Source organism: Streptomyces echinatus, assembly GCF_014203595.1.
GTDB lineage: Bacteria > Actinomycetota > Actinomycetes > Streptomycetales > Streptomycetaceae > Streptomyces > Streptomyces echinatus.
Map to the genome: position 1 here is coordinate 115,156 of NZ_JACHJK010000006.1, position 230,686 is coordinate 345,841.

Sequence of the window (230,686 nt, forward strand, 5' to 3'; positions counted from 1 at the left end):
GGCATACGCGACCTGGCCACCCGTGCCATGGCTGCCGCAGGGGTCGGCCACGCCAAGGAGCAGCACTCATGAACGACTGGATCGTCCCCATCGCGCCCGACCCGGACGCGCCGGTCTGTGTGATCGGCCTGCCTCACCCCGGCGGTGGCCCCAACTTCTACGCGCCCTGGGCCGACGTCAGCGGCGTCGAGATCCTCGCCGTCCAGCCGCCGGGACGCGAGGCCCGCACCGCCGAGCTGCCCATCACCGATCTGCCCCGCCTGGTCAGGCAGACCGCGAACGCGATCGCGGGGATCTGCGAGCGCCGTCCGACGGCACTGTTCGGGCACTCGGGCGGCGGCCGCTACGCCTATGAGGTCTGCCGGGCCCTCGAACGCGCCAACCGCGGCCCCGCGCTGCTGTGCCCCTCCGGGATCTCGGCACCGGACCACTCGTACTGGACCACCACCGCGGAGCAGCTGCTCACCGATCCCGTCACCGCCTACCTCATGCTCGGCGGTGAGGCTCTCCCCGGTCAGATCGAACAGGACCAGGCCACCGTCGACTCCTTCATCTCCCTGATCCGCGCCGACGCCCATCTGTACACCGGGCTCGGAATCCAGCCGCCCGTCCCGCTGCGCTGCGCCATCGCCGCCTTCGCCGGCGAGGACGACGCCATCGCCGACCCCGAGGACATGGCGGGATGGCAGAAGTGGGCTGCCGGCCCGGAGGCTTTCACGCTGCACCGCTACCCGGGCGACCACTTCTACATCCGGCACCGCTTCCAGGAGGTCCTGGACGACCTGCTCACCGACCTGAAGGGCACCGCGAGCCCGGTCACGAGCACGGTCCATCCCACGGCCCTGTCCCACTGACGGCAGGACACGGTGGCGTAGAAGGCTGACGCCCGCCGGCCCGTACCCGCCGGAAGACGGGCCGCGGGCCCGGACCGCTCCTCGCGGTCCGGGCCCGCGGCCCGTGCGTCTGTGTGTCTGCGTGCCGTTCCGGCGCCGTCAGACCCTGGGGAAGCCGCCGGCGTTCTGAACCTCGGACAGCGCCTTCTTGACGGGGACCTTCGCGAAGTAGCCGACACCGAAGAATATGCACTGGACGACGTACCAGAACTTCTCCGCACTGGTCATCTCGACCAGCCCGTACTCGCTCAGTGCCTTCTTCACCGGGACCTTCTGGAAGTAGGCGGCACCGAAGTAGATGCAACCCAGGACGTACCAGAACTTCTCCCAGGAGGTGTTGGTGCCCTGACCGAGGTACTGCCGTTCTGCCATGACGTTCTCTCTGCCTTCCGATGACCGTGGGGATCCGGGGAGACGCGCCGATCCGGACCCCTTGCGGGCAGCCTCGGGCGGCAGGCGCGCACAGGCGCGGACGCCCGGCGGCATGCCGAAGCACGAGGTGAGATGGCGTGGGGTGAAGCGCACGTGTCACGGTGCTGGTCGCCGTGACGGCCAGTCGCCCCCCGGATGTGCAAGCCGCAGCATAGGGCAAGACACCTTGATCGTCACCTTGCGTGTGCCGAGGCCGGGAGGCCTGCCCGCGCGTCCGGCGGCCGGCGCGGCACACGGAGCGTCAACACGCGCCGGAATACGATGACTTCGCCGGACCGATTGCTCAACAGCGTCCCGCACAGCGTTCCCTGCGGGAATCGGAAGTCGAAAACCCCGGCCTTTTTCGATTCTTCGACGACTCTTCACGGTATCCGCGAACGCGATACCGGCATCACATGAGAACCACACCGCGCCCCGTGAACTTCGCATGCGCCCGCTGCCGTCCCTTCCGGTCGCCGTGAGGGCGAAATAGATTCGGGGAACGTGCGCTCCGACCCGCCGACCGAGTAAGTGGGAGAACCGCGATGCCTCTGGACCGTCTGATCCGGCACCTGATCGCCTGGCAGAGCATCGACGGACCTCCGGTCCCGGACCGCGAACTGACGGTCGAACAGGCCCGCGAGCGGTACCGGGCGAGCGCGGTCCGTCCGCAGCGCGACGAGGACGGTTCGGGCCCGGCCGTGACCTCGGCCGACCGGCTGATCGACGGTCCGGACGGGGCGGCGCTCGGGGTCAGGGTCTACACCCCGGAGCGGGTCGGACAGCGGGTGGTCACCTTCCTGCACGGCGGCGGGTGGGTGCTGGGAGACCTGGACAGCCACGACTGGGTCTGCCGTGGCATCGCGGCGTCGCTGGGCGCGGTCGTGGTCGCGGTCGACTACCGGCGGGCACCGGAGTTCCCCTATCCCACGCCGCTGCGCGACGCCGTCGCCGCGGCCCGGTGGACGGCCCGGTCCTTCCCCGGCCGGACGCACGTGATCGCGGGCGACAGCGCCGGCGCCAGCCTGTCCGTGGGCGTCGTCCTCCAGGCGCCTGACGTCCGCTTCGCCGCGCAGCTGCTGATCTACCCGCCGGTGGACCCGAGCCTGATCATCGCCTCGGCCGGTGAGCACAGCAAGGGGTATCTGCTGAGCGTCGAGGACATGGCCTGGAACTACGAGCAGTACGTGCCCGATCCGCGGCTGCGCGCCGACCCCGCCGTCGACCTGCTGAAGGCGGACCTCACGGGCATGCCGCCGACCGTCCTGGCCACCGCCGAGTACGACCCGCTCCACGACGAGGGCGTGGAGCTCGCGGCGAAGATGAGCGCAGCGGGAGTCCCCGTACGCCATGTACCGGGGGAGGGGCTGGTGCACGGCTACTTCCTGATGCAGAGCACCGTGCCGGCGGCGGCCGAGTGCGCCCGGCGGGTCATCCGGGAACTGGACAGGCTGCTGGGCCCGGCGTGAGCCGGACGAGAGGCGCTCGGCGCGCCGTTCGGCGGGGCCGGCGACACGGCCGGCCGGCCCGGCGGGTCACGCCGGCCCGGCTCTCCTAGGGAGCGGAGTGGCCGGCCGCCTCCTCCCGTGGCGGCAGGGTCGTCTGCAGCCGGCAGAGCCCGTCGACGAAGATGTTCAGCCCGTAGTCGAAGCGTTCCGCCGGGTCCGTGCGGGTCAGCGAGTCGAGCGCCTCCGCGTACTGCGGTGACACCTCGACGTCGAGCCGCTCGGTGTGGGTCCTCCAGTCGTGGCCGGGCGGCAGGGCGACCTGGGCCTGCTCCTCGATGGTGTGACCGAGCACGTAGTAGAAGAGGGCGAAGGTGACCCAGCCCGCCTGGGCCGGGGGGAAGCCGGCCGCGCAGAGCACCTGCACGGCCGTGTCCGAGCCGATGATGGTGTTGGCCCCGGGTGCGAACGTGCCGGCCACCACCCGGGCGCCGTCGCGATGACCGAGCAGCGCCGCGCGGAGCCGCTTGCCCAGGATCTGGACCTGGTCGGGCCAGGGCACGTCCGGCAGGGGGGCGCCGACACCCTCGACGATCTTGTCGGCCACCGCGTCGAGCAGGGCCTCCTTGTTCGGGTAGTGCCGGTACAGAGCGCCACCTTGCACGTTGAGTGCCGCCCCGAGCTTGCGCATCGTGAGCTGGTCGAGGCCCTCGGCGTCCAGGAAACGCAGCGCTTCCCGGACAACGTCGGCTTTGCGCAGTGGCATTAAGGCTCCCTTGATTGACATCCGCCGGACGACATCGTAACGTGAACAACGTTCACGTGAACGCTGTTCACGTCAATGTGGTTCACTCGCGGTCAGTCACTGAGGAGACTCCATGTCCGAGACCCGAGTCGCTTCACCGCCACCTGTTCTCCGGCCGAATCTGCCACTCGGCGTCGTCGTGGCCATGTCCTGTCTCGCCCTGTTCATGGTCGTGCTCGACTCCACCATCGTCACCGTGGCCCTCCCGGACATGAAAACCGGGCTGAGCATGTCGACCGATCAGCAACAATGGGTGGTCAGCGGCTACTTGATCACCTTAGGGGGCTTCCTGCTCCTGGCGGCCAGGGCCGGCGATCTCTTCGGGCACAAACGGGTGTTCCTCTTCGGTGCGGTCGTCTTCACCGTCACCAGCCTGATCGGCGGCCTGGCGTCCGACGGCCCCGTTCTGATCGCGGCCCGGATCGCCCAGGGCGTCGGCGCCTCCGCACTGACCCCCACCAGCCTGAGTCTCATCACCGCCAGCCACACCGACGAACGCGAACGTGAGCGTGCCCTGGCGCTGTGGAGCATGATGGGCGGGATCGCGGGTCTGGCCGGTGTGGTCCTCGGCGGGGTCCTGACCGCCGAACTGAGCTGGCGCTGGGTGCTGTTCGTCAACGTCCCGCCCGGCATCGCGCTGTTCGTCGCCGGCGTGCTGTTCCTGCTTCCCTCCGCCGTCAGGGAACGGGTGCGGCTCGACCTGCCCGGTGCCCTCTGTGTCACCCTCGGGATCGGGGCGCTCACCTACGGGCTCTCGGAGGCGTCCAACGAGGGCTGGAGCTCGGCGAACACCCTGGTGCCGCTGATCGCGGCCGCCGTCCTCATCGCCGCGTTCCTCGTGGCCGAGGCCAGGGGCGCCAGCCCGCTCATCCCGCTGGACCTGCTCCGGCCGCGCTCCCTGCGGATCGCGAACGTGCTCATGTTCTGCCTGGGCGTGACGCTGACCGCCCTGATGTTCTTCCTGTCGCTGTACTGCCAACAGGTGCTGGGCTACAGCGCGTTGCGCACCGGTATGGCCATGCTGCCCGTCACCCTCATCTTCATCGTCGGGGCCCTCGTCTCTCGTCAGCTCGTCCCCAAGTTCGGCCCCCGGCCCCTGCTGGTGGCCGGCGGCCTCATCGCCGCCGGGGGCATCGCCTGGGTCGCCACCATCCCCACCCACAAGGCCTACCTGACCCACATCCTCCTGCCCAACCTGGTCGGCGGGTTCGGCGTCAGCATCATGCTGCTCGCCGTCACCATCAGCGGTACCGCCGGTGTCGATCCCAAGAACGCCGGCGCTGCCTCCGGGCTGCTCAACACGTCCCGTCAGATCGGCGGCGCCGTCGGTCTCGCCGTGCTCGTGAACATCGCCTCCCGCGTGACCTCCCACGCCAGTCACGACAAGGGCCGCCTCGACGCGCTCGTCCAGGGCTATCGCGCCGCGTTCCTCGTGAACGCGGGAATCATGCTCGTGGCCGCGCTGGCCGCCCTCGCGCTGCCGGCGATGGCGGCGGCCAAGGAAAAGACCCACGAATCGCTCGACGGCCAGACGGCGACCACCCCCTCGTAACCGGAACGCCGTTTGCGATTCGCTCCCTGGAATGAGCCGGACACGGAAACGTGTCCGGCTCATTCTGTTCTGCCGGGCCGGAGAATCGCCGGCTCGGAGGTCGCCGGCACTCGGTCTCCCCCCGGTCGTCGAGAGAGTGACTCGCCGGGTCGCCGGGTCGCCGGGTGCGGCGCGGGGGCAGACAGGGGCGCGTATGCCCGCACGGCCGGGTGACGCGCGGACTCATGGAGCAGGCGGCCCCGCTCGCTCTCGCCGCGTCTCCCGCTCGCGTGCCACCGCGCAGTGCCCGTTCGGTGCGGCGACCGTCTCCGGCCGCCGTCGCGGACAGGGGGGTGATCAAGGGAGATGTTTGCCAGTTTTCACTACGCAAATGATCATCGCATTTCAGGTGTAAGGGACACCTTGTGTAGTTCCATGTCTGAATCCAATGTTCCGGAAGTTCTCTCTGTCGCGACTCTGAAAGGACTTGACTGTTCAAGGATCGAAAAGGGCAGATCAGTCCGCGACGACACCCGACCGACGCCTCTCGTACAGGGGTGCGACCCTTCGCCGCGGACGTCGACGTGTTCTAAGCTCCGACTTGGTCGAAGATCCGCTTTGCGTTTGACGGTCGACGACTCGAACGGGGGTAGGGTCGAGAATTGCGCGCGCGAATCGGACGCAAAAATTCCGGCTGCGTGTTTCCCTGCGGCGGTCGAATTCCGGCATTTCAGCGGACGCCGCAGCTGGGGCAAGCTTTGGCCTAAACCTCTTGACCGATAACAGTTCGACTGACTATCTTCGACCGCTGTCGGCCTCAAACGGGGGAGGTTGCACGGTGTACTTGTCGATCGCCAACTCTGGGCGTATGGCAAGATTTAGCCGCTATCACATGGCCAGGTCGTTTCAATCAGAGGTCGGACCGACTTCCTACGGGTTTCCGCCGGCTGTACGAATCGGGCAGAAGTGCCGGCGGTGGCCTCATTACCGCATCTCGCGGTTCATTGAAGACGCTGGGGCCGCACGCGGGTGCCGGCGGCTCGACAGTGCCCTCGCGGGCAGGGGTGCCGGGCCCAGGTCGAAGCCTCTGACCTGCGGAAAGGTGGCCGGGCGTATGCGGTGCGGCGGCGGGCCGGCGAACGGGCCGGCGAACGGGACGGTCTCCGTCCCCAAGGCCGCGACGTCCGCCGCCGGCCGGGAATGCACGCACTGCCGCCGTACCGGCGATTTTCGGCCGCCGTGGCGGAACGCCCGCGTATCCCCCGGGGTGCGGAGGGCTGAGGCGGTGGCCGGAACAGCGCGCTCCGGGAGGCACGGCCGGGGTGGCGCCGAGGGTTTACGACATCGTGCCGGACGAGCCGTTTCCGGACTGAACCACTGACGCGATATTCGACCGGACTCTTCTCCACCACCAGCGAGCCTTTTTCTCATTCAGGGGAATCAATGGGAATCCGAGTGATGGTATCCGACGATTTATTGCTGTCCCGAAGCGCGCTCGCGGCATTAATCGAGAGGCGTGCGGAGATGCGGGTCGTCGGAGCGGTCGGTGGCGACACCGACGCGCTGGAGTTCGCCGAGATCCACCGGCCGGACATCGCGATCATCAGCTTCGACGGTTCGGACAGCAGTGCGATCAGCGTCGCCGAGAAGATCGCGAGTCTCCCGGAGTGCCGGAGTCTGGTCCTGGCGGAGAGCTTCACCCGCTCGATCATCCGCCAGGCCTTCTCGGGCGGCGTCGACGGGATGCTGCAGCGAAGCGTGCCGCCCAGCTGGTTCTTCGAGGCCCTGCACCGGGTGTATCAGGGCGAACGCGTCTTCGACGCGGACCTCACGGTCGCGGCCCTGGCCAACGCGGGCTGCCCGCTGACAGCACGCCAGCTCTCGGTGCTGGAACGTCTCTCCTACGGGGACACGATCGTCGAGATCGCGACACGGCTGCACCTCTCCGAGGGGACCGTGCGCAACTACCTCTCCTCCCTGGTGACGAAACTCGGTGCCCGCAACCGTATCGACGCGCTACGGATCGCCAGAGACGCGCACTGGCTCTGAACGCTCCGCTCGCCGGCTTCATCGACCAATTGGGGGATGGTAATGAACTTGGAAGTGGTGACGGCCGACGTCATCGGCGACATCGCTCTCGTGCTCGGGGCGTCGGGTCTGCTCGGCGCGCTCGCGCGCCGGTTGGGGCAGCCGACGGTGGTCGGCCAGATCGCCGCGGGGATCGTCCTCGGACCCAGCCTGCTCGGCAGGTTCCCGGGGGATCCCACGGATCACCTCTTCCCGGACCAGGCGGTTCCGTTCATCTCCGTCATCGCCCAGATCGCCGTTGTGATCTTCATGTTCGGAGTGGGCTACGAGATCGACCTGAGGTCCGTCCGCGACCACCGCAGGGCGGTCTCGCTGATCGCCGCCGGGGCGATCCTCGTTCCGCTGACCCTCGGCTCGGGCATCGCCCTGACGGTGCAGAACCTCGGCACCTTCGACGGCCGGCACACCGACGGCCGTTCCTTCCTGCTCTTCTTCGGTGTGGCGACGTCGATCACGGCACTCCCGGTGCTCGCGGCGATCGTCAGGGAGCGCGGCATCGCCGGGACCCCGGTGGGAAACATCGCCACCGCGGCCGCCGGGCTCATGGACGTGTCCGCCTGGCTCCTCCTCGCCGCCGCCCTCATCGGCACCGACGCGCCCGGGAGCAGGTCCTGGCCGGAGACGACGGTCCTCCTCACCGGCTTCGTCGCGCTGATGACGCTGGTGGTCCGCCCGGCGCTGAAGTGGTGGGTCCAGCGCCCGGGCACGGTGCTGTCCGACGAGGTCCCGCTCGCGTTCATGCTCGCCGCGGCGGGAGCCTGGGCCACCGCCTCCCTCGGACTGCACCCGATCTTCGGCGCCTTCGTCGCCGGGCTCGTCATGCCCAAACCGGACGGCGCGCCGGACGCCGACGTGCTCCGCTCGATGGAGCAGGCCGGAGGGCTGCTGCTGCCCCTGTTCTTCGTGGTCACCGGGCTGACGATCAACATCGGCGCGCTGAGCGGTTCCGACGTGGCCCTGCTCGCCGTGATCCTCGTGTGCGGGACCGGCGGGAAGGTCGCCGCGGCCTACGCGATGGCGCGGCTCGGCGGCCTCGACACCCGTCAGTCGGCCATGATCGGCGCACTGGTGAACACCCGGGGCCTGACCGAACTCATCGCGCTCAACGTGGGGTTGAGCGCGGGCATCATCGACACACGGCTGTTCACGGTCCTCGTCCTCATGGCCCTGATCACGACCGCCATGACCGGACCGCTCCTCACCGCGATCGAGGGCAGGTACAAGGTGGTGCCGGTGCCGAACGAACCGCTTCCGGCAGCGGTCCCCCGAGCACGGGACTACTCCTGACCTTCCACAACACGGTCGCCTGCATTCGTCGGGTGCTGATCCACCCCTGTCCCTGCGTCGCGAGATGGTGAGAAGTGATGGAGAAGCTGGTCGAACGGGATGTGGAAGAGAAGACGCTGGCCCAGCTCTACAGCGAACGCTCCACGGGCCGATGTCGTACGGTCGCCATCGGCGGCCCGCTCGCAAGTGGTAAGACCGCCCTGCTGGACTCCTTCGCCCGGGACGCCGCCGACGCGGGCGCCACGGTCCTCAAGGCCACCGCGTCGAGGTTCGAGCGCTACCAGGCGCTCGGGATCTTAGATCAACTCCTGCGTGCGCACCGGCTCTTCGCACACAGCGCCGGCCTGGAGGTCCGCGCGCTGGTGGAGGGTGTCCTGGAGGCGGGCGCGCACAGCGAGATCTCCCCGCCGGTCCTCGGGGTGCTGCAGGGCGCCTTCCAGCACCTGGCCGGCAGCCCGCCGCTGGTCGTCTGCATCGACGACGCGCATTTCATGGACGTCGAGTCGCTGCAGTACCTGCTCGCGCTCATGCGCCGGATGGGCAGCGCGCCGATATCGATCGTGCTCACCTACTGCCCGGACATGGGCCGGGACAGCGTCCAGCGCATCCTCCAGGCCGAGTTCCTCCGGATGCCCAACTGCGGCCAGCTGGACCTCGAACCGCTCTCGGAGACGGGAGTCGCGACGGTACTCGAGGAATATTTCAATCTTGAGACGGCGGGCCGGATGGCCTCCGAGTGCAGGCAGCTCTGCGGCGGCCGCCCGTTACTGGTACATGCCCTGGCCGAGGACTGCACCGGCAGGACGTGGGAGCCGGCCGCACAGCTCAGGCCGAGGGCCGGTCACGCCTTCGGCCGCGCCGTCCTGAGCTGCCTGTACCGGGCCGAGCCGGTCGTGCTGGAGATCGCGCAGGCGATGGCCACGCTCGGCGCGTTCCGGTCGGTGGCCGCCGTCGCGCGCCTGTGCGGCATGGACCCGGAATCCGTCGGGCGCATCGTCGCCTCACCCGGCGTCGGCGGACTCCTCGACCACGACCTTCTCGGGCAGCCGAGCGTGCGCGAGGCCGTGCTCGGCAGCATCCCGCAGAAGGAACGCCACGCCATGCGGTCCCGCGCCGCCCGGCTGCTGCACCACGAGGGCGCCCCCGCCCTCGTGACCGCCGAACACCTGATGCGGATCGACGACGCGATCCCCTGGGCGAAACAGGTCCTGTGCGAGGCCGCGGACCAGGCCCTTGCCGGCGGCGACCACGAGACGGCCATCGGCTACCTGGAAAGGGCCCATCGCGAGTGCGCGGACGGGCGGGAGCGGATCGGCATCGCCGCCCGGCTCGCCGACGTCATGTGGCGGTACAACCCGGCGGCGGTGAAGAGCTATCTGCCCGACCTGGTCGCGGCCGCCGAGCGGGGCGAGCTGTCCGTCCGGCAGTCGGTCCCGGTCGTCCGGAGCCTCCTCTGGAACGGCCAGGTGGAGCAGGCGACGCGGGTGACGGCGCGGCTGCGCGAAGGTGCGCGCGCCCAGGCCGGCGACGACGCCGCACGGCACGCCGAGCAGCTGCGCCTGTGGCTCCCGGTCACCTATCCGGGAATCGCCGCAGCCCCGGGACGCGAGGACGGGACTCTGCCGGACGACGGCATCGGCACCCCCGGGCACCGGGCCGCGGCCGCACTCGGCGCCGTTCTGCGGGGCGCGGGCGAAGAGGGAGCCGTCCCCGCCGCGGAGCGCGTGCTCCGGGAGGCCCTGGCCGGAGCCGCGAGCCCCGCGTCGTCGCTCGCCTCGCTCATGGTCCTGATCTACTCCGACAACCTCGACAAGGCGTCGGTGTGGTGCGATGCCCTCCTGGCCTCCATGGGGGAGACCTACGGGCTCGTGTGGAACGCCATGTTCACCTCCGCGCGCGCGGAGATCCACTACCGTCTCGGGGATCTGCGGAACGCCAAACGGCAGGCGCACGCCGCGCTCGCGCTGATGCCGCGCGAGAGCTGGGGAGCGGCCGTCGTCGTCCCGCTCTCGCTCCTCATCCTGACCACCACGGCGATGGGGAACCTGGGGGAGGCCGAGAGCTACCTCGACCTGCCCGTGCCCAGCGCCGCCTTCGGCACCCTCGGCGGAGTGGTCTACCTCGACGCCCGCGGCCATCTCCATCTCGCGCGCGGCCGCCACGACGCCGCGCTGCAGGACTTCCTGGCGGCCGGACACCTGATGAAGCTCTGGGAGGCCGACTGCCCGGCCGCGGTGCCCTGGCGCGTCAACGCCGCCCGCGCGTACCTCCACAAGGGTCTCGTGGCGCAGGCGAAGGAACTCCTGGCGGAACACATGTCGCTGCTCCCCCCGGGCCACCCGCGCACCCGCGGCCTGACCTACCGCGCCCTGGCTGCCACCCTCCGCGCGGAGGAGCGCCCGCCGGTCCTGCGGAAGGCGGCGAACATCCTCGACCGCTGCGGCGACTCACTGAACCTGGCGTACACGCTCGCCGACCTGGGCCACTCCTACGAGTCGCTGGGCGACTCCGTGCAGGCCCGCCGCCATGCCCACCGGGCGAGGACACTGGCGGACCGGTGCGCCGCGGCGCTCCTGCCGGGACCACCGCCGGCGGCGGCCGACGAGGGGGCGGGGGCGGAGCCCCTCAGCGCGGCCGACCTGCCCGTCCCCCAGCTCAGCTCGGCCGAGTGGCGAGTGGCGGAACTGGCCGCCCGGGGCTCCACGAACGAGCAGATCGCCCGCAAGCTCTTCATCACGGTCAGCACCGTCGAACAACACCTCACCCGCGCCTACCGGAAACTGGGCATCCGCCGCCGCACCCAACTCCCTTCCTGCCTCTCCGAACTCGTCCCGTGACCACCACCCACGAGCCCCGCCCCGGCGCCACACGTCCCCGGCGACCACGCCCCCTTCCCCCCCCGCCCGGCCCCGACCGGCACGCCCCGGACGGTACGGACACCGGGGGCGGGGTCGGGGGCGCAGTGGGGGTCGGTGTCGGGGCCGATGTCCGGGGCGGGGCCGGGGCGCCGTCGGCGCCGAGACCGGTCCTGACGCGCACCGCTCACGTCCGTGCACGGCGCGCACGCGGTACCGCTGGTGGGGTTTCGTAACGCGGCGGCTTCGTGGGTCGTCCGTGCGATCCGGCGGATCGTCACCGGCGCCATGCTCACCCCATGACTGACATCCCCCACCACGACCACGTGGAACCGCAGCGCGACCCCGGGCCGTCCGACGTTCCCGCGGGTACCACCCGAAGGTCCGTCATGGCCACCCTGGGCGGAGCCGCCCTCGGCGCGGCCGCGCTGGGTGTCGCCGCCACGCGGGCGACCGCCGCCACCGGGCACCGGGCCGCGGCCCGGCCGGTCGCCGCCTGCGTCCTCACGCCCGAGCAGACCGAAGGGCCGTACTACCTGGACCTGGAGACGGTCCGCAAGGACATCACCGAGGGCAGGGCGGGCGTTCCGCTGACCCTCCGCGTGACCGTGGTCGACGCGGTGACCTGCGCCCCGCTGCCCCGGACGGCGGTCGACATCTGGCACTGCGACGCCCTCGGGGTCTACTCCGGCTATGTCGCCGGAGGTTCCACCCCGGACACCACCTTCCTGCGCGGCGTGCAGCTGACCGACTCCGCCGGTGTCGCCGAGTTCACCACCGTCTACCCCGGCTGGTACGTCGGCCGGGCCCTCCACATCCACGTCAAGACGCACGGGGGAGGCACCGTGTCCGACGGGACATACCACGGCGGCCACGTGTCCCACACGGGCCAGCTCTACTTCCCGGAGGCGTACAACACCAGGGTCGCCGCCCTGTCGCCGTACCGGAACAACAGGGCCTCCCGCACACTCAACGCGCGGGACGGCATATACCGCAACGGCGGGTCCTCGACCCTGCTGACCCTCACCCAGGCCGGCAGCGACCTCGGCAAGGGAGTCACCGGAACCGTCGTACTCGGCATCGACCCCGCCGCCACACCCTGACGCACCCGGACGCCCGTGGTGGCCGGCCCGCCCAGGTGCCGGCCACCGCACGCGTGACGGCGGCCGCCCCGCTCCTGCCCGAGCCGGCCGGCGCGGTCCTCGGGGAGACACATGGCTGACGGTGCTGGTTTCGTTGCGGGGCGGTGCGGCCAGGAAACGGGGATGAGCCGGAGTCGAACATGTGACGTGTGCGGTGCCGCGCTGATCGTGAGGCCGCACGGAGGCCGGCCGGCTCGATACTGCTCCGGCGCCTGCCGGCAGCGGGCGCTGCGCCGAAGGGCGGCCTCGGGTGCCACGCCGCCGGCCCCGACGGCCGGTGGAAGCGTCCTGCCGCCGGCGCTCGACACCTTCGTCGGCCGACGGCAGGAACTGTCGAACCTGCGCACCCTCCTGAGGAGTTCGCGCCTCCTCACGCTGACCGGTGCGGGCGGTGTGGGCAAGACCCGGCTGGCGCTGGAGTTCGCCAAGGCGTCACCGAAACGCTTCGCACGGGTCGACCTCGTGGAACTCGCCTCGCTCCAGGACGGCGCACCGCTGACCCAGTCCCTGGCCGCCGCCCTGGGCGTGCGCGAACGAGCGGGCCGGACAGGCGTCGACGCGCTGGTCCGGGCGCTCGGCGACGCCCCCCGGCTGCTGATTCTGGACAACTGCGAGCATCTGGCCGAGCCGTGTGCCCGGCTCGCGGCGACGCTGCTGGGCCGCTGCCCCCGGCTGCGGATCCTGGCCACCAGCCGGGAGGCTTTGAGGGTGCCCGGAGAGACCGTGTTCCGGGTCGGTGAACTGTCCCTGCCGCCGGCCGACGCCGGAGACGACGTGACGGCCCTCCTGCGGTCCGAGGCGGTACGGCTCTTCGCCGACCGTGCCGCGAGCAGCTCCCCGGGGTTCACGCTCCATCGCGGCAACGGCCCCCTGGTGGCCGAGATCTGCCGGCGCCTGGACGGCCTGGCGCTCGCCGTCGAACTCGCCGCCCGCCACGCCGGCGGGCTCGCGCTGAGCGACATCCTGGCAGGACTGGACGACCGGTTCGCCCAGCTGGACCTGCTGACCGGGGGAAGCAGAACCGGCCCCCCACGCCACAGCGGGCTCGCCGCGGCGGTCGACTGGAGCCATCGGCTGCTGGATCCGGCCGAGCAGGCGGTCTTCCGGCGTCTTTCGGTCCTGGTCGGCGGGTTCGACGTGACCGCCGCGCAGACGGTCTGCGCCGGTGGCGGCATGGGCCCGCGGCAGGTCTTCCGCATCCTGTGCGCCCTGGAGGCGAAGTCGCTCGTCGTACGTCTGCCGGGAGAGACGGCACCCATGCCGGGAGAGACGGCACCCACCCGCTTCAGGCAGTTGAACGCCATCCGTGTCTACGCCCTGGACCGGCTGCGGGCTTCCGGTGAACTGCACGCCACCCTGCGCCGGGCGCTCGCGTGGCTGACCGAGATGGCCGACCGGGGCCGCGGGGACGTGTTCGCCGACCAGGCCGGCAGCCCGCTGGCGGCGGAACGGGACAATCTCGCCTCGGTACTGGCCCACGGCGCCGGACACGACGACACCGTCCTGGAACGGCTGACACTGGAGCTGGCGCGCGTGCACTACCAGCAGGAACAGCCGTCGGCCGCCCATGCGCTGCTCACCGGGCTGCTGCGGGGAGCCGGGGGCCGGGCGCCGGGCGGTCAGGTGCCGGCGCTCGCCGCCCGCGTGGCCTGCCAGCGGGCCGATCCGGACGAGGCACTGCGGCTGGGTGAGCAGGCGGTGCGCAGCGAGCGGATGCGCCGGGACGCCGCCGGACTGGCCAACGCCCTGGACGCCCGGGCGGCGGCGCGACTGTGCCGCGGCGAGTTCGCCGAGGCCGTCGCGGATCTGCGGGAGTGCCTGGAGGTCGTCGGTTCCGCCGGCAGGCCGCAGGACACCGCTTGGTGCACCCATCACCTGGCCTGGGCGCTGCTGCAGGCCGGCCGGGAACGGGAGGCCGACGCACTGATGTCACGGTGCCTGCCCGTGCTGAGACAGCAGGCGCCGTGGCCGCGGACCGCGGCCGCGCTGCACACCGCCGGGGCCGTACGGCTGGCACTGGGGCGTCTGCGCAGCGCGGAGACCCTGTTCGCCGAGGTGCTGAGGATCGCTCCAGGGGCCAGTTTCCACGCCCTGTACCCCGTGGAGGGCCTGGCCCTCGTCGCCGCCGAGAGCGGCGACATGCAGCGGGCGCTGCGGCTGTACGAGGCGAGCGCGCAGGCGCGGCGCCGCCTGGACACCGAGCCCGAGGCCCCCTGGCGGCACAGGATGGAACAGGCGGCGGCGCGTGCCCGCACCCGGCTGTCGGCCGCGGCGCAGGAGGCGGCCGTCGCCGGTGCCCGTGGGCTGCGCGGAGAGCGGCTGGTCGCGTACGCGCTCGGCGCGGGCAGTGGCGAGGAGCGAACCGGGCACGATGTCCGTACCACCGACGACCGGCTCCGGCTCACCGTGCGGGAGTCCACGGTGGCCGGACTCGTCGCGGAAGGGCTGACCAACCGGCAGATCGCCGACCGGCTCGGCCTCTCCGTCCACACGGTCGCCACGCACCTGGACAGGATCCGCGACAAGCTGGGCCTCCGTTCCCGCACGCAGATCGCACTCTGGACGGCCGCACGGACCGGGGGAGGGCGCCCAGCCCGGTGGTGAACCCCCGGCTCGGCTCCCGGCGACGGGAAACGAACGCACGCATGACCACGCGGGACTTGCGGCCTCGGAGGGATAACACGGCTGCTCCGCCCCGGGATCCGGGCCCCTGGGAGGCTGTGTGGAGGAGGTGTGTGTGGCGGTCGGCAGGCGATTCTTCGTATCCAGCGTGCGTGTTAGCCTGCCCGCGATCACGATCTCATGCATACGGGGGAGGCACGGTGGGCTCGGACGGCTACCAGGTGAAGGCAGGTATGACCGGCCCGGCCCAGCAACTCGACGAGGCCGGCACGGACATGGACGGCATCAGCTCGGCCGTCAAGTCCCGCACGAGTTACTCGTACGACGACGCCGGCGGCGAGGACGCCGCGTCGGCGCTCAACGCGTTCGTCAAGGCCTGGGAAGCGGAGGCCAAGACACTTGCTTCGGCGCTGCACGAGCTCGGCGGCAAGGTGCAGTTGGCCAAGAAGACCTACCACGGTGCCGACGGCCTGGTGAAGACGCACGCGGACCGCGTCCCCGCCGGCGGCACCAGCAGCCTCACCAGCACATCGGCACAGGGCGGACGCACCTCGGCCCTGTCGAGTTACTGAGGGGCGGGCCGGTGTCTTTCTTCTCCTCCCCCCTCGACTCCCCTTCCTTCCGCCTCACATGGCTCGCCGGGCTGTCCAAGAAGATCCTCGGTGCCGGAAGCAAGAACGAGCTCCTCGACCTGATCGACGACGCCCTCTCCGTGCCCGAACCGGGCGGCGACCAGGGCGTGCTGGAGGGCCTGGCAAGGCTCTACCGCGGCCAGGTCGACCAGGTCGGCAGCGTCTTCGACCAGGTCGACCGAGTGGGCCGCAAGGGTCTTCCGGAGGTGTGGGTCGGCGACACGAGCGTCCTCGCCTCCGACGTGGTGAACGCCGCCGGGCGGTCCGTGACGCAGATGAGCGAGGCGTTCCAGGGCTGCGCGACGGTGCTGCTGACGCTGGCCGACGCGATCGGCGCCGCGCAGCGCAAGGACGCGCAGGGCCGCGGACAGCTGCTGGAGCAGAAGAAGATGCTCGGCGGCAAGGACGGCTTCTTCGACGACCTGCACGAGAACGACGAGGAGGAGTGGGACCGCAAGAACGCCGCCCACCTCGGCTCCTACGCGGTCGACCTGATGCACGCCGCCGTCTCCGACGCGCAGGAGGCCACCCGCGTCGCGGCCCGCGACCTGAACAAGTGGGCCGCCGAGGCACGGGCCGGGAAGATGGAGACCAGCGAACTCACCGCCGTCGACAAGGTGATGCTCGCCGACACCGGCGTGGCGGGTGCCGACACCGAGCTCAACGAGATCCTCACGGCCGGCGACCTGACGCGCGCGTCAGCACGCATGGACCTGCTGAGCCTCGACGACGAGACGGCCATGGAGCGGATGCTGGCGAAGTCGGACAGCCCGCAGGAGCGGGCCTACCTGATGAAGGCCCTGGCCGCCGGCCACAGCGTCGCCGAGATCGGCACGTTCCAGAACAAGATCCACGGCAAGGACCCCGCCTGGATGCGCCGGCACCTCACTCCGGTGGTCACCCGCGCGGACAGCATGAAGGACGAGGGCCTGGCTCCGGACGGCTCGAACAACAACAAGGACTACGCGACCTTCGACGGCCAGCGGTGGGTCCAGGGCGGCGACGGCTCCGAGGGCACCTGCGTGGCCTCGTCCACCGTCACGTCCCGTGCCATGGTCGACCCCCTGTACGCGCTCGACCTCACCGGCGGCCCCGACGGACAGCAGGACGACGCCGAGGCCTTCAAGCAGCGGCTCGTGGCCGAACAGCACCGGCTGCACACCGAAGGCGACGGCGGCAAGAACTGGGGCGGCATGGGGCCCGAGGGCCAGGAACGGATCAACGACCGCGCCGTCGGCAGTGCCACCGGCAGTGACTACGAGCGCCAGGACCTGAACAGCGCCGCCGACCGCCGGGCCGTCCTCACCGAAGTCGAGAAGTCGGTGGCGCAGGGGCGGCCGGTGCCGGTCGACGTCTCGGGCAAGGAGGGCGCCCACGCGATGACCATCATCGCCCAGGAGGGGGACAAGCTTCAGGTGTACAACCCCTGGGGCTCGACCACCTGGGTCAGCGAGGACGACTTCATCAACGGCCACATGGGCAAGGCTTCCACCAGTGATCTCCCCAACGCGTACAGCGTCTATCTTCCGCGGTAGCAGGGGCGGTGCCGTGATCGCGGCGACCGCGCTCCTCGCTCTGGCCACGGGCTGCGGCTCGGGCACCGGCGAACCGGCCGGCGGCTCCACGAGCACCGCGAGCCACCCCACGAGCGGCGCGAGCCGCCCGACGAGCCACCCGGTGAAGGACACCAGCATCTCCGCCGAGCCGGGCGAGCGCTTCACGCTCACCGTCGACCAGAACGCCTCCACCCGCGAGTACTGGTACCTGGTCGACCCCGCGCCCGACGGCTCGGTGCTGGTCAGCCGCGGCCAGGACTACACGTCGGACTCCGGCGGCGCACCGGCGGCCGGCGCCGGCGGCCGGCTGACCTTCACCTTCGAGGCCACGGGCAAGGGAACCACCCGGTTCACGCTGCTGCACTGCACCTTCACCACCTGCCAGGGCAACACCTCCACCCGGCCCCCCGAGACGACCGGACCCTCCGCCACCCCGACCACGGGGGCGGCCGCCACCACCCAGGCTCCCGAGCGCATCACCTACACCGTCACCGTCGGCTGAGCCGCGGCGGACCAGGCAGATGAGACGAGACACCCGAGGCCCCGCCATGAACGACGACGCCCCGTACCCGCCGGACCGCACGGACGACGAGCTGGCCCGGCTCGACATCACCGTCCTGCTGCGTTACGGCCTCACCGCCGAGCCCGGCGCCCGCCGCACCGCCCTGTTCGGTGACGGCGCCGCGGCCGCGGCCGTCATCCTCGACCGCCTCGGCACGGAGCCGCGTTCGGTCGCCTTCCTCGCCGACACCGTGCGGGCCGGCGGACTCGCCCGCGCCGCGGAGCTGCCCGAGCCCCTGCCCCGGCGGGAGGCGGCCGACCTCGTACGGGAGTGGCTGCGGGCCGGCACCGAACTGGCGGGCGGGATCGCCGCCGACGACGCCGCGGCCACCTGGCTGCGCGCCGTCGCGACCGTCATCGAGCTGAAGCAGCGGACCCGGGCGCGGGGCGGGAGCACGTGACCTGAGAAGGCCGCACACCTCGCCGCGTCCCGGGCGGCCCAGGAGGGCCGGCCGGGACCTCGGGCTCAGGCCAGGTCGAACCGGTCGAGATTCATCACCTTGTCCCACGCCGCGACGAAGTCACGGACGAACTTCTCCCTCGCGTCCTGGGACGCGTAGACCTCCGAGACGGCTCGCAGCTGGGAGTGCGCACCGAAGATCAGGTCGACGGCGGTGGCGGTCCACTTGACCTCGCCGGTGGCGCGATCCCGGCCTTCGAACACGTTCTCGTCCGTGGCCGACGCCTTCCACTCCGTGCCCATGTCGAGCAGGTTGACGAAGAAGTCGTTGGTCAGCATGCCCGGCCGGTGGGTGAAGACACCGTGGCGGGATCCCTTGAAGCCGGTGTTCAGGGCCCGCATGCCGCCGATCAGCACCGTCATCTCGGGAGCGGTCAGCGTCAGCAGGTTGGCGCGGTCCAGCATGAGCGTCTCCGGCGACAGCTTCTCGCCCTCCGGGAGGTAGTTGCGGAAGGCGTCCGCCTTGGGCTCCAGCACGGCGAACGACGCCGCGTCGGTCTGCTCCTGCGAGGCGTCCGTACGTCCGGGTGCGAACGGAACCGTGACGTCGTGCCCGGCGGTCCTCGCGGCCTGCTCGACGGCCGCGCACCCGCCGAGGACGATCAGGTCGGCGAGGGAGACCCGCGTACCGTCGCTCCGGGACGCGTTGAAGTCCTGCTGGATCCGCTCCAGCGTGCTCAGTACCTCGGTCACCTCGGGGAGGTCGTTGAGCGCCCAGTCCTTCTGCGGTGCGAGCCGGATGCGTGCTCCGTTCGCCCCACCGCGCTTGTCGGTGCCGCGGAAGCTCGCCGCCGACGCCCAGGCGGTGGTGACCAGCTGGGAGACGGAAAGACCCGAGGCGAGGATCCGGTCCTTGAGGGCGGCGACGTCCTCGTCCCCGACCAGGTCGTGCTCGACGTCGGGAACGGGGTCCTGCCACAGCTGCGGCTCGGGGATCCAGGGGCCGAGGTAACGCGACCGGGGTCCCATGTCGCGGTGCAGCAGTTTGTACCACGCCTTGGCGAACGCCACCGCGAGTTCGTCCGGGTTCTCGTGGAACCTCTTCGTGATCGGGCCGTAGACCGGGTCCACCTTCAACGCGAGGTCCGTCGTCAGCATCATGGGGGCGTGCCGCTTCGACGGATCATGGGCGTCGCGAACGGTGCTCCTGGCCTCGGGGTCCGTGGGCGTCCACTGGTGGGCGCCGGCGGGGCTGCTCGTGAGTTCCCATTCGTACCCGTAGAGATTGTCCAGGTACCCGTTGTCCCACCGGGTCGGCTCGGTGGTCCACGCGCCCTCCAGACCACTGGTGAGCGCGTGGGGGCCCGTGCCGCTGCCGTAGGTGTTCCGCCAGCCGAGGCCCTGCTGCTCGATGGCGGCGGCCTCCGGTTCCGGGCCGATGTAGCTGGCGTCGACCGCGCCATGACACTTGCCGAAGGTGTGGCCGCCGACGATGAGCGCGACCGTCTCCTCGTCATTCATCGCCATGCGCCCGAACGTCTCCCGGATGTCCCGGGCGGCGGCCAGCGGGTCCGGGTTTCCGTTGGGCCCCTCGGGATTGACGTAGATCAGTCCCATCTGTACGGCGCCGAAAGGACCGGTGAGTTCCCGGTCTCCGCTGTAGCGCTCGTCTCCGAGCCATGTGTCCTCGGGCCCCCAGAAGATCTCCTCGGGTTCCCAGATGTCCTCTCGCCCGAAACCGAACCCGAACGTCTTGAACCCCATGGATTCCATGGCGCAGTTTCCGGCGAAGACCAGCAGATCGGCCCACGAGATTTTCCGGCCGTACTTCTGTTTGACCGGCCAGAGCAGACGGCGCGCCTTGTCCAGGCTCGCGTTGTCCGGCCAGCTGTTGAGGGGGGCGAAGCGCTGTGCGCCGCTGCCGCCGCCGCCGCGGCCGTCCGCGATGCGGTACGTACCCGCGGCATGCCAGCTCATCCGGATGAAGAGCGGCCCGTAGTGACCGTAGTCCGCGGGCCACCAGTCCTGCGATGCCGTCATCACCTCGAAGACGTCACGCTTCAGCGCGTCGACGTCGAGGGTCGCGAACTCCTGCGCGTAATCGAAGTCCTCGTCCATCGGGTCGGCTCCGACCGAGTGCTGGTGGAGAACCTGGAGGTCCAGCTGATTCGGCCACCAGTCCCGGTTCGTCCGGGGCCGCCGAGTCGGCGTGGGCGTCGGTGAAGGGATTGCCGGATTCTCGCTTTCACTGCCGGACATGCCCGTCCTTCTTCCTGTCTCGGTGTTCCTTCTGGAAAAGGTGCTGTGCCGCGTCCGTATGGTCGCGCACCGGAGACCACACCTCTATGAAACACGCAGAGAACCCCGCATGACAGACATGAGGGAAAGGGCCGGCCTTTCTCCTCCCGCGCCGATTTCCGGCACAAGCCGAATCCGAGGGAGCGCGAACGAACCCCTTCTGGGACCGTCGGCCGCAGGTCGTGTGATCGTTCAGTGGGCCGTGCGGAACAGGCCGTGCTCCACCTCGGTGACGAGTCCGGCGTGGATCAGCCGGTCCGGACGCCGTGTCGCCGTCCGCCGTTCCACCGGTTCCACCTGGGGGGCTTCGACGTGGGGGCGGTGGACCCGGCGGTGTCCGACGATGTCCTCGACCGTGCAGGGTTCTCGCAGGAAGGCGAGGAGCACGGCCTCCCGCTTCCGACCAGCTCAAGCCGTCCGGTTCGACGAGGAAACCGCTGTGGCCGGCCGTGTGACCGGGGAGGTGCACGACCGTCACCGTGCGTCCGCCGAGGTCGGCCCTGTGCACGGTGGACGACCAGGGACAGCGACGGATCGACGACCAGCGACTCGGCGGCACCCCGCACGAGCAGCGAGTTGGCGTGGGGGTACGCGCCCCGCCGGTGCCCTGCGAGCACGCTGACCGCGCCGTATTCCTCTCGCATCTCCTGCCTTCCTGACCGTGGGTCCTTCGCGGCGTGGTCAGCCTCGCAGCGCGGACGCGAAGATCGCCGGCAGCGCGCTCCAGCGGGGCGCCGCCGCGAAGCCGGCGAGGAGGCGGCCGGTGGTCGCGGCGATCCGGTCGGTGACGAACCAGGGCGGCTTGGGAGGGCCGGTGATCCACTCCTCGCCGGCCGGCGGACTGTCCTCCGGCAGGCGCTTGTACGCGACGGCATGGGTGTCGACGTCGTACCGCCGGGGCAGCTGCCGGCGTACGCCGGCGTCGAGCCCTCCCGGCGGCCGGGCCGGCCGCCGGGAGGGCTCTCCTTCGCGCAGGGGCGGCGGTCAGAGGTGAGGACCAGGCGGATCGGGTCGCCGACCTTGTTCTCCAGGCGGGCGACCGCCTCCGCCGCCTCGGCCAGCGGCACGTGGGCCGTGATGGACGGGGCCAGGTCGATCCGTCCGGCCGAGGCCAGGCCGACGAGCTGCTCCACGTGCTCGGGCTCGGAGCCGTAATGGCCGCGGACCTGATTGATGTTGAAGCAGAACCCGATGCTGTCGGCGATGGTGACCGGCTCCGGGGTGAGCCCGGCGAGGACGAGCGAACCGAACGGGCCGGGCACGGACGCGGCCTGGGCCCGGGCCGCTCCCACCCCCGCGAAGTCGAACGCGACGTCGAGACCGCGCCCGGCCGTCGCCTCCCGCACCGCCTCCGCGAAGTCCGGCGCGAGTGGGTCGAGGGCGAAGTCCGCGCCGAAGACGAGCGCCCGCTCACGGGCCGACGGCAGCGGGTCGACCGCGATGACCGGAGCCGCCCCGACCATCCGGGCGAGCCGTACCGCGTGGGCGCCCAGGCCACCCGCACCCCAGATGCCGACCGCCTGCGCGGGACGGACCGCGCCGGTGCCCACGATCGCGGCGTACGGGGTGGAGACCGCGTCGGGGATGATCGCGGCCCTGGTCGAAGGGCAGGTCGTCCGGGATCGGGAGGAGGGTGGCCTCGCGGGCGATCGTGTACTGGGCCCAGCCGCCGTCGTAGTCCAGACCGCGGGTGAGCGGCCGGTGGCACATCATCCGGCGCAGGCAGCCCGGCGCAGTCGCCGCAGGCCTCGCCGGCCTGGAGCACCACCCGCTGCCCGGGCGTCCAGTCGCCCTTCACGTCCGGGCCGAGGGTGTGGACGACACCGGCGACCTCGTGGCCGAGGGTGACGGCGCCCGCCTTCGTGACCGCGTCGACCGGGAAGAAGGGGCTCCGAGCACACCGGCTGCCCGCCCGAGAAACAGCCCCTGGCCGAACTCGCCGCCGCCGGCGCCGACACCTTCCGGGAGCGGGTGACCTCCGCCGGACACAGCGTCCTCGACCTGCTGGAGCGGTACCGCGCCTGCGAACTGCCCTTCGAGGGCTTCCTGGAGCTGCTGCCGGTGCTGCGCCCCCGGCACTACTCGGTCTCCTCGTCCGCCGCGGCCTCGCCCGGCGAGGTGGACCTCATGATCTCGCTGCTCGCCGCGCCCCACCGCGGAGGCGAGGGCGTCTTCCGGGGCATCGCCTCGCACTACGTGCAGACCGTCCGGGCCGGTGACATGGTACGGGCCCGGGTGCTCCCGTGCAGCGAGTCCTTCCGCCTCCCCGAGGACACCTCCGTACCGGTGATCCTGATCAGCGCGGGCACCGGCCTCGCGCCCTTCCGCGGTGCCGTGCTCGACCGGCACCACACCGGCTCGACCGGGACCCTGCTCTGCTACTTCGGCTGCGACCACCCCGACGTGGACTACCTGCACCGGGACGAGTTCGAGGCGGCCGAGGCGGCCGGCGCCGTCAGCATGCGCCCCACCTTCATGCACGCGCCCGAGAACGGCGCCCGCTTCGTCCAGGACCGCATCGCCCGCGAGGGCGAGGAGGTGTGGTCGATCCTGGAGGCCGGGGGACGCGTCTACATCTGCGGCGACGGCCGCCGCATGGCCCCCGCCGTACGGGAGGCGTTCATGGCGATCCACCGCCACCGGCCGACCCCGCTCCCGCGTGGCGCAGGATTGTCCGGAAGCGGCAGGCTGACATCCCGCCGAGCGGCCCGCCCGATGTCCATCGCCGTCCTCGGAGAGGTCCCGGCTTCATGGCCCGTCCCTACGACCATCTGCACAGTGAGGCGCTCCGCGCCCAGCTGCACCTTCCGCTGCACGAACGAACCTGCCCGATCTGTGGCCGGACTTCGGATACACGGCCACCCGGCCGCGGCGCTGCCCGGTCTGGCAGCGCAGTGGCTGCTGACGGAGCGCCGGGCCGCGAGCGCTCACGGTGTGTCCTCATAGGATGATCTTTCGTACACGGGTGGGGATGTGAGGAGGGGGACACATGACGGACAGCCGCGCGGACGGACCCTCGGCGGTGGAGTTCCGGCAGGCGCGTGAGGAGTGGATCGAAAGCAGGATTCAGGACCTCGCCAACGTGCTGGAGACCGCTGGCCCGGATCTGTACGAGCTGCTGCCGGCCGATCTGGGCGAGCGGCGCCTGGCGGCGGCGGTCACCATGGCCAGGGTGGCCACGGACGAGGCGCGCGCCCGCTCCGTGGCGGAGACCGTCCGCCTGCTCGAGCGCCTGATCCCGGGCGGGCACCGCCACGACCTGACGGGTGCGGCCCGAGCGCTCCGTTCGCGGCTGGCGTCCTGGGGCGAACCGGCCGTCTGGTCGTGGAACGCCGCCGCATGGGAGGAGATGGCCCTGTGGTGGTGGGGACGGAATCAGCCGCGCACCGGTGATCCGGCACGGGACTTCGCCGAGTGGCGTTCGCGCTGGTCTGAGGAGATTCCCTGGACCGACGACATCGACGAGCCCGAGCAGGCGCCGCGACGGCACGGTCGTACGCTCGTCACACCCGCCGAGTTCTTCGCCTCGGAACCCGAGCCGCTGAGACTGCTGGCCCACGCGGTGCTCAGGTCGCCCCGTACGATCGCCGCCGTCGAGGACGCCGTTCTGCTGCGCGAGGAGTATTTCCAGGGCGCGGGGCACCTGAGGTGGCTGGCCGAACAGCAGGCCTGCGCCGACCAGCTCGAAGCGTGGCGCAGAGCCCAGCAGGAGACCGGGTCCGAGGCCACACGGGCCTTCCTGGCGGAGCTGTCCGAGACCGTCAAGCGCTACGCCACGCTCGTGCTGCAGCCCGTCGTCGACGCGCTCTCCACCTGCGAACGCGCGCTCCTGGACGGCAGCCGGCCCGGCGCACACCGCAATGCCGTTGACTACCTCGACATGTTCCTCGACTGGCAGGTGCCATCGGACGAGGGCGCCTGGCGGGACGAGGCACCGAGCGCGGACGTGGTACGGCAGGCGCGTGAGCGCCGCGACCGGGGACAGACGACCTGGCAGGGCATACGGGGATCCCTGCCCGTTTGGTACCACATCGTCACCTCCCCGCAGGAGAAGGCCGCCGCCCTCGCCTACTCGGGGCTGCCGTCGGCCTCCGTCGTCCGCGTCCGGACCGGCGACGACGACGTGACGGTCCCAGGCCTCTCGCTGTTCGAGGGATTGTTCGACGAGGCCGACGAGTCGGCGGACTGGTATCCCGACCCCGGCATCGACGTCCCGTACGGAGCGGACAGCGCCTTCGACCTGTGTGCGCTTCTCGCGCTGGCACAACTCGGCCATGCCAGGCTGGAGTTCCTGATGGTCCACTCGGACGGGTCGGTACGCATCCTGCGCGCGGTCCGCGCGCAGGTGCGCGAGGACGACGCCAAGGCCTACCGGCGGTGGGCCCTCGCCGCGTTGGCGGAGCTGGCTCCCGATCCGGAGGACCTCGCCGACCTCCTCGCCCGCGATGAGGAGAAGGGCACGGACGAACCGGACGAGACCACCCGGCCCAACGGACCGAAGGGCACCGGTCCCCAGGGGAGCCCCATCCCGGACCAGGGCGGTACCCCCTCCGCCCGCCGCACCGCGCACCGCGCCCTTCCGCCCGAACTGCTCCGCAAGGTCAGGGCCCTGCTCCGCAAGGCGGAGGACCAGGCCGCCACGGAGGAGGAGGCCCGCGCCTTCCTCGCCAAGGCCACGGAACTCATGGCCAAGTACGGCATCGAACAGGCGATGCTCGAAGACCTCGACCGACCCGCCGGACCCGTGGACAAGGTCGTCGAGGTCCACCCGCCCTACGCCAGGGAGATGCGGCGGCTACTCAGCTGGATCGCCGAGGCCATGCGCTGCCGCTCGGTCTACCCCGGAGGCAAGGCGAACCGCCACCGGGTCCACCTCTTCGGTTTCGAGGGCGAGATCCAGGCGAGCGAGGTCCTGTTCGCCAGCCTGCGGCTGCAGATGCTGGACGGAGCGGACCGCGCCGACCGCCTGCACCGGCCGGCGGGGGAGGATGCGCGCGCCTACAAGCGTTCCTGGATGCTCGGATTCATCCGTGAGGTGACCGACCGGGTCAGGGCGGCGCAGGAGGCGGCGCGGGCAGCCGCCGAGCACGCGCAGGAGGCGGCGGAGGGCGCGGAAAGGACGGGGCGCAGTGTGGCCCTGGTCCTCGCCGACCGGTCGACCGTGGTGGCCGCACATCTGAACGATCACTATCCCCAGCTGGGCACGACTCGGCCCACGAAGTTCAAGGGGACGGGCTACTGGCAGGGCCGCGTCGACGGCCGACGAGCCGACATCGGTGGGCCTACCATCGTTCCCGACACACGCACCGAGCAATTGGTCGGCTGAACGCGCGGTAACGGACGGCGAGGGGGAGCCGTCGTCAGGTCACTCCTCGTCCTTCCCCGCCAAGTCGTTGATCAGTCGTACGAGAAGGGGGTGGACGCAGAAGCCGGAGGCTCGCATCTCACCCGGCGGGTACTTCGTCTCCAGCATCGGGACCGCCGTCTCCGCGATCTTGCCCAGCTGACGCAGACGGTCGGTGATGCGCTTGACGGGCCGGGTGAAGCCTCGGAGGGTACGGTCCTCGTCGTACTCACAGATGATGTAGACGCTGTCCGCGTCCGCGAAGCCGTCCCACTCGGCGGCATGCTTGATCACATGGACGCGGTCCTCGTACCCCTCGTACGTCAGCCGGTCGAAGAGTTCCTGGACCGCCGCGGCGGTCCAGCCGCCGTACCGGTCCTCGGCCTCGATCCGCTCGACGCGCGCGATGTCCTCGACCGAACCCTCCTGGAGGCTGAACTTCAGTACGGGTGCGGCGACTTCGAGGAAGCGCTTCGGCGTGAGCATGAGGAGCCGGCCGCCCCCGCGGGCCTTGAGCTCAGCGGTGAGTTCCGGCCGGGGACCGCGGCTGAAACCCTGTTCCTTGCGCCACCAGTCCTCCTTGCCGTCGGCCGTCACGAACAGCACGTCGCACCCGCGGCGGCCGGCCTCGCGGAGTATCTGCTCCCAGACGAGGTAGTCGCCCGCCGCCCCGTCACCGTCCTTCCTCTTGTCCATGTAGCCAGGAGGAACGCGCTTCTCGACCCGGCGCATGCCTTCCTCGACAGCCTTGTGGTGCTCCTCGGCGCTCAAAGGAGCCCCCACGCGCCCGTCGAGGGCGGGCTCCAGCCGCGCGATCACCGGATCGGCGCTTGTGTCATGCGTGATGTTCTGCCATTCGCCATCGCCGACCTTGACGATTGTTCCCCGCACGCCGTCGAACACGTCGGACAGCCGGTCGCGCAGCCGGTCGAACTCGTCGTCGGGCAGGGCGACATGATTTGCCCACGTCCGCAGCGTCTTCACCGCCTGCGTCGCGTGGCCGGCCATGTCCTCGGCGGCCTTCGTTCCGGTCGACCGGGCGTCGCTGATGGTGCCTTCTCTGTTCCGCCAGAACTCCACGAGTACCTGGTGCGGCACCCACAGCCGGTCCTCGAGCGCGCCGAGCGCCCGGAGCAGGTCGGCGCGAGCCTGCTCCGTGTAGCGGTACAGATTCAGCAGGACGTTGGCGTCCGGGGCGACCAGTCCACCGGTCAGGACGGTCGTAAGGTCCTCGGTCGTGGGAGTCCTGAAGGCCCCGAAATCGTCGAAGAGACCCCGGACACCTGTCCCAGCCGTCGTACTGTCCGCCATTGTCATCGCCCCCCGCTCACAGCTCTTCCGCGTGGTCGCGCCTGGCTGCCGCCGTCGATGCGTCCGTAGGTGACCGTAGTGCTTCGTGGGCGGTTCCCGAGGGCGATCGGCGGAGTCGTCCCGGCGGCGTGGTCGCGTTCACCGCCGGGACACCGGCCCGCCGGGTCAGCCGGCCGGTCTGGCGAGGGTCGCGGCCTCGGCGCGGAGGCTCTGGATTCCTCTCAGCGCCGTCTCACGCTCAGCGCTGATCTCCGCACCCCGGTTCGTGAGCCCGCTGAGCGACCGCTCCACCTCCACGATCCACTCGTCCAGGTGCCGCGTACCGGAGTCGTCGAGAGCGTTCCGCGTTCTGAGCGCCTCTTCCTCGAAGTGACGCCTGATCGTGTCCCGGTGCCCGTTGAGCTTCTTCCGCTCGTCCCAGTCGTGCGCAACACCCGTCAAGTCGATCAGTGGCCCCATGACCGCCATCACCCACTGCGCCTTGCCGGCCGTGTCGGCGACCTTCTCGGCTGCCTTGCCCCGACCCCACGGTTTGAACTTGCCCGTTTCGCCACTCACCTTCTTGCCGATGTTGAGCACCTTCTGGCCCACTGCGGTGCCGTTGATCCGGGTCGCGATGTCGGAGGCCAGACTTCCCTGCTCGCTACCGCCGGCCGCGACGTTCCCGATCCATTCGTGAATCCTCCTGGCGCCCGCCTTCATTCCTTTCTCCGCGACTTCCCTGACCGCACCTTCAAAGCGTGATGCGCCGTCCGGGGACACGCCGGCTGCCGTCTCGGGTGAGTCGAGGTCGTTCACCCAGGCTTCAGGCTCGGGCACCTCCGTTCCGTACTCGGCGACCAGCGCCTCGAACGCCGCCCTCATCGACGAAGAGAACTTGGTGTCGAACTCGGTCATGGTGCGGGCCAGTGCTTCCTCGACGTCTCGGGCGATGCCGGTGGGGACGACGCCGTCCTTCTCCGAGACGCCGGCAGCGCTCTTGCTTCCCGCCGCTCTGATCACGGACGCGACGACCTCCCTCTCCCTCTCAAGTGTGAGCAGCACACCCTGCTTCGCCCGGGAGATCGACTCCTCGACCTTCTTCGTGGTCTCCGCGGCCCTGAGTTCCTCGCCGTCCAGTTCCCAGTGCCGCTCGGCGTCGGTCAGCACCCGGAGGAGTTCGAACGCCTGCGCCTTCGGCCGGACACCGCCGACACCGGGCGCGACCATCCTCCGCAACTCGTCCGCGAGAGCGTCGACGCCGCTCTCCGCGAACAGCAGATCACGATGATCGGCCGAGAGGTCCGGATCGTTGATCGCGTCGATGTGGTCGCGCGCGTCGGTCGGCACGATCGGGACACGATCCGCGAAGGGCCCGAGCCGCTTGCGAATCTCATCGAGGATGACGTCGCGATCACTGTTCTCGGCGTTCATCTTGTTGACGACGACCACACTTCGGTCGGCGAACCCGTCGGTGTCGAGCGCTTCCACAATCGCCGCGGTCTCCGCCTCGCCCGGCAGTTCGCTCGTCGTCACGATCATCAGCGCGTCCGCACCACGCACACCGAGACGCGCCGCGCCGGAGTGCTCGTCGTTGCCCGACAGCGTCCCGGGCAGGTCGACGAGCGTCACGTCGTTCCACGGATACGGTGTCGGCTCGTGTGTCTTGGGCGCCGCGTCGACGAGTTCGTCGACAGCCGCCGACGGGAGCCGGAGCAGAGCCGCGATGAGCATCGACTTCCCCGCGCTGTACGGGCCCAGGAGCGCGATCCGCAGCGGGCTCGCGTCCGCCTGGGGAAGGTTCGCCACCAGTCCCCGGGTACGGGCGTGAGCGCTCAGGAGACGCTCGGCCCGTGCACTCAGCGCAAGCACGCGGGTGTTCAGACCTCCGGCGCTCTCCGTCACGCCGGCCGGATTGCCGTCAACCACCTGTTTTCCCTTCGCTCGCTCCACCGGTGCCGGCCACTGCGACCCGGCTCCCGGAGTCCGAGCGGATCTCGATCCGCTCGGTGAGGACATCCACGAGTCGGTCCCGCAGGCACGCCCGCACTTCCACGCTTCGGGACGCGTCGGTCCAGACGCGAAGTTCGACCCCTGGCGTCCGGCGCGCCGAGCGGATCGCCCCCGGGTCCCCGCCGGCAAGGGCCAGGAGTCGGCGCACCAGTACGAGGTCGATCGCATCGAGGGCGGACCGCACGGCCGACCGCAGCCGGCGGAGCTGCTCGAACCGCTCCCGGGTACGGCCGATGTCCGCGGACTGTTCCTGGAACTGGGCGGCGACGTGGGCCGTGGTGTCCTCGACGATGCGCGTCAGCCGTGCTTCTTCTCTGTCGAACCGCTCATCGAGCTCGGCCGCGGCCGCGGCCGCGGTCTCGCCGGTCCACTCGTGCTTCGCCTGCTCCGCGCGATCGAATTCACGGCTCACGGCTTTCGCCGCTCCGACCACGGCATCCAGCGCGTGGCCCACAGCCACCACGGCAGGGTTGGCCTTGGTGGCAGCCGTGGAGAGCTTCTTGGCGATCCCCCGGGCAGCAAGGGAGTCCAAGAGGGTTGTCCCCGCCCCCTCGGCAGCCACCGCGATCCAGCGCCAGACCGTCGCGTCCGGTCGCTGTCGTATGTGCAGGCCCTCGTCGTCCTGCCGCTCCTCGGCGCTTTCCCCCGCGCGCAGAACCCTCTCCCGTTTCCGTATCTCCCGCTCGATCTCCGTCACGAGGACCGCGGTGAATCCCTCCAGCTCCAGACCGGCGACGAAGTCGCTCCATCGCCGCGAGTGATCCACGCCGCCCAGGCTCGGCACCACGCCCGACAGCTCCTCTTCGGCATGATGGCGCCCGGCTGTCAGGCGGTCGCGCGTGTTCCGGCCCGCCATCCGGATCGCATCGAGCAACGCGGCCTGTTGACCTGCTGCCGAGCGTTCGAGTTCGTCCAGCGCGAGACCGATCCGAGGGAGTTCCCCGCTCACCCGGTCGTGGAACGCGGCAAGGGGTGCTCGTACGCCTTCGGCCAGCCGAACGGCACGAAGCGGAACAGCGCGCTCGGCCAGGAGCTGTGCGAGGGACCGTTCGAGCTCGGGCAGCCGGCTCGCCCGGAAGGCCCTGTCTCGCAGCTCGCTGTCCTCGGTGGACAACGCTTCGTGCGCCGCACCGGAGTGGACGGCGAGGACGACGGGCGGTGCGGCTCCGACCGCTCGGGAGACCTGCTCGATCCGGACGGCGTGACCCGACGCGGACGTGAACGCTCTCTCCGGTCGCCGGGCGAAGAGTTGCAGCCGGTCCGGCGTGTCGACTCGGTCCTTCACGTTGACGACGGCGAGCAGAGGCTTCCCGGAGAGGAGGAGCCGCTGGAGTTCGGCGGACTCCTCGTCGCGCAGCGTGTCGGCGTAGTTCCATACGACCGCGTCGGCGCTGTCGCACGCGGCCCGGGCGCGTCGGGCGTCCAGGTCGTCGTCCTTCGCGGCGACGCCGGGCGTGTCGAGGTAGGTCACGGAGCCGAGCTCGAACGCGGAGGTCTCCCGCGTGGTCCGGTGCGCTCCCCGCCCGATCCCCGCTCGGTCCGCGTCGCGCGTCAGGGCCTTGCGGAGCGTGGTCTTCCCGGACTTGGTTCTTCCCGCGACGGCCACGACCAGGCTGCCTCTCACCGCGGGCATGTCCCGCACGGCATCGCGCAGTTCACGTTCGAGCGCCCCGATGCGGCTGATGACCCCGACGAGAGGCTCGCTCTCCACCGCGTGCGCGGAGTACGGGGTTCGACGAAGGCGGGCCTCGACCTCGGCCCAGAGGGTGGACTGGACATCGCGGTAGGCCGACCGGCTGGCGTCCACCGCCCCGAGCGAATGGGAGAGTTCGTCGACCAGGGGCTCAAGGGCCGCGCGGAGATGCGGTTCGGTTCGCAGCGTGTCCATTGCCGATGCCACGCGGTCGAACAGCTCGACGTTCTTCGCGTACCAGGACTTGAGCGCTCGCAGTGCGCCGATGTCGGTCCGCGAGGCGACCGCCGGCAGACCCGCCACGAGCCGTGCGGCTGAACTCAGGGCGGGCGCAGCCGGGGAAGCGGTCGTGCGCACGGGTACCGTCACGAGCCCTTGCTCGATCACCGCCCTCAGGCTGCCCTCCGCGAGCATCTCCAGAGTGCTCCCCGGGACGGCTCCGGTGTCGCGAACGCCGATCGCCCAGATGAGGGCATCACGCCGATCCGATCTGAACCTGAACCGGGCGGCCGGCCCGAGCCAGCGCCACCATTCCGGGTGCACGGACACAACCGCCTCGTACGACTCCTGCGCGGTGACGAAGTCCTGCACCTTCTCGAGCCGAGTCACCAGATCCCGGTTCGGCAGATCCCGAGCGGCGGAGACACTGTGTCTGAGCACGAGCTCACGTGCGCCTGCCGCCTGCCGGCCGCCCCGGCGGTGACGACGCAGGTCGGTCACCGCGCCATCGACGTCGATCTCGAAGATCGTACGCCAGATCTCCTTGGGCCACCCCTGATCCGCACGCCGGCACTGCTCCAGGACTCCAGGCAGTAGCCGTTCCGCGAGCGCCACAGCCGCGAGGTCCGCCCGAAGCGCTTGCGCCGTCACACCGTCGAACGCCTGGAGATGGGGCCGTAGCCCTTCCAGGTGCATCAACTCTCGCAGGGCTCTGGCCTCACCCGGTGTCAGAGTCCGGCCCCGGGCCGTCGCCAGACGGACCAGCTCATGTTCCTCGACGCACGCCGCCACGGCATCGGATATCCGGTCAAGAGTGGTCCCGGACGGTGGCACACCGGCACACCCGCACGCTTGGGCGACCGCCGCCACGCCCTGGGCGAGTTTCTCGAGCGAGGCCGGCCCGGCCATGGCGTCGACGCCCAAGGGTTCGAGCAGGAGGGCCAGCACCTCAGCCCTGAGACTCTCCGGTGGTGTCCGGACACGCGTGTGCATGTAGACGCGGACTCCCTGGACGGGGAAACGGTTGCACGGACTCGTGGGGAAAATGTGTTCCCGGGCGCTGACGTGGTGCAAGCGCTGCCGCTGCGCTACGCGGACACCGGTGGCGGCACGCCTCCGAGGTGGAGTCCTCCAGCGAGGCCCGGTCGCCCTGTCCGGCGTTGTCGACGACGCGGCAGGACGGGCGCCGATCGGCGCTGGAACACGCCGGGCCGGCGACCGCCGTCGGCCCGACGTCAGCCCAGCGGGTTGGTCGTGTCGCGGAGCAGGGTGAGGACAGGGGCGTACATGCGCGTCTTGATGGTTCCGAGGGTGTCGCCGGCCTTGCCCGCGTGGGTCCGGGCGAGTTCGAGGGCGGCGGTGCGCAGGGTGGCCTCGTCCGTGGCCTGGTCGACGATTCCGGCGGCGGCTGCTTCCTGGCCGCCGAAACGACGGGCGGAGACCATGGCATGGTGAGCCGTTCGCGGGGTCAGCCGGGACTGGATGAGGGCGGACATCCCCGGTGTGAACGGGATGTCGATGTCCGCTTCGGGCAGGCACCAGAAGCCTCGGTCGGCGCGCATGAGACGGAAGTCATGGGCCAGGGAGAACATCGCTCCTGCGGCGAACGTGTGTCCCTGCAGCGCGGCGACGGTGATCACCGGGAGGGACAGCAGCCGTGCGAACAGAGCGTGGACGGCAGTGACGTAGTCCTGGCGGTCGTCGCTGTGCGCGGCGAGCCAGTCGAGGTCGAGACCGTTGGAGTAGAACTTGCCGGTCGCGGCGGTCACCAGGGCGCGGGGGCCTTCCGCTTTCTCCACTTCGCCCAGGGCCGCGTTCACCGAGGCGATCCAGTCGGGGTGGAAGCGGTTCTCGCCGTCACCGAGGTCGAGGACGAAGACGGCGTCCTGGCGGTCGAGCGTGGGCATGATGGCTCCTTTGGAGACGTTTCGGTGAGGCGGCCGGGGCACGTTTGGCCGCGGGGGAGTCGGGGTCTGCTGGGCGGGAGACCGGGGCTACGGGGCGTCCGGGATGCGGCTCTCCGCCACCGCAGCGGAAGTCAGCCGGGAAGCGCTCTCCGGGCCCGGTGGTGCAGGGTGGCCGCGGCCAGCAGGACCAGCGCGATGGTCGCACCCGCCAGGAGGATCCCGGTGAGGGCCGGTCCTCCGGGAAGCGCGGACGCGTGTACCCAGCGGATGGCGAAGTTGGTGCTGGCCGCTATGGGAAAGCTGAAGACCCACAGGCCCGGGTGGAACGAGGGCTGGTTCAGCTCGGGGAGGAGGAAGGCGACGAGGAGGACGGTGAAGAGCAGGGTCCCGGCGAAGCCGTAGCCGACGGCGTCGAAAACGCCCTGGTGAGCGGCGGTCCAGGCGATTCCGCCCGTCGCGGGGGGGATGGTCAGGACGGTGAGTGCCGGGCGGGCGGGCCCGGGCAGGGGGCCGTTGGCGACGAGGCTGCCGAGGATGACGGTGCCGAAGGCGAGCCAGTACAGCAGCCCCACCGCGAAGGCCGCGTCGGCGACGCCGGGCAGTCCGAGGGTGGAGGCCATGGCGCTGGCGACGAAGGGTGCGGAGGAGACGGGCAGCAGGTAACCCGGGTGCAGAGTGGCGCTGCTCAGGGCGCCCGTGAGCCAGTGGGCGAGCAGGCGTGCGGCGATCAGGGCGGCCACGGTGAGGGACACCGCGTAGGCCCAGCGTGCCCCGGTGAGCTCGAACCGGGAGAAGTGGCCGGCAATCAGCATGCCGACTATGGGCACGTACCCGAGGGCGAAGCCCTGGCCGGGATGGCGCAGGTCGTGGCGCACATTGCGCCACCGGGAGCCGCCATGGCGCAGGTACTGGGCGAGCAGAACCAGCCAGATGAGACCGCTGACGGCGAACAGCGCGTCGCTGACCCGCAGAGCGGGCGCAAAGGTGGTCGCCGCGGCCTGCCAGGCTCCGCCGAGGCCGGCGGTGCCGAGGGAGACGGACAGCAGCCCGATCCGTGCGGCGCGGGCCGCGTGGCGGCCGTTGTCGTCGGAGGCGATGCCGTTGGCCGGACGCGCGGGCCCGTTGCCGTGCGGGCCCGCGCTGGTGTGCTCTGTCGTGTCGACCATGTCGGTCATGGGGGAACCTCGAGGGGAATGCCGAGGCGCGGGCCGGACCGTCCGTCCGGCGGCGCGGGTCGCGGCGTGGTCAGGCGGTCATGTCCAGGACGACCCGGAAGCGGGCCTTGCCCGAGAGCATCCGCTCGTAGGCGTCCATCGCGTGGGTGAAGGGCATGGTCTCGGTGGAGGGCCGGATGCCGTGGGCGAGGCTGAAGGCGAGGTTGTCCTCGTTCTGGATCGACGATCCGGTCAGGCTGCCGACGACGCGGCGGGTACCGAAGATCAGGTCGGCCGTGGCGACCGTCAGCGGGTCGGGGGCGGCGCCGACCACCACCAGCGTGCCGCCCGGGGCGAGCCCCCGGACCAGGGGGTTCATCGACGTTCCGCTGGATGCGGTGGCGACTATGACCGATGCGCCGCCCAGCCCGGCAAGCGCGGTGCCGGGGTCCGTTCCGGTGCTGTCGATGTACTCGTCGGCGCCCAGCTCCCTGGCGAGAGCCTCCTTCTCCTGGCCGCGGGCGATGGCGGCCACACGGTGTCCGAGGCTGCGTGCGTACTGCAGGGCCAGGTGACCGAGCCCGCCGATTCCCTGCACGGCGACCAGGGAGCCCGCGCGGGTGGGGGCCTGCTGGAGCGCGGTGAGGGTGGTCAGCCCGGCGCACAGCAGCGGGGCCGCCTCGACGGCCGGCATGCCGTCGGGGATGCGTACCAGTCCGCTCGCCCGGGCGTACGTCACCTCTGCGTATCCGCCGTCGATGGTGGTGCCGGTCTGTTCCTGGTTCAGGCAGTTGACGAAGTCGCCGCGGCGGCACGGTTCGCACTCCCAGCAGTGTCCGTTCAGGAAGCCGACGCCGACGCGGTCGCCGGGCCTCCAGGCGGTGACACCCGCGCCCACCGCATCGATCAGGCCGACGATCTCGTGGCCGGGAACCACCGGGCGGGACGGGTCGGGGCGCAGTCCCTCCACGGCCAGCACGTCGGAGTGGCAGACACCGCACGCCTCCACCCTGAGCCGGACGTGTCCGGGCTCCGGCTCCACCAGCTCGCGTTCGACGAGCTGGAGCCGGTGGACGCCGGTGGCCTCGAAGGCTCGGTACGGGGACATCACGCATCTCCTCGGTGCTGCCTCTGCCGGCACGGGGAGGGCCGAGGACGTGGGGCGGGGATTACTTCAATATGACCGGTCACTTTAAAATTCGTCAAGCGCTTCCGGCAGCCGGACCGCGGGCCGTATGCCGTTGTGGACGAGCGCCGCCCAGCCCGCCGGCCCGGGTTTGACCCGAGGCAAGGCGACCGGACATATTGACCATCGAGGTGGTGGTGAGGATGGCACGCGCGTCCAAGCGCGAGGAGATCGCGCAGGCAGCCCTGGAGCAGTTCCGCACGCGGGGCTTCAACGCCACGGGCATCAGCGACATCACCTCGGCGGCGGGGGCTCCGAAGGGCTCGTTCTACAACCACTTCGCCAGCAAGGAGGAGAGCGCCCTGGAGGCGCTGAGCCGCTACGCCGCCGGGTTGCGGTTCGACATGCTCGACACCCCGGGTCGCCCTGCGCTGGAGCGGCTTCGGGCGCACTTCGAGTTTCTGGGCGCGGACACCGTCGACAGCGGCTTCGCCAGAGGATGCCTGGTCGGCAACCTGGGCGCCGAGGTGGGGGACCACTCCGAGGAGATCCGCTCCGCCGTCCAGGGCGGCTTCCAGCGGTGGGCCACGCGCATCCGGCAGGTGCTCACCGAAGCCAGGGACGCAGGAGAGCTGAATGCCGCTCTCGATGTCGAAGAGGCCGCGCTGTTCATCCTCAGCGCCTGGGAGGGCACGCTGATCGCGGCCCGGGCGGACAAGTCCTCCGCTCCCTTGGACGCCTTCTTCCGCATGGTCTTCGACGTCCTTCTGCGCTGATCAGCTGGGCGCAGACGGACAGGCCGCGGCCGCCTTCGCCGACCGTCCGTGCGTGGCGCAGCCGCGGAGAGGGGAAGCCGGAGACAGGGACCTGAAAGCAGCGGCCGTGTGGATGGCGAGGACGTCTCCCTCGGCCGGCGTCAAGGCAGTGCGTGAACGATGAGAGAGCCGCCGAGCAGGAGGTCGACATGAACACGTTGCTCGCGGAGGTCCTCGATGCGCACGGCGGCCTCGACCGCTGGAACGCGCTCACCCTGGTCCGCGCGACCATCGTCAGCGGTGGCGACATGTTCGTCATCAAGGGGATGCCGCAGGACCCCACTCCCCGGGAGATGACCGTCTGGCTGCACGAGCAGCGCGCCTCCGTGACGCCGTTCGGCGCCCCCGACCAGAAGACCGACTTCACGGCCGACCGCATCAGCATCGAAAAACTCGACGGCCGGGTCGTGGCCGAACGCGACCAGCCGCGGAAGTCGTTCACGGGCCACGTGCTCAGCACCCCCTGGGACCCACTGGACCGCGCCTACTTCAACGGGTACGCGCTGTGGACGTATCTCACGACGCCCTTTCTGCTGGCGATGCCCGGCTTCACCCTCACCGAAATCGAACCATGGCGGGAAGCGGACGAACTCTGGCGCGGCCTGCGCGCCACCTTCCCGCCCGGCATCGCCGGCCACAGCACCCGGCAGGACTTCTACTTCGGCCCCGACCACCTCCTGCGTCGGCATGACTATCACGTCGACGTCGCAGGCGGTTTCGCCGCAGCGCAATACGTCTACGACATGGTGGAAGCGGACGGGATCCGTCTGCCCACCAGACGCCGGGCCTATAGACGCGCTGCGGACAACCGCCCGGTCCTGGACCAGACGATGGTCTCCATCGATGTCAGCAATGCTCGGTTCACCTGACGTGGGGCCCGTACGCTGCGTGTGCGGGGCGGCACCGAGGATCTCGGCAAGTCACTCTGGAGCGACGCGACCCGACGGCCCGCACCCGGCATCGACCTGACAGCCGAGGACGTACAGGGGCTGCGGGACTTGCGCCAGGACCTGAACCGGCTCGTGCAGCCGCCGACCAGCGAGTCGTCACCCGAGGGCGGCCCTGTGACCTCGCTCATGACGCTGCCCACCGCTCTACGGCTTGACGAGCACGGCCGCATCCAAGCCGAACCGCGCGGCACGGGATGGCGCCAGGTCGCGTCGCTCGCCCTCATCGAGGCGTACCAGGCCCAGTGCACCGACACTCTGCGCCGCCTGAAGACGTGCCGGAACCCGCGTTGCGCGACGTCGTTCTACGACCGCTCCCGCAACAGCAGTGGCGTCTGGCATGACGTCCGTGCCTGCGGTAACGCGGCCAACCTGCGCAACTATCGTGCCCGCAAGCGTGCGGGCACCGAGCAGGCCTGACGAGCGGCGAAACCAGATCATTCCGTTCTGTGCCGGGCGGAACAGAGGATCACGACGCCAGCAGCAGTGTCACGCGGCGGGTGTGTTCCGCAAGAGATGGTCGAACCCCAGAGGGGGGCGTCCGAGGAGTTCGTCGACGTCGTTCGTGGCGCGGTCGTAGCGGTTCTCGCGGTGGAGCCTTGCCATGGTGGCGATGTGCTCGAAGACGTGGGGCGGCAGGTCCTGTTTCCTCAGGTCCTCCTCCAGCCACTCCTCGTACGGCACGTCGACGTAGGTCACGTCACGGCCGAGGGCGGTGGAGAATTCGGCGGCTACGGCGGTCATGTCGCGGGAGCGCGCCCCGGTCAGTTCGTACACCCGGCGGGGCTGCGGGACCGGGGCGAGCAGCAGGTGCGCGATCACCTCCGCCACGTCGGCCGCGGCGACCGGGGAGGTCCGGGCGGAGCCGAACGGGAGGCGGATGGTGCCGTCCCGCAGGGCCGAGGCGGCGGCGAGCCGGGCGAAGAGCGGATTCTCCATGAACACCGTGGGCCGCACATGTACGACCGGGGCCCCCGACCAGTCGAGGACGTGCTCGGAGAGCCAGTGCAGTCGCTGCTGGCGGGACTCCGCGGTGCTGGTCAGGCTCATCTGCGACACCGTCATCTGCGAGATGCTCACCAGCAGGTCGAAGTCACCACTGTCCCGCACGGCCGCCGCGACCGTCGTGGCGGCCTCCAGGTACGCCGGTGACACACCCATCCCGAAGTAGGCCCGGCGGCAGCCCGCCAGCGCCGCCACCACGTCGGCGCCACGCGTGAGGTCGCCGACCACCACCTCCACCCCGCTCAGGGCCCGCAGCGCCGCTGCCCGCTCGTCGTCGTGGTGCGCCAGAGCCCGCACCGGCACTCCTTGCGCCCGCACATGGTCCAGGACCATGCGTCCGACTCCGCCGACGGTGCCACCCACGCCGGTGACAAGGATGGGCCGTACGTCCATGTCGATCACCTCCTGTCTTCCGGACCGGTGTGCCCGGCCCGCTCGCGACCGTCCGGCCTCGGGCTCTGTCGCTCACCCGCGTGCCCGCCGGAAGGCGCCCGGGCCATATGTGCCCACCAGCCCTCCTGCCGTACCGGAGCTCCGGAACGAACACGGTGGCGGGGCGGCCCCGGGCATCGGTGGAACCATGGCCACGCGATTCGTGAAGTGCTGCCGGTGACCCAGGTGCAGCCCAGCACCGGTCCGGAGACGGGAGAACCCCACCCATGGGGACGGGGGCAGGCGCCCGGATCGGCGAGCCAGCGGAGTGCGCTGAGGCTCGGGAGGAAGAAGTATTCGCCGCCGAGCGTGGTGACGAAGCGCTCGACGCCGTGCAGGCGGCGCCTGACGGGGTGCCGCGGGATCGTGAAGACGCCCGAGCCGTCGTTGTCGGCGGTGAGCAGGTCCTTCTCCACGTCGAGGCCGGTGAAGTTGCGCCGACTGCCAGGTGACCTTCAGTTGTGCCCGGGCGGCTGGTTACCCGGAGGACCGGCCGGAGCCGATCAGGCGGGCGCGGTTCTCCGCGAGGACTTCCTGCACCTTGCGCTCGACCTCTACCGGATCGACGCCCAGGGCGCGGCCCATGTGGATCGACCACACCTCCGAGCGCACGTTGGTCTCGAAGTCGAGGTCGGCGCGGATGTTCTCGCGAGCGGCCTGGCGGTTCTGGCTCACCATGACGAAGGTGGAGAGGAAGATCGCCTCCAGACTGACGATCATCGTGAGCAGCCCGAAGGGAAAGGGATCCCAGACGGCCCCCTGACCCAACACGCCTTCATTGCAGACGATCCAGACCGTGAACCACGCCGCGTGGATGTAGACGAACTGCATGGTGCCGGCGAAGGCGGTGATCGCGTCCGCGATCCGGTCCTCGGTCGTACGCATCCGCGCGAGCACGTCTTGCTCGCGCCGCAGCCGCGCAGCCAGGCTGCCCGGACCCCTCGGACGGCCCTGACCACCGGGGCCGCTCGCCGTACCGTCCATGCCCTCTCCCGATCACCGTCCGTGTGCACCAGCCCACAGCGTAGGAGCCGGCGGGGTTCGAACCGCGCGACGACCGGCTCTGGACACCTCCGAATACTTCGCGTGGTGGAGCGGCGCCCGGCCGGCGGAGGGCGGCGGTGTCCGGGCTGTGACTTCCGGTGACGATGGGCAGGGGAGAGGCGCAGATTCCGGTGGCGGTGGACGGGGAGGCGCTGTGGCCGCCCACACCGGTCGTGTGGTCGATGGGACCCCGCGCGCTACGGGTGCTGCTGCCACACGACCGCCCCGGCGTACCGCCACCAACGCCCCCGGTCGACCCGCGGCGACTGCTCGCCCTCGCGTACGGTCCCGCCGAGCGCACGGCGGCGGGCTAGATCCGTACCCGACCGCAGCACCGTCCCCGCGGTCCTCGGTGACGTCCGCGCCTCGCTGCGACGCCGCGTGAGCCCCTCGGGCCTGTCCATCTGATCGGCACAGGGCGCCGGCCAGGGCGTGGGACCCCCGCCATCCAGATGAGTCCAGCCGCCGTGCTCTCGGCTTCGGGCGCGTGCCGCTCGCTCAGGGAGAGCACGAGGGGAAGAGCCGGGAGCAGCACGAAGCCTGTCCCGAGGAGCATGAGGAAGGCCATGGGCGTGCTCGGGACCAGGGCGAGATGCAGGCAGGCCCCGGCGGTGCAAGCGATCGCGGAGCCCATGACCTGGACCTCGCGGCCACGCCGATCAGCCCAGACGGGCACGACAGCGCAGCCGACCACACCGGCGATCATGGTCAGCGCGAGAATGAGGCCGGCGGTGGATTCAGGGACTCCCGCCGGCGCCAACAGCGGTTGCACGAACGTCGCGAGTGCGATGAACGTGCCCATCGGGATGGCGACGACCCCGCACAGACGTCGGACGCGGCGATTGCCGAGTGCCGCGCGAAGGGCCCGGAGTCCGCTGGTCACGGCTGCGGACTCGGGGCTCGGCTGCGGCGGGAGGCGAAGTGCTCCGACGAGACACAGCCCGGCGTCCATGGCGATCAGGACGGTGATGAGGGTGAGGGCATGGATGCGGCTCTCACCGGGCAGGAACGCGCCGAGCAGGTGGCCCAGGACCATGCCGGCGAACGTGGCGGAGGACGCGGCGGCGATTCCAGTGGCGCGGTGCTTTTCGGCGAGGTACCCCACGGCAAGGCCCGGTATGGCATTCAGGATGAAGGACTGTCCCGCAGCGGCGACGACCTGTCCGATGACTGCCCACGTGAAGTCGTCGGCGACCAGGCGCAGGAACGCCCCTGACGCAGTGAGCACCGCGCCGACCACGAGGGCTGGGCGGAGAAACCGGTCGAGCGCGATGCCGGCAGGGATGGCAAGGAGGACGTAGATCAGCGGGAAGACCTGGGACAGCCAGCCGATCGCGCCGATGGAAACGCCGAAGTGCCGCGCGGCGTCCTGCGTCACGGGCGCGTAGTTCACGAAGAGCGCCTGGGTCGCGGCTGCCAGGAGTCCGTAGGCGAGGAAGACCGACCACCGGCTCTTCGTGTGCTGCTCGACGTGCGGCGCAGCCGTCGTCGCGGCTACGCGTGCGTTCTCGTTCGCGCCGGTGAGTGGCGTGTGACGACCAAGCGACTCGGCGCGCCTCCGCTCGCTGCGTCGAATCAGGACGACTGTGGCGACCGCACCTACACCTACGGCGGCGGCTCCGCGCGCTCGTCGCCGATCAGTCGTCAACTCCGGCATCTCGTTGTCCTTGTCGGTCGACGGTGGTGCTCCACTGTCGCGATCCGGACTGTCTCTGGGTACGACACACTGCACCCGGGTTCGCACTGCCCTGTGCACTCGGCACCACCGGGGTGGGCCCAGGCACACCGGCCGGCCGCGTCCGCGGGCGCGCTGTTCACGCAGGCTGAGAACTGCTCCCACGCATTGCCTCGTCAGTCGCGCCCGGGAAGCGATCTGCGATGGGTTTTGGACAGATTGCTCGCCGGCGAAGCTGAAGCACCGCGAGGCGGGGGAGCGCCGGGAGGTTTCTCTGCCACGCCCCGTGCGGGAGGCGATGGAGCGCCATGAGGAGAAGCACGGCACCACGAAGGACGGTTACCTCCTGCGTGGGCCGAGCGGCTGCTCCACCGAGCCGATGGAACGCCGCCGCGCGTCGGGGAACGGGGCGTCGATCACCGACGTGGCGCATGGATGGGGCACAAGTCCATCGAGGAGCCGTATCGCACCCACCGGCATGCGATGCCCGGAAGCATCACGAGCAAGACCGCCGGATACGGCTCGGGCCGGCCGCACCGGTTGTCGCCGGGCAGTCCCGCGACGACAACCGGGCCGACGGGCCATACCGGCCTCGCGGCTCATTGCCGAACCGTCGGGACCCTACGGGACGTGGTTCGCGCGTCCGGCCCGCCACCAGCCGGGTGCCACATCCTTCGGCATTCCAACCCGCGAACGTCGATTCACCTGCCGCTGATCTCGAGAGCGTTCACCAGCTGAGCGCGTCCTCGTCGGATCGCGCGTCCCAGGCCGGCGTGACCGGGCGCGCTTCGTGGCAGGTGAAGCCGAGTCGGGTCAGGGCCCGACGGATCTCACCCGTGGTGAAGTCCCTGCGGTTCTGCCTGGTGATCACTTCCCCGACCTGCATCACGGGGTAGACACGGCGGTCGATGGTCACGGACACGCCGGTGACGGGCTCGGGCGTGATGCCGCTCATGGACTGTGCGACCTCACTCTTGATCAGGTCGAAGGGGAATCTGGCGATGACACAGCGCATGGCTGCCTCCACAGGAGCGGGGAAGAACACCGGAGAATCGACGGCTCGACGGCGGTCGGACGACGGTCAGGGCGTGAGAGCGAGCACGCCGAGGGCATAGCCGTGTTCGTCGATCACGGGGGACACATCCAGCGTCCGGGTCCGCATGGCGGCCTCCGCCTCACCGAGTATCGATGTGGACGAGGTGAACGGTCCGCGGTCGAGCGGGATGTCCTGCAGGCGCGTCCGGTCGCTGTACCACGAGCCGCCGCGGTGTGCGGCGAGCTGGGCCCGGGTGACCAGTCCCACGCACCGCCCGTCCTCGTCCCGGAGGAGCAGGTGCGGGACACGCGCACCGATGAGCACGGACAGGGCCACGTCGACCGCCATGTGGTCGTCGACCTGCGGCCCGGGAGCATGCATGGCGTCGCGGGCGGTCAGACCGGTGCCGTCGGCGCTGTCGAGCTGCTGTGGTCGGGGCGGAAACGTCGTCAAGGGCTTCTCCTCTTCGTTGGGGCGGGCAGGACGGGCGACGGCTCGTCCCGACCGCAGGGAGCGCTTTCCTGGCCTTGAGCTATGGGTTGTTCCTCGGTGCAGGCCGACGGCCCCGGACGGCGGCACGGCCGCTTCCGCCACGGCCGGCCTCCCGGCCGCTCCTCCCACGGCCGGCGGCCCGGCTCCTGTGAGGCCAGCCGACGGATCCCTTGCCCTCGGGTCGTTCTTCGGCCGGTGCGGCGAGGAGGACGGGAACGCCGGAGGGGGTCCGGGCGCCGGTGAGGCGCTGAAGCTCGGCCTCGCCCGGGCGGATCCGGGCGGTGCGCGGAGCGATGCCGGCGTCGGCCATCAGACGGTCCACCGCGCGCCGCTGGTGCGGCAGCACGAGGGTGACGACGGTGCCGGACTCGCCGGCGCGTGCGGTACGGCCGCCGCGGTGGAGGTAGTCCTTGTGGTCGCCGGGAGGGTCGGTTGCCACCAGAACCGTGACGTGGCCGTCCTTGAACTGGGCGAGCGTCCGGTTGCGCTGTGACTGGGACTTGCCGCCGTGCAGGCCGAGGCTCGTACCCCGACGGACAGCAGGTGCTTGGTGAGCCGGTCCACCGCGTGCTTGGTGTCCAGGAACATGAGCGAGCGTCCGTCGCGGGCGGCGATCTCGGTCGCGGCGGTGTCCTTGTCGGCGTCGCGAACGTGCAGCAGGTGATGCTCCATGGTGGTGACGGCCCCCGCGGACGGGTCGACCGAGTGCACCACCGGGTCGTGGAGGTAGCGGCGTACCAGGAGGTCGATGTTGCGGTCCAGCGTGGCCGAGAAAAGCAACCGCTGGCCGCCCGGGGGAACCTGGTCGAGCAGCGCGGTCACCTGCGGCATGAAGCCCATGTCGGCCATCTGGTCGGCCTCGTCCAGTACGGTGACGGCGACCCGGTCCAGTCGGCAGGCCCGCCGCTCGATGAGGTCCTTGAGGCGGCCGGGCGTCGCCACGACGACCTCGGCGCCGTCGCGCAGCGCACTCGCCTGGCGGCCTATCGACATGCCGCCCACCACGGTGGCGAGCCGCAGCCGTAGGGCGCGTGCGTAGGGGGCGAGCGCGTCGGTGACCTGCTGGGCCAGTTCCCGGGTGGGGACGAGGACGAGGGCGAGCGGCTGCCGGGGCCGGGCCCGCTGTCCGTCCAGCCGGGCGAGCACCGGCAGGCCGAAGGCGAGTGTCTTGCCCGAGCCCGTGCGACCCCGGCCCAGGACGTGCCGGCCGGCCAGTGCGTTCGGCAGTGTGGCCGCCTGGATCGGGAAGGGCACGGTCACGCCCTCGGCGCCGAGCGCGGCCGACAGCCTTGCCGGCATGTCCAGTTCGGTGAACGTCTGGACCGCCGGCAGCGGCTCGGTGAGGGTGACCGGCAGGGCGAACTCCTGTCGGCGCGGGGCGGAGCGTGCCTCCTGGCCGGTCTTTCGTCCGGTACCCGGTCGGGGACCCTGGCGGCCCGTCCCCTGCGTACGGAAGCGGCTGCCGGAAGGGGTGCCGGTGTGACGGGGGCTGCGGTTCATGGAAGAACCTTCCTCGATGCGGCATATCGAGGAATTCCGTCCAGCGGCGATGACCGCACGAGAATTCGCAGGAATGAGCCGAAGAGAAAAGAGCCGGGCCTCGTGGCGCTGAAGCGGGGAGGACCGGCGGTCCGGAAAATCCGGAAACGGGAAAAACAATGAGCTGGGGCCCGTACCCCAAGAGCACGGGCCCCAGCCACATGATGCGCGAACTACTGGCTCGCGACGAGTCGCGTCAGCGTCAGGCGGGAACGATGTTCTCGGCCTGCGGGCCCTTCTGGCCCTGCGTGACGTCGAAGCTGACCTTCTGGCCTTCCTGAAGTTCGCGGAAGCCACCGTTGCTGATGATGTTCGAGTAGTGGGCGAACACGTCAGCGCCGCCGCCATCCTGCTCGATGAAGCCGAAGCCCTTTTCCGCGTTGAACCACTTCACGGTGCCAGATGCCATATTGAATCTCCCTTGAGGGGCAGTGCCGGTCTCCGCACTCTGCGGAGCCGAGTCGCCGCGATGATCACCCCTCCGGAAGGATCCGGAAAGCTCTGCAAAGAAAAATCTCTGGTAACCAAAACTGCAACTGCCCTCACATTAACACAGGCCGGATGGAGGCGGCGACGCGTTTTCCGGAGCGTCCGGAAATTATCCTCCCGCGCCGGGGTGTATTTCTGTAGTGGCGGGACTAGGTATCTGCGCGGTGCTCGTCCAGCTTCCGGCGTATTTCCCGGCCCGGACACAGGGCGTCGCGGAGGGATGGGGGCAAGGCGGGATGGCAGTGCCGGCCGTGGATGCCTCAGGCCGGCGTGCCTCATTCCGCCTCGCCTGCCGTGTCCCCGAGGCGATCCGTCTCGGCGAGGGCCAGCATGCGCGCGGCGGTCAGCGGGTTCTCGGGGTCGGCCGCGGCGGCCAGCAGCCGGGCGGCTGTCCCGGCCGGCTCATCCGGCGGGACGACCAGGAGCACCCAGCGTCCCACGGAGCCGCAGTCCAGGGAGATGACGTGCGTCTCGCCTCCGGGGCCGGCCGACTCCACGGCGATCACCCGGCCGGGCGCCATGACGGTGCGCGGGGTGTCAAGCCATTCGGCGGGGTCCACGGTCACCCGTACCGCTGTGTCCGGGTCTGGCTCCAACGAGCCGACGAGCGAGGGAAGTTCGAGCTCCAGCGCGTCACAGCGCGGCCACCAGGCCCCGTCCAACGGGCCGTGGCTGACGTCCGGGGTGAGGGCCAAGCGAGGCGTGGGCATGCGGTACGTATGCGCGTCAGCCGAGGACGTGCTGTCGGCCGGCGTTCCGCTGGGTTCCATCATGCGGTCCGTTCCGGGAGTCGCTCGGGCGACTGCCCGATTCGTCACTCGCCGGGAACGGCACCGCCGACCGCGCTGCGCGAAAAGCTCTCGGTACGGTCAGGCTACCTCTGACGAGGAGGAGAGGACGAGGGGAAGAGGGCGGGTCAGTCGTCCGGCTGTGCCTCCTCTTCCTCCTCCAGTTACTCCATCAGACGGATGCCCTCGTGCGTCGGCGAGACGGGGGCGGGGGTGTGGTGTGGTGTGATGTCCGGTCCACGCTGATCAGGCCCTCGTCGGGCAGGGCCGGCTCGGCGCGCAGCGCCGATCCATCGACCTCGGGGCGGTTGCGCTCGACGGCCCCGTACAGGGATCGCAGGACCGCCTTCCGGTTGTTCTTGCGTTCGCGGAGTTTCGTCATGGCTGTCGTTCTCCGGTCTGACGGCCGCGCGGGGATGGAGGCGATGGTGGGTCCTCGGGCCGCTCGGATCCGGGTCACACCTCGTCGGCGTGTGTCTGTGTCTGCTCTGTCGAGGTGCTGGTCGTGAGCCAGGACTGTGCGGGTTCCGCCGCTTGAGTGGTGTCGAGGGTGATGTGGAGCCGGGTCCCTTCTGCGCGGCCCGCGGGATAGCTGCGCTGCTCGGTCGAGGCGAAGCAGCGCCGGAGCACTTCGGCGACGCGCCGGGCGACCTCTGGCGTCGCGGCCACGATGCGGACCTCGGCGTGGCCTTCGGAGGGAAAGGGCTCGTGCTCCATACGGACCTCCTGGCAGGGAGGGGGCAACCACGACTGAGGTCGCTGCCCGACTCCCGTCGACGGTGCGGGCTGCGGCACGTCACCACGGCCACCCCCTTTGAAGGGTATGCCGGGCAAGGCAGCGTGCGTGCCACGACCGACCCCTCGCGGAACACCGGTGCTCTCCCGGAGCGGGCTGTCGCGGTGGTCGGCGCCGGCCGCGCCACCGTGGCGGGCCCGGCGGGGAGTACGGTGGAGACACCGAGGGCATGCCGCGCACCGGCTCCGACACCGGTGCCGCTCTTGGCGATCGGCGACGCCGGGTCGGCCCTGGTCCGCGCCCGGGGCAGGGCTCGGCCCATGAGCGCGCACATGCTCCTCCCGACGACCTCGAACCTCCCCGTGCCCCGGTCGGCGCCGGGCAGGTCGCGCACGGGCACGCCGGGCCGGCCGAAGCGGGAGCGGGGATCCTCGCCCCGCGAGGGAGAACGTCTCCGTCCGCTGACGCGCGGCCAGGTCGAGGACCGCCTGCAGGAGCTGGGCGACCTGTACGCGGAGTTCTCCGGCGGCGGCCCATGGGCGTGGAACGAGGCGCGTGCCGCCTTCCTGCGACACCTCGTGGCCGACGCGCGACGGCCGGGGTTCTCGTTGCTGATCGCGGAGACCACGGTCCTGACCGGATACGCCTACGGCTTTCCCGTGGGCGGCGCCGGTCCCTGGTGGGCGGGCTTCGACGGATACGTTCGGGGGAGCCTGCTCCACCGCGTCGCCCCTGGGCGGCTCTTCGTTGTCTCCGGAATCGTCGTCGCGTCCCGCGTGCGCCGGGAGTACCAGGACCGCGCGTGGAACCTCGCTCGGCGCCTGCAGCGGCGACTGCTCGCCGACCACGGCGCCGCGTTCGGAGTCACGTTGGTGGAAGCCCGGGACGACGGGATCGTCGAGACGTTGAGGTCCTGGGGGTGGCGCAGTGCCGCAGACGGCACCCTCACGGCCGTACCGCCCGGTTCATGCCGCGTGCTGGTGCTGACTGCGGGGACGTGAGCAGCGCCGTCCTCGGTCACGGCCCGCTCCCGTCAGCGCGTGGGCAGGCGCAGGGCGACAAGGGCGATGCCGTCGGTGCCGCCGGGTGGCATCCGGACGGACAGCCGGTCGCACAGGGTGTCAAGCGGCGTTTCCTGCGCGAGGGCGAGGGCAAGGCGGCGCTGTAGGCCGAGTCCGCTGTCCAGGTCGCTGCCCGGAGCCTCGATCAGGCCGTCGGTGTACAGGCAGGAGCGTGGACCCCGGCGGCAGGGCGCGAGCGGCACTCGGACGATGTCCGCCGACGCCCAGGCGGGTTCAGATCCTGCAAGGACTACCCGGGGTGCGCTCTTCCTGACCTCCTCCGGTCTGCTGCTTGCGCGGCAGCAGGGCATATCTGGCCCCACCTCGCTCTTAGCGTCTTCACCAGGGTGGACGGTTCCTGCCAGGACTCGGTCGAGCGAGGCTCGCCGGCTTGGTCAAGCTGCATCCGCGAGGAGCCGTCCCCCGGTGGACGCTGCCCGCGCCGGCGCTGGTGACCCGAGGACGTTTCCCAGGACTGGAGAGCGATCGCCCGGCAATGAGCAAGGGGTGACACGCATCGCAATCGTCGTACTGACTCTTGTCGCAGGTGTATCGGCGTCCCTGGCAGCGGCCTGGATCGACCCTTGGTGGTCGATCGTCGCCGTACCGGTGATGCTGCTGGGCTTGACGGGAGCGCGGGATCTGCTGCAACGCCGGCATTCGGTGTTGCGCAACTATCCGGTCCTCGGCCATGCCCGCTTCCTCATGGAGCGCATACGCCCGGAGCTGCAGCAGTACTTCATCGAGCGGAACTACGACGGCCGTCCCTTCGACCGGGACGTACGCAGCATCGTCTACGAGCGTGCCAAGGGCACGGACGCGGAGGAGCCGTACGGCACCGAACGGGACGTGTATCAGCCGGGTCACGAGTTCCTGGTTCCGTCGATGGCGCCGTGCCCGGTGCCGAAGGACCCGCCGCGCGTGCGGATCGGTGGCCCTGACTGCGGACGTCCGTACGACATGGCACTGCTGAACGTCTCGGCCATGAGCTTCGGGTCGCTGTCGGCCAACGCCGTCCTCGCCCTCAACGGGGGCGCGGCGGCCGGAGGGTTCGCCCAGGACACCGGTGAGGGCGGATTGTCGGAGTACCACCTGCGTCCCGGTGGCGACCTCGTGTGGGAGACCGGCACCGGATACTTCGGCTGCCGCACCGGACAAGGAGACTTCGACGCGGCCGAGTTCGCCGACAAGGCCGCACACGATCACGTCAAGTGCGTGTCCCTGAAGCTGTCGCAGGGCGCCAAGCCCGGCATCGGCGGTGTTCTCCCAGGGGCCAAGGTGAACGCCGAGATCGCCCGCGTCCGAGACGTGCCGCAAGGACGGACGGTCGTCTCCCCGCCCTATCACCGCGTGTTCTCCACCCCGCGCGAACTCGTGCGTTTCATCGCGCGCATGCGGGAGTTGTCCGGTGGTAAGCCTGCCGGGTTCAAGCTCTGCGTGGGCTCGCGCCGGCAGTTCCTCGCCGTGTGCAAGGCCATGCTGGAGGAGGGCACGGCGCCTGACTTCATCGTGGTGGACGGCGCCGAGGGCGGGACGGGTGCCGCGCCGCTGGAGTTCGCGGACCATGTGGGCGCTCCGCTCACCGAGGGGCTGCTCACCGTGCACAACGCCCTCGTCGGCACGGGCCTGCGCGACCGGATCAAGGTGGGTGCGAGCGGCAAGATCGCCACCGGGACCGACCTGGTCAAACGCATGGTGCAGGGCGCCGACTACGGCAACGCCGCGCGGGCGATGATGTTCGCCGTCGGCTGCATCCAGGCGCAGCGGTGCCACACGAACACCTGCCCCACCGGCGTCACGACCCAGGACCCCCGCCGAGCCCGCGCCCTCCATGTACCCGACAAAACGGCGCGCGTACAGCGCTTCCAGGAAGCGACCGTGGCCAGCGCCCTGCAGATCATGGCTTCCATGGGCGTCACCGATCCCGCGCAACTGCGTCCGCACATGCTCCGCCGGCGCGTCGACCCCGTCACCGAGTGCTCCTACGAGGAGCTGTACGAATGGCTCGCACCAGGGCAGTTGCTCGCCGAGCCACCGGCCTCCTGGGCGGCCGACTGGAACGCCGCCGACCCCGACCACTTCACCGTCTGAACCGGAGGACTCACGTGGCCCGTACTGTTGCCCGCGTCATCGTGGACGCGCTGAGCGAACTCGGCGTACGCCAGGTGTTCGGCGTCGTGGGAGACGCACTCAATCCCCTGACCGACGCCATCCGCACCACCGAGGGCCTCGAATGGGTGGGCTGCCGTCACGAGGAGGCGGCGGCCTTCGCCGCGAGCGCCCAGTCACAGCTCACCGGCACCCTCGGCGTGTGCATGGGCACCGTCGGGCCCGGCTCCGTCCACCTCCTCAACGGACTGTACGACGCGGCCAAGAGCCACGCCCCGGTCCTGGCCATCGCCGGCCAGGTACCACTCGCCGAACTGGGCAGCGACTACTTTCAGGAGGTCGACAACGACGCCCTCTTCAGCGACGTGGCCGCCTTCCGCGCCACGATCACCTCGCCCGACCAGCTGCCGCAGATGCTGGAGACAGCGGTGCGCCAGGCACTGGGCCGCAAGGGCGTCGCCGTCCTCACCGTGCCGGGCGACCTGGGGGAGCGGGAACTGACCGCCGACCGGCCGCCCCGGTTCTCCCTGACTCCTGCGGTGAGCCGTCCGGAGGAGTCGGCGGTCCGTCGAGCCGCGGAAATCCTCGACCGCTCCGAGCGGGTCACCCTGCTCGTCGGGGAGGGGGCCCGAGCCGCCCGCGAGGACGTCCTCACCCTCGCCGACCGCCTGGCCGCACCGATGGTCCTCACCCTGAAGGCCAAGGCGGGCTACGAGGGCGACAATCCCTTCCAGGTCGGCCAGACGGGACTGATCGGCAACCCCGCCGCCGCATCGGCCCTCCAGGACGCGGACACGATCCTCCTGCTCGGTACCGACTTCCCCTACCGCGACTGGTATCCCGAGGGCCGGACCGTCATCCAGGTCGACACCGAGGCCACCCACATCGGACGCCGGGTACCGGTCGAGGCCGGGTTGGTGGGGGACGCCGGCGCCACCGTGCGCGACCTCCTGGGCCACCTCGCGGCCGGGCCTGGTCCGGGCGGCGGACGCGACCGCTCGCATGTGGAGAAGGCGCGCGAACGCTTCGACCGGTGGCGCGCCGGTCAGGCACGGCTCGCCGACCCGTCGCACGACAAGGGACTCATCGGCCGGGTCCGCTCCGCGCTGGACAACCGCGGCCACGACATCCGCCCGGAGGCGCTGGCCGCGGCCGTCGACCGGGTGGCGGCCGAGGACGCCGTCTTCACCTCCGACACGGGCATGGCCACGGTGTGGCTCTCGCGCTTCGTCGAGATGCGCGGCGAGCGTTGCCTCATCGGCTCCTACAACCTGGGCTCCATGGCCAACGCCATGCCCCAGGCGCTGGGCGCCCAGTGCCTGGACCGCGAGCGGCAGGTCGTGGCCTTCTGCGGTGACGGCGGGCTGAGCATGCTCCTCGGCGACCTCATGACCCTGAAGACGTACCGCCTTCCCGTCAAGCTCGTCGTCTTCGACAACCGTCGCCTGGGCATGGTGAAACTCGAACAGGAGCAGGCCGGCCTCCCCGAGTTCGGCACCGTCCTCGACAACCCCGACTTCGCCGCCGTGGCCGAGGCCATGGGCATCACCGGCATCCGCGTCACCGACCCGGCCGACGTGGAGCCCGCCGTGCGACGCGCCTTCCGCAGCCCGGGCCCGGTCCTGCTCGACGTCCTCACCAACCCCGACGAGATCGCCGTCCCGGCCAAGCCGACGGTCGAGCAGGGCTGGGGGTTCGCGGTGGCCAAGGTGAAGGAAGTCGTGCGGAGTCACGGAGAGCCGAACGGGACCTGACGACACTCGGGGAGTGCCGGCCACGGTCTGCCAGGGACGACGCACGGAGCCGATCGTGCCGCACTGGCGGCCCCCGCCTGGTAGGTCCTGATCCACCCACACCCTGCGCACCCTGCGCATCATCGGACTCGGCCAGATCTTTCCCGTCCACGGCGACCGCGGCGCCACCCCCATTCCTGAGGGCGGGGTGGGCTGACCGGGCGATGACGCGGCAACAGGACCGTGGTTGCTCAGTCAGAAGCGCAACGGGCCGCCCGGCGGCCCGTAAGTCGCCCGGGCGCGCTCTCCTCGTGGCCGCGGTTGTCACGGACCACCTCACCGCTCGTCCGTGCCGAGGATGCCGCCCACAGCGCGCCGATCAATGCCGAAGGGCCTTCCCGGGGCGTGCGCGGGAAGGCCCTTCGACGAAAGGAAATGCAGTCAGTGCTTGAAGGCGTCCTTGGCCTTCTCCTTGGCCTCACGGGCATCCCCCGTGCTCTTTTCGGCCTGTCCTTCGGCGGCCATGCGGTCATTCCCGATGGCGTTTCCAGCCGCCTCTTTGAGCTTGCCCTCGGCCTGTTCGGTCTTCGCCTTGGCCTTCTCGCCGGCAGTCATGGAATGCGCCTCCTCGTCACTGCGGTGCCGTTCTCTGTTGCTGCAGTCCCTCGTGCCCCGGCTCTCCCCGTACAAACAAGCCGCCCTTCCCGGAATGAAGAAACAGTCGCGGGGCATACGGCGGCTCAGGAGGTTGATAATCATGGTTCCCTTGCTGCTCGTTCTGCTTCTCGCACTCGTCCTTTTCGGTGCCGGTTTCGCCGTCAAGATCCTTTGGTGGGTGGCCCTCGCCGTCCTGGTGCTGTGGCTGCTCGGCTTCGTCATGCGCTCCACGAGCGCGGGTGGAGGGCGCGGCCGTTGGTACCGATGGTGACCTGACTAGTACTCACCCCATGAGCGGGGCCTGGCCTGTACCGGCCAGGCCCCGCTCATGTCGTTCCCGTTGATTCGGGCGGTTGGAAGCAGGCGGTGGCGTCTTTGCCGCGGGGCAACGGCGGACCCGCCAGGCGTCGGCGAGGCAGTCGACCAGGAGCACCCCGCGTCCCTGAGCCGGTGCAGGCAGATCAGGACGCCGATGGCCTGGCGGAGCGACTTCCTTCTGCAGATGCGCCGGCTGCTCGTCACGGCGCCGAGGGCCGGAGTCCGGATGAGGGGGCCGGTGCTGGTGTGGTCGATCTCGCCGGTCACGGTCACAAAGGTGACGCCGTCGGTGGCGGTGGACACGACTGCCAGTGGTTCGGGCCGGTGCCCGTTCTCGGTTTCCACCACGGTCTGTCCAGCCTCCTCGATCTCGGCTACGACCTGCATCTTGTCCGAGCGATGGCTTGCGTCGTATGAGGCGACGCCGTTGTGTGGCCCAGCCGGCAGTCCGATCACCCTGGGTTGTCCGGCCCGATCGCGGGTACCTGCGTCTGAAGGCATGAGGTCGTAGAGGCGGTGCGGATGGAACGGGCCTTGGCGGGCGACGACAGAATGACGCCCCACTCAGATGACGCTTACCCGAGCGTCGCGGTGGCTCTGGACGGGGAGGGCCCCTGCATCGCCGAGGCGCGCCACACGGCGGCCGGTTTCCTGACCCGGATGCGCGCCGAGCACGGTGTTGCGGTCTCCCAGCGGGCCGTGGAGGTGACGCAGCTGGTGGTGAGCGAGCTGGTCACCAATGCGCAGAAGTACGCCGTCGGCCCCGTCCTGCTGGATCTGCGGATCGTCGGTGCTCTGGTGGAGGTCCAGGTGTGGGACTCGGATCCGGTGCTGCCGGTGGCCCGGGCCGCCGATGCGGGCCGGGTGGGGCAGCACGGCCTGGAGATCGTCATGGCCGTCTGCCAGGGCTTTGAAGCCGTGCGAGAGCCGGTCGGCAAGCGCATCATCGCCCGTCTGGCCCTGACGGACGATCCGTGCGGCGTCAGCTCCTGGGCCAGCAGGTGAGCGACCGCGGGGTTCGGCTGATGCTCGCCCGCACGCCGAAGCCGGCCGCCTCGCCGTGACCGGCCTGGAGTCCTGGCCGCTGTCGCTCGACCCGGCGGGGACGGCGAGAGCGCTCGCATCGGTCACCTTCACGACGTGCGCTGCCCGTGCCGCGGCGACGAAAGGGCCGCAGGACCGTCGGTCCCACCCTGCCACGCCCGCGCACTCGTAGCCGAAGGCCCCAGTACGTGCCGCCGCCCCGACGGGCAGGCCGCATCGGACGCTTCCCCGACCGGAGGCTCCCCCCGCAGCCGCAGCCGCAGCCGCAGCCGCAGCCGCAGCCGCAGCCCGCTTGCCGGTCCCTGCCGTCGCGGCGCCGGCCCGGTTCCGGTCGCAACCCCTGGACCACCCGCCGCACGAGGGCCGCCGGCCGACTCCGGAACGCCGCCGGGCTTGTCGGCCAGACCGGGCTGATGGCCTCTCCGCGGCGAGGCGTCCCAGCTCACGGCCCTGCCTCTCGAGCGCGTGGTGGCAGGCATGGGTGGAAAAGGGAGGGGTAGCCGAGGCATCGTCGGTCAAATCGCTGCGGGCCGTGGCACGAGCCCGAAGCCGGGAGGGGACGTACATGGCGCTCATGAACATGCTGGACAGGCAGACCACCGAGCTGCCCGAAGTCGCCGACCCTTCCCGGGTGGCGCCCAAGGATGCGCGTGAACTCTCCCGGTTGTTCTTCGAGCAGCTGGCGGTGCTGGAGGAGGGCACGGCCGAGTACAGCTACGCCCGCAACACGCTGATCGAGATGAACATGTCCCTGGTCCGCTTCGCGGCCGGCCGGTTCCGCAGCCGGGGTCCGGAGGAGATGGAGGACATCGTCCAGGTCGGCATGATCGGCCTGATCAAGGCGATCGACCGGTTCGAGCTGTCCCGCGAGGTGGAGTTCACCTCCTTCGCCATTCCCTACGTCGTCGGTGAGATCAAGCGGTTCTTCCGTGACACCACCTGGGCCGTGCACGTACCCCGGCGGCTGCAGGAGGCCCGCGTCCAGCTCGCCCGAGCCACGGAGGAGCTGCGGAGCCGGTTGGGTCGTACGCCGACGGTCAAGGAGCTCTCGGAGCTGATGAGCCTGCCTGAGGACGAGGTGATGGAGGCCCGTCTGGCCGCGAACGGCTACAACTCCGCCTCCCTGGACGCCGCCATAGGCGGCAGCGAGGACGGCGAGACCGCCCTGCAGGACTTCATCGGCGTGGAAGACACCGCGCTGGAGTTGGTGGAGGATTTCCACTCCCTGGCGCCGCTGATCGCTGACCTGGATGAGCGGGACCGGCAGATCATCCACATGCGGTTCGTGGAGGAACTCACCCAGGCCCAGATCGGTGAGCGTCTGGGCGTCTCCCAGATGCACGTCTCCCGGCTGCTGTCCCGCTGCCTCGCCCGCCTGCGTGAGGGCCTGCTGACCACCGGCTGACCAGCCGGCTGTCCGCGCCTTCCAGATGCCCGTCACAGCTGTGGCGGGCATCAGGCGTATCCGGGGCTGAGGCGTGCGACGGAGGCACTGGGTGCTGCCAGTCGTAGCCACCCTCGGCTCGCCGCCCGATTGGGTGGGTGGGGGACCGAGCCGAGCTCCCACTCTTCCTGGTGTGCCTGAGGCAGAAGCATGCGCACACTCCATGGAGAAAAACTGTCATGGCAACAGTAGACATTCCGCCGCCGCAGGGTTAGCGTGGTCTGCGTACCCAGAAGTCCAAGTGGGCACAGCAGGCACGAACTGCTGTGCAGGTGGACCCGAAGGACACGGCCCCAGCGGGGCTGTGAGCAGCACCTGTGGTATCCGAGTGTTCGACAGGTAAGGAGCAGAACGCCATCAGGATCGCCCGGGCGAGGAAGCAGTCCGCCCGGGTACCGCAAGGCCCCGGATTGGAAGGTGGTCCCCGGTCACGCATTCACGATCCCCGCAACCCCGCCCTCCCGGGCGGTACCTGCGGACAAAGAAGGCCGACGCAGTGCGCCGGTAGATGGTGTTGAAAGCTCGGGGCCCGGGTGCCGATTGGCACCCGGGCCCCCCGACGCGTCCCGAAAGAAGAGGTCTATGCCGCCTGCCGGTCCCCGTCCCGTCGGCCCTCTCGATGATGACGACTACCCCGCCTACACCATGGGCCGGGCCGCCGAGATACTCGGCACCACCCCTGCCTTCCTCCGTGCCCTCGGTGAACACCGCCTGATCACCCCGCTCCGCTCCGATGGCGGCCATCGCCGCTACTCCCGGTACCAGCTGCGCATCGCCGCCCGTGCCCGCGAACTCGTCGACCAGGGCACCGCCATAGAGGCCGCCTGCCGCATCGTCATCCTCGAAGACCAGCTCGAAGAGGCGCAGCGCATCAACGAGCAACTGCGCGCCGAGCGCGGCAGGCCTCAGCCGAACACATCAGCCTGAGCACAACGCCCGGACCCGAGGCGGCTGAGAAACCGCACCGCCGTTCCGTTGCTCAGTCGGGCTTGATGCGTCAACCGGACTCCGCCGGAAGAGACACGCGCGAGCGGGCGTGACGGATGTACGGGGTGACGAGGGGCGAACCGGGGGAAGAAGGAGCAGCAACCGACAGGAGGTTGCCATGGGTGGCGGGGATCTGGAACTGGGGCAGCTTCTGTCTGCCGCTGAGGCGGCACCGCCCGGGGAGTCCGTCGAGGTACTCGCGCATGATCTGCGCAAGCGCTTCGGGGCGGAGCGTGTGTCGTTCCTGTTCGCCGACCTCGTGGGCCGGCGGTTGCTGCGCCTGACCACACAGGCCGAGGACGACGTGGAGGGTGCTGCCGAGCGGATCGACCTGGAGGGCAGTGTCTACGACGCGGTCCTGCGCAGCCAGCGCCAGCGCGTGGAACCGGACGGCCAGGGCGGGCGGCGCGTGATCTCGCCGGTGACCAACCGCGGCGACTGTATCGGTCTGTTGGAGGCGACGCTGCAGAACGCCGACGACACCGTGCTTGCGCAGATCGAAGACGCGGCGCACGCACTGGCCTACATCATCGTCACGGACCGCCGTTTCACCGATCTGTACCACGTGGGCCGGCGCACCACCCAGACCAGCCTGGCCGCCGAGATCCAGCACCAACTGCTTCCCTCGGCCTCCTGCTGCGAGGCTCCCCAGTTCACCCTTGCCGCGGGGCTGGTGCCGGCCGATGACATCGGCGGGGACACCTACGACTACACGCTCGATCGTGACACGCTGCACCTGTCCATCACCGACGCCATGGGGCACGACACCAACTCCGCGCTGCTCGCCACGCTCCTGGTCGGCGCCATGCGCGGCGCCCGCCGCGGTGGCTGTGACGCACTCCAGCAGGCGCAACGCGCCCACGACGCCCTGCTGACCCACAGCCGCGGCCTGGCCACCGGCCAATTGCTGTGCATCGGCCTCGCAACGGGCACCTGCGAACTGGTCAACGCGGGGCATCCCCGGCCCCTGCGCCTGCACAGGGGCGCCACCGAGGTCGAAGAGGTCCAGCTCGCGGTCGACCTCCCCTTCGGAGTGGCAGCCCCGAACCCCTACCGGGCCCAGGAACTCCAGCTCCGCCCCGGCGACCGTCTGATTCTGCTCACCGACGGCATGCAGGAACGCGGCGCCGGAGCCGTCGACCTGGCATCCCTCGTGTGGGAGACCCGCACCTCACATCCCAGGGAAGCCGTGCGCTGCCTGACCGCCGCGGTGCTGGATGCCTGCCGGGGAAATCTCAGGGACGACGCCACTGTCCTCATCCTGGACTGGCACGGTCCGCGGCGCGAAGACGGGTAGGCTCCCGTTCGCTGATCAAGCACCACGGCCCGCTCCCCACGGCCGTTTGCGGACCGCTGTGGCGCTGGAGGGGGACGGCACCTGCATCGCCCAGGGCCGCCATCTGGCCGCAGGCGCACGGCCTGGCGTCCTGATGGTCGCCGCGCAGGGCCCGGAAGCCCGGCGCGAGCCGGTCGACCATCACGGCCGTCCGTCCCGGCTGCCACGCCCGCTCCCTGCCGCACCCTGGTGCAGGGCGTACTGCTGTGCGAGTGTGGAGGAAGAACCTGCCTGGCCTGGTGAGAGACCCAGCACTGCCGGACGGTCGGTGAACGGATGGCCGGTGGTGGGGACGGGCGCTCTTGCTCGGCTGTGAGCGGCACCGGCTGCCGCGCGCTTGACGGCCTCCTTCCGGCAGTGGGAGCCGACCGTGATGGGCCTCTGATCCCGAACGGCGGTTCCTTCCATGCAGCCCTTCTTCGAGATCCGCATCGTCGATGCGCCTACGCGGATCGTGATCACTCTGGTCGGGGAGCTGGACTTCCCGGCCCGCGTGCAGGCCACGCCCTCGCTCGCTCTTCTCGCGATCGCCGGCCGGGACCTCACCTTCGACATGACGTTCGTGACGTTCATGGACGCCGCCGGTCTGAGACTGCTGCAAAGCGTGCGGCGGCAGGTCCTCGCGGGCGGCGGCACGGTGGAAGCACGCGGCATACAGCCCCCGGTCCGGCGCGTCCTGGAGCTGACGGGCACCGACGTCCAGTTCCCGCTGAGGACGCTGCACGCTCTGCCCGGGGCTTGACGGACAGGCTCCAGGATCAGGCATGGGGAAATCGGGCCCAGTCCGAGCGTAGGCGAAAGTCGATTGGGTGGATCCCGGTCGGTGCCGTACAGTTCACCGTACCGACGCGGGGTGGAGCAGCTCGGTAGCTCGCTGGGCTCATAACCCAGAGGTCGCAGGTTCAAATCCTGTCCCCGCTACTCAGAAGTGAAGGCCCGGTGTCCACCGGGCCTTCACTGCGTGTGGGCCGGCTGCACCGAAGGTGTACGCCGCCTCGGCAATCTGCCCCCCGCCTCGGACAGTGATCTGATCAGCCGACGTTACACGGCGCAACCTGCCGCTCTGCTGAGTAGCCGGATTCTGCCAGCGCCCTCCAGCCCGCCACCACCGCTCCCGTCGATCTCCCGGCGGATGGCCTTCACAGGAACTGCCGGCCACCCGGCAGACACAGATGGTTCACCAGGCAGACAGGGGTAACCCGGCAAACGGCTGCCACCGGCCGCGGCACAGCCCCGGTCGGCGGCGGCCCAGGGTCACCCGCGCTGGAGGAACCTCGTGAACTCCGAATCGACCATCCCATCCTGCGAGTCGCGCTTCCCCGCGGTCACGGCGAGCATCACGGCCGCCCGGCACTGGGTCCGCGACTGCGTGGAAGGTTTCGGCGGCCCGCTGCGCCGGGACCGGATGATCCAGACCGCCGAACTGCTCGTCTCGGAACTGATCACCAACGCCATCCGCCACGGCTCCGGCCCGCCCCTGATCCGGCTCACCTGGAACGGGCGGTGGCTGCGGATAGCCGTCAGCGATTCCAGCGACCGGTGGCCCCGCAAACGCGCCACTGCGAACACCGAGCCCGGCGGCTTTGGCATGCAACTCCTCGAACGGCTCGCCCGACGCTGGGGCGTCACCCCGTGCCACCCCGGCAAAACGGTCTGGGCCGAACTCAGCCTCGACTCCTGAGTTCGCGTGCCCCCCAGGCGTGCACCGGGGAGCCCTGCCGGCCGTGCTCAGCTCTGTGGTCCGACCTGACCGGTCGAAGGCCAACGCGCGACCGGGAACCCTCAGAGGGTGAGAGACGCGGGCCACCAGATGTGAGAGGACTGCATCGGCCCGAACGGTCTGGGCCGGGGGGTGTGCGTGACGACCGTGGGGTGACCATGCTCTGCTGCCTCACAGCTCCCGACAGTCGTAGGGCAGGCGATATCAACCGTCGGGCCCCCACTGCGGTCGGCTGCCCGCGGCCGGCCTGTGTCGTCCTTCATCCGCCATCGGTCAGCCGAGGAGATACACCAGCGCGATCAGGGCGGCCATCACCACGACAGGTGCCAGAACCAGCGCCAGGAGACGCCCCGTGCCACCGCGGGGATCCGGTTCCGGTGGCACGGGCAGCGGAGCCGGGGCCGGGGCCAGCGTGCTGGCGCCGCCGCGCCAGAGCTCATGGCCGCAGATCTCGCAGCGCACCCGGGTGGTGGGGTTGCCATGGTGGCAAGCAGGGCAACGCGGCCCGGGAACCCTCCTCTTCGGGACCGGCTGCGGTCTTCCGGCACCGGTGCCGGGGCCGCCGGACCGTTCGCTGCCCGGGCCGCCACGTGGGCGGCGCAGCGCTCCGTCGTACGGGTCGCTCATCGCGTACCTCCGCCGTGAATGGTCAGGGTGTAGCGGACGCCGATCGGCAGCTCGTTCTCGATGACGGCCCTGATCTGCCGTTCGGACAGCCGGCCGGCTTGGTCGAGCTTGATGCGCACCGTGGGGTCCGGTGCCGGGACGGGGTCGTCGGGACCGAAGATCCCACCCGAGTCCGACACGTCGGCCCGGCCTCCGGTCAGCGCGGCGAGTAGTGTCTCCAGCCCGATGGCCGTGCCTCGCCTGCCCAGGTTCTGGCCGACCGCGCGGATCAGCCGCCGCTGGGCGATGCGGCCTTCCTCGCTGTCGGCGACGGTCAGGGCCTGGAGTTCGATGCCCAGCCAGCCGGCCAGATAGGCGATCATCTCCGGCGACGCCAACTCGATGTCCAGCTTGGATTCCAGGTCGTCGAGGTGCTGGACGACCGAGTCCACGGTCTCCTCACACCCCAGGACGAACCCGGCGAGCACCTGGTCGCGGATCATCGCCTGCGGGAGCTGGGCCAGCAGCCAGCCGCTCACTGGCTCACCACCACCTCATGCAGGTCGGACATGAACAGAGCGCCCGGGGGGAGCTGCGCCTCCTGTCCGGCGTTCACCGGTGCCCGCTCACCCCATAGATCGGTCTTGAGCATCTCCACGGATCCCACGCTGCCGACCCCCGGCACCGCCCTGAGAACCGCGTAGATGTCGCCGATGGACAACCCCTGGTCGAACGGCCAGCCGCCACCGTCCGGGCCGCCGCTGACCGGGTTGATGAACCGGTACAGCTCCTCCTCCGCCGCCGACCGGAGCCAGTCCGGCTGCACCGTCGCCGCGGCACGTACCACGGCCTTGACCGAGATGCCCTGGTAGAACGGTGCCTTGATGCGCACCTGGGTGGTCAGCAGCCGCCGACCGTCCAGATGGCGCCTGATGTCCTCGCAGACGTCCGGCCCGGGCTCCAGCTGATCGATGTTCAGGGAGCGCGGAGAGTCGAAGACCTTCGGCACCACCAGCAGCCGCACCGGCTCACCTGCCCTGTCCGGAGGCAGACAGCGGGCGCGCGCCACCCCCGGCGCCCCCTCCAGTGTCAGCCGCTCGAAATCTCCAGCGGTAACGGCCCGTTGACCGCCGCGCAGCCCCAGCGGTCCGCGGAGCTTCGCGTTGTCCACGGTCTCGGCGTCGACGCCGCCGGTCGCCGGATCCAGATTGCGTACCGAGCCGACCTGCGGCACCGAGGTCAGCAGGACGGTGAGCTTGTCGGCGCCGACATTGCCCCGGCTGCCTCCGCCGTAGCGATAGCCGGTGACGGTGATCTGCGCGTTCTCCGGGGGAATGGCGCCGTACTGGCGCGTCTCGCCGGTCTTGGCCGTGACCCTCGGGCCGAACCGGATCTCGCCGGTCGCCCCGGACCAGGTGAAGACCCGGTCCTCCTCGCCGGCGCCGGTGAAGTCCCTGACCTCGTACCAGGTCTGCGCCGTCCCGTCGGACCGGCCGCTGATCACCCGCACCTTCTCGTCGGGCGTACGCGGCAGCACCGGCGCCCGGCGGACCACGAAGTTCTGGCCGGGACGGCCGGTGCTGGTGCCGAGCAGCTCCGCGGGCGCGCTCTCGGCGTGGTGGGCCTTGACGACCCCACCCTGACTGCTCACCGTCAGCGCCTGCAGCAGCGGGGAGGTCTGGTAGGCCGGCTGCCCTTCGGTCCCTCTCAGCACACATCGCAGCCAGTACGCCGTCACTCCGCCGACCGCGAGCTGCTCGTGCGCCACATGCAGCAACAGGTTCACCTGGCCCGTGCTGTTGAAGCCGCCGCTGGTGTCGGCCAGCACGCGCGCGTCGCGCCAGGCCTCGCCGTCCCAGCTCTGCCACACCCGGGGCGGACGGTCCGGGTCGATGCCCGCGCCATGGGCGTCGGCCACCGTGACATCGAGCCGTACCAGATTGCCGGCCAGGCCCTGCCGGAAACCGAGATAGAGGGCGTCGCCCTCGGTCACGGCCGGGAATACCGCGATCTCCGCCCCGCTGCCCAGCGCGGCGGTACGGTCCTCGTCGCTGCCGCCGCCCCTGGTCCGGCAGGCGACCAGCTCCGGCGGGACGATCCGCAGATCGGCCTCGGTCATGAAGACGACCTGGTCCCCGGTCTGGTCCCGTTCGGTGCCGACGCGGGTGCCCTTGCGCACCACGATCGTGTCCTTCGCCGGGCCGGCCAGCTCGAAGAGCAGATCGGTGCGGGCGGGAGCGGCCGAGTAGAGGGAGACGCCCACCAACTCCAGGAACTTCACATAGAGCCGGTCGGGAACCTGATTGAGACGGTAGAGGATCATCTCGGTCATCCAGGCGAACAACTCGATCAGCGCCACGCCTGGGTCCGACACATTGTGGGCGGTCCAGTCGGGGCAGCGCAGGGCGATCCGCCGCTTCGCCTCGTCGACGATGTCCTGGAAGCGCCGGTCGTCGAGATGGGGCGCGGGCAGGGTCACGGAGCTTGCTCCTCACCGGGAATCACATAGAAGGGGTACACGAGATTGCGATGGTCGTTGGTGGCCCGTACCCGGTACGCGACCTCGATACGGATCACGGAGTCGCCGTCGCTCACGGCGGACACGTCCTCCAGGACGATGCGCGGCTCCCACCGGGCCAGCGCCTCCCGTACGCACTGCTCGATCAGGCCGAGCGTGCTGGAGTTCATCGGGGCGAAGACCTGCTCCCACATCGCACAGCCGAAGTCGGGCCGCATCACCCGTTCCCCGGGTGCGGTGGCCAGGATCATCCGTACGGCCGCGTCGATCTCCTCGCCACCGCCGACCAGCCGCACCGTGCCGGCCGGGGTCAGCGCCGCCGGGAACGACCAGCCGGAGCCGATGAGGTCGGTCATACGACCACCACGTCCGGCGAGCCGGCGGTGATCAGGGACGGCGGGCCCGGCAGGTCGAAGCAGCTCAGCACCTGATCGCCGACCCGGGCCAGCGGCTTGCCGTTGACGAGCACCGTCGGGGCGCCCATCTGTACCTGACCCTGGTTGGCCGGCGGTACGACCAGGCTGGTTCCGGGCGGGACCGGCAAGTGAGGAGGCTGGTTCTGGGCGACGCTGCCCACGGTGGCCGCCGGCCGGCCGTTGATGAGGACGTCGGTGGACAGATTCGACACCAGCGTTCCGTTGAACTGCAGCGGCTGGGGGACCTGGGCCGGTGCCCCACCGGGCGTCGGCACCCACACCAGGTGCATGTCGGTCCCGGTCACCGGGTCGCCCTGCCGGGCGGCGGACTGTGGCATGCGGCGCGCCTTTCTCGTTCGTGGCGGACTCTGGCCCACCGTGGTGGGGCCGGGACCTAGTTGAGCCGGATCGGTCTACCGCTCGCCTTGAGTTCGGACTGCGCCGTGATCTCGATCTGCGGCGCGCTGAGCACCAGCTTGCGCGAAGCCGTGATCTCGATCTGCTGGGCGCTGACCGTCAGCTTCTGCTCCGCGGCGAGCGACGACTCCGACTTCTCCAACGTCAGTGCACAGTCGGCATCGCCCAGCGACAACTCGACCGAGCTTGCCGGGTCGTCCGTGAGCACCAGACGGTGGTCCTTGCGGCTGGCCAGCAGCCGCTGGGTCACCTGCCCGCCCTGGACGGGAGCAGCCTCGGGCGGGGTCTCCCCGCGGTTCCACAGGCCGCCCAGGACGAACGGGCGGTTACGGTCGCCGAATTCGAAGCCGACCAGCACCTCGTCGTCGGCCTCCGGCAGCCATTGCACTCCGCGTCGCGGGCCGGCCCCGGGAGCGGCGACCCGGGCCCACGCGCTCTCGTCCTCCGTGGACAGCGTAGGGAATTTCACCCGCACGCGCCCCAGTTGTTCGGGGTCTTCATTGCTGGTGACGACCCCCACGATCAGACCGCCGCCGGGCTGCCCGCCGGCTCCCGGACCCTTCCCGCCGAGCAGATCGGCCAGTTCCGCCGCGTCCCTGGCGCCGCACACGAACCGGCTGGTGTACGGGCGGCCGCTGCCGTAGTCGTGCTCGACGCTGGTCACGCGGTACTTTCCGGCCAGCCGTCTGCCCACCCGGTCCAGCGTGATCTCCGCTCCGGCGGCGATCAGCGGGTTGCCGGTCGCCTCGCCCCGCAGCACTACCTCCGAGCCTGAGGCACGGAGCAACAGTGACCGCGCGTACGCGTCGGCCTCCGCCTGGCTCGACGCCGGGACATGACCGGCGCGCCGGGACACCCGCCCGAAGGTCCGGCGCGCCGCCTCGGCCATCTCGGTGGCGACGGGGGCGTCGGTGCCATGGTCGGGATCCGTGGCACGACCGGTGACGGTGCGTTTGTCGACCGGGTCCCAGGCGGTGACGATCACTTCGTCACAGTGCTCGGCCGAGGCGCAACGCACCGTGAAGTCCAGCAGGTTCTCGCCCCAGCGCAGGGTCGGGGCCGAAGTCCTGCTGGACGGCCGCCGCTTGAAGTGCAGCTCCCGGTCGCTCACCCACAGATCAAAACCGATCCGGTCTGCCAGCCCGCGCAGAAACGCGTAGTCCGTCTCCGCGGCCTGCAGCACATACTCCCGGGTGTCGTCCGTGGCATCCACGTCGGCGTCCAGTCCGTACTCACCGGCGATACGGGTGGCGATGTCCGCATCCGACATCCGCAGGAAGCTCCTCGTCTTCGGTCCCCGCGCCAGGCGGTGCGTCAGATCGAGGCCGGTGAGCACCAGTTCATGGCGGCCGGAGACCCCGGGCGCCACCAAAATCGCGGTCACCTCGCCCGCCGTCACCATGACCGCGTCGCCGTCGGCGCGGAAGGCGATCTCGATGCGGGTGCCCAGCCGGAAGCGGTCCTCGTCGAACAGCTCGAAGTGGGCGTCCTCGAAACGGATGGTGAAGGCGTCCGGCAGATGTACCGACTCCTCCACCCGCACCTGGGTGATCCTCGGATACAGCGACGCCGTGAGCGGCGCACCGTCCACCGTGATCACGACACTGTCGAGACTCCGCTGCTCAGCCACGGCGGCGCACCACCGGCTGCTCGGGGATGACCAGGGCAGTGCCCGCGGGCAGGGCCAGCGGGTCGAGGATGTCATTGGCCTCCGCGATCAGCCGCCAGCGCGTGGGGTCGCGGTAGCGCGCGGCGGCGATCCGGTCCAGGGTCTCGCCCGGCCGTACGACATGGACGGAATGCAGCGTCGGCGTGGAGGAGGTGGGGTTCTGCAAGGGCTGGAGGCCGTCGTCCTGCCACTGCTTGAGAGTCATGTCCGCCTTGGCCCGCAAGGGTTTTCCCGTACTGGCGAAGTAGGTGAACCGCACCTGGAGGCGATCCACGACCGCCTTGAAGGAGTGCAGATCCCCCCAGTGGAACTTCACCCATGGCGGCCGTCCGGATCCCCGGCTGCGGTCGGAGGCGGGCAGGTCCTGGTCGACCTTGAGCAGATTGAGCAGCTTGGACGTGTGGAACGTGACGTCTTTCCCGTCCCGGGTGGTGTCGAACATCAGGGTGAGTGACAGTGTCGCGGACTGACCCGCCTGGAACCGCAGCGCGGGCGCGTTGACGCCCTTCGCGTCGCCCGCCTGCCAGGAGTTGGACTTGCTGATGGTCAGCTCCGCCGGGTTGAACAGGCACTCGATCTTCTCACCGTTGCCCTCGACCTCGAGATAGGCCTTGGACGGCTGTTCGTTCATCTCGTTCATGGACACGCCCCCCTCAGAATGTTCCTGCGTACCGGCCGCCACGCCGTTCGAGCTGATGCAGCAGCCGCTCCTCGACCGCCCGCACAATGTCTTCCAGCGACGGCTGTACGGAGCAAGCGGCGGGGACACCCGGTGCGCCCGCTGTCCCGGGGTCGGCGGCGGCGCCCGACTCGGCCTGGGGTGCCATACGGGCATCAGACGCCCCGCCCGTGAACCCGTCGCCGCCCCCGGAGGACGGCAGCCCGGATGCCGCCCCCGTCCCCGCCCGGTTCACGGAGGACAGCGCCCGTTCCACCTCCTCGCGCACCGCGTCCCGCGCCGCCCGGGTCGCCGCGTCCACCAGCGCGGTCGCCCCGGCGGAGGCCCCGCCGACCGGCAGTGTGCCGGCGAGGCCCGGACTGACGTCGGCCAGGGCGCGCCGCACGGCGAATCCGGTGGCCTGCGCGGAGCGTTCGTCCGCGTCGGCGGCGCCGGCGGGGGCCTTCAGCGAGAACCGGGGCCTGACGACAGGGCTTCGCGCATGGCTCAGCTCATGGGCGAGCAGGACGGGATCGGTTCGGCCGGGCTCGGTGGGCAGATGCACGGTGGTCCGTGTGGTCGCTCCGTGGGCCCCGGCCGCCGCGAGGGCCAGACGGGTCGCGGGACCCGTGGTGTACGTGGAGGTGGTTCCGCCGGTGATCGCCTGGACCATGGGGAGCAGCCTGCCGGGAAACGCCCTCGGGGACTCGAGCGGGGAGCGGAACACCGCCGCCCTCCAGCGCGCTTCCGGAGTGCCGGTCACGGGAAGTCCGGCGTCACCGGGGGAGAACGAGGAGGACGCTCCCGGTGCCGGGACGGTCCTCGATCGCGTCGCGTGCGGTGATGCGTACGGCGACGCAGACGGGCCCGTGTACCGGAGCATGGCCGACGAGCGGGTCGCCGTAGGCCCCGTGAAGGCCCGCCGGACCGCACCCGGCACCGGCTCCGAAGCCCGTACGGGCACGGACGGCGCTCCGGGTCCGGGAGGCGTCCCACGACGCGTTCGCCCGGGTGTTCCTGCCGCAGCCGGTGCGGGACGGCCCGCGCCAGAGGCAGGCTCGCGCCCCGTCATCCAGCGCGAAGTCGTCATCGACCCGGGGTACGCCGATGCCCCCCACCCTCCTGCGGAGCCGATCTCCCCCTCCGGTGGAACCGCGCCGGACGGGGCTACGGCCCCCTGCGGCCGCAGCCCCGTCACGCCCTGCTGACGCCCGGTCAAAGCGGGTCTCGCCACTGTCACGGGACCGGCCGAGCCGACGACGGGTGGCCCGCTCTCCACGGAAGGCGGCGCTGGGGAGCGCGGAATCGGGCCGTGTGACGGGGGCGTCGCCACGATCTCCGGGTGGAAGCCACCCCCGGCCGGTGACACCGCGCCCCCGCCCAGTACCCGCAGACACGCCACATCGCTGACCCCGCCGACCACAGGCCCTTGATCGAATCCCGCGGCCCGGATCAGCGCGACCCTGGCCGGGATCCTGCCGGCCGGGCGGGCCGGCCTGAGCCCCCGGCCCACACCTGCCGGAGCCCCGCGCGCGGTGTCCCCGACGAGAGGCAGCGCGCGTGGCGCGAGGGACGGCCGGGTGGCCGTATGAGCGCCGGCGCCCGCAGTGAGGCCGGGACGCCTGCCGAGCAGCAGCGCCCGGCGGACGAGCAACCACCATGGGGAGCGCACCGGCAGGCCGGGCACGTCCTGCCCGGCCGTCGTAGCTCCCACCGGCCCCCGCCCGAGCCACCGCGCGGTCCGCACCGGGCGCCGGGCCAGGGAAGGCCGACGGCCGGGGCCGGGCAGGACAGGGCCGCTAGCGGTGATGCCCCTCCATGCGGAATCCACAGTGGGCCACCTCCAATTCCTCGACGGCGAGGTCCTTGGAGGTCGCGGCCAGCCGTGGGCCGGTCCACTTCACCGGGTAGGCGCCGGTGAACTTCCAGGTCGCCACGTCCCGCCCCTTGGCGTCCTTGAGGGTGATCGCGCCGTTGCGATGGGTCAGCTTGTTGCCCGCCTTGGCGAACCCCTCACCGGAGCTGGCGGCGAACCAGGCGAACAGATTGTCCGCGTTGGTCATGCCACGCTTGAACACCAGGTTGGGCCATTTCATCCGCCCCGGCAGCTTGTGCGTGTACTGGTTCTGCCCGCCCTCGGCGTACTCCTCCACTTCGATCGACACGGTCAGCCCGGCGACCTCCGTGAAGGACCCGATGTCGAGGTCGTCGACCGTGAACACGAACCGGCCGCCCCAGGGCGGGTCCATGGTCCGGTCCTCGCTACCCATTGATGACCGCCTCCCACGATCGTTCGTTCAGCACGGCGACCTGCCGCAGAAACCGGATGCGGTCGCCGTGCTGCAGCCCGAGCAGTTCGTCGAGACTCCAGTGCAGGTGGTACGCGAGATACGTGATCTCCTGCCAGAGCTCGTCCTCCGCGTATCTGCCTAGCCCGCCTCCAGCGATGCCTGCGGGAAAGGGGCGCCCGGCTCCAGTTCCTCCAGCACCGAGGGATCACCGAAGTTGATCACGCGGTAGAAGTCCTGGAGATACGCGAAGTCGCCGGCGAACATGCGCTCCACCACGCTGGTGTTGACCCGGGGGAGCGTGCCCAGCTCGGTGATCACGCGGGCGAGCACGATGACCGTCCCGTAGGACTCGTTCTCCTTGACCCTGGGGTCACGCAACGGCTCGATCTCGTCGCGCGCGCATGCCAGGCGCATCACGCCGGCGCGGTGGAGGGTGCCCTCCTCGTCGACGTACCCCTTGGGCAGCGTGAAGGGGTATTCGGTGTGCAGGCTCATTTGACGCGGACCAGGCCTTCGTGAGTGATGACGACCTTCTCGGTGGCGATGTCGTTGGCGCCCGCGTCGAAGTCGGCGCCGCTCCACTTCGACGGCCATCCGGCGACGAACTCCCAGCGGGCGACGGTCTCGCCCTTGGAGTCCTTGGCCAGGATCGCGCCGTTGCGGCGGCCCTTGTCGACGTCGCCCTGGATGATCTCCTTGCGCCAGTTCCACAGCACCTGGGAGACGTCGATCCGGCGCTCCAGGGTGATGTCGGACCACTTCATGGCACCCGGCTGCTTCCGGATGATCATTTTGCCGTCCTTGTTGACTTCCTTGTACTCGATCGTCTCGGTCTCGGACTCGATGCCGGAGACCTTGCGAAAGCTGCCGACTTCGACGCTGTCGATCTCGAGGACGAACGTGAACGTGGTGAGCAGATCAGACATGCCGCATTCCCTTGTCTACTGGCGCGCTTGTGCCGAGGTGCCGGAGTGGCGGGGACTTCCGTGCCGGTCATTCGCTGCTCGTGGCGCCGCCCTGCCACTGGCTGATCCTGAAGACGACGTACTCGGCGGGCTTGACCGGTGCGATGCCGACGTCGACGATCAACTTCCCCTCGTCGATGGAACTCTGCGGGTTGTTGGTCTCGTCGCACAGCACGAAGAACGCCTGCTCCGGGGTGGCACCGACCAGCGCGCCGCGCATCCAGAGGTTGTGCAGGAACGCGCCGATGGTGCGGTTGACCCTGCCCCACAGGTCGCTGTCGTTGGGCTCGAACACCACCCACTGGGTGCCGCGGCGGATGGTCTCCTCGATGTAGATGAAGAGCCGGCGTACGTTGACGTAGCGCCAACTCTGGTCCTGGGACGCCAGGGTGCGCGCACCCCAGATGCGCAGGCCGTTGGCGCCGAACGAGCGCAGACAGTTGACCTGCTTCGGGTTCAGCGCGTCCTGCTCGCCGGTGGTCACCTCGGTCTCCAGCCGGGCGATGCCCCGGATGACCTCGTTGGCCGGGGCCTTCCAGACCCCCCGGGCCCCGTCGGTGCGCGCCCAGACGCCGGCGACGTGTCCGCTCGGCGGGATGGTCAGGAACCGCTCCCCGTTGGTCGCGCCGGGCCGGGCCTTGGGGTTGGCCACGACGACGTGCGGGTAGTACGCGGCCCCGAACGCGCTGTCCACGGCCAGCCGCTCGCGCCAGGCCAGGGCCTGCTGGGCGTTGAGGCCGGGGGGCGAGTCGACGATCGCCATCATGGACCGCTTCAGCTCGCACCAGTCGACCAGCTTGCGCTGGGCGGCGAGGTACAACTCCTCGTCGACGGTTCCGTCTTCCCGCCGGCATACGGTGATCAGATCCGGGATCGCCACGATGGACACGTCCTCGGCGATCGCCAGACCCTCGTACCCGGTCCGGGTCGTCTCCGAGCCGGCCAGGTCCGCCGGGGTGGCGGTGATGGCGGCGGGGGCGCTGGGTTCGATGGCGTAGCTGCCGGGGGCGGGCATGCGGTCGGCGGGGGAGAGGCCGGGGACGGTGCGGGTCTCGACCCGGATGAGCTCGGACTGGTCGTTGACGACCTTGACGACGTTCTGGGTGCCCTTGCCGAAGGTGAGGTTGGTGAAGTGCTCCTTCGTGGTCCCGTCCCGGTTGACCTTGATGGCGAAGCTCTGCGGCTGCTCGCCCTCGGCGGGGGGCTCGGTCTCCACGACGACGTCCAGCGCGCCGCCGACCTCGCGGGCCGACACCACCAGCGACTCGACTTCCGGCCTGCCGGCGGCGGGGAGTGCACGCTGGGCGGTGCCGGTGTCGCCGGCCGGAATACGAACGATGTAGCAACTGCTGCCACCGTTCTCGAAGAACCCCTTGACGGCATGCGGCAGCACGATGTCAGGCGCGAACCCGCCGTACACCCGCTCGTACTGCGGCCAACTGGTCACCAACTGCGGCTTGACACCCTCCGGGTCGGTGGCATCGCCGTTCTCCTGGTCGTACTTCTCGGTGAATCCGACGAACGCGGCGACGGCGGTGCCGATCCCTTGCAGCGGCATCGACCCGCTGACCTGCTCCTCGACGTAGACGCCGGGGGCTCCCCCCACTGCCATGTGCCTACTCCTGTTCTAGGTGTACTCAGACTTCCAGCTTGCGTTTGAAGTCGGGTCCGATCTCGCGCTGATATTCCTTCTTGGCTCCGCCTGCCACCCGCGCCTTGTCCTTGGCGTTGTTGCAGTCATCGCACAGGCCACCCCAGTTGTCCTTTGATTCGGAGAACTTGTCTCGCTCGCCCTGAGTGGTGTTGTGGCCCGGGGTGGAGAAGGAAGAGCGGCGATCGCCGAGGTTCCAGTGTGTTACCAGCTCAGTGATGTGATCGACTTCGATCGGCTGCTGCTCGTAGACCCGCTTCGAGTTGTCCTTGAAGCCCTCCCGACTGGCGAGATGCGCTCCGGGCTGGTCATAGTCGTTGGGCCGCGTGTAGGCCTTCCCCGGGCAGAGGTACGTCCAGCCATCCCTGAAGAACTCTTCCTCGCCCTTGACGAGGTACTTGGACTCGCGAGCCAGCTTTGCCTTGACGTGCTCCGCGAAAAAGGTGTTCGCCCTCGATTCCCGGTCAGGGACTTCCTTGTAGTAGTACGCGCGGATGTCGATGTCTTTGTGGACTTTGTTGTCGACGATCTCTGCGTCGTTACGGAGGTAGAAGAGATCGAAGTCGACGCCGATGGACACGAGATCGTTCTTGAGTTGCTCCAGGTCCTGCCGCAGGAACGGCTCCATGGCGCGCATCAGTTCGGCGGCGTTCTGGGACTGCACCAGATGGTCGACCTCGCACAGCTTGTCGAGATCCTTCTGGGCCTGCTCCAGCCGTTGCTTGGCGGCCGGATTGTTCTTGATCTTCTCTTCGCTCAGCGCCGCCCAGATCTTCCGTTGCAGGTCCCAGCGTTCCGGGGAGGACATCTGCACCACAAGTCTGCCTTCCGTATAGCGGCCGAACAGGGTGTGCTCGTGACCTTCCATGGTGAACGGCACCTCGATCTCCGGCGTGGTCGCCTTCGGAGAGTCGGGATCCCCGGGCTGTTGGCCGGGCTGCGCGCCCCCGCCGCCGGTGAGGGCGTTCAACGCCGCCTGGCCCAGTTGCATCGCCTTGTCGAACAGCCAGTCCAAGGCGTCGTCCACCAGTTTCCGCAGGCCCTTGATGATCTCTACGACCTGCTCGGGCACGTTGCCCAGCCCCACCTGGTTGGCGAGGAAGCCGATGGCCACCGGGACCGCGTCCGCGAAGCCCTTGGTGATCTTTTCGGCGCCCGGCTGGATGTTGCCCTTCGCCACTTCGGCGATCGTCCGGGTGTACTGGTCGACGATCTGGAGGATCTCGCGGATGTACTCGATCGCGGACTGGACCGCGCTGAAGAAGGCCTGGCAGCTGCGGATGACGGCCATGACGCCGGTCGGGTCCAGCATGGAGGCGAGCCTGGTCACGGCCTTCTCGATCACCTGCTTGGTGATCCACTCCACGGCCATGTCGAGCACGGTGTTCCACAGGTCACCGAGCTTGTCGGCGACGTAGTCGTAGATCGCCGGGACGCCCCGCTCCTGAACGTCCTTGATGAAGGTCCAGGCTCCGCTCAACGCGTCGACGCCGGCACGCAGTCGCCCGACCGTCTCCTCTCCGATGCGCGCGCCCAGCTTCTGCCACAGGGTCTCCGTGCTCACCCCGAGGACCTGGAGCGCCACGTCGAGCATGGTGGAGGCATTCAGCTCGGCGGGGATGGTGATGCCCATCTGACCGAGGCCGCGCGTCAGCCATTTGCCCAGACCCTGGAGCAGATACGTGCCGATGCCGTCGATGAACCCCAGGAAGCCCGTCCTGAGTGCCTGCAGCATGCCGAGCAGGAACTGGACCGGGTCCTTCTTGATGTCCTCGATGGCCTGTACGACGTTGCCGATGATGTCCCCGACCAACTCGGTCGGGAAGTTCATCATCTTGATGATCAGCGTGACGACGACCTCGAGGACGACGCCGACGAACTCGACGATTCGCGCCAGCGGTTCACCGAACTGGTTCAGGATGCGCTGGAACGCCCCGAGGGGGTCGAGCAGATCGTCCAGGGACAGGGTGTCCCAGATGCCCCGGAAGGTGTTGACGATCAGGTCGGCGGAGATGCCGAGCCGCGCCATCTCGCTCTCGATGCGGGCGGCGGCCTGGCCGATCACCCCCGACTCGGCGAGCTGGCTGTAGGTGGCGTCGCCGCCGGGGAGCAGGGTGATGAAGCCCCTGATCAGGTTCTCTGCGTTGCGCGGTACGGGTTCGCCGGTGAACGGTTCCTGACCGATGATCACGGTGAGCAGCGGGAAACCGGTGACACGACGGGCGCGGTCACCGAGCGGGCCGATCAGGGCTTGCTTCACCAGTTCCAGTGCCTTGGCCATGATCGTGGCGGTGAAGGCCGCGATCCGCCGTACCAGAGCCACGGCCCGCGCGGCGAGGTCCGGCAGCGTGTCCAGCAGCCGAGGCAGATTCTGCGGCTGGATCGCCCTCCACGCGTCGGTGAACAACTGCACCAGGTCGTTCTTGATGCCGACGAACGTCGCGAACTGCGTGTCCAGCCAGTCGGCGGCCTGCTGGAGGGTACCTCGCTCACGCAGTTGCTCGAGCGTCTGCTCCTTGCCGATGAGCTTCAGGAAGTCGCCGAGGATCTCCACCGTCGGCGCCTCGACCGCGGTGCCGCGCAACGGGTCGTGGTGCAGCACCTTCTTGGCCAGCTCCCACACCGGCCGTACCTCGGGCCGCTGCAGCAGCGGCTCGGCCACCTCGGCGATGACGGCCCGCACCGCCTCGATGACCTGGTCGACGAGTTCGGAGACCGCCGCGCGCGCGTCGGCGAGGACGGCGTCGAGATGGCGGCGTACGACGGCGACGTTGCCGTCGATGCCCGCGGTGACCGAGAGCTCGTCCCAGGCCTTCCCGACCTCGTCGACGATCCTGTCCAGGGTCAGATTGTGCGCGGCGAGCCGGGCCTGGACCGCGTCGAGCACCTCGTCGACGACGCCGATGGTGCGCAACAGCCGGCCGGTCGCCTCGCCGAACGGCCCGAAGGTCAGTACGGACTCGACCAGTTGCTCGGGTCCGGCGTGCACCGGCCGGTGCGTGATCGGGTCGCTTCCGATGACCTGCGTGAGCATGGTGTAGCCGGGGATCGCGGACACCGCGGCTTTCACGCCGTCCACGATGAAGTCGGGGACGAGGTCGTCGAGCAGCGAACTCTCGCCGCTGCCCTCCCGCGCGACCTCCACGGGGCCGTCGGCCGCCCGCTGAACCACCGCAGCCGCGGATGGAGGAGCCGAAGTCCCCGTATTCCCGGGCACGACGGCCGGGTTGACCACCCGCCCCTCGGCCGCCCCGACGACGGCCGCCGCCCCACTCGCACCCGCACCCGTACCCGCCCCGGCCGCCGAACCCGCGTCCCCCGACTCCCGTACGTCCCGCAGCACGCGTGCCGTGGCGTACGCGACCTGCTCGTCGCGGTCCTGCGGCTCGCTGACCAGCAGCCCGGGGGCCACCGCCCGCCCCTGCGAGGGACCCGCGGACTGCTGGAGGGTGTGGGTCAGTTCATGGGCCAGCAACTCGTAGCCGTCCGGCGTGGACGGGTTGTACTCGCCGGAGTTGAAGAAGATGTCGTTGCCGCTGGTGAACGCACGGGCCCCCAGCAGACTCGCCAGTTCGGCGGCCTCGGCGTCGTCGTGCAGGTGTACGTCCCCGAGAGGGGTCCCGAAGCCGCTCTCGGCCTCGGCGCGTAATTCCGCGGGAAGCGGCTTGCCACCGCCTCGGAGGGCGGTGATGCGCGCCGCGAGGTCGAGGCCGGGCGCGGACGATGACTCACCGGACTCCAGCAGCCGGGCGACCATGGCATTGCCGCCCGATGCCGTCGGCAGCACGGCGTGGGCCGCACGGGAGGGGCGGCCGGCCCCTGACAGCACCTTGCCCACCGCCCGCATCGACACCACGGGGGTACTGCTCGCACGTGAGCGCACACCAGTCGGGCGCGCATCAGCGACACCTTCAGGCGACAGCGACAAACGGCGTCCAACCGGCACGGGCTCAGTATGACCATGTTCACGTACTCTTCGCAGCAATTCCGCAAGGTGGCATTTCCTCACCCCAACAGAGCATGTGAGCAAGGATTTTCGACTACGTGATCAGATGTCGGAATCGTCGTCGCCTCCGCTCCACGTGACGGGCCCCCGCTCGGGGACCACCCCTTCGCCCGGCCCGCCCGACACCTCGTCACCGGTCCGGCCGGGCACGAGGAACGTTCCCTTGTCGCTCACCCGCGCGGTGCCGCGCGGCGTGACGACCGGCGAGCCCTCGGGCTGGTCGATACGACCGGCCACCAACTCCCGTTCGCCCACGGGGACACCGTCCTGCGCGGTGCGGATGACGTAACGGTGTACATCGGGTGCGGCTTCGGCCACCAGGGCGGCGTCGACGGTCGTGGTGACCAGCACATCGAGCCCGGGTTTGAGCTGGCCGCCGAGCGCGGACCAGAAGTCCGAGTTGTCCTGGCCGTCACCCGCCGCGATCTCCACCGAGGGCAACGGCCGCAGCTCCCTGAGGGACCCCGGCAGATGCTCGGTACCGATCTCATGGTGCAGCAGCAGCGTGGCCATCACCCGGCCGAGCAGAGCGTGTTCGTCCCGTACGTCACTGGTGAACGCCGTGATGAGATACCGGCAGTCGACCCTGGGCAGTGGCCTGCGGCGGTGCTTGCGTCCATCTGCGTCGACGATCACCTCCATTCCGCCCTCGCGCTGTTCCACGTTGCGGCGGACGTCCCAGAGGTACAGGTTGACCGTCGGCCGGCCCGACGTCCGGGCCACCCAGTCGCGGTCAGGGGCCTCGAACGCGATCGCGACGTCCTTGCCCAGCGGCACCTTGGCCCGCAGGAACGATTCCAGGGCCCGGTCGAGCAGATCGAGCAACGAAAGACTCCCTTCCCCTCAGTCTTGCTCGGTGTCCAGCAGGTCCATGTACGGGCCGAACTCCGCCTCCGTGCACAGCCGTCCGATCTTCTGAAACTCCCTGTGCAGTGCGAGGACCACATGTTCCATGGTGATCGTGCCGCTGTCCCGGGCGGCCCGGAACGCGGCCCCGAGCGCGGCGTTGCGGATGATGCCGCCCGTAACACGGAACTGCCGGGCCAGGAAGTCCAGATCCAGTTCCGACACCGGTGCGGGCGCCGGGAACGCCCGCTGCCAGATGCGGCGTCGGCCGCACTCGTCGGGGGCTTCGAACTCCACCCCGACAGAGACGCGGCGCAAAAACGCGTCGTCGATGTTGCGCTGCAGGTTGGTCGCCAGGACGACGATGCCGTCGTACGACTCAAGGCGTTGCAGCAGGTACGCCACCTGGATATTGGCATAGCGGTCGTGCGAGTCGCTGACCTCGGAGCGCTTGCCGAACAGCGCGTCGGCCTCGTCGAAGAACAGCACCAGGTCGCCCGCGGCGGCGGCCCCGAAGATCCGCTCCAGGTTCTTCTCGGTCTCCCCGATGTACTTGCTGACCACCGAGGACAAGCTGACCTTGTACAGGTCGAGTTGGAGCTCGCCCGCGATGATCTCGGCGGCAAGTGTCTTGCCGGTCCCCGACGGTCCGGAGAACAGGGCGACGACACCGGCCGAGGGCAGTGGGGAGAAACCCCACTGCTGGTAGACCAGGGACCGTCGCTGATGGCGGGTCACGATCTCCCGCAGCCCGCGCGTCTGGTCGGCGGGCAGCACCAGGTCGTCCCAGTCGCGCTGCGGGCTCACCCGGACCGCGAGCCGGTCGAGATGACCGCCCGCGAGGCGCCGGATTCCCGCGGACAGGCCTGCGACCTGGCCTCCGGCGGCGGCGGCGACCAGGCCGAGCTGGTCACGGGTCAGTCGTATGCCTGCCTCCGGGCCGGTGCCGAACGCGGCTGCCCAGTCGGCGGCGTCGGCGGCCGCGGGGCCGACCGTCAGCTCGGTGAAGGCCCGGCGCGGCAGCACCTCCAGCGGCAGCTCCGCGCCCGAGCCGAGCACCCAGGTCAGATGGTCCGCACGGTCGATCCGGTCGCAGGTCTCCCGGTCCGGCGGCCCGGTCAGCTCCAGCACCACCGCCAGTTCACCGATGGTGGCCTCACGTACGAGTGCCTCCCAGGCCGCGGCGCCACCCGGTACGGCGCTCGTCAACAGGCCCTGACCCGACCGGTGTTCGGTCACCGCGCGCAGTCGACTGGCTGTGTCCGTGCCCGACACGAGGAGCAGTTCCGGGACGGCGGTGCCGGGGGCGGTGCCCTCCGTGCGACGGGTGCCGGGCGGGAGGCCGGGGTCGGGAGTGTCGTCGCCGGTCAGGGCCCAGAGCACTCGGTCCGCCGGGGCGAGCATCCGGGTGGCCCACGGCCCTTCGGTGCCGACCGCGACGAGCGCTGCAGTGAGCAGCCGGGAGCCGTGCGCCGCGGCGTGCGCCGAGCCGAACATACGCGTCACCGTCGACAGGGTCAGCCTCGGCAGATGCACGTCGTCCTGGATGTAGCACACCAGCTTCATCCGGGCCGGGGACAGGTCCACCGCGCAGACCACGGCGAGGAGTTCGGCCTGGGAGAGTGTCAGCCGGGAGCGGCGTACCAGCATGGTGAAGGGGTCGCCGCCAGTCGAGGCATCCTTCCCGGCACCGTCGAGCGAGGCGGCGAACATCTCTCTGGCCGCGGCCAGTCCGGGCTCCAGGTGGTCGCGTACGCCGCGCACCGCCGAGCGGTCCGGGCCGTCGAGGCCGGGGAGCGTACGCAGCACTCGGTCGAGATCCTCGCTCGCGACGTAGAGTCCGGCGAAGTCGTGGGGCGGTACGCCCTCGCCCAGACGGCAGATCAGTGCCTCGCGCTGCAGCAGTGTGTCCGCCAGCATCTGCCAGGGCGCCACGGCCTCGGACGCGTGCGCCGTGTGTCCCACTCCCTCAGATCCGCTCGCCGGAACCACCCCTGAGTCCGTTTCCAGCCCGACCCGCGCGGCCGTCATCGTAGCGCCGGTCCGTCGTCCGATATCACGAGAGAACATCAAATCGCGGACTCCACGGTGGAGTGTCCGGCACAGCCGTACTCTTGCGACATGCCTCGCTTCTCCGCCGAGCAGATCTACGCCTTCGCCCGCCAGGCAGGCTTCTCCCCGGACCAGGCGACCACCATGACCGCTGTCGCCCTCGCGGAGTCGGGCGGTGACAGCCGGGCGTACAACCCGGTCGGGGAGGACAGCAGGGGGCTGTGGCAGATCAACGCGCGCGCCCACCCGGATCTGGCCGAGCGGTTCGACCTGAACGACCCGGTCGACAACGCCAGGGCGGCCTTCCAGATCTCCCGGCACGGCAGCGACTTCTCGCCGTGGACGACGACGCACCATGGCTCGTCCGCCCGTTATCTGCGGTTCCAGGAGGAGGCCCAGGCAGCCGCGGTCGCCCACGGCGACGGAGCCGGGCTCGGTGTGTGGAGCGGTACTTCCGGCTACGGTGATCCCCGCAGCGCCGGGTCCGACGACGGGCAGCAGGCGATGCCTCCGGCTCCCGCGACCACGCAGCCCTCGGTGACCCCGGCCGTGGACCACGGCACGACGACCGGCGCCGGGGCCGACACCGCGCCGGGGCAACCCCGGTCCTCCGAGCGCCTCGGAGCCGAGTACGGCATCCCCCTGGAGGGCGGCACACCGCGGGCCGGCGGGGAGTACGGACTGCCCGCGGCGACACCGGGTGACCCCGCCTCCGGGCCAGCAGCGCCCGCACAGCCGCAAGCGCCCCCGGCGGAACCGCCCGCAGCCGCGCCCGACAGCGGCACGGTGCCGGCGGCGGCGCACGCGGACGGCAGCCAGGTGGACCGCTTCGTCCAGGCGGCGCTGGCCCAGAACGGGGACCAGTACGTCTACGGCGCCGAGACACGGCCGAGCGATCCGAACCCGAGCGCCTTCGACTGCTCCGAGCTCGTGGAGTGGGCGGCACAGCAGGCCGGACTGCACATCACGGACGGCGCGCTGGCGCAGTACCGGCAACTCCACCAGGCGGGCACCGAGATGTCGGTCGAGGACGCCATCCACACCCGCGGAGCGCTGCTCTTCAACTTCTCCAGCGACCCGGTGACCGGAGCGCCGTCCGGTCAGCATGTGGCGATCAGCCTCGGCGACGGACGGACCATCGAAGCCGCCAACTCCCGTGACGGAGTGGGTATTTTCGAGGCCAGTACCAGACGCTTCAACTACGCCGCCATGATCCCGGGCACCCAGGGCGGCGCCGCGCCCGCTGCACACCCGCCCGAGCACGCGACCGCCGTGGCGACACAGGAGGAGCACCCGGCGGCGGAGCCCGCCCCGCCCGCGCAGACAGCCGAGCCCGCTCACTCGGCGGCCCCCGCCGAGCCGACCGGGTCCGCCCCCGCGGCCTCGTCCGACGCGCAGCCGGACGGCCAGGCCTTCAGCGCCGGGCCCGCCGCCACCGAGCACGCCGCCACGGAGCCCCCTGCCACCGAGCCCGACGACTTCGACCGCCGTCTCGCCGCCGATCCCTTCGACCTGGACCAGGACACCCTCCCGGCCAGCCTGGAGTTCACCGGCCCGACGACGCCCCCGGACCTCCCGGCGCACACGGCGGTGGACCCGTACCCGACGGCCCCGCCGGACGCGTCGTTCACCGGCCACCCGGAGGCCGACGGATCCGACGGGGCCCACGGGACCGACGACATGGGCGGCTTCGACGCACCCCACGCGACCGTCGCCCATGTCGACCTCGGCGTCGACCACCACGGTGCCGACCCGGACCTCGGCCACGACATCGCGTACGGAGGGCACTGATCGCAGGTGGTGACAACCGATCAGCTGGCGCGCCGGCTGCTGGCCGAGGCCATCGGCGAGGCACGACGCAACGGCAGACCCGACCTGGCGGCCCGGCTCACCGCCGAGGCGCGGGACCTGACGTCAGGGCCTTTCCAGGTGCTGGTCGCGGGAGAGTTCAAGAAGGGCAAGAGCAGCCTTGTCAACGGGCTGATCGGGGTCCCGGTCTGCGGCACCGACCCGACCGGGTTCACCAGGGTGCCGGTCCTCGTCGGCCATGCGGCCACCGCCCACGCCGAGGTGGTCACGTCGGGCGACACCCCCGAGACCGTGTCGGTCGACCCCCGCGAGGTGGCGGGCTGCTCCACCTCGGGCGTCGACGGCGGCGGGCGCAAGCTGGCGGCCATCGAGGTCGGGCTGCCGCGGACCCTGCTGTCGACCGGGCTGACCCTCGTGGACAGCCCCGGCATCGGCGGGGGTTTCGCCTCGGCGCAGGCATCCGCCGCGATCCGGGCCGTGTCGCTGGCCGACGCCGTGCTCATGGTCAGCGACGCGAGCCAGGAGTTCACCGCGGCCGAGATCGACTTCCTCAGGCATGTGATCGAGACCTGCCCCAACACCCTCTGTGTACTGACGAAGACCGATCTGTACCTGGACTGGCGGCGCATCCTGGAGATCAACCGCAGACACCTCGCGACCGCCGGGCTGAGCGTGGAGATCGTGCCCGTCTCGGCCAGGCTGCGGGAGCTCGCACTCGACTCCGGGGACGCCGAGCTCAACGCGGAATCCGGTTTCCCCGTGCTGGTGGAGAGACTGCGCTCCCGGCTGGCGGGCAACAGGGCTACGGCGACCGGGCGGGCTGTCGCTGCCGTGGCCGACAGCATCGGGCAGATCGAGCACACACTGTCGGCGGGGCAGCGCGAGCAGGACCGCGGACAGGCCGAGCGGACCCGGCAGCGCGCCGAGCGGCTGGCCGCCCCTTCGGCCCGCTGGATGAACCTGGTCAACGACCGGTTCGCCGACGTCAACGCCCGTACCCGCAACGAGCTGCAGGACCGGATGCTCCGCTTGGAACAGGACGCGGTCGCCCGGGTCAACGCGCTCGACCCGCTGCGGGAGTGGGACGAGTTCGTGCCCTGGCTGTACCAGCGGACGAACGAGGAACTGACCGACTGCCACAACCGCGCCCTCGCAGCCATCGAGGACGTGGCCGCGGAAGTCGCCAAGGCCTTCGCGGACGAATCCGGTGAGATCCTGCCCGCCTCGCGCCAGGGACTGGCGGGCGCCAGCGCCAGCGTCCAGCTCGGCAGCCTCACGACCAAGGCGGCCGGCCGTGTCGAAGTGGGCATGCAGGCCGCCCGGGGCTGGTCGCTCAGCAGCTCCGTGATCACCACCTTGCTGATCACGACCCTGCATCCGGCGTTGTGGGTGCTGCTGCCCATCACCGCCACCTTCGGAACGGTGTTCGCGGTGAAGTCCGTACGCGACCAGAAAACGGCGCGGATGGAACAGTCCCGGCGCGAGGGTGCTTCCGCAGTGATCAACTACCTCCGGCAGCAACACAGTTTCGCCGTGAACGCGGCCGCCGACCGGATTCGCACCTGCCAGAGCCGCCTGCGCGACTACTACCTGGACCGCGCCACCGAACTGCGCGAGACCGCCGAACGCAGCTACCGGGCGGCCACCTCCGCCACTGTGGCCACGCCTGCCGACCTGGGCCGCGTACGGGCACTGCTCGACTCCGCGAACGCGGCGGCGACCCAGGCCGGATTCCCGAGAAAGCGGCACCCATGAACCTCAGCACCGCGGTCCGCGAACTGCTCGGCGAAGCACGGCAGGTGTACCGGGGCAGACCCGGCGGGGCGGCGGTCGAGGCGGTGACCGCGCATCTGGCGGAACCCCTGAAGGTGGCGATCGCCGGACGGGTCAAGGCCGGCAAGTCGACCTTGCTCAACGCCCTGGTGGGGGAGCGGGTCGCGGCGACCGACGCGGGAGAGTGCACCCGGATCGTCACCTGGTACAGCTACGGTGACCGACCCGCGGCCTGGGCCGATCCGAGCACGGGCGCGTCGATCCCGCTCAGGCCGACGGAGCCCGTCACGCTGCCGCCGGGTATCCGGATCGAGGAACTGGACCGGCTGCGCATGCAGTTGCCCGCACCCTGGCTGAGGTCCATGACCCTGATCGACACCCCCGGGACCGGATCGCTGACACTGACGGCGGGCGCCCGCACCGAGCGGTTCTTCGCCCGGCCCGACGACGGCGGTACGGTGGACGCCGTCCTCTATCTCATGCGTCAACTGCACTCGTCCGATGTCGACTTCCTTCGTATGACGGCCGAGGCCGGGGCCAACGGCGGCAGTCTCGTCACGGCGATGGGCATCCTGTCCAGGGCGGACGAGATGGGCGGCGGTGCCGACGACGCGCTCGCCCACGCCGACCGCGTCGCGGCCGACTACCGTGACAACGGCCGCGTACGCTCCCTGGTACACACCGTCGTCCCGCTGGCGGGACTGCTCGCCGAAGCATCGGGGACGATGGAGCCGCGCGAGTTCACCGGGCTGACCACGCTGGCAGCCGCGGGGGCCCCGGCCACCGCACCGCTGCTGGTCTCGACCTCACGCTTCCTCGACCCCGCCCGACGGGCCGTGCTCTCCGGCGCCGACCGGGAGGCACTGCTGCGCAGACTCGGCCTGTACGGCATCCGCCTCAGCCTGCGGCTGCTGGCGGACAACCCCCGCCTCACCCGGCAGGACCTGTGCCTGGCACTCGCCGAGCACAGCGGGCTGACCCGGCTGCGCACCCTGCTGTCGTCCCAGTTCGCCGAACGCCGCGATGTACTCAAGGCGGAGTCCGCGCTGCGCGCCGTTGACGCGGTGACCGCGGCCGATCCCGTACCGGAGGCGGCCGCACTGCGCCGGAGCATGGAACGGATCCGGGTGAACGCCCATGAGTTCACCGAGATCCGGATGCTGACGGATCTGCGCACCGCCCGGGTCCCCGCCAAGGCCGACCAACTCGCCAGAATGGAAAGGTTGTTGGGCGGAGAGGGCGGCGCCGCCAGCACGCGCCTGAACCTCCCGGCCGCCGCTACCGGGGACGCGGTCCGTGCGGCGATCGGCGCCGAGCACGCCTACTGGGCGCGGCTGGCCCGCCATCCCCTCACCAGGCCGGACCTCGCCCGCGCGGCCACGGTCGCGGTCCGCAGCTGCGAGGTGCTGGCCGCCAGGAACGAGGCGGAGTCGGGCCGCTGACCCGGGCCACTCACGGGCGGGACCCGGGCTGCGCACGGGTGGCTGAGCCGGGCCACCCACGGGTGGCCTATGCCGCCCGGCCTCGGAAGGCGAACAGTGCGATCAGTACCAGCACAGTCAGCACCAGCAGCACCACGGCGAGAACCCCCAGACCGCCGCGCCCGGTGCCGCCGCCCTCCCCGGTCCGTACCGTGACGGACTCCCGGGGGTCGGGCGGGGTGTGGCGCGTGATGCTGGAGACGGGGACATTCACCCGGGTGTCCGTGGCCGTCGTCAGGCCGGTGCGCTCCAGATCGGTGATGACGGTGAGCTCCGGACCCTGCTCGGGTGTTCCCTGGGGTCGGGGTGCGCGGACCACGGGGATGACGGCCTTCGGCTCGCTGACCGTCTGCCGGGGCGCCGCGGCGATCGCCGCACCGAGGCTCACCACGTGCTTGGAGTGCGCGTCGGTCCTGACGGACACGCCCAGTTCGCTCTCCAGCAGCCGGGACACCAGCGGGATACGGCTCGACCCGCCGACCAGCAGCACCGCGTCGAGCTGGTCCGGCCGAACTCCCGCCCGGTCGAGCACATCGGTGAACATCCCTATGGTGTCCATGATCATCGGCCTGATGAGCGCCTCGAAGCCGCTGCGGGTGATCTCCACGTCCCGGGACACTCCCGGCAGCCGGACGTGTACCACCGCTTCCTGGAGGGTGGACAGCACCTCCTTGGCCGCGATCACATCGGCCTGCAGGCGCAGCAGGTCGGCCTCGGCCTCGGGTTCGTCCGGGTCGAAGCGGCCGGCGGCTCCCGCGATCTCCTGGACGTGCTCCATCAGCAGATCGTCGAAGTGGATGCCGCCCACGCGGTCGTCACCGGCGGGTTCCCCCTCGATCTCCACGCCGGTCCGGCTCTTGCGGACCAGGGTGGCGTCGAAGGTTCCGCCGCCGAGGTCGTAGATGCCGATCAGGGCGCCGGGACGCACCGGCACGATGCGCTGCTGGGACACGTAGAAGGTACCGGCGGCGATGGGCTCGGGCAGCAGGCCGACGTCGCTGAGCCCCGCGACGGAGGCCGCGTCGATCAGTGCCTGGCGCCGGTGCTCTTCCCACTCGGCGGGGTGGGTGAGCACCACATGGCCGGGCCGGGCGCCCTCCAGCTCGGAGACGGTGTCCAGCACCCAGCGCAGCAGATGGCCGGTCAGTTCGTGCGGGGGATAGCCGGTCTCGCCCATGAGCATCGGATAGTCCTCGCCCATATACGGCTTGAAGCGCTGGGCCATGCGCTGGGGATCGGTGGCGCCCTTGAACCGCGCGGTGTTCCCGACCAGAAGGGTGCCGTCGCCGGCCCGGTACAGCACCGAGGGCACGAGGTCGGAGCCGTGCGAATGCTGGCCGAGCGGCACGGTCTCGGCACGGCCGCCGCGCCACAGTGCGGCGCCGGTGAAGGTGGTGCCGAGATCAACTCCCAGAGGAAACATTCCGACCCTTCACTGAGCTTTGTGAAAATGGCCAATATGAACCGCCAAGCGGCCTGAAGTGGCATCATATGGGCCCTGAGTACGGGGGATGGCCGGACTCCGGAGGTCCGCGTCGGCGGCCCGGGGCTCTGACCACGTCCGACTCCCCGCCGCAGGGGGCAACCGCGACGGGACAGCCGGGCTCGGGGCATTGGGGGACGTCTCTCATGGCACAAGTGCGAGGGAAGAAGCGCCCGTTCGCCTTCAGGGCCGTGGGCCGAGGAGAGCGGCCGCGCAGGCCTCCGCTCCCCCCGCTCGTACGGCGGATGACGCGACTCGTGGCCTGGACGCTCGCCGCGGTCCTGGCCGTGACCGGCCTCGCGCTCGCCGGCAGCGGCAACTCGGCCGAGAAACCGCGTCTGCTCTCCGGAGCGGCCTGGCTGCCCTCCGCGCGTGCGGGCCAACTCGCGCTGCTGGACGGCTCGACGGCCGAGGTCGCGGCGCAGGTGAAGGTGTCCTCCGGCGGCCGCGGTCTGGAAGTCGTCCAACAGGGCGCGCACGCCTACGCGGTCGACACCGAAGAGGGCGCGTTACGCCGCGTCGACGGTGCCACCTTCGCGGTCACCCCCGCCCTCGCGTCCGGCACACCGGGAGCCAGACCGATCCCCGACGCCCGCGAAGGGTTACGGGCGTTCGCGAGCCCCGACCACCTCTACGCCGTCGACGTCGAACACGGCGTGTTCACCGAGGCCGACGCCCACACCCTCGCCCGGCGAGGCGCCCTCCAGCCGCTCGCCGCGGACGCGGACGCCCAGTCGACCGTGCTGGACGACACGGGCACCCTCTGGGCCCTCGACGCCCGGACCGGCGATCTGGACATCATCGGGGCAGGACGGCACACCACCCGCCGCCACGCGAGCACCCCGGGCCCCGGCCGGCTGGTCCTCGCCGGCGGCTCACCCGTACTGGTCGACCTCACCCGCAGAACCGCCTCGCTCCTTCGGCCGGGCAGCGGCGAAGCCGCCTCCGCCGTCCCCCTGGAGCTCCGCGAAGGGGACGAGGTCACCGTCAGCGGCTCGCCCGGCAGCCCACGGGTCTACGTGATCAGCCGCGGCGTACTCACCATCTGCGAGTTTCGTTCAACGAGCTGCGGCTCGTCGGTCCAACTCGGCGACTCCGGGCAGGGGTTCGGTCAGGCCGTGGAGACCGGCGGACGGCTCTTCGTCCCCAACTACCGCACTGGCAAGGTCTGGATCGTGGACCTGGCCGGCACCCGTGTCGTCGCACAGCCGAGGGTCATCACCCCGACGACCCGGTTCCAGCTTCTCACCCGTGACGGCGTCGTCTTCTTCAACGACCCCGTCAGCGAACGAGCCGGGGTCGTCCGTCTCGACGGCGAGGTCGTCAAGGTCGCCAAGTACGACCCCGCCCGCCCGGACAAGGGTGTCGTACGTCCCGACGTCCCCCAGGACGACAAGCAGAACCGGAACAACAAGGACGACAGGGACGGCGAGGCCAAGCCCGAACCCTCCGCCACCCCGCTGCCGCCGGACCCCCTCCCCGGCCCGAGCCAGGACGTCGTACCGCCGCCGCCCACGGGCAACCCGCCGCCCCCACCCACCACGACCGCTCCCACCCGACTCCCGCCCCCCAACGGGGGCGACGGGGCGAGTGATCCCCCAACGCCCTCGGACAGCCCCAGCCCTTCATCGACACCGCGTGCGATCACGATCGCGGCGACCACGACGGCCCCGACGGCCGGTGAGGGCGTGGGGCTGGAGGTCCGGGCCACGGACGGGGGCACCGCGCCCCGGGCCGCCGCCTGGGACTTCGGTGACACCTTGACCGGCAGCGGGCTGTCCGTCACCCATGCGTGGAACGAGAGCCGCACCGCCCAGGTCTCGGTCACCGCCACCTTCGACGACGACCGGACGGCCACCACCTCGATCCCGATCGCCGTGTCGGCGCGGACCGTCACGCTGACGGTCAGCAACACGGGGGCGGGCACGGTGACCGGCCAGGGCATCGACTGCGGTGTCGATTGCCAGGAGACCCTTCCGGCCGGGACCACGGTGACCCTCACCGCGGCCGGAGGCACTGCGGCCGACTTCCGTGGCTGGCTGGGATGCGCACAACCGAACGGTGACGTTTGCACCGTGACGGTCGATCAGAACATCACGATCAGCAGCTCCTTCGCCGATGTCGTCTCATCGGGGCAGACGGTGGTGGAGGGGAGCTACACGGTCGACCTCGACAACGGGCGCGTGGGCGCCGGCTCCTGGGACATCTGGTGGTACCAGGCGTCCTTCACCCAGGGGCTGGAGGAGTCCGCGCAGATGACCCCCGGCAGGGGCTCCAGCACGGGGTCCACGATCGTCAATCTGGGTGTCACCGACTTCCAGAGCATCGGCCCCGAGCAGTTGCCGGGCCTCGCCTACTCGACAGAGGCGATTCCCGGCGGCCCGGACGTCCCCAACCAGCTGGTCGACGGAGACGTCTTCGCGGTGAGGACGAAGACAGGGAACTACTCCAAGGTCCTCGTCGTCGGCCGCGGGCGATGGGACATCACAATCAGGTGGATAACCTACAAGAGCGGCTGAAAACCCGGCAGTCCACTGAATAATGAGATAGCCGACGGGCAGCCGCGAACGGCTCCTCGGCACGACCGGTCATCACTTCTTGCGCAGTCCGTGAAGGACAAGGGGGGACCTATGTCAATGCCCGCTGATCCAGGGGCCATCGACGCGTCCTGGGTACAACGCCGGGTCGACGACCTGATCCGGAACATCGAGCAGGTCGTCCACGGCAACGCGCAGGTCGTGCGCAATGCCGTCGTCTGTCTGCTGGCCGAGGGCCATCTGCTCATCGAAGGTGTGCCCGGCGTCGCGAAGACGACGCTGGCCAAGGCGATCGCGCACTCCATCAGCGGCCAGTTGCGCCGGATCCAGTTCACTCCGGACCTGCTGCCCTCGGACGTGGTCGGCGTGAACATCTTCGACAGCGGCAAGCAGAAGTTCGACTTCCACGCCGGACCGGTGTTCGCCAACATCGTGCTCGGGGACGAGATCAACCGCGCCTCGCCCAAGACCCAGTCGGCACTGCTGGAGGCCATGGGCGAACGGCAGGTCACCGTGGACGGCGAGACCTACGAGCTCAACTCGCCGCACTTCGTGATCGCCACCCAGAACCCGTACGACCACCAGGGCACCTACACCCTGCCCGAGGCCCAACTGGACCGCTTCATGATGCAGTTGCACCTCGGCTACCCCAGTCCCGAGCAAGAGGCCAGGGTCATCGGCGATGCCATCGCACGGCGGCTGCCCGAGCAGCTCACCGCGGTCACCAATGTCAGCGAGCTCACGAAGATGATCCAGGTGGCCCGCGCCACACACGTCGCCGACGCGGTCCGCTCGTACATCGTCACGGTCGTCGGAGGCACCCGCGCCCTCAAGGAGAAGGTGCGGCTCGGCGCAAGTCCCCGGGCCAGCAACGCCCTTGCCGTGGCCAGTCAGGCCAGGGCCGCGGTGGACGGCCGCTCGTACGTCACCGCCGATGACGTCAAGGCGATGGCGCACCCGGTGCTGTGCCACCGGATCATCCTCACCCCGGAGGCCTCGATCAAGGGTGTGACGACGTCCTCGGTCGTGGACGAGATCCTCGCCTCGGTTCCCGTGCCGCACGCTTCCGCGGGTCTGTGAGGCGAGGATGCTGACGCGATCGGGGCTCGTGGTCGCGCTCGCGGCCGCCATCCTGCTGTCGACGGGCGCGCTGCTGGACTACCCGGAACTGACGCTGCTCGGGTTCGCATGCCTGATCGCGATCCTCGCGGCCGCACTGTGGATGCTCGCGAAGCCGGATCTGCTGGTGCACCGGCAGATCCGGCCGGGCCGGGTGACCGAGGGCGAGGAGGCGGTGGGGGTCATCACCGTCACCAACGAGATGTCGCGGCGCTGTCCGCCGATCACGGCCGCCGAATGGGTGGCCGGACGCAGCGTGGGTGTGCCGCTCCCGAGCCTCGCCCCGCGGGCCGGCCACTCCATGACGTACGCCCTGCCCACATCCCGGCGCGGGGTCTACAAGGTGGGCCCGCTGACCATCGGGCACACCGATCCGCTGAGGCTCATGGCGGTCACCAAGCAGTACGCCACCGAGTCGACGCTGTACGTGCATCCGCAGACCGACCTCGTCCACCCCGTGCCCACCGGCCAGAGCCGTGACCAGGACGGCCCCACCTCCAGCCTCGCCCCGCAGGGCGGTATCGCCTTCCACAGCCTGCGGGACTATGTCTCCGGCGACGACTGGCGGCTGATCCACTGGAAGTCCAGTGCCCGGACGGGACAGTTGATGGTCCGTCACAACGTCGTCCCCAACGAACCCCGGCTGATGATCCTGCTGGACACCAGCGAAAGCCCGTACACGGAGAAGTCCTTCGAGGACGCCGTGAGCGCCGCCGCCTCGCTCTGCGTGGCGGCGGTCCGGGCCGGGTTCCCGCTCGAACTGCGCACCACAGGTGGCGGGATGACCGCCGCCGACCAGACCGGCGAGGGCCTCACCCCCACCCTCGATCTGCTGGCCGGTGTCGAGCGCGACCGCCAGGACCCGGGTCTGGCCGCGCTGCCCTCGATGGTGCCCGAGCAGGGCGCCGTATCGCTCGGTGTCGTCACAGGACAGCCCGAGCCCGCGATGCTCACCGCGCTGCCACAGGTGCGCTCCCGGTTCATGATGATCAGTCTGGTGCAGTTCGCCGACACCTACGCGGCGCCCCCGAGCGCGCTGCACGGCGTGGTGTCGATGAACGTCCGCAGCCGCGAGGAGTTCGCCGCCACGTGGAACGATCTGGTACGACGATGAAGTCCCCCTCCAGGACCGGCGAGCCGGTCGGCGTCCTGCACTACGCGGAACTCGCCCTGGCGACCCTCTCGGTTGCGACCACGGCGCTGGTCTACGGCGAACTGTTCGCCACCAAGGGCCACTTGGTTCCGCTCCTGGCCGCCACCGCGGGCGCCGCGGTGCTGGCCACCGTCACCGCCCTGCTGCGCCGGCGTACGCCCACGACCGTGGCCGTCGCGGTGGTCGGCTTCGTCGTCGTGGCGGTGTACGCGGTACTGACCCCCACGCTCCGGCACGGGATTCCCACCCTCGACACCCTCGACACCCTGCGTACCGGCGTACTGCGCGGCTGGGCCCGGATACTGAGCGTGGGCCTGCCCGCCGATGTCAGTGGAGAGCTGCTGATCACACCGGCTCTGATCCTGTTCACCGCGGCGTTCGTGGCGGTGAGCGTGTCCCTGCGCACCCGCAGCCTGCTCGGCCCGCTGGCCGCTCCGGTCCTCTCGCTCGTCGCCGCGCTGCTGCTGACCGCCTCACGCGCCGGCGACGAACTGATGCTGACCGGCGTCCTGTTGCCGGTCCTGCTGCTGCTCGTGCTCATCCGGGCGGTACGCCTGGACCAGACCGACATCGTGACCGGGACCGACGGCGACAGCGCGGCGCGCGGTACAGCGGGACGCACCCTGTTCGGACTGCCCGTGGTGGTGATTGTCACCGTGGTGGGTGTCGTGCTGTCCCAGGCCGTGCCCCTGGCCACCGGGTCGAACCGGTTCGACCCGCGGGACGTGGTGTCCGTACCCGTCGAAGTGGAGGACACGCTCACGCCGTTGGCCACTCTGAAGAGCCAGCTCCAGGAGAAGAAGCCTCGCGAGCTGTTCACCGTCCGGGTGGACGGCAACCCCCTGGGCGGACGGCTCGACCGGGTGCGCACCGCCGCACTGGACACGTACGACGGCGCCCTGTGGACCTCCAGCGACCAGTTCCTCGTCGCCGGGCACACCCTGGCGCCCGACCCCGGGCTGACCCCCACCGCACGGGTCGCATTGCACGTGGAGATCAAACAGCTCGACCACCCCTATCTGCCCGCGGTCGGCCGGCCGGAACGGGTCACCGCCCATGGCATCGGCTTCAGCGACGACTCCGGCGTGCTCGCCGCGGACGCGCGAACGCGGCCCGGCCTCTCCTACGACGTCGTCGGCGCGGTACGACCACGCGACAGCGCGGCCAGGCTGGCGCTGCCCCGGCTGACGCCCGACACCAAGCGGTACACCACCGTGCCCCCCGAGCTGCCCGCCGAACTGAGCCGGGCCGCGGTCGAGATCACCGGTGGCGCCGACGAGCCGTACGCCAAACTCGTCGCACTGGAGAAGAGACTGCGCTCGTCCCCGTACAGCCTGTCCGCCCGGCCGGGGCACTCCCTGGACGCACTGCGCCGACTGTTCGACGACAAGCAGCACAAGACGGCGGTCGGTTACGCGGAGCAGTACGCTGCCGCGTTCGTGGTCCTCGCCCGGTCCCAGGGCTTCCCCGCCCGCGTGGCCACCGGCTACGTACTGCGCCCCGGCGAGCGCAAGGGCAGCACGTACACCGTGCGTTCCACCGACGCCTACGCCTGGGCCGAGGTCGCCATGACCGGCTACGGCTGGATGGCCTTCGACCCGACCGACCCGACCCGCAAGCCGACCGACAAGTCCGATCCGAAGAAGCCCGACCGCGCCGGCGGCCAGAACCCCGCCGCCTCGGATAACAGGGCGACCGACCAGGGGACCATCCCGAACATCCCCGTCGCAGGCGGCGGCCGGTCGGCGATGGACTGGGCGCTCATCGTCCTCGGCATCCTTCTCGCCCTCGTGATCGTGGTTCCCACACTGATCGCCCTGGAGAAATGGCGCAGACGACGCGGCAGGCGTACGGGCCCGCCGTCGCGGCAGATCGTCGGCGCGTGGCGCACCAGCACGGACCGGCTCATGGAGACCGGTATGCCGGTACCGCGGTCACTGACCGCCCTGGAAGTGGCGGGCCGCGCGGAACACAGGCTCGGCGAGACCGCCGCACCCGTCGCCGTCCTCGCACCACTGGTCACCGAGGCGGTGTTCAGCCCGGCCGAGCCCGCACTCGAGGCGGTCGCCCAGGCCTGGCAGGCGGACGCCGCGCTGCGTTCCGCGCTGCGCCGCGACCGGGGTGCGGCGGCCACCGTCGTGGCGTGGTTCGACCCGCGCCCGCTCATCGCCGGAAGCCGTCAGGACCGGCGGTCCCGCAAAGCTCTGAAGAAGCTCCAAGGGGGATAGGCCATGGCCAGGGCACGGCTCACAAGGGCACAGCTGGGGGAGGCGGCCCGGTGGCTGCTGCGCGGCCGGCGTGCATCCCTGATCGCCTGGACACTGGCCGGGGCCCTCGCCCTGGGCGTCGTGGTCATCGCGGGCGCCGAGGAGGGCTACACCGCCAAGCGGCCACGGCTGCTCTCCGGCGCGGCATGGCTGCCGTCCACGAAGGCGGGCCAGCTCGCCCTGCTGGACGGCGCGACGGCCGAGGTCGCCGCGCAGGTGAAGGTCTCCTCGGGCGGCGGCGACCTGGATGTCGTCCAGCAGGACTCACACGCCTACGTGGTCAACACCTCGCGGGGCTTCGTACGGCGCGTCAACGGCGCCACGCTGGCGGTCACCCCCGCCCTCGCCGGCGGCGACCCGGGCGCCAGGCCCCTCCCCGACGCGGGCAAGGGACTGCGCGTGTTCGCCGGCCCCGGTGTGCTGTACGCCGTGGACACCGAGCACGGCGTCCTGGTCCAGACCGACCCGGTGACCCTGGCCCGCCGTGGCGATCTGCAGCCTCTGGCGGCCGACGCGGCCCCGGAGTCCACGGTGCTCGACGACCATGGCGCGCTGTGGGCCCTGGACGACCGGACAGGGGACCTGAACATCCTCAGGGCCGGGCACCGGGTGACCCGGCGAGGCGTGAAGGCTCCCGGTCCGGGCCGGCTGGTGGTGGCGGGCGGTGCGCCGGTGCTGGTCGACACGGCGGCGCGTACCGCGTCGCTGCTGGACCGGGACTCCGGTGAGCCGGCCTCGGCCGTACCGCTGGAACTGCGCGACGGGGACGAGGTGGCGATCAGCGGCTCGCCGCATTCCGCACGCCTGTATGTGGTGTCCCGGGGCGTGCTGACGATCTGCGAACTGAAGTCCACGAACTGCGGCCGCGCGATCAGCCTCGGCCGCTCCGGTGACGGTTTCGGTGCGGCGGTGGAGAACGGCGGGCGGCTGTTCGTGCCCAATTACGTCACCGGCCGGGTGTGGATCGTCGACCTCGCCACCTCGAAGGTGGTGGCCCAGCCGGAGGTACTCGACCCGCCGACCCGGTTTCAGCTGCTCACCCGTGACGGTGTGGTGTTCTTCAACGATCCCGCCAGCGAGCGGGCCGGCATCATCCGGTTGGACGGCGACGTCCTCAAAGTGCCCAAGTACGACCCCGGCAACCCCGACAAGGGCCTCACCGAGCGACCCGACGACGAAGGCGGCCTGTCGCCCGAACACCCCACCGAGCGGCCGGACGACCCAGAGTCGAGCCCGGCCCCGACACCGTCCTCGGACGTGAGCGTGCCCCCCGACAGCTCACCGCCGCCGGACTCCGGCGGGACACCCCCGTCGCAACCGTCCACCGGGGGCCCCAAGCCCTTGCCGTCGACCGGTCCGTCGGGCCCGTCGACCCCACCGCCGCCGACGACCTCACCGCCGCCGTCAACCTCACCGCCGCCGGGCCCGCCGACCGTGTCCATCTCCCTGTCCCAAACGACCGCGACAACAGACGAACCGGTGACGCTGCGGGCCACCGCGCCGACCGGCAAACCGTCCCCGACCGGGGCCACGTGGACATTCGGTGACGGCAAAACCGGCTCCGGAGTGCTCACCAGCCATGCGTGGACGACCCCGGACACCTTCCAGATCAATGTCACCGCGACGTTCCCCGGTGGCCGGACGGCGGTGGCCGCCGCCTCGGTCCAGATCACGGAACGTCCGGTGCTGACCGTACAGACACCCCTCGGCGGCAAGGTCACCGGCGGAGGCATCGACTGCGCACCGACGTGCACCAAGGCCGCCGATCCGGGGGAGACGATCACGCTCACCGCTCAGCCGTCCACCGGATTCCGGGTGCGCGGCTGGGGCGGCGCCTGCTCAGGTACGGCGGCCACCTGCGTGGTGACCATGGACGCCGGCAAGACCGTGTCGGTCCAGTTCGCGAGGGACTCGCTGGCGCTGATCCCGCTCGCGCCCGCGGCTGCCTGGCGAACGGGCGTGGGCCCCATCCCCTGGAGCGGCACCTCCGCCGTCAACGGCGGCCCGGACGCCAACCCCGACGGCTTCGCGCTGCTGCGTCCGGCCGGCAGCCTGCTGCTCGAGGACAGGACCGACCCCGAGTACCTGGAAACCCATCCGCAGTGGGTCAACAACGGCTGGATCGAGGGCGACTTCACCCTGCCCGCGCCGGTGGTCCCGGGCGATCGGTTCCGCACCACGCTCGGCTTCATGGCGGTCGCCAACCCGCCGTCGGCGGGCGAGGCCGACTTCGTCGTGCTGGCGGTGTTCCCCAACGGCTCCGTGCTGGAGCTCAGCCGCACACACGACCGCGGTGACGACGGCGTCATGCACCCACTGGACGTCGATCTGAGCCAAGCCGTCGGCGCGACCAAGATCCGCTTGCGGGCCGAGGCGGGCGCGAAGGCGGACCAGGACTGGTGTTCCTGGGTGAACCCGAGGATCGAGGGCTAGGAGTGTCCGGGTGGGATCGGGCCGGATCCCTGAGCCCGGCGTGATCCCACCGGACGACGCCCACTGAGGCGAGCCGGCCTCATGGCCGACACACAGGAGGAGACACCATCCCGATGACCAGCACGCTGACGGTGGCCGTGGCGCCGGCGGAGATCACGGTGCGGCCGGGGGAGTCCGTCGACGTCTCCGTGACCGTCGTGAACACCGGCACCCTGGTCAGCCATTACGAGACGACCGTCGTGGGACTGCCCGACGCCGAGCACGTCCAGGCCGAGCCGCCGCAGGTGGAGCTCAACCCCAAGCAGACCGGCACCGTCTCCGTGCGGATCTCGGTGCCGGCCCAGGGGGAGCCGTTCGCGGGGCGGCATGTGCTGGGGATTCTGGTGCGCGCGATCGGTGACCAGCCCGCTTCCCGATGCGAGGAACTGGCACTGACCGTGCCGCCCGTCCCCGCGCTGAGCGCCGCAGTGCGCCCCGAGGTCGCCGAGGGCGGGCCGTCCGCCCGCTTCACGGTGGACGTCCGCAACACGGGGAACACGGCCCTGCCGGTGACGCTGAGCGCGAGCAACCCGGAGAACAAGGTCACCTTCACCTGCACCCCGCGGACCGTCACTGTGGCCCCCGGAGCCGCTGTCTCCGTGGACATGGCCGTGGAGGCCGCGGCGCCCTGGTCCGGTGCCCAGGTGCGCCGCACGCTCAAGATCACCGCCGCCGCAGGCCAGGCCAGGGCAGAACAGCAGGCCACCTTCGTACAGAGCCCCAGAATCAGAGGCGGACTGCTCAAGGCCGCCGGACTGGCCACCGGCGTGCTGATCATGGCCGCCTCCGTGCTCGGCGCCGCGCTCCTGGTCCGGGGCGGCAGACCGGCGGCCCAGCCCATCCGCACGCCCTCGCCCCCGGCGTCCGGACCGTCGACTCCGTCGACGCCCCCGAACAAGGCCACGATCATCGACTTCGGTAAGGAACGCGGCGACCAGCTCGTCCCCGCCGACCGCTACACCAAGCAGGGCATCACCCTCTCCACGGTCCTCGAGCGGGCCCCCGAACAGTGTGCCGACGCCTCCGCGTTGGCTCTGCGGACGGTCACCGGTCTCGGCACCTTCCTCACCAGCGCGCGCCCCACCGGCGTCGACCTCTGCAACACCATCCCCGTCCAGGTCGACCTCGCCGCGCCCGCCGACACGGTGCGTCTCACCTTCGCGGGCAAGGGCGCCCAGTACACCCTGGGCGCCCAGCTCTCGGACGGAAGCAAGGCCGCCGCCGACGGCACGTCCCAGGCCGGTACCGCCACCCAGCTCACCTACCAGGCGCCGCCGGGTCTGTCCGTCGTGTCGTTCACCTTCGGCCACGCGGATCCCAGCCCCACGTCCAAGGACCCCACGGTCATCAAGCAGATCGCCTTCACTCCCGCGAAGTTCTGAGCCGCTCGGTGTTGTGCTGCTTCCGGTTGTTCGTGGTCCACGGGGTGATGCGGGCGCCGTCGTCGGTCGCCATGTTGTAGGCATCCAGCGGTAACTGGCCAGCACCCAAACGCCACACATGCCGAGACGGCTGCCCAAACAAAGGCCTGGTGGGCGGCGTCACAGCGGCCTGGTCCTCGCGGAAGTAGCAGGCGGGGCGCCTTCTCACCGCCCTTGACCTGCACAAAGCAGGCAGGGAGCCGTCTTCCAGGAGTCCAGAGTGCTGCGTACTCTGTTCAAGTCCAAGATCTAACGTTTGGGTGTTTTTGCAGGTCAGCGGCTTGTTAGCCCCGCTCGGGTCAGCAAACGGTCAGCACCGGACGCGGGAGCGTCCCAGCTTGCCGACCAGGTGGCCGCCATGACGGGGGAGCTGAGAAAGGCCGATGGCCCGTGCATGGGTCCGGATCTCGGCCGGCTGGGCCGCGAACGCGAAACGCTTCAACCGTCCGTCCGCCCTCGCTTGCCGGTCCCGGGCTTCCCGCCGGCCCGGAGCATCTGGCTCGCGGCCAGCTCGCGATAGAGGGCGCTACTGACCAGCAATTCCTCGTGGCGTCCGCCGGTGGCCGTGCGGCCGTCCTGGAGCACCACGATGTGGTCGGCGTGCTGCACGGTGGACAGGCGATGCGCGATGACCAGCAGGGCGCACTCTTGGGCGACGTCCTTCATGACGGAGGTGAGCGCCGATTCGTTGATCGCGTCGAGGTGGGAGGTGGGTTCGTCCAGCAGAAGCAGCGAAGGGCGGGCCAGCAGCGCGCGGGCGAGGGCGACGCGTTGCCGTTCACCGCCAGAGAGTTTGCTGCCGCGTTCACCGATGACAGCGGCCAGGCCCCCGGACAGCCGGTCGACGACCTCGTCGAGCCTGGCCAGTTCGACGACGCGCCGGATCTCCGCCTCCGTGGCGTCGGGCACCGCGTAGGTGATGTTGTCGCGCAAGGTGCCGTGCACGACATGGGTGTTCTGGTCGACCACGGCGATATCCCGGCGGCAGGCGCCACGGGTGAGTTCGGTTGCGGGCCGCCCATCGAAGAGCAAGGTGCCCGCATCCGGCTCGTAGAACCGCGCCACCAGGGCGAACACCGTGCTCTTTCCGGCGCCGGACCGGCCCACCAGGGCCACGTGCCGGCGCTTCGGGACAGTGAACGAAACACCGCGCAGGACCGGCCGCTGCGGGTCGTAGCCGAAGTGGACGTCGCGCAGGGCGAGGACGGGCTGCTCGCGGGAGCCGGACGGCCGGGTCGGCCGCAGTGTGGGTGCGCGGTCTTTCGGGATCTGGGGTGCGGTGGGCTCCACAGGAAGGCGGAGTACCTCGTCGATGCGCTGGTAGGCGCCCATCCCGCGTTGGACGAGGCCCACAGCGCGGAAGACGGAGGACAGCGGCAGCACGAGGTACGAGGCGTACAGCAGGAACGCGACGAGGTCACCCAGGGAGCCGGCATGACCGCCTACGCGCAGGCCGCCGACGACCAGGACGATGAGGAAGGAGCCTTGAACGGCGAGTTCGACGGCGGAGCTCATCACGGAGGCGAGCTTCGCCGTGCGCACCCCCGCGCCGTAGGCCGCCTCCACGCCGGCGCCGATGCCGGCCGCCTCACGCTCCTCAGCACCGTGCACGCGGACCATCGGCAGGGCGCCCAGGGCGCGTTCCATATCGGCGGCGACGGCACCGACCGAACCCTGCATGTGTTCGGACGCGTTCCTGATGCCCGTGAGCAGTGAGGCGACCACCACGGTCGCCGCTGCCACGGTCACGGCGACCAGAAACAGCAGCAGAAGGTCCAGCCACGCCATGAGGGCGATCGCCCCGGCGGCGACCAGGCTTCCCGTCACGAGATCGACCAGAGCCTGCGAGACGACCTCCCGCAGCAAGGTGGTGTCGGCCGTCACCCGGGAGATGAGGTCGCCGCCCCGGTGGCGGTCGTACTCCCTCATCTCCAGCCGCAGCAGCCGATCCACCAGCCCGAGCCGGAGTTGTCGTACGACGCCTTCGCCCATCCGTTCCAGAAGGAAGCGTCCTGCAGCCCCCGTCGCCGCCTCGGCGACGAAGAGGGTACCCAGGAGTGCCAGCAGCGGCCAGATGACCTGTCCGCGGCCGCTCGCGTCGACGACCTGCTTGGCGACGAGTGGCTGGACCAGTCCCAGGGTGGAGCCCACCAGGGTCAGTACGCTGGCGACGGCGATGGAGCTCCGATGCCCGGCGGTGAGCCGGTACATCGTGGCCACCGCAGCCCAGGTGGACTTGTCGGCTTCAGCGACCGCGGCCCGTCCGCCGTGCGGGACCGTCGCGCCGGTCATCGTTCAGTAGGCCGTGGCAGCGGGTCGACGGCCATCAGCCGGGCGAAGTAGCCCTGCGGGACTCCCTCGCCGACGGGACGGCCTTCAGCCTCGATCCAGGCGTGTGCGGTGAAGGGCGGGGTGACCCGTACGCCGGTGCACCAGGTCGGCCATGTTCCGCCGAGCCGGCACAGCAGTACCGCTCCCAGGGAGCGCGGCAGGCACCCCTTGGGGCCGGCGCAGCGCAGGCTGACGGCGCACATGGCGTCGCGCGCGTTCTGGGCCTGCTCGGTGGTCGAGGGAGCGGCGCCGCGCCGCAGAAAGCCGAGCACAGCGCGGATGCGGCGGGGCGGCAGCAGGGCGAAGGCAACGGCGGGGAGCAGGACGAGGCGGGCGGTGAGACGTCGGGCCAGGGGGACCCCGGTGGGGCGCTCGAGCGCGCTGGGCGTCGTCATGAGGCGAGCCCCGAGTCGCGCAGCTCCCGTACGAGCGTCTCGACGTCCTGCAGGGCCTGCGCCTGGTCGATGTCGAACTCCTGGACCAGGGCGGCGGCCGCGTCCGCCTCCTCACCGCCGTCCAGCAGCGTCCGTACCACGACGGTGGCCGTCGGGTTCAACTCCCAATAGGCACCGGCCTGTTCGTCCAGCAGCACCGTGCCGTAGTCGGTCTCGGCCGTGGAGACGTTGTCGCCGAACCGCAGGGGCATGTGAGGGCCTTTCTGACGTGCCTGACAGGGATGCGGTCAGGGTTGTGGGACGTGGGTGCGGCCGCGGGCGAGTCCGCGCAGCCACACCTCCGCGGCGATCGTGGAGTAGAGGATGGCGTCGGAGAGCCCCGGGGAGGCGGGCCGCCGGGCGAGGCGGCGCAGCTCCGCGCCGTCCACCAGGCCCAGCTCCGCCAGCCGTGAGTCCTCCCACAGGGCCAGCAGGTCGGCGCGGTGTTCACGCAGCCCGTTGGAGGCGTCCATGGAGGCCGTGGCCTTGTTGCTGCGCCGCAGGCACTCCTCGGGCACGATCCCGCGCATCGCGGCGCTCAGGACGGGCTTGTACCGCCAGGGCGTGACGCGCTCGCTCGGCCGTACGGCGAGACACGCCTCGATGACGCGGTCGTCGAGGAAGGGAGAGGCCATCGGCAGGCCGGCGCGGGCCGCCATCCGGTCCCACTGCCGGATGACGCGGGTGCACGAGCGGATCTGTTCCAGGTCGGTGTGGAGCCCACGGTCCGGATGGAGCGGAGAGGTCGTCGCCGCAGCATCGAGCAGCGCCCGGCGGGCCATCCGTTCGGCCTCGGGAGTCACCCAGTCGAACAGGCGTGGGGCCATCCCCCAGCCGAGCCCCGTCGCGACGGACGGGGACATCGGGCCGCGTAGGTCACCGGCGGCGTCGGCGAGCCAATTCCCGTACGGTCGGGAGTCGGCGAGAGCGCGGAGCGTGCCGCCGAGGGGCCATTGCCACAGCGCCCGGAATCCGCGCAACTGGCGCAGGGCGAACAGCGGGCGGGTACGCAGCAGTCGGTGGTAGTACGCCTCGGAGCACCATGCCACGTGGTCGCCGCCGATGCCGGTCAGGTGCAACCGGCTGCCGCGTGCGGCGAGGCCAGGCAGGTGGTGCAGGACCCGGGAGCGGTCCATGACGCCGATGGTGGGCTCGTCGAGCAGGTCGTCGATGTCGAGCAGGTCCTCGTAGACCAGCGGCGAGGCGTCGGCGTCCCAGACCAGGTGCTCGACGTCCGGGAGGTGCCCCATCGCCCGCTGGGCCCAGTGCAGATCGGTGTCCGCCGGATCACGTCCCGGCCACGTACTGGCCAGCACGCGGGCTGGGGAGCGGTCAGCCAGGAAGCAGACGGAGGTCGAGTCCAGGCCGCCCGACAGGTCGCAGCTCACCACGCCGCCTTGACGGGTACGCGCGTCGACGGCCTCCTGCAGTGCCCTCCGGATCAGGGGCGCCGCTTCGGTGAGCGGCTGGACCGGCTCCGGCGGCGTCCACCACTGAGTGTGCCGTGCGGTGCGCCCGTCCGCTGCGACGACCACGGCGGCTTGCGGAGGAACGGCGGTGACCGCACGCCACATTGATGTCTCGAACAGCGGATACGGGGCGGGCCACAGCAACCGTACGGCCAGTTCCTCCACGTCGGGGTCCAGGCCCAGGACGGTGGCCAGCGTGTCGGCGCGGGTCGCCGCCACTCGCACGCCGTCGATCTCCGCGTGGAAAACGAGTCGCAGCCCGGAGGCAGTGCCCTGGACCCTGATCTGTCCGTCGAGGGCGCCGATGAGGTGGAAACTGCCAGGGAGGGATCGGACCAGTGCGTCGAGCTGAGCGAGGTCACGCAACCGTGCGGCCCGGCGCCGCAGCTCGTCGGCGTCGATCGGGCAGCATCCGACGACGGCGAGGGAGGCGCCGCCGGCGCCGGCCGTGACGACCTCGTCGTCGTGCCAGTGGCCGACCAGCCACGGCCGGCCCGACGCATGCGCGAGGGTCCGGCTTCCGGGGCGGGTGAAGGAGCGGGCCGCGGCGGCCGCGTCCGCACGGTCCGTGAAGACCGCGAAGTGCGCGTCGCCGGGGCCCGTCCCCGCACTTTCGTGCAGTTCAGTCATGACGTCGGGTCAAGGACCGTCGGTCGTCAGTTCTTGCTCAGGATCAGCCGGTCGTTGCCGGAGCGCTGAAGGAGCCCCGTCTCCTTCCGGAACGAACCGAGCCGGACGAGCGTCGGTGCCTCATATGCCTTCTTCACGACTACTCCTCACTGCAGGCTTCGCGAACACATCCCTGACCGACGGCCCGGGGACTGGCCGATGTGCTGTCGGTCGGCCCAGGGCTCATCGGGAACCCGGGCCAGGAAGTGGCGCAGCAATAGCTAGCTGCAGAGCGTGAGATCACGGCAAGAGCCCTTGCGAAGCTCGGATAATATGCAAAATTCGAATCCCCCTGGTTGCGCACCCGCTCCCGTTCCGGTTGTCGTCGGTGCGGCATTGTTGTGTGACCCGGGTGTACACATGCTCGATTGAACGTTTTGACATGCGTTCCGGCGGTCGCTCGTCGCTCCTGCCAGGACGCGTCCGACGGCCGTCACGGGGGGGCGCCGCCGGGGCGCGCTCCGTGCCCTCGATGTGCTCCCCTTCGGTCCGCTCCTAATCGGTCGCCAGGGAAATCACACGTCGTCAGCCCTCAACGACACCACGCCACAAAGGTTGGTAACCGTCACGCGTGTGCGCATACGACTGGCGCGCCGTCAGGAAAGTCAGCAACGGGTCAGTGTGAGTCCTGGAACACCTGGCGACAGCTGGGTGTTTTTGCAGGTCAAGCCCCTGATCGCTGCCTCCGGGTCAGCAAACGGTCAGCATCGATTCGGACGGTGTCCGGCTTGCTGACCTGCACGTATGACATGGGTCTGCCGGGCCGTCCACGCCCTGCTCGCAAGGCTTGATACGTGGCTCGACAGCTCGCCCGTGGGATGGGGTCGTTCTTCAAGGAGTGTGGTTGTTCCAGGTCGACCCGTCACTCGCACCCGTACACGATTCGGTTCCGTGACGGTCTCGGCAAGCAGCGTGAAGAGGTCGGCTACGACGTCCTCGCCGTCGACGAGCTGTGTGCCGCGGACGCCGAGAGATCGCCCAGCACAAGGAAGACGTCGAAGCTCTCATCGGCGCCCTGCACCAGGCCACGGTCGAAAACCAGATCCAGCGCCAGCAGCCGGCTAGGGCAGCGCGCTGCCATCGTCCACGCGCTGCCCCCCCCCGCAGCCTCGGCCGCCGACGGCCCACGCGGAACGTGACCTTCACGGCAGGTGAAGCCGACCTCGGCGAGCGACCTAAAGGATCATGCAGGTGGTGGTGGCGTGGGCGATCAGTTTGCCCTGGTCGTCCAGCACCTTGCCTTCGGCGGTCGCCGTACGGCGGCCGGCGTGGATGACGGTGCCCTCGGCGGTGAGGGTCTGGCCGTCGGTGCGGGCGGCGCGGATGTAGTTGACCTTGAGTTCGAGGGTGGTGTAGCCGGTGCCGGCGGGGAGGGTGGTGTGGACGGCGCAGCCCATGGCGGAGTCGAGGAGGGTGGCGGCGATGCCGCCGTGGACGGTGCCGAGAGGGTTGGCGAAGTCGGGGCGGGTGTCGAGGGAGATGACGATGCGGCCGTGGGCGACCTCGTCGAAGCGCATGCCGAGCAGGCGGCCGATGGAGGGGACGTCAGTGGGGCGTTCGGTCTGCACCCAGCGCATCAGTTCCAGGCCGGTCATGGCGGTGAGGTCGGTGGTGGTCACGGGTCGTTCTCCTTGCGAGGTGCTGGTGGTGCCGCCCCGAGGGGCGGGGTGTTCATCAGGCGGGGAGGGGCTGGACACGGACGGGAACGTGCTTGTGCCAGGGGGTTCCGGCGATGGGGTCGCGCCAGGTGAGGTCAGTGAGGGTGTTCAGGGCGACGCCGGTGCGTTCGTTGCCGCCGTCGTGGGTGGGCAGGTCGAGGCCGAAGCCGTTCGGCAGGGCCGCGTCCCGGGCTGCAGGCGGGCGTCGCTCTCGACCACCGCCTCAGCGGTGCCGCGCGACGCGGTGATCTGGGCGAGGGCGCCGTCGGACAGGCTCAGCCGTTCGGCGTCGTGTGGGCCGGCGCGCAGGGCGTCCTGCTGGTCGCGCTCGCGCCAGGTGTTGTCGCGGAAGATGGTGTTTGCGGTGAACGCCCTGATGCGGTGGGCAGTTGGGGCAGCCCGTGCCCCCGGGAGACGGCGCCCGGGGCACGGCTTGGTGCGGTCGGTGGGGTGCTGGTCAGCCGAGCGGGTTGGTGGTGTCGCGCAGGGTGGCCAGGGCCGGTGCGTACATGCGGGCCTTGATGGTGCCGAGGGTGTCGCCGGCCTTGTTCACCTGTGCCTGGGCGATCTCGATCGCGGTGGAGCGCACGGCTTCCTCGGTGACGGCCTGGTCGACGATGCCGGCGGCCGCGGCGTCGGCGCCGCCGTAGCGGCGGGCGGTGATCATGGCCTCGTGCGCGGTCTGCGGCGCCAGCCGGGATTGGATGAGGGCGGCCATGCCGCGGGTGAAGGGGATGTTGATGTCCGCTTCGGGCAGGCACCAGAAGCCGCGGTCGGCGCGCATGACGCGGAAGTCGTGCGCGAGGGAGAACATCGCGCCGGCGGCGAAGGTGTGCCCCTGCAGCGCGGCCACCGTGATGACCGGCAGCGACAGCATCCGCGCGAACAGCTCATGGACGGTGACCACGTAGTCCTGATAGTGGTCGGTGTGGGCGGACAGCCAGTCCAGGTCGAGCCCGTTGGAGTAGAACTTGCCGGTGGCGGCGGTGACCAGGGCGCGAGGGCCTTCCACCTTCTCCACCTCGTCGAGCGCGGCGCTGACGGCGGTGAGCCAGTCGGGGTGGAAGCGGTTCTCTCCGTCTCCCAGGTCGAGGACGAAGACGTTGTCCTGACGGTCGAGTGAGGGCATGGCGACTCCTTCGGGCTGAGCTGACTCGGACAAGCGACTGCGGGCTACGGCCGGGGACCGGATCCGGCACCGGGGCGGTCGCGCAGGGCGTGGAGGAGCAGGTCGTGGATCTCGGCGGCGGCTGCCTCGATCGGGGCGGTGCTCCGTTCGGCCCGGCACATGATCACCGCGCCTTCGACGGCGGCGATCATGAAGGCACCGAGCCGGCGGCTGCGTTCCTCGGTCAGGCCGTGCCGGACGAGAAAAGCCGCGAGGGCCTCCTGCCAGCGGGCGAAGACTGCGGCGGCCGAGCGGGCAAGCTGGGGTGCATCATCGTTGGTCTCCACGGCCACCGCCACGATCGGGCAGCCGGCCCGGAAGCCGCTCTCCACGAGCCGGTCACGCCACAGCCGGAAGAACGCGTCGACGGCCGCCACCGGGTCATCCACCTGCATCGCGGTGTCGATCAGCCCCGTGAGGAAGTCCGCCGCCAGTGCCAGCGCCTCCTCGATGAGCTGCGCCCGCCCGCCGGGGAAGTGGTGATACACCGAGCCCCGGGGAGCTCCGCTGTGGGCGAGCACCCGGTCGATGCTGGTCGCGCTCGCACCGTATTCACGCAGCAGAGCTGCAGCACTGAGGACCATCCGGTCACGGCTTTCACTCTTGCGCGGGCTCATCTGCTCACCGGCTTCCCCATGGCCATACGGCCCACCAAACGGTCTACCTATCAGTAACTTAAGGTGTATGCCATAGAACATGCAAGAGCAGGTGCCGGCGATCATCGAATCCGTTCCGATGGCGCCGCTCGGCCACATGCACATACAGATGCGGCAGACCACGGCCTCCTTCCGCGCTTCCAGCGCCCCGTCCAGGCTGTCTCGGTGAGGCTTTGATGCAGGTCCGAGCAGATGCGGCCGAGCTGCATCGCACCAGGTTCTCCGCCTCGCTCCGCAGATGACACTCAGCACGGCCACAACGTCAGGGCGTGGGCAGGTGCCGGCGCACCCAGCCGGCCAGCAGCTCGCTCTGTCCGACGTCCTCGGTGAGTGGTAGCGGAAGCGGGGATTCGGGGCGAGGGGTGTGCCGTCGTACTCCAGCAGCGGACGTATGCCGAGCAGATCGCTGATCTCCCCGCGGAGGGCTCCGACGTCCCGGTCCGGGCCCACACGCAGCCGCGCGTCCAGAGCCGGCAGCCGCCCGTCGAGCCACTGCCCCTGCGGTTCTTCGCCGCCGCCAATGTCGGGGTTCAGCCACGAGGGGTGAAGGGGGTCCAGAAGCCGGAGTGCGCCCGCGGGAAGGCGGTCATCCCGTCCCTCGACCATGTGAAAACGGCGCCGGCCGCCGCGGATCACATCCTTGCGTTCCGAGAGGTTCCTCTGCCGCGCTCGCTGCGGGAAGCGATGGAACGCCACGAGGAGAAGCACGGCACCACGAAAGACGGCTACCTGCTGCGCGGTCCGAGCGGCTCTTTCCCGGGACCCGGGCTCCGTCGTTCTCGCGCTCGGCCCGACGTGGCTGGTATCGGCCGTGGTGCCGGTGCCCGCGGGAGTGGTGTGTCACCACTCGATGGCGCGTCCGTCGACGGTCGTTCCGGGGTAGAGGTGTTCGGCGGTCAGGGCCAGCATGGTGGGATTGATGCGGTCCAGGTGGCGCAGCAGCATCAAGTCGGCGAACTCCTTGGCGTGGCGGGCGACGGCGGCCACTTCCTCGGTGTCCTGCAGGTACGTGCGAGTCTCGTCCAGGTGGCGGGGGCCGTCGTCGTTGGCGGGGTTCTTGTGTCCGGCGACGACGGCGCGAGGGTGGACCGCAGCTATCTTGTCGATGGCGGCGATCCAGTCCGCGCGCCGCTCGGGCAGCGGCCGGGCCTTCTCGCCGCCGGCGAGGTAGGGGTGGACGCCGTTGTAGACGATGTCGCCCGCGACGACGAGGCCGACGGACGGCACGTGCACGAACGTGGTGTCCGGTGCGTCGCTGTCGCCGGCCTCGACGAACCTGACCTCTTCGCCCTCCAGGAGGAAGGTGTGGTCGTCGATCGCCTCGGGCAGCACGATGTCCTTGACGATCTGGCCGGGAAACTGGCTGTTCCAGAACGCCATTCGCTTTCCGGCGGTGAACTCCGCCAGGGCCACGGTGCCCTCAGTGGCGATCATCCGCGCGTCGGGAAAGTGCTTGGCGACCTCGGAGAATCCGAACCAGTGGTCGCCGTGGCCATGAGTGGCGTACATGGCGACCAGGTTCTTGCCCGAGGCCAGCACCCATTCGGCCACCTGCCGGGACTGCTCCTCCAGGTGCGGGGCGTCGATCAGGATGGCATCCCGCTCCCCGTAGATGAGGGTCGCCGATATCGGCGACCAGGCCGGGAGAGGCCGGACCGAGGAACCATCGGGCAGGACCGCCCGGGGAGGAAGGGTGACGAGCACGTCGTATTCGAGAGCCATGATTTTCTGCTTTCTGTACTTTCAATGCTCTGTTCCTATTTTTGCCAGACCATCCGAAATGGTTCCTGTCGGGTTGGTGAACTCGTTGGTGGCGGTGACGGCAACGCATGATCAGGTGTGTGCTCTCGGCCGCGCCGAAATCCCCAAGCGCTCGGTCGCGTGAAAGAGCGAGTTGGACCTGCAACGCCGGTTCGCTGCGGATACGACACGGCCCATTCCGAGGCGCGCATGCCGCCCATGGATCCGCCGACGACCAGGGCCCAGCGATCGATGCCGAGGGCGTCGGCCAGGCAAGCTTCCGCAGCGACCTGATCGCTCTGTGGCCAAAGAGGGGAGGTGGCACCCCAGTGTCGTTCGTCGGGACGCATGGAGGACGGTCCAGTACTGCCCTGGCAGCCGCCCAGCACATCGGCACCTCGTACGCCCCGGCATCGGTTGAAGCGGCGGCCGTCGGCGAAACGGCTCCCGGGTGTGGATCTCCGGCCGCACGGCGGCTCCCGCGGATCGGGGCTCATCGGACCGCCTCGTGCAGCAGCGCGGAGTCGGGCCGCCAGCCCAGCTCGGGCGCGATCGAGTGCCGTACGTCGTGCAGGATCTGCTCGTAGTCGGCCCGTTCGAACTCGTAGGGCAGCTCCAGGCGCAGCTCCGAGACGGCCGCGACCACGGGATCAGCGGTCAGCTGCTCCAGGATCTGGTCCGCGGTTCCCACCACGTCCGGGGCGAACAGGGTCCGCTTCGGGCCCTGCGGCGCCAGGGTGCGTGCGTGCCGACTGGCCGCGTACGCACGGTAGCGGGCCCGGGTCGTCGCGTCCGCGCTGTCGAACGGCACGATCACTCGTCCCAACGCCACCCGTGGCGAGCGGTCGCTGGTGATCAACCGCCGGTGTTCGCAGAGCAGGGCGAGCTGGGCCGTGGTGAAGTCGTCGGTGCCCTCGCCCGTCACGATGTTGCCGCTGAGCAGGTTCAGGCCGTGCTCGGCGGCCCAGCGGATCGAGCGCAGACTTCCCCCGCCGTACCAGACCCGGTCCACCAGGCCGGGGGCGTGTGGCTGCAGGCGCGGCCGCTGGGTGTTGCCGGGCGACCGGATGACCGTGTCGGGGCCGCCGAGATAGTCGCCGCGCAGGTGGTCGATGACACGGGCGATCCTGCCGTACGACAGGTCGAAGTCGTGCCAGTCCCCGTCGTGGACCAGGTCGCCGAGGAGTTCGGCGTGCGGCATGCCGGTGCTGAAGCCGGCCTGCAGGCGGCCGCGGGACAGTACGTCGGCGAGCGCCAGGTCCTCGGCGAGGCGGAACGGGTTCTCGTACCCGATCGGGATGACCGCGGTCCCCAGTTCCACCCGCTCGGTGCGCTGGCCGGCGGCGGCGAGGAACACCGCGGCCGAGCCGACACCGTGTTCGAGATGGCGTTGCCGGATCCAGGCACCGTCGAAGCCGAGTCGTTCGCCGTACTCGAACAGCTGCAGGGTTTCCTCCAGGCCGGTGTACGGGTCGTCATCGGCGAAGTTTCCCGGAGTGAGAAAGGCCAGCGAGCTGATCGTGGGTGTGCTCATGCGGTCTCCGCCCTCTTCGTCGTGGTCCCCTCGGTGGCGCAAGGTGTTCAGGAGCCGCCCCGCTCACGTGGGATCTTCTCCCCGGCCTCGATCGCCACCGACAGCCGGTTCTCGGCGGGCGGCAGCGGGCAGGTGGCCAGATCGGTGTAGGCGCACGGCAGGTTCGCCGCCCGGTTGAAGTCCAGGACGACCGTGCCGTCGGCGGCGGGCGGGGGGAGGACGAGGGCCCGGTTGGCGGCGTAGGTGGTGACCCCGGACGTCGCGTCGGTGAACAGCACCAGCAGACTGCCCGGACTGCGTCCGGGGAACGCGGTGAGGGCCTGGGGCCGCCCGTCCAGTTCGAACTCGACCCGGCCCGGCGCGTCGTACACGTGCTCGAGACCCTCGACCGCCGCGCCCACCGTCGTCGGTCGTGGCTCGTCGAAGGCCGTGTAGCGGCCGGTCACCGTCCAGCGGGGATGCGGGGCATAGGCGGGCGTGCCGGTGAAGGCGGTGCGCAAGGGGTTGTCCGGGTGCCGGGGACGGACGATGTCGTGTCCGCCGCGCTTGGCCACCTCGATCACGGCGTCGCCCCAGACCGCGTTGACTCCGCCGCGCTCCGGGAGCACCCCAAAGCGGTGCTCGCCGCGGACGGGGGCGCCGTCCACGACCAGTTCCTCACCGTCGTCGAGGATGACGACGACCCCGTCGGCCCCGGTCGACCAGGCGCCCGGAGCGTCCGGGAGACGCTGCGGCTCCTCGCCCAGCCAGTGCAGCCCGGTGATCGCGAGGAACCCGTGCGGGGCGGCGAGTTCTGCCTCCTGCCTGGTGTGCCATTCCTGCCAGTCGTGGATGAAGGCGGACAGGTCTGCGGTGGTGTCATGAACGGTCATGCGGACTCCCTTGCTCGCATCGGCTTGATGCGGCCGTGGCACGGCGGCCGCGGGGATCACCGCGAGCAGCTCGCGGATGTCGGTGTGGCGGGGGTGGGTGAACACGAAAGCCTCGTGGGGACGAGGCGGGAACGACAGAAGAGCGCCGTGGACGTCGAACAGCGCTGAACGTCCTCAGGCAGCCGGCGGGACGCGGTCAGCCATGACACAGACAGCTGGTGATGCGCTGCAGATCGATGTGGCGTCGGCGGGAGAATCGAGAGAAAGTCGCCGCACACACGAGGGAGGGACCGGGGACGCTGCTGTACAACACGCTCACCCCTCCGTGTCCCAGGCCCCTGCCACGGCGCCACGCGCTTGCCGGATCGGCGACCCGGCCGGGCTTTCACCTGGAGCACCCCACCGCGTCGGAGGGTTGCCGGTCAGCAAGCCAGGGCTTGACGCTGACACTCAATGCCGGTTGAAAAGCTACCTATCGCCGCCGTAGCCCGTCAATGTCGAGAGACGAGCCGTCGCTTCGTCTCGAAAGGTACTCGGGTAACGGGCGTATGGCGGGGACGCGAAGCCGTCATTGCAATGTCAGGCGGGCAACCTCCTTTTGTTGACCAAGGGTTGGGGCCTGGATAGCGTCCCCGGCATGCCGATCTCCCTGCGGTTCACTCGGCGGCGCGCCGTTGATCTGCTGCGTGTCGCCGCCGCGCTGTGTAGCTGACCCTCACCTGCGCCCCGGTCAACAGCAGTCACCGCATATCCGCGAGGGAGTACCCGTGCATCCGCTCACCACCCGCCGCTCCGCCCTGAGGGCGCTGGGCTCGGCCGCCCTGCTGGCCGCCTCCGGCACCGTCCCGTCCGCCACGGCTGCCGTGGCGGACGAACGGACGTCGCGCCCGTCCGTGGCGCTCGACTGGTACGACCTGACGGCCGCTACCATCGCGGCCGCCGGCGCCGCCACCCAGATCACCAACAACCGTACCTGGGCCATCAGTTGGCTCGCGGCGGCCCGAGCCACCCGCGAGGTGCCGCCCGGCGTCGACCGGAGGGACTTCCAGGACGCGGCCCTGGCGTCCGCCGTACACGATGCCCTGCTGGCCCTGGTCCCGTCCCGCACCCAGGAACTGGATGCCGCGTTGCGAACCACTCTGGACCGCGTCCCGGACGGGTTGGCCAGGTCGAAGGGTGTGGCGGCCGGTGCGCGCCAGGCACGGCTGGTCCTCGCTTCCCGCGAGGGCGACGGTCTCGACCCGGCCTCGGTCAACGCGCCCTTCACCGTGCCGCCCGCGGCTCCCGGCGTGTGGCAGCCGACGCCGCCCGCCTACGCCCCCGCCGCACAGTACGGCAACCGGCTCGCGAGACCCTTCCTGCTGGACGGCCCCGATCAGTACCGGCTGCCCGCACCGCCCGCCCTGGACTCCGCGCGCTATCGTGCCGACCTGGCCGAGGTACGGGCGTACGGGGCCGTGGACAGCACCGTGCGCACAGCGCTGCAGACCGAGACCGCCACCTTCTGGCTGGGCTCCTCACTGACGCTGTACACCGAGCCGCTGAGGGTCGCCCTCGCCCGGTCGCCACGCTTCGTCCCCGCACGGGCCGCGCTGGTGGCGCTGTTCCACATCGCCCTGGTGGACACGCAGATCGCCACCTCCGACACCAAGTACGCGTACCTGCGCTGGCGCCCCGTCACGGCCATCCGCGCCGGCACGATCGACCCCGACCCCGACTGGACGCCGCTGCACGTCACGCCGGCCCACCCCGACTACCCCAGCGGCCACAACACCTACTCGGGCGCGGCGGAGACGATCCTGACGGGGCTCACCGGGCCGCGGACCGCACCGTTCGAGCTGACCAGCCCCACCGCCCCCGGAGTGACGCGCACATACACGGCCTGGAGTCAGCTGTCCCAGGACAACGAGGACGCCCGCGTCTACTCCGGCATCCACACCCGCTCGGCCGACGTGGCCGGCCTCGCCCTCGGCAAGCGGGTGGCGGGGCACGCGCTGCGCAACGCGGAACGTCTGTTCGGCGTGTCGTGAACGATTCGGGATGCGGCCACCCGGCGGCCCCGTCCCGAACCTCGTTACCCGACACGGCGGCCGCCTCCCGCAGTGCCTGAGCCGCCGCCTGGGGTGAGTCCGGGCCAGGGGCGTCCGGGTGGCAGGTGACCGAGCGGAGGGCGCCGGTGTAGCGGAAGACGCCGTGGCGCTCGTACAGCGGCCGGGAGACCGGCGACTTGCGGTCGAGGTCCACGCTGACGCCCTGGAACGGGGCCATGCCGATGAGCTGGTGGACCGGTCACGGTGCGGCGCGTTCGGCGCCGTCCACGGCGAGCGCGAAGCGCCGGCGCAGCCCCGTTCGGCGGTGGGCGTGAGGAGGACGGTGGGGGTCCCGGGATGGAGAGCGCTCGCGTCCGTCTCGCGCAGGGCTCCGTACTCGTTGTACGCGAAGTGCAGGCGGCCGTCCTCGACGTAGAGGCTGTACGCCGCCCTGGTCGCCGTGCGAGACCAGGACGCCCGCGGTGCCCTCCTCCTACGACTCCAGCTCGACCGTGACCGTGAAGGAACGGAAGGCGATCAGGCGGGGGGCGATAGCGCTCGAGTTCGGGCGTGCCGGGGAGCAGGGTGACGCGGCGGCCGAGTTTCTCCTCCGCCGGGCCGTGCAGGGCGAGGGCACCGGGGGCGTCCTGGAGCGGGAAGACGCCGTTGCGCCAGGCCGCCGCCTCCCAGGCTGCCGCCAACTCCTCGACCAGAGGGTGACTCCCGCCAGGTTCAGCAGCGTCGGCGCGAGATCCGTGACGTACCGGTACTGGTGGCGGACGCCGTCGTCGTCGGGGGAGCGGCGCAGGCCGCGCGGCCGGGAGATGAGGAGGACTGTAGGCCGAGTCCTCTGCGTCGACGCTGACGTGACACAGATCTCGATGTGCCTCCGGTAGACGGTCTATAGTCTGGGCCCGTTTGTTGGCCGAAGGTGAGATGTAAGGCTCGTGAAGAGCCTTCCGCATGTGGCTGGCGAAGCGTCAGCCAAGTCAGCAAGCGGCCAGCAAAAAGCCCGCAATGGGCGTCGGAAGCGCGTGGGTGGCGGGCCGCTGTAGGGTGAGAGAACAGCCCTTGACCTGCACAAAGCAGGCAGGGAGCGAATTCCGGGAGTGCTGAATGCTTCGTACCGTATTCAAGTCCAAGATCCACCGTGCCACCGTCACCCAGGCCGACCTGCACTACGTGGGATCGGTGACCATCGACGCCGACCTCCTCGACGCCGCCGACCTGCTGCCCGGGGAACTGGTGCACATCGTCGACATCACCAACGGCGCCCGGCTGGAGACGTACGTCATCGAGGGTGAGCGCGGGTCCGGGGTCATCGGGATCAACGGGGCGGCGGCCCACCTCGTCCACCCCGGCGATCTGGTGATCATCATCAGTTACGCTCAGGTCACCGACGCGGAGGCACGCGAGCTGCGGCCCCGGGTCGTGCACGTCGACGCCGGCAACCGGATCGTGTCCCTCGGCGCCGACCCGTCCGAGCCGGTCCCCGGTTCGGAGCAGCAGCGCAGCCCGCAGGCCGTACGGGCCTGACCGGCGGAGCAGGACCAGGAGCGTGCGTGCCATGAGCGAGATCGAGATCCGCGACGACCGGGCGGCGGGCCGCCTGGAGGCCGTCGGCGACGGTGAAGTCGTCGGCCACATCGAGTACTTCGTCCTGGAGTCGCCCGCGCGCGCCCTGGTCCCCGTCCACACGATCGTCGAGCCCGCCCATGAGGGGAAGGGCATCGCCGGATCGCTCGCCCGCGAGCTGTACGCCCTCGCCGAGCGTGAGGGCGTGCCGGTGGCCCCGCTGTGCCCGTACGTCGTCAAGTGGGCCGAACACCACCCGGAGACGGCCCCGCCGGCCGACCCGGAGCTGCTCTCGGCCGCCAAGGACTGGCTGCGCGCCCACCCCGGACGCTTCTGACCGCGCGGCCGGGCCCGGAAATGCCGCTGGGGCCCGCAGCGTCGCCGCCGGGGGCCTGCAGCGCCGCCGCCCTGGGCCCACAGCGCCGCCGTCGGGGCCCGCAGCGTCGTCGCCGGGCGGTCGTGCCCCGGGTGCCGCCTGTTCGCCGTCGGGGCCGGTGAGCCAGCAGCGGTCCTGCGCGGAGTGCCGCCAGTCGGCCCTGAAGCCCCGGGTACCGGCAGTGGTCCGTAGGTCCCCGGTACCGTCTGCGGGCCGCAGGACCCGGACATCCCTGTCGGCCGTCGCGTCCAGGGTGCCGTCCGCGAGCCGTCGGGCCCGGGTACCGCCGGTTGCCGTGCGGCAGGCGACCTCACCGGGACCCGGCCGTGCGGGTGCAACGAACCGGGCCACCCGGATCGCCGGGACCCGGCCGTGCGGGTGCGCGAGCCGGGCCGCCCGCACGGACCCGTTCGGTGCCGCCGTCGGGTGAGTGGCCGCGCGGGCGTCGGGTAGGCGGGGGAGTAGTCCAGAGGCGACGTGCCGTGACAGCCCGGAGGACCTCATGACCAACCCGCACCCCGCACCGGTCCCGCCCGGCCCGCCGCCGGGTCCCGGGCCGACCCCGCCGGATCCCTACCCCAGCCCGGTGCCGACCCCGGAACCGGCCCCGCAGCCCACTCCGCCCGTACCGGGTCCCGATCCGACCCCGCCCCCGGCACCCCCGGCCCCGGGCCCACCGGAACCGTCACCGTCCCCGATCCCCCCGGGCCCGGAACCCGTACCGAACCCGGAGCCGGGTCCACCCCTCAGCTGAGCCAGTGCCCACGGCGCCCCGCAAGGGGCGCGGGGCACGGCGCACGGCCACGACGCTCTCGCACCGCGGCCCTGCCGCGGCTGCTCTCGCGCCCGGGGGCCTGTCTCGTACCCGGGGCCCGCCGCGAACGCTCCCGCACTCGGGGCCCGCCGCGAACGCTCCCGCACTCGGAGCCTGCCGCGAACGCTCCCGCACCTGGGGCCCCGTGGACGCTCCCGCTCCCGCCCCCCGGAGCCCGCCGCGGACGCTCCCGTAAGCCCCGTAAGCCCCGTAAGCCCCGTAAGCCCCGCAGGGGGCGCGGGGAACGGCGCGAACGGCCACGACGCTCCCGCACCGCGGCCCGCCGCCGTTCCCCCCCCGGGCCCGCCGCAGGCGCTTCCGCCCCCGCGACTCGCCGCCGGTTCCCGGCCCCCCGGGAAGCGCGCGGAACCCGGGCGGAATCCCTACGCCGAGACCTCGCTGCGGTCCCCGCCCCACAGTGTGTGGAACGCACCGTCCCGGTCCACCCGCCGGTAGGTGTGCGCACCGAAGAAGTCCCGCTGTCCCTGCGTGAGCGCGGCCGGCAGGCGCTCCGCCCGCAGCGCGTCGTAGTACGCGAGCGCCGCCGCGAAGCCCGGCGTCGGCACGCCCTGCCGGGTCGCCGCCACCAGGACCTCCCGCCAGTCGTCCTGCGCCGCGGCGATCTCCTGCGCGAACGTCTCGTCCGACAGCAGGCTCGGCAGGTCCGGGCGGCCGTCGTACGCGGCGCGGATGCGGTCCAGGAACGCCGCCCGGATGATGCAGCCCCCGCGCCAGATCGCGGAGACGGCGCCCAGGTCGATGTCCCAGCCGTACTCCTCGCTGCCCGCGGCGATCTCGTGGAAGCCCTGCGTGTACGACACGATCTTGGACGCGTACAGCGCCTGCTCCACCCGGTCCGCGAACGCCCCCGCCTCCGACTCGCTCAGCGGCGACGGCTTCGGCCCGGCGAGCCCGCGCGAGGCCTCGCGCAGCGCCGCGTGCCCGGACAGGGAGCGGGCGAAGACCGCCTCGGCGATGCCGGACACCGGAACGCCCAGGTCCAGCGCGATCTGCACCGTCCAGCGGCCGGTGCCCTTCTGCTCGGCCTGGTCCACCACCACGTCCACGAACGGCTTGCCGGTGGCCGCGTCCACGTGGGACAGCACCTCGGCGGTGATCTCGATCAGGTAGGAGTCCAGCCGGCCGGTGTTCCAGGTGCGGAAGATGTCCGCGATCTGCGCCGGCGTGTACCCGGCGACGTCGCGCAGCAGCTGGTACGCCTCGCCGATCAGCTGCATGTCGGCGTACTCGATGCCGTTGTGGACCATCTTCACGAAGTGCCCGGCGCCGTCGGGACCGCAGTGCGTGACACAGGGGGCGCCGTCGGCCGCCTTCGCGGAGATCTTCTCCAGCATCGGGCCCAGCGACCCGTACGACTCCTTCGAACCGCCCGGCATGATGCTCGGGCCGTGCAGCGCGCCCTCCTCGCCGCCGGAGATGCCGGTGCCCACGAAGTGGATGCCCCGCTCACGCAGCTCCCGCTCCCGGCGCCGGGTGTCCGCGAAGTGCGCGTTGCCCCCGTCGATGATCATGTCGCCGGGCTCCAGCAGCGGGGCGAACTCCTGGATCACCGCGTCCGTCGGCTCGCCCGCCTTGACCATGATGACCAGGCGGCGCGGACGCTCCAGCGCCGCCACGAAGTCCTCGGCGGTCTCGGCCGCGACGAAGTCACCCTCCTGCCCGAACTCCTCCACCAGCGCCTTCGTCCGCGAGACCGTACGGTTGTGCACGGCGACCGTGTAGCCGTTGCGGGCGAAGTTCCGGGCGAGATTGCGGCCCATGACCGCGAGGCCCGTGACACCGATCTGCGCTGAAGTGCTCATACCGCCTGCTCCCTGGTTGCCTCGTGACTACGGCTCCGTCAGTACGGGCCCTCGCCCATCCTGACGTGCCGCTACGGCGAGCGCACATCCGACCCGCCACGCATGTGTACGCGCCGCGGCCGCGTTCCGCCTCAGCCACCGGCCGCTCGGTTCAAGCAGGGGCCGTTTACGGCCACTTGTCCCCGGCGAGAGGCCGATTTCCCGTCTTGTCATGGCCTGTTCGTGGCGCTTACTTTTGCCGCTCCTGACGCATGCCGAGGGGATTTCGGACATGGCCGTACGCGGCCGGCACCGCCGGTACCAGCCGAACAGGATCAACCGCGCCTCACTCACCGTCACGGCGAGCGGCGCCGGCCTCGCGATTCCGCTGGTCGCCGCCGGCACCGCGAACGCCGCCGACACGGCCACCTGGAACAAGGTCGCCGCCTGCGAGTCCAGCGGCGACTGGAGCATCAACACCGGCAACGGCTTCTACGGCGGGCTCCAGTTCACCCAGTCCACCTGGGCGGCGTACGGCGGCACCCGCTACGCGCCGCGCGCCGATCTGGCCACCCGGGCCGAGCAGATGGCCGTCGCCGAGAAGGTCCTGGACGGGCAGGGGCCGGGCGCGTGGCCCGTGTGCTCGGTGCGGGCCGGACTGACCCGGGGCGGGGGCGGCCCCGACGTGCACCCCGACTCGGCGACCACGCATCAGGCGCACACCACCGGCACCACGAGACCGGGCAGCCGTGAGTCCGCTTCCGTCAAGGACGTGCAGCCGCAGACCACCCCGCAGTCCCGTGCGGGCCGGGCCGAGATGTACACGGTGGTGCACGGAGACACCCTCTCGGGCATCGCCGGCGACCATCACGTGCCGGGCGGCTGGCGGGCGCTGTACACGGGCAACCGCGCCACGATAGGCGCCGATCCCGACCTCATCGTGCCGGGGCAGCGGCTCAGCCTGAACGGCCACCGCACCGCCCCCGCGCCCCCCAAGTCCCCGAAGCGGAAGACGCCTTCGGAGCACCCCACCACGCACCACACCCCGCCCCCCGCCCGGCACGCGCTCGTCGCCCCGGTGACCGCGTCCATCGGCACCGGCTACCACGTGGCGGGCTCCCACTGGTCGAAGGGATACCACACCGGCGTCGACTTCCTCGTGCCCACCGGCACCCCGGTGAAGGCGGCGGCCGCCGGGCAGGTGGTGGCCGCGGGCTGGGGCGGCTCGTACGGCTACCAGGTGGTGATCCGGCACGGAGACGGCCGCTACACCCAGTACGCCCATCTGTCCGCCATCTCCGCGCGGGTCGGCCAGAGCGTCACCGCCGGTCAGCGCGTCGGCCGCTCCGGTTCCACCGGAAACGTCACGGGCCCGCATCTGCACTTCGAGGTGCGGACCGGGCCCGGCTTCGGCACGGACGTCGACCCGCTCGCCTACCTGCGGGCCGGCGGCGTCAGGATCTGACCCGGGGACGGTGCCCGGTCCAGGTCCGGCAGCGGTGCGTGGAAGGCCGCGGTCAGCAGGACGTACGACGCGGGCAGCGCGAGGCCGGCCGACGGCGCGCCGCCCTCGGTGTCCGCCCCGCGGTCAGCCCGTTCCGGCACCAGGTGCTTGCGCCGGGCCGGCTCGGTGGTCCCGGCGCCGGGCCCGGCGTGCCCGGCGCGGTCACCTCCCGCGCGCCGGACCCCGCGCTGCCGCGGCACACCGAGGCGCGCCCGGGCGCCGGCCCGCACCGCCTCGGCACCGGCCGGCACCTCGTGCGCGCAGGAGCCCCCGGCCGCCGACAGCACGGCCGGAGCGGGAACGGCGGGCAGCGCCCCGTCCGCCACCGGAACGGCCGCGGGAGTCGTGTCCGCCATCGGTACGGCCGGCACCGGAACAGCCCGAGACGCCCCGCCCGCCGACGGAACGGCCGGAGTGCCCGACGCGGCAGTGGCCGCGGCGGCCGGGGCCGGCGTGGCAGGTGTCGCGGTGGCCGGGGCCGGCGTGGCCGGGGCCGTCGCGGGCGACAGCCGCTCCGTCGTCAGCATGATCAGGCCGCCCGCCGCCACCACCCCGCAGCCCAGGGCGAGCACGGTGCCCGTGGTGCCGTGCCGGAACGTCTCGCCGAACATCAGGATGCCGACCGCGGCGGCCAGCATCGGATTGACCACCGTCGCCGTGGCCAGCGGGGCCGCGAGGCCGCCGCCCCGGTAGGAGGCCTGGGACAGCAGCACGCCGGCGACCGTGAACAGCGCGATCACCGCGAGGGAGGGCAGCTCGCCCAGGCCGACGCCGTGGGACCAGTCCACGGCCACGGTCTTGGTGAACACCGACGACATGCCGAACGCGATGCCGGAGGCGGTGGCGAGCAGCACGCTGCGCACCGCCGGATGCCGGTGCACGGCCAGCCCCGCGAGCATCAGCGCCACCACCGCCCCGCCGGTGACCAGCGCGACCGCCACCCGCTGCGCGGGGGCGAGGGAGTGCGCGGAGGAGGAGCCGACCAGGGCCAGCAGACCGGCAAGGCCCACCGTGGCCATCAGGGCCCCGCGCCAGGCGGTCGCGCCGGCCCGGCGGCCGACGCACAGCGCCGCCAGGGGCAGCGCGAAGACGATGGTCAGCGCGCCGAGCGGCTGGACCAGGCTGAGCGGCCCGCAGGCCAGCGCCACGACGTGCAGCACACCGCCGAGACCGTTGAGCGCCAGCGCGCCCCACCAGCCCGGCCGGCGCAGCGGCAGATACGCGCCGTCCGGAGAGGACACCGCGACCTGCTCCTGCGCGATCGCTCCGCCCGCGTAGGCGACGGCGGAGACGACCGACAGGAGCACGGACAACGCCAGGGCGCTCATCGCTGTCTCCTCTGAGGGCGGTGGGCGTCCTGCGCCCGGCGCGGCGTACGGTCGGCTTCCATGAACCAACACTCTGCCCGCCCGGGCCCTTTGAGTCGTCGTACCTGAGCACGCCATGCGTCCTACTGCCGATGGAGTACACGGGCCGAGTGATCATCCCCTGGAGGGGTGACCGCGGGTGGACACCCGCCGGTGCGCCCCGGCTACGTGCCTGGTAGTAGTGCCTGTCGTGGATCTCGACCCCGGACTCGCCGCACTGCGCCCCCTCGGCGGCTTCTTCGTCCTGCGTACCGCGCCCGGCACGGCCGCCGCCGGTGCCGCGCCATGGCGGCTGCCGGCCCTCGCGGACGGGTACGCGGGGGCGGCCCCGGACGTTCACCGGGATCCGGTGGCCTCCCGGGTCGCCGCCGTCGGACAGCGGCTGCGGACCCGCGAGGTCCGGGTCGCCGCCTCCATCGCCCAGCAGGGGCTCGCCGCCCGGCTGTGGTCGGCGGCCCTGGGCTGTGCCGTCCTCTACGGCCGGCTGCCCGACCTGGACCCGCGCCTGCTGCGCTGGGACGTCCTCGCCATCGCGCCCGACGACCTGTGGCTCACCGAGCTGCGCCCGCTGCCCGGGGACGCGGCCGCGCTCACCGGCACGGTGCTGCACGGCCATCTGGAGCCCCTGGCGGCGACCCTGCGGGCCCGCTACGGCGTCGCCGCCGGCCTGCTGTGGGGCAACGCGGGCTCCGCGCTCGCCGCGACCGCCCGGGAACTGGGCCGCTGGGCCCGCGTCCACGGCCGTACCGACGTGGCGGCCCGCACCCGCGTCCTCACCGGTGAGCTGTTCGACCACCCGCTGCTGAGCGCCACCGGCGTGCGCACCGGCACGGCCTTCCGGCGCCGCAGCTGCTGCCTGTACTACCGGGTGCCGGGCGGCGGGCTCTGCGGCGACTGCTGCCTCACCCGGCCGCCGCGCTCTTCCCCGGGCGCCGCGTCTGGGTGACCATGAGGGGAACCTGCCGCCGAGACCAGGGGGTTGACGGGTGCGAGTGGGACTGCTGACCCGGGAGTACCCCCCGGACGTGTACGGCGGCGCGGGCGTCCATGTGGAGTTCCTCGCCCGTGAACTGACCCCCCTGGTCGACCTGGAGGTGCACTGCTGGGGCGAGGGACGCGGGGTCGGCGTCGTACGCCACCGTCCCTGGTCCGCCCTGGACGGCTCCAACGACGTCCTGCGCACCTTCTCGGTGGACCTCGCCGTCGCCGCCGCCCTCGAAGGCCGCGAACTCGTCCACTCCCACACCTGGTACGCCAACCTCGCCGGCCACGTCGCCAAGCTGCTGTACGGCGTCCCGCACGTGGTGACCGCCCACTCGCTGGAGCCGCTGCGCCCCTGGAAGGCCGAGCAACTCGGCGGCGGGTACGTTCTGTCGAGCTGGGCCGAGCGCACCGCGATCGAGGCCGCCGACGCGGTGATCGCCGTCTCGGGCGCCATGCGGGAGGACATCCTCGCCTGCTATCCGGCGCTGGACCCGGCCCGCGTCCACGTGGTCCACAACGGCATCGACACCCGGCTCTACCGCCCGGCTCCCGGCACCGACGCCCTCACCCGGCACGGCATCGACCCGGCCCGCCCGTACGTCCTGTTCGTCGGCCGGATCACCCGGCAGAAGGGCGTGCCCCAACTGCTCCGTGCGGTACGGGACATCGATCCCGGGGCACAGGTCGTGCTCTGCGCGGGCGCCGCCGACACCCCGGAGACCGACCGGGAGTTCCAGGAGCTGTTCGAGGAGCTGCGCCGGGTGCGGGCGGGCGTGTTCTGGATCCCGCAGATGCTCCCGCGCCCCGAGGTGATCCAGCTCCTCACCCGGGCGGCCGTGTTCGTCTGCCCCTCGGTGTACGAGCCGCTCGGCATCGTCAACCTGGAGGCGATGGCCTGCGGCACGCCCGTGGTGGCGTCCCGGGTGGGTGGGATCCCCGAGGTCGTGGAGGACGGCCGTACGGGCCTCCTGGTCGACGCGGACGACGATTTCGTGCCCGGTCTCGCCAGGTCCCTGGACACCGTCCTCGCCGACCCGGAGGCGGCCCGGCGGATGGGAGAGGCCGGACGGGCGCGCGCGGTCGGGGAGTTCGGCTGGGACGCGGTGGCCCGCCGCACGGCGAAGCTGTACGAAGAGGTTCTCGAACGGGCTCGGTCCGGCCCGTTCGGGGCATCCGTGGTGGAACCAGGGTGAGGGGAGCGGACATGCGTCGTGGAGGGCCTTCCGTGCTCGGGATCGTGCTGGCGGGCGGGGAGGGCAAGCGCCTGATGCCGCTCACCGCGGACCGCGCCAAACCCGCGGTCACCTTCGGCGGCACCTACCGGCTCGTCGACTTCGTCCTGTCCAACCTCGTCAACGCGGACGTACTGCGCATCTGTGTGCTCACCCAGTACAAGTCGCACTCGCTGGACCGGCACATCACCACCACCTGGCGGATGTCCAGCCTGCTCGGCAACTACGTCACCCCGGTTCCCGCGCAGCAGCGCCTCGGGCCGCGCTGGTACCTGGGCAGCGCCGACGCGATCCTGCAGTCCCTGAACCTCGTGCACGACGAACAGCCCGAGTACGTCGCCGTGTTCGGCGCCGACCACGTCTACCGCATGGACCCCCGGCAGATGCTCGCGCAGCACATCGAGGGCGGCGCAGGGGTGACGGTGGCGGGGATCAGGGTGCCGCGATCGGAGTCCTCGTCCTTCGGGGTGATCACGCCGGGACGGGACGGCCGCACCGTCGACCGCTTCCTGGAGAAGCCCGCCGACCCTCCCGGCCTGCCGGACGACCCCGGGTGCGTCTTCGCCTCCATGGGCAACTACATCTTCACCACGAAGACCCTGATCGAGGCGCTGCACCGGGATGCCGAGGACGGGCGGTCCGTGCACGACATGGGCGGCTCGATCCTGCCCCAGCTGACCGCGCGCGGCGAGGCCCGGCTGTACGACTTCAGCGACAACCACGTCCCGGGCGAGACCAGCCGGGACCAGGGCTACTGGCGGGACGTCGGCACCCTGGACGCCTACTACGAGGCGCACATGGACCTGATCGCCGAGCGCCCGGCGTTCAACCTGTACAACCGTCAGTGGCCGGTCTACACCCACTCGGGCCAGCTCTCCCCGGCCCGCTTCAACGCGGGCGGCATCGCGAGCGAGTCCATCGTCAGCGCGGGCTGCCTGATCCGCGGTCAGGTCACCCGGTCGGTGCTCTCCCCGGGCGTGCGTGTCGACCCCGGCGCCGTGGTGCAGGGCTCGGTGCTGCACGACAACGTCCGCGTCGGCCGCGGAGCGGTGGTCCGCGGCGCGGTCCTGGACAAGAACGTGGAGGTCCCGCCGGGCGCCACGATCGGCGTCAACCCGGAGCGGGACGCCGAGCTGTACACCGTCTCCAAGGGCGGCGTCATCGCGCTGGGGAAGGGGCGCCGGGTGACCTGACGGACACGCCGTCGGCGGCGCTCGCGGCGCGACGCGTCACAAACCGATCCCTCGGAATGCCCGGGTTCGTGGCGTCCGGCCTTCAGGATGCAGGCAACGATGTCCAACCTGCGGAGGTCATCCGACATGAGAGGGACCCGGCGCACGCGGCTGTGCCTGGCCGGGGTGATGGCAGCGTCCGCGCTGATCACCCCCGCCGCACGGGCCGCGGAGCGGGCCGACGGCCACCTCACCGACCTGGTCAACCCGTTCATCGGGACCCAGAACGAGGGCAACACCTTCCCCGGCGCGGCCGTGCCCTTCGGCATGGTGCAGCTCTCCCCGGACACCGGGCACAGCACCGGCTACGACTACACGCAGAACCGTATCCGCGGCTTCTCCCTGGTCCACCTCTCGGGCGTCGGCTGCCGCATCGGCGGCGACCTGCCCGTGCTGCCCACCACCGGCGAGGTCACTCAGACGGACCACGCCCGGTACGCGGCCGCGTTCTCGCACGACGACGAGGAGGCGAGCCCCGGCTACTACCGCGTCGGCCTCGCCTCCGGGATCCGCGCCGAGCTGACCGCGACCGCCCGCACCGGGGTGCAGCGCTACACCTTCCCGGCCACCACCGAGGCCAACGTCCTGCTGAACGCGGCCCAGTCGCTGCACAAGCCGGCCGGCAGCGTGGTGGAGGTGCTCGACGACCGCACCGTGCGCACCGAGATCACCGGCCACGGCTTCTGCCGGGACACCGGCCCCTACACGGTCTACACGATCACCCGCTTCAGCCGGCCGTTCACCGCCTACGGCACCTGGGACGGCCGGACCGTCACTCCCGGCTCCCGGAGCGGGCCCGGCGGCGCCTACGTCCGCTTCGACACCACCCGGGACCGCACGGTCGAGGCGACCACCGCCCTGTCGTACGTCGACGCGCGCGGCGCCGCGACCAATCTCCGTGCCGAGGGCGGCCGGTCCTTCGACAGCGTGCGCCGCCGGGCCCGCGAGGAGTGGGAGCGCCGGCTCGACGGCGTCCGGGTGCGAGGCGGCACGTCCACGCTCCGCCGGACCTTCTACTCCTCGCTCTACCGGTCGTACCTCGCACCCAACGTCGGCAGCGACGCCGACGGACGCTACTTCGGCTGGGACCGCCGTACCCACCGGGCCCGGGGGTTCACCTACTACCAGAACTGGTCGCTGTGGGACACCTACCGCACCCAGGCCCAGCTGCTGGCGCTGCTCGCGCCGCGCGAGGCGCGGGACATGGCGCGGTCGGTGGTCGCGGTCGACGAGGACGGCGGCTGGCTGCCCAAGTGGGGCTACGGCCCGGTCGAGACGAACATCATGAGCGGCGACCCGGTCACCCCGTTCCTGACCACCGCCTACCACATGGGGCTCCTGAAGGGCTTCGAGGAGCGGGCCTACCGGGCGCTCAGGAAGAACGCCGACGGCGTGCCGCCGGCCGCCTACCCGGGCATCGGCCGGGAGGCCAACGCCGAGTACGTCGCGCGCGGGTTCGCGCCCTACGTCAAGGGCCGGCCGTACGCCAAGATGGGCGACTCCGACTACCACCACGGCGCCTCCGTCACCCTGGAGTACGCGCTCGCGGACGCGATGCTCGCCCAGATGGCCCGCGGTCTCGGACATCACGAGGACGCGGCCCGCTACGCCGCCCGCTCGAGGAACTACCGCAACGTCTTCGACCCGGCCACCGGTTTCTTCCGTGCCCGTGACGCCTCCGGCGCCTTCACCGGCTCGCCCGACCCGGCCCGCGGCGTCGGCTTCCACGAGGGCACCGCCTGGCAGTACCAGTGGCTCGTCCCGCAGGACGTACCGGGCATGGTCGGCCTGATCGGCGGCGAGCACGCGGCCAACGAGCGCCTGGACGCCTTCTTCGCCTACGGCCGGCTGCTCTCGGACCCGGAGGGGACCGCCCGCGAGGTGTGGGTGCACGGCGACCCGTACGCCTACTACAACGCGGCCGTGTACAACCCGATGAACGAACCGGACCTCATCGCGCCCTACACCTACCTCTCCACCGGCCAGCCCTGGAAGACCACCGACGTGGTGCACGCGGCGCTGACCCTGTTCACCGACGGGCCCACCGGCATGACCGGCAACGACGACCTCGGCACCATGTCCGCCTGGAACGTGCTGTCGTCGATCGGGCTGTTCCCGGTCCAGCCCGGCCACGACACCTGGGGACTGACCACCCCGGTCTTCGACCGCGTCGACCTGACGCTGGACCGTCACTACTGGCCGAGCGGCCGGCTGACGGTGACCGCGCCCGGCACCTCGGCCACCGACCGCTACGTCCAGGCCGTGCGCGCGGACGGGACACCGCACGGCCGGACCTATCTGACGACGGGCGCGCTGCGCTCGCTGCGCTCCCTCGCCTTCACGGTCGGCCCGCGCCCGTCGGAGTGGGGTACGTCACCCGAAGCGGCGCCACCCGTCCTGAGATGACCTCAGCCGCCTCCTTGAGTCCCGCCGCTCGCAGCGGCGGCGGGACTTAACCTGACGTTAACTGTGCGTAGACTGATCGTACTTGACCGTAATCGCCTGGCGGAGATTGACTGCTGATCCACCCGTCGCCGACGCGTGAGGCAAGCCCTTGACTTCCGACCCGCTCGCTCCCCTCGATCTGGCCTTCTGGAACATGGAGTCCGACCGTCACCCGATGCACCTCGGCGCGCTCGGCGTCTTCGCCGCGCACTCACCCACCGCCGGGGCCCACGCCGCTGACCTGCTCGCCGCCCGCGCCGCCGCCGTACCCGGCCTGCGCATGCGCATCCGCGACGTCTGGCAGCCGCTCGCCTTCGGTGGCGCCGCCCGGGAGCCCGACCCGGACTTCGACCCCCTCGACCACGTCCGGCTGCACGCCCCGGCCGACGACTTCCACGCGGTCGCCGGCCGGCTGATGCAGCGCCCGCTGGAACGCGGCCGGCCGCCCTGGGAGGCGCATGTGCTGCCCGGCGAGGACGGAGTGTCCTTCGCCGTGCTCTTCAAGTTCCACCACGCCCTCGCCGACGGGCTGCGCGCGCTGAAGCTCGCCGCCGGCGTCCTGGACCCGGTCGACCTGCCCGGGCGGGCACCCCGCGCCATCGAGCCGCCCCGCGGCCGGCTGTCCGATGTGCGCCGGCTGCCCGCCCGGGTCCCGGAGCTGGTCAGGGCCGCCCTGTCCGACGCGGGCCGGGCCCTGGACATCGGCGCCTCGCTCGCCCGCTCCACCTTCGGCGCGCGCCCGTGCGCCGCGCTCACCTCCACGCCCAGCGGCACCCGCCGCACCGCCGGCGTCGTCCTCGACATCGACGACGTGCACCGGGTGCGCAAGAGCGCCGGCGGCACCGTGAACGACGTCCTCATCGCCGTCGTCGCCGGCGCGCTGCGCCGCTGGCTGGACGAGCGCGGCGACGGCAGCGAGGGCGTGACGCCCCGCGCCCTGATCCCCGTCTCCCGGCGCCGCCCGGGCACCGCCCAGTCACAGGGCAACCGGCTCTCCGGCTATCTGATACGGCTCCCGGTGCACGAGAGCGACCCGCTCGGCCGTCTGGGCGCCGTGCGCACCGCGATGGTCCGCAACAAGGACGCGGGCCCCAACCGGGGCGCCGGCGCGGTGGCCCTGCTCGCCGACCACGTGCCGGCCCTCGGCCACCGGCTCGGCGGCCCGCTGGTCGGCCAGGCCGCCCGGCTCTGGTTCGACATCCTGGTCACCAGCGTGCCGCTGCCCGGCATCGGGCTCCGGCTCGGCGGCCACGAGCTGGCCGAGGTGTACCCGCTGGCCCCGCTCGCGCCCGGCCAGGCGCTGGCGGTCGCGATCTCGACGTATCGCGGGCGCGTGCACTACGGCCTCGTCGCGGACGCGCGGGCCGTGCCGGACCTGGACCGGTTCGCGCACGCGGTCTCGGCAGAGGTGCGGGCGTTGCTGGCGGCCTGCGAGTACTGAGCGGGGCCCCCGGCCGGACCCGGGGCCCCGCACCCGGCCCGCACCCGCACCGCCCGGCGGCCCCCGTCGCCGGGTGCGGGTGGTGCCGCGGAGCCCACCGGACCGGTGGTGCCTACGGGGCACGGCGGACCGGTGGTGTCCGCGGGGCCGACGGGCCTGGTGTGCCTGCCGGGACCGCCGGACGGGAGCGGTTTGGTCCCCGGGGCCGGCGCTCCGTAAAATCCGCTGTTCGAAAGCGGGCGCGAGTCGGAGCGCCGCGCGGGCGACCAGGGAAGCGGCAGCGCGATGACGGTGACACAGGACGGCTCGGCGTCCATGGACGAGGTGGTCTACGGGCCGGGAATCGACCCCGAGCGGCTGGCCGTCTGCCTGAGCGTGCTGGAGGAGCTGGACCGGCTCGAGGTCGACCACCCCGACGCCATCCAGGTGCGCCGGGCCACCTCCGGCCTCTACCGCACGGTCAAGCAGCGCCGCCGTCAGGAACGCCGGGCCGCCAAGACCGCGCACGACCGCAGCGTGACGGAGGCCACCGCGACCGGCTCCGCCGAGCGCATCGACGACGAGACCGAGGGCATCCTGCCCTCCTCCAAGGTCGAGGAGGGCCGCGTCGCGGGCATACTCCAGCGCCCGCGCTCCTGCTACGTCTGCAAGCAGCGCTACATCGAGGTCGACTACTTCTACCACCAGCTCTGCCAGAAGTGCGCGGCCGAGAACCGCACCAAGCGGGACGCGAGCGCCGACCTCACCGGTAAGCGCGCCCTGCTCACCGGCGGCCGGGCCAAGATCGGCATGTACATCGCGCTGCGGCTGCTGCGCGACGGCGCGCACACGACGATCACGACGCGGTTCCCCAAGGACGCCATCCGCCGCTTCAAGGCGATGGACGACTCGGCGGACTGGATGCACCGTCTGGAGGTCGTCGGCATAGACCTGCGCGACCCGGCCCAGGCCGTCGCGCTGGCCGAGCAGGTCGCCGAGGCGGGACCGCTGGACATCCTGATCAACAACGCCACGCAGACCGTCCGCCGTCTGCCCTCCGCCTACGCCGCCCTGGTCGAGGGCGAGAGCGCCCCGCTGCCCGCCGGGGAGCTCCCCGCCCACCACGTCATCGGCGCCTTCAACTCCGGCGCGGTCGACGGTCTGGCCGCACTGCCCGTGGGCGGCAGCGGTCTCGACGCGCAGAAGGTCGCCGACCTCGCGCTGGTCGCGGGCAACGCCAGCGTCGCCCGGCACCTCGACGGCACCGCCATCGACGCGGGCGGCCTGCTGCCCGACGTCGTCGACAGCAACACCTGGGTGCAGAGCATCGAACAGATCTCCCCGGTGGAGCTCCTGGAAACCCAGCTGTGCAACTACACGGCGCCGTTCATCCTGATCAGCAAGCTCCGCCGGGCCATGGCCGACGCCGCGGGGAAGGCGGTGAGCGGACGGGCGTACGTCGTCAACGTCTCCGCCATGGAAGGCGTCTTCAGCCGCGGCTACAAGGGCGCGGGCCATCCGAACACCAACGCCGCCAAGGCCGCGATGAACATGGTGACGCGGACCAGTGCCGAGGAGATGTTCCGGACCGACGGCATCCTCATGACCTCGGTCGACACCGGCTGGATCACCGACGAGCGGCCGCACTACGACAAGCTGCGCCTGGCCGAGGCCGGCTTCCACGCGCCCCTCGACCTCGTCGACGGCGCCGCCCGGGTCTACGACCCGATCGTGCGCGGCGAGGCGGGCGAGGACCTGTACGGCGTCTTCCTGAAGGACTACGCGCCCGGCAAGTGGTGAGGCGCCTGGCGGGTGACGCGCCGAAGAGCCGAAGAGCGGGGCGTCGGAGAGGCCGAGGGGCGGAGGGCCGGCCGCGGGCGGTCCTCAGTCGACCGCGCCGAGCCGCGCGTGGCGGGCCGCCACCAGCTCCAGCACCGTGCGCCAGTCCTCCAGCACGCCCGCGTCGAAGCCGGCCGTGCGGCCCTCCTCCTCGGCCTGGCGCAGCCGCAGCAGATCGTCGTCGGCGGGGCCCGCGTCCCCGCTTACCAGCCGGAACACCCGCTCCCCGAGCAGGGAGCGCACCGCCTCGGCCGCGCTGCGCGTCCCGGCCGCCCCGTCGCCCGGGCGGAGCGCCGGTCCGATGCCCCGCACCAGCCCCGCCACCTGGAGCTCCTTGTCGGCGGGGCGCCCCCGGCGCAGCAGCGCCGCGGTCCGCAGCGCGTGCTGGTGCCGGCCGGTGTACAGCAGATCCATCAGCTCCTCGACGCTGCGCAGCTCCATGCGTCAGTCCTTCCGCGAGACAGCCGTTGCCGCGTCAGCAGACCATGGCGAGCTTGCCGCCCGGCCAACGGCACTTGAACTGCGCCGGGTCCGGCCGACGGCCGCCGACAGATTCGAAGATGTGTTCGTTCGTATAGGCCGAGTGGGTGATTCCGTGTGTCGCCCGAGTAGACGTCTTGTTTCAAAAGGCCCCACATTGGGGGGTATTGAGGCGCTGGAGGAAACGCAGGGCTTACCCCTTATTTGCATTCCCTATCGAGCGGATGCCCGCTCATTTGGTTAATCTGGATCGGACGGACAGCAGTACGGGATCCCACCCACACCCACCGTCCGTCCTGGGACGAGCCGGTTGACAACGGCCCGCTCCGGCAGAGGTACCGGCGCCACCGCGTCCGAACTGGCCTTCCATCCAGACCCGAGCGGGCGTCCAGCGCCGTAGCGCAGACCGTCCGGTATGCCCCGAGGGTGACCCGACACATAAGGAGTGCGCGGTGACACCGGAGAAGACGAATCGCGATCAGCGCCCCAAGGAACGCACGGAGCGCGTGGGCCGCCGGCCCGGAGAACTCGGCAGCCTCGACGTGTGGGCCCGGTCCGCCCCGATCCGCCTCGCGGGGTACGAGGACGACCTGGCCGAGCCGCACATCCTGCCGAGCGTGGACTGAGCCCGGCGCGTTCCCGTCGCGATCGCCGCACGCATGGGCGTGACAGACTCGCGCCCATGCTGATCAGACGAGCCGCGGCCGACGACTGGCCGCGCATCTGGCCCTTCTGGCACCGGATCGTCGCCGCCGCCGAGACCTACGCCTGGGACCCGGAGACCACCGAGGAGGCGGCCCGCGAGCTGTGGATGAACCCGGCCAAACGGGTCTACATCGCCGAGGACGAGAACGGCGGCGTGGTCGGCTCGGCCTACCTCACCCCCAACTACGGCGGACCCGCCGCCCACGTGGCCAACGCCGGCTTCATGGTCGACCCCGACCGCACCGGCCGCGGCATCGGCCGCGCCCTCGCCGAACACGTCGTGGCCGAGGCCCGCGCGCACGGCTACCGGGCGATGGTCTTCAACGCCGTGGTCGAGACGAACCCCGCCGTCGGCCTCTGGACATCCCTCGGCTTCACGATCCTCGGCACGGTCCCCGAGGCGTTCGAGCACCCGCGCCACGGCCGGGTCGGGTTGCACATCATGTACCGGGCGCTGGACTGACGCCGTCCCTCACCACCGGGCGGACTCCGGTGCCGTCCGCTGCCAGGGGTTCAGCTCCTCCAGCTGCTCCGCCAGGTCCAGCAGGACGGACTCCGTGCCCGGCCGGCCCACGAGCTGTACGGCGCAGGGTGCGCCCGAGGGCAGGGTGCCGGCCGGTACGGACATCGCCGGCCAGCCGGTCAGGTTCCACGGCGGAGTGAAGGGTGAGTAGGCGGAGTTGGCGACGAGGTTGCGCAGCCAGCCGCGTTCGTGCCACGGGCCGGCCCCCGGGGAGCGGCGGGCCAGAGCCGGGGTGAGCAGCACGTCGTACTCGGTGAAGAACGGGGTCAGCCGGGCGCGCAGCCGGTCCCGGGCGGCGCCGGTGCGCACCGTGCGGTCGAAGCGGCGGCCCAGGGCCGCGTGCACCCGGGTACGCCTGGCCAGCCGCGCCCGGTCCAGGCCCGCGGCGTCCCGCGCCGTCCCGGCCGTCCAGTGCTGGAGCGCGGTCACGCCGAGGGAGAGCGGGTACGGCGGCTCGGCGCGCCGCACCCGGTGCCCGGCCCGGGCCAGCGCCCCCGCAGCCTGCCGCGCCGCGGCCGTGTACGGCCGGCTCACGCTCACCCCGGCGACCGGACTGCGCAGCGCGACGGCGATCTTCCGGGGACCGCGATCGTCCGCGCGGGCGAACTCCGCGCCGGCGAGGACCCGCAGCATCAGCCGGGCGTCCTCGACGGTCGTGGCCAGCGGGCCGTTCTCCGCCATGCCGAACCAGTCGCCGTTGCCTATCCCCGCCGGCACCACCGCGTGTCCGGGCTTCAGTGTGACCAGCCCGCAGTTCGCGGCGGGGATGCGCAGCGAGCCCATCCCGTCGTTGCCGAGCGCCAGCGGCACCAGCCCCGCGGCCACCGCCGCCGCGCTGCCGCCGGAGGAGCCGCCCGCCGTCCGGGCGGGGTCCCAGGGGTTGCGGGCGATGCCGTACGGGCCCTCCGTCGTGCCGAAGACACACAGCTCGGGCACGTTCGTCAGACCGACGACCACCGCACCGGCCGCGCGCAGCCGGGCCACCGTCACATGGTCGTCGGCGGCCGGGACGTCCGGGGTGGCGGCGGAGCCGTTGCGGCACGACTCACCGCGCACCGCCAGGTTGTCCTTGACGGCCACCGGTACGCCCGCGAGCGGCAGTTCGGTCAGATCGTCCCGGGAGGCCACCTCGTCGGCCTCGGCGAGTGCCGCCTCCGCCCGGACCTTGCGGAACGCCCCGATCCGGCCGTCGAGCCGCTCGATCCGCGCGAGATGTCCGGCCACCACCTCCCGGGGCGTGACCCGCTTCTCGCGGACGGCGGCGGCGATCTCGGCGGCACTCCGGCCGGCCCAGCTGCTCACGGGCGCTCCTCGGGTAGTCGTCGGCTCCGCGCCCGTCGGCTCGCCGGCCACTCGCCGGTATGAATCAAGCGCGTAGGGAGAACTGTGCCCGGCCGGACCGGGTACGTCGAGAGGCCGTTCGCCCTCGCCCGCCGGTCGTCCGTTCGGCGCGTCGGGTACCGCCCGCCGGTCGCCCGGCCGCCGCGTCAGGCACCGCCCGCCGTATCCCGATCCCGGTCTCCCGTTCCCATGCCCGTGCCCGTCCCCGGTGCCGGGTTCCGGGCGGACGGTTCGGCGCGGCCGGCGGCCGCCGCCGTGCTGCCCCGCACCGTCAGGCGCGGCATCGGCACCCGCACCGCTCGCGCCGGGCCTCCGTCCAGCAGGGCCGTCAACTCCCGTGCCGCCGTCCGCCCGAACTCCGCGCTGTCCCGGGACAACGCGGACAGCCAGGGCTTGACCATGCGGCACAGGGCCGAGTCCTCCCAGGAGACGACGGAGACGTCCGCCGGCACGGAGCGGCCGAGTTCGGCCGCCGCCGCGACCCCGGCCACCGCCATCACATCGTTGTCGTAGATCAACGCGGTCGGGGGAGCGGCGCGGCTCAGGACGCGGCGGGTGACGGCGGCGCCCTCGGCGTCCGAGTAGTCGGTGGTCACCGAACGGACCTCGGTCAGGCCCCGCCGCTCGGCCTCGGCCTCCAGGGTCCGCACCCGGCGCTGGGTGTGCGCGAGGTCGGGCAGGCCGGCGATGTGCACGATCCGCCGGTGGCCGAGAGCGGTCAGCTCGTCCACGACCGACGCCATCGCGCCCGCGTCGTCCGCCCAGACCGTGGACAGCCCGGGGTGACGCTCGTCCGGTGCGCCGCCGATCACCACGGCGGGCAGCCCGAGTTCGTCCAGGAGCTGCGGGCGCGGGTCGGCGGCGCGCGGATCGACGACCAGCACACCGTCCACCCGGTGCTCGGCCCACCAGCGCCGGTACACCGCGCACTCGTCGGCCACATCCTCCACCACCTGGAACAGCAGCCCCAGATGGCGCTCGGCGAGCACCTCCTGGATGCCGGAGACGAGCTGGAGGAAGAAGGAGTCGACGCCCAGCGTGTCCGCCGGGCGGGCCAGCACGAAGCCGACCGTTGCCGCGCCCTCCCCGGACAGAGCGCGGGCCGCCGTGCTGGGCCGCCAGCCCAGCTGCTCGGCGACCCGGCGCACCCGGGCCCGGGTGACCTCGGACACGCCGGGACGGTCGTTGAGCGCGAAGGACACCGCGCTCTCGGACACTCCGGCGCGCCGGGCGATGTCCTTCATCGTGGGCCGTCGGGCGGGGGACCGTCTGGTCGGCACGTTTCTCCCCCTTCCGGGAAGATGCTCGCTAATGCGCTTGAGTGTCAAGACCCTAAAGCGCATTAGCAGTTGACGGCAAGTTCTCGGCCAAAGTCGCCTGACCTGCACTAATTAAGGCCGGATTTCTTTAGCTCGAACGAATGCATTGACTTTCTCCGAACGCGCTGGGCAAGGTCTTCGGCGCCACCGACAGCCCGACCCAGCAAGGGAGCCGTGTCCGTGCCCATGTCCCGCAGAGCCCTCGCCGCCGCCGTCGTCGCCCTCGTCCTGCCGCTGAGCGCCTGCGGCTCGGGCGGTGACGACGGCGGCACGACCGACGCCTCCGGCAAGGTGGAGGGCGACATCACCTTCCAGACCTGGAACCTGCGCGCCAACTTCAAGTCCTACTTCGAGGACCTGATCGCCGGCTTCGAGCACAAGTACCCCGGCACGCACGTGAAGTGGGTGGACCAGCCCGCCGAGGGCTACGCCGACAAGCTCGGCGCGGACGCCGCCGGCGGCACCCTGCCCGACGTCGTCAACGTCTCCCCGGACCTGGTCGCCCCGCTCGCCAGGGCCGGCCTCGTCCTCGACCTCGACAAGGCCGCCGCCAAGTACCGCCCCGAATACCTGGACGCCGCCTGGTCCAGTCACCGGGTGCCGGGCATGAACGGCACGTACGCCTTCCCCTGGTACCTGAACACCGGCCCGCTCTTCTACAACAAGGCCCTGTTCACCAAGGCCGGCCTCGACCCCGACCAGCCGCCGAGGACGTACGACGAACTCTTCACCGACGCCCTGCGGATGGCGGAGAAGAGCGACGGCAAGGTCGCCACCCTCGCCAACGTGCCCACCATCGAGGACTTCGGCCGCTACGGCGTCCCGCTCATGAACGAGCAGGGCACCGGCTTCGCCTTCAACGACCCCAAGGGAGTCGAACTCCTCACCAAGTACAAGGCGCTGTACGACGCCAAGGCGCTCGATCCGCAGGCGCTGACCGCCACCGGGGAGTCCTCCGGCAAGAAGTTCCTCACCGGCGCCGTCGCCATGAACCCCGGCAGCGCCCTGGACCTCGGCAACTTCAAGAAGAACGCGCCCGGCCTCTACCGGAACATCGGCATCACCGACCAGATCACCAGCACCGGGCACGTCAACATGTACGTGATGGGCGTGATGGTCAACTCCCGCACCAGGCACACCCCGGCCGCGGTCGCCTTCGCGCACTTCGTCACCGACGCGCGGAACCAGATGTCCTTCGCCAAGAAGGTCGCCATCTTCCCGAGCACCGCCGGCTCCCTGGACGACCCGTACTTCACCAAGGAGGACGGCACCGACGAGACCCGGGTGCGGATCGCCGCCGCGAAGTCGCTGAAGAACGCCGTCAACTACACGCCCGTGCTGTTCAGCGAGCAGATGAAGACCGCACTGCGCAACGAGGTCGCCAAGGCGCTCCAGGGCAAGGAGAGCCCCCAGGAAGCCCTCGACAACGCTGTCAAGGCCGCCGACCGGCTGCTCCAGCAGGGCTGACCGCCATGGCCGCACCCCTGCGCATCAAGCGCCAGCTCCCCTTCGGGCCGTGGCTGTTCGCCGCACCCGGACTCCTCGTCACCGGCGCCTTCGTGCTCTACCCCTTCGGCTCCACCCTGGCGAACTCCTTCACCGACCGCCGCACCCTGGTCCCCGGCCACTTCGTGGGCCTCGCCAACTTCCGCGAGCTGCTCCACGACGAGATGTTCTGGACCGGACTGCGCAACAGCGTCCTGTACATCCTGGGCGTCGTCCCGGCGCTGGTCGTACTGCCGCTGCTGCTCGCCCTGCTGGTGCGGAAGAACATCCCCGGGATCACCTTCTTCCGCTCCGTCTTCTACACCCCGGTCGTCGCCTCCATCGTCGTGGTCGGCCTGATCTGGGTGTGGCTGCTGGACGAGCGCGGCCTGGTCAACTCGCTGCTGGAGAGCGTGGGGATCGGCCGGATCGGGTTCCTCAGCGACCAGTGGCTGCTGCTGCTCAGCGCCATGGCGGTCACGGTGTGGAAGGGCCTCGGCTACTACATGATCATCTATATGGCGGCGCTCGCGAACGTGCCGCGCGAACTGCACGAGGCCGCGGCCGTGGACGGCGCCGGACCGGTGCGCCGCTTCCTGTCGGTCACCGTGCCCGCCGTACGGTCCACGATGGTGCTGGTCGCCGCGCTCTCCTCGGTCGCCGCCTTCAAGGTGTTCTCCGAGGTGTACCTGATGGCGGGCCCGAGCGGCGGCCCGGCCGGCGAGGACACCACCCTCGTCATGCTCGTGCAGCGCACCGGCACCGGCCTGACCGGCCGGGTCGGCTACGCCTGTGCCCTCTCCGTCGTCGTCTTCGCCGTCACCGTGGTCCTGATGCTGCTGGTGCTGCGCGCCGACCGCAGGGAGGAGTCGTGAGCGTCCTGGAGAAGGTGCGGCCCGGGCGGCCGGCCACCGCCGTCGCCCGGGAGCCGCGCGTCACCGACGAGCACGGCCGCCGCGTCCGGGCCGGCGAACTGGTCTGGCGGTATCTGCTGCTGCTCGCCGTCCTCGCCCTGACCGTCGGCCCGTTCCTCTGGCAGCTGTCCACCTCCCTCAAGGGACCCACCGAGGACATCTACGGCTCACCGCCCAGGTTCCTGCCCGGCCACCCCACCCTGCACAACTACGCCCGGGTCGCCGACACCATCCCGGTCTGGGACTACGCCCTGAACTCCCTGAAGGTCGCCGCCGCCAACGTCGTCACCAACTGCGCCGGTTCGGCCCTCGCCGGGTACGCCCTGGCCCGGCTGCGCTACCGCGGCCGGCGTGTCACCACGCTCGTCTTCGTGCTGGCCATGCTCGTCCCCGTCGAGGGCATCGTCATCGCCCAGTTCACCACCATGCGCGAACTGGGCCTGAACAACACCCTGATCGGAGTGGTCCTGCCCGGCGCGATCGGCGCCATGAACGTGCTGCTGATGCGCAACGCCTTCCGCAACCTGCCCTACGAGATCGAGGAGGCGGCCTACGTCGACGGCGCCAACGTCTGGCAGCGGTTCCTGCGCGTCGCCCTGCCCTCGGTCAAGGGCACCCTGGCCGTCGTCGCGATCTTCGCCTTCATGGGCGCCTGGGACGACTTCCTGTGGCCGCTGATCGTGCTCAGCGATCCGTCGAAGTTCACCCTGACCATCGGCCTCAACTATCTGCACGGCACCTTCGCCAACGACGAACGCCTCGTCGCCGCGGGCACCGTGATCGCCGTGGCCCCGCTCATCGCCCTGTTCGCCTGCCTCCAGCGGTACTTCTTCCGCGGGGTCGGCGAGGGAGCCGTCAAGGGCTGACCGACGTCAACCGCTTCCCGAGGACAGCAAGGACATCCATGCCTCCTGCCGTGCGCTTCGGCGTCAACTACACGCCCAGCGAGAGGTGGTTCCACCACTGGCTCGACTTCGACCTCGACTCCGTGCGTGCCGACCTCGACTCGATCGCCGCGCTCGGCCTCGACCACATCCGGGTCTTCCCGCTGTGGCCGTACTTCCAGCCCAACCGCACCCTGATCCGGCCCCGTGCCGTCGACCAGCTCGTGGCCCTCGCCGACGCGGCCGCCGAACGCGGCCTGGACGTCAACGTGGACGGCCTGCAGGGCCACCTGAGCAGCTTCGACTTCCTTCCCGCCTGGACCCGCACCTGGCACCGCCGCAACCTCTTCACCGACCCGGACGTGACCGACGGACAGGCCGCCTACCTGCGCACTCTCGCCGCCGCCCTGGCCGACCGGCCGGGTTTCATCGGCATGACCGTCGGCAACGAGGTCAACCAGTTCGCCGCCGGACCCCACCCCGACCCCGACCGCGTCACGGCCGCGGAGGCGGGGCGCTGGCTCACCCGGATGCTCACCGCCTGCGCCGAGGGCGCCCCCGGCCGGCTCCACCTGCACGCCTCCTACGACGCCGCCTGGTACCAGGACGACCAGCCCTTCACCCCCGCCCACTCCGCCCGGCTCGGCGCCGTCACCGCCGTGCACTCCTGGGTGTTCAACGGCACCGCCCAGCGCCACGGCCGCACCTCCGTGCCCACCGAACACCACGCCGCCTACCTGGTCGAGCTGAGCAAGGCCTGGGCCGACGACCCGCACCGGCCGGTGTGGCTCCAGGAGGTCGGCGCCCCCGCGCCCCTGGTACCCGCCGAGCACGCCGCCGCCTTCGCCGAGGCCACGATCACGAACGTCCTGGACTGCCCGGACCTGTGGGGCGTCACCTGGTGGTGCTCCCACGACGTCTCGCGCACCCTCGGCGACTTCCCCGCACTCGAGTACTCCCTCGGCCTGCTGACCGACGAGCGCCGGCCCAAGAGAATCGCCCGCGTGCTGGCCGAGGCGGCCCGTCGCACCCACCCCGCCCCGGCGGTACGCGGCACGGCCCTCGCCGTGCCCGCCGACCCGGCCCACCGCTCCCGCTGCGCGCCCGGCGGCGACGTCTTCGAGGCGTTCTTCCGGCTCGTCGCCGACGGGGCCCGCCCGACCACCGTGCTCGACACGCGCGCCGACGACAAGGACCACCTCGCCGCGCGCGGCATCACCGACGTCGTCACTCCCGGCCAGGTACTCCCCACCCCCCAAGGAGGCACCCGCTCGTGAACCCCACCAGACGCACCGTCCTGATCGCCGCCACCGCCACGGCCGGGGCCGCCCTGGCCCCCTCGCCGCTCGCGACGGCCGCCCCGCGGGCCGCCGCCGCGACCCCGCCCCACGCCTCGTACTGGTACCCGGACACGCTGCCCGCCGGCGCCCCCGGCCCGGGCATCACCTGGCGCAGCCTGAAGAGCTGGCGCGCGGCCGACGACCCCGACCTCGACTGCAACGCCGCCTCCGTGCCGCTCGCCGCCCGGTTCACCCCGACCCCGGCGAACGCCACCGCCCGCTCCGGACAGGCCCGAATCCAGGCGCTGGTCTCGTTCGGGCCGACGTCGGGCAACCCCTCCCAGGGCTCGGCCACCGCCGACCACTACGCCCTCACCCACTGGGCCTACCTCGACGAGCTGGTGTTCTGGGGAGGCTCGGCCGGCGAGGGCCTGATCCTCGCGCCGAACGCGCCCGTCGTGGACGCGGCCCACCGGCACGGCGTCCCCGTCCTCGGGAACGTCTTCCTGCCCCCGGCGGCCTACGGAGGGCAGCTCCAGTGGACCCGGGACCTGGTGCAGAGGGACGCCGCCGGGCACTACCCGCTGGCCGCGCAACTCGTCGCCGTGGCGGCCGCGTACGGCTTCGACGGCTGGTTCCTGAACGCAGAGACGGGCGGCGGGAACACCGCGCTCGGCACGGCCGTGCTGGGCTTCGTCCAGGAGCTGAGGGCGCTCGCGGCGGCCCGGGGGCAGCGGGTGACCTGGTACGACGCGATGACCGTGAACGGCACGGTGAGCTGGCAGGGCGCCCTGAACAGCCAGAACCAGGCCTTCTTCCGGGCGGCCGACGACATGTTCGTGGACTTCCGGTGGAGTGCGGGCACGCTCGCCTCGTCCGGCACGAAGGCGGACGGGCTGGGGCGCAGCCGGTACCAGCTGTGGGCCGGCGTCGACGTCGAGTCGAACGGTTCCGGCACGTATGTGGACTGGGACGCCATCGTGCCGGCCGGCAAGCCGCACATCACCTCCGTCGGCCTCTACCGGCCCGAGTGGACCCGCAACCACCTGCCCGCCGACCAGCGGGCTCCCGAGTACTTCCACGCGGCCGACGACCGGTTCTGGACCGGGCGGTCACTCGATCCGGCGCGGCCCGACGCGAGCGATCCCTGGCGGGCGCCGGCGGTGTCCGTGGCGGACCGGTCGACGGTGACCTCGGTGCCGTTCGCGAGCGTCTTCAACACGGGACACGGACTGCGGTGGTACGAGGAGGGGGCCGTCACCTCGGACGCGCCCTGGAACCACCTCGGGCTCCAGGACCGGCTGCCGTCGCGGCGGTGGGTGGTCCGGACGGCGGGGAAGCGGCCGACGGTCACCTTCGACTTCGCGGACGCCTGGCGGGGCGGGAGCAGTGTGCTGGTGGCGGGTGAACCGGATCAGCCCGTGGTGGTGGATCTGTACCAGACCCGCCTGCCGATCGGTGTGAACACGGTTGTCGAGCTGACGTACCGGAGCGAGTCTGGGGAGGTGAACGTCGAGTCGGCGGTGGCGACGGCCGAACCGAGTACGGCGGGGGAGACGCCGCCGTACAGGTATCTGGCTGTGAACTCGGTCAACGCTGTGAAGACCGTCAACGGCTGGCAGACCGTGACGGTCCCGCTCACCGGCCTGTCCGGCACCGTGCACGCCCTCGGCGTCCGGCTCACCGCCACCGAGGGCCCGGTGCGCTGGCGGCTGGGCGGCCTCGCGGTCCGCGCCGACGGCACCCCGCCCGCGCCCGCCGCCCCCTCCGGCGCCCGCGTCACCGCGGCGAACGGCGGCGACCTCCGCCTCGCCTGGAACCCCGCCCCCGGCACCGTCCGCCACCACACCCTCCACCGCCTCCTCCCCGACGGCACCCGCCGCTTCCTCGGCGCCACCGCCCAGCGCGCCTACTTCCTCTCCGGGCTGCGGCCCGAACAGGGCGAGAAGGCCGCACGGTTCGAAGTACGCGCCGTGGGGGAGCTCTACAACGCCTCGACCCCCGTGACCGTCACCCACCCCTGGTAATCACCCGGAATCCACAGGGAGCACCCCGCATGCATGACGACCGCACGCTGGTGGAAGCCCGCCTCAGGCGCGTCCTCGACGAACGTGTCCGCCCCGCCGTGTACCCCGAGTCGGTGCCGCTCCGGGTCGCGGTGTGGCACGCGCCCGGCGAACCCGTACCGGTCGCGGAGGGACTCGCCGCCGTGACCGAGCCGATCGAGGTGGGCGCCCGGTGGGGTGCTCCCTGGGGCACCAGCTGGTTCCGGGTGACCGGAACCGTGCCCGAGGCATGGGCCGGGAAGACCGTCGAGGCCCTCCTGGACCTCGGCTTCGACGAGAACATGCCGGGCTTCCAGTGCGAGGGCCTGGTCTACCGGCCCGACGGCACGCCGGTGAAGGGCCTCAACCCGCGCAACCAGTGGGTGCGCGTCGGCGCGCCCGTCACGGGCGGCGAGGAGGTGCGCCTGCACATCGAGGCCGCCTCCAACCCGGTCATCCTCGACTACCACCCCTTCCGCCCCACCTCGCTCGGCGACAGGGACACCGCCGGGCAGGAGCCGCAGTACACGCTCACCCGCATGGACCTCGCCGTCTTCGACGAGACCGTGTGGCAGCTGGTGCTGGACCTGGAGGTGCTCGGCGAGCTGATGGCCGAGCTGCCCGTGGACTCCGCCCGACGGCACGACATCCTGCGCGCCGTCGAGCGGGCCCTGGACGCCGTCGACCTCCAGGACGTGAACGGCACCGCGGGCCGGGCCCGGGAGCGGCTCACCGGCGTGCTGTCGGCCCCCGCCGTGCCGTCCGCGCACCGGATCAGCGCCGTCGGGCACGCGCACATCGACTCGGCGTGGCTGTGGCCGCTGCGCGAGACCGTGCGCAAGGTGGCCCGTACGACGTCCAACATGACCGCGCTGATCGAGGACGAGCCGGAGTTCGTGTTCGCCATGTCCCAGGCGCAGCAGTGGGCCTGGGTGAAGGAGCACCGGCCCGAGGTGTGGGCGCGGGTGAAGAAGGCCGTGGCGGACGGGCGGTTCGTGCCGGCCGGCGGAATGTGGGTGGAGTCGGACACCAACATGCCCGGCTCGGAGGCGATGGCCCGCCAGTTCGTGCACGGGAAGCGGTTCTTCCTCGACGAGTTCGGCATCGAGAACGAGGAGGCGTGGCTGCCGGACACCTTCGGGTTCGCCGCGGGCCTCCCGCAGATCATCAAGGCGGCCGGCTCCAAGTGGCTGCTGACGCAGAAGATCTCCTGGTCCCAGACGAACAGGTTCCCGCACCACACCTTCCACTGGGAGGGCATCGACGGCACCCGGATCTTCACGCACTTCCCGCCCGTCGACACCTACAACTGCTCCATGAAGGGCAGCGAGATCGCCCACGCGGTCCGCAACTTCAGGGACAAGGGCAGGGCCCGGCACTCGCTCGCGCCCACCGGCTGGGGCGACGGGGGCGGCGGCACGACCCGGGAGATGGTGGCCAAGGCCGCCCGGCTGCGCGACCTGGAGGGCTCGGCCACCGTCACCTGGGACACCCCGCGGGCGTTCTTCGAGAAGGCCGAGGCCGAATACCCCGCACCGCCGGTCTGGGTGGGCGAGCTGTACCTCGAACTGCACCGTGCCACCCTCACCAGCCAGGCGAAGACCAAGCAGGGCAACCGGCGCAGCGAACACCTGCTGCGCGAGGCCGAACTGTGGGCGGCCACCGCGGCCGTCCGCGCCGGATTTGCCTACCCCTGCGCGGAGTTGGACCGGATCTGGAAGACGGTGCTGCTGCACCAGTTCCACGACATCCTGCCCGGCTCGTCCATCGCCTGGGTGCACCGGGAGGCCCGGGCGACGTACGAGCGCCTGGCCGCCGAGCTGACCCGCATCATCGAGGGCGCCCAGCGGGCTCTCGCGGGCGAGGGCACCACACCGCTGGTGTTCAACGCGGCCCCGCACCCTTGCCACGGTGTCCCGGCGGGCGGTGCCGGCACCCCGGCCGCGGCCGGCCGCACCACGCTCGGGGCCCGTGAGGACGGCGGGTTCACCCTGGACAACGGCCTGCTGCGGATCACCGTCGACGCCCGGGGCCTGGTCGTGTCCGCCTACGACCCGGCCGCCGACCGCGAGACCGTCGCCCCCGGCGAGGCCGCGAACCTCCTCCAGCTCCACCCGGACTTCCCGAACATGTGGGACGCCTGGGACGTCGACTCGTTCTACCGCAACACCGTCACCGACCTCACCGGCGCCGAGTCGGTCACGGCCGGCGAGGACGGCGCGTCGGTGCGGATCGTCCGTTCCTTCGGTGACTCCCGGGTCACCCAGCTGCTGTCGTTGCCGCCCGGGGAGCGGCGGCTGCTCATCGACACCGAGGTCGACTGGCACGAGACGGAGAAGTTCCTGAAGCTGGCCTTCCCGCTCGACCTGCACGCCGAACGGTACGCGTCCGAGACCCAGTTCGGGCACGTGCACCGCCCCACGCACACCAACACCTCTTGGGAGGCGGCCAAGTTCGAGGCGTGCAACCACCGGTTCGTGCACCTGGAGGAGCCCGGCTGGGGTGTGGCCGTCGTCAACGACTCGACGTACGGCCACGATGTGACCCGCACGGTGCGGGACGCCGGTGACCGCGGTACGACCACGACGGTCCGGGTGTCGCTGCTGCGCGCGCCGCGCTTCCCCGACCCGGAGACCGACCAGGGCGTCCACCGCTTCCGGCACGCCCTGGTCCCCGGCGCGTCGGTGGGCGACGCGGTCCGCGAGGGCTGGCGGATCAACCTGCCGGAACGGTCCGCGACCGGAGCGCACGAGGTCGCCCCGCTGGTCACGGTGGACGACGACGCGGTGGTGGTGACGGCGGTGAAGCTCGCCGACGACGGCAGCGGGGACGTGGTCGTCCGCTTCCACGAGGCCCACGGCGGCCGGGCCCGGGCCACCCTGACGGCCGGGTTCGAGGTCGCGGACGTCACGGTGACGGACCTGCTGGAGCGGCCGGTCACCGGGGAGCAGCCGCCCGCGCGCGAAGGCGAACGGATCACCCTGCGTCTGCGGCCGTTCGAGCTCATGACACTCCGGCTCCGCAGGCCCTGACCCGGCCCCGCCGCCCGGCTTCCGGACGAACGACCGGCCACTCGGGTCCCCCGAGCGACTACGTGCACGTGGCCTCCGGCGGCAACGGCTGCTTGTCGCCAAAGCGCCGCCGGGCCGCCTGAGCCAGCGGCACGCCGGGAAGACTCCCCTCGCGCAGTCGCGGCCGCCCGGCGGTGCCCGGGCGGCCGCGGGAGAGGCGGGGGTCATGCCGCAGGACACCGTGTTCGAGCTTCCCTTCGCACCGGACGTCAGCCCGGACGCGGACGGCGCCCGGCGGCGCAGTCCCGACTGGTGCCGCGGCCTCGGCCTGGTGACCCACCCCGTCGACCAGCAGCGCTTCCTGCGCTGGGACATCGCCGGGCTGATGGCGGCATGGCTCCCCCGGGCCACGGGGGACCGGCTGGATCCGGCGGTGGACGCGGTCGTCGTGGCCACCTTCCTGGACGATCAGTTCGACGGCCCCCTGGCCGACCAGCCGCTCCGGGTCGCGGCGGCCTGCCGGGCCTTCACCGACGTGATCGCCTCGGCCGGCGCCGTGCCGGCCGGCGCGGGACCGCTGACCGCCGCGTTCGCGCAGGTGTGGATCCGGCTGGCCCACCGGGCCTCGCCCGCCTGGCTGGAGAGCGCCGGGCAGCACTGGCGGTGGTACGTGAACGCCTATGTCGAGGAGGCCGGCAACCGTGCCCACCGGCACACCCCGAGCCGGGTCGAGCACTTCGCGCTGCGCCGCAGGTCCGGCTTCGTGTACGCCATGCTGGATCTGAGCCAGAAGGCGTACGGCTTCGAACTCCCGCCCCGTCTCGGCAGGGACCCCACGGTGCGCCGCATGCCCGACATCACCGCCGACGTGGAGGACACCCTGGTGCGCGGAGTTCGTCACCCTGGAACACGCCCTCACGGACCGCGTGCCCCCGTCCGACAGCACGGTCGTCGCGCTGCTCACCGACTGCATGCGCAGCGCGATGAGCGGCTACCTGCGCTGGAGCCGGGTCTGTCTGCGCTACTCGCACCTGGTGCCCCCGGGCGAGCCCGCTCTCGTCACCGATCTCCTGACGTCCCGCTGACCGCGCCCGCCAGCCGTGTCGGCGGCAGATACTCCCGCACGTACGTCCGTTCCCAGCACGCCCCCGTCTCGCGCAGCTCCCGCCAGCTGGTGTACCGGTACCGGAACAGCCGGGCCCGGACGAAGCGGGGCGGCGTGTCCGGCGGGAAGGGCGAGCGGCGCAGCAGCCGCAGGGTGTCCCGGTCGTTCTCCAGCAGCCGTTCCACCAGGCCGCCGAACCACTCCCCGGCGTAGCCGGGCGACAGCGCCGCGAACCACATCAGCCAGTCCAGGCGCAGGTGGTAGGGAGCGAACTGGCGCGGCCAGTGCCGGGGATCGCCGGGCTTGCCCCGGAAGGCGTACTCCCGCCACTCCGAGTCCTCGCGCGGGGCGGCGTCCAGCGTGCCCTCGACCACCACCTCGTAGCGCACCTGGCTGACGCTGCCGAACGCGCCGTAGGTGTTCACCAGGTGCAGCGGGTCGAAGGAGCGGTTCATCACCTGGCGGCGGGAGATCATGTTCACCACCGGGTGGTAGCTCAGGAAGACCAGCAGCGCGGCCACCGCGAGCACCAGCACCTCGTACCACAGCGGCGCGGGCGGCACCGGCGGCGCCGTCGTGGGCAGCCGGAGCGCGGACAGGGCCAGCACGATGGTGATCCAGTTCAGCCAGGAGAAGTTGCCGGAGAGCACCAGCCACAGCTGGGTGACGATCATCAGGGCGGCGGCGGCCGAGGCGATCGGCTGCGGGGTGAACAGCAGGACCGGCACGACCAGCTGGGTGACGTGGTTGGCGGCCACCTCCGCCCGGTGCAGCGGCTTCGGCAGGTGGTGGAAGAACCAGCTCAGCGGGCCCGGCATCGGCTGGGTCTCGTGGTGGTAGTACAGGCAGGTCAGCTTCCGCCAGCAGGCGTCGCCGCGCAGCTTGATCAGCCCGGCGCCGAACTCGACCCGGAACAGGATCCAGCGCAGCAGGAACAGCACGACGACCGGCGGCGCCACCTCGTCGTTGCCGAGGAACGCGCCCAGGAAGCCGGTCTCCAGCAGCAGCGACTCCCAGCCGAACGCGTACCACGTCTGGCCCACGTTGACGATCGACAGGTACAGCGCCCACGGCACCAGCCACAGCAGGATCCCGGCCCACAGCGGCAGCGCGGAGTCCGCCCCGGCCAGCAGGGCCGCCGACACCCCGCAGCCCGCCCAGGCGCAGGCCGCGAAGAAACGGTCGGAGTAGTGCAGCTGGAACAGGCTCGGGGCGCGCCGGAACCGCACCCGGGCCGTGAAGCGGGGGACGGGCAGCATCCCGCGCTCGCCCAGCAGGGCCCGGAACTGGAGCGCCGCCGTCAGGAAGGCGACCAGGTACACGGCGGCCAGGGCCCGCTGGAAGACCAGCCGGCTCAGCCAGTCGCCGGGTGAGGTGAACCAGTCCACGGCTGTGCACGCCCTCCTGTGCGGCTCCACCGGCGCCGCTGTCGTCACGGCGTTCCCCGAGTTGCCAGCCGATCCGGTGCGATGCCAACAATAGGGCGTAATCACCCAAAGTGATGTGGAGTGTGCGGTGCGGATACCCACCGGAACCATCGTCTGCGTGCTGGCGGTGCTCTTCGCCGCCGGCTGCGCGGGCTCCGGCGTCAAGCAGACCCGGCTGGGCGAGATGGTCCTCCTGCAGGCCGCCACCGACCGGGGCCCGGAGCCGTTCACCGCCTCCACGGCCATCTCCTCCACGGCCACCGCCGCCCCCCGTTCCGCGTCCCCCCGCAGCACCGTCCCGGTCTCGGCCGCCGAGCTGGCGGCGCCCCTGCGCGCGACCCGCACCCTGTCCGGCGGGACACCCGGCCTGTACCGGGGCAGCCCGCACGTCGCCGGCTGCGACGCCGAGCGGCACATCGGCTATCTCGCGGCGGACGAGGCCAGGGCCGACGCCTTCGCCCGCGCGGCCGGCGTCACCCGTTCGGCGCTCCCGCGCTATCTGCGGGGCCTGACCCCGGTCGTACTGGGCACCGACACGCGCGTCACCAACCACTCCTACCGCGACCGCCGGGCGCAGGGCTACCAGGCCGTGCTGCAGGCCGGCACGGCCGTCCTCGTCGACGACCGGGGTGTGCCCCGGGTGCGCTGCGCCTGCGGGAACCCGCTCGGTCCGCCCGCGCCGACCCGCGGCGGGGCCGGTGCCCGCGGTACCCCCTGGGCCGGTTACCGGCCGAACAAGGTGATCGTGGTGGCTCCGGCGCCGCGGGCCGTCAAGAGCATCACGATCGTCGACAGCGAGACCCGTACCTGGACCGAGCGCCGGGTCGGACAGGACGTCAGCCGGGACCACGTCGTGCCCCCGCCCGTGCGGGACGTCAGCCCGTCCCCGCCCACCACGGCGGCCACCCCGTCACCGGCCGACGGGCGGCCCAGCCCGCGCGACAGCCGCCCGGCCACCGCCCCGGCCGGCACCGGACCGTCCCCGGCCGGCACCGCGGCACCGGACGGCCGTACCGACGCCCCGTCCGGCGCGGCCGGCCTCGCGGACGGGAACCCCGTGGCGCCGACGCAAGAGCCACGCGCCCCCGCTCCCTCGCCGGCCCGGTCCAGTCCCTCCCCGCCCCGGCCCAGGCCGTCCCCGGCCGCGTCCAGCCCCTCACCGTCCCGGCCCAGCCCGTCCCCGGACCCGTCCGACCGGATCGCCCCGCTCACCATGCCGGAGACCGCGGACCTCCCCGACGGAGCCGGTCCGGTCCCGGGCCTCCCCGACGGCGCCGGTGCGGCCCCGGACGGTGTGACCGCCTCCCGGACCGGCGGCTGAGCGTGCGCCGGGGGCCGCGCGGAACGCCGGGCGGGCCGGCGCCGGTGCCCGCCGACCAGGTCGAAGAATCCACCCGATACTGGCAAGGTGGCCCCATGGCCGATCGGGGCGCGAGTGCCCTGTCACTCCCGGAGGACTGGCCCGCACACCCGGACCCGATCCTCGCGCTCAACCGCATGGGCAGCTTCGACTGGGACCTGGACGCCGGTCTGATGGACATGGACGCCCAGGCCTTCGAGGTGTTCGATCTGCTGCCCGAGGAGTACGACGGGCACCCGGAATCCCTGACCGTACGCGTCCCGCCGCCGGAGGCCGCCCGGCTCGACGCGGCGGTCGCCCGGGCGATCAAGGACGGCAGCGAGAACTACGGCGCGTACTTCCGCATCCGCCGCCGCGACGGCACCCTGCGCTGGACCCACACCCAGGGCTACATCCGGCGCGACGAGTCGGGCCGCCCGAGCCGGGTCGTCGGCATCGTCCGCGACGCCACCGAGGAACTCGCCGACAGCGCGGCCCGCAGCCTCCGGGCCGCCCAGGACGAGGCGTTCCGCCAGCAGACCGGCGTCGTGCAGGTCATCTCCGCGGCCCTCGCGCACGCCCGCAGCGTCCAGGACGTCATCGACGTCCTCAAGGACACCCACGGCATCCGTCATCTGGGCGCGGCCAGCCTGGTGATGGGCCTGGTGGAGGCGGGCCGGATCCGGCTGGTGGCCGAGGGCCCCGTGGGCAGCTTCGTCCCCGGCACCCGGATCACCCGGATCGACGAGCCGTACCCCATGAGCGAGGTCGTCCGCACGCTCAGCCCCCGGTTCATCGAATCCGCGGAGGAGTTCGAGGCGGACTACCCGATCCTCTGGCCGCACATCACCGACCTGCGGATCACCGCGGCCGCCTATCTGCCGCTGATCGCCCAGGCCCGCCCGATCGGCGCGATGGGCCTGCTCTACGACGACCGGCGCGGCTTCTCCGACGAGGAGCGCGCCGTCCTGGTCGCGCTCGGCAGCAGCATCGGGCAGAGCCTCATGCGGGCCATGCTCTACGAACAGGAGAAGGACCTCGCCCAGGGCCTCCAGCAGGCCATGCTGCCGCGCACCATCCCCAGCGTCCGCGGCGCCGACATCGCGGTCCGCTACCGCTCGGCCGCCCTGGGCCGGGACATCGGCGGCGACTGGTACGACCTGATCCCGCTGCCCGGCGGCACCGCCTCCGGGGGAGGCCGGGTCGGCGCGGTCATCGGGGACGTCCAGGGCCACGACACGCACGCGGCGGCCGTCATGGGCCAGCTGCGGATCGTGCTGCGCGCCTACGCCGCCGAGGGCCACCCGCCGGCCACCGTGATGGCCCGCGCCTCCGTCTTCCTCCATGAACTCGACACCGACCGGTTCGCCACCTGCCTGTACGCGGAGGCCGACCTGTCCACCGGGGTCGTCCAGGTGGTGCGCGCCGGGCACATCGACCCGCTGATCCGGCGCGGCGACGGCAGCTGTGACCGGATCCCCGTCCAGGGCGGGCTGCCGCTCGGCCTGTCCGCCGAGTTCGGCCGGCTGGAGTACCCGGTGACCACCCTCGAACTCGACCCCGGCCACACCCTGCTGCTGTGCACCGACGGGCTGGTCGAGCTGCCCGGCACCGATCTGGACGACGGCATGAGCGGCCTCGCCGCGCTCATCCGCGAGGGGCCGGACGAGGTGCGCGACCTCGCCGACCGGCTGATCCAGGTGGCCGAGGAGCGGGGCGGTGACGACGACGTGGCCCTGCTCCTGCTGCGCCGCCGCACCCGGCAGACCACGCGTCCCGGCGGCCGGCTCCAGCAGCATGTGGCGCCCGGCGACCCGGAGGCCCTCACCCAGGCCCGGCACATGATCCGCGCCGCGGTCCGCGCCTGGGGGGCCGGTGGTCAGGCCGACGAGATCGAGCTGGTCGCCGACGAGCTGGTCACCAACGCCCTGCTGCACACCGAGGGCTCCGCGATCGTCACCCTGCGGGCCCTGGACGGCACCGGCCACCGGCTGCGCATCGAGGTCGAGGACTGCTCCAGCGCCCTGCCGCGGCGCCGCGACGCCGGCGAGAACGGCGTCTCCGGCCGCGGTCTGCTCCTGGTGGACCGGCTCGCCGACAGCTGGGGCGTGGAGGCGCGGGGCGGCGGCAAGGCGGTCTGGTGCGAGTTCCGGCTGCCGTAGGGCACCGGTGCGGGCGCGACACCGGGGCGTTGCCGGTACCGGGTGGCACCCTGGAGCCATGCCGGAACTGCCCGAGGTACAAGCGCTGACGGACTTCCTCACCGAGCACCTGGTCGGACTGCGGGTGGTGCGGGTCCTGCCGGTGGCCGTCAGCGTCCTGAAGACCTACGACCCGCCGGTCACCGCCGTCGAGGGCGCCGAGGTGACGGCCGTGCGCCGGCACGGCAAGTTCCTGGACATCGAGACGGACGGCGGACTGCACCTGGTGACCCACCTGGCCCGCGCGGGCTGGCTGCAGTGGAAGGACCGGCTGCCGGACGGCCCGCCGAAGCCCGGCAAGGGCCCGCTCGCGCTGCGGGTGGCGCTGGAGACCGGGGAGGGCTTCGACCTGACCGAGGCGGGCACCCAGAAACGCCTGGCCGTGTACGTCGTCCGCGACCCGGCGGAGGTGCCGGGCGTCGCCCGGCTCGGCCCCGACCCGCTCGCCGGGGACTTCGACGAGGACCGCCTGGCCGCCCTGCTGAAGGCCGAGCGGCGGCAGCTGAAGGGTGCCCTGCGCGACCAGTCGCTGATCGCGGGCGTCGGCAACGCCTACAGCGACGAGATCCTGCACGCCGCGAAGATGTCCCCCTTCAAACTCGCCGCGTCGCTCACCCCGGAGGAGACCCACCGCCTGTACGAGGCGCTGCGCGGCACGCTCACCGAGGCGGTCGAGCGGTCCCGGGGAGTGGCGGCCGGCCGGCTGAAGGCGGAGAAGAAGAGCGGTCTGCGGGTCCACGGCCGCACCGGCGAACCCTGCCCGGTGTGCGGCGACACCATCCGGGAGGTCTCCTTCGCCGACTCCTCGCTGCAGTACTGCCCGACCTGCCAGACGGGCGGCAAGCCGCTGGCCGACCGGCGTCTGTCCCGGCTGCTGAAGTGAGTCCGGGCACCTCAAGTCCGGGCACCTCCCGGTGCCGTCACCGTGCCTCCAGCACGACCAGCCGCTTTCCGTCGTCCGTGCGGACCTCGTAGCGCTGGATCTGGTCCGGGTGCAGGGCGGTGGAGCCCATCGCGGTGGTGGGCCGGCTGCCGTCACCCGCGTTGGTCCACCCGGCGACGTCCTGCTCCGTGCCGTCGAGGCCGACCGCGACCAGCCGGCAGGTGTGCCGCCCGGAGCCGTCCTTGACCTCCAGCCTGAGGTCGCTGCCCCAGTCCTCGTCCTCGGAGGTGACCCGCGCCCACACCCCGGTGTGCGGATCGGTCGCCGCGGTGACCCGCGGGGCCGGCCCCGCGTGGCCGGCGAAGGCCACGATCGCCGGGCCGGCCACGGCCAGCACCACCGAGGCGGCCAGGCCGTACAGCAGCCGGCGGCGCCGTGCCCGGTGCCGTTGCGCCAGCTCGCCGAGCAGCCGGTCCAGCAGCCGGGGACCGGGCTGCGCCATGGGGTGCACGAAACGCGGCGTGGCCCGGCGGTACAGCAACAGCTGCCGGGACGTGGGACCGAACTCGGTCACCTGTGCCGCGCACCGTGAGCACTCCATGAGGTGGTCCTCGAAGCGGAAGGCCTCCGCCTCGTCCAGCACGCCGAGCGCGTACGCGCCGACGTCGCGATGCCTTTCCAGGGACCTCATGCCGAATCCTCGTGCCTATGGGTGCGGGTGGGGTTACTCCTTGCTCCCATCCGTACGCAGGCGACCGCCGAATCACTCAAGCCACGCACAGAATCCCGGACAAGAGATTCGGAGCGGCCCGGCCCGTGGATTGGTGTGAATTCCAGAAGATTCAGAAGAGGTGGATCGCGAGGTGCCCGAGGGGCAGTCCGAGCCGCCAGGCCGGCGTCCACACCTTCGGCCCCTCGTCCTCCCCGAACACCGCGCCGCCGCCCGGCACCGCGTCCAGGTCCGGGGCGAGCAGCTCCGTCTCCTCCAGCCAGCGCCAGGCGTCCTCCGCCAGTGCCAGGTCCGGACAGGGGGCGCCGGAGACCGCCGCCCCCTCGGTCAGCTCGGCCATGCGGGCCCGCACCCAGTCCTGCCACGGCTGGTCGTACGCGGTCAGGGCCAGCCAGTTCTCCAGCTGGGAGATCACCCGGATGCCGGAGAGCTCCCCGTCGGTGTCGGAGAGGAAGACGGTCAGTGCCAGCGCGTCCCGGCCGGCCCGGAACTCGAAGGACGTCGGCGGCATCAGATCGCCGGTGCGCAGCAGCTCGTCGGCGATGTACTCGGCGTACAACCAGGCCATGGGGACGGCCAGTTCATGGCCGTCGGTGCCGTCCGTGCTCTCGTGACCTCTGTGTCGCATCCCTTCCTGCCCTTCCTCCGGTGCGTGCGCGTCGCCCGGGCCCTGCCGGGACCGCCGTCCCCGCTCCGCCCGGAACGCGTATGAGGACAGCCCATTGCCCGAACGGGGGCCACAGCAAGGCGCTTTACCGAGGTTTGACCAGGCTTCCGGTTTCATCGCAGGTCGGCCGCGTAACCCGGAAGGACCCGGCGCAGGGCGCGCAACGCGTAGTACGCGCGGGATTTCACGGTACCGGGTGGAATCCCCAGGGCCTGCGCCGCCTCCGCCACACTGGCCCCGCGGAAATACACCAGTATCAGGACGTCACGGTGCTCCGGCGTGAGTGTCTTCACAGCCTCCCGGACGTCGAGCATCGCCGCGGCCCGCTCGGCGTGGTCGGCGGTCACCCGCGCGTTCTCGGGGACTTCGTCGCCGACCTCGGGCGGCCGCGCCTGCCGGGCCCGCCGGGCGTCGATCGCGAGCCGCCGGGCCACGGTGAGCAGCCAGGGCCGTACGGAGTCGAAGTCGTCGGCGTGCAGTGCCTCCGGGTGCTGCCAGGCGCGCACCAGGGTCTCCTGGACGAGGTCCTCGGCGCGCTGGCGGTCCCCGTCGCAGAGCCTGAGCAGCAGCGCGAACAGCGGGCCACCGTGCTCGCGCTGGAGCGCGGCCAGCTCGTGCCCGGCGGTCGTGGTCCCGATGGTGAGTGAGGTTCCGGCCGTCATGGCCGTATGCCAGCGCAGGCCGCGGCCGGCCGACAGACCGCGGACCCGCTCGTGCGACGGACGGTCGATCGCGTCGGCGAACGGTCGGACGAGTGGTACGTCAGGGCACCGGACGGGCTAATGAGGCCACCTGGACTGTTTATCCGGGACATCAGATTCATACCCATATGCCCGTCACGGCTTCGTCTGTATATACGACAATGCTGGGGTGAGTTGATGATCGGACGCAGACAGCAGGTGGCCCTGGCCCTGACCGCCGTGCTCGCGGCCGGGGCGGCCTGCCAGAACCAGAACCAGGAATCCGGCACGCGGGGACAGCCGGCGCCCGCCGCGACCAGCGGCGGCGGCTTCACCCTCGTCGCCTCCGGAGACGTCCTGCCGCACACCTCCGTCATCGAGCGGGCGGCCTACGACGCCGACCGGAACGGCCACGACTTCCGGCCCATGCTCTCCGGCGTCCAGCCGGTCGTCTCCCGTGCCGACCTGGCACTCTGTCACATGGACACCGTCTACGGCGCCGACGGCGACTACACCGGCTACCCCGTCTTCAAGTCCCCTCCGCAGATCGCCGAGGCCCTCGCCGCGACCGGCTACGACAGCTGTTCCACCGCCTCAGCCCACGCCCTGGACGACGGCACCGCCGGCATCGGGCGCACCCTCGACGCGATGGACCGGGCCGGGCTGCGGCACGCCGGGACCGCCCGCAGCGAGAACGAGGCGCGCTCGGTGCGCTTCCTCCGGGCGGGCCGGGCCAAGGTCGCCCATCTGTCGTACACCTTCGGCACGAACTACCCGATGCCACCCGGACAGCCCTGGGCGGTCAACCTGATGGACGCCGAACGGATGATCGCCGACGCCCGGGCCGCCCGGCGGGGCGGCGCCGACGTGGTCGTGGTCTCCGTGGACTGGGGCACCGAGTGGCAGGAGGAACCCGACCGGATCCAGCTCACCCTCGCCCAGCAGCTCACCGCCTCGGCCACCGACGGCCGCCCGGACATCGACCTGATCCTCGGCACCCACGCCCATGTGCCGCAGGCCTACGAGAAGGTCAACGGCACCTGGGTGGTCTATGGACTGGGCGACCAGATCGCCGGCGAGATGTACAACCGGGAGGGCGCCCAGGACCCGCGGGGCAACGAGTCCAGCCTCGGCCGCTTCACCTTCGTCCCGCCCGCCCGGCCCGGCGGGCCCTGGCGGGTCACCAGGGCCGAGTTCCTGCCGCAGCTGTACGACCTCGACGCCGGCCGGGTCGTCGACCTGAACCGGGCCATCGCCCAGGGCGCCGACCTGGAGGCCGTGCGCGACCGGATCGGGAAGGCCGTCCTCAGCCGCGGGGCCGCCCAGGACGGCCTGGTCATGGGCGAGTGATCAGTCGGCGGGCCGCTGCGTGGCGAGCACCGAGCGCCGGTAGGAGTAGCCGAAGTAGATCACGCAGCCGATCAGGAACCACACCACGAACCGCACCCACGTCTCCCACTTCAGGAACGTGATCAGCCAGACCGAGAAGACGACACCCAGCGCGGGCACGAACGGCATCCACGGCGTCCGGAAGGTGCGCGGCAGCTCCGGCTGCCGGTAGCGCAGCACGATCACCGCCACGCACACCACCACGAACGCCAGCAGGATGCCGATGTTGGTCAGCTCGGCCGCCTCGCCGATCGGGACCAGCCCGGCGATGACCGCGGACGCCGCCCCGACGATCCAGGTCACCCGGGTCGGCACGTGCCGCGTCGGGTGCGTCTTCGCGAACCACCGGGGCAGCAGCCCGTCACGGGACATCGAGAACCACACCCGGGTGACGCCCAGCATGAACGTGAACATCACCGTGAGGATGCCGATGATCGCGCCGACCGCGATCACGTCCGCGAGCGCGTCCAGGCCCACCGACTTGAACGCCGTGGAGAAGCCGCTCTCCGGGTCGATGGCCTTGTAGTTCTGCATCCCGGTGAGCACCAGACAGGCCGCCACGTACAGCACCATCGAGATCGCCAGCGAGTAGATGATCGCCTTCGGCATGTACTGCTGCGCGTTCTTCGACTCCTCGGCCGCCGTCGACATCGCGTCGTAGCCGAACACCGCGAAGAACACCGTCGCGGCACCGGTGAACGCCCCGCTGAGGCCGAACGGGAAGAAAGGGTGGTAGTTCGCCGTGCTGATGTGGAACACACCCACCCCGATCACCAGCAGCACCACCAGCACCTTCAGGGCGACCACGAACGTCTCGAAGCGGGCCGCGGTACGGATGCCCAGGTTCAGCAGCCAGGCGATCAGCAGACACAGCACCGCCGCGAACAGGTCGACCCGGTGCCCGGCGCCGGTGCCGGGCGCCCCCAGCATCCACCGCGGCAGATCGGCGCCCATCTCCTCGACCAGGAAGCTGAAGTAGCCCGAGATGCCGATCGCCACCACCGCGACGATCGCCGTGTACTCCAGCAGCAGGTCCCAACCGATGAACCAGCCCGCGAACTCGCCGAGCACCGCGTAGCCGTACGTGTACGCCGACCCCGCCTTCGGGATCAGCCCCGCGAACTCGGCGTACGACAGCGCCGCGCAGGCGCTCGCCACGCCGGCGATCAGGAAGGACACCAGCACCGCGGGTCCGGCCGTGCCGTTGGCCACCGTGCCGGCCAGCGTGAAGATGCCCGCGCCGATGATCCCGCCCACGCCGATCGCGGTGAGCTGCCACAGCCCCAGCGACTTGTCCAGGCGCGTGCCCTCGCCGACCTCGGTCTCCTCGATGTGTTCGATGGGTTTGCGGCGGAGAATCCCTTCACCCGAGCGGAGCCTGCCCATGCGCCTCACCTCTTCACCACGGCAACGGCTGACGGCGGATCATGATGTCTCAGGGGCGGTGCCCAGGGAAGACGCCACGCACGCCACGGGCCGGTGTCGCCGTGGCGTGCTACGGCACCACCGTCACCGGCCAGCGTCCCGCCTTCACCAGCCGGACCGCCACCGAGCCGATGATCCGGTGCCCGGCCTGCTCCGAGGCGCCCACCACCACCGCGTCCGCCTTCAGCTCGTCGGCCGCCTTCACCAGCCCGCCATAGGGATCGCCGCGGAAGGTGTGGAACTCCCAGCGCACGTCGAATATCCCCTTGACCCGCTCGGCCGCCTCCCGGATCTGCGCGATCAGGTCCTCGGCGATCTCGTCGGTCGTCTCCGCCACCGGCGCCCCGAGCGCCGCCCCGGCCGCCAGCACCGGCTGCACGTACACCACGGCCAGCAGCGCGCGCTGCCGCCGGGCCAGCCCACCCGCGTACGCCGCGGCGCGCAGTGAGGAGTCGGAGCCGTCCACCCCGACGACGATGACCTTCGGGCCGTCCGTGCCCCGCTCGAACGTGTGCGAGGGCTGTTCGTGCTGTTCCGTCACGGCCTCGAATCTATCGGAATCAAGCGTTCCAGCCCATGCGCGGGGCCCGCTCGACGGGCGGGGCGCCCGGGGCCTTCCTACAGTCGGAATCATGACTGCCACCGCGGAGCCGGCCACCCGCAGGGGCGACGGCGGCCCGTCGCGCCCGCACGGCGGGCGCCTCGGCTGGGTCCCGGAGGCCTTCGCCACCCTCTTCGCCGCGCTCGGCCTGCTGTGTGCCCTGCTGGCGGTCGTCGCCCCGCTGCGCCGCCCGCTCGGCGCGGTCGTCCGCACCCTCGACCTGCTGCTGGTCCCGATCAGCGCCAACCTCGCCTACGCCGTCTTCCTGTTCCTGCTGGCCGGCGCCACCGCCGCCCGCAAGAAGATCGCCTGGTGGCTGGTCGTCGTCTATCTCGGCCTGCTCGTCCTCACCGACGTACTCGGCGCGGCCGTCGGCCTGTACGCGCAGTCGCTGCCCTCCCTGGTGCTGTGCGCGCTGCTGCTGCTCCTGCTGGTCGTGGCCCGCGGGGAGTTCTACGCCGCCTCCCGCCGCGGTGCCGTGTGGCGGGCGCTCGCCGTGCTGCTGGCCGGGCTCGCCGTGGCGATCGTGCTGGGCTGGGTCCTGCTGCAGTTCTTCCCGGGGACGCTGCCGGCGGGCCAGCACCTGGCCTGGGCGGCCGACCGGGTGTGCGGCGGGCTCGTCCCGAGCAGCTCCTTCGACGGCAGACCACCGCACCAGGTCACCTTCGTCCTCGGCCTGTTCGGCGCGCTCGCCCTGCTCAGCGCCGCCGCCACGCTGTTCCGGTCCCAGCGCCTGGAAGCCGCCCTGCACGGCGACGAGGAGGCCCGCATCCGGGCCCTGCTGGCCGCGTACGGCGAGCGGGACTCCCTCGGCTACTTCGCCACCCGGCGGGACAAGGCCGTCGTCTTCTCGCCCAGCGGCAAGGCGGCCGTCACCTACCGCGTCGAGGCCGGAGTGTGCCTCGCCAGCGGGGACCCCGTGGGCGACCCGGAGGCCTGGCCGCACGCCATCGACGCCTGGCTGGACGGAGCCCGCCGGCACGCCTGGGCCCCCGCCGTGATGGGTGCCTCCGAGGCCGGCGCCCGCGCCTACGCCCGGGCCGGCCTGGGCGCCCTCCAGCTCGGCGACGAGGCGATCCTGCACGTCCCGGGGTTCGACCTGAACGGCCGGGACATGCGCGTCACCCGGCAGGCCGTGCACCGGGTCCGCCGCACCGGAGCCGTCTGCCGTGTCCGCCGGCACTCCGGCCTCACCGAACGGGAGACGGAGGAGATCGTCTCCAAGGCCGACGCCTGGCGGGACACCGAGACCGAGCGTGGCTTCTCCATGGCCCTGGACCGGCTCGGCGACCCCGCCGACGGCGACTGCCTGCTCGTGGAGGCCCTCGGCGAGGACGGCCGGCTGCTCGCGCTGCTCTCCTTCGTCCCCTGGGGCCGCGACGGCGTCTCCCTGGACCTGATGCGCCGTGACCGGGCCGCACCCAACGGCGTGATGGAGTTCATGGTCGCCGAACTGTGCGCCGCCGCCCCGAAACTTGGCGTGCACCGGATCTCCCTGAACTTCGCCGTCTTCCGGTCCGTCTTCGAGGAGGGCGCCCGGATCGGCGCCGGACCGGTCCTCAGGCTCTGGCGCCGGCTGCTGCTGTTCCTCTCCCGCTGGTGGCAGCTGGAGGCCCTGTACCGCTCCAACGCCAAGTACCGCCCCGAGTGGTACCCGCGCTTCATCTGCTACGGCGACACCGCCTCCCTCGCCCGCATCGGCCTCGCCTCCGGCATCGCCGAAGGCTTCGTCTCCGTACCGTCCCTGCGCAAACTCTGGGGAAAGGGGCACCCGAAGGCGGGGCAGCGGCCCGCCGCCACGGCGGGGCCGCCGTCCCGGCCGGCGCTCGGCCTCGACGGAGGGGACCAGGCCGCGCCCGCCGCCCCGGACGCGGGCCTGCCCGACCAGGTCCGCGTCCGGCACCGCACTCTCGACCGGCTGCGCGCCGGCGGCACCGACCCCTACCCCGTGGGCGTCCCCGCCCCCACCCACGCCCTCGCCGACGTACCGCCCGGCGAGGACGTCACCGTGGCCGGACGCGTCATGCTCGTCCGCGACTTCGGCGGCATCGTCTTCGCCGTGCTGCGCGACTGGTCCGGCGACCACCAGATCGCCCTCACCCGCGACGGCTGCGGACCGGCCCTCGACCGCTTCACCGCCGACACCGACATCGGCGACCACATCACCGTCACCGGCCGTGCCCGGCCCAGCGACCGGGGCGAACCCACCGTCTTCGCCGCCTCCTGGCAGCTCACCGGCAAGTGCCTGCACCCGCTGCCGGACAAGCGGCGCGGCCTCACCGACCCCGAGGCCAAGGTCCGCCGCCGCCACCTGGACCTGATCACCAGCCCCGACGCCCGCGCGGTCGTCCGCGCCCGCTCCACGGCCGTACAGGCCCTGCGCCAGGGCCTGCTGGACCGTGGCTACCTGGAGGTCGAGACCCCGATGCTCCAGCAGATCCACGGCGGCGCCAACGCCCGCCCCTTCACCACCCACATCAACGCCTACGACCTCGACCTGTACCTGCGCATCGCCCCCGAGCTGTATCTCAAGCGGCTGTGCGTCGGCGGCCTGGAGAAGGTCTTCGAACTGGGCCGCACCTTCCGCAACGAGGGCGTCTCCTACAAACACAACCCCGAGTTCACGATGCTGGAGGCCTACCAGGCGCACGCCGACTACGACGTCATGCTGGACCTCGCCCGCGAGCTGATCCAGGGCGCGGCGACCGCCGCCTTCGGCTCCCCGGTGGCCCGCAAGGGCGGCGAGGAGTACGACATCTCCGGGACCTGGCCGGTCAAGACCGTGTACGGGGCGATCTCCGAGGCGCTCGGGGAGGAGATCGGCCCCGGCACCGAACTGCTGCGGCTGCACCGGCTGTGCGACCGCGCCGGGGTGCCGTACACCGCCGACGACGGGCCCGGCGACATCGTGCTGGAGATGTACGAGCGGCTGGTCGAACACCGGACCGGAACGCCCACCTTCTACAAGGACTTCCCGACCGACGTCTCCCCGCTGACCCGGCAGCACCGCGCCGATCCGCGGCTCGCCGAACGCTGGGACCTCGTCGCCTTCGGCACCGAACTCGGCACCGCCTACTCGGAGCTGACCGACCCCGTCGAACAGCGCCGCCGGCTCACCGAGCAGTCACTGCTGGCCGCCGGCGGCGACCCGGAGGCCATGGAGCTGGACGAGGACTTCCTCCAGGCCCTCGCCTACGCCATGCCCCCGACCGGCGGCCTCGGACTCGGCGTCGACCGGCTCGTCATGTTCCTCACCGGCCTGACGATCCGTGAGACGCTCCCGTTCCCGCTCGTGCGCCGCCGCTGAGAAGTGCCGCTGAGAAGTGCCGCTGAGAGGTGCCGTCCACTCCGCTGTCCGGGTGCATTCCCGCCGCCGCACCGGTGGCGTTGCGGTGCGCCGGAGTCCGGCGGGGCGACTGATGAGTCATGCAGAAGGATCAGTTGTTCACGCGGCGCCGGATGCTTCTCGCGGGCGCCGCCGCTCTCGGGTCGGCGGGTACCGCGGGCATCGTCCTGGCGGCCGGCGGCGAGGAGACCGCCCGGACCGCCGCGGCCCCGGTCCCCGGCCCCCAGGCCCGCCAGGCACTCAAGCCCTCCGCCTTCCGGCTGCAGCCGTTCACCGGATACGGACCACCGCGCACCGCGCCCCGCAAGCTCAAGGTGCGCAAGAAACCGATCCTGCAGATCTCCGGACGCGGCCGGCGCATGATGCTGACCTTCGACGACGGACCCAACCCGGACTACACCCCGCACATCCTGGACACCCTCGCCAGGTACGACGTCCGGGCGATGTTCTTCGTGTGCGGGGAGTGCGTCGCCGACAACCGGGAACTGCTGGCCCGGATGGCCGAGGAGGGCCATGTCGTCGGCAACCACACCTGGACACACCCGCTGCTGACGACGCTGCGCCGTAAGGAGATCCGCTCCGAGATGGAGCGCACCAGCGACATCATCGAGGACACCTACGGCGAGCGCCCCCAGTGGTTCCGCGCCCCCTACGGCGCCTGGAACCGGGCCGCCTTCCAACTGGGCGCCGAGATGGGCATGGAACCGATGGCGTGGACGGTGGACACCACCGACTGGATGGAACCCGGCACCGGCACCATCATCGACCAGGTGGAGGACGGAGCCGCCCCCGGCGTCGTGGTGCTCTCGCACGACGCCGGGGGCGACCGTTCGCAGACCGTCCGCGCGATCCGGGAATGGCTTCCCTATCTGATCGACTCCGGATACCGGCTCACCGTGCCGGCCCGACGCATGTGACCGACCCGGGCCCCGCGGGGCCGGCCAGTCCGCCGGGCCACGGCGGTTCAGGCGACCGTGGCCAGGCGGGCGAAGACGACGACGTTCCCGTCGTAGCCGTTCTGCTTCGAGAAACCGCCACCGCAGGTGATGACCCGGAGCTCCGGTGTCCCCTTCGAGCCGTACACCCGGTCGCCGGGGAAGTTGCTCTTCGCGAAGACCTCGACCCCGTAGATCTCGAACACCGCGGTCTTCCCGTCCTGGCGCAGCACCTCGACCTGATTCCCCTTCTTCAGCGCCCCCAGGCCGTAGAACACGGCGGGGCCCTGCTTGTTGTCGACATGGCCGACGACGACCGCGGTGCCCTTCTCACCGGGGGAGACGGCGCCGGTGAACCAGCCGGCCAGGCCGGGGTTCTCCGGTGGCGGCGCGGCGACCCAGCCGTCCGAGTCGAGGCCGACCGGCACGACGGGCGCGTCCACGTGGATCGCCGGGATCCGGACCCTGCTCACCACGGAGAACGGCAGCGAGGCGGGTGCGGGGCCGAAGGTGCCCAGGGTGGCGCGGCTGTCCGGCGCCGCCGCCGAGGCAGGCTGCGGCGGACCGACGTCGAACTCTCCGGAACCGTTCCGGATGAGTGCCAGACCGGTCAGCAGAACAAGCGCTATCACGCCCCAGGGCGCACGCTTCTTCCGCCGCTCCTCCTCTTCCGCAAGCTCGGACAGCTTGGACGCAGACATTCGCCATCCCCTCTCGACGCGGTCGCGCCACGTCCATCGCGCATGGGAAAACGCTAAATCCCGCGCGGGCGGCGGGCGACGGGGCGATCGGCGAACGGGTGGCGGTCCGCCCGATCCGTGCGCCATCCGAGTTGCCGTTCCCAGATATTTTCTGACGGTCCGTGACCTGCGGCAATATCCGATTGTGTGGTTTTCCGTCGGCGTGTCGCCTCACCAGGACGGACCATTCTCGACATGCGGGCGTGTTCCGCGCGTCTGAGGGTCGTGGCGGGAGGTGTTCTCTCGCCGATCCACCGGGGACGGGCCCCGGTGACCTCCCGCGGAGGATCACATGCGCAACCAACGTGCCCTGGCGGCGGCGTGCACCACGGTCGCCGTCCTCGGGCTCGCCGTCCCCGTGGCCGTCGCGGACGGCATGGGCAACGGGGGCGGACCGAGCGGGACCGACAGCAACGGTGCGGTCGTCGTCCCCGGGACCGGCACCGGCAACATCGGCAGTCTCAGCGGGATCGGGGTGCTCCCCGGCAACGGTGTCGTCGGCGGCGTGGGCCGCATCCCGGGGAACGGCAACTTCAACGGCAACGGAAACTTCAACGGCAACGGAAACTTCAACAACAACGGCCGCGGCAACGAGGGGTTCGGCAACGGCCACGGGAACCAGGGATTCGGGAACGGCCGAGGGAACGAGGGGTTCGGCAACGGCCGTGGCAACGAGGGGAACGGGCGCGGGAACGGGCGCGGGAACGAGGGGTTCGGCAACGGCCGTGGGGGTGAGGGCGGTCGCGGGGAGGGGTTCGGAGGCCATGGCGACGACTTCGGCAACGCGCACGACATCTTCGTCACCCCCGACGTCGTGGCCGCCGGAGGCCGGCTCACCATCATCGTGAACGGCTGCCGTTCCGGCACGGCGAGTTCCGACGCCTTCGGCACCGTCCCGCTGGAGCCGTTCCACGACGACACCTCACGGGGTGTCGCCTTCGTCGACCGTGACGTCCGCCGTGGCCGGTACGACGTCACCGTCCGCTGCGACGGCCGCACTCTGACCCGTCGGGACGCCTTCACCGTCCTCGGCGGCGTCAACGGCGGTCTCGGCGGCAGCAGGTCCGCCGGCGCCACACCCACCGACATGGCGATCGGCAGCGGCCTGGTCGCCGTGGCACTGGTCGGCGGTGGCGCCTTCTGGGTGCGCCGCCGGCACGAGAAGCGCGCCTGACCCCCGGCCGGCCGCCGAGGCCACCGGATCCGCCCCCGTCACCGAGAGCCCGCACGCAGACAGGCCTTCGCCCCGATTCCGCACGGAAGCGGGGGCGAAGGCCTGTCGTGACGGCCGTGCCGGAACCGGCGGCTATCCGGTGACGTTCGGGAACATGCTGAGGAACGGCTCCGCCGTGACCGCGATGCCCCGGCTGTACGGCGCGTCGAAGTCCCAGATGAGGAACAGCATGAAGGCGATGGTCGCCGAGAACAGGCCGGCCAGGATCAGTTCCCGCCTGGTACGCCGGATCTGCAGGGCGAACACCATGCCGACGGTGATGAGCGCGCCGGTGAGCAGGCCCCACCACACGACCGGCGGCATGGTGGCCCCGGTGGAGTCGGCGCGTGCGTTGCGCGCCTGGTCGGCGGTGGCCAGCTGGTCCAGCAGCGGCTGGTAGGCCTGGGCCTCGAAGTCGTTCCTCGGCCGGTAGTCGGTCACGTCCGCCCGCACCTGCCGCAGCAGTTCGGTACCGCGGTCCGTGACCTGCCCGTCGTCCGCCATCCGCCGCCACTCGGTGTGGACGACGTAACCGACGTACGCGTCCACGTCACCGCGGATGCGGTCGCGGACGTCCGGCGGGTAGACCCGCACCCGCTCCGAGATCTCGTGCAGGGCCTGGGCCTCGGTCTGCACATAGTCCTGTGCCGCGTTGCGTGCCTCCCACACACCCGCGATGGCCAGGCCCAGGACGATGGCGTAGACGACGCCGATCCACATCGTCATGTACTCGATGACGTCCGGGGTCTCGCTGGGATCCTCGTCCTCCGCGGCCGTCCGGTGCCGCACCAGAGTGATGACGACCACCACGGCACAGGCCCCCAGCATCGCGAGGACGAGAACAAGCCAATCCGACAACAGGTGCCTCCAGGGGTTGAGATGCCGGCACGTCAGCGCGGGCGCAGCGCCGCGACGGCGACGATCGCGGGGACGGTGATGAGCAGGACGTAGGTGACGGGGGTGGTGTGGCCGCGCGTGGTGTGGCTGACGGCATGGGGGTGGTACGCCGGGTAGCTCACCGGGGTCACGGTGGGCCGCGGCGTGGGCCTGGGCGTCGGCTTCGGCGTGGGTTTCGGCGGCGGGGCGGGCGGCGGGGGCGGCGTGGGCGCCGGCCGGGGTGCCGGGGGCGCCGGAGCCGGCCGGGCGGGCGGTACGCGCCGGGGTGGCGGTTTCGGGGCGGGCGTCGGTTTCGGGGTGGGTTTCGGCGGCGGGGCGGGCGGCGGGGGCGGCGTGGGCGGCGGCTCGGGCGGAGGCGTCGGCTTCGGCGTCGGGGTGGGCGTGGGCGTCGGCGTCGGCTCGGGCGGACACGGGGGCGGGGTCGGCTTCGGGCAGGGCGGGGGAGTGGGCCAGTGGTGGCCGCCGGCGTAGGCCACCGCCACCGTGCCGTCCGGGCCCGTCGAGGCGTACGCGCAGGCGTCGGCCGACGCGCTGCCGGCCGGACAGCCGACCAGCGCCCAGGTCAGTGTCATCAGGGCCAACACCCGTGCCGTGGGCGCGCATCGGGTCACTTCGGGTCCATGCACGACGCAGATCATGAGGCGCCGGAGGCCGCCGCACGCCCCGCTGAGCCGAGATTGCTCCGAAAGAGGGAGATACCGCGATCCATGGTTTGACGAGCGGAAGTGTCCGTATCGAGCACCATCCGTCCGGATGCCCGTGCGTCCGGCGGCCGGGCGGGTCACAGGGCGCGGAAAGAAATTGCGGCCGCCGTTGAACACAGCGGCCCCCGCGGTGCGTACCCATGGCCGTGCGGCGGCACAGCAGGCGCTGCAACATCCAGGCGATAATGGGGAGTCGACGATGAATACCTCCTGGCGGACCGCCTCACTGGTGGCCACGGCCGCCGCGGTGCTGACGCTGACGACGGCGTGCGGTCAGGACAACACCACCACTCCCGCGTCGGCGGCCCAGAACGTGGGGGCCACGACCGCGGCCGGCGGCTACGGCAACCCGGGCAGCGGGACCACGACCGGCGCGGGCAACGGATACGGCGCCGACGGCAGCCAGAGCTCCGCCTCCCCGGCCCCGGTCACCCCGGCGGGCAAGCTCACCGTGGCGAGCAACCCCGACCTCGGCAATGTGCTGACCGACGGCTCCGGCCTCACCCTGTACCGGTTCGACAAGGACACCGCCAACCCGCCCAAGTCGAACTGCGACGGCGACTGCGCCACCACCTGGCCGCCGGTCCCCGCCGACGACGCCAGCGCCGGCACCGGCATCGACAAGGCGCTGCTCGGCGAGGTCACCCGCGCCGACGGCTCCAAGCAGCTCACCGTGGGCGGCTGGCCGGCCTACCGCTACGCCAAGGACGTCAACGCCGGTGACGTCAACGGCCAGGGCGTGGGCGGCAAGTGGTTCGCGCTCGCCCCGAACGGCAAGAAGGCCAAGCTGTCCGACCTGCCCGGGCTGTCCGTCCACAAGGACCCCAAGCTCGGCGACATCGTCGTGGACAAGAACGGCATGACGGTCTACCGCTTCATGAAGGACCAGGCCTGGCCCAAGTCCGTCTCCAACTGCACCGGCGCCTGCCTGGAGAAGTGGCCGGCGGTGGGCCCGGTCGCCGCCGACGACACCGAGGGCGTGAAGAAGAAGGGCCTCATGCCCTTCACCCGGCCCGACGGGGCCAAGCAGATGACCGTCAACTGCTGGCCCATCTACACCTTCTCCGGGGACAAGGCCCCCGGCGACACCAACGGTCAGGGCGTGGGCGGCACGTGGTACGCCGTCTCGCCCGACGGCAAGCCGGTCGGCGCGCCGGGCAACTAGATCACCTCCCCAGGGTCGATCGCCCCGCCCGGCCCGGCGCGCGACCGAAGATCCGCCCCCTCCGCACCGCACGGAGGGGGCGGATCGTTGTGTGCGGTGGGAGACCGCACGGCCGCGCCGTCGTCACACAGCGGGGTCGTACGGGCACTTGCCGCAGGCAGTGACCGGGAACGGACGGTCAATTTCCGGTTCGGGTCGCTCCTTTGGCAGGCGATCAGTAGCCTCAGCTCGAACACCGGATCGCCTACACCTGTCCACGCCTTGGAGAGATACATGGAGCGCCCCGCCTGGGCCCCAAGGAGCATCGACATCTCGGTGCCGAGCGTCTCGCGGATCTACGACTACTACCTGGGCGGTTCGCACAACTTCGAGGTCGACCGGGAAGCGGCCCGCAAGGCCATGGAGTTCATGCCGGGCCTGCCCAAGATCATGCAGGCCAACCGGGCGTTCATGCGCCGGGCCGTACGGTTCGCGGCGGGGGAGGGCATCACCCAGTTCCTCGACATCGGCTCCGGCATCCCGACGTTCGGGAACGTCCACGAGGTGGCCCAGGCGGCCGTACCCGGCGCCCGCGTGGTCTACGTCGACCACGACCCGGTGGCCGTCGCCCACAGCCAGGCGGTGCTGGCGGGGAACGACGGCACGGACGTGATCGCCGCCGACCTCCGCAAGCCCCACGAGATCCTCGCCGGCCCCCAACTGGAGCGGCTGATCGACCTGAATCGGCCAGTGGCCCTCCTGCTCGTTGCCATACTGCACTTCGTGGAAGACGCGGACGACCCGTACGGTGCGGTGGCCGAGCTGCGCGACGCGCTCGCGCCCGGCAGCCTGCTGATCCTCACCCATGCCTCGTACGAGGGAATCCCGCTGCCCGCCGAGCGGGCGGAGGGAGCGGTGGACGTGTACCAGGACATTCGCAACCCGCTGATCATGCGCTCGCGCGACGAGATCGCGCGGTTCTTCGAGGGGTACGACATGGTGGAACCCGGACTGGTGCAGATGCCGCACTGGCGCCCGGATTCGGCGCCGGAGGACGAGGATCCGTATGCCTTCTCCGGGTTCGCCGGCGTGGGGCGTACGGCGTGACCGCGGAGCCGGACGGGCCGGAGGACAGACTGCGCCGGCTGACGACGATCTGGAGCCGGGCGCTCTTTCCGGTGACCTCGACGTCGCTGACCCGTGCCGAGTTCGAGGAACAACTCCTTCCGCTCGTCCGCCGGTTGAGCGAGCTGCTGCGGGCCCGCAGCTTCGACGCGGAGGCGGCGAAGGCGGTCGGTGCCGCCCTGGTCGGGGCGCACTGCACCGACCCCGAGGCGCTGACCCGCACCCTGGACTGCGTCGACGCCTACCTGGTCCTGTACTGCGGTGCCGACGGCCCCCAGGACGAACTGCGCATGCGCTCCTCACGGTTGCAGCACGCGATGGCCGCCGGATACGCCCAGGCGCTGCGTGAGCGCACCCTCGCCGAGCAGGAGGCCATCGCCCAGGCCGCGTTGCAGGCGCAGGGAGTGGTCGCCCAGGCGCTGCACGCGAGCGAGGCCCGCTTCCGCGCGGTCTTCGAGGGCGCCGCCATAGGGGTCGGCATCGCCGACCTCGACGGCAACGTCCTGCAGGTCAACGAGGCGCTGTTGCGCATGTTCGGCCTCTCCGAGCAGACCGTGCGCGGCCGGCGCGTCCAGGACTGGGTGCACCCCGAGGACGCCCCGCAGACCTGGCGGCTCTACGACGAACTCGTGCGCGGCGAGCGCGAGCACTATCACCTGGAGAAGGCCTTCAACCGGCCCGACGGCACGGTCCTGTGGACCAATCTGACGGTCTCCCTGCTGCGCGACGCCGACGGCAGCCCGCAGTACCAGCTCGCCCTCATGGAGGACACCACCGAGCGCCGGCTGCTCAACCTCCGGCTGCGCTACGAGGCGACGCACGACGCCCTCACCGGCCTGCCCAACCGCACGCTGTTCTTCGAGCGGCTGGAGAAGGCCCTGAACGCGGGCGAGGGCCAGCGCTTCGGCCTGTGCTATCTCGACCTGGACGGCTTCAAGACCATCAACGACAGCCTCGGCCACGCGGCCGGCGACCGGCTGCTGGTGGAGGTGGCCGACCGGCTGCAGTCCTGCGCGACCGCGCCCGGCGAGATGGTGGCCCGGCTCGGCGGCGACGAGTTCGTGGCCCTGACCACCGGCCCCGGCACCGAGCGCGAGGTCGACGAGCTCGCCGAGCGCATCATGCACGCGCTCGTCACCCCCATCAGCATCGACGGCCGGGACCTCCTGGTCCGCGGCAGCCTCGGCATCGTCGAGGGCCCGGCCGGCGAACGCACCGCCGCCGAGGTCCTGCGCAGCGCCGACATCACCATGTACCGGGCCAAGTCGGCGGGCGGCAACCGCTTCGAGCTCGCCGACCCCGAGGCCGACGCCCGCGCCATCACCCGGCACGGCCTGACCACGGCTCTGCCGACCGCCCTGGAGCGCGGCGAGTTCTTCATCGAGTACCAGCCCCTGGTCCACCTCGGCGACGGCAGCGTGCGCGGCGCCGAGGCCCTGGTGCGCTGGCTGCACCCGCAGCACGGAGTCCTCGGGCCCGACCGCTTCATCCCGCTCGCCGAGCACACCGGCCTGATCGTCCCGCTCGGCCGCTGGGTGCTGGAGGAGTCGATCCGCCAGGCCCGCGCCTGGCGGGAACGCCACGGCGACCAGAGCGCCGCCGGACCGCTGCGCATCAACGTCAACCTCTCGCCCTGCCAGCTCAGTCATCCGGGGCTGGTCCAGGAAACGGTCGACATCCTCGAACGCGCGGGGGTCGCCCCGGACGCCCTGTGCCTGGAGGTCACCGAGTCCGCGCTCATCGGCGCCGACGACGACCTGCTCAAACCGCTGCGCCGGCTGGCGGAGATGGGCGTCGACATCGCCCTCGACGACTTCGGTACCGGCTACTCCAACCTCGCCAACCTGCGCCGCCTGCCGGTGAGCATCCTCAAGCTCGACCGCTCCTTCACCCAGGGCATGCAGCAGTTCCCCGCCGACCCCGTGGACCTGAAGATCGTGGAGGGCATCGTCACCCTGGCCCACAGCCTCGACCTGGCCGTCACGGTGGAGGGCGTGGAGACCGGCGCCCAGGCCGAGCAACTGCGGATACTGGGCTGCGACACGGCCCAGGGCTGGTACTACGCCCGCCCGGGCCCGCCGGAGAGACTCCACGACCTGGCCCTGGTGGACGCGACGGGCTGAGCGGAGGCCTCCACCACGGGGAGCCGGGGCGACGGCCCCCCGTCGTGCGGCCGCTCACCGCCGCGCCCGGCCCGGCCGGGCGGGGGCCGTGTCGAGGACGGGGGGCCGACGGACACGCGCTCGGCGACGCGCGGACGAGGTGTCCGACCGCCGCGAGGACCGGGAGCAGGATCACCGCGCCGGCGACGACGATGCTCCGCCGGTCACCGACCTCGCCGGGCGGCGGTGCGGGGTTCCCGGGCGCCCGGCCCGGCTGGAAGGAAGCTCTTTCTGTCGCATCGACGGCGGAAGCCTTCAGTGCTCCAGCAGCATCCGCTGCAACTCCCTGGCCGCGCGCGGCGGAGCCACGTCGCTGCGGTGTGCCAGGGCGATCGTCCGGTGGAGTCCGGGCCGGGCCAGCGGGGTCACTCGCAGCCCCTGCCCCGCCCGGGCGGCCACCATCCGCGGCACCACGGCGACCCCGAGTCCCGCCCGGGCGAACCCGAGGACCGCGTCCATCTCGCCCCCCTCCACCGCGAACTCCGGCTCGAACCCGGCGGAGCGGCACGCGGCCACGGTCAGCTCCCGCAGGTCGTACCCGTGCCGGAACATCACCAGCCGTTCCCCCTCCAGGTCGGCGATCTCGACGGCCCGCCCGGCCCGGCCGGGCACCGGCGCCTCCGGAGAGGACACCACCACCAGGTCCTCCCGCAGCAGCTCCACGGTCGTCAGCGCGGGCGCCGGCGTCGGCAGCGGCAGCACGACCAGCGCCAGGTCGAGCGCGCCCCGGGCCAGTCCCCGCACCAGGTCGTGCGAGCCGCCCTCCTCGACCAGCAGGCGGATCCCCGGATACCGGTCGTGGAAGGCGCGCAGTACGTCCGGGAGCAGCCCGGTGCACAGACTGGGCGTCGCCCCCAGCCGCACCCGCCCCCGCCGCAGCTGGACCAGCTCCTGCACCTCGTGCCGTGCCGTGTCCGCGTCGGCCAGGATGCGCCGGGCCAGCGGCAGCAGCGCCTCACCGGCGTCGGTGAGCGTGATGTTGCCCCGGGCGCGCTGGAACAGGTCCGCGCCCAGTTCCCGCTCCAGCGCCTTGATCTGCTGCGACAGTGAGGGCTGGGCGACATGCACCAGCTCGGCGGCCCGGGTGAAGTGCCGGGTCTCGGCGACGGCCACGAAGTACTGGAGCTGCTGGAACTGCATCCAGCAACAATAGCCTGTGCCTATGGAAACGAGCTGGACCATGTCTTGGACCGATCGGGTCCCGTCCGCCTAGCGTGCAGGGCATGGCTCTGGCAACGCGGACGGACCGACGGCCGTCCATGGCACGCACCGTGTGGGACAGCTCCGTCGGCAAGAAGACGGTCATGGCCGTCAGCGGCGTGATCATGCTGCTGTACCTGGTCGCGCACGTCATCGGCAACCTGAAGATCTTCTTCGGCGCGGGCGAGTTCAACCACTACGCGCACTGGCTGCGCACGGTCGGCGAACCCTTCATGCACTACGAGTGGACGCTCTGGCTCGTCCGGATCGTCCTCGTCGCCGCCGTGATCGCCCACGCCACGTCCGCTTACCAGCTCAGCCGCCGCGACATCAAGGCACGGCCCAGCAAGTACGTGCACAAGAAGCCACGGGCGAGCTACGCCACCCGCACCATGCGCTGGGGCGGCATCATCCTCGGCCTGTTCATCGTGTGGCACATCCTCGACCTGACCACCGGCACCGTGCACTCCGGCGGCTTCCAGGAGGGCCACCCGTATCAGAACGTCGTCGACACCTTCTCCACCTGGTACGGCAACGTCATCTACATCGTCGCGATGCTCGCGCTCGGCCTGCACATCCGGCACGGCTTCTGGAGCGCCGCCCAGACCCTCGGCGTCGGCAGCCGCACCCGCGACCGCGCCCTGAAGACCGTCGCCGACATCCTCGCGCTGCTGCTCACGGCCGGCTTCGTCGCCGTACCCGTGGGCGTCATGACCGGAGTGGTGAGCTGACCATGACCTACACCGACTACGCGACCGGCGCGCCGGTCACCGACTCCAAGGCCCCGTCCGGCCCGATCCACGAGCGCTGGGACAAGCGCCGCTTCGAGGCCAAGCTGGTCAACCCGGCCAACCGGCGCAAGCACACGGTGATCGTGGTGGGCACGGGCCTCGCGGGCGGCTCCGCCGGCGCCACCCTCGCCGAACAGGGCTACCACGTCGTCCAGTTCTGCTACCAGGACTCCCCGCGCCGCGCCCACTCCATCGCCGCGCAGGGCGGCATCAACGCGGCGAAGAACTACCGCAACGACGGCGACTCCGTGCACCGGCTGTTCTACGACACCGTCAAGGGCGGCGACTTCCGCGCCCGCGAGTCCAACGTGCACCGGCTCGCGCAGATCTCCGTCGAGATCATCGACCAGTGCGTCGCCCAGGGCGTGCCCTTCGCCCGCGAGTACGGCGGCCTGCTCGACACCCGCTCCTTCGGCGGCGTCCAGGTCTCCCGCACCTTCTACGCCCGCGGCCAGACGGGCCAGCAGCTGCTGCTGGGCGCCTACCAGGCGCTGTCCCGGCAGATCGCCGCCGGGAACGTGGAGATGCATCCGCGCACCGAGATGCTCGACCTGATCGTGGTCGACGGGCGGGCCCGTGGCATCGTGGCCCGAGACCTGATCACGGGCCGTGTCGACACCTACTTCGCGGACGCGGTGGTGCTGGCCTCCGGCGGGTACGGCAACGTCTTCTACCTGTCGACCAACGCCATGAACTCCAACGCGACCGCCGTCTGGCGGGCGCACCGGCGCGGCGCGTACTTCGCCAACCCCTGCTTCACCCAGATCCACCCGACCTGCATCCCGCGCACCGGCGACCACCAGTCCAAGCTCACGCTGATGAGCGAGTCGCTGCGCAACGACGGCCGGATCTGGGTACCCAGGGCCCAGGGCGACACCCGCCCGCCGAACCAGATCCCCGAGGACGAGCGCGACTACTACCTGGAGCGCATCTACCCGTCCTTCGGCAACCTCGTGCCCCGGGACATCGCCTCCCGCGCCGCGAAGAACGTCTGCGACGAGGGCAGGGGGGTCGGCCCCGGCGGACAGGGCGTCTACCTTGACTTCGCCGACGCCATCGAGCGGATGGGGCGGGCGGCCGTCGAGGCCAGGTACGGCAACCTCTTCGACATGTACCAGCGGATCACCGACGAGGATCCGTACGAGGTGCCGATGCGGATCTACCCGGCCGTGCACTACACGATGGGCGGCCTGTGGGTCGACTACGACCTGCAGACCACCGTCCCCGGACTGTTCGCGATCGGCGAGGCCAACTTCTCCGACCACGGAGCCAACCGGCTCGGCGCCTCCGCGCTGATGCAGGGCCTGGCCGACGGCTACTTCGTGCTGCCGGCCACCATCAACGACTACCTGGCCCGCAACCCGCACCAGGACCCGGTCACCGCCGAACACCCCGTCGTCCAGGAGGTGCTGGCCGAGACCGAGGACCGGATCAACCTGCTGCTCGCGGTGGACGGCGACCGTACCCCGGACTCCTTCCACCGCGAACTCGGCGAGCTGATGTGGGAGTTCTGCGGCATGGCCCGCACCGACAGCGGGCTGCGCAAGGCCCTGGAGCGCATCCCGCAGATCCGCGAGGAGTTCTGGCGGCGGATCAAGGTGCCCGGCACCGGCGAGGAGTTCAACCAGTCGCTGGAGAAGGCCAACCGCATCGTCGACTACCTGGAGCTCGCCGAGCTGATGTGCCTCGACGCCCTGCACCGCGCCGAGTCCTGCGGCGGCCACTTCCGCGAGGAGTCCCAGACCCCGGACGGCGAAGCGGCCCGCCGGGACGAGGCGTTCACCTACGCGGCGGCCTGGGAGTTCTCCGGCACCGGCGAGGCACCCGTCCTGCACAAGGAAGACCTGGTCTTCGAGTACGTCCACCCCACCCAGCGGAGCTACGCATGAAGCTCACCCTGCGCGTCTGGCGGCAGAAGAACGCCGACGCCGAAGGAGCGATGTCCACCTACGAGGTGGACGACATCTCGCCCGACATGTCCTTCCTGGAGATGCTGGACGTCCTCAACGAACAGCTCATCCTCTCCGGTGAGGAGCCGGTCGCCTTCGACCACGACTGCCGCGAGGGCATCTGCGGCGCGTGCTCGCTGGTCATCAACGGCGACGCGCACGGGCCGGAGCGCACCACCACCTGCCAGCTGCACATGCGGTCCTTCCGGGACGGCGACACGATCGACATCGAGCCGTGGCGTGCGTCCGCCTTCCCGGTGGTCAAGGACCTGGTGGTGGACCGGTCGGCGTTCGACCGGATCATCCAGGCCGGCGGCTACATCACCGCGCCGACCGGATCCGCGCCGGAGGCCCACGCCACAGCGGTGCCGAAGGCCGACGCCGACTTCGCGTTCGAGCACGCGGAGTGCATCGGATGCGGCGCCTGCGTGGCCGCCTGCCCCAACGGGGCCGCGATGCTGTTCGCCTCCGCGAAGGTCAACCACCTCAATGTGCTGCCCCAGGGGGCGCCCGAGCGGGAGACGCGGGTGCTGGACATGGTGGCGCAGATGGACGCGGAGGGGTTCGGCGGGTGCACGCTGACCGGTGAGTGCGCCACCGCCTGCCCGAAGGGCATCCCGCTCTTCTCGATCACGAACATGAACAAGGAGTGGCTGAGGGCCACCCGCAAGGCGGGGAAGCGGTAGCGACCGCCGGCCGCGGCCGCCTCAGCCCGCCCCGAGCGGGCACACCGAGCGTTCGCCGAGTGGTGGACGGGCGGGGCCGGGAGTGGTGCTCATCCCCGGCCCCGTCTGGTTTCCCGGGCCCCTGTAGTCTCCGCCCATGATCTTCGGGAACAGGGTCACGACGGGTCACGACCGCACCTGACCGGTGACCTGGTCCTCAAGCGTGTGCCCGGGCGGAGGAAGCCGGCCGGCCGCCCGCCGGGTGCCTGACCGAAAGACGGCTGACCCCGCCGTTCAGCATCCCCACATCCGCTCTCCTGGCACAGGTCACGCACCGGCCAACCGGCGTCGGAAGAACTGGAGCGACGGGCCGTACGCACCGGGCCCGCCGCCCTCGCCGACCCGGCCCGTGACCAGGAGAGAGCCATGACCGGCGTTTCCACCCTCGACCGTCCACCGCAGCCCGCGGCCCCCACTCGCTACACCGTCACCCTCGCCCGAGACGAGGCGGACGTGCGTGCCGCGCAGCGGCTGCGGCACGACGTCTTCGCCGGGGAGATGGGCGCCCTGCTGACCACCGCGGAGCCGGGGTACGACGTCGACGCCTTCGACGCGTACTGCGACCACCTCCTCGTGCACGACACGGTGACCGGGCAGATCGTCGGCACCTACCGGCTCCTCCCGCCGGAACGGGCCGCGGTCGCCGGCCGGCTCTACTCGGAGGGCGAGTTCGACCTGGGCGCGCTCGACGCGATCCGGCCCGGCCTGGTCGAGGTCGGCCGCTCCTGCGTCCACCCCGACCACCGTGACGGCGCCGTCATCGGCCTGATCTGGGCCGGCATAGCCCGCTACATGACCGACCGGGGCCACGAGTGGCTGGCGGGCTGCTGCTCCGTGCCGCTCGCCGACGGCGGTGCCCTCGCCGCCGGCACCTGGGAGCGGGTCCGGGCGAAGCACCTCGCGCCCGAGGAGTTCCGGGTCCGGCCGCTGCTGCCCTGGGTCCCGGACGCCCCGGCCCCGGCCGGCCGCACCGAGCTCCCCGCCCTGCTGCGCGGCTACCTCCGGCTCGGCGCCTGGGTCTGCGGCGAACCCGCGCACGACCCCGACTTCGGGGTCGCCGACCTGTACGTGCTGCTGTCGATGCGCCGGGTCGACCAGCGCTATCTGCGGCACTTCCTCTCCCTCGTCCCGGCCTGATGAGCGTCTGGCTGCCCACGGCGCCCTGCACCCCGGGCGCCTGCGTGGAGCAGGCCCGGGCCGCCGCGGCCGTACCCCGTGCCGTGCTGCGGCTGACCGCGGTCACGATCCTGGTCCTGGCCGGGATCGCGCTGTCCCCACTCGGCGGGAGGATCCCCGCCGAGTGGGTCAGGCGGTGGTGCCGGACGATCGTCCGGGCCATGGGGGTCCGGATCCGCGTCACCGGCACCGCCGCACCGGCCGGCGGGCTGCTGCTGGTCGCAAACCACGTCTCGTGGCTCGACATCCCGCTGCTCACCGCCGTGCGCCCGGCCCGCATGCTCGCCAAGACCGAGGTCCGGCAGTGGCCCGTGGCGGGCGCGCTGGCCGCGCGCGGCGGCGCCCTGTTCATCGAACGGGACCGGCTGCGCGCCCTGCCCGGCACGGTCGCCGCCATCGCCGACGCCCTGCGCGCGGGCGCGGCCGTGACCGCCTTCCCCGAGGGCAGCACCTGGTGCGGACGCGCCCACGGCCGGTTCCGCCGGGCCGTCTTCCAGGCCGCGCTGGACGCGGGCGTGCCCGTCCAGCCGGTCGGCCTGCGCTACCGGCAGCAGGGCGGCGGCCCCGGCACCGCGGCGGCCTTCGTCGGCGAGGACACGCTGCTGGCGTCGCTGTGGCGGGTGGCCCGGGCCCGGGGGCTGGTCGCCGAGGTGGAGATCCGGCCGGTGATCCCGCCGGGCGGCCACCCCGACCGCCGCGCCCTCGCCCACGCGGCCCAGCCGGCCGCCCCCGAGCCCGCCTGGACCCACGCGGCGCTGATCGCCGACGACCGGACGGCGGCGCCCCGGAGGGACGCGGAACCCCGGCCGGCCGCGGCCGCCGCGGCGGGAAGCGCGACCGGCCACGACGGCGCGCCGGCCGGTCGAGGACGTATGACGGCCCCGCCACCCCCGCACGGAACCGCACGGGACGAGCCCGTTCAGGGCATGACCCGCGCCAGATAGGGCGCGGTCGCGCTGCCCTCCGCCCGGGCCACCCGCTCCGGTGGACCGGCCGCCACGATCCGGCCGCCCCGGTCGCCGCCGCCGGGGCCCAGGTCGATCACCCAGTCGGCGCCCGCGACCACCGTCATGTCGTGCTCGACCACGACCACCGTGTGCCCGGCGTCGACCAGCCCGTGCAGCCGGTCCATCAGCACCTCCACGTCCGCCGGGTGCAGTCCGGTCGTCGGCTCGTCCAGCAGATAGAGGGTGTGGCCGCGGCGCCCGCGCTGGAGTTCGCTCGCCAGCTTGATCCGCTGCGCCTCACCGCCCGACAGCTCGGTCGCGGGCTGCCCGAGCCGCAGATAGCCGAGGCCCACGTCGAGCAGGGTGCCCAGGCTCCGGGCGGCCGCCGGGGTGTCCGCGAAGAACTCCCCGGCGGCCTCCACGGTCAGGTCCAGCACGTCGGCGATGTTCCGCCCCCGGTACGTCACCTGGAGCGTCTCGGGGTTGTAGCGGGCGCCCGCGCAGTCCGGGCAGGGCGCGTAGGTGCTGGGCAGGAACAGCAGCTCCACACTGACGAACCCCTCGCCCTGGCAGGTCTCGCAGCGTCCCCCCGCCACGTTGAAGGAGAACCGCCCGACCCCGTACCCGCGCGCCCGTGCCTCCGGCGTGCCGGCGAACACCTTGCGTACGACGTCGAACAGGCCCGTGTACGTCGCCAGGTTGGACCGCGGGGTGCGCCCGATGGGCCTCTGGTCGACCCGGACCAGCCGTTCGACCCCCTCCAGCTCCGCCGTCAGCTCGCCGACGAGGGTGGACTTCCCGGAGCCGGAGACACCGGTGACGGCGGTGAACACGCCGAGCGGGAACCCGGCCGTCACCGCGCGCAGGTTGTGCCGGCTGACCGGTCCCACCGTCAGCCAGCCGCGCGGCTCACGGATCTCGCGCGCCGGTCCCGGCGACTCGTCGAAGAGGTACACGGCCGTCGCCGACTCCGCCACCGACGCCAGTTCGGCCACCGGTCCGCTGTACAGCACCCGCCCGCCGTGCTCGCCGGCGCCCGGACCCACGTCGACCAGCCAGTCCGCCCCGCGCACCACCTCCAGGTGATGCTCCACGACGAACACCGAGTTGCCCGCGGCCTTCAGCCGCTCCAGCACGGTCAGCAGCGCCTCGGTGTCCGCGGGGTGCAGTCCGGCGGACGGCTCGTCCAGCACGTACACCACGCCGAACAGTCCGGAGCGCAACTGGGTGGCGAGCCGCAGCCGTTGCAGCTCGCCCGCCGACAGGGTGGGCGTGGACCGGTCGAGGCTGAGGTAGCCGAGACCGAGCTCGACGACCGGCGCGATCCGGGACCTGAGGTCCGCCACGAGCACCCTGGCGGCCTCCGTTCCGTCCTCCGGCAGACCGGCGAGGTCGGTCAGCGGCAGCGCGGCCAGCTCGGCGATGGTCCGGCCGCCGAAGGTCACCGCCAGCGCCTCGGGCCGCAGCCGGCTGCCCCCGCAGGCCGGGCAGGGCGCACTGGTCAGGAAGCGCTCCGCCTTCGCCCGCAGCGTCGGGGACTTGGTGTCCGAGAACGTCTTGAGGACATACCGGCGGGCGCTCATGTACGTGCCCTGATAGGGCCGCTGGATCCGGTCGGCGTCCCGCACCGGGTGGACGGTGACCACGGGCTGCTCGTCCGTGAACAGGATCCACTCGCGCTGTCCGGCGGGCAGTTCGCGCCAGGGCCGGTCCACGTCGTACCCGAGCGTGCCCAGGATGTCCCGCAGGTTCTTGCCCTGCCAGGCGCCCGGCCACGCGGCGATCGCGCCCTCGCGGATCGACAGGGAGGGGTCCGGGACGAGCGACTCCTCGGTGGTGCCGTGCACGTGGCCGAGACCGTGGCACTCGGGGCAGGCACCGGCCGCCGTATTGGGCGAGAACGCGTCGGAATCGAGCCGCTCGGCGCCCGGCGGATAGTCCCCGGCGCGGGAGAACAGCATGCGCAGGGAGTTGGAGAGATTGGTGACCGTGCCCACCGATGACCGCGACGTGGGGGCCGAGCGGCGCTGCTGGAGCGACACCGCGGGCGGCAGGCCGGTGATCTCACCGACCTTGGGCGCCCCGACCTGGTGGATCAGCCGGCGCGCGTACGGGGCGACCGACTCGAAGTACCGCCGCTGCGCCTCGGCGTAGACGGTGCCGAACGCCAGGGACGACTTGCCGGAGCCGGAGACGCCGGTGAACACGGCCAGCGCGTCCCGCGGGATGTCCACGTCGACGCCCCTGAGGTTGTGCTCACGGGCGCCGCGGACGCGGACGTACGGGTCATGGGGGTGCTGCATCGGGGGAACTCTAGCCGCCCCCGGGGCTTATGACTGCGGAGGGTTGCCCCGGTCCTGCCGGGTGCCGAACTCGTCCCTCAGCTTGTCCTGACCGGTGTCGACCTGTGACTGGTACTTGTTCCCGGTGCGCTGGTCGATGTAGTCGCCGCCCTTGTCGATGCCCTTGTCGGCCGTGCCCTCGTGGCCCTTGAGCATGCCCTTGATCTTGTCCATGAAGGACATGGCAGCCCTCCTCGTCGGTTCCAGGCTTGCCTTCCCAGGGTCACCGGCCGGGACCGGGTTCGCATCTTGATCAGCTCAACGGCCCGGCGCGAAGAGCGCGGCGAGCCGCCGCCAGGAGTCCAGCAGGGCCGGGCGGTCGAAGCTGCTGGTGGTGACGAGGACCTCCTCGGCGCCCGTCTCCTTCAGCACCGTCTCCAGCTCGTGGGCGACCCGGTCCCCGGTGCCGGCGATGTGCCCGGCGAGGCCCGCCTCGTAGAAGCCGCGCTCCTTCGCGGTCATCGTGCGGGCCTCGACCGCCTCGGCGGGGGCGAGCGGCGGGAAGGTGCCTCGGGTGCGGGAGTACGCCGCCGACCAGGCCTCGGGCACCAGCAGGCGTCGCGCGTCGGCCTCGGTGCCGGCCACGGCGATCGTGCCGGAGATCATGACGTACGGTTCGGCCGCCCAGCGCGAGGGCCGGAACAGGGAGCGGTACCGGTCGATGCCACGGAGCAGCTTCTCGCGGTCGCGCAGGTCACCGATGACCATGGGCAGGCCGGCGCGGGCGGCGATCCCCACGCCCTCGCCCATGGCCAGCACGAACGGTGGCACCGTCAGTCCCTCCGAGGGGCGCGCGTGCACCCCGGTCGGCGAGCCGCCCGTGAACCAGTCCAGGAGCTCGCCGAGTTGCGCCGCGAAGTCCTCGGCGTCGCCCTTGTCCCGGCCGAGCGCCCTGCGCACCCCGTCCGTGAAACCCACGGAGCGCCCGAGCCCCATGTCGATCCGCCCCGGGAACAGCGCCTCCAGCACCCCGAACTGCTCGGCGACGACCAGAGGCCGGTGGTTGGGCAGCATGACTCCGCCGGTGCCGACCCGGATGGTGCGGGTGGCGGAGGCGACCGCGGCGGCGAGCACGGTCGGCGCGGAGCCGGCGACCCCCGGTACTCCGTGGTGCTCGGAGACCCAGAACCGGTGGTAGCCGAGCGCCTCGGCCTCCCGGGCGAGCGCGACGGTGTCCCGCAGGGCCGCCGAGGGCGGGTGGCCTTCCCGGGTGCGGGAGCGGTCGAGGACGGAGAACCGGGTCCGGGCGATCACTGAGCTGCTCACGCACGCTTCAACGCCCTCACGGGCCGGGCATTCCCGGGGGCCCGCCCGGTCGGGGTGTGATCGAGGGCGGTCGGGCCGAGCCGTGGGGGAGGCCGGTCGGGTGCGCCATGAAAGAAGGATCCGGTTGCGCCGTACGGTGCGACCGCGCGGCGCGGGCGCGGGGGCACTGGCGGGATCGGGGCGCGGCTAGGCTGGCCGGGTGACCGACAGCAGTCGACCTCCGATCGCCGTGTTCGACCTCGACAACACGCTTGCCGACACTGCCCACCGACAGCACTTCCTGGAGGGCCGGCCGCGGAACTGGGCGGCGTTCTTCGCCGCCGCGCCCCAGGACCCGCCGCTCCCGGAGGGCGTGGCGCTGGCCGTGGAGAGCGCCCGCCGGTGCGAGGTCGTCTACCTCACCGGCCGTCCCGAGCGGTGCCGCCGCGACACGCTGGACTGGCTCGCGGCCCACGGCCTGCCCGAGGGACGGGTGTACATGCGGAGCAACGCCGACCGCAGGCCGGCCCGGTTCACCAAGCTGGAGATCCTGCGCCGGCTCGCCCAGAACCGTGAGGTCCGGGTGCTCGTGGACGACGACGAGCTGGTGTGCGACGACGCCGAGCGCGCCGGGTTCACCGTCGTACGGGCTCGCTGGGCCGCGAAGTCGGCCGCGCTGGAGGAGGCGCAGGAGCGGGAGGGGCGCACCTGACGCCGGGGGAGAACCGGCGCCGGGGCGGCCGGCTCAGTCGCCGTCCTCGATGCGGAATCCCACCTTCAGCCCTACCTGGTAGTGCTCGATCCGGCCGTTCTCGATCTGGCCGCGGACCTGGGTCACCTCGAACCAGTCCAGGTTGCGCAGCGTCTGGTCGGCGCGGGCGATGCCGTTGCGGATGGCCTGATCGATTCCCTCGTGCGAGGTACCGACGATCTCGGTGACCCGGTAGGTGTGGTTCGACATGCGGGTGCTCCTCTCGTGTCACGCCGTACTCCACCGTGCCGTATCCGCGCTCCGTCCGCACGGCGTCACCGGGTCCGCGGCCCGGACCGCTTGACCTCCGCATTGGTCCATACCAAAATCCCAGCACACCCGTACGAGCCGCGCGCTCGTTCCCCCACGCCGGGCCCCCACCCCCTGTCCCAGCACCCCTGCCAGACAGAACAGGACCCCTCGTGAGACGTCGTCTGCTCGCCCTCATCTGCGTCACCGGCTCCCTCGTCACCGGCTGCGGGATGCTCCCCGGCGACCACGAGCGCAGGACCGTCACCGTATGGCTGATGAAGGACAGCGCCTCCCAGGACTTCGTCCAGCGGTTCACCGAGGACTTCGAGCGCACCCACGACGACCTGCGCCTCGACATCCGCGTCCAGGAGTGGACCGGCATCGTGGAGAAGGTCCGCGCCGCTCTCTCGGCGGACTCCGGCGACGCCCCGGACGTCATCGAGGTCGGCAACACCCAGGTTCCGCTGTACGCCGAGGGCGGCCGGCTCGTGGACCTCTCGCTGGAGTCCATGCGGGACTGGGGCGAGGACACGTGGCTGCCCGGCCTCGCCGAGCCCGGCAAGGACGGCAACCAGCAGTACGGCATCCCCTGGTACGCGGCCAGCCGGGTCGTCATCTACCGCAAGGACCTGTTCGAGCAGGCCGGCATCACCAGCCCGCCCCGGACCCGCGAGGAATGGCTCACCGACACCGAGAAGCTCAACTCCCACGGCAACCAGGGCATCTACCTCGCCGGGCAGGACTGGTACACGCTCTCCGGCTTCATCTGGGACGAGGGCGGTGACCTCGCCCAGGAGAAGGACCACGAGTGGCGGGGCACCCTGGACACCCCCGCCGCGCTGCGCGGCATGGACTTCTACCGGCGCCTCCAGGCGCTGGGCCGGGGGCCCGTCGACGCCGACGAGGAACACCCGCCCCAGGCTGGGGTGTTCGCCGACGGCAAGGTCGCACAGATCATCGCCGTACCCGGACTCACCCGGTCGGTCCTCCAGCGGAACCCGGGCCTGAAGGACGAACTCGGGTTCTTCCCGGTGCCCGGCCGCACGGCCGGGCGGCCCGGCGCCGTCTTCACCGGCGGCTCCGACCTGGTCATCCCGCAGAACACCGACGACCAGTTCGCCGCCGCCACCGTCGTCGGGGCGCTCACCGGCGCCAAGTGGGACACCGAACTCGCCCGCACCATGAACTACGTGCCCAACAAGACCACCCTGGCCGGCGCGGTCGCGAGCGAGGAGGGGGTCGCCGCCATGGCCGCGGGCGCGGCACACGGCCGGGCGACCCCCACCACCCCTCAGTGGGCCGACGTCGAGGCCGACAACCCGATCAAGGAGTACATGACCCGGGTGCTGGGCGGCGCGGACCCGGCGACCGAGGCGCGCCGCGCCTCGCGGAAGATCACCGAGGCGCTCGAACCGGACCTGGGCTGAACCACCGTGCCCGGGTCACCGCGCCACGCTCAACGACACCGCGAAGCGGCCCTGCTCGTCCGTCCACCAGTGGGTCAGCTCCAGTCCGGCCACGGCCAGTTCGGCGGTCACCCCCTCCCGCCGGAACTTGGCAGACACCTCGGTGCGCAGCTCCTCGCCCGCCGCGAAGTCCACGGCGAGGTTCAGTGCGGGCACCTTCACCGTCTGGGCCGTACGCGAGCGCAACCGCATCTCGATCCACTCCCGCTCGGCGTTCCACAGGGCCACGTGGTCGAACGCGTCCAGGTCGAAGTCGGCGCCCAGTTCGCGGTCGACCACGGCCAGCACGTTCTTGTTGAACGCGGCCGTCACCCCGGCCGCGTCGTCGTACGCCCGGACCAGCACCCGCTCGTCCTTGACCAGGTCGGTGCCGAGCAGCAGCCCGTCGCCGGGGGCGAGCAGCGAGCGCACGGAGGCCAGGAAGCCGGCGCGCTCGTCGGGCAGCAGATTGCCGATCGTGCCGCCGAGGAACGCCACCAGCCGGGGTCCGGGGGTGGCGGGCAGGCTCAGCGGGGCGGTGAAGTCGGCGATCAGGGCGTGCACGTCGAGGTCCGGGCGCTCCTCGACGAGGGCCTGCCCGGCCTGGACGAGGGCGCTCTCGCTGACGTCCACCGGCACATAGGCGGTCAGCGAGCCGAGCGCCTCGATCAGATAGCGGGTCTTCTCCGAGGAACCCGAGCCCAGTTCCACCAGGGTGCGGGCGCCGCTGGCGGCGGCGATCTCACCGGACCGGGTGGCGAGGATCTCCCGCTCGGCGCGCGTGGGGTAGTACTCGGGCAGCTCGGTGATCCGCTCGAACAGCTCGCTGCCGCGAGCGTCGTAGAACCACTTGGGCGGCAGCCACTTGGGTGTGACGGTGAGGCCGCTCAGCACATCGGCGCGCAGCGCGGCGTCCGTGGCGTCCTCGGGAAGGGTGCGGGTGACGTGCAGGGGGCTCAACGGCAGGGCTCCTTCGGGGTTGCGGCCGCCGGATCCTCCAGCGGGGCGAGCAGCACGCCGGCGCGGCTCGCGGTCAGCACGGTGCGGTCGGGGACCTCCTGCCAGAGCGGGTCGTCGTCGTACGGTTCGGAGGCGACGACCGTGCTCCGGCCGGGCTCGGTGCGGTACCAGAGGGAGTCGCCCCAGGCGGTGGCGGCGATCGACTCCCCGTCGGTCAGCAGGAGGTTGAGACGGGAGGCGGGCGCCGCCTGCGCCAGCCGGCGGACCGGCTCGCCCAGGGCCTGGTCCAGGGTGTCGCCACGGCGCAGCCGGTGCAGGACCAGCGCCCAGACGAACGCCGAGTCGTTACGGGCCTGGAGCGACAGCAGCTCGACCGGGGGCAGCGTGGACACCAGGGGTGCCGCCGAGTCCGGCCAGCCCGCGATCACGCCGTTGTGGCTGAACAGCCAGCGCCCGGACGCGAACGGCGCCGCCGCGGCCTCCGCGTCCGCCCCGGCCAGGGTCGCGTCCCGGACCGCCGCGAGCACGGTGCCCGAGCGCACCACCCGGGCCAGGTCGGCGAAGGACAGGTCGGCCCAGATCGGGCCGGCCCGCCGGTAGCGGGCCGGCACCGGATCCTCCGGCGTGTACCAGCCGACCCCGAAACCGTCGGCGTTGACCGTGCCGTGCCGCTGCCGCCGGGGCGCCCACGACTGCCGGAACAGACTGTGCGGGGGCTCCACCAGGACCCGGCCGAGCGGCTCCGCCAGCCCCACGTAAGCGAGGTGACGGCACATCAGAAGCCCTCCGAGCGGGCGGTGCGGAACCCGGAGAAGATCTGCCGGCGGATCGGGTAGTCCCAATTGCGGAACGTGCCCCGGCAGGCCACCGGGTCCACGGCGAACGAGCCGCCGCGCAGCACCTTGTACTCGGGACCGAAGAACACCTCCGAGTACTCCTTGTACGGGAACGCCCGGAAGCCCGGGTACGGCAGGAAGTCGCTCGCCGTCCACTCCCACACGTCACCGATCAACTGCCGTACGCCGAGCGGCGACTCACCGGCCGGATAGCTGCCGGCCGGGGCGGGACCGAGGTGCCGCTGGCCCAGGTTGGCGTGTTCCGGTTCCGGGTCGGCGTCACCCCACGGATAGCGCCGCGAGCGGCCGGTCGCCGGGTCGAAGCGGGCCGCCTTCTCCCACTCCGTCTCGCTGGGCAGCCGCCGCCCGGCCCAGCGGGCGTAGGCGTCCGCCTCGTACCAGCACACGTGCAGCACCGGCTCGTCCGGCGGGACCGGCTCCGTGACGCCGAACCGGCGCCGGAGCCACTGGCCGCCGTCCCGCCGCCAGAACAGCGGGGCGGAGACGGCGTGCTGCCTGATGTGCGCCCAGCCCTCGGGCGCCCACCAGCGCTCGGTGTCGTAGCCGCCGTCCTCGATGAACGCCTGGTACGCCGCGTTCGTCACCGGGACCGTGTCGATCCAGAAGGGCTCCACCTCCCGCGGGTGCGCCGGGCGCTCGTTGTCCAGCGCCCAGGGCTCGCCGGAGGTGCCCATCGTGAACGGACCGCCGGGCACCAGGACTTCGGCCGGACCGGTGAACGGCGGGGCGGGGTCCGGGTCCGGTGCGGTCAGGACCGGCGGGCCTTTCCTGAGCTGATGGGTGATCAGCATGGTCTCGTCGTGCTGCTGTTCGTGCTGGGCGATCATCCCGAACGCGAACCCGGCCTCGGTCAGCCCCGTGCCGTGGAAGTCCGCCGCCTCCAGCAGGTCCAGCGCCCGGCCGCGCACCTCGGCCGCGTACCTCCGGGCCTCGGCGGGCGCCAGCAGCGGCAGCGAGGGGCGCTCGGACCGCGGGTGCTCGAAGGCGTCGTAGAGGCTGTCGATCTCGGGCCGCATCGCCTCCCGGCCGCCGACCGCCCTGAGCAGCCACAGCTCCTCCTGGTTGCCGATGTGCGCGAGGTCCCACACCAGCGGGGACATCAGCGGCGAGTGCTGGGCGGTGAGATCGGGTCCGTCCACACAGCTGGTCAGCAGCGTGGTGCGGTCACGGGCGGTGGTGAGGGAGGCCAGCGCCCGCTTGCGCAGATCTTCGGTGTCCGTCTCGGTGGTCGTGATGTCGGTCTCCGGGGCGGTCATGTGCGGATGTCCTTCCTCCGGCGGGCGGTGGGTGCGCCCCCGGTCGTACCGGGCCGGGGCCGCTGGTGCTCCGGGGCGGCCGGCCGGCCGAGCAGGTCGTCGGCGGGGCACCGGCCCCGGGCGACGTAGCGGTCCCGGTACGCGGCCACGGCGTCGGTGACGCGCGTGGTGGCGCCGAACCGGGGGAGGGCGCGCAGGGCCGCCGCGAAACAGGTGTCGGCGGCCTCGCGCAGCTCCGGGTCGGCGAGCCCGTGCCGGGCCGCGTCGACCCACAGCGGGTTGTGCGGGGCCGGCAGGTTCAGGGCCCGCTCCGCGAGCGGCTTCACCGTCCGGTAGGCGGTCTCGGCTGCCTCCGGGTCGTCGAACAGGGCCGCCGTCACCGCGAGCGGCACGATCCACCCGTTCTCGCCGGGCTGCGCGTCGATCATCCGCAGCTCCAGATGGCCGCGCGGCCGGACCGGCGGGAACAGGGTGGTCATGTGGTAGTCGAGATCCGCCCGGGTGGGCGGCCGGGGTGACCGGGAGCGGGTCCACTCCCGGAAGGTGAGCCCCTCGGGCACCTCCCAGGGCCCGCTGTCGCGGCGGACGCACATCACCGGCGCGTCCAGCACGTGCCGGGCCCAGGCGGCCCGCGGTTCGGCGTCCAGCGGGGGAGCGCCGGCCCGGCCGGCGCCGATCTCCGTCCACATCAGCTGCCGGGTGGACTGCCAGCCCGTGGGCCGCCGGCCGAGCAGCGGCGAGTTGGCGAACGCGGCCACCAGGACCGCGCCGAGCTGGTGCGCCAGCCACCAGCGCCGGACGTGTCCCAGCGGGCCGGGCTCCTCGTGGCCGGCGTCCACACAGACCTGGACGGAGGCCGAGGCGCACATCATGTGCCGGCCGGCCGGCCCTGTGCGGTCGAGACAGGTCTCCATGGCGTCGTAGCGCGGTTCGCGGAGGAACCTGCGCGGTGTGTGCCAGGGGTCGTGGCCGATGCCGGCGAGGCCGAGACCGTCCTCGGCCAGGACGGCCCGGACGGTGTCCAGATCGGCGGAGACGGTGTCGACGCACTCCATCAGGGAGGCGGCGGGCGGCGAGCTCAGCTCCAGCTGGCCGCCGGGCTCGACGGTGAGCGGCGAGTCCAGGGGTACGGCCCGCAACGTGGCGTAGGCCGCTTCGAGTCGTTCGGGAGTGACCGGGAGCTGCGGCAGCTCCAGGGAGTGGACGAGCCACTCCAGCTCGACACCGAGGGTGCGGGGCGGTCCGGTCTTGAAGCAGATGCCCCGGACCAGGGCCTCCACCTCGGCCTCGGTGACGGCGGTGGGGTGCGTCGTACAGTCACCACCGTCGCTGCGTGTATCGGACATGTAGGGATCCTCCTGAGGTTCCACCATGCCACCGGTCCGGCGTGTCCGCCGGGCAGGCGCTCGTCCCAGCCAAGACCCTTCCGCGGATTCGCACAAGAGTGCCCTCGCGGACGTTCCGGTTCCGTCACTCCTGTTTCCATGAACGTTTCCGGACCGTTCCGAGGGCGGGAAACTCCGTTGCACCGCCTCACCAGCATCACCCAGGATGCGTACATGAGCACGACGGGGGAGACCGCGCGGGACGTGGTCGTGGCGCCCACGGGGGTGGCGCCGTGAGCGCGCGCCTGCGCGGGATCGCCGCGGAGACGGAGCAGATCGTGGCCGCGGGCCGGTACCGGTCGCCGGACGGCCGGGAGGTGCCGATCGCCGAAGCGGTCGAGGCCGCCCGGGCCGGCACCCGGATGTTCGGCCCCGCACCGGTGCCGGTGCCGCCGGCGCCGGCGGACGGGGACGGCACGGTCTTCGAGGTCACCGGAGAGAGCAGCCTGGAGGCGGCCCGCCGGCTGGCCGACGCCCCCGTCGCCGTCCTGAACTTCGCCTCGGCCCGGAACCCGGGCGGCGGCTATCTCAACGGCGCGCAGGCCCAGGAGGAGGCCCTGTGCCGTGCCTCCGCGCTGCACACCTGCCTGCTGACGGCCCGCGCCTACTACGACCACCACCGCGCCGTCCGCGACCCGTTCTACTCGGACCGGGTGATCCACTCCCCGGCCGTTCCCGTCTTCCGCGACGACCGGGGCCGGCTGCTGGCCGAGCCGTATCTCGCGGGCTTCCTGACGGCCGCAGCCCCCAACGCGGGCGTGATACGGCGTACGGCACCGGAGCGGACCGCCGAGGTGCCGGCCGCCCTGGTGGTGCGGGCCGAACGCGTGCTGGAGACGGCCGCGGCCCACGGCTACCGCCGGCTGGTGCTCGGCGCCTGGGGCTGCGGAGTCTTCCAGAACGACCCGGTCCAGGTCGCGGGCGCCTTCCGGACGGCGCTGGGGCCCGGCGGCCGCTTCGCGAGCTCCTTCGAGCACGTGGTGTTCGGGGTGCTGGACCGGGCACCGGGAGCGGCGGTACGGCAGGCGTTCGCGCAGACCTTCCCACCGCCCCGGGCGGCCGACCCGCCCCGGAGGACAGAGGCCGGCCAGATCCAGCCGTAGCGCTCGTGGGGCCGGCCGGTCCGGGAGGCGGCGCTCCGGGTGGGGTGCGGTGCTGGTGGAGGTGGCCGGCTGTGTGGGTGCGGTGCTCGTGAAGGCGGCCGGTTGTCTGGGGTGCGGGCGGGTCAGGTCCCGCCGGAGCGCTCGTCGGGCCGAGGGGGCGGGGCGTTTCCGGTGGGGGGCGGGGCTCGCGCGGGCGGGCGGGTGCGGGACGGTCAGGTCCAGCCGTAGCGCTCGTGCAGCCGCTGTCGGACCAGGTTGAACCGCATCCGGTCCAGCGCGCACGCCTCCCGGCGCATGCCCCGCTCGTGCAGCCGCAGCACACGGTCCACGTCCACCCATGAGTCCCGGCCCGAACGGTCCCAGGGCCCGCTGCCGATCGCGACCCACTCCCGGTCGCCGTCGTGCCGCTTGCTGGAGAGCTGGACGGCGAGGAAGGTGCCGGCCGCCTCACGGGCCACGACCAGCACCGGACGGTCCTTGCCCCGGCCGTCGTTCTCCTCGAACGGCGCCCAGGTCCACACGATCTCGCCGGGGTCCGGATCGCCGTCGTGTGCCGGGGAGTACTCGGTGCGCACCGGCCCGACCTGGCGCGGGTCCGCCTCGGTGGTGGCATGGGGGCCCTGCCGGCCCGGGACGTTCTCTTCGGTAGACGTGCTCACGGACGCACCCTAGTGGGCCGGGCAACTCGTCTCCGCGGCAGGTGCGTTACTCAGGCCCGGTGCCGGGGTGTCCGGCCGGTGCGCTGTCGGGGCGGGCATCCGCATCCCGGGGCGCCGGCCGTACACGGTCGGATACGTCAGCCCGGCCTCGCCTGTGACCGCACGCGACCCGCGGACCGGCCCGGACGTCGTCGAGGGGCTCACCCGCGACCCCGACCCCGAGGTCCGTGCGGCCTGGCCCGCCACCCGAACCCGCCCGCCCGCCGGCTCACGGAACTCCTGGTCGACCCCGAACTCGCCCACGCTGTCGCCGCGAACCCGGCGCTGGACCAGCGGACCGCCGACCGGCTCGTGCGCACACACGGCCACAGCCCCTGGTGGGGGAGTCCGCTCGCGCACACCCATGGGGGGCCGTGGTGGGGGACATCGCTCGCGCACACGCACGGCCGGCGTCCTTGTGAGGCACCCGCTCGCGCGACACGCACGGCCGGTGGCCCTGGTCGGGCACCGGCTCACGCGGCACGCACGGCCGGGGGCCCTGGTGAGGTTCCCGCTCCTGCGCACGCACGGCCGGGGGCCCCTGGTGCGGGACCCCCGGCCGTGCGGGACCGGTCTGTGTCAGCTCTCCCGGTCCACCGTCACCTTCTGCGGCGGGGGTGCCGCCACTCCGTTGACCGAGGGCGAAGTGCCGTTGGGCGCCTGCCCGTTGTCGCCCATCGTGGCGAGCAGCTTGCGGGCGAGGCCCAGCCCCGTGCCGCCCATGGTGAGTGCCTTGGCGAACATCTCGCCCATGCCCTCGGCACCGTTGAGGAGCACCATGTTGTCGACGTTGCCGAACGCGGACGCGCCGGCCTGGACGATCTCCGGCCACTTCTCCGCGAGTTGCTGGGCGACGACCGCCTCCTGGTTCTCCGCCAGGGCCGCTGCCCGGGCCTTGATGGCCTCCGCCTCCGCCAGACCCTGGGCCCGCGTCGCCTCCGCCTCCGCCAGGCCCTTCGCCTGAGCGGCCGCGGCCTCCGCCTCACCGGTGGCCCGGGTGGCGGCGGCGGTCGCCGCACCGCGGGTCTTGGTCGCCTCGGCCTCGGCCACCGCCGCGGTCTTCACCCGGGTCGCCTCGGCCGCCGCCGCCAGCTCCGTCTCCTTCGCCCGGGCCTCGGCCGCCGAGATCCGCGCGTCGCGCTCGGCCTCGGCCGTCGTCCGCGTCTCGTAGGCCCTCGCGTCCGCCGGCTTGCGGACGTCCGCCTGCAGCTGCTGCTCACGCCGGTGCGCCTCCAGCTCGGCGACCCGCGTCTCCTGGACGACGACCTCCTGCCGGGCCCCGGCCGCGGCGAGCGGGCCGGCCTGCTGGGCCTTCGCCGCCGCCTTGTCTCGCTCGGCCTGGTAGCCGGCCTGCAGGATCTCGCTGTCCCGGGTGGCCTCCGCCATCCGTGCCATCGACTGCTGCTCGGCCTCGGTGGCGAGCCGGTTCGCCTCCGCCTGCGCGATACGAGCGTCCCGCTGCACGGCCGCGGCGTGCGGCATCGCCAGGTTCTGGATGTACCCGGTCGGGTCCTCGATCTCATGGATCTGCAGCGAGTCCACGATCAGACCGAGCTTCTCCATCTCCGTACCGCAGGCCACCCGGGTCTGCCCGGTCAGCTTCTCCCGGTCGCGGATCATGTCCTCGACCGTCAACCCGCCCACGATGGACCGCAGATGACCGGCGAAGACGTTGTGGACCCGCTCCGCCATCAGCTTCTGCTGGTCCAGGAAACGGCGGGCCGCGTTCGCGATCGACACGAAGTCGTCGCCCACCTTGAAAATGACCACGCCCCGCACCTTCAGCGGAATGCCCTGGTGGGTCACGCAGTCCACGTGCAGCTCGGTCTCGTTCAGGTCCAGCGAGAGCCTGCGCACCGCCTGCACACCGGGGAGCACCAGCGTGCCGCGCCCGGTGACGATGCGGAAGCCCATGCCCTCCTCGATGCCCTCGGTGCGGTGCTTGGACCCGGAGATGATGAGCGCCTCGTTCGGCTCGGCGACCCGCCACATCATCTTGAAAAGACCGATCAGGACGAGAACGGCCACGACGACCGCCCCCGCAACGACGCCGACCATCATCGGCATACGCCCCCTTTGCCTGGTGCCCGTTCGGCACCGAACGAAGGGAGTGTGCGCCTGCCGGGGGCCCGGGTGAAGGCACCGGGGAATCCTTGTTGCAATCTTGACGCATGCCGCTCTCACCTGCGGCTGAGCGGGCTCAACTGTCGTACGCGGCCGTGACGTAGACGGTTCTCGGCGGCAGATGCTCCACCACCATCACCACGGTCCCGGTCGTGATCCGGGAGGTACCGTCGGCCGGGTGGGCGAGGAAGTGCTCCGCACCGCCGCGCACCCGCACGATCACCTCACCCACCAGACCGGGCCCGACCGTCCCCGTCACCCGCCCCATCAGCCCGACCATCGCCGCGTCGCCCATGGGAACAGCGTAGGGTCCGACGGCATGACCTGCACCGTTGTGTGCACGGTCGCCTCCGCACGGTGCGGTGGCCCGGCGCGCGGCGTGCACCGGACGGCTGGGGCTCTCCGGGGAGTGCCGGGTGCTCAGCCGGCCTTCGTCGGTTCGGCCTGGCGCTGCGGCGGCCACCGCTCGTGCCAGCGCAGTTCCGCCTCCAGCTGCGCGGCCAGGGAGACCAGGAGCGGCTCGCTGTCGGCCGGGCCGAGGAGTTGGGCGCCCACCGGCAGGCCGGGGCCGGCGAACCCGGCGGGCACGTTCACGCCCGGCCAGCCCAGCACGTTCCACGGCCAGGCGTACGGGCAGGCGGCGATGATGGCACGGTCCGTGGCCAGCCCGCCGAGCCGGGAGAAGGCGCCGATCCGCGGCGGGGGCAGGGCTGTCGTCGGCGCGAGGACCACGTCGTACGACCCGAAGAACGCGCCGATCCGCCGGTGCAGCACCGCCTCGGCACGCCGGGCCGCCCGGAGCGGGGCCCCGCCCAGCAGCCGGCCGAGCCGGGCCGCCTCCCGGGTGCGCGGGTCGAGCAGCGCGGGGTCGGGGACTTCGCGGGCCCGTTCGGCGATCCCGGCCGTGGCCCGTGGCACGAAGGTCAGCCCGATCTGCCCGTACGGCGGATCCGCCTCCTCGACGACATGTCCCAACCGCGCCAGCTTCTCGGCGAGTTCCACCACCCGGGCGCGGATCTCCGGATCGAGCCGGGCGGGTGTGGCGGTGAATGGCGGCTTCAGCGACAGCGCGATACGCAGCCGGCCCGGGTCGCGGCCGACCGCGTCCGCCACCGTCTGCGCGGGCGGCCGGTGCGGGTCCCGGTCGTGGTTGCCGCTCGCCGCGTCCAGCAGCAGGGCGGCGTCGGCGACCGTACGGGCGAGGGTGCCGTTGACCGTGATGCCTTGGAAGGACTCGCCCCACGGCCAGGTCGAGATCCGGCCGCGCTGCGGCTTGATGCCGATCAGATGGGTCCAGGAGGCCGGGATGCGCACGGAACCGGCACCGTCGGAGCCGAGCGCGGCGGGGACGAGTCCGGCGGCGACGGCGGCGGCCGAACCTCCGGAGGACCCGCCGGGCGTGTGCCCGGTGTTCCACGGGTTGCGGGTGTCGCCGAACGCCGGACCCTCGGTGAACGGCCACTGCCCCAGCTCGCAGGTGTTGGTCTTGCCGACGATCACCGCGCCGGCCGCGCGCAGCCGGCGTACCGCCTCGCCGTCCGCCGCCACCGGCGGGAAGTCCCCCGGGCAGCCGAACGCGGTCGGTTCGCCCGCCACGTCCATGTCGTCCTTCACCGCCACCGGCACGCCGAGCAGCGGGCGCCGGACCCCGGCGGCCAACTCCCGGTCGGCGGCCTCGGCTTCGGCGAGGGCCGCCTCGGTGCGGACGATCCGGAAGGCGTTCAGGGTCGGCTGGGTCGCCTCGATCCGGGCCAGGGTCCGCTCCACCAGCGCGCGCGAGCTCACCTCCCCGTCGGCGAGGGCGCGTCGGGTCTCCGCGAGGCCTGCGGCACGGTCGGGCGTCATGACGGGGTACCTCCGGAGTCTCCGAGCGCGATGTCTACTGAACGGTAACGTCAGATGGGGTCCGTCGATACGTCTTTCACACAGGCCGCTGGGCCGACCGGCCGAACACGGATCGTGACGGCGTGGTGCACATCGGAACATGGTGCTCGGATGCCCGATGCGACACCAGGAGGTGATCATGTGACGACTCCCTCGAAGTCGGAAGAGCCTGAAAAAGAGTCTGGCTCCGGCTCGTCCGTGATGGTGCGACGGGGGATGCCTAGATCCCCATGCTTACGGGCGGAGATGGCAGGGGTCGTACTGGTTCTGCTCCTGACCGCGCTGCCGGTGGGCTGGTGGGGCCTCCTGTCTTTCAGCGAGGCTCTGACCTTCCCGAGTTGCGTCACCGGAGTGGCCCTCATGGTGGTGGCCCTCGTTATGCTCGTAGGCGTTTTCGCGGTCGTGGACTGCTGGGTACGAGGGCCCTTTTCCAACTTCGGGGTGATCGCGCTGATCAGTACCGGCGTGGCGTTCTTCACGAACATCGCGCTCCTGTTTTACACATGGAAGGACGGTGAGAAGATCCGCTACCCGGTACTGTTCGGCCTGCTCGTGCTGGCTTCGGTGTGGGCTGCCATCTCGGTGTGGCGGAGACTGGACGAAATTCCCGTTCCGAAGCGGGTGGCTATTGCGCTGATTGTTCCCACGATTGTGGCGGTCGCCAATTTCAGCTATCAGTACCTCTACCAGCCGTACCGGCGCGAAGCCGCTCCCCTCGTGCAGCTGGTCGTGGGCAAGGCGGTGCTCAGCGGCGACCGTAAGGCTTTCTCCGTGCCGATCGACATCAAGCTCGTGAACCGCAGTGATTTGAGTTTCTACGTGCTGGGTGCCGAGTTCCATGCCATGGGCGAGGACGTACGGCTGAGTCCGACGGACCTGCCACCCGTAAAATGGCGCAAGACTGTCGAGGAGTGGGCCAACGTACGGGAGAAGCACCCGCTGACCCGCAGGGAGGTCTATCAGCCCGGCCAGCTGGTGGCGGCACAGCAGTGGCTTCCGGCTGGAAACTGGGTCGAGACGAACGACGAGACGGTCGCGCGAACCGTCGTTGAGCTTCCGATCAATACGCCGTACGACAAGTTGGCGTTCTACGCCAGCGTGAACCTGGCGCGCAAGGACCGGATCGTAGTCGGAAAGTTCGGCAAGCCTAAATACTCCTGGCGGGGCATCAAGCTGCCGCAGTGGGTGAAGGACGGGCAGAAGCAGCAGGACACCATCGTCCAAACGGCCGAAGCGCAGGAAAACAGTGTGATCGATCGCTACACGAGGGAGCCCCGCCGCGTCACCACCTATTGGCGATTCGGCCAGCATGGCGTGGACGTGTCGCCGGTCATCGCGCGAAGGGGTGAGGAAGGGCGCGCACTTACCGAAAAGGCGAACCGCGAAGTGGTGAACCGCTACGGTATGATCGACGTGCTGGTGGGCCCCATCGAACAGACACTGTGGGACATCAAGAGTCAGCGCTGACCAGCCCCTCTGGTCGCAGCATCGGGCGTTCCGCCGCAGCGGCATGCGTAGGGGAGGTCGGCGGACGGTGTCAGGACTGGTACCCGTGTCCGTCGTACGAGGCGCCGCTGAAGCCGTGGATCAGACGGCTGTTGCCGAGCAGGAGCAGTCCCCGCGGCCTGCGTCGACGCCGCAGTAGTCGGAGAAACATCGCCTACCTCCATGGTCGGGCAGAAATAGTACATTTCAGCGTACTATGCATCGACCTGCCCGTAAAATGGAGCTTCGTCCACTCGGGCTCCCTGACAAGCGCGCTGATGTCGAGTCAGGTGCGCTGAGCTCGGCGTCACTTGTGTGCCTGGTGGTCCTGCGGGGCCCGCAACAGTCGCCTCAGCCAGTTCAGATGGGACGCGCGGGCCGTGCGGGACAGGGCCGCATGGGGGACGAAGCCGTCGAAGCCGTGGAAGCCGCCGGGCCAGACGTGGAGTTCGGCCACGCCACCGCACCGCCAGATGCGGGAGGCGTACTCCACCACCTCGTCGCGGAAGGTCTCGGCGGAGCCGACGTCCAGGAAGGCCGGGGGCAGGCCGGACAGGTCGGTCGCGCGGGCGGGGGCGGCGTAGGGGGAGACGTCGGGGCCGCCCCGGCGATCGCCGAGCAGCGCCGTCCAGCCGGTCTCGTTGGCGGTGCGGTCCCACGCGCCGACACCCGCCATCTGGTGGGCGGACACGGTGTCGTTGCGGTCGTCGAGCATCGGGTACATCAGGAGCTGGCCGATGACCGGCGGGCCCTGGCGGTCCCGCAGGAGGAGGGCGAGCGCCGCGGCCAGGCCGCCGCCGGCGCTGGCCCCCGTGATGATGATCCGGTCCGGGTCGCCGCCGATCTCCCCGGCGTGGCACGCCGTCCAGAGGAGACCGGCGTACACGTCGTCGATCGGTGCCGGGTGCGGGTGTTCGGGTGCGAGGCGGTACTCCACCGACACGACGACCGCGCCGAGCTCGTGCGCCCAGGCCAGCGGGCCGTCCACGCCGGCCCGGTTGTTGCCGACGACCATGCCGCCGCCGTGCACGTGGTAGATCACCGGCAGCGGGGTGGCAGGAGCGGCGGAGGTGGGGCGGCAGATGAGGAGGGAGACGTCCGGGGCGCCGTCCGGGCCCGGTACCGTACGGTCCTCCGCCTCGAAGGCGCCCCCCATCGTGACGTCGATCAGGTCGAGCAGTTCGAGTCCCGGGCCCTGCCGGACGGTGGTGATCTCGTCCGGGGTGAGCCCGGGCCTGAGCGCATCCTTGACCGGCTCCAGCGTGGCGGCGAGTTCCGGATCGAACGGGGGTGGTGGCGGGACCGGGACCGGGGGCATGGCTCCTCCTGACCTGACGCGTGCGGCGGTGCGTGCCGCGGTCCTTGTCACCCGTGCCGCTCGTTCGAGGCATGAGCGCCCGGCACGTGGCTGCCGCTCGTGCGGCCATGACCGCGTACCCCGCCGACGGCCGATCACCGACGGACGGCGGAAGGAGTTCGACGGCGGCGCCGAGGACCCGATGCCGGAGGCTCGCACCGGCCGCCCTCCCCGCCCGGCGGCTCGCGCCGGGCGTCGCCGCGGTGGTCCCGGGTCCGTGGCGGGCCGGGCCGCGCGGTGGACCCGGGGCCGGGCCGCGCCATGGGCCGGGAGTCTCGCGCGCAGGCGGTGGAGCGGCAGGCCGAATCCGGGTGGGCCGGGGCGGCATGCGGAAGGGGCCGCAGCCGTCAGGCTCCGGCCCCTTCGGGGTGCGCACGGGTCAGGCGGCCGCGCCCACGTTGCCGTGCAGACGGGCCACGACCTCGGTGAGCTGCGCGGCGACCTCGGCGTCGTCGACCGGGTGGGTCTCGGCGAAGCGGGTCACAGAGCCGGGGATGGACAGCTTGATGTCCTCGATCACCTTGCCGCCGGCGATGCCCACGGCCTTACGGGCCTCGTCCTGGGCCCACACGCCGCCGTACTGGCCGAAGGCGGTGCCGATCACGGCGACGGGCTTGCCGCCGAAGGCGCCGGCGCCGTACGGGCGGGACAGCCAGTCGATGGCGTTCTTCAGCACGGCCGGGATCGTGCCGTTGTACTCGGGCGAGAAGAGCAGGAAGGCGTCGGCGGCGCGGGCGGCCTCGCGCAGCGCCACCGCGGCGGCCGGGACGCTGCCCTCCACGTCGATGTCCTCGTTGTAGAACGGGATCTCGGCCAGGCCCTCGAACAGCTCGACCTCGGCGCCCTCCGGGGCGAGCTTCACGGCGGCCTCGGCGAGCTGACGGTTGTGCGAACCGGCGCGAAGGCTGCCGACGAGCGCGAGGATGCGAACAGACATGGGTGACTCCAAGGGGCTGAAACTCACTGTCACGATCCGGACCGAGGTCCGTTTAGATTTGTATCACTGCAAACGGACCGCGGTCCAGTTTTCTTCCCCGTGCTTTACGCTGTGTTCATGTCCAGCGCTCTGCCGCCCTTCCCCAAGCCGGAAGAACCCTTCGACGCCCCTCAGATGCTGGAAGTGGGCACGTCCTCCGACGAGCCGTGCCTGCGTGCCGACGCGGCGCGGAACCGGGCCCGGCTGCTGGAGGCCGCGGCCCGGCTGATCGCCGAGCAGGGGGTGGCCGGCGTGACGATGGAGGCGGTGGCCGCGGCGGCCCAGGTGGGCAAGGGCACCGTCTTCCGCCGCTTCGGTGACCGCACCGGGCTGCTGATGGCGCTGCTCGACCACTCGGCCAGGCAGTTGCAGGCCGACTTCCTCGGCGGCCCCCCGCCCCTGGGCCCCGGCGCGGCGCCCCTGGAGCGGCTGAGGGCGTTCGGCGTGGCGGTGCTGTACCGCTCGGCCGAGCAGCTGGATCTGCAGCTGGCCGCCCAGCCGGAGCCGACCCGCCGGTTCTCCCACCCCGCGGTCGGTTCGCTGCGCACGCACGTCACGATGCTGCTCCGGCAGATCGTGCCGGACGCCGACTGCGACCTGCTGGCCCACACGCTGCTGGCCTCGCTGGACCCGGCGCTGATCCATCATCTGACCCGGCAGTGCGGGATGCCCATGGAGCGGCTGGAGGCGGGCTGGCTCGACCTCGTCGCCCGGGTGACCGCGACGCCGCCGCCGGGCACCGGCCGGTAGATCACTCGTCCCGGCCGGTGGATCAGTTCTCCCGGCCGGTGAACATCTCCACCAGGCCCCGCGGGGTGTCCTCGCGGAACAGCAGGTCCTGGCTGCGGGCGGAGTCCCTGGCGGACGCCTCCGCGCGCGGGAACATCCGGGCCTCGTACGCGGCCAGCCCGGCCTCCGTGTCCCCGGGGTGCGCGGCCAGCGCGAGGCCCAGTTCGGCGCCGTCCAGCAGGGCCAGATTCGCGCCCTCGCCCGCGAAGGGTGACATCAGGTGGGCGGCGTCCCCGAGCAGGGTGACCCCGGGCACCCGGTCCCAGCGGTGGCCCGCCGGCAGGGCGTGGATCCGGCGCGGCACCAGCGCCCCGTCCGCGTCCGCGACCAGCGCCCGCAGACGCTCGTCCCAGCCGTCGAACTCCTTCAGTACGGCCGCCTTCGCCGCCTCGGTGTCGGTGAAGTCGATGCCGTCCAGCCAGTCCTCCGGCGCCGTCACGGCGGTGTACACGTGCAGGCTGCCGTCGGGTTCGCGGTGCGCGAGGAAGCCACGGCCGGGGCCGAGCGCGAAGAGCATGCCGCCGCCCACGACCTCCGCGCTCACCGGGTGCCGTTCGTCCGCGGCCGTCAGGTCCGTCTCCACGAACGACACGCCCGTGTACGCGGGCAGGGCGGCGGAGACCAGCGGGCGCACCCGCGACCAGGCGCCGTCCGCCCCGACCAGCACATCGGTGGTGAACTCGGTGCCGTCCGCGAGCGTCACCCGGTGCCGGCCGCCCTCCAGCGGGCGGGCGCCGGTGACCTTGGCGCCCCACCGGACGGTGCCCGCGGGCAGGGAGCCGAGCAGCAGGTCGCGCAGCTCGCCCCGGTCCGTCTCGGGGCGCCCGCCGGTGCCGTCGTCGGACTCCGCGAACCGGACGCTGCCGTCCCGGTCGAGGACGCGTACCGCCTGGCCGCCGCCGTGGACCCGGGCCAGGAACTCCTCGTGCAGGCCGGCGGCCCGCAGCGCCTCCTGGCCGGAGTCGTCGTGGATGTCGAGCATGCCTCCTTGCGTCCGTGCCCCGGGCGACGCGTCCAGGTCGAACACCGCGGCCCGGATGCCGTGCACGTGCAGCACACGGGCGAGGGTGAGCCCGCCGAGTCCCGCGCCGACGACGGCGACGGGGTGGTGGGGGAGGGAAGCGGTGGTCACGGGGCCTCCTGGCCTTCGGTCGGCACGACGGTCCGCTCGATGCCGTTGATCAGGGTCTGGAAGGCCCACGACAGGCGGGCCTCGGGGGTGCCGGACAACAGCGCGCCGGCGTCGGCGGCGATGTGCGGATGCGTCGCGGCGGGCGCCTCGCGCAGCGCCCGGACCAGCGCCTGCCAGGTGCCCGGCGAGTCCTCCCCGGCGTGTTCGGCGGCGGTCGCGGTGGCGTGCTGGAGCAGCAGGTCGACGCCCCAGGCCGCTTGCGCGCGCGGTACCCCGCCCGCATGGAACAGGTCCAGCAGGGTCTCGATCAGGCGCAGGTAGTGCGGGCCGCTCGGCCGGGCGGTCAGCGCCGAACGGGCCAGGGACGGGTGCTCCAGGAGCATCGCGGTGTAGCCGGTGAGCACCCGCTCCAGCCGCTCCCGCCAGCCGCCCTCATCCGGTGCGAGGCCGATCGTGCCGAGCAGCTCGTCCAGTACGGCCGCGTGCAGCTCGTCGGTGTTGCGCACGTACACGTACAGCGAGGCCGGGCCGGTGTCGAGCTCCTGGGCGAGCCGTCGCATGGTCACCTTGCGCAGCCCTTCCGTGCGCAGGATCGCGACGGCGGCGGCGACGATGCCCTCCCGGGTGAGGGCGGGCTTGGCGGGGCGCTCCCGGCGGGAACGGGGGGCTTCGGTCATGCCTCGAGGATAGCGAACATGTTCGTTACGAACAAGTTCGGCACGAACATGTTCCTCCTGGTGGGGGAGTGAGCCTCAGAACCGAAAAACGCACGGGCTTCGTCGAATTCTGAACCACCGCGCCCCGCCCGCCCCCGGCCCCCGGCCCTCTGCCAAGATGCGGTCTGTCATGGTGCAGATACCGAACACGCCCACGAGCGCCGACGTGGCCCGCCTGGCCGGCGTCTCGCGCGCGACCGTCTCCTACGTCCTCAACAACACCGACGCGGTACGGATCAGTGAGGCGACCCGCCTGCGCGTGCGCGAGGCCGCCCGGGAACTGGGGTACGTCCCGCACGCCGCCGCCCGCAGCCTGCGCGCCGGACACAGCCGCCTGGTCCTGATGCCCGCCCCGGCCATCCCGGTCGGCCACCTCTACAGCAGGTTCCTCAACGAACTCCAGTGGGCCCTCGGCCGTCTCGACTACACCGTCGTCCAGTACGGCAGCGTGGGCCTGCAGGGGGACGAGGCCGCCCGTGCCTGGGCCGAGCTGCGGCCCGTCGCCGTCCTGGTGCCCGGCGCCGGCCTCGGCCCCCAGGGCGTCGCCGTCCTCAAGCGCTCCGGCGCCCGGGCCGTGGTCACCGTCGGCCCCGGCCGCGTCGAGGGAGCGCACGCCCTGCTGATGGACCACGACGCCGTCGGACACTGCGCGGGCGCCCATCTGTACGCCCGGGGCCGCCGGCGGATCGGTGTGGTCGTACCGCGGGAGCCGGGGCTGGAGGACTACGCGCTGCCCCGGCTCGCCGGGGTGCGGGAGGCGCTGCGCGGCACGGACGCCACCGTGACGGAACTGCCGCTCGCCTACACCGAGGAGTCCGCCGCCGCACTGGCCGCCCGCTGGCCCGGACCGGACCTGGACGCGGTGTTCGCCTACAACGACGAGTACGCGATGCTGCTGATGCGCGCCCTGCAGGACGAGGGCGTACGCGTCCCCGAGGACGTCGCCCTGATCGGCGCCGACGACCTGATGCTCGGACGGCTGCTGCGGCCCCGGCTCAGCACGGTCCACATCGAACTGCCCTCCGGCCGCGACCTCGCCGGACTGGTCGACCGCGCGGTGCGCGACCCCGGCGGGGAGCCCGAGGTGCACACCGTGCTCGGGGCCTCGGTGGTGCGGCGCGAGTCCAGCTGAAGCGGCCCCGGGCGTCACCGCCGGACCGGGCCTCACCGCCCCGGTCCGGCGTCGTGGGTCACTGCTGCGTCTGGCCCTCCTGGGCGGCGATGCTCTTGCGCACCTCGTCCATGTCCAGCTTGCGGGCCTGCCCGATGAGGTCCTCCAGGGCCGGCGCCGGCAGGGCGCCCGGCTGGGCGTAGACCGCGACCTGGTCACGGACGATCATCAGCGTCGGGATCGACGAGATACCGAAGGCCGCGGCCAGCTCCGGCTGCGCCTCCGTGTCGACCTTGCCGAACACCAGGTCCGGGTTCTCCTCGGCGGCCTTCTCATACACGGGGGCGAACTGCCGGCACGGTCCGCACCAGGACGCCCAGAAGTCGATGAGAACGAACTCGTTCTCGGAGACCAACTGGTCGAAGTTCTCCTTGGTCAGCTCCACGGTGCTGCTCATGGCGTGATTCCCTCTTCCTGGTGTGGGGTGTGCCGACGGCGGAAACACGGCCGCCGGGCCGCCTATTCCACCCGTGCACGCCTGTGTGCCGCGCGCGTACCCATGTGGCCAGGGCGCACACCACCCACCAGACTGACCCCATGACGGAAACGGAATCCATCGCGTACGACGTCGTGGTGATCGGGGGCGGGCCGGTGGGGGAGAACGTCGCCGACCGCACCCGCGCGGCCGGCCTGACCACCGCGGTCGTGGAGAGCGAACTGCTCGGCGGCGAGTGCTCGTACTGGGCCTGCATGCCCAGCAAGGCCCTGCTCCGGCCGGTGATCGCCCAGGCCGACGCCCGACGCCTGCCCGGCCTCACCCGGGCCGTCCAGGGCCCGCTCGACACCCCGGCCGTGCTGGCCCGCAGGGACGACTTCACCTCCCACTGGAAGGACGACGGCCAGGTCGCCTGGCTGGAGGGCACCGGCGCCGACCTGTACCGCGGTGCCGGACGCCTGGCGGGCCCCCGCACCGTCACCGTCACCGGTCCCGACGGCACGGTCACCAACCTCACCGCCCGGCACGCCGTCGCCGTCTCCACCGGCACCCGCGCCCTGCTGCCCGACCTGCCCGGACTCGCCGAGGTGAAGCCCTGGACCAGCCGCGAGGCGACGAGCGCCGAGACCGCCCCCGGCCGGCTGATCGTCGTCGGCGGCGGTGTCGTCGCCACCGAGATGGCCACCGCCTGGCAGGCCCTCGGCTCCCGGGTCACCCTGCTGGTCCGCGGCAAGGGCCTGCTGAACCGCATGGAGCCGTTCGCGGGGGAGCTGGTCGCCGAGGCCATGGCCGAAGCCGGCGTCGACATCCGGACCGGCACCTCCGTGGAGTCCGTGACCCGCGAGAACGGCACGGTCGTGGCCGTCACCTCCGCCGGCGACCGCATCGAGGCGGACGAGATCCTCTTCGCCACCGGCCGCGTCCCGCACACCGACGACCTCGGCCTGGAGACCGTCGGCCTGGAACCCGGCTCCTGGCTGGACGTCGACGACAGCCTCCGCGTCAACGGCACCGACTGGCTGTACGCGGTCGGCGACGTCAACCACCGGGCCCTCCTCACCCATCAGGGCAAGTACCAGGCCCGCATCGCGGGAGCCGCCATCGCCGCCCGCGCCGCCGGCAGCCCCCTCCTGGACGAACCCTGGGGCGCCCACGCCGCCACCGCCGACCACGACGCCGTGCCCCAGGTCGTCTTCACCGACCCGGAGGCCGCCGCGGTCGGACTCTCCCTCGCCGAGGCAGAGCAGGCCGGCCACCGCGTCCGCGCCGTGGACGTCGAGTTCTCCTCCGTCGCCGGGGCCGGTCTGTACGGCGACGGCTACAAGGGCCGCGCCCGTATGGTCGTGGACCTGGAGGACGAGATCCTGCGCGGGGTCACTTTCGTCGGCCCCGGCGTCGGCGAACTCATCCACTCGGCCACCGTCGCGGTCGCCGTCCGCGTCCCCGTCAGCCGGCTGTGGCACGCCGTACCGTCGTACCCGACCCTCAGCGAGGTGTGGCTGCGGCTGCTGGAGGCCTACCGGGACAACTGAGCTCCCGTCTACGGCAGTTCGAAGCCGAGGGCCGCGGCCGCCGCCTCCGGGGCCGGCTGGGCCCACAGGGCCGCCACCGCCTCGTTGGTCGACAGCGAGCGCAGCTCCGCCCGGTCCAGGTACAGCGTGCCGTCGAGGTGGTCCGTCTCGTGCTGCACGATCCGTGCGGGCCAGCCGGTGAACACCTCGTCCAGCGGGCGGCCGTGCTCGTCCTCGCCGCGCAGCCGCACCTCGGCGTGCCGGGCCACCACCGCCTGCCAGCCCGGCACGCTCAGGCAGCCCTCGAAAAAGGCGGCCCGGGCGGTGCCGGCCGGCTCGTACACCGGGTTGACCAGCACCCGGAACGGCTGCGGGACACGGCCCCGGGCCACCGCCACCTCCTCCGGCACCGGCGCCGGGTCCTCGATGACCGCGATCCTGAGCGGCACCCCGACCTGCGGCGCGGCGAGGCCGACCCCGGGGGCCGCGTGCATGGTGGTGCGCAGTGCCTCGACGAACCGGGCCAGCAGCGCGGCGCCGAGCTGGCCGTCGTACGGCTCGGTGCCGCGCCGCAGCACGGGCCGGCCGGCCGCGACGATGGGCAAGGGGCCGCCGGCGGCGAGGAGTTCCTCGACCCGCTCGGCGAGCGGTGTGTCATCACGGGGAGGTGCCATCGCGTCAGCATGCCACGCCCACCGGCCGCCCCCGGCGGTACAGCTCACCAACACCCCGGGGTAACCGGCCCCCTTCGCCGTCCGGCCACCTGCCCGGGACCGACCGCGCCCCCGCGGCCCCTTCCCGGCGGACCACAGTCGGCCGACGGCCGGTTCGCCGCGGAACCGGCCGGTGTCGTACCGGCCCGGGCGGCGGGGCCGCGGGAGTGGCGTGGGTGTGAAGTAGCGTGGAACGGCGGGTGAGCGAGCGCGGGACGACGGGGGGAGCCGGGGATGGCACGGGACGGCGGCCGGGCCCGGCGGCGCGGCCGGGGCGAGCTGGAGGGGCAGGTGCTCGGCGCGCTGCGCGAGGCGGAGGGGCCGGTCACCGCGGGCTGGGTGCGGGAGCGCCTCGGCGGCGACCTCGCCTACACCACCGTCGTCACCATCCTGACCCGGCTGCTCGCCAAGGGCGTCGTCTCCCGCGAGCGGCGGGGCCGGTCCTTCCGGTGGACGCCCACGGCCGACGTGGCCCGGCTCGCCGCCCTGCGCATGCGCCGCCTGCTGGACGCGGAACGGGACCGCGAGTCGGTCCTGGCCAGCTTCGTCACCGCGCTTCCGCCCGGTGACGAGCAGGTGCTCCGGGCCCTGCTCGCCATCCCGCACACGGACCCCGGCGCCACGGAACGCTGACCGCCCGTCACCACCGCCGCCACCACCGCCGTCACCTCGCCCCGCAGTCGGCCGCCCAGGCCAAGCCCCTCTCCGCATCCGCCGCGCGCGGCGGCCCTGTCGTCGCCCGGCCCCGCCGGGCGCCGCCACCGGGGGCGCTGGTGTCCGCGATGCCGTCGGCGCACTCGGCCGTCGTTCCGATCCTGATCGGGGACGGGCCTGCGCGGCCCCCCGCGACCGCGAGGGACGCATGCGAGGGGCCCGGCCCCCCGTACGGGGGACCGGGCCGGAAACGTACGGTTCACTCCTCGGGGAAGTCACCCGCGAGCGCCGAGGCGATCCGCAGGTGCCGCTCCGCCTCCTCGTGCCGGGCCTGCCGCTGGAGCGTACGGCCCAGCATCAGCCGGGCGTAGTGCTCCACCGGGTCCCGCTCCACGATGGTCCGCAGCTCGGCCTCGGCGCGGCGCAGCTGGGCCGAGTGGTAGTAGGCGCGGGCCAGCAGCAGCCGGGGCCCGGTCTGCTCCGGCACCTCCTGGACCAGCCCGTCCAGCACCCGCGCCGCGCCCGCGTAGTCCTTCGCGTCGAAGAACAGCCGCGCGCGCTCCCAGCGCTCGGCGGCGGTGCCGTGCTCGTAGTACGTGGTCTCCTGTCGCGTCTCCACTCGTGACCTCCTTCGGACGCCACAACGGAACGCAGTGGTTCAATATTCCACTACTTGAGCGGGGCGGGGTCGTCGGTGGTGCCGAACGGGTCGAGCGGCGCGTCGAGCAGGGCAGTCAGCTCCCGGGTGAACTCCTGGGCGCGCGGGCTGTCGGGGCCGCCGAGAGGGGCCAGCAGCTGGCGCAGCAGCCCCTGGACGACGTCGATCGCCTTCCGGGTGGTCTCAAGGCCCCGCTCGGTGAGGGCGAGCTGGACCGCGCGCGGGTCGGCCGGGTCCCGGGTGCGTTCGAGCAGGCCGGCCGACTCCAGGGCGCGGGCCAGCTTGGAGACGTACAGGGCCTCCAGGCCGGTGTGGTCGGCGAGACGGCGCTGGCTGGGGCGCAGCCCGGAGCGCTGCATGCCGTACAGCGACCCCAGCAGTGAGTACTGCGCGTGGGTCAGCCCGAGCGGAGCCACCGCACGGTCCACCGCGACCCGCCACTTCGTCGACAGCCGCCACACCAGGAAGCCGGGCGTGGCGCCTTCGGAGAGGTTGCTCATGGCGAATACGGTACATGGGTATTGTGTCCATGGCTGCTATCGGCGCCGTCCGCCCGCCGGCCCGCCCGGCAGAACTACCGGGCCGGCAGCGCGGCCGGTGCCGCCGGCCCGCGGCGCACGGGACGCCAGGTGGCCACGAGCGCTGCCGCCAGGAGCAGTTCGGCGATGTCACCGCCGTAGTACATGATCTCCGCGCCGCCCCGCACCTCGGTGACGGGAGCGCGGATGTCCACCCAGAATCCGCCGTACATCAGCTGCGCGGTGACCGCGTGCACCGCGATGGCACAGCCCAGACAGACCAGCCGGGCGGGCACGCCGGGCCGGCCGGGGGCCGGGTCGGGCCCCGCGACGGAGTGCGCGAACAGGCACCCCGACAGCAGGAAGTGCGCATGCAGCAGCCAGTGTGCGGCCGGACGGTCCATGGCGCTCTCGTAGAGCGGCGTGAAATACAGGACCGGCAGGCTGCCGGCCGACAGCGCCAGGGCGACGGCCGGGTGCGCGAGCAGACGCGCCGGGCGGCTGTGCAGCAGGCCGGTGAGCCGGCGGGCGCGGGCCGCGGGGAGGGTGCGCAGCAGGAGGGTGACCGGGGCGCCGAGCACGAGGGCGAGCGGCGCGTACATCCCGATGAGCATGTGCTGGGCCATGTGACCGCGGAAGTCGTGGTGCGCGAAGGGCGCTACGGGGGGCAGCAGCGCCGCCGCCAGCAGGGCGACGCCTCCGCAGAAGGCGACGGTCCGCCGGCGGTGCCAGGGCCGCGCCGGATTGCGGCGGCGTGCCGCGCGCGCCAGCAGCAGATAGCCGCCTGTGCACACCAGCAGCGCAAGGACCGGCAGCAGCACCTCCGCCACGCCGCCGCCCTGCTGATGGGGGAGGTGGGACATGTGGTGGTCCATCAGCCGGCGTGTCCGTCGCGTCCGGCGTCGGAGGGGGCCGGGGCGCGGACGCGTCCGCCGCGCTGCAGCAGCCACCCGCCGGCCAGCAGCAGCGCGCCGAGGGCGAGGAAGCCGAGGTCCCACCACACCTGGTACGGCCCGCCGTGCACATGGTGGATGCCCAGGACGTGATGGTCCAGGACGCCCTCCACGAGGTTGAACAGGCCCCAGCCGGCCAGGATCCACCCCCACAGCACCCGTGAGGCCCAGACCCGGCGCCGGTCCGTGGTCACCCGGGCGTACAGGACGGCGAGGCCGGTGAGGACGGCCAGCCAGCAGACGGTGTGGAACACGCCGTCCCACACGGTGTTCATCCGCAGCCCGGAGACGCTGTGCGGATCGTAGTACTTCAGCCCGATGTGGTCGTGGTTCGTGCTGGTGAGCATGTGGTGCCACTGCAGGAGCTGGTGCAGGAGGATCCCGTCGGCGAAGCCCCCGAGTCCCACGCCCAGAAGGATTCCGGGCAGTTGCAGACTGGCGGGCGCCGTGTCGGCCCTGAAGTCTCGTACGGTGGTTGCCATCGCTCCTCGTCTCGGTCGTTTCCCGGATCGATCGGTTCCGGCTGCGGTTGCCCTCCCGAGAGCTATCAGTTGTCCGGCTCCACCGCTGCGGCACGCTCGGCCATCTGTACGGGGCGGTACGGACCCGCCCGGCGTGTGGACCCGCCCCTCTTGCCAGGCAAACGGATGAAAAACCATAACTTGTTGGGTTTCGCATGCGTTTTGCCGAACGCGGGTGAGTGCCCGCGACCGTGTCTGGAAGGGCAGGGAACCCCATGAAACGGGCTACCCGAAACAGTGTGATCGCCATTGCCGTCGCCTCTGGTGCGATGGCCGTCGCGGCGCCGGTGTACGCCGACTCCGCCGCCGAAGGTTCCGCGAGCGGATCGCCCGGGCTGATCTCCGGCAACGACATCCAGTTGCCGGTGCATCTCCCGGTGAGCGTGTGCGGGAACACCGTGAACGTGGTCGGTCTGCTCAACCCCGCGGCGGGCAACCGCTGCGCCAATACGGACGGCGACAGCGGGAAGGCCGCCGCCAAGGAGGGGGCCACGGCTTCGGGTGGGGCCAAGGCGGTGGGCGCCGCACAGGGCTCACCGGGCGTCGTCTCCGGCAACGGCATCCAGCTCCCGGTCGATCTGCCCGTCAACGTCAGCGGCAACTCCGTCAACGTGGTGGGCGCGCTCAACCCCGTCTTCGGCAACCAGTCCGTGAACACCTCGGACGACCACCCCGAGGCGCCCAAGACGCCCTCGCCGGAACCGACCACGCCGCAACCGCCCACGCGGGTCACGCCACCGGTCCGCCACCTCCCGCCCGCGACGCACCCGGCGCCCAAGCCGTCCCCCGTCGTCGTCCGGCAGCGGACGACCGGCGCACTGGCCAGCACCGGAGCGGACAACACCTGGGCGGCGGCCGCCGCGAGCATGGCCTCGCTGATGGGCGGAGCGGTGCTGTACCGCCGCTTCCGCTCACGGCCGGCCGGCCGGCAGGGCTGATCCGCGACACCGCACGGCCCGGCCGGCCCGGTCCCGACGAGGGACCGCCGGCCGGACCGCGCGGGGCGACTCGGCCGGGAGCGCGCGGCATGACGCGGCCGGGAACGCCTGGGCTCACCACCCGGTGATCAGCAGATGGTTCAGCGCCAGGGCGAGCACCGTCTGCGCGGTGAGCCAGACGCGCGGCCGGGGCAGCAGCGCGCAGGCCGGGAGCAGCCACATCGCGAACGGCAGCCAGATGCGCTCCGTCTCGGCCTTGCTCATCCCGGACAGGTCGGCGGCCAGCAGCGCCAGCAGCGCCGCCGCCACCAGCAGAGCGAGCCGGACCTCGGCGCGGGGAGCCGTCCGGCGGCGGGCCGGCACGGCGCCGGCCCGCCGCAGCCCCGCCACCGTGGCCACACCGGTGAGCAGCACCGAGCAGGCCAGATTGGCCCACACCCAGTAGCCGTACGGGCGGACGCCGCCCACGCCCTCGTAGTAACGCGTGACCAGCAGCCGGTACCCCTCCCACCAGTCGAACCCGGAGAGCGTGAACGCCACCGGGACGACCGCCGCCCCGGCCAGGAACAGCACCGGCAGCAGCACCGGACGCTCCCGCACCCGGCGCCGCCCCAGCACCAGCACCGCCACGCCGATCAGCGCGAAGAGCGTGAGGCCGTACGAGAGATAGCAGGTCAGGCCGAACAGCAGCCCGCTGCCCGCCGCCCAGGCCACGGACCGCCCGGTGACCGCGAGGGCCAGCAGCGCCACGGACCAGGCGGCGACCGCCGCGAAGTACCCGTCGGCCGAGGCCCCCACCCAGACGGCGGCCGGGGCCGCCACCAGGAACGGCGCCGCCCGCCGGGCCAGCCGCTCGTCGGCCAGGGCCCGTACCGCCACCAGCACCGCCACACAGGCGGTCGCGCCCACGGTGATGCACCAGGCGCCGGCCCAGCCGCCGCCGCGCAGGCCGATCCGGTCCAGGAGGACGAAGGTGAGGGTGGCCGCCGGCGGGTGCCCGGCGATGTGCGCGGGCCAGGGCGCGGGGGCGCCGCTGACGATGTGATGGGTGAAGTCGCGCAGGGTGGCCGGGATGTCGTGGAAGCGGCCGATGACCGTGAGGTACTCGTTGCGGGTGGTCAGCCGGCCCGCCACACCCCGCCGCCAGCCGTCGACCAGCGCCAGCGACCAGGTCCACGCCAGCGCCGTCGCCCAGGCCGTCAGGAGCAGCCCCCGCCACGGCAGCCGCGCGGCGACGGACGGCCCGTAGGCCACCACGGCCACCGCCACCAGCACCGCGGCCGGCGTGCCCGGGCCCAGGTGCGGGTCCCAGACCGCGAACAGCGGCGGCCAGCGGACGAACAGGGTGCGACGGGTGTCCTGGATGTGCCGGCCGACCAGCACGGCGGCGAGGACGAGCAGGACGGCCGCCGAGGCGGCACTGAGATCGGCATATCGGCTACGGGGGGTCACACCGGAACGCTAGGGCGCCGACCGGACCGACGAGTGCACCGACGGCCTGACGTCAGACTTTCGTCACGGGTCGCGCATCCCTTCCGGGGGCACTCCCGGCCTACCGTCTGATCATGCGGAACGACGACCCCCGGCTTCCCTCCTCGCCCGGCTTCTGGCGCAGCCCCCTGCGCGGCACCGGGTTCACCTCGGTGCTCGGCCTCGTGCTGCTCGTCGGCATCACCGTGCTGTTCGTGACGGGCCTGGTGTCCTACGCCGCCTACAACCCGGACCTCTCCCCGGTGAACGACCAGACCCCGGACAAGGGGATCCTCGGCTTCTACCTCTTCGCCTGGCCGACCGACCCGCACTGGCTGTACCGGTTCACCCAGGGCCTGCACGTCACCCTCGGCATCACCCTGATCCCGATTCTGCTGGCCAAGCTGTGGTCGGTCGTGCCCAGGCTGTTCGCCCTGCCCCCGGCCCGCTCCCTCGCCCACGCCCTGGAGCGGCTCTCCCTGTTGCTGCTGGTCGGCGGCGGACTGTTCGAGTTCACCACCGGCGTCCTCAACGTCCAGCTCGCCTACGTCTTTCCCGGCTCCTTCTACCCGCTGCACTTCTACGGCGCCTGGGTGTTCTTCGCCGCGTTCGTGGCACACGCGGTGCTGAAGGTGCCGGCCGCCCTGCGCGCCGTCCGCCGGCCGGGGCGGGAACAGGGTGATCTGGTGTCGCCCCGGCCCGGTCCGCCCACCGTCTCCCGGCGCGGGGCGCTGTGGTTCGTCGGCGGCGCCTCGCTGCTGTTCTTCGCCACGACCGTCGGACAGAGCATCGGGGGCGTGCTGCGGCGCACCGCCCTCCTCGCACCGCACGGCGGAGCCGACCCGGGCGGCGGACCGAACGGCTTCCAGATCAACAAGACGGCCGCGTACGCCGGGATCGACACCCGGGAGACCGGCGCGGAGGCCTGGCGGCTCGTTGTCACCGGGCGCGGCGGAACCGTCCGCCTGAGCCGCGCCCAGCTGCTCCGCATGCCGCTGCACAGCTCGGCGCTGCCCATCGCCTGCGTCGAGGGCTGGTCCACCGCGGACCAGTGGTGGCGCGGGGTGCGGCTGCGCGACCTCGCGGCGCTCGTCGGCCACGACGGCGACCCGCCGGACCTCTTCGTGGAGTCGCTCCAGCGGCACGGCGCCTTCCGCCGCGCCGCCCTGCGCGCCAACCAGGTGGCCGACCCCCGCTCCCTGCTCGCCCTGTACGTCAACGGCGAGGCGCTGTCCCCCGACCACGGCTACCCGGCGCGGATCATCGTGCCCGCCGCCCCCGGTGTGCTCAACACCAAATGGGTGGCCCGGCTGACCTTCGGAGACCTGTGATGCGCACGCGCCCGCCGCTCGGCAGCCCCTTGCAGATCCTGCTGCTCGCCTGCTCGTTCGCGCTCGCCGGCTATGCCGGGGTGCGGCTGTTCGCGGACGACTGGCGCGGCGTCGCGCTGTGGCTGGTGGGGGCGGCCCTGCTGCACGACCTCGTGCTGCTGCCGCTGTACACGCTGGCCGACCGCGCGGTCGTGGGCGGGCTGGGCGGACGCCGGGCGTGGGTGATGTACGTCCGCGTTCCCGCCGCCCTCTGCGCGCTGCTCCTGCTGGTGTGGTTCCCGCTGATCAGCGGGATGATGGAGGAGCGCTACCGGTCCGCCACCGGGATGTCGACGGACGGCTTCCTCGCCCGCTGGCTGCTGATCACCGCGGTGCTGTTCGGCGGCTCGGCGCTGCTGCTGGCGCTGCGACTGCGCAGGGCGACGAAACGGCGCGCGCCGGCCGTCCACTGACCGTCGGTGCGCCAGCCCGCCCGGGCCGCGTACCGCAGCAGGGCCGGGGTCCCCAGCCGCGCCCAGGGGAAGGCGCCACCGCCGCCCGTCCCCGGGCCGGCGCCGTCGACTACCTGCACCTCCAGCCGTTCGTCCACGTCCACCGCGACCGTCTCGGCGATCAACAGGCCGCCGGGGCACAGGAGTCGGGCCACCCGGTCCAGCAGGGCGCGCGGATCGCCGCCGATGCCGAGGTTGCCGTCCATCAGCAGGACGGTGCCCCAGCGTCCCGCGCCGGGCAGCGGCTCGAACACCGAGCGCCGCAGGGCCTGGCCGCCGAGCCGCCCGGTGTGCTCGACGGCCGCCTCGCTCACGTCGATCCCGAGGACGGTACGGCCCCGGGCGGCCAGTTCCGCCACCAGCCGGCCCGGTCCGCAGCCGACGTCGAGCACGGCGCCCTCGCACCGGTCCAGCACCGCCCGGTCCACCGGGTCCGCCCTCGCGCACCACCGCTCGACCTCCAGGGGCAGCAGCCATCCGTCGCCGCGCCGCAGGAACAGCGGGCCGCGCCCGGTGCGCAGGGCGGCGGCATAGGGGTCGGCCGCGGCCCAGGCGACGGCCGGCGGCGTGCTCATCGTCCGGTCCCCTTCCCGGTGCGCGCGCCGCACCCGGCCAGCCGGGCGGCGAACCGGCCGTGCGGCGCCAGGGCGGCGACCGCCGCCGCGTCGGCCGCGGTGTCCACGTCCCGCAGCCGGGGCAGATCGCGCACCCGCAGCCCCGCGGCCACCAGCCGCCGCCGCTGGACGGCGCCTGTTCGGGGGGTCGACATGGGCACGCCCCGCAGCAGCGCCGGGTCGGGCCGGGCCAGCCCCAGCGCCCAGAAACCGCCGTCCTCCGCCGGGCCGAAGCAGGCGTCGTATCCGGCGAAGTCCACGGTGAGCAGCTCCGGGGTCACCTGCGGGGTGTCCATCCCGATGAGCAGGGCGGGTCCGTCGCACCGCGCGAACGCGTCGGCCAGCCGCAGGTCCAGACCGCCCGCGCACTGCGGTACGACGTCGAATCCGGCCGGCAGCCAGGGGCCGGGCGTTCCGTCGAGCACCAGGACGCGCCGGCCGGCGGGGGCGGCCGCCACGGCGTCCAGGGTGTCGGCGAGCGCCGCCTCCGCGAGCGCGGCCGCCTCGGCGGGGCTGAACGGCGGGGTGAGCCGCGTCTTGACCCGCCCCGGCAGCGGTTCCTTGGCGATGACGAGCAGCGTGGTCACCGTGCGGCCCTCCCGCCGGCCGGCGGCTCGGCCAGCACGTGGCTCATGTCCCGGACCGCCTGCCAGGTGCCGCGCCAGGTGCCCGTCACCTTGGAGGTGCCGGTGCGCGGCAGATACGGCACGTCGTGCTCCGTGATCCGCCAGCCCGCGTCGGCGGCCCGCACCACCATCTGCAGCGGGTAGCCGCTGCGCCGGTCGCTGAGACCGAGCGCGAGCAGCGGCTCCCGGCGGGCGGCGCGCAGCGGGCCGAGGTCGTGCAGGCGCAGTCCGGTACGGCGGCGCAGCAGCCGCGCGAGCGCGAGGTTCCCGGCCCGGGCGTGCGCGGGCCAGGCCCCGCGGGCCCGCGCCCGCCGCCGCCCCAGGACCAGATCGGCCCCGCCGTCGAGGACTTCCCGCACGAACGGGACGAGGAGCGCGGGGTCGAGCGAGGCGTCGCAGTCGCAGAAGCAGACGATGTCGGCGGTGGCGGCGGTCAGCCCGGCGTGGCAGGCGGCCCCGAAGCCGCGGCGCGGCTCGTGGACGACGGTCGCGCCGAGGGCTCGGGCGATGTCGGCCGAACCGTCGGTGGAGCCGTTGTCGACCACGAGGGCGCGCCAGCCCGCCGGGATCCGGGCGAGTACCCAGGGCAGGGCCTCGGCCTCGTCGAGGCAGGGGAGGACCACGTCCACGCCCGGCGGTGATGATGGTGTCGAGGGGATCACGGCGTTCACCCTACGAACGGCAAGCGGGCATATCGGACTCCCGCTCCTTACGAAACGCGGACGTCGGGGCCGGGGCCCGGTTCCGGGTGCGACACCCGCGGCGGCCCGGTGCGAGGCTGGACGCATGCAGCAGCCGCACGTGCCCACGCCGGGCAGAGCCACCGACGCGACCGCGCCCGCCGGCGCGGAACCCGCGGTGCCGCCCGCCCCCGAAGCCGCCAGGGTCCTGGTCGTCGACGACGACGCGACCGTCGCCGAGGTCGTCGCCGGATACCTCGGCCGCGCCGGTTACGCCGTCGAACGGGCGGCCGACGGCCCCACGGCGCTCACCCGCGCCGCCGCCCGTTGGCCGGACCTGGTGGTGCTCGACCTGATGCTGCCCGGCATGGACGGCCTGGAGGTCTGCCGGCGGCTGCGCGCCCGGGCCCCCGTCCCCGTGGTCATGCTCACCGCCCGCGGCGACGAGGACGACCGGATCCTGGGCCTGGAGGTCGGTGCCGACGACTACGTGACCAAGCCGTTCAGCCCCCGCGAACTGGTCCTGCGGGTGCGGTCGGTGCTGCGCCGCACGCTCCCCGCCGCGGACCCCCGCCCGCTGGCCGCGGCCGGCCTCGCCGTCGACCCCGGCGCCCGCCGCGCCACCCGCAACGGCACGGAACTCGCCCTCACGCTCCGGGAGTTCGACCTCCTGGCCTTCTTCCTCGGGCACCCGGGGAAGGTGTTCAGCCGGGAGGACCTGATGCGTGAGGTGTGGGGCTGGGAATTCGGCGACCTCTCCACGGTCACGGTCCACGTCCGCCGGCTGCGCGGCAAGGTCGAGGACGACCCGGCCCGGCCGCGTCTGATCCAGACCGTGTGGGGCGTCGGCTACCGCTTCGGCCCGAGCGGCCGGGAAGAGACGGGCTGACATGCGCGACACCCTGCTCATCGCCCTGTACGCCTTCGCCGGGGCCGCCGTCACGGGCCTGGCGGGGGCCGCCGCGCTGCGGCTGCTGCGGCGCCGCTCGCTCACCGTGTCCCTCGCCGTGGTCGCGGCGGTCGGCGTCGGGGGTGTGCTCACGGGCACCCTCGCGGTCGCGTGGGCGATGTTCCTGTCCCCGCACGACCTGACGGTGGTGACGACGGTCGTCGCGATGGCGGCCGTGGTCTCCCTGGTGACCGCGCTGATACTGGGCCGCTGGGTCGTCGCCCGCAGCCGCGAACTCGCCATGGCGGCCCGCTCGTTCGGCGACGGCGGTGACTTCGCCGCGCCCGCGGCGCCGGCCACCGCCGAACTGGCCGAGGTGAGCCGCGAGCTGGCGGCCACCAGTGCCCGGCTCGCCGAGTCCCGGGAACGCGAACGCATGCTGGAGACCTCACGCCGGGAACTCGTCGCCTGGATCTCCCACGACCTGCGCACCCCGCTCGCCGGTCTGCGCGCCATGGCCGAGGCCCTGGAGGACGGCGTCGCCGACGACCCCGACCGCTATCTGAAGCAGATCCGCGCCGAGGTGGAGCGCCTCGACGGCATGGTCGGCGACCTCTTCGAACTCTCCCGCATCCACGCCGGCACCCTTCCGCTGAGCCCGTCCCGGATCTCCCTCTACGACCTCGTCGGCGACGCCCTCGCCGGAGCCGGTCCGCTCGCGCGCGCCCACGGCGTGCGGCTGGTCGGCGACCGGGTGGCGCCGGTACCGGTCGAGGTCGACGCCAAGGAGATGAGCCGCGTCCTGGGCAATCTGCTGGTCAACGCGATCCGCCGGACACCCGCCGACGGCACGGTCGCCGTCGTCGCCGAGCGCTCGCCGGACGGTGTCGTCCTCTCCGTGACGGACGGCTGCGGCGGCATCCCCGAGGAGGACCTGCCCCGCGTCTTCGACACCGGCTGGCGCGGCACCGACGCCCGCACCCCGCCGGCCGGCGCGGGCCTGGGCCTCGCCATCGTGCGCGGGATCGTCGAGGCCCACCAGGGCCGGGCCAGCGTGCGCAACATCCCCGGCGGCTGCCGCTTCGAGGTCACGCTGCCCACGGCACCGTAGCCCCGTCGGCCGAGAGCGTCGAGCCACCGCGTCCGCCCCGCGATCCCCGGCCCCTGGTTTCCCGCCGGGCCGGGTGAGGGGCAGGCCGTGGACGTGTGCTTTCGGCTCCCTGATCCCGGCCCCGGTTTCCCGCCGGGCCCGGTCAGCGGCAGGCCGCGAACTCGCGCATTCCCTCCGCGAATCCGACCTCCGGCTTCCAGCCCAGCTCGGCCCGCAGCCGGGAGGAGTCGGCGGTGATGTGCCGTACGTCGCCCAGCCGGTACTCCGCGGTGACGACGGGCGCCGGCCCGCCGTGGGCGTCAGCCAGCGCGCGGGCCATCTCCCCGACGGTGTGCGGCTCGCCGCTGCCGGTGTTGTACGCGGTGAGCGCGCCCGGAGCGGACCCCGCCCGCAGCGCCGCGACGTTGGCCGCGGCCACGTCCCGGACGTGCACGAAGTCCCGGCGCTGCCGCCCGTCCTCGAACACGCGGGGCGCCTCGCCCCGGGCGAGCGCGGACCGGAAGAAGGAGGCGACGCCCGCGTAGGGGGTGTCCCGGGGCATCCGGGGCCCGTACACGTTGTGGTAGCGCAGCGAGACAGCGGAGCCGCCCGTCGACCGGGCCCAGGCGGCGGCCAGGTGCTCCTGGGCGAGCTTGGTCGTGGCGTACACGTTGCGCGGATCGGCCGGCGCGTCCTCGCCCACCAGGCCGGGGGCGAGTTCGGCGCCGCACACCGGACACCTCGGCTCGAACCGTCCGGCCTCCAGATCGGCGACCGCCCGCGGTCCCGGTCGCACGACGCCGTCGCGCGGACAGGCGTACCGCCCCTCCCCGTACACGACCATCGACCCGGCCAGCACGAGGTGCCGTACGCCCGCGCCGGCCATTGCGGCGAGCAGTACGGCGGTCCCCAGGTCGTTGCGGGAGACGTACTCCGCGGCGTCCCCGAACCCCGTGCCGAGCCCGACCATCGCGGCCTGATGGCAGACGGCGTCCACGCCGGCCAGGGCCCGCGCCACGGCCTCGGGGTCGCGGACGTCGGCGGCGGGGTCCGCGCGCACGTCGAACACGACCGGCTCGTGCCCGGACGCCGTCAGCGCCTCGACCACATGGGAGCCGATGAACCCGGCACCGCCGGTGACCAGTACTCGCATACGCCCACGCTAGGCCCGCCCCGGCGGCGGACCGGAAGGGCGCGCCCGCACGTCACGACTCCGTAAGACCTGGCGCGTTCGCGCCGCGTCCCGGGCCGGCGGGGCGGGCCCACTGAGGGACGGGGCGCCGCCGACGGACAGGGCCGACGAGGGACAGGGCCCGGCGCGGGAGAGGCCCGGGCGTGGGACACGGGTCGCGACGGGCAGGTCCGGGCGTGGGACAGGGGACCCGCGAGGGACAGGCCACGGCGTGGGACAAGGGGCCCGTGGGGGACCGGTCCGGAGCGGTCGGATCAGCGGCTCAGGACCGTCTCGCGTTCCATGCGCGACAGCTTCTCGGGGTTGCGGACCGCGTAGAGGCCGGTGACACGGCCGTCGGCGATGTGCACCGCCACGACGGTGTCGACCCTTCCGCCGAGCCGGAGGACCAGCGCCGGATAGCCGTTGACCTGGGCCGGCCGCAGCGCCCCCGCCCCGAACCTGCTCAACCCGGCGGCCAGCGGGGCCACTTGCCCGGCCCCCACGATGGGCTCCTGGGCGGCCTGGGCGACGCCGCCCCCGTCGCCCAGGAAGACGACGTCGGGCGCGAGGAGATCGAGCAGGCCCCGCAGATCGCCCGTCTCGACCGCCTGCCGGAACGCCCCCAGCACGGCGCGGGTCTCGGCCGCGGAGACGGCCCCCCGAGGCCGGCGCGCCGCGACGTGGGCACGTGCCCGGTGGGTGATCTGGCGGACCGCGGCCTGGCTCTTGCCGACCGCTTCGGCGATCTCCTCGTACTCCAGGCCGAACACCTCGCGCAGCACGAACACCGCCCGTTCGGTCGGCGCGAGCGTCTCCAGGACCAGCAGCATCGCCATCGAGACACTGTCGGCCAGCTCGACGTCCTCGGCCACGTCCGGGGCGGTCAGCAGCGGCTCCGGCAGCCAGGGGCCGACGTACGCCTCCCTGCGCCGGGACAGCGTACGCAGCCGGGCCAGCGCCTGACGCGTGGTGATCCGGACCAGGTACGCCCGCCGGTTGCGCACCGCCTCCTGGTCGACGTCCGCCCACCGCAGCCAGGTCTCCTGCAGCACGTCCTCGGCGTCGGCGGCCGAACCGAGCATCTCGTAGGCCACGGTGAACAGCAGGTTGCGATGGGCGACGAACGCCTCGGTGGCGCGGTCCACACGGTTCCCGGGCGGTCCGGCCACGTCCGTCTCGTGCTCGCTCATGCCTGGCTCCCGCCTGCTCGCTCCCGACCTGGTCACACCCACGAGATGCCGGTGCCCGGCGCCGTGTGACACCCCCGACCGGTGGCGTACGTCACAGTGCGGGCGGCCGGCCCTCATGATCGTCGGGCTGGCGCGATGGCTGAGGCCGAGAGCACGGCGGGCGCCGGGACGGGCATCGACGGCGGCGGCCGGTCCAGAACCCGCCCGTGGGCAAGCCGCCGGCCGTACTCACCGGCGCCCGGAGAACTGTCCCCAGGCGCCGTGCGAACGGTACGGCCGACGGGTCGTCATGCGAGTACGGGGGTCACCAGACGGCCGGCAGGCGCAGCGGGAAGCGGCGGATGGTCCCGGTGTCCCACCGGACGTCCTCGGGGGCGACGGCGAGGCGCAGGCCGGGGAAGCGGGTCAGCAGGCCGGTGACCGCGCTGTCCAGCTCCGCCCGCGCGAGCGGAGCGGCCAGGCAGTGGTGCCCGCCCCAGCCGAACGTCATGTGCGGGTGCACCGGCCGTTCCAGGTCGAGCGTGTGCGGGTCGGGGAAGACCGCCGGGTCGCGGTTGGCCGCCAGGTAGGACACGTGCACGTAGTCACCCGCGCTGATGGCGGTTCCCTCGATCTCCGCGTCCTCCAGCGCGATCCGCGGGATGCCCACACCCTTGCGGAACGGGATGAACCGCAGCAGCTCCTCCAGCGCGCCGGGGAGCCGGCCGGGGTCGCGCGCCAGTGCGGCACGGTCCTCGGGCCGGGTCAGCAGCAGATAGGCGATGTTGCTGATCTGGCAGGTCGCCGTGTCGTTGCCGCTGAGGATGAGCGTCACGGCCAGGACCGCCAGCTCGTCGTCGCTCAGCGGCTCCTCGCCCTCCGGCACCGGGGCCGCGGCCAGCGCGCTGAGCAGGTCCTCGCCCGGTGCGACGCGCCGGTCCGGGACCAGCTTGGCGAAGTAGGACCGCAGCTCGGCCTTGGCGTCGGCCGCGTCCTGCCGGGCGTCGGGCGAGGTGGCCAGGAGCCGCATGGTGAGCGTGCGCAGATGGTCGCGGTCGTCCTCGGGGACGGCGAGCAGCTCGCAGATCGTCAGGTGGGGGAGCGGCACCGACAGATGGGTCACCAGGTCCGCGGGCGGTCCCGTCTCCGCCATCGCCGTGAGCAGCCCGGCCACCACCCTGTCCACCGCCGGCCGCATGCCCGCCACCCGCTCCCGGGTGAACGCCTGGGCCGCCACGTGCCGCAGCCGGGTGGCGTGCGGCGGGTCCGTCACATTGATCGATTCCGGTGACACGATGGGCTCGGGCGTCATCCTCGGATAGTCCCGCCCGACGATCGCCGCCCGGCTGAATCTCGGGTCGCACGTCACCTGACGCACTCCGGCGAAACTGGTCACCAGCCACGCCTCGGCCTCACCGTAGGGCAGCCGGATCCGGCTGACCGGGCCGCGCCCCGCCAGCGAGGCCAGCGAGGGGTCGAACTCCAGCGCGTCGGCGAAGTCGAAGGGGCAGACGGGCACAACCGGGTCCTGGAACGACATACAGCCTCCTCAGTGCGCAGCGTCGTCGCGGCCCGCATGGGCCGGCGTTGTCCCGGGCGGCCGGGGTGGCCGCGGCCGACGGGATGGCGGCACCGGACAACGCCGCCCGGGCGCCCCGCACCCACCGAGCCGAGGACGCCGCCGACCGGACCCCGGTCGGGCCGGCCGGCCCGGCACGAGAGCCGGGCAGTGCCACCTCGCCCCGCACCTCGTTCACTATGCGGTACGGCGACCGCTCCCGCAGCCCAGCGGCCCCGGGCGACCGGCCGGTGCCGTCGGCGACAACCGGCCCGCGCGTGCGGCACGGTCGCTCCGCACGGTTCCGGGGGCCGTTACGGCGTTCGGGTGAGCCGGTCCGGCCCCGGTGCGGCTTCGCCGGCCGTCCCCGCGGACGGGGACCGTGACCGGCCCCGGCGGATCCGGGCCCCTTGAGCCCGCCCCCTGGCCGTGCCCCGCGCCGGAGCGGAACGTGCTGACGACGCGTGACCCGCCCCGCGCCGCGGCCACCGGAACGGTCGACAGCCGTGGCGCCCGGGGACACCGCGCGGCGCCCCCGGGCGACGCGTCACCGCGCCCGGCCCATGCCCCTGTCCACGCGGCACACGGGACGGGCTCCCCCGTGCCCGGCGACCAGGAGCAGGCGCGCCGCGAACTGGCCAGGCGCCGCCCCTTGAACCCCGCGCCACTCGCCCTACTCTGGTCACCCGTGCCGGTGGAGCCGCCGCCGAGCGCCTGCCCGCCCCGGCCGCGGGGGATCAGCAGCTCCGACGAACAGCCCGTTCCCGCACAGGAGTTCCCTTGCATGACGACCTCCCGGCTCCCTGGGCCGCGCCTGTTCTGGAGCGGCTGACCCGTACCTTCGTCGCCCGCTACGCACTCCCCGGATTCCCGGACGCGGATCCGGACACGGCGGCCGTCGAGGCCCGGATAGCGGCCCTGTGGACCGGTGACGGCCGTGACGAGCCCGACGTCGAGGAGGAGTGGCTGGCGCTGCCGGGAATCGGCGGCAACCGGATCCGGGTGCGCATACTGCGCCCCGCCGGCACCGACGAGGCCCTGCCGGTCGTGCTGTACCTGCACGGTCTGGGATGGATGCTGACCGACGCGTACGCGCACCGGAGCCTGGTGACTGACCTCGTCCTGGGAACGGACGCGGCCGTGGTCGTCCCCGAGTACGACGCGCCCGCCGACGCCCGCCATCCGGGAGCCGTCGAGCGGGCGTACACCGTCGCCCGGTGGATAGCCCGGCACGGCCGGGGATCCCGGCTGGACGGCAGCAGGATGGCCGTCGTCGGCGCCAGCGCGGGCGCCCAGCAGGCGGCCGCGCTCACCCTGGTGGCGCGGCGGCGCGGCGGCCCGGACTTCGTGCACCAGGTGCTGCTGTGCCCGGTCACCGACGCGGCGATGGACACGCCCTCCTACCACCAGTTCGCCGAGGGCTACTTCCTGAGCCGCGCCGCGATGCGGGACTACTGGCAGCGGTACGCACCCGACCCGCGGACCCGGACGCACGAGACCGTCTCACCGCTGCGCGCGCCCGCCCCGAGCCTCCACGGCCTGCCGCCGGCGCTCATACTCACCGCGGAGGCGGACGTGCTCCGCGACGAGGGCGAGGCCTACGCCGCACTGCTGCGGGAGGCGGACGTCCCCGTCGTCTCGATCCGCTACCACGGGACGATCCACGGCTTCGTCCTGTTCGACATGCTCCGCCGCACGGACGCGTCCAGGGCGGCCCGCGTCCAGGTGACGGACACCCTGCACACCGCCCTCCACCTCGCCTGAACGAGCGGCCCGTCGGCCCCTCGGCGGGGCCGCCGGTCTGTGACGCGCGCCACGGAAGCGCCCCGGAACCCGGACCCGGTCCGGTCCGACTCCTGGGACGAGTGCGGCTCGATCCGACCGGCGCCGTGCCACCCGATCTGGAGACACGGCTGATGGACGAGTCCCGCCGATCCCCGCGCCCGCGCGCCTTCCCACGCGGCGCGGCGCCCCCGCCCGCCCTGTGCGGATTCCTTCTGCTGCTGGCACTGGTCTTCACGGTGTCGTACGCGGTCGGCGCCGCCGCCGGACCCGTCGCACCCGGCATGCACGGCACCGCGCCCGGCGGGGGCGGCGACGGCGACGACGGCGGGAGCGGCGGCCCGGACATGGACGACATGGGCGGGCCGCACGGGGGAGGGCACTGATGGGCGCGGAGCCGGTGACCGTCCTCGTCACGACCGACCTGACCATCGGCGGCATGACGTGCGCGGCCTGTGTGACCCGGGTCGAGAAGAAGCTCGGCAAGCTGGCGGGGGTCACGGCGACCGTCAACCTCGCGACCGGCCGGGCGCGCGTGCGTCATCCGGAGGGAACCGGGCCCGAGGAACTGGTCGCCACCGTGGAGAAGGCCGGTTACACGGCCGCCCTCCTCGACGTCTCCGGAGCCGGACGGTCCGCGGACGACAGCTCCGGGGGCCGGGAGCCGGCGGAGGCACGGCGGGAGCGCGAACGGCTGCTGATCACCGCGGGGCTCGCACTGCCCGTGCTCGTGCTGTCGATGGTGCCCGCCTGGCAGTTCCGCAACTGGCAGTGGCTGTGCTTCGTGCTGGCCGCGCCCGTCGCCGTGTGGGGTGCCTGGCCCTTCCACGCGCGGGCGGTACGAGGGCTGCGCCACTCGGCCGCGACCATGGACACCCTGGTCTCGCTCGGTGTCGCCGCGTCCTTCACCTGGTCGGCGTACGCCCTGTTCCTCGGCGGCGCGGGCGACCCCGGCATGCGGATGCCGTTCGGACTCGTGCCGTCCGCCTCCGACGGTGTCGCGCACCTCTACCTCGAAGCCGCCGTCGGTGTCCCCCTGTTCGTCCTCGCGGGCCGTCACCTGGAGGCGAGGGCCAGGAACGGGACGGGGGCGGCACTCCGGTCGCTCGCCCGGCTGGCCGCCAAGGACGTGGCCGTACGGGACGGCGACGACGAACGGCTCATCCCCGTCGAGCGGCTGGCCGTGGGGCAGGTCTTCGTCGTGCGTCCCGGTGAGCGGGTGGCCGCCGACGGGCAGGTGGTGGAGGGCAGTTCGGCGGTGGACCTGGCACTGGTCACCGGTGAGAGCCTGCCGGTCGAGGTGGGGCCGGGTTCGGCCGTGGCCGGCGGGGCCGTCAACGCCGGCGGACTGTTGCTGGTGCGGGCCACCGCGGTCGGCGCAGACAGTCAACTGGCCAGGATTACCCGGCTGGTGACGGAGGCTCAGTCAGGCAAGGCGCGTGCCCAGCGGCTCGCCGACACGGTCGCCGGTGTCTTCGTGCCCATGGTCCTGGCACTGGCGGTCACGACCCTGGGCTTCTGGCTCGGGGCCGGAGCCGATCCGCAGGCGGCGGTCACGGCGGCGGTGGCCGTGTCGGTCGTGGCGTGCCCGTGCGCCCTGGGCCTGGCGACGCCGACCGCCCTGATGGCCGCGACCGGGCGAGGGGCCCAGCTGGGTGTTCTCGTCACGGGACCGCAGGCACTGGAGGGGCTGCGGCACCTCGACACGGTGGTCCTCGACAAGACCGGCACGCTCACCACCGGCCACATGACCGTCGCCGGGGTCACCGCCGCACCGGACGGACTCGGGAGGGACGCCGCGCTGCGGCTGGCCGGGGCCGTCGAGCAGGGGTCGGAGCATCCGCTGGGGCGGGCCGTCACGGCCGCGGCCCGACGGGACCGCCCGCTGCCACGGGTGACCGGGTTCACCGCGCTGCCCGGCCGTGGGGTGAGCGGCCGGGTCGAGGGCCGGCTCGTGGAAGTCGTCGCACCCGAAGGCGAGTTGCCCCCGGCGCTCGCCGAGGCCCGGCAGGCGGCCGAGACCGCCGCACGCACCGCCGTCCTGGTCCGCGTGGACTCGGTGGCCGAGGCGCTGATCGAGGTCGGCGACACGGTACGGCCCGGCAGCTACCGGGCGGTCGACCGGTTGCGGCGCCTCGGCGTACGCCCCGTGCTGGCCACCGGCGACCGGGAGGGACCCGCGCGCGCCGTCGCGGACACCCTGGGGATCGACGAGGTCCACGCCCGCCGCGCCCCCGAGGACAAGGCCGGCCTCGTACGTGACCTGGTCGCGCGGGGCCACCGGGTCGCCGTCGTCGGCGACGGCGTGAACGACGCGGCCGCGCTCGCGGAGGCGGACCTCGGCATCGCGATGGGCGGCGGCACGGACGTCGCCATCGGGGCCGCCGACGTGACGCTCGTCCGCGGTGACATCGAGGCGCTCGCCGACGCGGTACGGCTGGCCCGGCGCACCCTGGGCACGATCCGCGCCAACCTGGTCTGGGCGTTCGGCTACAACGCCGTCACCGTCCCGCTCGCCATGGTCGGCCTGCTCAACCCCATGCTCGCCGCGGCGGCCATGTCGGCCAGTTCGGTCCTGGTCGTCATCAACAGCCTGCGGCTGCGCACCTGGCAGCCCGCACCGACCGGAAGGCGTACCCGATGACCGTCATGTCGTGGCGGCCCACCCGCCGTCGGCTCACCGACGCCCTGCTCGCGGCGCTCGCCCCGGTCGCCGCGTGCGCGCTCGCCCTCGGCGGCCTGAGCGTATGGACCGCCTACGGCAACGCGGGCGGTCCGGCCCGGATCACGGTCACCGGGGGACGGGTGCTCCTGCCCTACGGTGACACCACGGCCGCCTTCTTCCGGATCACCAACACCGGCGGCTCCGCGGACCGGCTGCTCGGGGTGACGTCCGCCGGGACCGGCGGCGCGGCCACGCTCAGCCGCCACCGTATGGTCACGGAGAACACGGCATCCGGCCGGACGGTGCCCTCGGTGCCCGTCCCGGCCGGCCAAAGCCTCGTGATGACCCCGACCGGAGTCGACGTGATCGTGCCGGCGGACCCGACGTGGCGCGCCGGCGATCTCGTCGCGTTCACGCTGCACTTCGAGCGGGGTGGGGCCGTGCGGAGCCTCGCGGTGGTCGTCCGTCCGGGTCAGGACGGCACCTGACCCTTTCCGCCATGGCGGTGTGTCGGGTATCACTGACTCGGAGTTGAGCGGCGAGCCCGGGTGCTGTGCGTACCCCTGCGTGACGAGCGGAGCCCGGATGCGAGGATGAGGCCGTCATGACAGCTGGATGGTGTGCGCGCACGACGCGGGCCGCGATGTTCGCGGCCGTCTGTGTGCTGCTCGCCGCCCTCGGGCACGTCATGATGTCCGGTGCCGCCGTGCCCTGGTGGGCCCTCCTCGCCGGTTTCGCCGCGACGAGCGGCGTCGGCTGGTGTCTGGCGGGCCGGGAACGCGGACTGCCCTTGGTGGTGTCCGTCGTCGCCCTCGCCCAGGGCGCGCTGCACTCGGTCTTCTCGCTGACCCAGCCGTCGGCCCCGGGTGCCGGCACGGGCATGACCGGCATGCACATGGGCTCCTCGCACATGGGCTCCCTGCACATGGACGCGATGGACATGGGCGCCATGGGTTCCATGAACGCCCTGGGTTCCACGGGGTCCATGGGCATGGGGCACGCCGGGCACCTGGGCCACATGGCCCACGACATGGGCGGCGGCTCGGCGTTCGGCATGTTCGCGGCCCACGCGCTGGCCGCCCTGCTCAGCGGTCTGTGGCTGGCCTACGGCGAGCGGACCGCCTTCCGCCTGCTGAGGGCCGTCGCGGCCTGGCTGGCCGCACCCCTGTGGCTGCCCCTGGCGCTGCTGCCCGCACCGCCGAGCCGGCCGCGCCCGCGGCCCGCGCGCGAGCGGACGGAGCGGGAGCCGCGGCTGCTGCTCGCTCACACGATCATTTCTCGGGGGCCTCCGGCCGGACCCGCTGTCGTCTGAGACAGCTGGTTTCCCGAAGCCGACCCCCCGGCCGCCGTGTTGACTCCGGCGCCGGTGCAGGGGGCTTCGGGCACGGGCCGTACGACCGTTGCGGCCCCGTCCCTTTACCTGTTCCGGGTCTTCCACCCCGGCGTGCCGCCACGCTCGGCGTGCCAGGGCACGGTCGCGAGCGCGACGGCCGCGGAAGCGCGACCACGCGTGCCGCGGCCGTGCGCCCCCTTGCCCGCTCGTCATCGTGCGTGCCGCGCCGCGGGGATCCCGGACATCCCGAGAAGGACATCAGGTGATCACTCCTGTCCTGCCCGCCGTGCGCACGACCCGCGACACCGGACACCAGGTGACGGACACGACCGGTGCGACGGGTTCGCCCGACGAGTCGGCCACCGCCTGGGCGCTCGCCGCACGTGGCGGCGACCCCTACGCCGTCGACCGGTTCGTCCGTGCGCTGCACCCGGACGTCGTCCGCTACATCCGGCATCTCTCCGCCGACCGCCAGCTCGCCGACGACCTGGCCCAGGACACGTTCCTGCGGGCCCTCGGCAGCCTCCACCGGTTCGAAGGGCGTTCGTCGGCCCGTACCTGGCTGTTGTCCATCGCGCGCCGCACGGTCGTCGACAGCCTGCGGCAGGCGGCCGCCCGGCCCCGGCTGAGTGCCGCGGACGACTGGGCGCTGCGGGCCGAACGGGCCCAGCCGAGCGGTCTGCCGGGCTTCGACGAAGGCGTGGCGCTGCTCGACCTGCTGGACACGCTGTCCCCGGAGCGCCGCCAGGCGTTCGTCCTCACCCAGCTGACGGGGCTGCCCTACGAGGAGGCCGCCCGGGCCAGCGGCTGCCCCGTCGGCACGATCCGCTCGCGGGTGGCCCGCGCGCGGGCCGTTCTCGTCGAACTCCTCGCTGAGGCCGAGGCCGAGGCCGGCGCCGGGGCCGACTCCGGGGCCGACTCCCGGGCCGGAGCCGGAGTCGAGGCCGGAGCGGGAGCCGGAGTCGAGGCCGGAGCGGGAGCCCGAGTCGGAGCCGGGGCCGACGTGGCGCGGACGCACGTGCCGGTCACCGTGGCCGGGTGACACGAGGGGTGCCGGTCCCCCCCCGCCGGAGGCACCGGCACCCCTTCCTCCGTCCCCGCCCCTGAGCCGGGGGAGCGGGCACCTGTCCCAGCCGGGCCGGCCCACGGCTCCCAAGCCTTCACGGGTCCGGGGAAATTCGCTCGGCGTGACGGGAACTCCCGGTCGCCCGCGGCCGACTACCAGTTCGACAGTGCGGCTCGCCGCCCGGCCGGCCGCCTCGCGGGGCCGTTCGGGCCGTGCGCGGAACCTCGGAGACCCATGACGCCAGAGATAGAGAACGCCTTCGCCGCGATCAGAGCCGAGTTCGGTGCGGAAACGATCACTCGGGTCGAGCGCATGCTGGAACCGGGCGGCGGCGAACGGCATCCCCTGCAGAAGGCCGCCAAGTGGATCATGCCCGGGCTGTCGTCCACCCCCTGGCACGACCCCTACGCGCATCCGGAGCTGGCTCCCGTCGTCCGCGCGCTGGAGGACGGCCACCGGACGATCAAGGCGGAGTTCGCCTCCGCCTGGGCTGCGCGGCGCGAGGAGTTCTCGGACTACGAGCACTACCTGACCCGCCAGGACGACTGGCAGGCCCTGTACCTCTACCGCGACGGAAACCTGGTGGAGAAATCGGCGGCCACGGCGCCCGCCGCTCATCGCATACTGCGGGACGTCGTCGTCGGACCGGAGAAGATATGCCCTCTCCTCGAATGTCATTTCTCCACGCTGCTGCCGGGTGCGGTGATCCGGCCGCACTGCGACCTGTGGAACTTCAGTATCAATCTCCACCTTGCCGTCGAGGTCCCCGAGGGATGCAGTATCACTGTCGCCGGGGAGACGCGGACATGGGAGGAGGGAAAATGCCTGCTCTTCGACTACTCCTTCGAACATGAGGCCCGCAACACAGGGACGCGCCCGCGAACCTGCCTGCTCATCGACCTCTGGCACCCGGAAACCACTCTTCCGGAGCGCCGCGCACTGGTCGCCGTGATGACCGAGATTCGTCGGCTCATGGGAGAGAGCTGACCCGGAATTAGAACTTTCATTCATCCGGCTGCCCTTCGGCTGCCGGGAATTCGAGCTGCCCGGAAATTCCGTGAACAGGCAACAGTCGTCCGGAAGTCGGCCATTCACAAGTCCGGGCGGTGCTGCTACGGTGACGCAAAACGCTCGGCATACCGGAAATTCCCTCCGTGGGAATTCCGGATTCCGTGATTCTGGGGGGTGCGATGATGTCCGTGAAACAGCCGGAAACGGCTCGGATCCGGAAGCCGTCCGGACTTCCGCTGTTCGTTCTGGCGCTGGGTCAGCTCGTCATCTCGCTCGACTACAACATCGTGTACGTCGCCCTGCCCGGCATAGGCGCCGGTCTGGGATTCTCCGACCACGACCTCCAGTGGGTGGTGAGCGCCTACGTCGTGGCCACGGGAGGCTTCCTGCTGCTGGGCGGCCGGGCCGCGGACCTGCTCGGGCGGCGCCGGACGTTCGTCCTCGCGGCGCTGCTGTACGCGGGCTCGTCCCTGGTCGGCGGACTGTCCACGACGCCCGGTGCCCTGATCGCCGTCCGGGGCGTCCAGGGCGTCGGCGGCTCCCTGCTGTTCCCGGCCACGCTGTCCCTGATCAACACCCTGTACGACGAGGGGCCCGACCGGAACCGTGCCCTCGCGGTGTGGGGGGCCGCGGGAGCCGGCGGCCTGTGCTTCGGGTCGCTGCTCGGCGGGGTCCTGGTGGAGGCGTTCGGCTGGCCGTCGGTGTTCTTCGTCAACGTGCCCGTCGCGGGCGCCCTCGCGGTCGCGGGCCGGCTGCTCTTCCCGGCGGACGGACCCCGGGACCGCTCGCGGCGCTTCGACGCGGCGGGCGCGCTCAGCGCGACCGGTGGGGTGACGCTCCTGGTGTTCCTGCTGATCCGGGCACCCGCGGAGGGCTGGGGCACACCCACGGCCCTGGCCGTCGCGACGCTGTCCCTCGGACTGCTGACGCTGTTCGCCGTGGTGGAGCGGCGCTCCCGTGACCCGCTCGTGCCGACCCGGCTGTTCGCGCACCGCGGCCTGCTGACGGCGACGGGGACGGCCGCCCTGTTCAGCGCCACCTTCGGTTCGGTGCCGTACTTCCTGACCCTGTACTTCCAGACCGTGCACGGATACAGCGCGGTCGCGACCGGGTTCGCGTTCCTCGGGCCCGCCGTCCTGGTGGCCGTCGGCACACAGGCGGGCGAACGGGCCGTGTCCGCCTTCGGCGTGCGCCGGCTGCTCGTGGGCGGCATGGCGCTGGGCGCCGCGGGAGCCGCGGCACTCGGCCTCGCGCTGACCTCGGACGGCTCGTACACCGCTCTGCTGCCCGGAATCGTGCTCCTGGGACTCGGTCAGGGTGCCACCTGGACGGGGACCTGGATCGCCGCGTCCGCCGGCGTGGCCCCCCATGACCAGGGCATCGCCTCCGGGCTGGCGTCGACCACCCTGCAGGCCGGCGGCGCCGTGGGCCTCGCCGTCCTGGTCGCGCTGTCCGGCGGGGCCGGGCAGAACGCCACCGGCGCCGGTCTCCTCGACGGCCTCCGTACCGCCCTGTTCGCGACAGCGGGCGCCCTCGGCTGCGGGGCGCTGCTCCCGCTCGCCCTGCGCAGGAGCACCGCGCCCTAGGGCCTTTCGTTCGGATCAGGCCGGATCAGGGAGCGGGGTCTGGTGCCGTACATCGCAAGGCGGAGGAGGGCGACATGGCGGAGCCATGGCAACCGACGACAACGCGGCGAGGTGCGGTGCCAGGGCCCGCGAGCCCGGCATGATCCAAACGAGAGGCCCTAGCCCTGCCCCAGCCCCCGCCGGCCCCCGGTCTTCCTCTCCCGTGCCCGGGCCGCCCGGCACGTCCTCCCTCATGCCAGGAGCACTCCATGTCCGCTGTCACCGCAGGCCCCTCCGCCCCGCCCGCCGCCGTCCTGTGCGGGCTGGCCGGCTGGGTGCCGCCCCGCGTGGTGACCAACGAACAGCTCGCACGGCGGCTCGGCACCGACGAGGCCTGGATCCGCACCCGGACCGGCATACGGCGACGGCACGTCGTCGACGCCGGACAGGCGACCTCCGACCTGGCGGTGGAGGCCGGCCGCCGGGCCCTCGCCTCCGCCGCCGCGGACAGTGTCGACGCCGTCGTCCTCGCCACCGCCACCCCGGACCGCGCCTGCCCGGCCACCGCGCCCGCCACAGCCGCCCGGCTCGGCCTGACCGGGGCCGCCGCCTTCGACGTCAGCGCCGTGTGCACCGGGTTCGTCTACGGACTCGCCTCGGCCGCCGGGCTGATCGCGGCGGGCGTGGCCGAACGGGTGCTGCTCATCGGGGCGGACACCTACTCCACCGTCGTGGATCCCCTGGACCGCGCCAACGCCGTGCTGTTCGGGGACGGAGCCGGAGCCGTCGTCCTGCGAGCCGGGCACCCCGGCGAGCAGGGCGCCGTCGGCCACTTCGACCTCGGCAGCGACGGCGCCCACGAAGACCTGATCACGATCGCCGCCGGCGGCTCCCGGCAGCGCTCCGGACCGGGCGAACCCGGCCACCGCGAACGGCACTTCGCCATGCGGGGCAAGGAGGTCTACCGCCACGCGGTGCGGCGCATGGCCGAGTCGGCGCGCACCACCCTGTCCCGGGCCGGCTGGAAGACCGACGACGTCGACCACTTCGTCCCCCACCAGGCGAACCTGCGCATCCTGCGCTCGGTCGCCGACGACCTCGGACTGCCGCGCGAACGGTGCCTCACGCACGTCGAGGACGTGGGGAACACCGGTGCCGCGTCCATCCCGCTCGCTCTCGCCGACGCCGCCGCCCGCGGGGCCGTCCGGCCGGGCGACCGGCTTCTGCTGACCGCCTTCGGAGGCGGCCTCACCTGGGGCTCCTGCCTCCTCACCTGGCCCGGCCTCCCTGGCCCGGACCATCCGCACCACGAAGGAGAACGAAAGACGCCATGAGCACCACCTACGACCGACTGGTCGAGATCCTCACGCGGCTGCACGACACCCCCGCGGACCGGTTCAGCCCGGACGCGACCCTGGGCGCACTGGACGTCGACTCCCTGACGACGGTCGAGATCGGCATCCGCATCGAGCGCGACCTCGGCGTCACCGTCGGAGACGACGAACTCGGCCCCGGCCTCACCCTCGGCCACATCGCCCGTCTCGTCGACTCCCGCCGAGCGGCGGCCTGATCCCGCTCCCCCTCCGCCCGCCACCACCCCGAGAAAGGCAACTCCCCATGCAGATCAGCGACCAGCCCGGCACGGCGATCGGCGCGACGGTCGAGGACTTCGACCACACCAGCGCCTCGGACGCCGACATCGCCGCCCTCAAGGCGACGGTCTACACCAAGAAGATCGCGGTCCTCAAGAACCAGGACCTCTCCCCCCAGGCGTTCCTGGACCTCGGCAAGCGCCTCGGGCGGCCGGAGACGTACTACGAGCCGATGTACCACCACCCGGACATCCCGGAGATCTTCGTCTCCTCCAACGTCCCGGAGAACGGGAAGCAGATCGGCGTACCGAAGACGGGCAAGTTCTGGCACGCGGACTACCAGTTCATGCCCGACCCGTTCGGCATCACCCTCATCCACCCCCAGGTCGTTCCGCGGAAGAACCGCGGAACGTACTTCATCGACATGGGGAAGGCGTACGAGGCCCTGCCCGCGGACCTCAAGCGGGACATAGCCGGAACCCGCTGCCGGCATTCCGTGCGCAAGTACTTCAAGATACGGCCGCACGACGTGTACCGCCCGGTGTCCGAGATCCTCGACGAGATCGAGCGGAAGACCCCGGCCGTCCTCCAGCCCACCACCTTCACCCACCCGATGACCGGCGAGACGGTCCTCTACGTCAGCGAGGGCTTCACGGTCGGCATCGAGGACCGGCACGGCGATCCGCTGGACGAGGAGCTGCTCAAGCGGCTGTTCGAGGCCACCGGCCAGCTCGACGAGACCTTCGGGCACGACCGGATCCATCTGCAGGGCTTCGAACGGGGCGACCTGCTGGTCTGGGACAACCGCAGCCTCATCCACCGCGCCCGGCACACGACCACCCCCGAGCCGACGGTCTCCTACCGCGTGACCGTGCACGACGAGCGCAGGCTCCACGATGGCATCGGCACGGCCGACGCCATCGGCACGACCGGCGGAATCGACGCGACCGGCGGAATCGACGGGACCGAGGCGGCATGACCGACGAGGCCCTGCTGGCCCGGGTGCTGCAGCCCTACAAGGAGCACTGCAAGTACCTGCTGTCGGCGGACGTGACCGCCCGGGACGGGCGGATCGCCGCCCGGTGCGCCTTCGCGATACCCGAGTCGTGCTACATCGACGACACCGGTCATCTGAATTCCGTCGAGGTCAACATCTGTTACAACCAGATGATGTATTACCTCGTCGCCAAGTCCGTCAAGGAGGGACTGGGCACGGGGTTCGCGTCCTGGACGCTCGACGACTTCTGGAGACATCAGCTCCCGGACATCCTGATCGCCCGCTTCGCCGCGGACTTCCGGCGACCGGTCAACCCCCGTTCCTTCACCGGGGAGATGGAGTTCACCTCCGTCACCAGACGCGCCCCGGCAGGCGGCAAGCCGTTCCTGCGCGCGGAGACCGCCTTCCGTTTCCAGGACTCCGAGTCGGGCCGCTGCCACGGCGAAGCGACCCTGGCGTTCACCGACGTCCCCTGACCCCGCGGAGGACTTCCCATGGACAAGCTCCACCACGCCGGGCCGCGCACGCTCGCCGAGACCACGGGCTTCCACGCACGGCACCGGCCCGCCACCCCCGCGGTCCACTGCGAGGACCGCACCCTGACGTACGGGCAACTGCATGCCGAGAGCAACCGCGTCGCCCACGCCCTCCGGGCCGCCGGACTCACACCCGGCGACCGGGTCGCCTACCTCGGCAAGGAGTCCGAGCACTACTACGAGATCCTCTTCGGCTGCGCCAAGAGCGGCACCGTCCTGGTCCCCGTGAACTGGCGGCTGACCGCGCCGGAGGTCAGCCACATCCTCCAGGACTCCGGCACCCGGCTGCTCTTCCTGGAGGACGAGTTCGCGCCGGTCGTCGAGAAGATGCCGGCCGAGCCGCCCGAGACGGTCGTCGCGCTGGGAGAACCCTTCGCCGCCTGGAAGGCGTCCCGTCCCGACACCGAACCGGGCGTGCCGGTCACCCCGGACACCCCGGTCGCCCAGCTCTACACCAGCGGAACGACCGGACTGCCCAAAGGCGTCGTGCTCGCCCACCGCAGCTTCTTCGCGATCCGCGACGCCCTGGCGAGCGAGGGACTGGACTGGATCGACTGGCGTACCGGTGACATCGCGCTGGTCGGCATCCCCGGATTCCACGTCGGCGGACTGTGGTGGGCCACGCAGAACCTCAACGCCGGGACGACCGTCGTGGCGATGCGCGCCTTCGCCGCCCGGCAGGCGGTCGGCCTCATCCGCGACCTCGGCGTCACCACCGCGTGCGTCGTACCCGCCATGCTCCGCATGATGCTGACCGAACCCGGCGTCGGCGCACGGGACTTCGCCACCCTGCGCAAGACGGTGTACGGCGGGTCCCCGATCTCCGAGGCCCTGCTGGAGGAGAGCATCGCCGTCCTCGGGTGCGAGTTCGCCCAGATCTACGGCCTCACCGAGACCGGCAACACCGCCGTCTGCCTGCCCCCCGCCGCCCATGTGCCGGGCGGCCCGCTGATGCAGGCGGCCGGCCGGCCGTACCCGGGCGTCCGCGCCAAGGTGATCGACGGCCGGGGCCGCGAACTGCCGCCCGGCGCCGTGGGCGAGGTGTGCCTGGCCACTCCGGCCCACATGGTCGAGTACTGGGGACTGCCCGACAGGACCGCCGAGACCCTCGTCGACGGCTGGATCCACACCGGCGACGCGGGCTGCATCGACGCGGACGGCTACATCTTCATCCGCGACCGCATCAAGGACGCGATCCTCGTCGCCGGGGAGAACGTCTACCCGGCCGAGATCGAGAACGTCCTGGAAGGCCACCCCGAAGTCGCCGAGGCCGTGGTCGTGGGCGCCCCCGACGAACGCTGGGGCGAGTACGTCCACGCCTTCGTGGTCCCCGCACCCGGACGCCGGCCCGGCCCGCGCGACCTGCACACCTTCCTCGTGCCACGGCTCGCCGGCTTCAAGCTGCCCGCCCGCTACGAGTTCATCGACCGCGTCCCGCGCAACCCCAGCGGGAAGATCCTGCGCCGGGAGCTGCGCGACCGCTTCTGGGGCGACGCGGCACGCAAGGTCAACTGACCCGCCCCGACGCGCTACGGAGAAAGAACGACATGCCTGCTTCCCTCACCCTGGACGGCTTCCGCGCGGACCTGGCGGAGTTCCTGTACCAGCGGCCCGACGAAGTCGACCTCGACGACAACCCCCTCGACGCCGGCCTGGACTCCCTGCGCATCGTCACCCTCATCGAACGCTGGCGGGAGACCGGCGCCGACGTCGGCTTCGTCGAACTCGCCGAGTGCACCTCGTTCGCCCAGTGGTGGCAGCTGCTCGCCGCACGTCAGGGGGGAGCCGCCGGTGCCGAGGCCTGAACGCCACGCGCTGCTGGCCGCCCAGGAGGGCATCTGGACCGGCCAGCGGCTCGACCCCGGCAGTCCCGCGTACAACACGGCCGAGTACGTGCGGATCGACGGCCCGGTGGACCCGGCCGTGTTCGACGCCGCCCTGCACCAGGTGGTCGCGGAGACCGAGGCCCTGAACGCCACGTTCGTCGTCGACGAGGAGGGCAGGCCCTGGCAGGTCGACGCCCCCGCCGGCGACTGGCGCCTGCACACCGCCGACCTGACCGCCGAGCCCGATCCGCGGGCGGCGGCCCTGGCCTGGATGGACCGGGACCTGGCCCGGCCCGTCGACCTCACGCGCGGCCCCCTCTTCGGCCACGCCCTGCTGCGGACCGGGCCCGAGCAGTACCTCTGGTACCACCGCGTGCACCACATCGCCCTCGACGGCTTCGGCCTGTCACTGGTCGCCCGCCGGGTCGCCCAGGTCTACACGGCCCGGGCGGCGGGCGAACCGGTGCCGGACAGCGGCTTCGGCACCCTGGCCGCCGTGCGCGAGGAGGAGCGCGCCTACCGCGCATCGGCACGCTTCGCCGAGGACCGCGCCCACTGGGCGGACCGGTTCGCGGACCGGCCGGCCGTGGCGAGCCCCGCCGGGCGCACCGCCCTGCCCGCGCGCACCTTCCACCGGCAGGTCGTGGACCTCGACGGAACACGGACGCGGGCCCTGCGCTCCGTCGCCCGCGAACTGGGGGTGACCTGGTCCGAGATCCTGCTGGCCGTGACCGCGGCCCAGCTGCACCGGGCGACCGGGGCCCCCGAGACCGTCCTCAGCCTCCCGGTGATGGGCCGCCTCGGTTCCGTCTCGCTGCGGGTCCCGTGCATGGTCCGCAACATCCTGCCCCTGCGCGTCGCCGTCGGCCGGTCGGACACCCTGCGCGAACTCGCCGCCCGGATCTCCCGCGAGCTCCGCGGCGGGCTGCCGCACCAGCGCTACCGCTACGAACGACTGCGGCGCGACCTCCGACTGGTGGGCGGGCAGCGCCGGTTGTCCGGTCCGGGCGTCAACATCATGCCCTTCGCGTACGACCTGCGGTTCGCCGGACACCGCAGCACCGTGCACAACGTGTCCGCCGGCCCCGTCGACGACCTGGCCGTCAACGTCTACGACCGCTCCGAGGGCGCCGGACTGCGCATCGCCGTGGACGCCAACCCCGAGCTCTACACGGCGGCGGACACCGCCTCCTTCCAGCAGGGATGGCTGACCCTGCTGCGGGAAGCCGTCGCCTCCCCGGACCGCGCGCTGGGCGGCGCGCGGGCGGGCGGGACCGTCGCCGTGCTCGACGGGGGCCCGCTGCCCGGCCCCGCACACCCGGTCCTCGGCCTGATCGCCGAACACGCCGCCCGGCGCGGCGGAACCGTCGCGGTCGAACACGCGGGGCGGGACATCACGTACGCGCGGCTCTTCGGCGCGGCACGTGAACTGGCCTGCCGACTGGCGGCCCGCCGGGTCGGCCGCGGTGACGTGGTCGTCGTCGCGCTGCCCCGGGGCGGCGACATCGTCACCGCCATCCTCGGTGTCCTGCTGTCCGGAGCCGCCTACTGCCCGGTCGACCCCGCCGCGCCCCCGGCTCGCAGGGCGGAGCTGCTCGACGACGCCCGCCCCGCGCTCGTCCTGACCACCGGCGCGCACGCCGACGCCTTCGGCGGCCACCGGGTTCTGCGCCTCGACCGGCCGGAGCCCGCGCCCGCGCCGGCCCCGCCGCCCCCGCCCGCACCGGACGACCTCGCGTACGTCATCCACACCTCGGGCTCCACCGGACGCCCCAAGGGCGTCGAGATCGGCCACCGCGCCCTCGCGCACTTCGTCGCCGGCGCCACCCACCGCTACGGTCTCCGCCGCGAGGACCGTGTCCTGCAGTTCGCCCCGCCGCACTTCGACACCAGCGTGGAGGAGGTCTTCCTCACCCTCTGCGCCGGCGCCACGCTCGTCGTCCGTACCGACGACATGACCGACTCGGTCCCCGGGTTCCTGGACGCCTGCGCACGGCTGCGGATCAGCCTCCTCGACCTGCCCACCGCCTACTGGCACGAAGTGGCCCACGCCGTCTCCACCGGCGCCGCCGCCCTGCCCGCCGGGCTCGGCACCGTCGTCATCGGCGGTGAGGCGGCCCTGCCCGAGCGGGTCGACCGCTGGCGCGAGGCCGTCGGCACGCGCGTGCGGCTGCTGAACAGCTACGGCCCCACCGAGGCCACCGTGGCCGCCACCGTCGCCGACCTCCACGACCCGGCCCTCGCCCCCGGCGACGTCCCCATCGGGCTGCCGCTGCCCGGCACCCGCGCGGCGGTCGTCGCCGGCGAACTCCACCTCCTCGGCGACAACCTGGCCGCCGGCTACCGGGGCGACCGCCCGGCGGACGCCGCCCGCTTCGCTCCCCTCGACGGGCTCCCCGGCGCGCCCCGCTCCTACCGCACCGGCGACCTCGTACGGATCGGCGACGACGGACAGCTGCGCCACCTCGGCCGGGCGGACGACGAGTTCAAGATCAGTGGGCACCGGGTGCACCCCGCCGAGGTCGAGAGCGCCCTGCTGACCCACCCGGGGGTCCGGGAAGCCGCCGTCGTCGGCCGGGCGGGCCGGGACGGGACACGGCACCTGATCGCACACCTCGTCGCGGACGGCCCGGCCCCCGACGCCGCCGCCGTCCGGGAGCACCTGCGCACGAGACTGCCCGCCGCGATGATCCCCTCGGCCGTCGAGTTCCGGGACCGGCTGCCTCGTACGAGCTCGGGCAAGACCGACCGGAACGCGCTCGTCGGGACGGCACCCGCGGAGCCGGTCACCCGGGCGGCGGAGGCGGACGGCGGCCTGGAGCGCACCGTCGCCACCGCCTGGCAGCAGGTGCTCGGCGTGGCCGCCCTCTCCGCGCGGGACGACGTGTTCGATCTGGGGGCCCAGTCGCTGCAGGCCATCCAGGTGGCAGGCCGGCTCGGTGCCGCCCTGCGCCGGGAGGTGAAGGTCGCCTGGCTCTTCCAGTACACGACCCCGGCCGAACTGGCGCGGTTCCTCGCGGCCGGGGTCCGGCCGACCGCCCCCGCGCTTCCCACGGCCGTACTCACCGACGCCCGGCTCGACCCGGACGTCCGGCCCGGCGACGGCCCGCGCCCGGACGGGCCTGCGTCCCGGATCCTGCTCACCGGCGCCACCGGCTTCGTCGGTGTACACCTGCTCGCCGCACTCCTCCGTGGCACCGGCGCGGAGATCGTGTGCACCGTCCGTGCCCCGAGCCCCGCCGAGGCCACCGCACGCCTCCACCAGGCCCTGGAGACCCACCTGATCCCCCTGGGGGACGAGGAGAGAAAACGCGTCACGGCGCTCCCCGCGGACCTGGGCCGCCCCCGTCTCGGCCTGGAGGAGACGCTCCTCGACGAACTGGCCCGCACCTGCGACGCCGTCTTCCACAACGCGGCGACGGTCAGCGTCCTGCGCGAGTACGCCACGCTCCGGGCCGTCAAC

Annotated in this window: 192 protein-coding genes, 1 tRNA gene, 5 pseudogenes and 1 riboswitch (2 of these 199 running past the window's edge); of the genes and pseudogenes, 103 read left to right on the top strand and 95 right to left on the bottom strand. The window is 72.0% G+C overall.

Annotated features, from left to right (window positions below):
* Both FHS34_RS18150 and FHS34_RS18155 read left to right on the top strand, forming a co-directional pair.
* Positions 1 to 72: the end of a type I polyketide synthase gene (locus tag FHS34_RS18150; RefSeq protein ID WP_184966538.1), read on the top strand. 6,288 nt of this gene lie to the left of the window's left edge; the window shows 72 of its 6,360 coding nt (coding positions 6,289-6,360); the start codon falls outside the window, past its left edge; the stop codon is at positions 70 to 72.
* Positions 69 to 854: a thioesterase II family protein gene (locus tag FHS34_RS18155; protein ID WP_184966540.1), complete on the top strand. Its 786-nt coding sequence runs from the start codon at positions 69 to 71 to the stop codon at positions 852 to 854. Before FHS34_RS18150 ends, FHS34_RS18155 begins: the two co-directional genes overlap by 4 nt.
* Before the next feature lie 138 nt (positions 855 to 992).
* On the opposite strand, the gene FHS34_RS18160 is transcribed toward FHS34_RS18155, so the two are convergent.
* Complete coding sequence (locus FHS34_RS18160) at positions 993 to 1,265, bottom strand: hypothetical protein (RefSeq protein WP_184966542.1); 273 nt, start codon at positions 1,263 to 1,265, stop codon at positions 993 to 995.
* A gap of 584 nt (positions 1,266 to 1,849) precedes the next feature.
* Here FHS34_RS18160 and FHS34_RS18165 point away from each other — a divergent pair.
* Positions 1,850 to 2,773, top strand: a complete 924-nt coding sequence (locus tag FHS34_RS18165; RefSeq protein ID WP_184966544.1) for an alpha/beta hydrolase — start codon at positions 1,850 to 1,852, stop codon at positions 2,771 to 2,773.
* Between the two features lie 85 nt (positions 2,774 to 2,858).
* Here FHS34_RS18165 and FHS34_RS18170 read toward each other — a convergent pair whose 3' ends face one another.
* The gene (locus FHS34_RS18170) at positions 2,859 to 3,515 is read right to left on the bottom strand and encodes a TetR/AcrR family transcriptional regulator C-terminal domain-containing protein (RefSeq protein ID WP_184966546.1); all 657 of its coding nucleotides are present in this window, start codon (positions 3,513 to 3,515) and stop codon (positions 2,859 to 2,861) included.
* 112 nt (positions 3,516 to 3,627) lie between these two features.
* Between FHS34_RS18170 and FHS34_RS18175 the strand changes: the two genes are divergently transcribed.
* The 10 genes from FHS34_RS18175 to FHS34_RS18220 all read left to right on the top strand — a co-directional run bounded on the left by FHS34_RS18175 (position 3,628) and on the right by FHS34_RS18220 (position 18,229).
* Entirely contained in the window at positions 3,628 to 5,106 is a 1,479-nt protein-coding gene (locus FHS34_RS18175; RefSeq protein ID WP_184966548.1) for an MFS transporter, read from the top strand.
* Between the two features lie 1,437 nt (positions 5,107 to 6,543).
* The gene (locus FHS34_RS18180) at positions 6,544 to 7,134 is read left to right on the top strand and encodes a response regulator transcription factor (RefSeq protein WP_225817525.1); all 591 of its coding nucleotides are present in this window, start codon (positions 6,544 to 6,546) and stop codon (positions 7,132 to 7,134) included.
* Between the two features lie 42 nt (positions 7,135 to 7,176).
* Entirely contained in the window at positions 7,177 to 8,460 is a 1,284-nt protein-coding gene (locus tag FHS34_RS18185) for a cation:proton antiporter (protein ID WP_184966557.1), read from the top strand.
* A 77-nt stretch (positions 8,461 to 8,537) separates the two neighbouring features.
* On the top strand, positions 8,538 to 11,297 hold the full coding sequence (locus FHS34_RS18190; RefSeq protein ID WP_184966558.1) for an AAA family ATPase: 2,760 nt from the start codon (positions 8,538 to 8,540) through the stop codon (positions 11,295 to 11,297).
* 317 nt (positions 11,298 to 11,614) lie between these two features.
* Positions 11,615 to 12,418: an intradiol ring-cleavage dioxygenase gene (locus FHS34_RS18195; RefSeq protein WP_184966560.1), complete on the top strand. Its 804-nt coding sequence runs from the start codon at positions 11,615 to 11,617 to the stop codon at positions 12,416 to 12,418.
* 162 nt (positions 12,419 to 12,580) lie between these two features.
* The gene (locus FHS34_RS18200; RefSeq protein WP_184966562.1) at positions 12,581 to 15,061 is read left to right on the top strand and encodes an ATP-binding protein; all 2,481 of its coding nucleotides are present in this window, start codon (positions 12,581 to 12,583) and stop codon (positions 15,059 to 15,061) included.
* A gap of 218 nt (positions 15,062 to 15,279) precedes the next feature.
* Entirely contained in the window at positions 15,280 to 15,651 is a 372-nt protein-coding gene (locus FHS34_RS18205; RefSeq protein ID WP_184966564.1) for a hypothetical protein, read from the top strand.
* Positions 15,652 to 15,662: 11 nt separating this feature from the next.
* A complete protein-coding gene (locus FHS34_RS18210) occupies positions 15,663 to 17,246 on the top strand; it encodes a peptidoglycan-binding protein (RefSeq protein ID WP_184966566.1) in 1,584 nt (527 codons plus the stop codon).
* A gap of 13 nt (positions 17,247 to 17,259) precedes the next feature.
* The gene (locus FHS34_RS18215; protein WP_184966567.1) at positions 17,260 to 17,769 is read left to right on the top strand and encodes a protease inhibitor I42 family protein; all 510 of its coding nucleotides are present in this window, start codon (positions 17,260 to 17,262) and stop codon (positions 17,767 to 17,769) included.
* 46 nt (positions 17,770 to 17,815) lie between these two features.
* Entirely contained in the window at positions 17,816 to 18,229 is a 414-nt protein-coding gene (locus FHS34_RS18220) for a hypothetical protein (protein ID WP_184966569.1), read from the top strand.
* Positions 18,230 to 18,294: 65 nt separating this feature from the next.
* Here the strand turns inward: FHS34_RS18220 and katG are convergent, their stop codons facing one another.
* The 3 genes and pseudogenes from katG to FHS34_RS18235 all read right to left on the bottom strand — a co-directional run.
* A complete protein-coding gene (gene katG / locus FHS34_RS18225; protein ID WP_184966571.1) occupies positions 18,295 to 20,487 on the bottom strand; it encodes a catalase/peroxidase HPI in 2,193 nt (730 codons plus the stop codon).
* Positions 20,488 to 20,718: 231 nt separating this feature from the next.
* Positions 20,719 to 20,913 carry a hypothetical protein gene (locus tag FHS34_RS42605; protein WP_225817526.1) on the bottom strand — a complete coding sequence of 65 codons (195 nt, stop codon included), beginning with the start codon at positions 20,911 to 20,913 and terminating at the stop codon, positions 20,719 to 20,721.
* 605 nt (positions 20,914 to 21,518) lie between these two features.
* Positions 21,519 to 22,378: pseudogene (locus tag FHS34_RS18235) on the bottom strand (zinc-binding dehydrogenase); the annotation flags it as partial.
* Positions 22,379 to 22,416: 38 nt separating this feature from the next.
* Between FHS34_RS18235 and FHS34_RS18240 the strand changes: the two are divergent.
* Positions 22,417 to 23,163 (top strand): annotated as a pseudogene (locus tag FHS34_RS18240) (ferredoxin reductase domain-containing protein); the annotation flags it as partial.
* A gap of 352 nt (positions 23,164 to 23,515) precedes the next feature.
* Positions 23,516 to 25,852, top strand: coding sequence for a DUF2786 domain-containing protein (locus tag FHS34_RS18245; protein ID WP_184966573.1), 2,337 nt, complete (start codon positions 23,516 to 23,518; stop codon positions 25,850 to 25,852).
* A 39-nt stretch (positions 25,853 to 25,891) separates the two neighbouring features.
* Here FHS34_RS18245 and FHS34_RS18250 read toward each other — a convergent pair whose 3' ends face one another.
* The 6 genes from FHS34_RS18250 to FHS34_RS18275 form a co-directional block, all read right to left on the bottom strand.
* Positions 25,892 to 27,181 (bottom strand): PIN-like domain-containing protein, encoded by a 1,290-nt coding sequence (locus tag FHS34_RS18250; protein ID WP_184966575.1) that lies wholly within the window; start codon positions 27,179 to 27,181, stop codon positions 25,892 to 25,894.
* 165 nt (positions 27,182 to 27,346) lie between these two features.
* The gene (locus FHS34_RS18255; protein ID WP_184966587.1) at positions 27,347 to 29,089 is read right to left on the bottom strand and encodes a GTPase; all 1,743 of its coding nucleotides are present in this window, start codon (positions 29,087 to 29,089) and stop codon (positions 27,347 to 27,349) included.
* Complete coding sequence (locus FHS34_RS18260; protein ID WP_184966596.1) at positions 29,082 to 31,475, bottom strand: GTPase; 2,394 nt, start codon at positions 31,473 to 31,475, stop codon at positions 29,082 to 29,084. The genes FHS34_RS18255 and FHS34_RS18260 overlap by 8 nt, the downstream gene beginning before the upstream one ends.
* A gap of 845 nt (positions 31,476 to 32,320) precedes the next feature.
* On the bottom strand, positions 32,321 to 32,992 hold the full coding sequence (locus FHS34_RS18265) for an enoyl-CoA hydratase-related protein (protein WP_184966598.1): 672 nt from the start codon (positions 32,990 to 32,992) through the stop codon (positions 32,321 to 32,323).
* A 131-nt stretch (positions 32,993 to 33,123) separates the two neighbouring features.
* Positions 33,124 to 34,167 (bottom strand): TDT family transporter, encoded by a 1,044-nt coding sequence (locus FHS34_RS18270; RefSeq protein WP_184966600.1) that lies wholly within the window; start codon positions 34,165 to 34,167, stop codon positions 33,124 to 33,126.
* Positions 34,168 to 34,237: 70 nt separating this feature from the next.
* Positions 34,238 to 35,254: an alcohol dehydrogenase catalytic domain-containing protein gene (locus FHS34_RS18275; protein ID WP_184966602.1), complete on the bottom strand. Its 1,017-nt coding sequence runs from the start codon at positions 35,252 to 35,254 to the stop codon at positions 34,238 to 34,240.
* 221 nt (positions 35,255 to 35,475) lie between these two features.
* On the opposite strand from FHS34_RS18275, the gene FHS34_RS18280 reads away from it, so the two are divergent.
* From FHS34_RS18280 to FHS34_RS43805, 3 genes are all read left to right on the top strand, one after another.
* Positions 35,476 to 36,048: a TetR family transcriptional regulator C-terminal domain-containing protein gene (locus FHS34_RS18280; protein WP_184966604.1), complete on the top strand. Its 573-nt coding sequence runs from the start codon at positions 35,476 to 35,478 to the stop codon at positions 36,046 to 36,048.
* 152 nt (positions 36,049 to 36,200) lie between these two features.
* The gene (locus tag FHS34_RS18285) at positions 36,201 to 36,956 is read left to right on the top strand and encodes a hypothetical protein (RefSeq protein WP_225817519.1); all 756 of its coding nucleotides are present in this window, start codon (positions 36,201 to 36,203) and stop codon (positions 36,954 to 36,956) included.
* A gap of 21 nt (positions 36,957 to 36,977) precedes the next feature.
* Positions 36,978 to 37,454: a CGNR zinc finger domain-containing protein gene (locus FHS34_RS43805; RefSeq protein ID WP_221509109.1), complete on the top strand. Its 477-nt coding sequence runs from the start codon at positions 36,978 to 36,980 to the stop codon at positions 37,452 to 37,454.
* A 69-nt stretch (positions 37,455 to 37,523) separates the two neighbouring features.
* On the opposite strand, the gene FHS34_RS18295 is transcribed toward FHS34_RS43805, so the two are convergent.
* Both FHS34_RS18295 and FHS34_RS18300 read right to left on the bottom strand, forming a co-directional pair.
* Complete coding sequence (locus tag FHS34_RS18295; RefSeq protein WP_184966606.1) at positions 37,524 to 38,432, bottom strand: NmrA family NAD(P)-binding protein; 909 nt, start codon at positions 38,430 to 38,432, stop codon at positions 37,524 to 37,526.
* Positions 38,433 to 38,948: 516 nt separating this feature from the next.
* Positions 38,949 to 39,455, bottom strand: a complete 507-nt coding sequence (locus FHS34_RS18300) for a DUF1003 domain-containing protein (protein ID WP_184966608.1) — start codon at positions 39,453 to 39,455, stop codon at positions 38,949 to 38,951.
* 164 nt (positions 39,456 to 39,619) lie between these two features.
* On the opposite strand from FHS34_RS18300, the gene FHS34_RS18305 reads away from it, so the two are divergent.
* Positions 39,620 to 39,829: a hypothetical protein gene (locus tag FHS34_RS18305; RefSeq protein WP_184966610.1), complete on the top strand. Its 210-nt coding sequence runs from the start codon at positions 39,620 to 39,622 to the stop codon at positions 39,827 to 39,829.
* On the opposite strand, the gene FHS34_RS18310 is transcribed toward FHS34_RS18305, so the two are convergent.
* From FHS34_RS18310 to FHS34_RS18345, 8 genes and pseudogenes are all read right to left on the bottom strand, one after another.
* Positions 39,826 to 41,172: an MFS transporter gene (locus tag FHS34_RS18310; RefSeq protein ID WP_184966612.1), complete on the bottom strand. Its 1,347-nt coding sequence runs from the start codon at positions 41,170 to 41,172 to the stop codon at positions 39,826 to 39,828. The two genes, FHS34_RS18305 and FHS34_RS18310, sit on opposite strands and share 4 nt — an antisense overlap.
* A 745-nt stretch (positions 41,173 to 41,917) precedes the next feature.
* On the bottom strand, positions 41,918 to 42,205 hold the full coding sequence (locus tag FHS34_RS18315) for an SCO5918 family protein (RefSeq protein WP_184966614.1): 288 nt from the start codon (positions 42,203 to 42,205) through the stop codon (positions 41,918 to 41,920).
* Positions 42,206 to 42,271: 66 nt separating this feature from the next.
* Positions 42,272 to 42,679 (bottom strand): CBS domain-containing protein, encoded by a 408-nt coding sequence (locus FHS34_RS18320; protein ID WP_184966616.1) that lies wholly within the window; start codon positions 42,677 to 42,679, stop codon positions 42,272 to 42,274.
* Positions 42,680 to 42,758: 79 nt separating this feature from the next.
* Positions 42,759 to 44,218 (bottom strand): annotated as a pseudogene (locus tag FHS34_RS18325) (DEAD/DEAH box helicase).
* Positions 44,219 to 44,459: 241 nt separating this feature from the next.
* Positions 44,460 to 44,666, bottom strand: a complete 207-nt coding sequence (locus tag FHS34_RS18330; protein ID WP_067116135.1) for a cold-shock protein — start codon at positions 44,664 to 44,666, stop codon at positions 44,460 to 44,462.
* A gap of 355 nt (positions 44,667 to 45,021) precedes the next feature.
* Positions 45,022 to 45,456, bottom strand: coding sequence for a DUF5994 family protein (locus FHS34_RS18335; protein WP_184966618.1), 435 nt, complete (start codon positions 45,454 to 45,456; stop codon positions 45,022 to 45,024).
* A 250-nt stretch (positions 45,457 to 45,706) separates the two neighbouring features.
* Positions 45,707 to 45,916: a hypothetical protein gene (locus FHS34_RS18340; RefSeq protein ID WP_225817518.1), complete on the bottom strand. Its 210-nt coding sequence runs from the start codon at positions 45,914 to 45,916 to the stop codon at positions 45,707 to 45,709.
* Positions 45,917 to 45,990: 74 nt separating this feature from the next.
* A complete protein-coding gene (locus tag FHS34_RS18345; RefSeq protein ID WP_184966620.1) occupies positions 45,991 to 46,251 on the bottom strand; it encodes a hypothetical protein in 261 nt (86 codons plus the stop codon).
* Between the two features lie 351 nt (positions 46,252 to 46,602).
* Between FHS34_RS18345 and FHS34_RS18350 the strand changes: the two genes are divergently transcribed.
* Entirely contained in the window at positions 46,603 to 47,271 is a 669-nt protein-coding gene (locus FHS34_RS18350) for a hypothetical protein (RefSeq protein ID WP_184966622.1), read from the top strand.
* A gap of 32 nt (positions 47,272 to 47,303) precedes the next feature.
* Here FHS34_RS18350 and FHS34_RS18355 read toward each other — a convergent pair whose 3' ends face one another.
* On the bottom strand, positions 47,304 to 47,534 hold the full coding sequence (locus FHS34_RS18355; RefSeq protein WP_308288298.1) for a SpoIIE family protein phosphatase: 231 nt from the start codon (positions 47,532 to 47,534) through the stop codon (positions 47,304 to 47,306).
* Positions 47,535 to 47,838: 304 nt separating this feature from the next.
* On the opposite strand from FHS34_RS18355, the gene FHS34_RS18360 reads away from it, so the two are divergent.
* Positions 47,839 to 49,422 (top strand): FMN-binding glutamate synthase family protein, encoded by a 1,584-nt coding sequence (locus tag FHS34_RS18360; RefSeq protein WP_184966624.1) that lies wholly within the window; start codon positions 47,839 to 47,841, stop codon positions 49,420 to 49,422.
* Positions 49,423 to 49,436: 14 nt separating this feature from the next.
* On the top strand, positions 49,437 to 51,194 hold the full coding sequence (locus tag FHS34_RS18365) for a thiamine pyrophosphate-dependent enzyme (RefSeq protein WP_184966626.1): 1,758 nt from the start codon (positions 49,437 to 49,439) through the stop codon (positions 51,192 to 51,194).
* Positions 51,195 to 51,614: 420 nt separating this feature from the next.
* Here the strand turns inward: FHS34_RS18365 and FHS34_RS18370 are convergent, their stop codons facing one another.
* A complete protein-coding gene (locus FHS34_RS18370) occupies positions 51,615 to 51,788 on the bottom strand; it encodes a CsbD family protein (protein ID WP_184966627.1) in 174 nt (57 codons plus the stop codon).
* A gap of 142 nt (positions 51,789 to 51,930) precedes the next feature.
* Between FHS34_RS18370 and FHS34_RS18375 the strand changes: the two genes are divergently transcribed.
* The 8 genes from FHS34_RS18375 (at position 51,931) to FHS34_RS18410 (ending at position 58,640) form a co-directional block, all read left to right on the top strand.
* Positions 51,931 to 52,101 (top strand): hydrophobic protein, encoded by a 171-nt coding sequence (locus tag FHS34_RS18375; RefSeq protein WP_184966629.1) that lies wholly within the window; start codon positions 51,931 to 51,933, stop codon positions 52,099 to 52,101.
* 599 nt (positions 52,102 to 52,700) lie between these two features.
* Positions 52,701 to 53,153, top strand: a complete 453-nt coding sequence (locus tag FHS34_RS18380; RefSeq protein WP_184966631.1) for an ATP-binding protein — start codon at positions 52,701 to 52,703, stop codon at positions 53,151 to 53,153.
* Between the two features lie 604 nt (positions 53,154 to 53,757).
* Positions 53,758 to 54,597, top strand: a complete 840-nt coding sequence (locus FHS34_RS18385) for an RNA polymerase sigma factor SigF (protein WP_184966634.1) — start codon at positions 53,758 to 53,760, stop codon at positions 54,595 to 54,597.
* 621 nt (positions 54,598 to 55,218) lie between these two features.
* Positions 55,219 to 55,563: a MerR family transcriptional regulator gene (locus FHS34_RS18390; protein ID WP_184966636.1), complete on the top strand. Its 345-nt coding sequence runs from the start codon at positions 55,219 to 55,221 to the stop codon at positions 55,561 to 55,563.
* Positions 55,564 to 55,741: 178 nt separating this feature from the next.
* Positions 55,742 to 56,920: a PP2C family protein-serine/threonine phosphatase gene (locus FHS34_RS18395; protein WP_184966638.1), complete on the top strand. Its 1,179-nt coding sequence runs from the start codon at positions 55,742 to 55,744 to the stop codon at positions 56,918 to 56,920.
* A gap of 445 nt (positions 56,921 to 57,365) precedes the next feature.
* Complete coding sequence (locus FHS34_RS18400) at positions 57,366 to 57,701, top strand: STAS domain-containing protein (protein WP_184966641.1); 336 nt, start codon at positions 57,366 to 57,368, stop codon at positions 57,699 to 57,701.
* Between the two features lie 105 nt (positions 57,702 to 57,806).
* Positions 57,807 to 57,880, top strand: a tRNA-Met gene (locus tag FHS34_RS18405).
* A 355-nt stretch (positions 57,881 to 58,235) separates the two neighbouring features.
* Positions 58,236 to 58,640: an ATP-binding protein gene (locus FHS34_RS18410; protein WP_184966643.1), complete on the top strand. Its 405-nt coding sequence runs from the start codon at positions 58,236 to 58,238 to the stop codon at positions 58,638 to 58,640.
* Positions 58,641 to 59,302: 662 nt separating this feature from the next.
* Here FHS34_RS18410 and FHS34_RS18415 read toward each other — a convergent pair.
* The 15 genes and pseudogenes from FHS34_RS18415 to FHS34_RS18480 form a co-directional block, all read right to left on the bottom strand.
* On the bottom strand, positions 59,303 to 59,824 hold the full coding sequence (locus FHS34_RS18415) for a hypothetical protein (RefSeq protein ID WP_221509110.1): 522 nt from the start codon (positions 59,822 to 59,824) through the stop codon (positions 59,303 to 59,305).
* Positions 59,821 to 61,764 carry a putative baseplate assembly protein gene (locus tag FHS34_RS18420; protein WP_184966645.1) on the bottom strand — a complete coding sequence of 648 codons (1,944 nt, stop codon included), beginning with the start codon at positions 61,762 to 61,764 and terminating at the stop codon, positions 59,821 to 59,823. Before FHS34_RS18420 ends, FHS34_RS18415 begins: the two co-directional genes overlap by 4 nt.
* Positions 61,761 to 62,159 (bottom strand): gp25 family contractile injection system sheath assembly initiator, encoded by a 399-nt coding sequence (locus FHS34_RS18425; RefSeq protein ID WP_184966647.1) that lies wholly within the window; start codon positions 62,157 to 62,159, stop codon positions 61,761 to 61,763. Before FHS34_RS18425 ends, FHS34_RS18420 begins: the two co-directional genes overlap by 4 nt.
* Positions 62,156 to 62,557 (bottom strand): PAAR domain-containing protein, encoded by a 402-nt coding sequence (locus FHS34_RS18430; RefSeq protein ID WP_184966649.1) that lies wholly within the window; start codon positions 62,555 to 62,557, stop codon positions 62,156 to 62,158. Before FHS34_RS18430 ends, FHS34_RS18425 begins: the two co-directional genes overlap by 4 nt.
* A gap of 56 nt (positions 62,558 to 62,613) precedes the next feature.
* Positions 62,614 to 64,266 carry a VgrG-related protein gene (locus tag FHS34_RS18435; protein ID WP_221509111.1) on the bottom strand — a complete coding sequence of 551 codons (1,653 nt, stop codon included), beginning with the start codon at positions 64,264 to 64,266 and terminating at the stop codon, positions 62,614 to 62,616.
* Positions 64,259 to 64,945, bottom strand: a complete 687-nt coding sequence (locus tag FHS34_RS18440) for a CIS tube protein (protein ID WP_221509112.1) — start codon at positions 64,943 to 64,945, stop codon at positions 64,259 to 64,261. Before FHS34_RS18440 ends, FHS34_RS18435 begins: the two co-directional genes overlap by 8 nt.
* A 13-nt stretch (positions 64,946 to 64,958) precedes the next feature.
* A complete protein-coding gene (locus FHS34_RS18445; protein ID WP_184966653.1) occupies positions 64,959 to 65,636 on the bottom strand; it encodes a hypothetical protein in 678 nt (225 codons plus the stop codon).
* Between the two features lie 1,126 nt (positions 65,637 to 66,762).
* Positions 66,763 to 67,233 (bottom strand): phage tail protein, encoded by a 471-nt coding sequence (locus FHS34_RS18450; RefSeq protein WP_100829479.1) that lies wholly within the window; start codon positions 67,231 to 67,233, stop codon positions 66,763 to 66,765.
* Positions 67,226 to 67,411 (bottom strand): DUF6760 family protein, encoded by a 186-nt coding sequence (locus FHS34_RS43810; protein WP_100830894.1) that lies wholly within the window; start codon positions 67,409 to 67,411, stop codon positions 67,226 to 67,228. The genes FHS34_RS18450 and FHS34_RS43810 overlap by 8 nt, the downstream gene beginning before the upstream one ends.
* Before the next feature lie 56 nt (positions 67,412 to 67,467).
* A pseudogene (locus FHS34_RS18455) lies at positions 67,468 to 67,764 on the bottom strand (hypothetical protein); the annotation flags it as partial.
* Complete coding sequence (locus FHS34_RS18460; protein WP_100829481.1) at positions 67,746 to 68,180, bottom strand: phage tail protein; 435 nt, start codon at positions 68,178 to 68,180, stop codon at positions 67,746 to 67,748. The pseudogene FHS34_RS18455 and the gene FHS34_RS18460, both read right to left, overlap by 19 nt.
* A 67-nt stretch (positions 68,181 to 68,247) precedes the next feature.
* On the bottom strand, positions 68,248 to 69,831 hold the full coding sequence (locus tag FHS34_RS18465) for a phage tail sheath family protein (protein WP_184966657.1): 1,584 nt from the start codon (positions 69,829 to 69,831) through the stop codon (positions 68,248 to 68,250).
* A gap of 25 nt (positions 69,832 to 69,856) precedes the next feature.
* Positions 69,857 to 73,717 carry an eCIS core domain-containing protein gene (locus tag FHS34_RS18470; RefSeq protein WP_225817524.1) on the bottom strand — a complete coding sequence of 1,287 codons (3,861 nt, stop codon included), beginning with the start codon at positions 73,715 to 73,717 and terminating at the stop codon, positions 69,857 to 69,859.
* 201 nt (positions 73,718 to 73,918) lie between these two features.
* Positions 73,919 to 74,701: a Pvc16 family protein gene (locus tag FHS34_RS18475; RefSeq protein ID WP_184966661.1), complete on the bottom strand. Its 783-nt coding sequence runs from the start codon at positions 74,699 to 74,701 to the stop codon at positions 73,919 to 73,921.
* Between the two features lie 18 nt (positions 74,702 to 74,719).
* Positions 74,720 to 76,687: an ATP-binding protein gene (locus tag FHS34_RS18480; RefSeq protein WP_221509113.1), complete on the bottom strand. Its 1,968-nt coding sequence runs from the start codon at positions 76,685 to 76,687 to the stop codon at positions 74,720 to 74,722.
* A 156-nt stretch (positions 76,688 to 76,843) separates the two neighbouring features.
* Here FHS34_RS18480 and FHS34_RS41970 point away from each other — a divergent pair, with 156 nt between their 5' ends.
* From FHS34_RS41970 to FHS34_RS18500, 3 genes are read left to right on the top strand one after another with little or no spacing between them, the layout of a single operon-like run.
* On the top strand, positions 76,844 to 78,565 hold the full coding sequence (locus FHS34_RS41970) for an NlpC/P60 family protein (protein WP_221509114.1): 1,722 nt from the start codon (positions 76,844 to 76,846) through the stop codon (positions 78,563 to 78,565).
* Between the two features lie 6 nt (positions 78,566 to 78,571).
* Positions 78,572 to 80,338, top strand: coding sequence for a dynamin family protein (locus FHS34_RS18495; RefSeq protein ID WP_184966663.1), 1,767 nt, complete (start codon positions 78,572 to 78,574; stop codon positions 80,336 to 80,338).
* Positions 80,335 to 81,798 (top strand): dynamin family protein, encoded by a 1,464-nt coding sequence (locus tag FHS34_RS18500; protein WP_184966671.1) that lies wholly within the window; start codon positions 80,335 to 80,337, stop codon positions 81,796 to 81,798. Before FHS34_RS18495 ends, FHS34_RS18500 begins: the two co-directional genes overlap by 4 nt.
* A gap of 67 nt (positions 81,799 to 81,865) precedes the next feature.
* Here FHS34_RS18500 and FHS34_RS18505 read toward each other — a convergent pair whose 3' ends face one another.
* A complete protein-coding gene (locus FHS34_RS18505) occupies positions 81,866 to 83,260 on the bottom strand; it encodes an Hsp70 family protein (protein ID WP_184966673.1) in 1,395 nt (464 codons plus the stop codon).
* 305 nt (positions 83,261 to 83,565) lie between these two features.
* On the opposite strand from FHS34_RS18505, the gene FHS34_RS18510 reads away from it, so the two are divergent.
* The 6 genes from FHS34_RS18510 (at position 83,566) to FHS34_RS18535 (ending at position 94,250) form a co-directional block, all read left to right on the top strand.
* Entirely contained in the window at positions 83,566 to 85,839 is a 2,274-nt protein-coding gene (locus tag FHS34_RS18510) for a PKD domain-containing protein (RefSeq protein WP_184966675.1), read from the top strand.
* Between the two features lie 117 nt (positions 85,840 to 85,956).
* The gene (locus tag FHS34_RS18515; RefSeq protein ID WP_221509115.1) at positions 85,957 to 86,937 is read left to right on the top strand and encodes an AAA family ATPase; all 981 of its coding nucleotides are present in this window, start codon (positions 85,957 to 85,959) and stop codon (positions 86,935 to 86,937) included.
* A gap of 7 nt (positions 86,938 to 86,944) precedes the next feature.
* On the top strand, positions 86,945 to 88,090 hold the full coding sequence (locus FHS34_RS18520; RefSeq protein ID WP_184966679.1) for a DUF58 domain-containing protein: 1,146 nt from the start codon (positions 86,945 to 86,947) through the stop codon (positions 88,088 to 88,090).
* Positions 88,066 to 90,357, top strand: coding sequence for a transglutaminase TgpA family protein (locus tag FHS34_RS18525; protein WP_184966681.1), 2,292 nt, complete (start codon positions 88,066 to 88,068; stop codon positions 90,355 to 90,357). The genes FHS34_RS18520 and FHS34_RS18525 overlap by 25 nt, the downstream gene beginning before the upstream one ends.
* Positions 90,358 to 90,360: 3 nt before the next feature.
* Positions 90,361 to 92,829 carry an InlB B-repeat-containing protein gene (locus FHS34_RS18530; protein WP_184966683.1) on the top strand — a complete coding sequence of 823 codons (2,469 nt, stop codon included), beginning with the start codon at positions 90,361 to 90,363 and terminating at the stop codon, positions 92,827 to 92,829.
* A 113-nt stretch (positions 92,830 to 92,942) separates the two neighbouring features.
* A complete protein-coding gene (locus tag FHS34_RS18535; protein WP_184966685.1) occupies positions 92,943 to 94,250 on the top strand; it encodes a COG1470 family protein in 1,308 nt (435 codons plus the stop codon).
* A gap of 477 nt (positions 94,251 to 94,727) precedes the next feature.
* On the opposite strand, the gene FHS34_RS18540 is transcribed toward FHS34_RS18535, so the two are convergent.
* From FHS34_RS18540 to FHS34_RS43815, 12 genes are all read right to left on the bottom strand, one after another.
* On the bottom strand, positions 94,728 to 96,581 hold the full coding sequence (locus FHS34_RS18540) for an ABC transporter ATP-binding protein (RefSeq protein WP_184966687.1): 1,854 nt from the start codon (positions 96,579 to 96,581) through the stop codon (positions 94,728 to 94,730).
* The gene (locus FHS34_RS18545) at positions 96,578 to 97,015 is read right to left on the bottom strand and encodes a lasso peptide biosynthesis B2 protein (protein WP_184966688.1); all 438 of its coding nucleotides are present in this window, start codon (positions 97,013 to 97,015) and stop codon (positions 96,578 to 96,580) included. The genes FHS34_RS18540 and FHS34_RS18545 overlap by 4 nt, the downstream gene beginning before the upstream one ends.
* Entirely contained in the window at positions 97,012 to 97,266 is a 255-nt protein-coding gene (locus tag FHS34_RS18550; RefSeq protein ID WP_184966690.1) for a lasso peptide biosynthesis PqqD family chaperone, read from the bottom strand. Before FHS34_RS18550 ends, FHS34_RS18545 begins: the two co-directional genes overlap by 4 nt.
* Positions 97,267 to 97,302: 36 nt before the next feature.
* A complete protein-coding gene (locus FHS34_RS18555; RefSeq protein WP_184966692.1) occupies positions 97,303 to 99,153 on the bottom strand; it encodes a lasso peptide isopeptide bond-forming cyclase in 1,851 nt (616 codons plus the stop codon).
* 26 nt (positions 99,154 to 99,179) lie between these two features.
* Positions 99,180 to 99,290: a keywimysin-related RiPP gene (locus tag FHS34_RS18560; protein WP_184966700.1), complete on the bottom strand. Its 111-nt coding sequence runs from the start codon at positions 99,288 to 99,290 to the stop codon at positions 99,180 to 99,182.
* Between the two features lie 1,077 nt (positions 99,291 to 100,367).
* The gene (locus FHS34_RS18565; protein WP_184966702.1) at positions 100,368 to 100,811 is read right to left on the bottom strand and encodes a PaaI family thioesterase; all 444 of its coding nucleotides are present in this window, start codon (positions 100,809 to 100,811) and stop codon (positions 100,368 to 100,370) included.
* 496 nt (positions 100,812 to 101,307) lie between these two features.
* Positions 101,308 to 101,979 (bottom strand): enoyl-CoA hydratase-related protein, encoded by a 672-nt coding sequence (locus tag FHS34_RS18575; RefSeq protein WP_184966704.1) that lies wholly within the window; start codon positions 101,977 to 101,979, stop codon positions 101,308 to 101,310.
* A 44-nt stretch (positions 101,980 to 102,023) separates the two neighbouring features.
* Positions 102,024 to 102,797, bottom strand: a complete 774-nt coding sequence (locus FHS34_RS18580) for a TetR/AcrR family transcriptional regulator (RefSeq protein ID WP_225817516.1) — start codon at positions 102,795 to 102,797, stop codon at positions 102,024 to 102,026.
* A 717-nt stretch (positions 102,798 to 103,514) separates the two neighbouring features.
* Entirely contained in the window at positions 103,515 to 104,396 is an 882-nt protein-coding gene (locus tag FHS34_RS18585; protein WP_221509116.1) for an MBL fold metallo-hydrolase, read from the bottom strand.
* Between the two features lie 511 nt (positions 104,397 to 104,907).
* Positions 104,908 to 105,948, bottom strand: coding sequence for an LLM class flavin-dependent oxidoreductase (locus FHS34_RS18595; protein ID WP_184966708.1), 1,041 nt, complete (start codon positions 105,946 to 105,948; stop codon positions 104,908 to 104,910).
* Positions 105,949 to 105,995: 47 nt separating this feature from the next.
* Positions 105,996 to 106,820 carry a DUF1684 domain-containing protein gene (locus FHS34_RS18600; protein WP_184966710.1) on the bottom strand — a complete coding sequence of 275 codons (825 nt, stop codon included), beginning with the start codon at positions 106,818 to 106,820 and terminating at the stop codon, positions 105,996 to 105,998.
* A gap of 196 nt (positions 106,821 to 107,016) precedes the next feature.
* Positions 107,017 to 107,139, bottom strand: a complete 123-nt coding sequence (locus FHS34_RS43815; protein ID WP_313149244.1) for a putative leader peptide — start codon at positions 107,137 to 107,139, stop codon at positions 107,017 to 107,019.
* 29 nt (positions 107,140 to 107,168) lie between these two features.
* Positions 107,169 to 107,278: riboswitch (SAM riboswitch) on the bottom strand.
* A gap of 179 nt (positions 107,279 to 107,457) precedes the next feature.
* Here FHS34_RS43815 and FHS34_RS44185 point away from each other — a divergent pair.
* The 5 genes from FHS34_RS44185 to FHS34_RS18620 all read left to right on the top strand — a co-directional run bounded on the left by FHS34_RS44185 (position 107,458) and on the right by FHS34_RS18620 (position 110,762).
* Positions 107,458 to 107,532: a putative leader peptide gene (locus FHS34_RS44185; protein ID WP_350839685.1), complete on the top strand. Its 75-nt coding sequence runs from the start codon at positions 107,458 to 107,460 to the stop codon at positions 107,530 to 107,532.
* 55 nt (positions 107,533 to 107,587) lie between these two features.
* Positions 107,588 to 108,850, top strand: a complete 1,263-nt coding sequence (locus FHS34_RS18605; protein ID WP_184966712.1) for a vanadium-dependent haloperoxidase — start codon at positions 107,588 to 107,590, stop codon at positions 108,848 to 108,850.
* Between the two features lie 482 nt (positions 108,851 to 109,332).
* Complete coding sequence (locus FHS34_RS44190; protein WP_184966714.1) at positions 109,333 to 109,746, top strand: hypothetical protein; 414 nt, start codon at positions 109,333 to 109,335, stop codon at positions 109,744 to 109,746.
* A 220-nt stretch (positions 109,747 to 109,966) separates the two neighbouring features.
* Complete coding sequence (panD, locus tag FHS34_RS18615; RefSeq protein WP_184966716.1) at positions 109,967 to 110,386, top strand: aspartate 1-decarboxylase; 420 nt, start codon at positions 109,967 to 109,969, stop codon at positions 110,384 to 110,386.
* Between the two features lie 31 nt (positions 110,387 to 110,417).
* On the top strand, positions 110,418 to 110,762 hold the full coding sequence (locus FHS34_RS18620) for a GNAT family N-acetyltransferase (RefSeq protein WP_184966718.1): 345 nt from the start codon (positions 110,418 to 110,420) through the stop codon (positions 110,760 to 110,762).
* A 1,236-nt stretch (positions 110,763 to 111,998) separates the two neighbouring features.
* Here the strand turns inward: FHS34_RS18620 and gnd are convergent.
* Complete coding sequence (gene gnd / locus FHS34_RS18625) at positions 111,999 to 113,438, bottom strand: NADP-dependent phosphogluconate dehydrogenase (RefSeq protein ID WP_184966720.1); 1,440 nt, start codon at positions 113,436 to 113,438, stop codon at positions 111,999 to 112,001.
* Positions 113,439 to 113,709: 271 nt separating this feature from the next.
* Between gnd and FHS34_RS18630 the strand changes: the two genes are divergently transcribed.
* A complete protein-coding gene (locus FHS34_RS18630) occupies positions 113,710 to 114,882 on the top strand; it encodes a transglycosylase family protein (protein ID WP_184966723.1) in 1,173 nt (390 codons plus the stop codon).
* Here the strand turns inward: FHS34_RS18630 and FHS34_RS18635 are convergent.
* Complete coding sequence (locus FHS34_RS18635) at positions 114,852 to 116,249, bottom strand: DMT family transporter (protein ID WP_184966725.1); 1,398 nt, start codon at positions 116,247 to 116,249, stop codon at positions 114,852 to 114,854. The two genes, FHS34_RS18630 and FHS34_RS18635, sit on opposite strands and share 31 nt — an antisense overlap.
* Positions 116,250 to 116,478: 229 nt before the next feature.
* Here FHS34_RS18635 and FHS34_RS18640 point away from each other — a divergent pair, with 229 nt between their 5' ends.
* The 6 genes from FHS34_RS18640 to FHS34_RS18665 all read left to right on the top strand — a co-directional run bounded on the left by FHS34_RS18640 (position 116,479) and on the right by FHS34_RS18665 (position 125,401).
* Positions 116,479 to 117,234 (top strand): (2Fe-2S)-binding protein, encoded by a 756-nt coding sequence (locus tag FHS34_RS18640; protein WP_184966727.1) that lies wholly within the window; start codon positions 116,479 to 116,481, stop codon positions 117,232 to 117,234.
* A gap of 40 nt (positions 117,235 to 117,274) precedes the next feature.
* Positions 117,275 to 118,465 carry a glycogen synthase gene (gene glgA, locus FHS34_RS18645; RefSeq protein WP_184966729.1) on the top strand — a complete coding sequence of 397 codons (1,191 nt, stop codon included), beginning with the start codon at positions 117,275 to 117,277 and terminating at the stop codon, positions 118,463 to 118,465.
* An 11-nt stretch (positions 118,466 to 118,476) separates the two neighbouring features.
* A complete protein-coding gene (glgC, locus tag FHS34_RS18650) occupies positions 118,477 to 119,697 on the top strand; it encodes a glucose-1-phosphate adenylyltransferase (RefSeq protein WP_184966731.1) in 1,221 nt (406 codons plus the stop codon).
* A gap of 126 nt (positions 119,698 to 119,823) precedes the next feature.
* Positions 119,824 to 122,142, top strand: a complete 2,319-nt coding sequence (locus FHS34_RS18655) for a GH92 family glycosyl hydrolase (protein ID WP_184966733.1) — start codon at positions 119,824 to 119,826, stop codon at positions 122,140 to 122,142.
* A gap of 148 nt (positions 122,143 to 122,290) precedes the next feature.
* Entirely contained in the window at positions 122,291 to 123,622 is a 1,332-nt protein-coding gene (locus FHS34_RS18660) for a wax ester/triacylglycerol synthase family O-acyltransferase (RefSeq protein WP_184966735.1), read from the top strand.
* A 285-nt stretch (positions 123,623 to 123,907) separates the two neighbouring features.
* The gene (locus FHS34_RS18665) at positions 123,908 to 125,401 is read left to right on the top strand and encodes an SDR family NAD(P)-dependent oxidoreductase (RefSeq protein ID WP_184966737.1); all 1,494 of its coding nucleotides are present in this window, start codon (positions 123,908 to 123,910) and stop codon (positions 125,399 to 125,401) included.
* Positions 125,402 to 125,485: 84 nt separating this feature from the next.
* Here FHS34_RS18665 and FHS34_RS18670 read toward each other — a convergent pair whose 3' ends face one another.
* Positions 125,486 to 125,881, bottom strand: a complete 396-nt coding sequence (locus FHS34_RS18670; protein ID WP_184966739.1) for a hypothetical protein — start codon at positions 125,879 to 125,881, stop codon at positions 125,486 to 125,488.
* Positions 125,882 to 126,372: 491 nt separating this feature from the next.
* Between FHS34_RS18670 and FHS34_RS18675 the strand changes: the two genes are divergently transcribed.
* Both FHS34_RS18675 and FHS34_RS18680 read left to right on the top strand, forming a co-directional pair.
* Positions 126,373 to 126,546, top strand: coding sequence for a hypothetical protein (locus tag FHS34_RS18675; protein ID WP_184966741.1), 174 nt, complete (start codon positions 126,373 to 126,375; stop codon positions 126,544 to 126,546).
* 56 nt (positions 126,547 to 126,602) lie between these two features.
* Positions 126,603 to 127,088, top strand: a complete 486-nt coding sequence (locus tag FHS34_RS18680) for a GNAT family N-acetyltransferase (protein ID WP_184966743.1) — start codon at positions 126,603 to 126,605, stop codon at positions 127,086 to 127,088.
* 9 nt (positions 127,089 to 127,097) lie between these two features.
* On the opposite strand, the gene FHS34_RS18685 is transcribed toward FHS34_RS18680, so the two are convergent.
* Both FHS34_RS18685 and FHS34_RS18690 read right to left on the bottom strand, forming a co-directional pair.
* On the bottom strand, positions 127,098 to 128,450 hold the full coding sequence (locus FHS34_RS18685) for an amidase (protein WP_184966745.1): 1,353 nt from the start codon (positions 128,448 to 128,450) through the stop codon (positions 127,098 to 127,100).
* Between the two features lie 185 nt (positions 128,451 to 128,635).
* Entirely contained in the window at positions 128,636 to 129,733 is a 1,098-nt protein-coding gene (locus tag FHS34_RS18690) for a LacI family DNA-binding transcriptional regulator (RefSeq protein WP_245002338.1), read from the bottom strand.
* A 255-nt stretch (positions 129,734 to 129,988) separates the two neighbouring features.
* Between FHS34_RS18690 and FHS34_RS18695 the strand changes: the two genes are divergently transcribed.
* From FHS34_RS18695 to FHS34_RS42625, 7 genes and pseudogenes are all read left to right on the top strand, one after another.
* The gene (locus FHS34_RS18695) at positions 129,989 to 131,275 is read left to right on the top strand and encodes an ABC transporter substrate-binding protein (RefSeq protein WP_184967209.1); all 1,287 of its coding nucleotides are present in this window, start codon (positions 129,989 to 129,991) and stop codon (positions 131,273 to 131,275) included.
* A 5-nt stretch (positions 131,276 to 131,280) separates the two neighbouring features.
* Complete coding sequence (locus FHS34_RS18700) at positions 131,281 to 132,168, top strand: carbohydrate ABC transporter permease (protein WP_184966747.1); 888 nt, start codon at positions 131,281 to 131,283, stop codon at positions 132,166 to 132,168.
* Positions 132,165 to 133,073, top strand: a complete 909-nt coding sequence (locus tag FHS34_RS18705; protein WP_184966749.1) for a carbohydrate ABC transporter permease — start codon at positions 132,165 to 132,167, stop codon at positions 133,071 to 133,073. The genes FHS34_RS18700 and FHS34_RS18705 overlap by 4 nt, the downstream gene beginning before the upstream one ends.
* 38 nt (positions 133,074 to 133,111) lie before the next feature.
* Complete coding sequence (locus tag FHS34_RS18710; protein WP_184966750.1) at positions 133,112 to 134,368, top strand: glycoside hydrolase 5 family protein; 1,257 nt, start codon at positions 133,112 to 133,114, stop codon at positions 134,366 to 134,368.
* Positions 134,365 to 136,398, top strand: a complete 2,034-nt coding sequence (locus tag FHS34_RS18715; RefSeq protein WP_184966752.1) for an endo-beta-N-acetylglucosaminidase — start codon at positions 134,365 to 134,367, stop codon at positions 136,396 to 136,398. The genes FHS34_RS18710 and FHS34_RS18715 overlap by 4 nt, the downstream gene beginning before the upstream one ends.
* Before the next feature lie 29 nt (positions 136,399 to 136,427).
* Positions 136,428 to 139,448: an alpha-mannosidase gene (locus FHS34_RS18720; RefSeq protein ID WP_184966754.1), complete on the top strand. Its 3,021-nt coding sequence runs from the start codon at positions 136,428 to 136,430 to the stop codon at positions 139,446 to 139,448.
* A gap of 364 nt (positions 139,449 to 139,812) precedes the next feature.
* A pseudogene (locus FHS34_RS42625) lies at positions 139,813 to 140,283 on the top strand (terpene synthase family protein); the annotation flags it as partial.
* Positions 140,284 to 140,486: 203 nt separating this feature from the next.
* On the opposite strand, the gene FHS34_RS18730 reads toward FHS34_RS42625, so the two are convergent.
* Positions 140,487 to 141,920: a lipase maturation factor family protein gene (locus FHS34_RS18730; RefSeq protein ID WP_184966758.1), complete on the bottom strand. Its 1,434-nt coding sequence runs from the start codon at positions 141,918 to 141,920 to the stop codon at positions 140,487 to 140,489.
* Positions 141,921 to 142,047: 127 nt separating this feature from the next.
* On the opposite strand from FHS34_RS18730, the gene FHS34_RS18735 reads away from it, so the two are divergent.
* The 3 genes from FHS34_RS18735 (at position 142,048) to FHS34_RS18745 (ending at position 146,382) form a co-directional block, all read left to right on the top strand.
* On the top strand, positions 142,048 to 143,280 hold the full coding sequence (locus tag FHS34_RS18735) for a DUF6777 domain-containing protein (protein WP_184966760.1): 1,233 nt from the start codon (positions 142,048 to 142,050) through the stop codon (positions 143,278 to 143,280).
* Positions 143,281 to 143,375: 95 nt separating this feature from the next.
* Positions 143,376 to 145,460 carry a SpoIIE family protein phosphatase gene (locus FHS34_RS18740; protein WP_184966762.1) on the top strand — a complete coding sequence of 695 codons (2,085 nt, stop codon included), beginning with the start codon at positions 143,376 to 143,378 and terminating at the stop codon, positions 145,458 to 145,460.
* Between the two features lie 58 nt (positions 145,461 to 145,518).
* Entirely contained in the window at positions 145,519 to 146,382 is an 864-nt protein-coding gene (locus tag FHS34_RS18745) for an Fpg/Nei family DNA glycosylase (RefSeq protein ID WP_184966764.1), read from the top strand.
* 37 nt (positions 146,383 to 146,419) lie between these two features.
* Here FHS34_RS18745 and FHS34_RS18750 read toward each other — a convergent pair whose 3' ends face one another.
* From FHS34_RS18750 to FHS34_RS18760, 3 genes are all read right to left on the bottom strand, one after another.
* Entirely contained in the window at positions 146,420 to 147,073 is a 654-nt protein-coding gene (locus tag FHS34_RS18750; protein ID WP_184966766.1) for a zf-HC2 domain-containing protein, read from the bottom strand.
* Positions 147,074 to 147,224: 151 nt separating this feature from the next.
* Positions 147,225 to 147,740 carry a hypothetical protein gene (locus tag FHS34_RS18755; RefSeq protein WP_184966768.1) on the bottom strand — a complete coding sequence of 172 codons (516 nt, stop codon included), beginning with the start codon at positions 147,738 to 147,740 and terminating at the stop codon, positions 147,225 to 147,227.
* A gap of 152 nt (positions 147,741 to 147,892) precedes the next feature.
* Entirely contained in the window at positions 147,893 to 148,441 is a 549-nt protein-coding gene (locus FHS34_RS18760; protein WP_184966769.1) for a sigma-70 family RNA polymerase sigma factor, read from the bottom strand.
* Between the two features lie 216 nt (positions 148,442 to 148,657).
* Here FHS34_RS18760 and FHS34_RS18765 point away from each other — a divergent pair, with 216 nt between their 5' ends.
* Entirely contained in the window at positions 148,658 to 149,809 is a 1,152-nt protein-coding gene (locus FHS34_RS18765; protein WP_184966771.1) for a CapA family protein, read from the top strand.
* Here the strand turns inward: FHS34_RS18765 and FHS34_RS18770 are convergent, their stop codons facing one another.
* Together FHS34_RS18770 and FHS34_RS18775 are read right to left on the bottom strand one after the other, a co-directional pair.
* Positions 149,810 to 151,234, bottom strand: a complete 1,425-nt coding sequence (locus FHS34_RS18770; RefSeq protein ID WP_184966773.1) for an amino acid permease — start codon at positions 151,232 to 151,234, stop codon at positions 149,810 to 149,812. It lies immediately after the preceding gene.
* A gap of 109 nt (positions 151,235 to 151,343) precedes the next feature.
* Positions 151,344 to 151,814 (bottom strand): universal stress protein, encoded by a 471-nt coding sequence (locus FHS34_RS18775; protein WP_184966775.1) that lies wholly within the window; start codon positions 151,812 to 151,814, stop codon positions 151,344 to 151,346.
* 91 nt (positions 151,815 to 151,905) lie between these two features.
* Between FHS34_RS18775 and lysX the strand changes: the two genes are divergently transcribed.
* Both lysX and FHS34_RS18785 read left to right on the top strand, forming a co-directional pair.
* Positions 151,906 to 155,181 (top strand): bifunctional lysylphosphatidylglycerol synthetase/lysine--tRNA ligase LysX, encoded by a 3,276-nt coding sequence (gene lysX / locus FHS34_RS18780; RefSeq protein WP_184966777.1) that lies wholly within the window; start codon positions 151,906 to 151,908, stop codon positions 155,179 to 155,181.
* Between the two features lie 119 nt (positions 155,182 to 155,300).
* The gene (locus FHS34_RS18785; RefSeq protein WP_184966779.1) at positions 155,301 to 156,137 is read left to right on the top strand and encodes a polysaccharide deacetylase family protein; all 837 of its coding nucleotides are present in this window, start codon (positions 155,301 to 155,303) and stop codon (positions 156,135 to 156,137) included.
* Positions 156,138 to 156,184: 47 nt separating this feature from the next.
* On the opposite strand, the gene FHS34_RS18790 is transcribed toward FHS34_RS18785, so the two are convergent.
* Positions 156,185 to 156,856, bottom strand: coding sequence for a class F sortase (locus FHS34_RS18790; RefSeq protein WP_184966781.1), 672 nt, complete (start codon positions 156,854 to 156,856; stop codon positions 156,185 to 156,187).
* A gap of 331 nt (positions 156,857 to 157,187) precedes the next feature.
* On the opposite strand from FHS34_RS18790, the gene FHS34_RS18795 reads away from it, so the two are divergent.
* Positions 157,188 to 158,069: a hypothetical protein gene (locus FHS34_RS18795; protein WP_184966783.1), complete on the top strand. Its 882-nt coding sequence runs from the start codon at positions 157,188 to 157,190 to the stop codon at positions 158,067 to 158,069.
* 132 nt (positions 158,070 to 158,201) lie between these two features.
* Here the strand turns inward: FHS34_RS18795 and FHS34_RS18800 are convergent, their stop codons facing one another.
* Together FHS34_RS18800 and FHS34_RS43470 are read right to left on the bottom strand one after the other, a co-directional pair.
* Positions 158,202 to 158,966: a bestrophin-like domain gene (locus tag FHS34_RS18800; RefSeq protein WP_184966785.1), complete on the bottom strand. Its 765-nt coding sequence runs from the start codon at positions 158,964 to 158,966 to the stop codon at positions 158,202 to 158,204.
* 32 nt (positions 158,967 to 158,998) lie between these two features.
* Positions 158,999 to 159,127 (bottom strand): hypothetical protein, encoded by a 129-nt coding sequence (locus tag FHS34_RS43470; RefSeq protein WP_263978404.1) that lies wholly within the window; start codon positions 159,125 to 159,127, stop codon positions 158,999 to 159,001.
* Positions 159,128 to 159,149: 22 nt separating this feature from the next.
* On the opposite strand from FHS34_RS43470, the gene FHS34_RS42630 reads away from it, so the two are divergent.
* The 4 genes from FHS34_RS42630 (at position 159,150) to FHS34_RS18820 (ending at position 164,101) form a co-directional block, all read left to right on the top strand.
* Positions 159,150 to 159,476, top strand: coding sequence for a hypothetical protein (locus FHS34_RS42630; RefSeq protein ID WP_225817514.1), 327 nt, complete (start codon positions 159,150 to 159,152; stop codon positions 159,474 to 159,476).
* A gap of 432 nt (positions 159,477 to 159,908) precedes the next feature.
* Complete coding sequence (locus FHS34_RS18810; RefSeq protein ID WP_184966789.1) at positions 159,909 to 160,874, top strand: SCO0930 family lipoprotein; 966 nt, start codon at positions 159,909 to 159,911, stop codon at positions 160,872 to 160,874.
* A 273-nt stretch (positions 160,875 to 161,147) separates the two neighbouring features.
* Positions 161,148 to 161,960, top strand: coding sequence for an SAM-dependent methyltransferase (locus FHS34_RS18815; protein WP_184966790.1), 813 nt, complete (start codon positions 161,148 to 161,150; stop codon positions 161,958 to 161,960).
* Entirely contained in the window at positions 161,957 to 164,101 is a 2,145-nt protein-coding gene (locus tag FHS34_RS18820) for a putative bifunctional diguanylate cyclase/phosphodiesterase (protein WP_184966792.1), read from the top strand. The genes FHS34_RS18815 and FHS34_RS18820 overlap by 4 nt, the downstream gene beginning before the upstream one ends.
* A gap of 294 nt (positions 164,102 to 164,395) precedes the next feature.
* On the opposite strand, the gene FHS34_RS18825 is transcribed toward FHS34_RS18820, so the two are convergent.
* Positions 164,396 to 165,280 carry a LysR family transcriptional regulator gene (locus tag FHS34_RS18825; RefSeq protein ID WP_184966794.1) on the bottom strand — a complete coding sequence of 295 codons (885 nt, stop codon included), beginning with the start codon at positions 165,278 to 165,280 and terminating at the stop codon, positions 164,396 to 164,398.
* A gap of 119 nt (positions 165,281 to 165,399) precedes the next feature.
* On the opposite strand from FHS34_RS18825, the gene FHS34_RS18830 reads away from it, so the two are divergent.
* The 5 genes from FHS34_RS18830 (at position 165,400) to FHS34_RS18850 (ending at position 170,925) form a co-directional block, all read left to right on the top strand.
* The gene (locus FHS34_RS18830) at positions 165,400 to 166,071 is read left to right on the top strand and encodes a succinate dehydrogenase (protein WP_184967212.1); all 672 of its coding nucleotides are present in this window, start codon (positions 165,400 to 165,402) and stop codon (positions 166,069 to 166,071) included.
* Positions 166,072 to 166,073: 2 nt separating this feature from the next.
* Positions 166,074 to 168,020, top strand: coding sequence for a fumarate reductase/succinate dehydrogenase flavoprotein subunit (locus tag FHS34_RS18835; protein ID WP_184966796.1), 1,947 nt, complete (start codon positions 166,074 to 166,076; stop codon positions 168,018 to 168,020).
* Positions 168,017 to 168,766: a succinate dehydrogenase/fumarate reductase iron-sulfur subunit gene (locus FHS34_RS18840; RefSeq protein WP_184966798.1), complete on the top strand. Its 750-nt coding sequence runs from the start codon at positions 168,017 to 168,019 to the stop codon at positions 168,764 to 168,766. The genes FHS34_RS18835 and FHS34_RS18840 overlap by 4 nt, the downstream gene beginning before the upstream one ends.
* A 405-nt stretch (positions 168,767 to 169,171) precedes the next feature.
* On the top strand, positions 169,172 to 169,942 hold the full coding sequence (locus tag FHS34_RS18845) for a GNAT family N-acetyltransferase (RefSeq protein WP_184966800.1): 771 nt from the start codon (positions 169,172 to 169,174) through the stop codon (positions 169,940 to 169,942).
* On the top strand, positions 169,942 to 170,925 hold the full coding sequence (locus FHS34_RS18850) for a lysophospholipid acyltransferase family protein (RefSeq protein WP_184966802.1): 984 nt from the start codon (positions 169,942 to 169,944) through the stop codon (positions 170,923 to 170,925). Before FHS34_RS18845 ends, FHS34_RS18850 begins: the two co-directional genes overlap by 1 nt.
* Here the strand turns inward: FHS34_RS18850 and FHS34_RS18855 are convergent.
* The 3 genes from FHS34_RS18855 to FHS34_RS18865 form a co-directional block, all read right to left on the bottom strand.
* Entirely contained in the window at positions 170,901 to 173,231 is a 2,331-nt protein-coding gene (locus FHS34_RS18855) for an ATP-binding cassette domain-containing protein (protein WP_184966804.1), read from the bottom strand. The genes FHS34_RS18850 and FHS34_RS18855 overlap by 25 nt on opposite strands.
* A 27-nt stretch (positions 173,232 to 173,258) precedes the next feature.
* Complete coding sequence (locus tag FHS34_RS18860; protein WP_184966806.1) at positions 173,259 to 173,453, bottom strand: antitoxin; 195 nt, start codon at positions 173,451 to 173,453, stop codon at positions 173,259 to 173,261.
* A 75-nt stretch (positions 173,454 to 173,528) separates the two neighbouring features.
* The gene (locus tag FHS34_RS18865) at positions 173,529 to 174,536 is read right to left on the bottom strand and encodes an LLM class flavin-dependent oxidoreductase (RefSeq protein ID WP_184966808.1); all 1,008 of its coding nucleotides are present in this window, start codon (positions 174,534 to 174,536) and stop codon (positions 173,529 to 173,531) included.
* 199 nt (positions 174,537 to 174,735) lie between these two features.
* Between FHS34_RS18865 and FHS34_RS18870 the strand changes: the two genes are divergently transcribed.
* Positions 174,736 to 175,227, top strand: coding sequence for a phosphatase domain-containing protein (locus FHS34_RS18870; protein ID WP_184966810.1), 492 nt, complete (start codon positions 174,736 to 174,738; stop codon positions 175,225 to 175,227).
* A gap of 33 nt (positions 175,228 to 175,260) precedes the next feature.
* Here FHS34_RS18870 and FHS34_RS18875 read toward each other — a convergent pair whose 3' ends face one another.
* Positions 175,261 to 175,476 carry a dodecin gene (locus FHS34_RS18875; protein WP_184966812.1) on the bottom strand — a complete coding sequence of 72 codons (216 nt, stop codon included), beginning with the start codon at positions 175,474 to 175,476 and terminating at the stop codon, positions 175,261 to 175,263.
* Positions 175,477 to 175,688: 212 nt separating this feature from the next.
* On the opposite strand from FHS34_RS18875, the gene FHS34_RS18880 reads away from it, so the two are divergent.
* Entirely contained in the window at positions 175,689 to 176,945 is a 1,257-nt protein-coding gene (locus FHS34_RS18880) for an extracellular solute-binding protein (RefSeq protein ID WP_184966814.1), read from the top strand.
* Positions 176,946 to 176,960: 15 nt separating this feature from the next.
* Here the strand turns inward: FHS34_RS18880 and egtD are convergent, their stop codons facing one another.
* From egtD to egtA, 4 genes are read right to left on the bottom strand one after another with little or no spacing between them, the layout of a single operon-like run.
* Positions 176,961 to 177,923: an L-histidine N(alpha)-methyltransferase gene (gene egtD / locus FHS34_RS18885; protein WP_184966816.1), complete on the bottom strand. Its 963-nt coding sequence runs from the start codon at positions 177,921 to 177,923 to the stop codon at positions 176,961 to 176,963.
* The gene (egtC, locus tag FHS34_RS18890; protein ID WP_184966818.1) at positions 177,920 to 178,699 is read right to left on the bottom strand and encodes an ergothioneine biosynthesis protein EgtC; all 780 of its coding nucleotides are present in this window, start codon (positions 178,697 to 178,699) and stop codon (positions 177,920 to 177,922) included. Before egtC ends, egtD begins: the two co-directional genes overlap by 4 nt.
* The gene (gene egtB, locus FHS34_RS18895) at positions 178,699 to 180,036 is read right to left on the bottom strand and encodes an ergothioneine biosynthesis protein EgtB (protein ID WP_184966820.1); all 1,338 of its coding nucleotides are present in this window, start codon (positions 180,034 to 180,036) and stop codon (positions 178,699 to 178,701) included. The genes egtC and egtB overlap by 1 nt, the downstream gene beginning before the upstream one ends.
* Positions 180,033 to 181,382 carry an ergothioneine biosynthesis glutamate--cysteine ligase EgtA gene (gene egtA, locus FHS34_RS18900; RefSeq protein ID WP_184966822.1) on the bottom strand — a complete coding sequence of 450 codons (1,350 nt, stop codon included), beginning with the start codon at positions 181,380 to 181,382 and terminating at the stop codon, positions 180,033 to 180,035. The genes egtB and egtA overlap by 4 nt, the downstream gene beginning before the upstream one ends.
* A gap of 272 nt (positions 181,383 to 181,654) precedes the next feature.
* On the opposite strand from egtA, the gene FHS34_RS18905 reads away from it, so the two are divergent.
* Positions 181,655 to 182,524, top strand: coding sequence for a TIGR02452 family protein (locus FHS34_RS18905; RefSeq protein ID WP_184966824.1), 870 nt, complete (start codon positions 181,655 to 181,657; stop codon positions 182,522 to 182,524).
* Positions 182,525 to 182,736: 212 nt separating this feature from the next.
* Here the strand turns inward: FHS34_RS18905 and FHS34_RS18910 are convergent, their stop codons facing one another.
* The 4 genes from FHS34_RS18910 to FHS34_RS18925 form a co-directional block, all read right to left on the bottom strand.
* Positions 182,737 to 183,183 (bottom strand): type II toxin-antitoxin system PemK/MazF family toxin, encoded by a 447-nt coding sequence (locus tag FHS34_RS18910; RefSeq protein WP_184966826.1) that lies wholly within the window; start codon positions 183,181 to 183,183, stop codon positions 182,737 to 182,739.
* A gap of 618 nt (positions 183,184 to 183,801) precedes the next feature.
* Positions 183,802 to 185,289, bottom strand: coding sequence for an SPFH domain-containing protein (locus FHS34_RS18915; protein ID WP_184966828.1), 1,488 nt, complete (start codon positions 185,287 to 185,289; stop codon positions 183,802 to 183,804).
* A gap of 133 nt (positions 185,290 to 185,422) precedes the next feature.
* On the bottom strand, positions 185,423 to 185,641 hold the full coding sequence (locus FHS34_RS18920; RefSeq protein ID WP_184966830.1) for an NfeD C-terminal domain-containing protein: 219 nt from the start codon (positions 185,639 to 185,641) through the stop codon (positions 185,423 to 185,425).
* Between the two features lie 125 nt (positions 185,642 to 185,766).
* The gene (locus FHS34_RS18925) at positions 185,767 to 187,191 is read right to left on the bottom strand and encodes an amidase (RefSeq protein ID WP_184966832.1); all 1,425 of its coding nucleotides are present in this window, start codon (positions 187,189 to 187,191) and stop codon (positions 185,767 to 185,769) included.
* Between the two features lie 285 nt (positions 187,192 to 187,476).
* Here FHS34_RS18925 and FHS34_RS18930 point away from each other — a divergent pair, with 285 nt between their 5' ends.
* The gene (locus tag FHS34_RS18930) at positions 187,477 to 188,697 is read left to right on the top strand and encodes a hypothetical protein (protein WP_184966834.1); all 1,221 of its coding nucleotides are present in this window, start codon (positions 187,477 to 187,479) and stop codon (positions 188,695 to 188,697) included.
* Positions 188,698 to 189,022: 325 nt separating this feature from the next.
* Here the strand turns inward: FHS34_RS18930 and FHS34_RS18935 are convergent, their stop codons facing one another.
* Both FHS34_RS18935 and FHS34_RS18940 read right to left on the bottom strand, forming a co-directional pair.
* A complete protein-coding gene (locus tag FHS34_RS18935; RefSeq protein WP_184966836.1) occupies positions 189,023 to 190,033 on the bottom strand; it encodes an alpha/beta hydrolase in 1,011 nt (336 codons plus the stop codon).
* Between the two features lie 418 nt (positions 190,034 to 190,451).
* The gene (locus FHS34_RS18940; RefSeq protein WP_184966838.1) at positions 190,452 to 191,009 is read right to left on the bottom strand and encodes an NAD(P)H-dependent oxidoreductase; all 558 of its coding nucleotides are present in this window, start codon (positions 191,007 to 191,009) and stop codon (positions 190,452 to 190,454) included.
* 99 nt (positions 191,010 to 191,108) lie between these two features.
* On the opposite strand from FHS34_RS18940, the gene FHS34_RS18945 reads away from it, so the two are divergent.
* Positions 191,109 to 191,798, top strand: a complete 690-nt coding sequence (locus FHS34_RS18945) for a TetR/AcrR family transcriptional regulator (protein ID WP_184966840.1) — start codon at positions 191,109 to 191,111, stop codon at positions 191,796 to 191,798.
* Between the two features lie 22 nt (positions 191,799 to 191,820).
* Here FHS34_RS18945 and FHS34_RS18950 read toward each other — a convergent pair whose 3' ends face one another.
* Positions 191,821 to 192,969, bottom strand: a complete 1,149-nt coding sequence (locus FHS34_RS18950; protein WP_184966842.1) for an FAD-dependent oxidoreductase — start codon at positions 192,967 to 192,969, stop codon at positions 191,821 to 191,823.
* A complete protein-coding gene (locus FHS34_RS18955; protein WP_184966844.1) occupies positions 192,966 to 193,646 on the bottom strand; it encodes a TetR/AcrR family transcriptional regulator in 681 nt (226 codons plus the stop codon). The genes FHS34_RS18950 and FHS34_RS18955 overlap by 4 nt, the downstream gene beginning before the upstream one ends.
* Before the next feature lie 157 nt (positions 193,647 to 193,803).
* Between FHS34_RS18955 and FHS34_RS18960 the strand changes: the two genes are divergently transcribed.
* Complete coding sequence (locus FHS34_RS18960) at positions 193,804 to 194,817, top strand: LacI family DNA-binding transcriptional regulator (RefSeq protein ID WP_184966846.1); 1,014 nt, start codon at positions 193,804 to 193,806, stop codon at positions 194,815 to 194,817.
* A 58-nt stretch (positions 194,818 to 194,875) separates the two neighbouring features.
* On the opposite strand, the gene trxA is transcribed toward FHS34_RS18960, so the two are convergent.
* Entirely contained in the window at positions 194,876 to 195,253 is a 378-nt protein-coding gene (gene trxA / locus FHS34_RS18965; RefSeq protein WP_184966848.1) for a thioredoxin, read from the bottom strand.
* A gap of 140 nt (positions 195,254 to 195,393) precedes the next feature.
* Here trxA and FHS34_RS18970 point away from each other — a divergent pair, with 140 nt between their 5' ends.
* On the top strand, positions 195,394 to 196,824 hold the full coding sequence (locus tag FHS34_RS18970) for a dihydrolipoyl dehydrogenase family protein (protein WP_184966850.1): 1,431 nt from the start codon (positions 195,394 to 195,396) through the stop codon (positions 196,822 to 196,824).
* 8 nt (positions 196,825 to 196,832) lie between these two features.
* On the opposite strand, the gene FHS34_RS18975 is transcribed toward FHS34_RS18970, so the two are convergent.
* Positions 196,833 to 197,477, bottom strand: a complete 645-nt coding sequence (locus FHS34_RS18975) for a peptide deformylase (protein ID WP_184966852.1) — start codon at positions 197,475 to 197,477, stop codon at positions 196,833 to 196,835.
* A gap of 273 nt (positions 197,478 to 197,750) precedes the next feature.
* Between FHS34_RS18975 and FHS34_RS18980 the strand changes: the two genes are divergently transcribed.
* Positions 197,751 to 198,149 (top strand): BlaI/MecI/CopY family transcriptional regulator, encoded by a 399-nt coding sequence (locus FHS34_RS18980; protein WP_184966854.1) that lies wholly within the window; start codon positions 197,751 to 197,753, stop codon positions 198,147 to 198,149.
* A gap of 280 nt (positions 198,150 to 198,429) precedes the next feature.
* Here FHS34_RS18980 and FHS34_RS18985 read toward each other — a convergent pair whose 3' ends face one another.
* The 4 genes from FHS34_RS18985 to FHS34_RS19000 all read right to left on the bottom strand — a co-directional run bounded on the left by FHS34_RS18985 (position 198,430) and on the right by FHS34_RS19000 (position 200,781).
* Positions 198,430 to 198,789 carry a tetratricopeptide repeat protein gene (locus FHS34_RS18985; protein WP_184966856.1) on the bottom strand — a complete coding sequence of 120 codons (360 nt, stop codon included), beginning with the start codon at positions 198,787 to 198,789 and terminating at the stop codon, positions 198,430 to 198,432.
* A gap of 50 nt (positions 198,790 to 198,839) precedes the next feature.
* Entirely contained in the window at positions 198,840 to 199,328 is a 489-nt protein-coding gene (locus FHS34_RS18990; RefSeq protein ID WP_184966858.1) for a MarR family winged helix-turn-helix transcriptional regulator, read from the bottom strand.
* 74 nt (positions 199,329 to 199,402) lie between these two features.
* Positions 199,403 to 200,209, bottom strand: a complete 807-nt coding sequence (locus FHS34_RS18995) for a cytochrome c oxidase assembly protein (RefSeq protein WP_184966860.1) — start codon at positions 200,207 to 200,209, stop codon at positions 199,403 to 199,405.
* 11 nt (positions 200,210 to 200,220) lie between these two features.
* Complete coding sequence (locus FHS34_RS19000; protein WP_184966862.1) at positions 200,221 to 200,781, bottom strand: DUF2243 domain-containing protein; 561 nt, start codon at positions 200,779 to 200,781, stop codon at positions 200,221 to 200,223.
* A 254-nt stretch (positions 200,782 to 201,035) separates the two neighbouring features.
* Here FHS34_RS19000 and FHS34_RS19005 point away from each other — a divergent pair, with 254 nt between their 5' ends.
* Complete coding sequence (locus FHS34_RS19005) at positions 201,036 to 201,758, top strand: chaplin (protein WP_221509120.1); 723 nt, start codon at positions 201,036 to 201,038, stop codon at positions 201,756 to 201,758.
* Positions 201,759 to 201,872: 114 nt separating this feature from the next.
* On the opposite strand, the gene FHS34_RS19010 is transcribed toward FHS34_RS19005, so the two are convergent.
* Positions 201,873 to 203,210: a hypothetical protein gene (locus FHS34_RS19010; protein WP_184966866.1), complete on the bottom strand. Its 1,338-nt coding sequence runs from the start codon at positions 203,208 to 203,210 to the stop codon at positions 201,873 to 201,875.
* A gap of 113 nt (positions 203,211 to 203,323) precedes the next feature.
* Between FHS34_RS19010 and FHS34_RS19015 the strand changes: the two genes are divergently transcribed.
* Entirely contained in the window at positions 203,324 to 204,559 is a 1,236-nt protein-coding gene (locus tag FHS34_RS19015; RefSeq protein WP_184966868.1) for a molybdopterin-dependent oxidoreductase, read from the top strand.
* 307 nt (positions 204,560 to 204,866) lie between these two features.
* Here the strand turns inward: FHS34_RS19015 and FHS34_RS19020 are convergent, their stop codons facing one another.
* From FHS34_RS19020 to FHS34_RS19030, 3 genes are read right to left on the bottom strand one after another with little or no spacing between them, the layout of a single operon-like run.
* The gene (locus tag FHS34_RS19020) at positions 204,867 to 205,625 is read right to left on the bottom strand and encodes a class I SAM-dependent methyltransferase (protein WP_184966869.1); all 759 of its coding nucleotides are present in this window, start codon (positions 205,623 to 205,625) and stop codon (positions 204,867 to 204,869) included.
* Positions 205,622 to 206,251 carry a TIGR04282 family arsenosugar biosynthesis glycosyltransferase gene (locus tag FHS34_RS19025; RefSeq protein WP_184966872.1) on the bottom strand — a complete coding sequence of 210 codons (630 nt, stop codon included), beginning with the start codon at positions 206,249 to 206,251 and terminating at the stop codon, positions 205,622 to 205,624. The genes FHS34_RS19020 and FHS34_RS19025 overlap by 4 nt, the downstream gene beginning before the upstream one ends.
* A complete protein-coding gene (locus FHS34_RS19030) occupies positions 206,248 to 206,961 on the bottom strand; it encodes a glycosyltransferase family 2 protein (RefSeq protein WP_372478579.1) in 714 nt (237 codons plus the stop codon). The genes FHS34_RS19025 and FHS34_RS19030 overlap by 4 nt, the downstream gene beginning before the upstream one ends.
* Positions 206,962 to 207,076: 115 nt before the next feature.
* On the opposite strand from FHS34_RS19030, the gene FHS34_RS19035 reads away from it, so the two are divergent.
* On the top strand, positions 207,077 to 207,859 hold the full coding sequence (locus FHS34_RS19035) for a response regulator transcription factor (RefSeq protein ID WP_184966874.1): 783 nt from the start codon (positions 207,077 to 207,079) through the stop codon (positions 207,857 to 207,859).
* A 1-nt stretch (position 207,860) separates the two neighbouring features.
* Positions 207,861 to 208,970 carry a sensor histidine kinase gene (locus tag FHS34_RS19040; RefSeq protein ID WP_184966876.1) on the top strand — a complete coding sequence of 370 codons (1,110 nt, stop codon included), beginning with the start codon at positions 207,861 to 207,863 and terminating at the stop codon, positions 208,968 to 208,970.
* A 142-nt stretch (positions 208,971 to 209,112) separates the two neighbouring features.
* Here the strand turns inward: FHS34_RS19040 and FHS34_RS19045 are convergent, their stop codons facing one another.
* The 3 genes from FHS34_RS19045 to FHS34_RS19055 form a co-directional block, all read right to left on the bottom strand.
* Positions 209,113 to 210,102, bottom strand: coding sequence for an NAD-dependent epimerase/dehydratase family protein (locus FHS34_RS19045; RefSeq protein ID WP_184966877.1), 990 nt, complete (start codon positions 210,100 to 210,102; stop codon positions 209,113 to 209,115).
* 293 nt (positions 210,103 to 210,395) lie between these two features.
* The gene (locus FHS34_RS19050; protein ID WP_184966879.1) at positions 210,396 to 211,313 is read right to left on the bottom strand and encodes an RNA polymerase sigma-70 factor; all 918 of its coding nucleotides are present in this window, start codon (positions 211,311 to 211,313) and stop codon (positions 210,396 to 210,398) included.
* 304 nt (positions 211,314 to 211,617) lie between these two features.
* Positions 211,618 to 212,832 carry a cytochrome P450 gene (locus FHS34_RS19055; protein ID WP_184966881.1) on the bottom strand — a complete coding sequence of 405 codons (1,215 nt, stop codon included), beginning with the start codon at positions 212,830 to 212,832 and terminating at the stop codon, positions 211,618 to 211,620.
* 798 nt (positions 212,833 to 213,630) lie between these two features.
* Here FHS34_RS19055 and FHS34_RS19060 point away from each other — a divergent pair.
* The 15 genes from FHS34_RS19060 to FHS34_RS19130 all read left to right on the top strand — a co-directional run.
* On the top strand, positions 213,631 to 214,614 hold the full coding sequence (locus FHS34_RS19060; protein ID WP_184966883.1) for an alpha/beta hydrolase: 984 nt from the start codon (positions 213,631 to 213,633) through the stop codon (positions 214,612 to 214,614).
* Positions 214,615 to 214,766: 152 nt separating this feature from the next.
* Complete coding sequence (locus FHS34_RS19065; protein ID WP_184966884.1) at positions 214,767 to 215,018, top strand: hypothetical protein; 252 nt, start codon at positions 214,767 to 214,769, stop codon at positions 215,016 to 215,018.
* The gene (locus FHS34_RS19070; protein WP_184966886.1) at positions 215,018 to 217,276 is read left to right on the top strand and encodes a heavy metal translocating P-type ATPase; all 2,259 of its coding nucleotides are present in this window, start codon (positions 215,018 to 215,020) and stop codon (positions 217,274 to 217,276) included. The genes FHS34_RS19065 and FHS34_RS19070 overlap by 1 nt, the downstream gene beginning before the upstream one ends.
* Positions 217,273 to 217,785, top strand: a complete 513-nt coding sequence (locus FHS34_RS19075) for a copper chaperone PCu(A)C (RefSeq protein ID WP_184966887.1) — start codon at positions 217,273 to 217,275, stop codon at positions 217,783 to 217,785. The genes FHS34_RS19070 and FHS34_RS19075 overlap by 4 nt, the downstream gene beginning before the upstream one ends.
* Before the next feature lie 116 nt (positions 217,786 to 217,901).
* Positions 217,902 to 218,609 (top strand): hypothetical protein, encoded by a 708-nt coding sequence (locus tag FHS34_RS19080; protein WP_184966888.1) that lies wholly within the window; start codon positions 217,902 to 217,904, stop codon positions 218,607 to 218,609.
* Between the two features lie 283 nt (positions 218,610 to 218,892).
* Entirely contained in the window at positions 218,893 to 219,672 is a 780-nt protein-coding gene (locus FHS34_RS19085) for a sigma-70 family RNA polymerase sigma factor (RefSeq protein WP_184966889.1), read from the top strand.
* Positions 219,673 to 219,930: 258 nt separating this feature from the next.
* A complete protein-coding gene (locus FHS34_RS19090) occupies positions 219,931 to 220,683 on the top strand; it encodes an aspartyl/asparaginyl beta-hydroxylase domain-containing protein (RefSeq protein ID WP_184966890.1) in 753 nt (250 codons plus the stop codon).
* 206 nt (positions 220,684 to 220,889) lie between these two features.
* The gene (locus FHS34_RS19095; RefSeq protein WP_184966891.1) at positions 220,890 to 222,293 is read left to right on the top strand and encodes an MFS transporter; all 1,404 of its coding nucleotides are present in this window, start codon (positions 220,890 to 220,892) and stop codon (positions 222,291 to 222,293) included.
* 248 nt (positions 222,294 to 222,541) lie between these two features.
* Positions 222,542 to 223,606 (top strand): beta-ketoacyl-ACP synthase 3, encoded by a 1,065-nt coding sequence (locus FHS34_RS19100; RefSeq protein WP_184966892.1) that lies wholly within the window; start codon positions 222,542 to 222,544, stop codon positions 223,604 to 223,606.
* Positions 223,603 to 223,842, top strand: a complete 240-nt coding sequence (locus FHS34_RS19105; RefSeq protein ID WP_184966893.1) for an acyl carrier protein — start codon at positions 223,603 to 223,605, stop codon at positions 223,840 to 223,842. The genes FHS34_RS19100 and FHS34_RS19105 overlap by 4 nt, the downstream gene beginning before the upstream one ends.
* 47 nt (positions 223,843 to 223,889) lie before the next feature.
* Positions 223,890 to 224,843: a (3R)-3-[(carboxymethyl)amino]fatty acid oxygenase/decarboxylase gene (gene scoE / locus FHS34_RS19110; protein ID WP_184966894.1), complete on the top strand. Its 954-nt coding sequence runs from the start codon at positions 223,890 to 223,892 to the stop codon at positions 224,841 to 224,843.
* A complete protein-coding gene (scoD, locus tag FHS34_RS19115) occupies positions 224,840 to 225,337 on the top strand; it encodes a (2E)-enoyl-ACP glycyltransferase (RefSeq protein ID WP_184966895.1) in 498 nt (165 codons plus the stop codon). The genes scoE and scoD overlap by 4 nt, the downstream gene beginning before the upstream one ends.
* A gap of 18 nt (positions 225,338 to 225,355) precedes the next feature.
* Positions 225,356 to 226,912 (top strand): fatty acid-ACP ligase ScoC, encoded by a 1,557-nt coding sequence (scoC, locus tag FHS34_RS19120; protein WP_184966896.1) that lies wholly within the window; start codon positions 225,356 to 225,358, stop codon positions 226,910 to 226,912.
* 32 nt (positions 226,913 to 226,944) lie between these two features.
* Entirely contained in the window at positions 226,945 to 227,202 is a 258-nt protein-coding gene (locus tag FHS34_RS19125) for a phosphopantetheine-binding protein (protein ID WP_184966898.1), read from the top strand.
* On the top strand, positions 227,189 to 230,686 hold the 5' portion of the coding sequence (locus tag FHS34_RS19130) for a non-ribosomal peptide synthetase (protein WP_184966900.1). The gene runs 804 nt beyond the window's last position; only the first 3,498 of its 4,302 coding nucleotides appear in the window; it begins with the start codon at positions 227,189 to 227,191; the stop codon falls past the right edge of the window. Before FHS34_RS19125 ends, FHS34_RS19130 begins: the two co-directional genes overlap by 14 nt.

Bases quoted from the DNA above. Each gene is read 5' to 3' on its own strand.
- FHS34_RS19090 (WP_184966890.1), top strand. From the start codon at position 219,931: ATGACGCCAGAGATAGAGAACGCCTTCGCCGCGATCAGAGCCGAGTTC.
- FHS34_RS18665 (WP_184966737.1), top strand. From the start codon at position 123,908: ATGACGGTGACACAGGACGGCTCGGCGTCCATGGACGAGGTGGTCTAC.
- FHS34_RS18850 (WP_184966802.1), top strand. From the start codon at position 169,942: ATGAGCGTCTGGCTGCCCACGGCGCCCTGCACCCCGGGCGCCTGCGTG.
- FHS34_RS18275 (WP_184966602.1), bottom strand. From the start codon at position 35,254: ATGTCCCCGTACCGAGCCTTCGAGGCCACCGGCGTCCACCGGCTCCAG.
- FHS34_RS18335 (WP_184966618.1), bottom strand. From the start codon at position 45,456: ATGCCCACGCCTCGCTTGGCCCTCACCCCGGACGTCAGCCACGGCCCG.
- FHS34_RS18345 (WP_184966620.1), bottom strand. From the start codon at position 46,251: ATGGAGCACGAGCCCTTTCCCTCCGAAGGCCACGCCGAGGTCCGCATC.
- FHS34_RS18165 (WP_184966544.1), top strand. From the start codon at position 1,850: ATGCCTCTGGACCGTCTGATCCGGCACCTGATCGCCTGGCAGAGCATC.
- FHS34_RS18760 (WP_184966769.1), bottom strand. From the start codon at position 148,441: ATGACGGCCGGAACCTCACTCACCATCGGGACCACGACCGCCGGGCAC.
- FHS34_RS18430 (WP_184966649.1), bottom strand. From the start codon at position 62,557: ATGCCACAGTCCGCCGCCCGGCAGGGCGACCCGGTGACCGGGACCGAC.
- FHS34_RS18755 (WP_184966768.1), bottom strand. From the start codon at position 147,740: ATGCGACACAGAGGTCACGAGAGCACGGACGGCACCGACGGCCATGAA.
- FHS34_RS19020 (WP_184966869.1), bottom strand. From the start codon at position 205,625: ATGAGCACGCCGCCGGCCGTCGCCTGGGCCGCGGCCGACCCCTATGCC.
- FHS34_RS18265 (WP_184966598.1), bottom strand. From the start codon at position 32,992: ATGCCCACGCTCGACCGCCAGGACGCCGTCTTCGTCCTCGACCTCGGT.
- FHS34_RS18160 (WP_184966542.1), bottom strand. From the start codon at position 1,265: ATGGCAGAACGGCAGTACCTCGGTCAGGGCACCAACACCTCCTGGGAG.
- FHS34_RS18750 (WP_184966766.1), bottom strand. From the start codon at position 147,073: ATGAGGTCCCTGGAAAGGCATCGCGACGTCGGCGCGTACGCGCTCGGC.
- FHS34_RS18995 (WP_184966860.1), bottom strand. From the start codon at position 200,209: ATGTCCCACCTCCCCCATCAGCAGGGCGGCGGCGTGGCGGAGGTGCTG.
- FHS34_RS18795 (WP_184966783.1), top strand. From the start codon at position 157,188: ATGCGCAACCAACGTGCCCTGGCGGCGGCGTGCACCACGGTCGCCGTC.
- FHS34_RS18585 (WP_221509116.1), bottom strand. From the start codon at position 104,396: ATGGCTCTCGAATACGACGTGCTCGTCACCCTTCCTCCCCGGGCGGTC.
- FHS34_RS18195 (WP_184966560.1), top strand. From the start codon at position 11,615: ATGACTGACATCCCCCACCACGACCACGTGGAACCGCAGCGCGACCCC.
- scoE (WP_184966894.1), top strand. From the start codon at position 223,890: ATGCAGATCAGCGACCAGCCCGGCACGGCGATCGGCGCGACGGTCGAG.
- FHS34_RS18310 (WP_184966612.1), bottom strand. From the start codon at position 41,172: ATGCCGGAGTTGACGACTGATCGGCGACGAGCGCGCGGAGCCGCCGCC.
- scoC (WP_184966896.1), top strand. From the start codon at position 225,356: ATGGACAAGCTCCACCACGCCGGGCCGCGCACGCTCGCCGAGACCACG.
- FHS34_RS18845 (WP_184966800.1), top strand. From the start codon at position 169,172: ATGACCGGCGTTTCCACCCTCGACCGTCCACCGCAGCCCGCGGCCCCC.
- FHS34_RS18925 (WP_184966832.1), bottom strand. From the start codon at position 187,191: ATGACGCCCGACCGTGCCGCAGGCCTCGCGGAGACCCGACGCGCCCTC.
- FHS34_RS18385 (WP_184966634.1), top strand. From the start codon at position 53,758: ATGGCGCTCATGAACATGCTGGACAGGCAGACCACCGAGCTGCCCGAA.
- FHS34_RS18350 (WP_184966622.1), top strand. From the start codon at position 46,603: ATGCTCCTCCCGACGACCTCGAACCTCCCCGTGCCCCGGTCGGCGCCG.
- katG (WP_184966571.1), bottom strand. From the start codon at position 20,487: ATGTCCGGCAGTGAAAGCGAGAATCCGGCAATCCCTTCACCGACGCCC.
- FHS34_RS18280 (WP_184966604.1), top strand. From the start codon at position 35,476: ATGGCACGCGCGTCCAAGCGCGAGGAGATCGCGCAGGCAGCCCTGGAG.
- FHS34_RS18955 (WP_184966844.1), bottom strand. From the start codon at position 193,646: ATGACCGAAGCCCCCCGTTCCCGCCGGGAGCGCCCCGCCAAGCCCGCC.
- FHS34_RS18300 (WP_184966608.1), bottom strand. From the start codon at position 39,455: ATGGACGGTACGGCGAGCGGCCCCGGTGGTCAGGGCCGTCCGAGGGGT.
- FHS34_RS18635 (WP_184966725.1), bottom strand. From the start codon at position 116,249: ATGAGCGCCCTGGCGTTGTCCGTGCTCCTGTCGGTCGTCTCCGCCGTC.
- FHS34_RS18700 (WP_184966747.1), top strand. From the start codon at position 131,281: ATGGCCGCACCCCTGCGCATCAAGCGCCAGCTCCCCTTCGGGCCGTGG.
- FHS34_RS18630 (WP_184966723.1), top strand. From the start codon at position 113,710: ATGGCCGTACGCGGCCGGCACCGCCGGTACCAGCCGAACAGGATCAAC.
- FHS34_RS19095 (WP_184966891.1), top strand. From the start codon at position 220,890: ATGTCCGTGAAACAGCCGGAAACGGCTCGGATCCGGAAGCCGTCCGGA.
- FHS34_RS18840 (WP_184966798.1), top strand. From the start codon at position 168,017: ATGAAGCTCACCCTGCGCGTCTGGCGGCAGAAGAACGCCGACGCCGAA.
- FHS34_RS18190 (WP_184966558.1), top strand. From the start codon at position 8,538: ATGGAGAAGCTGGTCGAACGGGATGTGGAAGAGAAGACGCTGGCCCAG.
- FHS34_RS18400 (WP_184966641.1), top strand. From the start codon at position 57,366: ATGCAGCCCTTCTTCGAGATCCGCATCGTCGATGCGCCTACGCGGATC.
- gnd (WP_184966720.1), bottom strand. From the start codon at position 113,438: ATGAGCACTTCAGCGCAGATCGGTGTCACGGGCCTCGCGGTCATGGGC.
- FHS34_RS18460 (WP_100829481.1), bottom strand. From the start codon at position 68,180: ATGTCTGATCTGCTCACCACGTTCACGTTCGTCCTCGAGATCGACAGC.
- FHS34_RS18510 (WP_184966675.1), top strand. From the start codon at position 83,566: ATGACGCGACTCGTGGCCTGGACGCTCGCCGCGGTCCTGGCCGTGACC.
- FHS34_RS18440 (WP_221509112.1), bottom strand. From the start codon at position 64,945: ATGAACGAGATGAACGAACAGCCGTCCAAGGCCTATCTCGAGGTCGAG.
- FHS34_RS41970 (WP_221509114.1), top strand. From the start codon at position 76,844: ATGCCTCGCTTCTCCGCCGAGCAGATCTACGCCTTCGCCCGCCAGGCA.
- lysX (WP_184966777.1), top strand. From the start codon at position 151,906: ATGACTGCCACCGCGGAGCCGGCCACCCGCAGGGGCGACGGCGGCCCG.
- FHS34_RS18770 (WP_184966773.1), bottom strand. From the start codon at position 151,234: ATGGGCAGGCTCCGCTCGGGTGAAGGGATTCTCCGCCGCAAACCCATC.
- panD (WP_184966716.1), top strand. From the start codon at position 109,967: ATGCTTCGTACCGTATTCAAGTCCAAGATCCACCGTGCCACCGTCACC.
- FHS34_RS18790 (WP_184966781.1), bottom strand. From the start codon at position 156,856: ATGTCTGCGTCCAAGCTGTCCGAGCTTGCGGAAGAGGAGGAGCGGCGG.
- FHS34_RS18470 (WP_225817524.1), bottom strand. From the start codon at position 73,717: ATGCGGGCGGTGGGCAAGGTGCTGTCAGGGGCCGGCCGCCCCTCCCGT.
- FHS34_RS18940 (WP_184966838.1), bottom strand. From the start codon at position 191,009: ATGTCTGTTCGCATCCTCGCGCTCGTCGGCAGCCTTCGCGCCGGTTCG.
- FHS34_RS18270 (WP_184966600.1), bottom strand. From the start codon at position 34,167: ATGACCGACATGGTCGACACGACAGAGCACACCAGCGCGGGCCCGCAC.
- FHS34_RS18600 (WP_184966710.1), bottom strand. From the start codon at position 106,820: ATGACCGTTCATGACACCACCGCAGACCTGTCCGCCTTCATCCACGAC.
- FHS34_RS18710 (WP_184966750.1), top strand. From the start codon at position 133,112: ATGCCTCCTGCCGTGCGCTTCGGCGTCAACTACACGCCCAGCGAGAGG.
- FHS34_RS18250 (WP_184966575.1), bottom strand. From the start codon at position 27,181: ATGGCGGACAGTACGACGGCTGGGACAGGTGTCCGGGGTCTCTTCGAC.
- FHS34_RS19070 (WP_184966886.1), top strand. From the start codon at position 215,018: ATGGGCGCGGAGCCGGTGACCGTCCTCGTCACGACCGACCTGACCATC.
- FHS34_RS18960 (WP_184966846.1), top strand. From the start codon at position 193,804: ATGCGGTCTGTCATGGTGCAGATACCGAACACGCCCACGAGCGCCGAC.
- FHS34_RS18520 (WP_184966679.1), top strand. From the start codon at position 86,945: ATGCTGACGCGATCGGGGCTCGTGGTCGCGCTCGCGGCCGCCATCCTG.
- FHS34_RS18245 (WP_184966573.1), top strand. From the start codon at position 23,516: ATGACGGACAGCCGCGCGGACGGACCCTCGGCGGTGGAGTTCCGGCAG.
- FHS34_RS18555 (WP_184966692.1), bottom strand. From the start codon at position 99,153: ATGACTGAACTGCACGAAAGTGCGGGGACGGGCCCCGGCGACGCGCAC.
- FHS34_RS18515 (WP_221509115.1), top strand. From the start codon at position 85,957: ATGCCCGCTGATCCAGGGGCCATCGACGCGTCCTGGGTACAACGCCGG.
- FHS34_RS19065 (WP_184966884.1), top strand. From the start codon at position 214,767: ATGGACGAGTCCCGCCGATCCCCGCGCCCGCGCGCCTTCCCACGCGGC.
- FHS34_RS18465 (WP_184966657.1), bottom strand. From the start codon at position 69,831: ATGGCAGTGGGGGGAGCCCCCGGCGTCTACGTCGAGGAGCAGGTCAGC.
- FHS34_RS18180 (WP_225817525.1), top strand. From the start codon at position 6,544: ATGGTATCCGACGATTTATTGCTGTCCCGAAGCGCGCTCGCGGCATTA.
- FHS34_RS18830 (WP_184967212.1), top strand. From the start codon at position 165,400: ATGGCACGCACCGTGTGGGACAGCTCCGTCGGCAAGAAGACGGTCATG.
- FHS34_RS19125 (WP_184966898.1), top strand. From the start codon at position 226,945: ATGCCTGCTTCCCTCACCCTGGACGGCTTCCGCGCGGACCTGGCGGAG.
- FHS34_RS19075 (WP_184966887.1), top strand. From the start codon at position 217,273: ATGACCGTCATGTCGTGGCGGCCCACCCGCCGTCGGCTCACCGACGCC.
- egtA (WP_184966822.1), bottom strand. From the start codon at position 181,382: ATGTCCGATACACGCAGCGACGGTGGTGACTGTACGACGCACCCCACC.
- FHS34_RS18975 (WP_184966852.1), bottom strand. From the start codon at position 197,477: ATGGCACCTCCCCGTGATGACACACCGCTCGCCGAGCGGGTCGAGGAA.
- FHS34_RS18680 (WP_184966743.1), top strand. From the start codon at position 126,603: ATGCTGATCAGACGAGCCGCGGCCGACGACTGGCCGCGCATCTGGCCC.
- FHS34_RS18395 (WP_184966638.1), top strand. From the start codon at position 55,742: ATGGGTGGCGGGGATCTGGAACTGGGGCAGCTTCTGTCTGCCGCTGAG.
- FHS34_RS19080 (WP_184966888.1), top strand. From the start codon at position 217,902: ATGACAGCTGGATGGTGTGCGCGCACGACGCGGGCCGCGATGTTCGCG.
- trxA (WP_184966848.1), bottom strand. From the start codon at position 195,253: ATGAGCAGCACCGTGGAGCTGACCAAGGAGAACTTCGACCAGTTGGTC.
- FHS34_RS18990 (WP_184966858.1), bottom strand. From the start codon at position 199,328: ATGAGCAACCTCTCCGAAGGCGCCACGCCCGGCTTCCTGGTGTGGCGG.
- FHS34_RS19035 (WP_184966874.1), top strand. From the start codon at position 207,077: ATGCAGCAGCCGCACGTGCCCACGCCGGGCAGAGCCACCGACGCGACC.
- FHS34_RS18170 (WP_184966546.1), bottom strand. From the start codon at position 3,515: ATGCCACTGCGCAAAGCCGACGTTGTCCGGGAAGCGCTGCGTTTCCTG.
- FHS34_RS18220 (WP_184966569.1), top strand. From the start codon at position 17,816: ATGAACGACGACGCCCCGTACCCGCCGGACCGCACGGACGACGAGCTG.
- FHS34_RS18740 (WP_184966762.1), top strand. From the start codon at position 143,376: ATGGCCGATCGGGGCGCGAGTGCCCTGTCACTCCCGGAGGACTGGCCC.
- FHS34_RS18550 (WP_184966690.1), bottom strand. From the start codon at position 97,266: ATGCCCCTGCGGTTCGGCGACAACGTCTCCACGGCCGAGACCGACTAC.
- FHS34_RS18970 (WP_184966850.1), top strand. From the start codon at position 195,394: ATGACGGAAACGGAATCCATCGCGTACGACGTCGTGGTGATCGGGGGC.
- FHS34_RS18765 (WP_184966771.1), top strand. From the start codon at position 148,658: ATGATCGGACGCAGACAGCAGGTGGCCCTGGCCCTGACCGCCGTGCTC.
- FHS34_RS18375 (WP_184966629.1), top strand. From the start codon at position 51,931: ATGGTTCCCTTGCTGCTCGTTCTGCTTCTCGCACTCGTCCTTTTCGGT.
- FHS34_RS18810 (WP_184966789.1), top strand. From the start codon at position 159,909: ATGAATACCTCCTGGCGGACCGCCTCACTGGTGGCCACGGCCGCCGCG.
- FHS34_RS18860 (WP_184966806.1), bottom strand. From the start codon at position 173,453: ATGTCCTTCATGGACAAGATCAAGGGCATGCTCAAGGGCCACGAGGGC.
- FHS34_RS19045 (WP_184966877.1), bottom strand. From the start codon at position 210,102: ATGCGAGTACTGGTCACCGGCGGTGCCGGGTTCATCGGCTCCCATGTG.
- FHS34_RS18530 (WP_184966683.1), top strand. From the start codon at position 90,361: ATGGCCAGGGCACGGCTCACAAGGGCACAGCTGGGGGAGGCGGCCCGG.
- FHS34_RS18370 (WP_184966627.1), bottom strand. From the start codon at position 51,788: ATGACTGCCGGCGAGAAGGCCAAGGCGAAGACCGAACAGGCCGAGGGC.
- FHS34_RS18745 (WP_184966764.1), top strand. From the start codon at position 145,519: ATGCCGGAACTGCCCGAGGTACAAGCGCTGACGGACTTCCTCACCGAG.
- FHS34_RS18540 (WP_184966687.1), bottom strand. From the start codon at position 96,581: ATGACCGGCGCGACGGTCCCGCACGGCGGACGGGCCGCGGTCGCTGAA.
- FHS34_RS18545 (WP_184966688.1), bottom strand. From the start codon at position 97,015: ATGACGACGCCCAGCGCGCTCGAGCGCCCCACCGGGGTCCCCCTGGCC.
- FHS34_RS18690 (WP_245002338.1), bottom strand. From the start codon at position 129,733: ATGAAGGACATCGCCCGGCGCGCCGGAGTGTCCGAGAGCGCGGTGTCC.
- FHS34_RS19000 (WP_184966862.1), bottom strand. From the start codon at position 200,781: ATGGCAACCACCGTACGAGACTTCAGGGCCGACACGGCGCCCGCCAGT.
- FHS34_RS18380 (WP_184966631.1), top strand. From the start codon at position 52,701: ATGACGCCCCACTCAGATGACGCTTACCCGAGCGTCGCGGTGGCTCTG.
- FHS34_RS18815 (WP_184966790.1), top strand. From the start codon at position 161,148: ATGGAGCGCCCCGCCTGGGCCCCAAGGAGCATCGACATCTCGGTGCCG.
- FHS34_RS18505 (WP_184966673.1), bottom strand. From the start codon at position 83,260: ATGTTTCCTCTGGGAGTTGATCTCGGCACCACCTTCACCGGCGCCGCA.
- FHS34_RS18875 (WP_184966812.1), bottom strand. From the start codon at position 175,476: ATGTCGAACCACACCTACCGGGTCACCGAGATCGTCGGTACCTCGCAC.
- FHS34_RS18445 (WP_184966653.1), bottom strand. From the start codon at position 65,636: ATGGTCCAGGCGATCACCGGCGGAACCACCTCCACGTACACCACGGGT.
- FHS34_RS18330 (WP_067116135.1), bottom strand. From the start codon at position 44,666: ATGGCATCTGGCACCGTGAAGTGGTTCAACGCGGAAAAGGGCTTCGGC.
- FHS34_RS18575 (WP_184966704.1), bottom strand. From the start codon at position 101,979: ATGCCCTCACTCGACCGTCAGGACAACGTCTTCGTCCTCGACCTGGGA.
- FHS34_RS19055 (WP_184966881.1), bottom strand. From the start codon at position 212,832: ATGTCGTTCCAGGACCCGGTTGTGCCCGTCTGCCCCTTCGACTTCGCC.
- FHS34_RS19100 (WP_184966892.1), top strand. From the start codon at position 222,542: ATGTCCGCTGTCACCGCAGGCCCCTCCGCCCCGCCCGCCGCCGTCCTG.
- FHS34_RS18920 (WP_184966830.1), bottom strand. From the start codon at position 185,641: ATGGGCGACGCGGCGATGGTCGGGCTGATGGGGCGGGTGACGGGGACG.
- FHS34_RS18500 (WP_184966671.1), top strand. From the start codon at position 80,335: ATGAACCTCAGCACCGCGGTCCGCGAACTGCTCGGCGAAGCACGGCAG.
- FHS34_RS18425 (WP_184966647.1), bottom strand. From the start codon at position 62,159: ATGACCGACCTCATCGGCTCCGGCTGGTCGTTCCCGGCGGCGCTGACC.
- FHS34_RS18935 (WP_184966836.1), bottom strand. From the start codon at position 190,033: ATGCCCCCGGTCCCGGTCCCGCCACCACCCCCGTTCGATCCGGAACTC.
- FHS34_RS18305 (WP_184966610.1), top strand. From the start codon at position 39,620: ATGGGCAGGGGAGAGGCGCAGATTCCGGTGGCGGTGGACGGGGAGGCG.
- glgC (WP_184966731.1), top strand. From the start codon at position 118,477: ATGCGTCGTGGAGGGCCTTCCGTGCTCGGGATCGTGCTGGCGGGCGGG.
- FHS34_RS18340 (WP_225817518.1), bottom strand. From the start codon at position 45,916: ATGACGAAACTCCGCGAACGCAAGAACAACCGGAAGGCGGTCCTGCGA.
- FHS34_RS19015 (WP_184966868.1), top strand. From the start codon at position 203,324: ATGCGGAACGACGACCCCCGGCTTCCCTCCTCGCCCGGCTTCTGGCGC.
- FHS34_RS18155 (WP_184966540.1), top strand. From the start codon at position 69: ATGAACGACTGGATCGTCCCCATCGCGCCCGACCCGGACGCGCCGGTC.
- FHS34_RS19005 (WP_221509120.1), top strand. From the start codon at position 201,036: ATGAAACGGGCTACCCGAAACAGTGTGATCGCCATTGCCGTCGCCTCT.
- FHS34_RS18720 (WP_184966754.1), top strand. From the start codon at position 136,428: ATGCATGACGACCGCACGCTGGTGGAAGCCCGCCTCAGGCGCGTCCTC.
- FHS34_RS19105 (WP_184966893.1), top strand. From the start codon at position 223,603: ATGAGCACCACCTACGACCGACTGGTCGAGATCCTCACGCGGCTGCAC.
- egtC (WP_184966818.1), bottom strand. From the start codon at position 178,699: ATGTGCCGTCACCTCGCTTACGTGGGGCTGGCGGAGCCGCTCGGCCGG.
- FHS34_RS18535 (WP_184966685.1), top strand. From the start codon at position 92,943: ATGACCAGCACGCTGACGGTGGCCGTGGCGCCGGCGGAGATCACGGTG.
- FHS34_RS18315 (WP_184966614.1), bottom strand. From the start codon at position 42,205: ATGCGCTGTGTCATCGCCAGATTCCCCTTCGACCTGATCAAGAGTGAG.
- FHS34_RS19050 (WP_184966879.1), bottom strand. From the start codon at position 211,313: ATGAGCGAGCACGAGACGGACGTGGCCGGACCGCCCGGGAACCGTGTG.
- FHS34_RS18855 (WP_184966804.1), bottom strand. From the start codon at position 173,231: ATGCAGCACCCCCATGACCCGTACGTCCGCGTCCGCGGCGCCCGTGAG.
- FHS34_RS19040 (WP_184966876.1), top strand. From the start codon at position 207,861: ATGCGCGACACCCTGCTCATCGCCCTGTACGCCTTCGCCGGGGCCGCC.
- scoD (WP_184966895.1), top strand. From the start codon at position 224,840: ATGACCGACGAGGCCCTGCTGGCCCGGGTGCTGCAGCCCTACAAGGAG.
- egtB (WP_184966820.1), bottom strand. From the start codon at position 180,036: ATGACCGCCCCGGAGACCGACATCACGACCACCGAGACGGACACCGAA.
- FHS34_RS18670 (WP_184966739.1), bottom strand. From the start codon at position 125,881: ATGGAGCTGCGCAGCGTCGAGGAGCTGATGGATCTGCTGTACACCGGC.
- FHS34_RS18915 (WP_184966828.1), bottom strand. From the start codon at position 185,289: ATGCCGATGATGGTCGGCGTCGTTGCGGGGGCGGTCGTCGTGGCCGTT.
- FHS34_RS18595 (WP_184966708.1), bottom strand. From the start codon at position 105,948: ATGAGCACACCCACGATCAGCTCGCTGGCCTTTCTCACTCCGGGAAAC.
- FHS34_RS18930 (WP_184966834.1), top strand. From the start codon at position 187,477: ATGGCAGGGGTCGTACTGGTTCTGCTCCTGACCGCGCTGCCGGTGGGC.
- FHS34_RS18825 (WP_184966794.1), bottom strand. From the start codon at position 165,280: ATGCAGTTCCAGCAGCTCCAGTACTTCGTGGCCGTCGCCGAGACCCGG.
- FHS34_RS18200 (WP_184966562.1), top strand. From the start codon at position 12,581: ATGAGCCGGAGTCGAACATGTGACGTGTGCGGTGCCGCGCTGATCGTG.
- FHS34_RS18185 (WP_184966557.1), top strand. From the start codon at position 7,177: ATGAACTTGGAAGTGGTGACGGCCGACGTCATCGGCGACATCGCTCTC.
- FHS34_RS18835 (WP_184966796.1), top strand. From the start codon at position 166,074: ATGACCTACACCGACTACGCGACCGGCGCGCCGGTCACCGACTCCAAG.
- FHS34_RS18655 (WP_184966733.1), top strand. From the start codon at position 119,824: ATGAGAGGGACCCGGCGCACGCGGCTGTGCCTGGCCGGGGTGATGGCA.
- FHS34_RS18620 (WP_184966718.1), top strand. From the start codon at position 110,418: ATGAGCGAGATCGAGATCCGCGACGACCGGGCGGCGGGCCGCCTGGAG.
- FHS34_RS18390 (WP_184966636.1), top strand. From the start codon at position 55,219: ATGCCGCCTGCCGGTCCCCGTCCCGTCGGCCCTCTCGATGATGACGAC.
- FHS34_RS18980 (WP_184966854.1), top strand. From the start codon at position 197,751: ATGGCACGGGACGGCGGCCGGGCCCGGCGGCGCGGCCGGGGCGAGCTG.
- FHS34_RS18175 (WP_184966548.1), top strand. From the start codon at position 3,628: ATGTCCGAGACCCGAGTCGCTTCACCGCCACCTGTTCTCCGGCCGAAT.
- FHS34_RS18450 (WP_100829479.1), bottom strand. From the start codon at position 67,233: ATGGGTAGCGAGGACCGGACCATGGACCCGCCCTGGGGCGGCCGGTTC.
- FHS34_RS18295 (WP_184966606.1), bottom strand. From the start codon at position 38,432: ATGGACGTACGGCCCATCCTTGTCACCGGCGTGGGTGGCACCGTCGGC.
- FHS34_RS18785 (WP_184966779.1), top strand. From the start codon at position 155,301: ATGCAGAAGGATCAGTTGTTCACGCGGCGCCGGATGCTTCTCGCGGGC.